General features: G+C 44.3%; 190 protein-coding genes, 5 pseudogenes and 1 riboswitch (2 of these 196 cut by a window edge). Of the genes and pseudogenes, 158 read left to right on the forward strand and 37 right to left on the reverse strand.

The window, feature by feature from the left end; translation table 11 throughout:
• Nucleotides 1-325, forward strand: the 3' portion of a protein-coding gene (locus ACUN27_RS07970) for a Rieske (2Fe-2S) protein (protein WP_315952155.1). The gene continues 38 nt to the left of window position 1, outside the view; only the last 325 of its 363 coding nucleotides appear in the window; the start codon falls outside the window, past its left edge; it ends in the stop codon at nucleotides 323-325.
• Between the two features lie 143 nt (nucleotides 326-468).
• Here ACUN27_RS07970 and ACUN27_RS07975 read toward each other — a convergent pair whose 3' ends face one another.
• A complete protein-coding gene (locus tag ACUN27_RS07975) occupies nucleotides 469-693 on the reverse strand; it encodes a Rieske 2Fe-2S domain-containing protein (protein WP_445560604.1) in 225 nt (74 codons plus the stop codon).
• Between ACUN27_RS07975 and ACUN27_RS07980 the strand changes: the two genes are divergently transcribed.
• From ACUN27_RS07980 to ACUN27_RS07995, 4 genes and pseudogenes are all read left to right on the forward strand, one after another.
• The gene (locus ACUN27_RS07980) at nucleotides 652-885 is read left to right on the forward strand and encodes a hypothetical protein (RefSeq protein WP_445560707.1); all 234 of its coding nucleotides are present in this window, start codon (nucleotides 652-654) and stop codon (nucleotides 883-885) included. The genes ACUN27_RS07975 and ACUN27_RS07980 overlap by 42 nt on opposite strands.
• Nucleotides 876-1,058, forward strand: a complete 183-nt coding sequence (locus ACUN27_RS07985; RefSeq protein WP_445560605.1) for a helix-turn-helix domain-containing protein — start codon at nucleotides 876-878, stop codon at nucleotides 1,056-1,058. The genes ACUN27_RS07980 and ACUN27_RS07985 overlap by 10 nt, the downstream gene beginning before the upstream one ends.
• Before the next feature lie 65 nt (nucleotides 1,059-1,123).
• Nucleotides 1,124-1,936, forward strand: a complete 813-nt coding sequence (locus ACUN27_RS07990) for a helix-turn-helix domain-containing protein (RefSeq protein ID WP_445558700.1) — start codon at nucleotides 1,124-1,126, stop codon at nucleotides 1,934-1,936.
• Nucleotides 1,937-2,011: pseudogene (locus ACUN27_RS07995) on the forward strand (AraC family transcriptional regulator); the annotation flags it as partial.
• A 15-nt stretch (nucleotides 2,012-2,026) separates the two neighbouring features.
• Here ACUN27_RS07995 and ACUN27_RS08000 read toward each other — a convergent pair.
• A complete protein-coding gene (locus ACUN27_RS08000; RefSeq protein WP_445558701.1) occupies nucleotides 2,027-3,169 on the reverse strand; it encodes a Gfo/Idh/MocA family protein in 1,143 nt (380 codons plus the stop codon).
• Nucleotides 3,170-3,341: 172 nt separating this feature from the next.
• On the reverse strand, nucleotides 3,342-4,088 hold the full coding sequence (locus ACUN27_RS08005; RefSeq protein ID WP_445558702.1) for a helix-turn-helix domain-containing protein: 747 nt from the start codon (nucleotides 4,086-4,088) through the stop codon (nucleotides 3,342-3,344).
• Nucleotides 4,089-4,251: 163 nt separating this feature from the next.
• Here ACUN27_RS08005 and ACUN27_RS08010 point away from each other — a divergent pair, with 163 nt between their 5' ends.
• Nucleotides 4,252-5,163 carry a nucleoside hydrolase gene (locus ACUN27_RS08010; protein WP_445558703.1) on the forward strand — a complete coding sequence of 304 codons (912 nt, stop codon included), beginning with the start codon at nucleotides 4,252-4,254 and terminating at the stop codon, nucleotides 5,161-5,163.
• Nucleotides 5,164-5,166: 3 nt separating this feature from the next.
• Here the strand turns inward: ACUN27_RS08010 and ACUN27_RS08015 are convergent, their stop codons facing one another.
• Nucleotides 5,167-6,090 carry a helix-turn-helix domain-containing protein gene (locus tag ACUN27_RS08015; protein WP_445558704.1) on the reverse strand — a complete coding sequence of 308 codons (924 nt, stop codon included), beginning with the start codon at nucleotides 6,088-6,090 and terminating at the stop codon, nucleotides 5,167-5,169.
• Between the two features lie 124 nt (nucleotides 6,091-6,214).
• Between ACUN27_RS08015 and ACUN27_RS08020 the strand changes: the two genes are divergently transcribed.
• From ACUN27_RS08020 to ACUN27_RS08035, 4 genes and pseudogenes are all read left to right on the forward strand, one after another.
• Nucleotides 6,215-8,158: a glycoside hydrolase 5 family protein gene (locus tag ACUN27_RS08020; protein ID WP_445558705.1), complete on the forward strand. Its 1,944-nt coding sequence runs from the start codon at nucleotides 6,215-6,217 to the stop codon at nucleotides 8,156-8,158.
• A gap of 152 nt (nucleotides 8,159-8,310) precedes the next feature.
• Complete coding sequence (locus ACUN27_RS08025; RefSeq protein WP_315952142.1) at nucleotides 8,311-9,138, forward strand: ABC transporter permease subunit; 828 nt, start codon at nucleotides 8,311-8,313, stop codon at nucleotides 9,136-9,138.
• A 228-nt stretch (nucleotides 9,139-9,366) separates the two neighbouring features.
• Nucleotides 9,367-9,888: pseudogene (sigK, locus tag ACUN27_RS08030) on the forward strand (RNA polymerase sporulation sigma factor SigK); the annotation flags it as partial.
• A gap of 64 nt (nucleotides 9,889-9,952) precedes the next feature.
• Nucleotides 9,953-10,627 carry an ABC transporter ATP-binding protein gene (locus ACUN27_RS08035; RefSeq protein ID WP_315953464.1) on the forward strand — a complete coding sequence of 225 codons (675 nt, stop codon included), beginning with the start codon at nucleotides 9,953-9,955 and terminating at the stop codon, nucleotides 10,625-10,627.
• A 995-nt stretch (nucleotides 10,628-11,622) separates the two neighbouring features.
• Here ACUN27_RS08035 and ACUN27_RS08040 read toward each other — a convergent pair.
• Together ACUN27_RS08040 and ACUN27_RS08045 are read right to left on the reverse strand one after the other, a co-directional pair.
• Nucleotides 11,623-12,627: a DUF3231 family protein gene (locus ACUN27_RS08040; RefSeq protein WP_315953463.1), complete on the reverse strand. Its 1,005-nt coding sequence runs from the start codon at nucleotides 12,625-12,627 to the stop codon at nucleotides 11,623-11,625.
• A 468-nt stretch (nucleotides 12,628-13,095) separates the two neighbouring features.
• Nucleotides 13,096-13,614 (reverse strand): DUF3231 family protein, encoded by a 519-nt coding sequence (locus tag ACUN27_RS08045; protein ID WP_315953462.1) that lies wholly within the window; start codon nucleotides 13,612-13,614, stop codon nucleotides 13,096-13,098.
• 556 nt (nucleotides 13,615-14,170) lie between these two features.
• Between ACUN27_RS08045 and ACUN27_RS08050 the strand changes: the two genes are divergently transcribed.
• Nucleotides 14,171-14,353: a hypothetical protein gene (locus ACUN27_RS08050; RefSeq protein ID WP_445558706.1), complete on the forward strand. Its 183-nt coding sequence runs from the start codon at nucleotides 14,171-14,173 to the stop codon at nucleotides 14,351-14,353.
• Nucleotides 14,354-14,420: 67 nt separating this feature from the next.
• Here the strand turns inward: ACUN27_RS08050 and ACUN27_RS08055 are convergent, their stop codons facing one another.
• Both ACUN27_RS08055 and ACUN27_RS08060 read right to left on the reverse strand, forming a co-directional pair.
• On the reverse strand, nucleotides 14,421-15,278 hold the full coding sequence (locus tag ACUN27_RS08055) for a manganese catalase family protein (protein WP_445558707.1): 858 nt from the start codon (nucleotides 15,276-15,278) through the stop codon (nucleotides 14,421-14,423).
• 92 nt (nucleotides 15,279-15,370) lie between these two features.
• Nucleotides 15,371-15,655 carry a WGxxGxxG family protein gene (locus tag ACUN27_RS08060; RefSeq protein ID WP_445558708.1) on the reverse strand — a complete coding sequence of 95 codons (285 nt, stop codon included), beginning with the start codon at nucleotides 15,653-15,655 and terminating at the stop codon, nucleotides 15,371-15,373.
• Between the two features lie 170 nt (nucleotides 15,656-15,825).
• Between ACUN27_RS08060 and ACUN27_RS08065 the strand changes: the two genes are divergently transcribed.
• Nucleotides 15,826-15,951: a hypothetical protein gene (locus tag ACUN27_RS08065; protein WP_268240221.1), complete on the forward strand. Its 126-nt coding sequence runs from the start codon at nucleotides 15,826-15,828 to the stop codon at nucleotides 15,949-15,951.
• A gap of 64 nt (nucleotides 15,952-16,015) precedes the next feature.
• Here the strand turns inward: ACUN27_RS08065 and ACUN27_RS08070 are convergent, their stop codons facing one another.
• Complete coding sequence (locus tag ACUN27_RS08070) at nucleotides 16,016-16,804, reverse strand: cytochrome c oxidase assembly protein (RefSeq protein ID WP_315953458.1); 789 nt, start codon at nucleotides 16,802-16,804, stop codon at nucleotides 16,016-16,018.
• Nucleotides 16,794-17,258 carry a DUF2243 domain-containing protein gene (locus ACUN27_RS08075; RefSeq protein ID WP_315953457.1) on the reverse strand — a complete coding sequence of 155 codons (465 nt, stop codon included), beginning with the start codon at nucleotides 17,256-17,258 and terminating at the stop codon, nucleotides 16,794-16,796. The genes ACUN27_RS08070 and ACUN27_RS08075 overlap by 11 nt, the downstream gene beginning before the upstream one ends.
• A gap of 334 nt (nucleotides 17,259-17,592) precedes the next feature.
• On the opposite strand from ACUN27_RS08075, the gene ACUN27_RS08080 reads away from it, so the two are divergent.
• The 13 genes and pseudogenes from ACUN27_RS08080 to ACUN27_RS08140 all read left to right on the forward strand — a co-directional run bounded on the left by ACUN27_RS08080 (nucleotide 17,593) and on the right by ACUN27_RS08140 (nucleotide 33,116).
• A complete protein-coding gene (locus ACUN27_RS08080; protein WP_315956298.1) occupies nucleotides 17,593-18,879 on the forward strand; it encodes an IS110 family transposase in 1,287 nt (428 codons plus the stop codon).
• Nucleotides 18,880-19,662: 783 nt separating this feature from the next.
• The gene (locus tag ACUN27_RS08085) at nucleotides 19,663-22,248 is read left to right on the forward strand and encodes a CehA/McbA family metallohydrolase (RefSeq protein WP_315952227.1); all 2,586 of its coding nucleotides are present in this window, start codon (nucleotides 19,663-19,665) and stop codon (nucleotides 22,246-22,248) included.
• A gap of 535 nt (nucleotides 22,249-22,783) precedes the next feature.
• Nucleotides 22,784-24,070 (forward strand): IS110 family transposase, encoded by a 1,287-nt coding sequence (locus ACUN27_RS08090; RefSeq protein WP_445558709.1) that lies wholly within the window; start codon nucleotides 22,784-22,786, stop codon nucleotides 24,068-24,070.
• Nucleotides 24,071-24,518: 448 nt separating this feature from the next.
• Nucleotides 24,519-25,055: an RNA polymerase sporulation sigma factor SigK gene (gene sigK / locus ACUN27_RS08095; protein ID WP_315952224.1), complete on the forward strand. Its 537-nt coding sequence runs from the start codon at nucleotides 24,519-24,521 to the stop codon at nucleotides 25,053-25,055.
• Between the two features lie 64 nt (nucleotides 25,056-25,119).
• A pseudogene (locus ACUN27_RS08100) lies at nucleotides 25,120-25,795 on the forward strand (ABC transporter ATP-binding protein).
• 169 nt (nucleotides 25,796-25,964) lie between these two features.
• Nucleotides 25,965-26,234: a hypothetical protein gene (locus ACUN27_RS08105; RefSeq protein WP_445558710.1), complete on the forward strand. Its 270-nt coding sequence runs from the start codon at nucleotides 25,965-25,967 to the stop codon at nucleotides 26,232-26,234.
• 129 nt (nucleotides 26,235-26,363) lie between these two features.
• The gene (locus tag ACUN27_RS08110) at nucleotides 26,364-27,179 is read left to right on the forward strand and encodes a Cof-type HAD-IIB family hydrolase (RefSeq protein ID WP_445558711.1); all 816 of its coding nucleotides are present in this window, start codon (nucleotides 26,364-26,366) and stop codon (nucleotides 27,177-27,179) included.
• A gap of 37 nt (nucleotides 27,180-27,216) precedes the next feature.
• Nucleotides 27,217-28,062 (forward strand): sugar phosphate isomerase/epimerase family protein, encoded by an 846-nt coding sequence (locus ACUN27_RS08115; protein WP_315952136.1) that lies wholly within the window; start codon nucleotides 27,217-27,219, stop codon nucleotides 28,060-28,062.
• A gap of 384 nt (nucleotides 28,063-28,446) precedes the next feature.
• Complete coding sequence (locus ACUN27_RS08120) at nucleotides 28,447-29,301, forward strand: carbohydrate ABC transporter permease (RefSeq protein WP_418936958.1); 855 nt, start codon at nucleotides 28,447-28,449, stop codon at nucleotides 29,299-29,301.
• Nucleotides 29,298-30,122, forward strand: a complete 825-nt coding sequence (locus ACUN27_RS08125; RefSeq protein ID WP_315952133.1) for a carbohydrate ABC transporter permease — start codon at nucleotides 29,298-29,300, stop codon at nucleotides 30,120-30,122. The genes ACUN27_RS08120 and ACUN27_RS08125 overlap by 4 nt, the downstream gene beginning before the upstream one ends.
• 77 nt (nucleotides 30,123-30,199) lie before the next feature.
• A complete protein-coding gene (locus tag ACUN27_RS08130; RefSeq protein ID WP_445558712.1) occupies nucleotides 30,200-31,570 on the forward strand; it encodes an ABC transporter substrate-binding protein in 1,371 nt (456 codons plus the stop codon).
• A 44-nt stretch (nucleotides 31,571-31,614) separates the two neighbouring features.
• Complete coding sequence (locus tag ACUN27_RS08135; RefSeq protein ID WP_315952129.1) at nucleotides 31,615-32,358, forward strand: glycerophosphodiester phosphodiesterase; 744 nt, start codon at nucleotides 31,615-31,617, stop codon at nucleotides 32,356-32,358.
• Nucleotides 32,359-32,435: 77 nt separating this feature from the next.
• Entirely contained in the window at nucleotides 32,436-33,116 is a 681-nt protein-coding gene (locus ACUN27_RS08140) for an MgtC/SapB family protein (RefSeq protein WP_445558713.1), read from the forward strand.
• 763 nt (nucleotides 33,117-33,879) lie between these two features.
• Here ACUN27_RS08140 and ACUN27_RS08145 read toward each other — a convergent pair.
• Nucleotides 33,880-34,134: pseudogene (locus tag ACUN27_RS08145) on the reverse strand (SDR family oxidoreductase); the annotation flags it as partial.
• 103 nt (nucleotides 34,135-34,237) lie between these two features.
• Nucleotides 34,238-34,498 (reverse strand): Atu4866 domain-containing protein, encoded by a 261-nt coding sequence (locus ACUN27_RS08150; protein ID WP_445558714.1) that lies wholly within the window; start codon nucleotides 34,496-34,498, stop codon nucleotides 34,238-34,240.
• A 215-nt stretch (nucleotides 34,499-34,713) separates the two neighbouring features.
• On the opposite strand from ACUN27_RS08150, the pseudogene ACUN27_RS08155 reads away from it, so the two are divergent.
• Both ACUN27_RS08155 and ACUN27_RS08160 read left to right on the forward strand, forming a co-directional pair.
• Nucleotides 34,714-35,673: pseudogene (locus ACUN27_RS08155) on the forward strand (AraC family transcriptional regulator).
• Nucleotides 35,674-35,806: 133 nt separating this feature from the next.
• Nucleotides 35,807-35,938, forward strand: coding sequence for a hypothetical protein (locus ACUN27_RS08160; protein ID WP_445560606.1), 132 nt, complete (start codon nucleotides 35,807-35,809; stop codon nucleotides 35,936-35,938).
• Between the two features lie 741 nt (nucleotides 35,939-36,679).
• On the opposite strand, the gene ACUN27_RS08165 is transcribed toward ACUN27_RS08160, so the two are convergent.
• The 3 genes from ACUN27_RS08165 to ACUN27_RS08175 form a co-directional block, all read right to left on the reverse strand.
• Nucleotides 36,680-36,898 (reverse strand): hypothetical protein, encoded by a 219-nt coding sequence (locus ACUN27_RS08165; RefSeq protein WP_157319068.1) that lies wholly within the window; start codon nucleotides 36,896-36,898, stop codon nucleotides 36,680-36,682.
• Nucleotides 36,899-36,924: 26 nt separating this feature from the next.
• Nucleotides 36,925-37,437 (reverse strand): acyl-CoA thioesterase, encoded by a 513-nt coding sequence (locus ACUN27_RS08170; RefSeq protein WP_028554763.1) that lies wholly within the window; start codon nucleotides 37,435-37,437, stop codon nucleotides 36,925-36,927.
• 528 nt (nucleotides 37,438-37,965) lie between these two features.
• Nucleotides 37,966-38,847: a MerR family transcriptional regulator gene (locus ACUN27_RS08175; RefSeq protein WP_445558715.1), complete on the reverse strand. Its 882-nt coding sequence runs from the start codon at nucleotides 38,845-38,847 to the stop codon at nucleotides 37,966-37,968.
• Between the two features lie 189 nt (nucleotides 38,848-39,036).
• Between ACUN27_RS08175 and ACUN27_RS08180 the strand changes: the two genes are divergently transcribed.
• Both ACUN27_RS08180 and ACUN27_RS08185 read left to right on the forward strand, forming a co-directional pair.
• A complete protein-coding gene (locus ACUN27_RS08180; protein ID WP_315952115.1) occupies nucleotides 39,037-39,945 on the forward strand; it encodes a methyl-accepting chemotaxis protein in 909 nt (302 codons plus the stop codon).
• 196 nt (nucleotides 39,946-40,141) lie between these two features.
• Nucleotides 40,142-40,339 (forward strand): hypothetical protein, encoded by a 198-nt coding sequence (locus tag ACUN27_RS08185; RefSeq protein WP_315952113.1) that lies wholly within the window; start codon nucleotides 40,142-40,144, stop codon nucleotides 40,337-40,339.
• A 348-nt stretch (nucleotides 40,340-40,687) separates the two neighbouring features.
• Here the strand turns inward: ACUN27_RS08185 and ACUN27_RS08190 are convergent, their stop codons facing one another.
• The 3 genes from ACUN27_RS08190 to ACUN27_RS08200 all read right to left on the reverse strand — a co-directional run bounded on the left by ACUN27_RS08190 (nucleotide 40,688) and on the right by ACUN27_RS08200 (nucleotide 43,204).
• Nucleotides 40,688-41,707: a Rieske 2Fe-2S domain-containing protein gene (locus tag ACUN27_RS08190; RefSeq protein ID WP_445558716.1), complete on the reverse strand. Its 1,020-nt coding sequence runs from the start codon at nucleotides 41,705-41,707 to the stop codon at nucleotides 40,688-40,690.
• A 226-nt stretch (nucleotides 41,708-41,933) separates the two neighbouring features.
• Nucleotides 41,934-42,833 (reverse strand): MerR family transcriptional regulator, encoded by a 900-nt coding sequence (locus tag ACUN27_RS08195; protein WP_445558717.1) that lies wholly within the window; start codon nucleotides 42,831-42,833, stop codon nucleotides 41,934-41,936.
• A gap of 218 nt (nucleotides 42,834-43,051) precedes the next feature.
• A complete protein-coding gene (locus tag ACUN27_RS08200) occupies nucleotides 43,052-43,204 on the reverse strand; it encodes a hypothetical protein (protein WP_445558718.1) in 153 nt (50 codons plus the stop codon).
• 456 nt (nucleotides 43,205-43,660) lie between these two features.
• Between ACUN27_RS08200 and ACUN27_RS08205 the strand changes: the two genes are divergently transcribed.
• Genes ACUN27_RS08205 through ACUN27_RS08230 form a run of 6 tightly spaced genes read left to right on the forward strand, consistent with a single transcriptional unit; the run spans nucleotide 43,661 to nucleotide 51,079 of the window.
• Nucleotides 43,661-44,941: a TIGR02328 family protein gene (locus ACUN27_RS08205; protein ID WP_379174459.1), complete on the forward strand. Its 1,281-nt coding sequence runs from the start codon at nucleotides 43,661-43,663 to the stop codon at nucleotides 44,939-44,941.
• 23 nt (nucleotides 44,942-44,964) lie between these two features.
• Nucleotides 44,965-46,470 carry a phytoene desaturase family protein gene (locus ACUN27_RS08210; protein WP_315952108.1) on the forward strand — a complete coding sequence of 502 codons (1,506 nt, stop codon included), beginning with the start codon at nucleotides 44,965-44,967 and terminating at the stop codon, nucleotides 46,468-46,470.
• Nucleotides 46,454-47,851 carry an aldehyde dehydrogenase family protein gene (locus ACUN27_RS08215; protein WP_445558719.1) on the forward strand — a complete coding sequence of 466 codons (1,398 nt, stop codon included), beginning with the start codon at nucleotides 46,454-46,456 and terminating at the stop codon, nucleotides 47,849-47,851. The genes ACUN27_RS08210 and ACUN27_RS08215 overlap by 17 nt, the downstream gene beginning before the upstream one ends.
• A 33-nt stretch (nucleotides 47,852-47,884) precedes the next feature.
• Nucleotides 47,885-48,370 (forward strand): glycosyl-4,4'-diaponeurosporenoate acyltransferase CrtO family protein, encoded by a 486-nt coding sequence (locus ACUN27_RS08220; protein WP_445558720.1) that lies wholly within the window; start codon nucleotides 47,885-47,887, stop codon nucleotides 48,368-48,370.
• Between the two features lie 18 nt (nucleotides 48,371-48,388).
• Entirely contained in the window at nucleotides 48,389-49,915 is a 1,527-nt protein-coding gene (locus ACUN27_RS08225; protein WP_315952103.1) for a phytoene desaturase family protein, read from the forward strand.
• A gap of 48 nt (nucleotides 49,916-49,963) precedes the next feature.
• Entirely contained in the window at nucleotides 49,964-51,079 is a 1,116-nt protein-coding gene (locus ACUN27_RS08230; protein WP_445558721.1) for a glycosyltransferase family 2 protein, read from the forward strand.
• A 166-nt stretch (nucleotides 51,080-51,245) separates the two neighbouring features.
• Here the strand turns inward: ACUN27_RS08230 and ACUN27_RS08235 are convergent, their stop codons facing one another.
• The gene (locus ACUN27_RS08235; protein ID WP_315952101.1) at nucleotides 51,246-51,353 is read right to left on the reverse strand and encodes a tryptophan-rich sensory protein; all 108 of its coding nucleotides are present in this window, start codon (nucleotides 51,351-51,353) and stop codon (nucleotides 51,246-51,248) included.
• A 116-nt stretch (nucleotides 51,354-51,469) separates the two neighbouring features.
• Here ACUN27_RS08235 and ACUN27_RS08240 point away from each other — a divergent pair, with 116 nt between their 5' ends.
• From ACUN27_RS08240 to ACUN27_RS08280, 9 genes are all read left to right on the forward strand, one after another.
• Complete coding sequence (locus tag ACUN27_RS08240) at nucleotides 51,470-51,622, forward strand: DUF6756 family protein (protein ID WP_379174460.1); 153 nt, start codon at nucleotides 51,470-51,472, stop codon at nucleotides 51,620-51,622.
• A 68-nt stretch (nucleotides 51,623-51,690) separates the two neighbouring features.
• Nucleotides 51,691-51,993, forward strand: a complete 303-nt coding sequence (locus tag ACUN27_RS08245) for a hypothetical protein (protein WP_445558722.1) — start codon at nucleotides 51,691-51,693, stop codon at nucleotides 51,991-51,993.
• A 432-nt stretch (nucleotides 51,994-52,425) separates the two neighbouring features.
• On the forward strand, nucleotides 52,426-53,343 hold the full coding sequence (locus ACUN27_RS08250) for a family 43 glycosylhydrolase (RefSeq protein WP_315952097.1): 918 nt from the start codon (nucleotides 52,426-52,428) through the stop codon (nucleotides 53,341-53,343).
• A gap of 281 nt (nucleotides 53,344-53,624) precedes the next feature.
• Entirely contained in the window at nucleotides 53,625-54,935 is a 1,311-nt protein-coding gene (locus ACUN27_RS08255) for an extracellular solute-binding protein (protein ID WP_445558723.1), read from the forward strand.
• Between the two features lie 60 nt (nucleotides 54,936-54,995).
• Nucleotides 54,996-55,916, forward strand: coding sequence for a carbohydrate ABC transporter permease (locus tag ACUN27_RS08260; protein ID WP_315952094.1), 921 nt, complete (start codon nucleotides 54,996-54,998; stop codon nucleotides 55,914-55,916).
• Between the two features lie 33 nt (nucleotides 55,917-55,949).
• Complete coding sequence (locus ACUN27_RS08265; RefSeq protein WP_315952092.1) at nucleotides 55,950-56,771, forward strand: carbohydrate ABC transporter permease; 822 nt, start codon at nucleotides 55,950-55,952, stop codon at nucleotides 56,769-56,771.
• A gap of 97 nt (nucleotides 56,772-56,868) precedes the next feature.
• Nucleotides 56,869-58,650 carry a cache domain-containing sensor histidine kinase gene (locus tag ACUN27_RS08270; RefSeq protein ID WP_315952090.1) on the forward strand — a complete coding sequence of 594 codons (1,782 nt, stop codon included), beginning with the start codon at nucleotides 56,869-56,871 and terminating at the stop codon, nucleotides 58,648-58,650.
• Entirely contained in the window at nucleotides 58,643-59,428 is a 786-nt protein-coding gene (locus tag ACUN27_RS08275) for a response regulator transcription factor (RefSeq protein WP_315952088.1), read from the forward strand. Before ACUN27_RS08270 ends, ACUN27_RS08275 begins: the two co-directional genes overlap by 8 nt.
• Entirely contained in the window at nucleotides 59,421-60,722 is a 1,302-nt protein-coding gene (locus tag ACUN27_RS08280) for an ABC transporter substrate-binding protein (protein ID WP_326063229.1), read from the forward strand. The genes ACUN27_RS08275 and ACUN27_RS08280 overlap by 8 nt, the downstream gene beginning before the upstream one ends.
• 219 nt (nucleotides 60,723-60,941) lie before the next feature.
• Here ACUN27_RS08280 and ACUN27_RS08285 read toward each other — a convergent pair whose 3' ends face one another.
• Nucleotides 60,942-62,246: an amidohydrolase family protein gene (locus tag ACUN27_RS08285; RefSeq protein ID WP_445558724.1), complete on the reverse strand. Its 1,305-nt coding sequence runs from the start codon at nucleotides 62,244-62,246 to the stop codon at nucleotides 60,942-60,944.
• Between the two features lie 158 nt (nucleotides 62,247-62,404).
• Here ACUN27_RS08285 and ACUN27_RS08290 point away from each other — a divergent pair, with 158 nt between their 5' ends.
• From ACUN27_RS08290 to ACUN27_RS08300, 3 genes are all read left to right on the forward strand, one after another.
• The gene (locus ACUN27_RS08290) at nucleotides 62,405-62,833 is read left to right on the forward strand and encodes a MarR family winged helix-turn-helix transcriptional regulator (protein WP_315952082.1); all 429 of its coding nucleotides are present in this window, start codon (nucleotides 62,405-62,407) and stop codon (nucleotides 62,831-62,833) included.
• Between the two features lie 331 nt (nucleotides 62,834-63,164).
• A complete protein-coding gene (locus tag ACUN27_RS08295) occupies nucleotides 63,165-63,545 on the forward strand; it encodes a cupin domain-containing protein (RefSeq protein ID WP_326063230.1) in 381 nt (126 codons plus the stop codon).
• A gap of 13 nt (nucleotides 63,546-63,558) precedes the next feature.
• A complete protein-coding gene (locus ACUN27_RS08300; RefSeq protein ID WP_315952078.1) occupies nucleotides 63,559-64,611 on the forward strand; it encodes a Gfo/Idh/MocA family protein in 1,053 nt (350 codons plus the stop codon).
• A gap of 12 nt (nucleotides 64,612-64,623) precedes the next feature.
• Here ACUN27_RS08300 and ACUN27_RS08305 read toward each other — a convergent pair whose 3' ends face one another.
• A complete protein-coding gene (locus ACUN27_RS08305) occupies nucleotides 64,624-65,349 on the reverse strand; it encodes a helix-turn-helix transcriptional regulator (RefSeq protein WP_445558725.1) in 726 nt (241 codons plus the stop codon).
• Between the two features lie 386 nt (nucleotides 65,350-65,735).
• Between ACUN27_RS08305 and ACUN27_RS08310 the strand changes: the two genes are divergently transcribed.
• The 37 genes from ACUN27_RS08310 to ACUN27_RS08490 all read left to right on the forward strand — a co-directional run bounded on the left by ACUN27_RS08310 (nucleotide 65,736) and on the right by ACUN27_RS08490 (nucleotide 120,344).
• Nucleotides 65,736-67,529, forward strand: a complete 1,794-nt coding sequence (locus ACUN27_RS08310; RefSeq protein ID WP_445558726.1) for a cache domain-containing sensor histidine kinase — start codon at nucleotides 65,736-65,738, stop codon at nucleotides 67,527-67,529.
• Between the two features lie 75 nt (nucleotides 67,530-67,604).
• Nucleotides 67,605-69,212, forward strand: coding sequence for a response regulator (locus ACUN27_RS08315; RefSeq protein WP_445558727.1), 1,608 nt, complete (start codon nucleotides 67,605-67,607; stop codon nucleotides 69,210-69,212).
• Between the two features lie 201 nt (nucleotides 69,213-69,413).
• Nucleotides 69,414-70,781 carry an ABC transporter substrate-binding protein gene (locus tag ACUN27_RS08320; RefSeq protein ID WP_326063234.1) on the forward strand — a complete coding sequence of 456 codons (1,368 nt, stop codon included), beginning with the start codon at nucleotides 69,414-69,416 and terminating at the stop codon, nucleotides 70,779-70,781.
• Between the two features lie 76 nt (nucleotides 70,782-70,857).
• Nucleotides 70,858-71,742, forward strand: a complete 885-nt coding sequence (locus ACUN27_RS08325; RefSeq protein ID WP_315952071.1) for a carbohydrate ABC transporter permease — start codon at nucleotides 70,858-70,860, stop codon at nucleotides 71,740-71,742.
• A gap of 91 nt (nucleotides 71,743-71,833) precedes the next feature.
• Nucleotides 71,834-72,571, forward strand: coding sequence for a carbohydrate ABC transporter permease (locus tag ACUN27_RS08330; RefSeq protein ID WP_315952070.1), 738 nt, complete (start codon nucleotides 71,834-71,836; stop codon nucleotides 72,569-72,571).
• Nucleotides 72,572-72,856: 285 nt separating this feature from the next.
• Nucleotides 72,857-78,685 (forward strand): sugar-binding protein, encoded by a 5,829-nt coding sequence (locus tag ACUN27_RS08335; RefSeq protein WP_445558728.1) that lies wholly within the window; start codon nucleotides 72,857-72,859, stop codon nucleotides 78,683-78,685.
• A gap of 225 nt (nucleotides 78,686-78,910) precedes the next feature.
• Nucleotides 78,911-79,495 (forward strand): TetR/AcrR family transcriptional regulator, encoded by a 585-nt coding sequence (locus ACUN27_RS08340; protein WP_315952068.1) that lies wholly within the window; start codon nucleotides 78,911-78,913, stop codon nucleotides 79,493-79,495.
• A gap of 20 nt (nucleotides 79,496-79,515) precedes the next feature.
• On the forward strand, nucleotides 79,516-80,121 hold the full coding sequence (locus ACUN27_RS08345) for a VC0807 family protein (RefSeq protein WP_315952067.1): 606 nt from the start codon (nucleotides 79,516-79,518) through the stop codon (nucleotides 80,119-80,121).
• A gap of 16 nt (nucleotides 80,122-80,137) precedes the next feature.
• Entirely contained in the window at nucleotides 80,138-80,644 is a 507-nt protein-coding gene (locus tag ACUN27_RS08350) for a GNAT family N-acetyltransferase (protein WP_315952066.1), read from the forward strand.
• A 21-nt stretch (nucleotides 80,645-80,665) separates the two neighbouring features.
• Nucleotides 80,666-81,040, forward strand: a complete 375-nt coding sequence (locus ACUN27_RS08355) for a hypothetical protein (RefSeq protein WP_315952065.1) — start codon at nucleotides 80,666-80,668, stop codon at nucleotides 81,038-81,040.
• Between the two features lie 381 nt (nucleotides 81,041-81,421).
• Nucleotides 81,422-82,276: an ABC transporter permease subunit gene (locus ACUN27_RS08360; protein WP_315952064.1), complete on the forward strand. Its 855-nt coding sequence runs from the start codon at nucleotides 81,422-81,424 to the stop codon at nucleotides 82,274-82,276.
• Complete coding sequence (locus ACUN27_RS08365; RefSeq protein WP_315952063.1) at nucleotides 82,273-83,241, forward strand: carbohydrate ABC transporter permease; 969 nt, start codon at nucleotides 82,273-82,275, stop codon at nucleotides 83,239-83,241. Before ACUN27_RS08360 ends, ACUN27_RS08365 begins: the two co-directional genes overlap by 4 nt.
• A gap of 42 nt (nucleotides 83,242-83,283) precedes the next feature.
• A complete protein-coding gene (locus tag ACUN27_RS08370; RefSeq protein ID WP_445558729.1) occupies nucleotides 83,284-85,074 on the forward strand; it encodes a hypothetical protein in 1,791 nt (596 codons plus the stop codon).
• Between the two features lie 83 nt (nucleotides 85,075-85,157).
• On the forward strand, nucleotides 85,158-87,359 hold the full coding sequence (locus ACUN27_RS08375) for a hypothetical protein (protein ID WP_445558730.1): 2,202 nt from the start codon (nucleotides 85,158-85,160) through the stop codon (nucleotides 87,357-87,359).
• An 88-nt stretch (nucleotides 87,360-87,447) separates the two neighbouring features.
• Complete coding sequence (locus tag ACUN27_RS08380) at nucleotides 87,448-88,242, forward strand: helix-turn-helix transcriptional regulator (protein ID WP_315952060.1); 795 nt, start codon at nucleotides 87,448-87,450, stop codon at nucleotides 88,240-88,242.
• Nucleotides 88,243-88,410: 168 nt separating this feature from the next.
• Nucleotides 88,411-90,714 (forward strand): glycoside hydrolase family 95 protein, encoded by a 2,304-nt coding sequence (locus ACUN27_RS08385; RefSeq protein ID WP_445558731.1) that lies wholly within the window; start codon nucleotides 88,411-88,413, stop codon nucleotides 90,712-90,714.
• 251 nt (nucleotides 90,715-90,965) lie between these two features.
• Nucleotides 90,966-92,825 (forward strand): cache domain-containing sensor histidine kinase, encoded by a 1,860-nt coding sequence (locus ACUN27_RS08390; RefSeq protein WP_445558732.1) that lies wholly within the window; start codon nucleotides 90,966-90,968, stop codon nucleotides 92,823-92,825.
• Nucleotides 92,800-94,428 carry a response regulator gene (locus tag ACUN27_RS08395; protein WP_445558733.1) on the forward strand — a complete coding sequence of 543 codons (1,629 nt, stop codon included), beginning with the start codon at nucleotides 92,800-92,802 and terminating at the stop codon, nucleotides 94,426-94,428. The genes ACUN27_RS08390 and ACUN27_RS08395 overlap by 26 nt, the downstream gene beginning before the upstream one ends.
• Before the next feature lie 152 nt (nucleotides 94,429-94,580).
• Nucleotides 94,581-95,897 (forward strand): ABC transporter substrate-binding protein, encoded by a 1,317-nt coding sequence (locus ACUN27_RS08400; RefSeq protein WP_326063244.1) that lies wholly within the window; start codon nucleotides 94,581-94,583, stop codon nucleotides 95,895-95,897.
• Between the two features lie 263 nt (nucleotides 95,898-96,160).
• Nucleotides 96,161-96,868, forward strand: coding sequence for a carbohydrate ABC transporter permease (locus ACUN27_RS08405; protein ID WP_445558734.1), 708 nt, complete (start codon nucleotides 96,161-96,163; stop codon nucleotides 96,866-96,868).
• Between the two features lie 8 nt (nucleotides 96,869-96,876).
• On the forward strand, nucleotides 96,877-97,722 hold the full coding sequence (locus ACUN27_RS08410; RefSeq protein ID WP_315952050.1) for a carbohydrate ABC transporter permease: 846 nt from the start codon (nucleotides 96,877-96,879) through the stop codon (nucleotides 97,720-97,722).
• Nucleotides 97,723-97,759: 37 nt separating this feature from the next.
• Complete coding sequence (locus tag ACUN27_RS08415; protein ID WP_445558735.1) at nucleotides 97,760-99,292, forward strand: alpha-N-arabinofuranosidase; 1,533 nt, start codon at nucleotides 97,760-97,762, stop codon at nucleotides 99,290-99,292.
• An 18-nt stretch (nucleotides 99,293-99,310) separates the two neighbouring features.
• On the forward strand, nucleotides 99,311-99,577 hold the full coding sequence (locus tag ACUN27_RS08420; RefSeq protein ID WP_379174566.1) for a DUF6171 family protein: 267 nt from the start codon (nucleotides 99,311-99,313) through the stop codon (nucleotides 99,575-99,577).
• A 16-nt stretch (nucleotides 99,578-99,593) separates the two neighbouring features.
• Nucleotides 99,594-101,132 (forward strand): alpha-N-arabinofuranosidase, encoded by a 1,539-nt coding sequence (locus ACUN27_RS08425; protein WP_445558736.1) that lies wholly within the window; start codon nucleotides 99,594-99,596, stop codon nucleotides 101,130-101,132.
• Between the two features lie 204 nt (nucleotides 101,133-101,336).
• Entirely contained in the window at nucleotides 101,337-103,016 is a 1,680-nt protein-coding gene (locus ACUN27_RS08430) for a sugar ABC transporter substrate-binding protein (protein WP_326063248.1), read from the forward strand.
• Nucleotides 103,017-103,102: 86 nt separating this feature from the next.
• Nucleotides 103,103-104,089 (forward strand): ABC transporter permease, encoded by a 987-nt coding sequence (locus ACUN27_RS08435; RefSeq protein WP_315952043.1) that lies wholly within the window; start codon nucleotides 103,103-103,105, stop codon nucleotides 104,087-104,089.
• Nucleotides 104,090-104,100: 11 nt separating this feature from the next.
• A complete protein-coding gene (locus tag ACUN27_RS08440; protein WP_326063249.1) occupies nucleotides 104,101-105,012 on the forward strand; it encodes a carbohydrate ABC transporter permease in 912 nt (303 codons plus the stop codon).
• Between the two features lie 125 nt (nucleotides 105,013-105,137).
• On the forward strand, nucleotides 105,138-106,673 hold the full coding sequence (locus ACUN27_RS08445; RefSeq protein ID WP_326063250.1) for a response regulator: 1,536 nt from the start codon (nucleotides 105,138-105,140) through the stop codon (nucleotides 106,671-106,673).
• Nucleotides 106,674-106,690: 17 nt separating this feature from the next.
• Entirely contained in the window at nucleotides 106,691-108,517 is a 1,827-nt protein-coding gene (locus tag ACUN27_RS08450; protein WP_445558737.1) for a sensor histidine kinase, read from the forward strand.
• Nucleotides 108,510-110,024, forward strand: a complete 1,515-nt coding sequence (locus ACUN27_RS08455; RefSeq protein ID WP_315952036.1) for a response regulator transcription factor — start codon at nucleotides 108,510-108,512, stop codon at nucleotides 110,022-110,024. The genes ACUN27_RS08450 and ACUN27_RS08455 overlap by 8 nt, the downstream gene beginning before the upstream one ends.
• Before the next feature lie 172 nt (nucleotides 110,025-110,196).
• Nucleotides 110,197-111,918, forward strand: coding sequence for an extracellular solute-binding protein (locus tag ACUN27_RS08460; protein ID WP_315952034.1), 1,722 nt, complete (start codon nucleotides 110,197-110,199; stop codon nucleotides 111,916-111,918).
• A 68-nt stretch (nucleotides 111,919-111,986) separates the two neighbouring features.
• Entirely contained in the window at nucleotides 111,987-112,889 is a 903-nt protein-coding gene (locus ACUN27_RS08465; protein WP_079412691.1) for an ABC transporter permease, read from the forward strand.
• A gap of 38 nt (nucleotides 112,890-112,927) precedes the next feature.
• Complete coding sequence (locus tag ACUN27_RS08470) at nucleotides 112,928-113,830, forward strand: carbohydrate ABC transporter permease (protein ID WP_379174574.1); 903 nt, start codon at nucleotides 112,928-112,930, stop codon at nucleotides 113,828-113,830.
• A gap of 83 nt (nucleotides 113,831-113,913) precedes the next feature.
• Nucleotides 113,914-115,671, forward strand: coding sequence for a sensor histidine kinase (locus ACUN27_RS08475; RefSeq protein WP_315952030.1), 1,758 nt, complete (start codon nucleotides 113,914-113,916; stop codon nucleotides 115,669-115,671).
• On the forward strand, nucleotides 115,664-117,283 hold the full coding sequence (locus ACUN27_RS08480; RefSeq protein ID WP_445558738.1) for a response regulator transcription factor: 1,620 nt from the start codon (nucleotides 115,664-115,666) through the stop codon (nucleotides 117,281-117,283). Before ACUN27_RS08475 ends, ACUN27_RS08480 begins: the two co-directional genes overlap by 8 nt.
• Nucleotides 117,284-117,326: 43 nt before the next feature.
• Nucleotides 117,327-118,856, forward strand: coding sequence for a glycoside hydrolase family 43 protein (locus tag ACUN27_RS08485; RefSeq protein ID WP_445558739.1), 1,530 nt, complete (start codon nucleotides 117,327-117,329; stop codon nucleotides 118,854-118,856).
• Between the two features lie 15 nt (nucleotides 118,857-118,871).
• Nucleotides 118,872-120,344, forward strand: a complete 1,473-nt coding sequence (locus ACUN27_RS08490; protein WP_326063255.1) for a DUF5605 domain-containing protein — start codon at nucleotides 118,872-118,874, stop codon at nucleotides 120,342-120,344.
• Nucleotides 120,345-120,491: 147 nt separating this feature from the next.
• Here the strand turns inward: ACUN27_RS08490 and ACUN27_RS08495 are convergent, their stop codons facing one another.
• Nucleotides 120,492-121,382 (reverse strand): LysR substrate-binding domain-containing protein, encoded by an 891-nt coding sequence (locus ACUN27_RS08495; protein WP_326063256.1) that lies wholly within the window; start codon nucleotides 121,380-121,382, stop codon nucleotides 120,492-120,494.
• 169 nt (nucleotides 121,383-121,551) lie between these two features.
• Between ACUN27_RS08495 and ACUN27_RS08500 the strand changes: the two genes are divergently transcribed.
• From ACUN27_RS08500 to ACUN27_RS08550, 11 genes are all read left to right on the forward strand, one after another.
• Complete coding sequence (locus tag ACUN27_RS08500) at nucleotides 121,552-122,286, forward strand: 2-phosphosulfolactate phosphatase (protein ID WP_326063257.1); 735 nt, start codon at nucleotides 121,552-121,554, stop codon at nucleotides 122,284-122,286.
• Complete coding sequence (locus tag ACUN27_RS08505) at nucleotides 122,264-123,730, forward strand: alkaline phosphatase family protein (protein ID WP_326063258.1); 1,467 nt, start codon at nucleotides 122,264-122,266, stop codon at nucleotides 123,728-123,730. The genes ACUN27_RS08500 and ACUN27_RS08505 overlap by 23 nt, the downstream gene beginning before the upstream one ends.
• A gap of 52 nt (nucleotides 123,731-123,782) precedes the next feature.
• Entirely contained in the window at nucleotides 123,783-125,336 is a 1,554-nt protein-coding gene (locus ACUN27_RS08510; RefSeq protein WP_445558740.1) for an ABC transporter substrate-binding protein, read from the forward strand.
• A gap of 29 nt (nucleotides 125,337-125,365) precedes the next feature.
• The gene (locus tag ACUN27_RS08515) at nucleotides 125,366-126,358 is read left to right on the forward strand and encodes an ABC transporter ATP-binding protein (RefSeq protein WP_326063260.1); all 993 of its coding nucleotides are present in this window, start codon (nucleotides 125,366-125,368) and stop codon (nucleotides 126,356-126,358) included.
• Nucleotides 126,351-127,337, forward strand: coding sequence for an ABC transporter ATP-binding protein (locus ACUN27_RS08520; RefSeq protein WP_326063261.1), 987 nt, complete (start codon nucleotides 126,351-126,353; stop codon nucleotides 127,335-127,337). The genes ACUN27_RS08515 and ACUN27_RS08520 overlap by 8 nt, the downstream gene beginning before the upstream one ends.
• The gene (locus ACUN27_RS08525) at nucleotides 127,334-128,254 is read left to right on the forward strand and encodes an ABC transporter permease (protein WP_445558741.1); all 921 of its coding nucleotides are present in this window, start codon (nucleotides 127,334-127,336) and stop codon (nucleotides 128,252-128,254) included. Before ACUN27_RS08520 ends, ACUN27_RS08525 begins: the two co-directional genes overlap by 4 nt.
• Nucleotides 128,255-128,271: 17 nt before the next feature.
• Nucleotides 128,272-129,117 (forward strand): ABC transporter permease, encoded by an 846-nt coding sequence (locus ACUN27_RS08530; protein WP_445558742.1) that lies wholly within the window; start codon nucleotides 128,272-128,274, stop codon nucleotides 129,115-129,117.
• A 24-nt stretch (nucleotides 129,118-129,141) separates the two neighbouring features.
• Nucleotides 129,142-129,855, forward strand: coding sequence for a glycerophosphodiester phosphodiesterase (locus tag ACUN27_RS08535; protein ID WP_326063264.1), 714 nt, complete (start codon nucleotides 129,142-129,144; stop codon nucleotides 129,853-129,855).
• Nucleotides 129,856-130,285: 430 nt separating this feature from the next.
• On the forward strand, nucleotides 130,286-131,239 hold the full coding sequence (locus tag ACUN27_RS08540) for an ABC transporter permease (RefSeq protein ID WP_246238949.1): 954 nt from the start codon (nucleotides 130,286-130,288) through the stop codon (nucleotides 131,237-131,239).
• Nucleotides 131,240-131,260: 21 nt separating this feature from the next.
• The gene (locus ACUN27_RS08545) at nucleotides 131,261-132,136 is read left to right on the forward strand and encodes a carbohydrate ABC transporter permease (protein ID WP_326063265.1); all 876 of its coding nucleotides are present in this window, start codon (nucleotides 131,261-131,263) and stop codon (nucleotides 132,134-132,136) included.
• Between the two features lie 30 nt (nucleotides 132,137-132,166).
• Nucleotides 132,167-134,191 (forward strand): alpha-amylase family protein, encoded by a 2,025-nt coding sequence (locus tag ACUN27_RS08550; protein WP_445558743.1) that lies wholly within the window; start codon nucleotides 132,167-132,169, stop codon nucleotides 134,189-134,191.
• A gap of 76 nt (nucleotides 134,192-134,267) precedes the next feature.
• On the opposite strand, the gene ACUN27_RS08555 is transcribed toward ACUN27_RS08550, so the two are convergent.
• The 3 genes from ACUN27_RS08555 to ACUN27_RS08565 all read right to left on the reverse strand — a co-directional run bounded on the left by ACUN27_RS08555 (nucleotide 134,268) and on the right by ACUN27_RS08565 (nucleotide 139,361).
• Nucleotides 134,268-136,604, reverse strand: a complete 2,337-nt coding sequence (locus tag ACUN27_RS08555) for a helix-turn-helix domain-containing protein (protein ID WP_326063267.1) — start codon at nucleotides 136,602-136,604, stop codon at nucleotides 134,268-134,270.
• A gap of 116 nt (nucleotides 136,605-136,720) precedes the next feature.
• A complete protein-coding gene (locus ACUN27_RS08560; RefSeq protein WP_326063268.1) occupies nucleotides 136,721-138,259 on the reverse strand; it encodes an ABC transporter substrate-binding protein in 1,539 nt (512 codons plus the stop codon).
• A 217-nt stretch (nucleotides 138,260-138,476) separates the two neighbouring features.
• Complete coding sequence (locus ACUN27_RS08565; RefSeq protein ID WP_445558744.1) at nucleotides 138,477-139,361, reverse strand: AraC family transcriptional regulator; 885 nt, start codon at nucleotides 139,359-139,361, stop codon at nucleotides 138,477-138,479.
• A 183-nt stretch (nucleotides 139,362-139,544) separates the two neighbouring features.
• On the opposite strand from ACUN27_RS08565, the gene ACUN27_RS08570 reads away from it, so the two are divergent.
• The 4 genes from ACUN27_RS08570 to ACUN27_RS08585 are packed head-to-tail and all read left to right on the forward strand — an operon-like array spanning nucleotide 139,545 to nucleotide 143,658.
• The gene (locus ACUN27_RS08570) at nucleotides 139,545-140,282 is read left to right on the forward strand and encodes a ThuA domain-containing protein (protein WP_326063270.1); all 738 of its coding nucleotides are present in this window, start codon (nucleotides 139,545-139,547) and stop codon (nucleotides 140,280-140,282) included.
• A gap of 6 nt (nucleotides 140,283-140,288) precedes the next feature.
• On the forward strand, nucleotides 140,289-141,341 hold the full coding sequence (locus ACUN27_RS08575) for a Gfo/Idh/MocA family protein (RefSeq protein WP_445558745.1): 1,053 nt from the start codon (nucleotides 140,289-140,291) through the stop codon (nucleotides 141,339-141,341).
• A gap of 12 nt (nucleotides 141,342-141,353) precedes the next feature.
• On the forward strand, nucleotides 141,354-142,505 hold the full coding sequence (locus ACUN27_RS08580) for an NAD(P)-binding domain-containing protein (protein WP_445558746.1): 1,152 nt from the start codon (nucleotides 141,354-141,356) through the stop codon (nucleotides 142,503-142,505).
• A 4-nt stretch (nucleotides 142,506-142,509) separates the two neighbouring features.
• Nucleotides 142,510-143,658 carry a glycerate kinase gene (locus ACUN27_RS08585; RefSeq protein WP_445560607.1) on the forward strand — a complete coding sequence of 383 codons (1,149 nt, stop codon included), beginning with the start codon at nucleotides 142,510-142,512 and terminating at the stop codon, nucleotides 143,656-143,658.
• A 195-nt stretch (nucleotides 143,659-143,853) separates the two neighbouring features.
• Here ACUN27_RS08585 and ACUN27_RS08590 read toward each other — a convergent pair whose 3' ends face one another.
• Entirely contained in the window at nucleotides 143,854-144,951 is a 1,098-nt protein-coding gene (locus tag ACUN27_RS08590; RefSeq protein ID WP_326063274.1) for a DUF3626 domain-containing protein, read from the reverse strand.
• A 30-nt stretch (nucleotides 144,952-144,981) separates the two neighbouring features.
• The gene (locus tag ACUN27_RS08595; protein ID WP_315952023.1) at nucleotides 144,982-145,830 is read right to left on the reverse strand and encodes an AraC family transcriptional regulator; all 849 of its coding nucleotides are present in this window, start codon (nucleotides 145,828-145,830) and stop codon (nucleotides 144,982-144,984) included.
• A 370-nt stretch (nucleotides 145,831-146,200) separates the two neighbouring features.
• Between ACUN27_RS08595 and ACUN27_RS08600 the strand changes: the two genes are divergently transcribed.
• From ACUN27_RS08600 to ACUN27_RS08630, 7 genes are all read left to right on the forward strand, one after another.
• Nucleotides 146,201-147,373: a Gfo/Idh/MocA family protein gene (locus tag ACUN27_RS08600; RefSeq protein WP_315952240.1), complete on the forward strand. Its 1,173-nt coding sequence runs from the start codon at nucleotides 146,201-146,203 to the stop codon at nucleotides 147,371-147,373.
• A gap of 36 nt (nucleotides 147,374-147,409) precedes the next feature.
• Complete coding sequence (locus ACUN27_RS08605) at nucleotides 147,410-149,086, forward strand: extracellular solute-binding protein (RefSeq protein WP_445558747.1); 1,677 nt, start codon at nucleotides 147,410-147,412, stop codon at nucleotides 149,084-149,086.
• A 124-nt stretch (nucleotides 149,087-149,210) separates the two neighbouring features.
• Nucleotides 149,211-150,188, forward strand: a complete 978-nt coding sequence (locus tag ACUN27_RS08610) for an ABC transporter permease (RefSeq protein WP_315952019.1) — start codon at nucleotides 149,211-149,213, stop codon at nucleotides 150,186-150,188.
• 12 nt (nucleotides 150,189-150,200) lie between these two features.
• On the forward strand, nucleotides 150,201-151,082 hold the full coding sequence (locus ACUN27_RS08615) for a carbohydrate ABC transporter permease (protein WP_315952017.1): 882 nt from the start codon (nucleotides 150,201-150,203) through the stop codon (nucleotides 151,080-151,082).
• 38 nt (nucleotides 151,083-151,120) lie between these two features.
• Nucleotides 151,121-151,900, forward strand: coding sequence for a phytanoyl-CoA dioxygenase family protein (locus tag ACUN27_RS08620; protein WP_326061220.1), 780 nt, complete (start codon nucleotides 151,121-151,123; stop codon nucleotides 151,898-151,900).
• Nucleotides 151,901-151,961: 61 nt separating this feature from the next.
• Nucleotides 151,962-152,789 carry a sugar phosphate isomerase/epimerase family protein gene (locus ACUN27_RS08625; RefSeq protein ID WP_445558748.1) on the forward strand — a complete coding sequence of 276 codons (828 nt, stop codon included), beginning with the start codon at nucleotides 151,962-151,964 and terminating at the stop codon, nucleotides 152,787-152,789.
• Complete coding sequence (locus tag ACUN27_RS08630) at nucleotides 152,786-153,847, forward strand: Gfo/Idh/MocA family protein (protein ID WP_326061222.1); 1,062 nt, start codon at nucleotides 152,786-152,788, stop codon at nucleotides 153,845-153,847. Before ACUN27_RS08625 ends, ACUN27_RS08630 begins: the two co-directional genes overlap by 4 nt.
• A gap of 76 nt (nucleotides 153,848-153,923) precedes the next feature.
• Here ACUN27_RS08630 and ACUN27_RS08635 read toward each other — a convergent pair whose 3' ends face one another.
• From ACUN27_RS08635 to ACUN27_RS08645, 3 genes are all read right to left on the reverse strand, one after another.
• Nucleotides 153,924-154,628 (reverse strand): esterase family protein, encoded by a 705-nt coding sequence (locus ACUN27_RS08635; protein WP_445558749.1) that lies wholly within the window; start codon nucleotides 154,626-154,628, stop codon nucleotides 153,924-153,926.
• Nucleotides 154,629-154,672: 44 nt separating this feature from the next.
• Nucleotides 154,673-155,860 (reverse strand): ATP-grasp domain-containing protein, encoded by a 1,188-nt coding sequence (locus tag ACUN27_RS08640; RefSeq protein WP_315952010.1) that lies wholly within the window; start codon nucleotides 155,858-155,860, stop codon nucleotides 154,673-154,675.
• 113 nt (nucleotides 155,861-155,973) lie between these two features.
• A complete protein-coding gene (locus ACUN27_RS08645) occupies nucleotides 155,974-156,870 on the reverse strand; it encodes an AraC family transcriptional regulator (protein WP_326061224.1) in 897 nt (298 codons plus the stop codon).
• A gap of 196 nt (nucleotides 156,871-157,066) precedes the next feature.
• Here ACUN27_RS08645 and ACUN27_RS08650 point away from each other — a divergent pair, with 196 nt between their 5' ends.
• The 15 genes from ACUN27_RS08650 to ACUN27_RS08720 all read left to right on the forward strand — a co-directional run bounded on the left by ACUN27_RS08650 (nucleotide 157,067) and on the right by ACUN27_RS08720 (nucleotide 171,795).
• The gene (locus ACUN27_RS08650) at nucleotides 157,067-159,769 is read left to right on the forward strand and encodes a UxaA family hydrolase (protein ID WP_326061225.1); all 2,703 of its coding nucleotides are present in this window, start codon (nucleotides 157,067-157,069) and stop codon (nucleotides 159,767-159,769) included.
• 32 nt (nucleotides 159,770-159,801) lie between these two features.
• Nucleotides 159,802-160,767 carry an aldo/keto reductase gene (locus tag ACUN27_RS08655; RefSeq protein ID WP_315952003.1) on the forward strand — a complete coding sequence of 322 codons (966 nt, stop codon included), beginning with the start codon at nucleotides 159,802-159,804 and terminating at the stop codon, nucleotides 160,765-160,767.
• A 41-nt stretch (nucleotides 160,768-160,808) separates the two neighbouring features.
• Entirely contained in the window at nucleotides 160,809-161,045 is a 237-nt protein-coding gene (locus tag ACUN27_RS08660; protein WP_445558750.1) for an amidohydrolase family protein, read from the forward strand.
• Between the two features lie 6 nt (nucleotides 161,046-161,051).
• Nucleotides 161,052-161,654 (forward strand): amidohydrolase family protein, encoded by a 603-nt coding sequence (locus ACUN27_RS08665; RefSeq protein ID WP_445558751.1) that lies wholly within the window; start codon nucleotides 161,052-161,054, stop codon nucleotides 161,652-161,654.
• 12 nt (nucleotides 161,655-161,666) lie between these two features.
• Nucleotides 161,667-162,440, forward strand: a complete 774-nt coding sequence (locus ACUN27_RS08670; protein ID WP_315952001.1) for an SDR family NAD(P)-dependent oxidoreductase — start codon at nucleotides 161,667-161,669, stop codon at nucleotides 162,438-162,440.
• A gap of 30 nt (nucleotides 162,441-162,470) precedes the next feature.
• Nucleotides 162,471-163,385, forward strand: a complete 915-nt coding sequence (locus ACUN27_RS08675) for a fumarylacetoacetate hydrolase family protein (RefSeq protein ID WP_445558752.1) — start codon at nucleotides 162,471-162,473, stop codon at nucleotides 163,383-163,385.
• Nucleotides 163,386-163,482: 97 nt separating this feature from the next.
• Nucleotides 163,483-164,211: a (Fe-S)-binding protein gene (locus tag ACUN27_RS08680; RefSeq protein ID WP_445558753.1), complete on the forward strand. Its 729-nt coding sequence runs from the start codon at nucleotides 163,483-163,485 to the stop codon at nucleotides 164,209-164,211.
• On the forward strand, nucleotides 164,208-165,725 hold the full coding sequence (locus ACUN27_RS08685) for a LutB/LldF family L-lactate oxidation iron-sulfur protein (protein ID WP_445558754.1): 1,518 nt from the start codon (nucleotides 164,208-164,210) through the stop codon (nucleotides 165,723-165,725). Before ACUN27_RS08680 ends, ACUN27_RS08685 begins: the two co-directional genes overlap by 4 nt.
• Nucleotides 165,718-166,443 carry a LutC/YkgG family protein gene (locus ACUN27_RS08690; RefSeq protein WP_326061231.1) on the forward strand — a complete coding sequence of 242 codons (726 nt, stop codon included), beginning with the start codon at nucleotides 165,718-165,720 and terminating at the stop codon, nucleotides 166,441-166,443. Before ACUN27_RS08685 ends, ACUN27_RS08690 begins: the two co-directional genes overlap by 8 nt.
• Nucleotides 166,444-166,753: 310 nt before the next feature.
• On the forward strand, nucleotides 166,754-167,629 hold the full coding sequence (locus ACUN27_RS08695) for an ATP-grasp domain-containing protein (protein WP_445558755.1): 876 nt from the start codon (nucleotides 166,754-166,756) through the stop codon (nucleotides 167,627-167,629).
• Nucleotides 167,630-167,663: 34 nt separating this feature from the next.
• Nucleotides 167,664-169,274 carry an RCC1 domain-containing protein gene (locus ACUN27_RS08700; protein WP_315951994.1) on the forward strand — a complete coding sequence of 537 codons (1,611 nt, stop codon included), beginning with the start codon at nucleotides 167,664-167,666 and terminating at the stop codon, nucleotides 169,272-169,274.
• Between the two features lie 477 nt (nucleotides 169,275-169,751).
• Complete coding sequence (locus ACUN27_RS08705; RefSeq protein ID WP_315951993.1) at nucleotides 169,752-170,147, forward strand: GNAT family N-acetyltransferase; 396 nt, start codon at nucleotides 169,752-169,754, stop codon at nucleotides 170,145-170,147.
• Between the two features lie 53 nt (nucleotides 170,148-170,200).
• The gene (locus ACUN27_RS08710; RefSeq protein WP_315951991.1) at nucleotides 170,201-170,524 is read left to right on the forward strand and encodes a hypothetical protein; all 324 of its coding nucleotides are present in this window, start codon (nucleotides 170,201-170,203) and stop codon (nucleotides 170,522-170,524) included.
• 68 nt (nucleotides 170,525-170,592) lie between these two features.
• On the forward strand, nucleotides 170,593-171,141 hold the full coding sequence (locus ACUN27_RS08715; protein ID WP_445558756.1) for a GNAT family N-acetyltransferase: 549 nt from the start codon (nucleotides 170,593-170,595) through the stop codon (nucleotides 171,139-171,141).
• Between the two features lie 378 nt (nucleotides 171,142-171,519).
• Nucleotides 171,520-171,795: a hypothetical protein gene (locus ACUN27_RS08720; RefSeq protein ID WP_315951988.1), complete on the forward strand. Its 276-nt coding sequence runs from the start codon at nucleotides 171,520-171,522 to the stop codon at nucleotides 171,793-171,795.
• Nucleotides 171,796-171,859: 64 nt separating this feature from the next.
• On the opposite strand, the gene ACUN27_RS08725 is transcribed toward ACUN27_RS08720, so the two are convergent.
• Entirely contained in the window at nucleotides 171,860-172,762 is a 903-nt protein-coding gene (locus ACUN27_RS08725; protein WP_445558757.1) for a helix-turn-helix transcriptional regulator, read from the reverse strand.
• Nucleotides 172,763-172,899: 137 nt separating this feature from the next.
• Between ACUN27_RS08725 and ACUN27_RS08730 the strand changes: the two genes are divergently transcribed.
• From ACUN27_RS08730 to ACUN27_RS08775, 10 genes are all read left to right on the forward strand, one after another.
• The gene (locus tag ACUN27_RS08730; RefSeq protein WP_445558758.1) at nucleotides 172,900-174,792 is read left to right on the forward strand and encodes a beta-L-arabinofuranosidase domain-containing protein; all 1,893 of its coding nucleotides are present in this window, start codon (nucleotides 172,900-172,902) and stop codon (nucleotides 174,790-174,792) included.
• Nucleotides 174,793-174,944: 152 nt separating this feature from the next.
• The gene (locus tag ACUN27_RS08735; protein WP_315951983.1) at nucleotides 174,945-176,738 is read left to right on the forward strand and encodes a cache domain-containing sensor histidine kinase; all 1,794 of its coding nucleotides are present in this window, start codon (nucleotides 174,945-174,947) and stop codon (nucleotides 176,736-176,738) included.
• Nucleotides 176,716-178,317: a response regulator gene (locus ACUN27_RS08740; protein WP_315951982.1), complete on the forward strand. Its 1,602-nt coding sequence runs from the start codon at nucleotides 176,716-176,718 to the stop codon at nucleotides 178,315-178,317. The genes ACUN27_RS08735 and ACUN27_RS08740 overlap by 23 nt, the downstream gene beginning before the upstream one ends.
• 270 nt (nucleotides 178,318-178,587) lie before the next feature.
• Complete coding sequence (locus ACUN27_RS08745) at nucleotides 178,588-179,931, forward strand: ABC transporter substrate-binding protein (protein WP_315951980.1); 1,344 nt, start codon at nucleotides 178,588-178,590, stop codon at nucleotides 179,929-179,931.
• A 91-nt stretch (nucleotides 179,932-180,022) separates the two neighbouring features.
• Nucleotides 180,023-180,925: a carbohydrate ABC transporter permease gene (locus ACUN27_RS08750; RefSeq protein ID WP_445558759.1), complete on the forward strand. Its 903-nt coding sequence runs from the start codon at nucleotides 180,023-180,025 to the stop codon at nucleotides 180,923-180,925.
• A 1-nt stretch (nucleotide 180,926) separates the two neighbouring features.
• Nucleotides 180,927-181,757, forward strand: a complete 831-nt coding sequence (locus ACUN27_RS08755; protein ID WP_315951977.1) for a carbohydrate ABC transporter permease — start codon at nucleotides 180,927-180,929, stop codon at nucleotides 181,755-181,757.
• Between the two features lie 33 nt (nucleotides 181,758-181,790).
• On the forward strand, nucleotides 181,791-182,945 hold the full coding sequence (locus ACUN27_RS08760) for a glycoside hydrolase family 88 protein (protein WP_445558760.1): 1,155 nt from the start codon (nucleotides 181,791-181,793) through the stop codon (nucleotides 182,943-182,945).
• Between the two features lie 19 nt (nucleotides 182,946-182,964).
• The gene (locus ACUN27_RS08765; RefSeq protein ID WP_445558761.1) at nucleotides 182,965-184,539 is read left to right on the forward strand and encodes a glycoside hydrolase family 43 protein; all 1,575 of its coding nucleotides are present in this window, start codon (nucleotides 182,965-182,967) and stop codon (nucleotides 184,537-184,539) included.
• Between the two features lie 172 nt (nucleotides 184,540-184,711).
• On the forward strand, nucleotides 184,712-185,137 hold the full coding sequence (locus ACUN27_RS08770) for an NfeD family protein (RefSeq protein ID WP_315951974.1): 426 nt from the start codon (nucleotides 184,712-184,714) through the stop codon (nucleotides 185,135-185,137).
• Between the two features lies 1 nt (nucleotide 185,138).
• The gene (locus ACUN27_RS08775) at nucleotides 185,139-186,080 is read left to right on the forward strand and encodes an SPFH domain-containing protein (RefSeq protein ID WP_315951973.1); all 942 of its coding nucleotides are present in this window, start codon (nucleotides 185,139-185,141) and stop codon (nucleotides 186,078-186,080) included.
• A gap of 94 nt (nucleotides 186,081-186,174) precedes the next feature.
• On the opposite strand, the gene ACUN27_RS08780 is transcribed toward ACUN27_RS08775, so the two are convergent.
• The 3 genes from ACUN27_RS08780 to ACUN27_RS08790 all read right to left on the reverse strand — a co-directional run bounded on the left by ACUN27_RS08780 (nucleotide 186,175) and on the right by ACUN27_RS08790 (nucleotide 188,983).
• The gene (locus ACUN27_RS08780) at nucleotides 186,175-186,852 is read right to left on the reverse strand and encodes an ABC transporter ATP-binding protein (RefSeq protein ID WP_326061236.1); all 678 of its coding nucleotides are present in this window, start codon (nucleotides 186,850-186,852) and stop codon (nucleotides 186,175-186,177) included.
• A complete protein-coding gene (locus ACUN27_RS08785) occupies nucleotides 186,849-187,973 on the reverse strand; it encodes an ABC transporter permease (protein ID WP_326061237.1) in 1,125 nt (374 codons plus the stop codon). Before ACUN27_RS08785 ends, ACUN27_RS08780 begins: the two co-directional genes overlap by 4 nt.
• Nucleotides 187,974-188,122: 149 nt before the next feature.
• Entirely contained in the window at nucleotides 188,123-188,983 is an 861-nt protein-coding gene (locus tag ACUN27_RS08790; protein ID WP_326061238.1) for an AraC family transcriptional regulator, read from the reverse strand.
• Between the two features lie 163 nt (nucleotides 188,984-189,146).
• Between ACUN27_RS08790 and ACUN27_RS08795 the strand changes: the two genes are divergently transcribed.
• The 4 genes from ACUN27_RS08795 to ACUN27_RS08810 all read left to right on the forward strand — a co-directional run bounded on the left by ACUN27_RS08795 (nucleotide 189,147) and on the right by ACUN27_RS08810 (nucleotide 194,092).
• A complete protein-coding gene (locus ACUN27_RS08795) occupies nucleotides 189,147-190,532 on the forward strand; it encodes a family 4 glycosyl hydrolase (RefSeq protein WP_326061239.1) in 1,386 nt (461 codons plus the stop codon).
• Nucleotides 190,533-190,547: 15 nt separating this feature from the next.
• The gene (locus tag ACUN27_RS08800; protein ID WP_315951966.1) at nucleotides 190,548-191,780 is read left to right on the forward strand and encodes an oligogalacturonate lyase family protein; all 1,233 of its coding nucleotides are present in this window, start codon (nucleotides 190,548-190,550) and stop codon (nucleotides 191,778-191,780) included.
• An 18-nt stretch (nucleotides 191,781-191,798) separates the two neighbouring features.
• Nucleotides 191,799-193,094, forward strand: coding sequence for a hypothetical protein (locus tag ACUN27_RS08805; protein ID WP_326061240.1), 1,296 nt, complete (start codon nucleotides 191,799-191,801; stop codon nucleotides 193,092-193,094).
• Nucleotides 193,095-193,288: 194 nt separating this feature from the next.
• Nucleotides 193,289-194,092, forward strand: a complete 804-nt coding sequence (locus tag ACUN27_RS08810; RefSeq protein ID WP_326061241.1) for a polysaccharide deacetylase family protein — start codon at nucleotides 193,289-193,291, stop codon at nucleotides 194,090-194,092.
• A gap of 167 nt (nucleotides 194,093-194,259) precedes the next feature.
• On the opposite strand, the gene ACUN27_RS08815 is transcribed toward ACUN27_RS08810, so the two are convergent.
• On the reverse strand, nucleotides 194,260-195,192 hold the full coding sequence (locus tag ACUN27_RS08815) for an AraC family transcriptional regulator (RefSeq protein ID WP_326061242.1): 933 nt from the start codon (nucleotides 195,190-195,192) through the stop codon (nucleotides 194,260-194,262).
• A gap of 357 nt (nucleotides 195,193-195,549) precedes the next feature.
• Here ACUN27_RS08815 and ACUN27_RS08820 point away from each other — a divergent pair, with 357 nt between their 5' ends.
• From ACUN27_RS08820 to ACUN27_RS08915, 20 genes are all read left to right on the forward strand, one after another.
• Nucleotides 195,550-196,236, forward strand: a complete 687-nt coding sequence (locus tag ACUN27_RS08820) for a GntR family transcriptional regulator (RefSeq protein WP_326061243.1) — start codon at nucleotides 195,550-195,552, stop codon at nucleotides 196,234-196,236.
• A gap of 18 nt (nucleotides 196,237-196,254) precedes the next feature.
• Nucleotides 196,255-197,415: a Gfo/Idh/MocA family protein gene (locus ACUN27_RS08825; RefSeq protein WP_315951959.1), complete on the forward strand. Its 1,161-nt coding sequence runs from the start codon at nucleotides 196,255-196,257 to the stop codon at nucleotides 197,413-197,415.
• Between the two features lie 55 nt (nucleotides 197,416-197,470).
• Nucleotides 197,471-198,430 carry an ABC transporter permease gene (locus tag ACUN27_RS08830; protein WP_379174193.1) on the forward strand — a complete coding sequence of 320 codons (960 nt, stop codon included), beginning with the start codon at nucleotides 197,471-197,473 and terminating at the stop codon, nucleotides 198,428-198,430.
• Nucleotides 198,431-198,443: 13 nt separating this feature from the next.
• On the forward strand, nucleotides 198,444-199,304 hold the full coding sequence (locus ACUN27_RS08835; RefSeq protein ID WP_315951957.1) for a carbohydrate ABC transporter permease: 861 nt from the start codon (nucleotides 198,444-198,446) through the stop codon (nucleotides 199,302-199,304).
• A 77-nt stretch (nucleotides 199,305-199,381) separates the two neighbouring features.
• Complete coding sequence (locus ACUN27_RS08840; protein WP_326061244.1) at nucleotides 199,382-201,013, forward strand: extracellular solute-binding protein; 1,632 nt, start codon at nucleotides 199,382-199,384, stop codon at nucleotides 201,011-201,013.
• A gap of 311 nt (nucleotides 201,014-201,324) precedes the next feature.
• On the forward strand, nucleotides 201,325-202,086 hold the full coding sequence (locus tag ACUN27_RS08845; protein ID WP_326061245.1) for a GTP cyclohydrolase II: 762 nt from the start codon (nucleotides 201,325-201,327) through the stop codon (nucleotides 202,084-202,086).
• A gap of 205 nt (nucleotides 202,087-202,291) precedes the next feature.
• Nucleotides 202,292-204,118, forward strand: coding sequence for a sensor histidine kinase (locus ACUN27_RS08850; RefSeq protein ID WP_445558762.1), 1,827 nt, complete (start codon nucleotides 202,292-202,294; stop codon nucleotides 204,116-204,118).
• A 27-nt stretch (nucleotides 204,119-204,145) separates the two neighbouring features.
• Complete coding sequence (locus ACUN27_RS08855; RefSeq protein ID WP_326061247.1) at nucleotides 204,146-205,729, forward strand: response regulator transcription factor; 1,584 nt, start codon at nucleotides 204,146-204,148, stop codon at nucleotides 205,727-205,729.
• A 201-nt stretch (nucleotides 205,730-205,930) separates the two neighbouring features.
• Nucleotides 205,931-206,785 carry an ABC transporter permease gene (locus ACUN27_RS08860; protein WP_379174195.1) on the forward strand — a complete coding sequence of 285 codons (855 nt, stop codon included), beginning with the start codon at nucleotides 205,931-205,933 and terminating at the stop codon, nucleotides 206,783-206,785.
• A gap of 2 nt (nucleotides 206,786-206,787) precedes the next feature.
• Nucleotides 206,788-207,657, forward strand: coding sequence for a carbohydrate ABC transporter permease (locus ACUN27_RS08865; protein WP_315951949.1), 870 nt, complete (start codon nucleotides 206,788-206,790; stop codon nucleotides 207,655-207,657).
• Nucleotides 207,658-207,735: 78 nt separating this feature from the next.
• Nucleotides 207,736-209,316 carry an ABC transporter substrate-binding protein gene (locus ACUN27_RS08870; protein WP_326061248.1) on the forward strand — a complete coding sequence of 527 codons (1,581 nt, stop codon included), beginning with the start codon at nucleotides 207,736-207,738 and terminating at the stop codon, nucleotides 209,314-209,316.
• Nucleotides 209,317-209,387: 71 nt separating this feature from the next.
• Complete coding sequence (locus ACUN27_RS08875) at nucleotides 209,388-212,048, forward strand: glycosylhydrolase-like jelly roll fold domain-containing protein (protein ID WP_326061249.1); 2,661 nt, start codon at nucleotides 209,388-209,390, stop codon at nucleotides 212,046-212,048.
• A 244-nt stretch (nucleotides 212,049-212,292) separates the two neighbouring features.
• Nucleotides 212,293-217,812, forward strand: coding sequence for a glycerophosphodiester phosphodiesterase family protein (locus ACUN27_RS08880; RefSeq protein ID WP_326061250.1), 5,520 nt, complete (start codon nucleotides 212,293-212,295; stop codon nucleotides 217,810-217,812).
• Nucleotides 217,813-217,909: 97 nt separating this feature from the next.
• Nucleotides 217,910-218,407 carry a glycerol-3-phosphate responsive antiterminator gene (locus tag ACUN27_RS08885; protein ID WP_445558763.1) on the forward strand — a complete coding sequence of 166 codons (498 nt, stop codon included), beginning with the start codon at nucleotides 217,910-217,912 and terminating at the stop codon, nucleotides 218,405-218,407.
• Between the two features lie 272 nt (nucleotides 218,408-218,679).
• Nucleotides 218,680-219,558, forward strand: a complete 879-nt coding sequence (locus ACUN27_RS08890; RefSeq protein ID WP_315951942.1) for an HAD-IIA family hydrolase — start codon at nucleotides 218,680-218,682, stop codon at nucleotides 219,556-219,558.
• Between the two features lie 11 nt (nucleotides 219,559-219,569).
• Nucleotides 219,570-220,892 (forward strand): ABC transporter substrate-binding protein, encoded by a 1,323-nt coding sequence (locus tag ACUN27_RS08895; RefSeq protein WP_326061252.1) that lies wholly within the window; start codon nucleotides 219,570-219,572, stop codon nucleotides 220,890-220,892.
• Between the two features lie 122 nt (nucleotides 220,893-221,014).
• Complete coding sequence (locus tag ACUN27_RS08900; protein ID WP_445558764.1) at nucleotides 221,015-221,908, forward strand: carbohydrate ABC transporter permease; 894 nt, start codon at nucleotides 221,015-221,017, stop codon at nucleotides 221,906-221,908.
• A gap of 15 nt (nucleotides 221,909-221,923) precedes the next feature.
• Nucleotides 221,924-222,739, forward strand: coding sequence for a carbohydrate ABC transporter permease (locus tag ACUN27_RS08905; protein ID WP_445558765.1), 816 nt, complete (start codon nucleotides 221,924-221,926; stop codon nucleotides 222,737-222,739).
• Nucleotides 222,740-222,753: 14 nt separating this feature from the next.
• A complete protein-coding gene (locus tag ACUN27_RS08910; protein ID WP_445558767.1) occupies nucleotides 222,754-223,488 on the forward strand; it encodes a glycerophosphodiester phosphodiesterase in 735 nt (244 codons plus the stop codon).
• A gap of 231 nt (nucleotides 223,489-223,719) precedes the next feature.
• A complete protein-coding gene (locus tag ACUN27_RS08915; protein ID WP_445558768.1) occupies nucleotides 223,720-224,868 on the forward strand; it encodes an RCC1 domain-containing protein in 1,149 nt (382 codons plus the stop codon).
• A 90-nt stretch (nucleotides 224,869-224,958) separates the two neighbouring features.
• Here the strand turns inward: ACUN27_RS08915 and ACUN27_RS08920 are convergent, their stop codons facing one another.
• Together ACUN27_RS08920 and ACUN27_RS08925 are read right to left on the reverse strand one after the other, a co-directional pair.
• A complete protein-coding gene (locus ACUN27_RS08920) occupies nucleotides 224,959-225,336 on the reverse strand; it encodes a hypothetical protein (protein WP_445558769.1) in 378 nt (125 codons plus the stop codon).
• Between the two features lie 206 nt (nucleotides 225,337-225,542).
• Nucleotides 225,543-226,823 (reverse strand): voltage-gated chloride channel family protein, encoded by a 1,281-nt coding sequence (locus ACUN27_RS08925; protein WP_445560608.1) that lies wholly within the window; start codon nucleotides 226,821-226,823, stop codon nucleotides 225,543-225,545.
• A gap of 96 nt (nucleotides 226,824-226,919) precedes the next feature.
• Nucleotides 226,920-226,980, reverse strand: a riboswitch (Fluoride riboswitch).
• 155 nt (nucleotides 226,981-227,135) lie between these two features.
• Between ACUN27_RS08925 and ACUN27_RS08930 the strand changes: the two genes are divergently transcribed.
• From ACUN27_RS08930 to ACUN27_RS08940, 3 genes are all read left to right on the forward strand, one after another.
• The gene (locus ACUN27_RS08930) at nucleotides 227,136-228,953 is read left to right on the forward strand and encodes a cache domain-containing sensor histidine kinase (protein WP_445558770.1); all 1,818 of its coding nucleotides are present in this window, start codon (nucleotides 227,136-227,138) and stop codon (nucleotides 228,951-228,953) included.
• A gap of 185 nt (nucleotides 228,954-229,138) precedes the next feature.
• Nucleotides 229,139-230,443 carry an extracellular solute-binding protein gene (locus ACUN27_RS08935; RefSeq protein ID WP_315951934.1) on the forward strand — a complete coding sequence of 435 codons (1,305 nt, stop codon included), beginning with the start codon at nucleotides 229,139-229,141 and terminating at the stop codon, nucleotides 230,441-230,443.
• 114 nt (nucleotides 230,444-230,557) lie between these two features.
• A protein-coding gene (locus ACUN27_RS08940) for a carbohydrate ABC transporter permease (protein WP_315951933.1) crosses the window boundary here: on the forward strand, nucleotides 230,558-230,686 show its 5' portion. Its footprint extends 807 nt past the window's final position; 129 of the gene's 936 nt are visible here — the first part of the coding sequence; its start codon is at nucleotides 230,558-230,560; its stop codon lies beyond the right edge, outside the window.

Here is a 230,686-nt window from a genome sequence, read left to right on the forward strand (position 1 = left end):
GGAGGAACTGGGCGTAATTGGCCGCAAAATTGTGACGCTAAAAGGGATAGAAATCGGTATATTCTTTGTGAATGGCAGCTATTATGCCTGGCGAAACCTATGCCCGCACGCTGCTGCCCCTGTCTGTGAGGGCGTTGTTTGCGGGACTCGGCTCCCCTCACTTGTCTATCAGTACGAGTACGGCCGGGATCAGGAGATCTTGCGTTGCCCATGGCACGGCTGGGAATTCGGACTTACAGATGGCAAGCATTTGGTGGAAGGCGGGGTCAAGCTTCGCGGGTATGAGGTTGAAGTTGAGGGAAATGACATTTATGTGCTGATGTAGAATGATAGGATTTCTTCCCAATAATTCCTTGCAGCAATGTAAAAGGACTTGAGCGGCAGTTCACGCTTCAAGTCCTTTCTGTTACGTCTTATTGGGTAAAAAGGTTAACTTCATTAATCGTCCACCAAGCACTCTTGGCTGTGTTAATTTTGAATGTCGATTTTCATGTAAACTTTACCTGTTAGCACTTGTACGGGATATGTCTTCAATTGCACACATGCCGGCCTTTTTTTCGTTTCGCCGGTCATATAGTCGAATTTGCCATTATGCTTTGGGCACTCGATCAGATTGCCCATGACAAGCCCATCAGCAAGATGTATCTTTTCATGTGTGCAAAATCCATCTGTGGCGTAGTAGCCATTGTCCATCAACTTCAAGCACAGACACTGCTAATGGAAATACTGTTGATGATGAATCGAATGGTAGGGGAACGCACGGTACAAGAGGCGACAGCAGCACAACGGAATAATTATTCTCGCTTGATACTCGCCAAGAACTACCTTATCGAGCATTACACGGATGATGTGAAAATAAAAGATCTAGAAGCTATCTGCGGGTAGAGAAGGCCAAGGAGCTTGCCGTTAACGGAGGACTTACACCTAGTGAAGTAGCTTTGCGAGTAGGCTATAGTGATATTCATACGTTTGGAAAAATGTTCAAGAAAAAGACCGGCTTTAGCTTGAGCCAGTTCTGTGCAACTTTATTTACCGAGGATTTCGGACCTGAGGATTAAACGGAAGTTCGGTCAAACGCCAAGCGGAGCTCGCTTATAGATACTTTACTGAAAGGAACAACCCTATGAACCGAATTCGCTTACATACAGGCTGCTTTCCATTCATTCGCGATATGGGGAAGACACTGACCAATGAGGGTTGGATTCATCCAGACAGAAACGCTAATTTTAATGTGTTTATTTTCGTCATCAAAGGTCAGATGCAGGTCGTGGAGGAAGGGAAGGAATATTTGCTTACAGAGGGGACTGGCTTTTTTCTCAAAAGTGGACTACATCATTGGGGAGGTCCAGGCACATTGGCAGATACCTCAACGATTTGGGCTCACTTCTATGATCGAGTCGGGGAGTCGCTCCCCACCAAAGTTGTGGAAGAACGAAGTTTACCCTCCTTCCGTGCCACACAAGCGTATCAATTATTCACACCAAGTGATTATCAATACGAGCTGGTATTGCCGAAGCTTTTTCATTTAGGTCAGCCTTCTGCACTGATCAGCAAATTAAAAGAGCTGTACGAGTTGTACAGCTCTGCGCCCTTATTTAGTCATTTAACTTTAAGTATGAAGACGATGGACATTTTCCTCGATATTTATCGGCTATCATTGAAACGTCCCAAATTGTCTAGCAAGTCGGATGCTGTTGTGCAGAAGCTCGCGGACTATCTGGAAGAGCATTGGGAAAATAAACTGGACCCGGAACAGATTGCCTCGGAATTCCAGCTTAATTACCGTCACATGAGCACTTTGTTTACATCTAAAATGGGAATTAGTTTATTCAACTATCATGAACGGCTTCGCATTCATAAATCAGCTGAGCTTCTAAGAACAACGACTTTCAACGTTTCAGAAGTGAGCGATCGCCTTCATTTTACGAATCCGTAATATTTCTCCCGTGTGTTTCGCAAAGTGATGGGAGAGTCGCCAACGGAATACATTCGCAATATTTATCGCACATGACCGTACGTTTGTAAGCTACTCAAAGCTAGGAATAATGACTTCCTTACCGCCTTGCATCGCAGATTCTTGCGCACAGATGCCAGCTGCTGTCCAATTGGCAGCTGTCACGGCATCGATAGCCGGTTTCCGTTCTTCGACGATGCTGCGTAAGAATTCATGAACTAGGTGCGGATGCGAGCCATGATGACCATTGCCTTGCAGTACGGATTGGTGTGGATTGTTCGGATCCAGAATAGCTTGGTTCGTAATATGATAAGCTAGCTCTTCCGGAAGCAGGTCTGGACGGGAAGGTGCTTTCACCAAGGTAACATCGGATTTGCGGCCGCGCTCTCCTTGTTGGGCTGCGGTTTTAAAGACAGTCAGGGGGCCATCTTCCATATGCCATTCAACGGAAGCTTCTTCACCATAAATAGTAAAGCTCTCCATGTAAGGGCGCGTTGTTTGAAAAAGTGTACGCGTCACCTCAGCGCTCAAATGCTCTTGCTCTAATTGGAAAATTGCCGTTTCAATCGGGTACGGATTGCCATATTGCTGTACGAGCTCGTCCGCCATAAGGCCTGACCCGATACAGTTGACTTTCGTTGCGCGAGTTCCTGATAAAGCAAGTAATGGGGAAATCGCATGGGTTGCATAATGCATCGGGGGCAAGCCCTTCCAGTACGGAGGCCAGTTCACCATGTCCTGGTAATGGGCACCGCGAAGGAATTGTACGCGTCCGAACTCACCTTTGCGGTACATCTCTTGTGCATACAAAAATTGATACGTATACACGGCTGTCTCCATCATCATGTAATTGCGATTGCTTTCTTTCTCCGCTGCAACAATTGCCCGCAAATCCTCCAAGCTCGTCGCCATCTGCACTGTGCAGGCACAGTGCTTACCTGAACGAAGGACTTCAAAGGATTGTTTCCCATGTAAAGGAATCGGAGAGACAAGATGAACGGCATCATATTCATCAGATTTCAGAATGTCATCTAGATTCGTATAACGTCTTTCAAACCCGTATTTATCTCCATATTGATTCAATAGCTCTTCATTCGTATCGCAAATGGCTACATGCTCTACATCCGGGTGGGCATGATAGATCGGTGCGAAAGCCCCTCCAAATCGAAGCCCAACTAGGGCGATTCTTACTTTTTTAGTGGTTGAGTTACTCACGCGTGTCGCTTCCTTCCGTCAGGTTATCGTCGTCTACGTCTTTAATAGTAGACCTTATGAACATCCCTGTGAATGAAGCGAACGACAGATAAGTTGTATTCTGTTCAGGTTGTATCATCCTTCAGAAGATGGCGCACGAAGGTTACTGTGCAGGACGGTAATCAGTAGCGCCTTATTCTTGCACACGAAACTGACGCGGTGTAAGGCCTGTCGCCTGCTTAAAAAGTGAACAAAACTGCGCATCTGTTGAGAAACCACACGCATCGGCCACATCGGTGATGGGCAGTTTGGTTTGGAGCAAGAGTCGTTTGGCAGCCGATATCCGCTTTGACATTAGGTAATGGATAGGTGATAGTCCATACTTTTCTTTATACAAGTGACGGAAACGATCATAGCTGTAACCCACCAGCTGAGCTAACGTATCTACACGAATTTGTTGACTATAATTCTCGTCGATGTAGTTTTTGGCATAAATGATCTTATCCGCCTTAGGCTCTGAGGCTACCAAATCATCCAATCGAAGCAATTCAATGATTAATTCACTTACAAGATGATTCAGTTTCGACATATAAAAGGAGCGTTTATGCTTCATTTCGAACCCCATTGCCTGTAAGTAGGCTAAGATGGGGTTATTTTCATAGTCAGCATACAGGCCTTCTTGCAGCGTATAGGGTGAGGTATCCTTTTGAAATCCAATGAAAAAAACGTCGCTATCCGTCTCATGCCTCTCGTCATGGATGGTGTGCGGTTGAATCAGTGTAAACGTGTTTGCTTGATAGGGATAGATGACATCCCCAATGCGTGTCGTTCCGCTGCCGCTCAAGTAGTATACCAATTCATAGCATTGGTGTTGATGAGGCGCAATATGAATATGCTGATCTCGTTTCGTATGAAAAAGAAATTCTAATTGTCCATTCATCGGTGGAGCTCCTTTGCTATTAAATTAGCCGAATCCTATAAAAAGTGAGCCGAAGCATGATAAAAGTATATCATGAAGGGCAGTAGACTAGGAGTATATCCGGAATGGATATGTAGAAATAGAAGCCAGATCATACTATTCTTTACGACCAAGGAGATGTCCTATGAATTATCCTAAGATATTAGAAGAACACCGTATTCAGCGATTGCAGCCCAAATCGGGAACATTGCGAATCGTGATGGATACTGACACGTTTAATGAAATTGATGATCAGTTTGCTGTTGTCTATGCCTTACAATCGCCGGAGCGATTGCAAGTGGAAGCCTTTTATGCGGCTCCTTTTTTTAATGATTTGTCTACAAGTCCGAAAGATGGCATGGAGAAGAGTTACCGCGAGCTGCACAAAATTTTAGATTTGATGAATCGTACGGAAATTCCAGTCTATCCAGGCTCAGAGCGCTATTTACCGGGTCCTGAAACACCGGTTGAGAGTGAGGCAGCTCGCAATCTGGTAGAGCGGGCATTAGCTTCCTCGCCGGAAGATCCTTTGTATGTCGTTGCAATTGGCGCCATCACCAATGTGGCCTCAGCCATTCTCATGAATCCAAGCATTTTAAACAACATCATCGTTGTCTGGCTTGGCGGGCATGCCCTCCATTGGCAGGATACGCGTGAATTCAATTTGGAGCAGGATATTCATGCGGCTCGCGTCATTTTAGACTGCGGCGTTCCTTTGGTGCTGATTCCCTGCCATGGAGCCGCCTCCAACCTGAAGACAACACTGGCAGAAATTGAAGCCTATGTGAAGGATTCCGGCGTTGTTGGTAAGTATTTATATGAAACTTATCGTAATTGTCATCCTGACCATTTTGCCTACTCACGCATTATTTGGGACATATCTACGATTGCCTATCTCGTCAATGACCAGCATACCCCCAGCGTGCTTATATCAAGCCCGGTTCTCTCAGACGATGCGAGGTGGAGCGTAGACAACTACCGTCACTTCATCCGTTATGTAACCCATGTAGAACGAGACCCGATTTTTCGGGATTTGTTCCTGAAAATTAAGCCGTGATGTTCATGCTTTGCCCTGCATAAGGAGCTGCTCTTTTCGATACCGCTTAGGTGAAATGCCCTTGAGGCGTTTGAATTGTTTGATGAAATAGCTGGAATGATTAAAGCCCGTTTCAAGCGTAATTTGCGTGATACTTTTTAGAGGGTCGAGCAGCAATTGCTCGGCTCTTCTTATTTTAATAAACATGACATATTGCGTGAAGGACGTGTGCATGACACTTTTGAAAAAACGCGCGAATTGACTATAGCTCATCATACATTGCATAGCCGCTTCTTCCGCAGATATCGTTTGGTGCACATTGTCATTAATGGATGCAAGAAGCTGACGGAATGCGGACATGTTCAGCGTCTCCTCACCTACCACTTTAAGCTGATCAGGCGACAGAAGCGCCCGTTGATCGCGAAGCAGCCAGAGAATGAGCTTGAAAATAGATGCGGAGACAGCCAACTCGAAGCCAAATTCTTTCATTTTGTACTCACGATACATGTCTTCGACAAGGTCATGAAGGGCAGGCTTGTCTTGGACTTCTGGCACAATCCACTTGTTTAGACCTGCGAGCGGAGTGATATAGGGCAAATAATATTGCAATTCGAAAGCAAGCTGAGGCATCGGCCTCAGTAATTCTGGATCGAAGCCAATGACATAATGCCTGGAAGCTTGGTATGGCGCGATAGAAACATTATGCACTTCACAAGGATGAATTAAAATGAAAGTGCCTTCTGCGGCTTCAAACCGATCGCTTCCTACCGTAATTGTGGCATTCCCAGAAGCGATATAAATAATTTCCATATGAAAATGCCAATGGGATCCAATCTGGTAGCCCTCATCGACGGTCGTTTGCACACCAACATAGAAGAGGCGATCAATATCCGATTGGCCGCTTTGGTTTTTATTTTGCTCAAAATAGGGAGGGGGGATCTGGCTCATGTCATTGTCTCCTTGGCACGGGAAAGTAGAATCGTTATATTTTTCGATAGTTTTATTATAGTGTATGTGCATCTTTTTTTGTACGCTTGAGATACGTTATATTCCATTTCAGGAGGCATACTAGATGAATAACTTGTTAAATCTGCCAAGCACATTTTTCGTAGGCTGTAATTACTGGGCATCTCACGCTGGAACAGCGATGTGGTCCAATTGGCAACCCGAACAGATTGATCTCGATTTGAAAAGATTGTCAGAGGCAGGAATCGAAGTCATTCGCGTATTCCCGTTATGGCCTGATTTTCAGCCGATTGAAAATATGTATTCAAGCGAAGGTGAGCATTTTGGCTACCGCTTTGGAGAAGAAAGATTGCCTACCACAGAAGCTGGTAAAGCAGGGATGTCGGTAGAAATGATGGCTCGATTCCAAGCGTTCACAGAAATCGCGGCTACATATAACATAAAACTCATCGTTGGACTAATCACAGGCTGGATGAGCGGACGGTTGTTTGTACCGCCAGCCTTAAGAGGGAAAACGATTCTGACAGATCCGGATGCCATTCGATGGCAAGTTCGATTTGTACAATATTTTGTGAAACAGATGAAACATAACGATGCGATTATTGCTTGGGATCTCGGGAACGAATGCAATGTCATGGGGAAAGTGGCGTCTCAACAAGAAGCTTACGTATGGACAGCTTCGATCGCAAATGCGATAAAGGCGAAGGATACGACACGTCCTTTGATTTCGGGCATGCATAGTCTGTTTCCGACAGGCAATTGGACCATGCAGGATCAAGGTGAGCTAACGGATATTCTCACAACGCATCCGTATCCATTTTGGACGAAATATATGGATTTCGATCCGTTAACATCGATTCGTCCGACAATTCACGCGACAATGGAAAGCTTGTTATACGCACAAATTGGTGAAAAACCTTGTTTCGCAGAAGAGATGGGCACAATGGGGCCGATGGTGTGCAGCGAGGAAGTCGCTGGAGCTTTCGCGCGTACAAGCATGCTTACGCAATGGTCGCATGGTCTTCCTGGCTTATTGTGGTGGTGTGCCAATGACCAAACGAAGCTGAATCATGCCCCTTACGATTGGGTAGCATGTGAAGGTGAGTTGGGTCTCATGACGGAGGAAGGGCGAGTGAAGCCGGCACTCCAAGAGATGGGACGACTCAAGAAGGTAATCCAAGAGCTGCCGTTTGGGGAACTGCCTGCTCGTACGGTTGAAGCCGTATGCATCCTGAACAGCACACAGGATCACTGGGCAACGGCGATCGGAGCTTTCTTGCTCGGGAAGCAGTCCGGTTTTGATCTCGAATTCCGCTTTGAAGATCAGCCGCTGCCTGATGCGAATTTCTATATGCTTCCGTGTGTGACTGGCGTATATGGCGTCGCGAAGCAGCGCTGGGAGCAGCTCTTGGAGAAAGTACGCGAGGGAGCAACGCTGTATCTGTCTTCGAATGACGGCTATATGCTGAATTTTGCGGAGATTACAGGGTTAACGGTGCAGAATCGCAGTAGACGGGCGAGCGATGCTATCGCGTTCTTACAAACGGAATCGGGAGAAATACCGTTGACGCTGCCAAGTGCATTTAAACTCGATTTTCGTAACGATCGGGCAGAGGTATTGGCCGCAGAAGCAGATGGCAATCCGGTGTTGACTAAGGCATCCTACGGTAAAGGTACTGTGTATTTCTGTGCCCTGCCTGTAGAGCTGGCGATGTCGCAGCAGGCTGGTGTTAGCTACAAGCCGGAACAATTCCCTTATTGGAAAATGTATGAATTTATTTCAGAAGAGGCGCGAAGTGCGCGTGTTGTCCAAGTAAAGGATCCTCAGATTGGACTCACCGAGCATATCGTAGACGCTCATTCACAGATAGCCGTAGTGATAAACTACTCGCCGGAGGGTAGAGAGGTTCCATTAATATTGCAAGAGGGCTGGCAGGTTGAAGCGAGCTTGTATGGAAACGGACCTAGTGTCCGTGAAGGGGAGGCGTTGGTGAATGTTGAAGCAAATGATGCGGTTATCCTAACGTTGCGAAAAATTCACGCGTCATAATTTAGAGCTGAGGCTGCGGTGATGCTGTATCGTGTTTATACAAAGTAGCAGCCGTTTGTTTTTGGTATTATTTAACGTAAACTACCTACGTTAAAGACGGAGAGGCCGGAACGATGATGAGCACGTACCTCATTTATTAATATCGTGATTTTATGGAGAAGGAATTTCCATTTAAGTTGGATTTCCGAACAGAAATTAGTTTGAATCTGGACTTTCACGCCCATGAACATGTTCAAATTTGCTATCTAATGCGCGGAACCTGCTGGTCGGGCGATTCGGGTTGGAGCTTGGCGGGGAAGAGCGGACGCAGCTTGATTGGTTTTATCAACGGGATAATCGTCGCTAAGTTTAAGGTTCCGCCGTTCATTGCAACACTAGGTACGATGGTAGCTGTATATGGTGCGAACTCCTTGTATTTTGATATGAAACCGAACCAATCCCAACCGATTGGCGGATTGAGATCGGACTTCAGCCAGATTGGCACAGGTGCAATTGGTTCCAGTTCGACTTACTCCATTCCTTACATCGTTATTATTGCCATCGTCGTGGCGGTTATCGTTTGGATTGTTTTTAACAAAACAAAGCTTGGGAAATACATGTATGCTATTGGCGGCAACATTCACGCTGCAGTTGTTTCGGGGATCAACGTAAACCGTTACTTGATCTACATCTACTCCATCGCAGGTGCGCTTTATGGATTGGCTGGGGTGCTGGAAGCAGCAAGAACCGGCGGTGCAACGAACAACTACGGAAATATGTACGAGCTTGATGCCATTGCAGCTTGCGTAGTCGGCGGCGTATCGACTTCCGGCGGTATCGGAACGGTTCCCGGCGTACTTGCAGGGGTATTGATTTTCAGCGTTATCAACTACGGCCTGACGTTTATCGGTATTAGTCCATATTGGCAGTTGATCATTAAAGGTGTCATTATTGTTGCTGCCGTAGCTTTTGATATGCGTAAATATATGAGTTCTAAATAATGGATAACAGGCTGTCTTGAAAGAGGGACAGCCTGTTCCTATATTAGACTTGTGAGTGAAGCATTAGGCGCTCTAAATTAAGAGAAGCTAGCAGCACATTATGCTTTCTCTAAGAAAGTTAGTTTAATGAAATAGCTACAGTCTACCTGCTGCTAGGGGAGAAACAAGGTTGCCGTTTTTATATTGGTGATCAGTCTAACATTGTACTATGCGATGAAGTTTACATAGCTTCGTGTCCACAATGTCAAAAAATTCGACAATACCGGTGAAGATCTAGAGGATTTGATCTCGATCGGAACGATCGGATTAATTAAGGCAATCGAGTCTTTCTCACCTAATAAGGGTACGAAGCTTGCGACTTTTGCGGCTCGCTGTATCGAGAATGAGATACTTATGCATCTGCGTTCGTTGAAAAAGACGAGGAAAGATGTGTCCTTGCATGACCCCATCGGAACGGACAAAGAGGGGAATGAGATTACGTTGATTGACATCCTCGGTACGGAAGCCGACGATGTCGTGGATAAGGTTCAACTAAAGATAGAGAAAAGCAAAATATATCGGAATTTAGAGATTTTGGATGATCGCGAGAAGGAAGTCGTCGTCGGGCGATTCGGTTTAGAGCTAGGCGGGGAAGAGCGGACGCAGCGGGAGATAGCGAAGGAGTTGGGCATTAGCCGCTCCTATGTGTCGCGGATTGAGAAAAGGGCGCTCATGAAACTGTATCATGAGTTTTATAAGGCGAAGCGGTAAGGTCGGTCAGTCGGAGAAGTCGCATACTTCATTTATTTGGTTTCAGATAATGGAGGCAAAGAGTATGACCTTAATCCAGATTGAGCATGTGAGTAAGAGCTATGTGATGGGTGGGGAAACGATTCGTGCGTTGGACGATGTTTCGTTAGATATCGATCACGGTGAGTTTGTGGCGATCATGGGCCCGTCGGGGTCGGGGAAGTCGACGCTGATGAACATTTTGGGCTGCTTGGATGTTGCGGATGATGGGGATTATGTGTTGGACGGAAAGGCAATTAAACGGCTCAAAGATGCTCAGCTGGCTGAAATAAGAAATCGGAAGATTGGATTCGTCTTTCAGAGCTTTAATCTACTGCCACGGTTAAATGCATATGAAAATGTGGAGCTTCCGCTCATTTATCGGGGGATGAGTAAAATGGAGCGGGAGCCGGTTGTCATGAAAGCGCTGGAAGCGGTGGATATCGTGGATCGCAGGCGGCATCTGCCGTCTGAGCTTTCCGGAGGCCAGCAGCAGCGCGTTGCTATCGCTCGAACATTGGCGGGCAATCCCGCGATTATACTCGCGGATGAGCCCACCGGTGCGCTGGATTCGAAGACGAGTCTCGAGATTTTGGAGATTTTTAAAAGGCTGAATGAGCAGGGCAGGACGATTGTTTTGATTACGCATGATTTGGCGATTGCGCAGCAGGCGAAGCGGGTTGTGTATTTTCAGGATGGGAAGTTGAGCAAGTTAAGGTAGGATGAAGGCCGGGACTCCGATGGGGTTCCGGTTTCTTATTTTTTGTTATTATGGCCTTGGGATTAAACTAACTGGCAGAAGAGTGGAATAGCACGATATCAAAATCCCCTATCTACTGTTGTTTGAATACATCGTTGTACCTAGGCCATTATTCTAGACGCTTAACTAGGTATCTAGTTTTTATTCTAGCTGCAATATAATCACAAAAAAAGCGTGGTTATAGGTCAATTTGATATATTGTATATTATGTAAATGATAATATTTGGAATAATTTAAAGATTTTACAAAGAGGAGAGTATATTGAAACGATTTTTTATAGCAATATTTCTTTTGGTCACCACTTTATTCATTATTAGAATTTGGTACTTTACAATTGATCCATTAAGCGTTATTTACTTTACTCCTACGGATTTAAGTGACAAGTTAATAGAGAGTTCAATTCTTATTTTTGTAATGATAATAATCACGATGGTTTACAAAATGTATTATAAACTAATTAATACAGGTAAATTTCTCATTTATTTGTGGAGGCAGTTATTTTATTTACTCTAATTAATACGGGGCCATATATAATTGGAAATTTTGATAATAAACAATACCAAAAGATGATTAATGAAGCATCTTAATATTATCAAAAGAATTCAAAAGAATTTAAATGATGGCTTCTCTTTAGTAACTATAGAACAATTTAGTGCGCAAACTTTGTGCATATTTAAAAAGAAAGATAGTGTTACTAAAAAGGATATGAATTATCTCTTAGAATTAATAAAGCCACTAAATGACATAGAAGATATTACGATAGAGAAATAAGCTTGAAGGATAATATGCAGTCGACAATGAGATATTATGCGAATAAGGAGTTTATAGCATGTAGGGACGCCAACTATGCTGCATCGTCTATTCCGAATGTTTGTTTTTGAAATATCTTATAGCTAGAAAAAATACCGAAAAGCCCTCTGTTGAACATCTACAAAGAGGGCTTTCTAGCTGGATAGTTACTGGTCTTTAGCAATTTCTTTTCTGTTTGGTGCAATTGGAGGCTGTTCTAACCATTTATTTTTTATCATAAGATCAAACCAATTTTTTGATATGGTTAGGTCTTTGAGAATTATTTTTTCATAATCAACAATTAGATCATACCTCATAGAACCCGCTAGTCCTAATCCATGATATGATTGAGAAGTCAGAAACAAAAAACCAGTGTGATACATGATAAGTTTATCTGAAAACGGTGAATCAGTAGATTCGGTTATTTCAGTTTCCCACGACATTGGTACAGGTAAATTATCATCTTTTAGTTTTTTACTTAGTATTTGAATGTGGTCATTTGATGTTTCAACTGCATCTGTTAGAAATTCCCTTATTTCTTTGGATCCAGCAATTTGACTAAATGCAATTCCAAGTGTTTTTGCCATAATACTTTTCTTTAGGTTGAGAGAAATATTACCAATTTCTATGGCTGACAGAGGACGTTTATCTCCCCAATAACCATCGAGAAATTTTTTGCTATCAATAAACTCTGGGTTTGCACGTGGGAAAAAATATGGGTCTCTTTGAAAATTCCCCTTCTCTAGTAATAGATCAACGGTACGATGGTACATATTTTTTCCATCCGTCAAACAAGTATCAAAAAAATCTCTTAAATCTTTTCTAACTGATGTAGTAAGCGAAATTACGTGACCGTTTAAACCATGAATTGCCATGAGATACAAATAATCCAAACAAAAAATATCCGAAAATAATCTTTTTATATTGGGGTTAATATCTGAATCTGTAAACCCTATGGGTAATGGAAATCCATCATTAAGAATAAAAGTAGAAACCTGCTTCATTTGATTCTCAGTTATTTTTATTGCATCGTCAAAAACCTCTCTAATGTATGTATCTTCTACAATGGAAAGCATATATTTATTCACACAATTTACCATAGTACCATTTACGTATTGCCCCCATAAAGTCCCAATTTCCGTTGATGTTAGTTTTAATTGAGTTTTGTTCATTATCTCTGTCACCTCTAAAAGTTAGATTGTCCAATTAGAGAAGATTTATCACCTTTGGTTTGCATATTTGCATAGCAACGCTTGAAGTTTATTTTTGGAATATAAAGTCTCTATTGATATACCGTTAAACTGAGGGACGAAGAACGAGAGCTCAATAATAACATACCGCTGAGGAAGCGGTGGAGAGGTTTGACCGGTTATTCAACCCTAAGTGAATATGTCCTACTATAGATCATTTTAATCCTGTGGATACACCCAAGTCGGATTTTGTTTAGTTGCCTTTCCGTTTTAACGGAAAAATGGCTTACCTTGATTGGAATGACGAATTAAAGACTATGTATAAATGTAACTCTAAAAAAATAAGGCTCAAAAGTGAAACAGCTTCCTCATCTTTCGAGGAAGCTGTTTCTACTTATCTATGCCTAATTTCACAGATTATATTACCATCTCAATAGATTTCAGATCAAACTAAGCATTAACGGTCTCAGGTCTTTTTATTTGTAGTGGAGGAGGAACAAGCCAACCTTTTTCTTTGCTCATCTCCAGTATTTTAAGGCCTATTGCTGTTTTAGTTATGTGGTATTTTGCAAATAAAGCACCTATATCCACTCTAATTGATTGGCCCATAGCTTGACTGCAGGCAACTAGTCCCAATGAGACGTCAGCTGCAATTTTGGCTGCAATTTCGGGATCAGCGAATCTTGCCCCGACAGGGATGTCTTCGAGCTTTACTGGTGGTCGTTCTGGCAACATTGGAATTGTGGCAATTCCATTATCAATCAGCACTTTATCTAATTCTTTAATTTCAAGATTTGCTTGATCAATGAGACCGTCGAGTACCTTTTTAAGATCTTTGTCTCCTGAGTGGTTTAAATAAGCTTGATAACAGGATACAGCTCCTTTAGCCACAGTGGATGCTGTCCATACACTAAAGATTTCCCCGTAGTGTAGAGGTTCATCTTTTGGATTACCGCTTAAAATTCCCATATGAGTGTAGCTCCTTTTTTTCTAATTTAATGACTTGATTATCATATCCATGTGTTCCTTTAAAATTCATGTGTCCGTCGATTTTCCTCCCTCAACCGTTAAAAATGCATCACTTGCAATAAGTGCCCTGTCCTTATCTCGAAATAGCAAAACGTGTCCAGGCGTGAAATTCTCCCTATTATTTCCAATCTAACTTGATAGTTATATCTGGATATAGAATAAAATTACTGAAAAGTGAATTTTTGATTATTTCTTTTGGACACAATATAACAGAGGTGATTACATGCGTTGTTTACTTTGCGAAAATGAGCAATTGTTAAAAGGAAAAAAAACGAAATGTTTTATATGTACCATTATTAAGCGACGAAATCCAGCTAAAAATATAATCTAAGCAAGCTCTTAAAGAAGCGGTTGGCAAAAATTAATACACCCAGACCAAAAGAAGGCCAATGGTATTGCTTATTTTCATTCAGCTTTTAATATTCGTGTATAAGGGAAGGAAATAGCTTCATAATATAGCTGGAAGTCCATTTTTTGCAAAAGGGAGGATACAAATATGACTTCAAATAGAGGACAGCAAGGAGCTCATGGCACTGGTCAAATTGTTAAGCAACTGAACAATCAAGCAGAAGCCGCGGAGCAAATTCAAGGGTGTAGTAATGTCGATCAAGAAATCAATGCAGCAACAAACGAACAAAGTTCAGAACTAGATGAAGTATTCAATAATGACAACAACTAGAAAAAGTCTATCAAAATTTATAGGCTTACTCCTGCTGATACAGGAGTAAGCCTATAATATGAAAGCTTTATAAATTCATATCTTGCAATCCTGGGCTATGCTCATTTGGCATATCAGGTAAGTTAGGCACTGGGAATCCCATCGGTGGCTGGGTAACTAATAGCTGTCCTTTATTTCTACTTGGTGATACACCTTGGAAAACCTCACCAATGCGCGTATCATCTAAACGGAAGTTAAACTGCATATTATGATAACCCATATCTACAAATTTTCTGCATTCCGAATACTTATTAATATCGTAATTAGGAACTGGGAAAAGTTTTCCCCAATCAACACCTAACGTTTCTAAAGCTTTAGCAAAAGCATTTTGATGTGCATTGTCTCGAACGATGAGGAACCCAATTGTCTCACGGAACGTTTTATTGGAGCTCATCTCATAAATTCTACTTTTTTGGAGTACTCCCGTAGATTCGAGTACTAAATTATCCAATAAATCAGCAATCAAATTACCATGTGAATACACCCATGAGCCATTCCATGGGTTTCCACCTGCATCGACTGGTAAGGAAGCTTGAGCGCCGACAATGAAATGGTGGGGATTTGCATGTTTGACGGCTTCATCAAGAGGTGCCCCATTGACACCTGAGTTCCCTACACCTGTGGAGTTACCAGAATCGTTCAGTAATTGATTTATCGTATTTTGAACCAGTTCCACATGAGAAATTTCTTCTAGAAAGACCCCACGGATTAAGTCACGATATTGAGTAGCTTTGCCTCGAAAATTAGAGCTTTGAAAAAAATATTGCATCATGGTTCTCATCTCACCATAGTGTCCGCCAAGTGCTTCTTGTAAAACTTTAGCTGCAGCTGGATCTGGTTGGTCTGGAACAATTTGATTAATAAGTTCTTCTTTATAATAGTACATATATTCACTCATTTCCTTTGAAATAGAATTCTCGGGGATGAATTATAAAATAACCGCCTAGAAAAGACGGTTATTTGGACAACTGTTTATGTTTAGGTATGTTCACGATTCCGCTTTTTTAAACCAGCTAAACCGACTAACCCTAGAAGGCCAAGCCAGCCCCAATTGGAATCATTGTCATCGGTAGCAGCATTAGTTCTATAAGTAGGTGTTGAATTTGTCCCGTAACTATTAGTAGTAGTCGTACCTTTAACTGAACCATATCCGTTATTTACCGATCCAGTCATACCTGTATTATCCGCGGCACTCGATACCCCTGTACACAACAGAAACATAAAACAGATACTTAAAAAAAACATAAAGGCCTTCTTTTTCATTTGGCTTCTCTCCTTCATAGAATTTGTTTACACGTTTGTTTTCTCTTTTATGTAAATCAATTATACGAATGAGAGATTACCGAAGTAGTCCACTAAATGGAAGGTGTAGATTGTTCCGAAAAACATATAATATTGATGTTCCAATTACTTAAGATGGGTGGGCTAAAGTCATGACGAACCAAAAAAAGAGTATTGAATCAGCAAAGCAAAAAAATCAAAAACCAAATCAAAACAGTAGTAAAAAAAGTAGCAGCAATAATGGTATTGATGATGCAAATATTAATTCAGGTGGTTAATAAATTTATTTCAACAACTTAATAAACTGATCAAAAAACCTCACTTCAATGAAGTGAGGTTTTGCTAGGTTTCAGGTACTAATGAGTTACGAGGGTGTCTGATTTTTAACCACTGATAGAAAAAGATAATAATAATAAAAGTGTCAATTGCATCCCCACCATAATACATAAGCTTAGCACCGGTTTCCGCTTGAGTGGCTGATATTCCAAGTGGGGGGTTCACATAAATGGTTTTAGATAATATGCCATGTGCGGCTATGGTAAATATAAAGATAATACCACGGTAAACGTAGCTAGTTCGATGGGGTGGTCTGTCGATGTAAATCATTGAGATTGTGAATAGGTAACCTGCAGTAAATATATGTAGATGAACTATTATATGTAAAATTGAAAACTTGTGCATGTTCGAATATAAGTTGGTTGTGTATAAGATACATAGTCCACCGATGTTTAATATTGAAGCTACTAAAGGATCGCTTAACATACGAAACGGCATGCCTCTAAGTATCCGTGAGATCCTACGAGCAGATTGTAGGGGGAGAGTCCTTAAGATGAGAGTCACAGGTGCTGCAAGTGCAATGAATAGAGGAGCCAGCATCCCAAGAAGTAAATGACCTATCATGTGCGCTGTGAAGTTTATGTGTGAAAGATTTGCTATAGGGCCAACAACAGATAGCGCAATACATAGTAAACCTATTAACCAGTAGGTATAACGTGAGAAGGGCCATTGCTTATAGGTGCGACTGGATATGACTGCAGCGTACAGATAAAGAAGTAACACAACTGAAAATAGGAGTATGAGGATAAAGTCAGAGTAAGCGCCACTACCATGAGAAAAATGATCATTTGTCATCCGAAGGTGCCCTCTCGACATGAACATTAATCCGGGAATGAATAGTTAAAATGATTCCAACGAAAAGCATAATTATAGCGCTAATATTCCATATGGTATCGTAAATGATGACATTCGGGATGTAACGGATTTGATGAAGTTGCAAGATTTTATGTTGGATTGTTCCATCATATAGTTGGAAAAAGCCAGCACCTAGTAAAATGCCGCTAACCCACCTTTTTAGGTATAGCGCTTTTCTACGTCGAAGATCTGCAAACATAAATAGCGACCCAACCGTCACAAACCAACTAAAAGCGTGAAACAAACCATCGGAAATCAAACCAATTTGGGTCGTGGATTTGTCGTAGAAATGATGCCAATGCAAGAGTTGATGAAATACTGTTTCATCGATAAAGCCGACTAAACCAAGGCCAAATAATATACCCGACCACAGATTACGGTTAGCTGTTTCCACTTTTTATAACTCCTTTTGAAATTCTCCAGCTACATATTTTATTTTTAATTTGCCCTGTTTATGGAATTGTAACCACTTATAGATTCAAGAGGATGATAAATTGAAATAGGAGGTGAACTTGCGGAGACCGTAGCATAAATGACAGGTGAGGTCATTACGCTAACGGATAACTATAGTACAACCAGATCAGGGAGCAGGCCGCACGGTGCTGCTCCCTGATTCATTGAACCTTCCTGTAGGACCTAAGAAATGGTCTTTGTCAAAAAAGGAGCGCCTCGGTATGATGGGTTTGTCCACGGGTTTGAAACCCAACACCATCAAGGAGGCGCTCTTTATGAAGTTTAAGCAATCAGACGAACAAAATCAACGGATAGAAAGAATAACTCCAACTCACTTAGTAATTGGCATCGACATGGCGAAGGATGCCCATGTTGCACAGGCAACGAACTTTCGCGGAATAGTTCTTTCAAAACGCCATCTTTCCTTTACCAACAACAAGGATGGGTTTGAAAGGTTTGGCCGTTGGGTTAGTGAATTGCAGCAGAAACACCGATTGAACAACATAATAATTGGAATGGAACCGACGGGGCACTACTGGTTTAATCTAGCGAATTGGTTGGTAGAACAGAGGTTAAACGTTGTTCTGGTGAACCCTGTTACGACTAAGAGAAACAAGGAGAATAGAGATAATTCTCCCTCCAAAAATGATCCAAAGGACGCTCTTGTCATCGCGGATGTTGTCAGTAGAGGGTATTACTCTGAATACACGAAGCAATCACATTCTTTTCAGAAGTTACGCGTTATCATGAGCGATCGAGAGTTTTGGGTGGCGAATAGCATACGGCTTCAGAACCGAATCATTCGCTGGCTGGATATCCGTTTCCCCGAATTTACTTCAGTTTTTTCGGATTGGACCTGCAAGCGATCCTTAGCGACGCTTTATGAATCCCCTGTTCCAGCAGACTTACATGGGATGACTACAGCAGAAGTCATAGCAAGCTGGAGAAAGCACATGAAACGAGCAGGCGGTACCACAGGGCTAGAGAAGGCTGCCCAGCTCATCGCTTCTGCAGCTAGAAGTATAGGTGAAACTACAGCTACTCACGAAGCCAAACAAGATTTGCGCAGACTACTCGATGAATATTGTCGCATTGTTGAGATTCTAGAGAATATTGAAGAAGAAATCCTGGTGATCCTAGATAAGATACCTTTGGCTCATCAACTTCGCTCCATTCAAGGTCTTGGACCCATATTCATTGCTGCTATCCTTTCGGGTGCAGGTGATCTAAATCTGTATTCTCACGGGAGACAACTTCTGAGAAGAGCAGGTATGAACCTAGCCGAGAGTATGTCGGGTAAACGGAAAGGGCAGATCGTACTCTCAAAACGGGGAGATTCAACTCTGCGAAAGTATTTGTATTTAGCTACGTTACGTCTTATTGGTAACAATGTGTTGTTTCGGAAGTGGCATGAACATAATGTACAAGTACTGCACATGAAAAAGTACCGTTCCTTGTTTAAATTAGTTGGTAAACTAGCACGTATTCTGGTTGGTATGGCTCAACGAGGAGAGTCTTTTTCACCTGACAAAGCACGTATTCATGACTGTGTAGCAGCTTAATGTAAATCTAGATTACGTAGGTTGGTTCATTCGCAGGATTACAAAGAAAGCACGGAGTACCGATTACCCGTTACTTAAGGGCACTGACCCGCACGTTGAACTTGATCGGCCTCCACCCCTTGGACAGGTGTAACGAAGGAAGGTAAGGGCATAGACCCGTTGAGATATGGGAGGGTGAACCTCCGAGGGCATTGTGGAGAATGCGTGCAATAAATGGAATTATGAGGAAATTAAGTCTTATCCTCTATTTGCGCATACCTTTATGGCCGTTCGGTGGTGCCACCACCACTACTAAACCGTTGTATCCTTTTTCCAAGAGGGATGTAATCCTGCGAATGAGCGAGTAAACGTGAGAAAATCCCTTAATACCGAGGGAAGTAACGGGCAGATTAGTTGAAAATCAATCGCGGTGAACCGTATCATAAGTAAGGCGAAGTTTTTGATTGTAACCGCTTGCTAGGCGCGGAAAAGTGCCCTAGATGGAGAGATTGGCGTGGTGAGGTCACCTGAGGGAAAGATCGGTGGGCAGGTGGCCTTCTGTGGGTGAATTTAACGGAAATTTCAAAGAGGATTAATTTTTCATGTCGTGTTGTGTATACTCCTCTGTACTGACACGAGCGTAGAGCACAACCCTCAGTATCTTGTTCATGTTTGCAAAATGCTCAAGTAATTAATTGAGCAAGGATATTGCTGAATAACATCGAAATATATAGCTGAAGAGAATGAATGTTTGCTTTGTCGTATAAGAGAGTAGAAACGACCACACTAAAAGGCGGTGTTCTTATGAGACAGAACAAGTTGAAAGCGTCTTCACACTTTACTCCTGTTGAATTAAACAATTGCTATAACAAGAAAATCAAGGAGCTAACCAATCAGGATTGTTCTGAGAGAGTTCTGGAGAATAAAGAGCACTTGTTGAGCGGGGAAGATGTTTTGTGGGGTATTCCTTTCCAACTGGGGGCAGAAGAAGACAAATGCGATGTAGTCGTATTGAACGATACGGAAGCATCGGTTTCTTTCGTACAACCCATTCACGAGAAATACCTCATTTTCTTGCATGCCGTGGATTATAAAAGTTCACCGGCTTCTGCAGATGGTATTATACACCCGATGATGGGGAATCCAAGGCTGGGCGAAGTGGTTTGCGAATATATTCTTGAATACAGCGACGGTTCCAGCCATTCCGTTCCGATAAGACGCCGTTTCCAAATTAATGAATTCCAACGCAGCTGGGGAGAAAACAGCTTTGAGTGCGTTAGCCATGCAAAGCCTCATGCCATACATACAACCACAGATAGCTTTAAGCTTGGCGAGATGCCGGAGAAGGATTGGGGAGGCAGCCAGTTCAGATTGGTTGGACCGGGAGAACGTAGTATCATGCATCATTGGCTCTATGCTTTAGAGAATCCGTTCCCCGAGAAAAATTTAATATCGATTAGAATGGTTCCACGGGATGGAGTTGTGTTCCTGTTTGGCATAACCAGAAGCCATCTGGAAACGAACCCGCTAAGATGGGAAAGCCGGAGGAAAACAAAGTTTTCTGTCCCCGAAGGCGGGAAGTTGAATAGATTTGGTGTGTACACAGCTATTGAATTGGATTTAGGAGCAGTTATCTCGATTACTCCCCTGCGGAATTATGACCATACGAATTGGGATAACAGCTATACCAACCAACAACCGAATGTTTCAACAACGGAAATGATTATCGAATATACGGCTCATCCGGATGCTTGTGTCTACTATGGGGAACAACGCGAGCATACATGTTATGTAAAACATTTGGAAAATGAGCAGTCTCCCGTATTTTTGTCGTTAACGTATCAATTCAGGAAGGTAACGGTTCGAGTTGTGGATCAAAAAACAAATAAACCGGTGCCTTCAAAGATTCATATTCATGGGCCGCTAGGCGAATATTTAGCTCCGATCAATCGCCATCGTATTCCAAATCCTTACTGGTTCGAGGATTATAGTACAGACTACGTAAATGGGAACCACTTCTGGACTTATATTGATGGCGAGGCGGAATATAAGCTTCCGATCGGCGAGCTGTTCATAGAAGTTACAAAGGGCTTTGAAATAAAGCCTATCCGCAGCAAATATCAGGTTAGCCCGGAAACGAGCGAAATCATTATACAATTGGAGCATTGCCTGCCTTGGCGGGCCAAAGGATGGGTTACCGCAGATACGCATGTACATTTCCTCTCCCCGCAGACTGCTTTGCTCGAAGGGGCTGCCGAAGGCGTGAATGTCATCAATTTGCTGGCAAGTCAATGGGGGGAAATGTTTAGCAGCGTTGGCGATTTCGATGGTAGAACGACCCTCGGCAGTCGTGAAAATGGTGGAGACGGTGAATATCTGGTTAGGGTCGGTACGGAGAATAGGCAACCAATTCTAGGTCACATCTCGTTGATTGGTTATGAGGGCAGGATGATTTTGCCTTTATCCTCAGACGGTCCGACTGAAGCTGCTTTAGGAGACCCGCTAGAGACGACAATTACCGAATGGGCCCGCAGGTGCCGTGAGCAGCACGGTATCAGCATATTGCCCCATTTACCGAATCCAAGGGCGGAGGGTGCGGCATCCATCATTCTGGGGGAAATCGACGGAGTCGAGATGTGTTCCTGGGGAAATTTATATGATGGAATAAGCAGCTATTCTTTATCCGATTGGTATAGATACCTGAACTGCGGCTATCAAGTGCCGGCTGTTGGCGGAACGGATAAAATGTCTGCAGACACTGCAGTGGGTACAATCAGAACGTACGCTTTAATAAAAGAACAATTCACGTACCAAAGTTGGATGGATGCCGTTCGTAAGGGGTTAACCTTTGTTACGTATGGACCGCTTCTCGATCTTTTTGTCAATGGATATGGAATGGGTTCCCAAATCGATTTGCCGAAAAACGGGGGAACGCTGGACATCCTATGGGAAGCAGCCACGGCTACGATCCCTGTAACCAAGATTGAACTGGTGATTAACGGAGAGACAAAAGAAGTCAAAACGGTGGATCCAACACAGCAAAATTATTCTGGAAGCTGGTCAGTTAAAATGGAGAGAAGCGGATGGCTGGCATTGCGAATTCGCGGACAATATCCGGGGAGACCGGAAGTCATCACTGCCCATTCTAGCCCTGTGATGGTCATTGTCGACAATCAGCGAATCATAAATGCAGCCGATGCGTTAACAATACTTGATCAAATAGAAGGATGCACAGCTTATATCAGCACACTGGCGACAAAGGCAGAGGAAAGCATATATAAAAAATTACTGATGGATTTAACGAGTGCTCATCGAGCCTTGCACCACCGTATGCATCATGCCGGGATTCATCACCACCATAATGTTGTGAATGACCATCACCACCACTAAAATACTGCCTCCTGCCTGTTCGAAGCACACCCCGAAGGAACGCGTCCGCCCTCGTTTCTTCGGGGGTTTCTTTTGCCCGCATATATTGGGTCATCTGACCACGCTCCAGTCCCTCGTGATATATAGTAAAATGAATTGAGGTAGTAAGTTCAGTTTTTGGGGGATTAGGGATGCCATCTTATGAATTTGAGTTGAAACCGAAAGAACTACTTCGACTACTGTTCTTTAAAAAAATCTGTCCTGTCTGCAAGAATAAGTTGGTGAAAAATAATGAAAAGACCTTTCTCGAAAGAGGTTGGTACAAAATGAACGGAACTCATTATTATGGAAACCAATATCACTTGAAGTTTCGTTACTACTGTGGAAATTGTTCTAGAGACATACAATTGCTTGAACTGCGACATATTAGATTTTTTAAAGACAAGCAGTCTTTAAACTAAACAATCCTGTAGAGCTTAAGAAATGAGCTTTGTAAAAAAAGGAGCGCCTCGGTATGATGGGTTTGTCGACAACACATCAGGGAGGCGCTCTTACTATGAAGTTTAAGCAAATAGATACACAAAATCAACGGGTCGAACAAATTACCACCTCGCATCTTGTTGTAGGAATCGATATGGCGAAAGAAATACATGTCGCACAAGCTACAAACTTCCGCGGAATAGTGGTTTCGAAACGTCATCTTTCGTTTTCCAATAGTATTGAAGGGTTTGAAAAACTGAGCCGTTGGATGAGTGAATTACTGCAGAAACATCAGTTGAAAAAGCTCATTATTGGCATGGAACCGACCGGGCATTACTGGTTTAATCTAGCCAACTGGTTAGTAGATAAAGGTGTGCATGTGGTTATGGTTAATCCGGCCACCACGAAGAGAAATAAAGAAAACCGGGATAATAGCCCTTCAAAGAATGACCCAAAAGATGCGCTTACCATCGCAGATTCTGTAAGCCGAGGCTTCTATTACGAGTACACCCGTCAATCACTTGTGTTCCAACGCTTGCGGACCATGATGAGTGACCGAGAATTTTGGGTGACGAATAGTGTACGGCTGCAGAATCGAATCATTCGCTGGTTAGACATTCGTTTCCCGGAGTATACGTCTGTATTTAAAGATTGGACTTGTAAGCGCTCATTGGCGACTCTCAAGACCTTCCCTTGTCCACAAGATCTTGAGAAGTATACGGTAACAGATATCATTAGCGCTTGGCGTGTCCATATGCAGCGTGCTGGAGGGACTACGGGGATGGAGAAGGCCTCGCAACTGATCGCACAAGCTAAGCGAAGTGTTGGAGAACGAGTTGCTGTTGAAGAAGCAAGAGCAGATTTAAAACGACTCATTGAAGAACATGAGCGTGTGACCTCCATGCTAGAACAGATCGAGAAGGATATCGAAGTGCTGCTTTCGGAGATTCCAATGGCGCAGCAACTTCGCAGTATAAAAGGACTCGGTGAGATCTTCACCGCGTCCATATTAGCTGGTACAGGGGATTTAAGGCAATATGCACACGGACGCCAGGTTTTACGGAAGGCAGGTCTTAATTTGGCCCAAAGCACGTCCGGAAAGCGCAAGGGACAAATTGTTCTTTCAAAACAGGGAGATTCCGCCTTGCGAAAATATCTCTATCTTGCGTCGGTTCAACTCGTTTGGAATAATCCCGTTTTTCGCCATCTGCATGAACAAAATTTGCAGGAAAAGAAGATGAAAAAGCAGCAGTCGATCTTTAAGTTAATTGGGAAACTAGCGAGAATCTTAGTTGGTATTGTTCAACGGGGAGAAAAGTTCATACCAGAAAAAACTATTTTGAACTGGACTGAAGCAGCTTAAGTTCTGAAGATACATCACGTATATTGACTCGTTCACGGAATTTCACACAAAGAAAGCACGGAGAACCGAGTTCGTTCCTCTTAAGGGCTAAGACCCATCCGCTAAACGCGATCGGTCTCCACACCTTGGACAAGTATAACGAAGGATTGTAAGGGCAATGACCCGTTGAGTTATGGGAGGGTGAACGCCAAGGGATTTGTGGAGTATGTGTGCAGTAGAAACTAATTGGGGAATATTTCCTAATAGTCTTCTATTTCCGCATGCCTTGCCCGCCCCCTCAAAAGGTCTACCTGTTCTCTATCCTAAAATTCACTTGATTTAAGGTGATGAAATTCTGCGAACGAGTGAGTATATGTGAGATAAACCCTTAAAACCGAGGGACGAGGAACGATAGCTTAACATCGAAAGAACTGCCGGGTGCAGTTCTTTTTTCTGTTACCGGTCATTTGTGGGTTTTACGTTGCTTCGTGTTCACAACCTCAAAAAATTCGACAACACCGGAGAAGATCTAGAGGACTTGATCTCGATCGGAACGATCGGCTTGATTAAGGCGATCGAGTCTTTCTCACCGAATAAGGGTACGAAGCTTGCAACTTTTGCGGCTCGGTGTATCGAAAACGAAATACTTATGCATCTTCGCTCATTGAAGAAAACACGCAAGGATGTGTCCTTGCACGATCCCATCGGAACGGACAAAGAGGGGAATGAAATTACTTTGATTGACATCCTCGGTACGGAAGCCGACGATGTCGTAGATAAAGTGCAGCTCAAGATAGAGAAAAGCAAGATTTATCGGAACTTAGAGATTTTGGATGATCGCGAGAAGGAAGTTGTTGTCGGGCGGTTCGGGTTGGAGCTTGGCGGGGAAGAGCGGACGCAACGGGAGATAGCGAAGGAACTGGGCATTAGCCGCAGCTATGTATCACGGATTGAGAAGCGGGCGCTGATGAAGCTGTATCATGAGTTTTATAAGGCGAAGCGGTAAGGTCGGTCAGCCGGAGGAGTCGCATACTTCATTTATTTGGGATCAGATAATGGAGGCGAAGAGGATGACCTTAATCCAGATTGAGCATGTAAGCAAGAGTTATGTGATGGGCGGGGAAACGATTCGTGCGTTGGACGATGTCTCGTTAGATATCGATCACGGTGAGTTCGTGGCGATCATGGGACCGTCGGGGTCAGGGAAGTCAACGCTGATGAATATTTTGGGCTGCTTGGATATTGCGGATGATGGGGACTATGTGCTGGACGGAAAGGCTATTAATCGGCTCAAAGATGCACAGCTAGCTGAAATAAGGAATCGGAAGATCGGGCTTCGTTTTCCAGAACTTTAATTTGCTGCCACGGCTGAATGCGTATGAAAACGTGGAGCTGCCGCTTATTTACCGGGGCATGAGTAAGCGTGAAAGGGAGCCGCTTGTCATGCAGGCATTGGAAGCCGTTGACTTGGTGGATCGCCGGAAGCATTTGCCTTCGGAATTGTCCGGCGGGCAGCAGCAACGTGTTGCGATTGCGCGGACATTGGCGGGAGATCCGGCGATAATACTGGCGGATGAACCGACGGGGGCACTGGATTCGAATACAGGAGTAGAGATTTTAAATATATTCAAGAGATTAAATGAGCAGGGCAGGACGATTGTGTTGATTACGCATGATCGGCAGATTGCCCAGCAGGCGAAGCGGGTTGTGTATTTTCGGGATGGGAAGTTGAGTGAGGTTGGATAGATGAGGACCGGGACTCCGTTGGAGTTCTGGTTTTTTATTTTGTTAATATGGCCTTGGGACTAAACTAACGGGAGGATAATGGAAATATCTGTAGAAAAAGTTATTTGGGCCATCCAATACTCATGTATGTATGGAAGAGGTTTTTTATATTCAAAGACCCTCAGTGCATATGCAGAAAAAGCTATGCATGGATTTTGACGGATTATCGAACGACGACAGCAACGTTTGGCTTCTGGAAGTTGCCGAAGGTGATCATCTGGTTCTGTTTGCAGGTGATGCGCCTCTCCCAAATTTGGAACGCATTGCGAAACGCGAACTCATTCGTCCACACGGCTTCAAGGTGGGGCATCATGGTATGATGGACGCTTGGAACGAGCAGATACTGCAGCTGTTTTCGCCGGAGTGGATCATCATTACGAACCAATCACGAAGAATATGAAGTTTTTGGAGAGGATTGGATACAGCTATCGCAATGCTCAGACAGCAGGTTATTCGTAACAGGATCAGAAGCGAGCACGTATTATCTTGTATCCCTCTTACCGTTGATGCCAGAAAGGATAGAGCTTTTATGACACCGACAGTACGACCATATCGCATGGTAGTGACCGATATTGATGGGACACTAGTTGATTTAGAGCAAATGATCAGCGAACGCAATATGGCTATGATCCATACTTTTCAGCAACAGGGCGGTATCGTCACCTTGGCAACAGGCCGTATGGAAGACGCAGTGCAGCATTTTGCAGAGGAACTAGACATTCGTCATCCCGTTATTCTCTATAACGGAGGGAAGATCGTAGATTTAATAACAGGAGAATGCTTATTTGAAGCGAAGCTGACGGTTGAAGTCGTTAGACAAGCGATCCAACTGCAGCAAAATGTTACGCTGGATATGATTTTTTATTCCGAACGAAAGTTATGGGTGAAGGAGATTACTCCTATAATTTCTACCTATATGAAGAAGGACCGTGTGCAGTGTCTGGAGTGGGATTCGCCGGATTTCTTGTTAAAGGGCAATGTGAATAAAATTTTAATAATATGTGAAGAGCAGGATTTTACGGCTGTGTTGGATGTCTTCCTGCCGGTAACGGGAATTGAATGCGAGCTGGTGCATTCTGAGTCAACGTATTTGGAAATTTTGCCGCAAGCGGTATCTAAGGGGCATGCCCTCAAGCTGCTTGTTGCACAGATGGGTATCGAGATGCAGGACGTGATTGCAATCGGCGATAATTTAAACGATTTGGAAATGATTCGCGAAGCGGGGCTAGGCGTTGCTGTAGATAACGCTCATCCCAAACTGAAAGTGGAGGCACAATATATTGCCAAATCACACTTGAATCATGCGGTTGCGGAAGTGATTGAGAAGTATTGTTTACAGAAATAATAATTTCTTTCATTAAAAGAAGTGGAGGATGCAGCACATGATTGTCGGATTGGGAGAATGGGGTTTACAGTATCTTTCGATTGAGGAGCATTGCCGGATCGCTAAGGAGATGGGCTTTCGTTATCTCGAGCTTGGAATCGGAGGTGATTATCCAGGTAGAATCCAAAGGAATATAAGTTTACGGCAAATAGGTGATCTTATTACCACTATGCAAGATTATGGTATAAAGGCGCCTTTCTTCGCGCTGGATAGCGACTTTACTTTGGAGGATCCGGAAGCGTTGCGAAAAATGAAATTGCAGGTGACACACGATATCCAACTAGCCGTCCGTTTTGGCGCCACGCACATCCGTTTGTTTGCCGGGTTTGAGCTTGCTTCCAACATGACGGAAGAACGATGGATTCGAATGATGCAAGCATTCGCCGAAATGAACGAACTTTGCTGTGCACATGGCATGGTCATTTCTATTGAAACACATGGACGAATTACGAAAAAGAACGATGGATTCATACAAGAGCATACGACAACAACAGAGTGGAATTGTTTACAGCGGCTGTTGCGGGAACTGCCTCCGGATGTTGGCTTCAATTTCGATCCTGGCAACTTGAAAACAGTCGCGGAGGGACGTCCTTTGACAGATTACGCGCAGCTGTTAGGTAACAGAATTAACTACTGTCATATCAAGGACTGGAGACAAGTCGACGACTATTGGGTAGCCTGTGCGCCGGGAGATGACGATCTGGATTATAATGCCCTGTTAAAGGAAGTTACCTTCCAGGGCGTTTATCTAATTGAATACGAACAAACGAACGACGTTGTAGAAGGTATCGGCAGAAGTTTGACATATTTACGTTCCGTACGTCCGAATTTGCGAATGGAATGAGAGATAGCGACAGTCGATATCGGCATTCTTTGAAAATTACACGAATTGTAACGATAGGGATATTATGGTTGACAGTAATCTTTGATAACGTGTATTATGAGTATAAGTTAATAATTGTGATGGAGACAGGGAGATTCACATAGATTGCATGCCAATGGGCATGGCAATTTATGTGTTTTTTTTCGCATCTTTCACCCGTTTCCTCCGAATGGGCGAGACGGAAAATAACGATATATCAAAGCGTTATAGGGATACGAGTGACCTTAGCGTGTAAATGTAATTTTTTGAAAGAGAGGGGTATGCAGCTTGTTAGTTAATGAAAGCGCTTTAAAAGGTGAGGCAACTGAGAGTGCACCAGCAAGGAAAAAGAAGTGGGAGGAGAACATATTAGCTTATTTATTTCTCGCACCTTCCTTAGTTTTGTTTACAATGTTTCTTTTTTATCCAATGGTTAAATCTGTTTACCTGAGTATGACGCTCACGGATCCTCGCGGTAGGGTTGTTGAATTTGTCGGGCTTGATAATTTCATCGATTTACTTGCATCAGGACAGTTTTATTCCAATTTAAAAGTGACATTGTTGTTTATCTTGTTTACGGTACCAACATCAATCGTATGGTCCCTGTTTCTGGCAGCGATCACTCACAACAAACTGCGGGGCATGAAAGTATTCCAGTTCATATTTTCTCTGCCAATCGTCATTTCAGTAGGTACAGGGTCGATTATCTGGTTCTTGCTGTTCCATCCAACCGCAGGCATGCTGAATTACTTTCTAAGCATTGCACACATCAATCCGGTTCCTTGGTTAACAAGCCCTTCGTGGGCACTGTTTTCTATATCGCTGCTGACAATATGGATGAATATGGGGTTTCTGTTCATTGTGCTGTCAAGCGGTCTTCAAGGAGTTCCGGAAGAAATTTATGAAAGCGCTAAAATAGACGGTTCAAACCCGATGCGGACATTTATACAAATCGTTCTGCCGCTTCTGTCACCAACGATTTTTTTCGCTCTTATCGTGTCCGTGATCGGCGCTTTCCAGGCCTTTGGACAAATTCATATTTTGACAAAGGGTGGTCCTATGAATTCGACCAATGTGATCGTGTATTCCATTTATCAGGACGCTTTTGTTAATTTTCGTTTCGGTATCGGCAGCGCGCAGGCTTTGGTTCTCTTTGTGATTATCATGATCTTGACTGTGGTGCAGTTTAAAGTTTTAGAAAAGAAGGTGCATTATCAATGATTGCGAAAAGGATCACACCCACCCTGAATTACATATTGCTAGTTGTGCTGGCCCTTGTCGTTCTGTATCCACTGTTATTTACGGTATCCTCATCGTTTATGACAGAGAAGGAAGTTTCTAACTTTCCACCGCCATTATTTCCTTCTCAGTTATATCTTGAAAACTTTAAGAACGCTATTTCGGGCTTTCCAATCGTGCGCTTTATCCTGAACAGCTTTATTGTATCTTCGGGGATTACGGTAAGTCAGGTTATCACGTCTAGTTTGGCTGCTTACGCTTTTTCATTTCTGAATTTCAAAGGAAAAAAAGTATTGTTCGCCATATTTCTGTCGACCATGATGATTCCATGGGAAGTTACCATTATTCCTAACTATCTGACCATCAAAAATTGGGGATGGATGGATAGCTACCAGGGGCTGATCGTTCCGTTTATGGCTGGGGCCTTTGGGGTATTCCTGCTTCGCCAGTTTTTCCTTCAGCTTCCTAATGAGCTGTTTGATGCAGCAAAAATTGACGGATGCGGGCATCTCCGAAATTTCTTCTCTATCGTACTTCCGCTATCTCGTCCTGCACTTTCTACTTTAGCGGTTTATGTTTTCCTTACACACTGGAATCATTATTTATGGCCACTGTTAATTACAAATAGGGCGTCAATGCGAACTGTACAAATTGGGGTTTCTATGCTGCAGCATGCAGAAGTCATGTCGTGGAATTTGATTTTGGCGGGAGTTACGATCGTTCTGCTACCTTCTTTCCTTTTATTGGCGTTAGGTGTGAAACAATTAGTACGTGGAATTACCGCAGGTGCTGTAAAAGGTTAAACGAGCAATGATCCACCTGTTATCAAACAGGTTTATCATAGATATTTATCCACTTTAAGCGAGGAGAGATAGAAACAATGGAAAAAAAAGGGCTTACGGGTTTAGTTTTAGCGGTAACGATGCTTTTACTTGCGGCATGCAGCGTAAATATGGGGGAAGGTTCAGAAAGCAAGAAACCAGAGGCAACGAAATCTGGAGCAGCTGAAGCTAGCGGTCCGAAGAAAGTCGTTTTCTGGCATGCGATGGGAGGAGCAAATACGAAAGTTGTTGATCAACTGGTCGCCGATTACAACGCATCTCAGAATAAAATCAAGGTAGAAGCAGTGTATCAAGGAAATTACGACGACTTGCTTAGCAAGCTAAAGGCGTCGATGGGTACAAGCGAAGGACCTTCGGTTGTCCAGATGTATGAGATAGGCAGTCGCTTCATGATTGATTCCAAAGCAATTACTCCGATGCAAAGCTTCATTGATGCGGATAAGTGGGATTTGTCACAGCTGGAGCCCAACATCACTGGTTACTATACGTTAGGTGGCAAACTTTACTCGATGCCGTTCAACACGTCGAATCCGGTTCTTTATTATAACAAAGATTTATTTAAAGCTGCTGGCCTTGATCCTGCGAAACCGCCAAAAACTTTCGAGGAATTAAAAGTTGCTGCAGATGCCATATCCAAATCTGGTAAAGCTACTGGGGCAAACTTTGCTATTTATGGCTGGTTCATGGAGCAGTTCTTTGCCAATCAGGGCGCCGAATACGTAAACAATGGAAATGGTCGGACATCTAATGCAACCCAATCTCTGGTGAATACGGAGCCAGGTGTGAAGGTACTGACATGGTGGAAAGATCTGATCGACACCAAAGCGGCTAACAATCTAGGACGCAAAACGGACGATTCCAAAAAAGCATTTTCAGCAGGTCAAGTAGGTATGATTCTGGAATCCACAGCGGCACTTAAGGGACTTGTTGACAGCGCCAGCGGCAAATTCGAAGTCGGGACCAGCTTCTTGCCGAAACCGACAGATGCGAAAGATGGCGGTGTTATCGTCGGTGGAGCCAGCTTATGGATCATGAATAACCGCCCGGATGATGAACAAAAATCCACGTGGGATTTTATCAAATATTTGACTACACCTAAAGAACAGGCTTACTGGCACGTCAATACGGGATACTTCCCAATTACCAAAAAAGCCTATGACGAAGACATTGTAAAGGAAAATCTTAAAAAGTTTCCTCAGTTCCAGACAGCGATTGATCAACTACACCAAACGAAGTTGAACACGGCAACGCAGGGTGCGGTAATGGGGGTATTCCCTGAAGCAAGACAAATTGTAGAAGGGGCGATCGAAGAAGTACTCAACAACAAGAAGTCGCCGAAGGAAGCATTGGATGCAGCGGAAAAAGAAATCACATCGAAGATACAAACGTACAACAAAACAGTCAAGTAAATATTAGGAAAGGCTTGAGTCCACAAGCTGGAAAGGAAAAAGGAATGCTTATTAATAAACCAATGATTATTGCACACCGTGGGGCCAAAGGAATGGCTCCAGAAAATACGCTCACTGCCTTCCGGTTAGGGTTAACACAGGGATGTGAAGGAATTGAGCTTGACATTCATTTGACCGCCGACGAGGAAATCGTCGTGTGCCATGATATGACGTTAGACCGGACTACAAATGGGAAAGGCCTAATCGTAGAGAAAAGCTTATCGGAAATCAAAACCTTTGATGCTGGTCATTGGTTTGACGAGGAGTTCAAAGGGGAGACTGTGCCTACTTTGGACGAAGTCTTTGATCTAGTACCCGATAACATTATGATTAACGTGGAAGTTAAGTACGCATATGAAGGCAGAATAGAGCGTAAGTTAGTTGAATTTCTGCGCAGACGTAACCGTTTGAGTAATGTAATCGTTTCATCTTTCGACCATAAGTGTGTCAGAAGGATTAAACAAATGGAATCTGAAGCTAAGATTGGTCTTTTGTATCAAACCGCATTGCTTGATCCTACCGCATACGCACGTAGCTTTGATGTGGAGGTGTACTCGCTTCATCCTTACTTTCAAATGTTGGATTCGGAGGATGTGCTGAAGGCGACAGAGAGTGGGCTTTATGTCTACCCTTATACGGCCAACGAAGTAAAAGATCTGTTGAAGTTAACTGATTTTGGGGTTACGGGCATCATTACGGATTTCCCTGGCAAGCTGAAAGCTTTGTTGCAAGACAGGGAATCTCTGTAACAACATAACATACTATGAGTAAAGCCCCGGTTCACGGGGTTTTACTCTTCATTTATTTGGAGAAATGAGGATCAGATATGAGCCTACTTGTATTGGAGAAGCTTAGCATGGCGCTATTATTAGGCTTGCTGATCGGGATAGACCGCCAACTCAAACATAAGCCATTAGGTATGAAAACGAGTATGGTGATTTCAGTAGCGAGCTGCTTGATCACTATTGTATCTATAGGAGCTGTTCAAAAATACTCCATTCCCGGATTTACGAATATGGATCCTATGAGATTAGCAGCTCAAATCGTCAGCGGAGTGGGTTTTATAGGGGCGGGCGTTATTTTAAGACGTAGTAATGAGATTATTTCGGGACTAACGACAGCGGCTTTGGTATGGGCAGCATCCGCTCTTGGCATCGCAACTGGAGCAGGATTTTTTCTAGAGGCGACGATAGCCGTCATTCTCATTATTTTGGCTATCAATCTATTTCCGATATTTATCAAGCTGCTAGGCCCAAGAAAGTTAAGGGAAAAGGATTTGGCTGTCAATATTGTATTCAGTCCTGATGGGAATATGTCCACACTTATTGATGAGATCTGCGCGGAATACATGAAGGTGAAGCATATCAAAATCAAAGACTTGAACGAGAACCAACAAATACAATTAGTTATTTCAACTGCAGACAAACATCGTACGACGACGGTTTATAGCAAAATCAAGAATATCAAATATGTGCTCGCTGCCGAAGTTGAAACGATAAGCAATTAGGAGCTCAACACTATTTAGGTAGTATCCCACTTGTTAGCAATCAAGTAGCATATTACTAGAATGATAGACGACGGATAACGATAGCTCAATATACTCCTAGGAACTGCAGCCGGCAAAAGGCATCGTTTTCTCATTTTTTTCTTTTTTGAATTTGGGTCGGTCTATGTCATTATATAATCACTAGTTGTATCTGGCTACCTTAACATTAGTGGGGACAAATCCTATATTTAAGCAATTACATGTGAATAATGTGCAGGTTAAACATATGAGTAAACAGAAGTCGATATTTAAATTGCTCGTAAAACTGGCACGAATCTTAGTTAGCTTGGTGCATTCCAAAGAGTCATTCACTCCTGAAAAAACAGTTATTCCGTATACTCACGCTGCCTAACATCTTCGAACTAATGTAAATTGATTCATTCGCAGGACTTCAAAAAAGAAAGCACGGAGGACCGAGTTCGTTCTTCCTAAGGGCACAGCCCCATCCGCTAAACGCTATCGGTCCCCACACCTTAAATAGGTGTAACGAAGGAATGTAAGGGCGTCGACCCGTAGAGCCTTGGGATGGTCAATCTCCAGGGGATTGTGGAGTATGCGTGCAGTAGATTACTGGAATGGCAAAATATTCCAATGTTTCTTCTATTCCCGCATCCCTTAGAAAGGTTCATTACGGTCTCAACAACCTAGTACTCTTAAGATTACTATATTTCAAGGTGATGAAATCCTGCGAATGAATGAGTTTACGTGAGATAAACCCTTAATCGGACGCTGGGAGAGCGTTTCGACGGTATGTGCTCATCAGCTCCTTGGCCTCAGCATCTGTAATACTTTTCGCGAGCTCGGATTCCGTCACGCCCGGTGAAATGAGCGTTACTTGTATATCTCTGCCCGTCTCTTGCCGTAAGCCCTCAGTGATCGCACGCACGGCATACTTGGTTGCACAATATACCGCTGCTGTGGGAGAGACTTCATAGGCACCGATGGAAGCGACATTGATTATATGGCCGAAGCCTTGCTCCCCGTAATAACAACTACTTTCCCTTTAACTCCTGACACTGGACATCTCTCCTTATTGTTCAACTTTCTTAAACTGCGACGTGTTAAAAGAATATAAAGCTGCTTCAGCGCTGCTCCTTTCGATAGAGCACCATGCCCGCGTGGTAGAGCACCGAGTCACGAAAATCGCCGTCGGCTGTGAAGCCAATATCATCCACATATTCAATATGATCGCCCTCAATGGTGTAACGTCCCTGATAAGCGCTCTTGCGATTGCCTCGTGCTTCGTCATACCGCCAGTTTGGCAGTAGCTCATGTCGGATGTATCCATCCTTTGTCACCCACATGCCAACATAGCGATGCGGTTTGGGAATGCTGTTGCTCATGTCAACCTCTCGTCTCGTGCATGAATCTTAAGATTACGATCAACTGAAGGAGATGGACCTAGTAGCCTCTCATCAAGCAGACCGCTTGTTACAAGATAATTATGGCTCCAATCGCGGAAGAGGCGGTAGCTGGATATTACGTTGGTCTTACCTAATCCTCCAGCATATTCTATTGTTGAGATAAGTACGGAGAGAATGTGAGGTATTACATACATATGGATGAAATGTCCTTTAAGCAGCGTCAGGAATTGATACAGTTGATCGATCGGTTCGCAGGGCATGACGGAACGCACGAGACGCTGATTCCCGCCTTGCGTTTGATTCGCGCGTCGCATTTATCTGAGCCGGTGTATTCCGATTATGAGCCCTCCCTTTGCATCGTTGCTTATGCTGGGGAAAGAGAGCTTCCAGTACGACCCGGATAGCTATTTAACAGCTTCCGTGCATTTGCCCATTACAGGACAAGTTATCGAGGCTTCTAGGGAAGCACCGTATCTAAGCCTTCAACTGCAATTCGATATGACCCAGATTCTCGAGGTCATTCAAGCCTCCGGGCATATAGGATATAGCAAACGCGAATCCGGTGGGGGCTTGGTGGTCAGCCGAATGAATGATACACTCTACGATACTGTGCTGCGTCTTGTGAAAATGCTGGAGACGCCACAAGATATTCCTGTAATGGCATCTTATGTCATCCGTGAACTTATATACCGAGTTCTTCAGAGTGAACAAAATGCAGCGCTAAAGCAGTTTGCTTAATCGGCAGCCATGCACAGCGGATTGCGAAGGTCATTGAGCGCCTAAGCCGCGACTTTGCTTTGCCGCTGCGCATAGAGGAATTAGCTGAGGAGGCTCGGATGAGCGCCTCTACTTTATATGACTACTTCAAGGAAGTAACAGGAATGAGTCCGATCCAATACCAGAAACAGATTAGGCTGCAGGCGGCGCGCCGGTTGCTCTTAACCGAAACAGCCGAGGCGGCCGAGGCGGCATTTCAGGTCGGCTACGAAAGCCCCTCCCATTTTAGCCGCGAGTACGCATCCGTCGCTTGCGCGATACCCTGTTTGAGATCCGACAGTTTTAAGATATTAGCTTCTCTGGAATATACTCAGTCAAGAATTACGCTATGGGGATACGGTTGCTTCACGGCAACTCCTTTATTCTTAATTATGTAACGAGTATCATAGTGGACATTTAAGCAATATTATATGAGTTGAAATCCGCTCACCATGATAGTAGAAAATTGGATGCTTTTATTAACAAAAAAGGTAATTCCGAGTAGTTCATTATAGCATCGAGGGTAATACTATTTTTAACGACTTAAAATATAACGATTATAAGGTTGAAATTCGATATGACACAACAAAAGACAAATTCGGTGCGCCAGTAGTAAGGACATACACATGTGAGAAATTAAATTATCCGGCGACACAAACATAGGTGCATAAATCGTGGTGATAATGGGATCGTCTCCAAAATCCTCCACTTGGCAGGGAGCATTACCATCTAGATCCCCGGTTGGATCGAGCTCGATGTCCACGGCACCGCCAACTTGATTGCGATATTCCTTCTTCACGGGCAACACGTACCGGCCTCCTCTCGTTGAGAAGATGCTTTCCTGCAAATAACTGCGGTATTTGGACAATGCAATGTCGAGTTTCTTACGAATGCGGTCGTCGAATATGTTTATTTTTTGCGGACACGCGACAAAGTTTCAAATGAATGCCTCCTTTTTAGGTACAAAAAAAGCGGACTGGAAACCACAATCGTTTCCAGTCCGCTTAGGGAGAATCTAATGACAGCATCACATGCAACCTGCCGGTTCACTCGCGTACGCCAAGCAAAACATGTTTCACTATGAAATTGCTAGCTAAGAACAACCTCAGACATTAAAATTTCTCCTTTATATTCCTCTACTGCAAGTATACCCTTATCATATGCGAGTCCAGTCTGGATATCGTGCGAGAAAATAGCATAAATCCAACTTTCGATGAGATAAAATTTTATTGAGGTCTTTCGTAGTTGAGCAACCGCGTTCAGATGTAGGTTTATTCGCCAACTGCAGCCGCCGAATTTGATCTTTTATATTGATTCCCGATTTACTACAGCTCAAAGATACAGAATTACAACGCTATGAAGTCAAGTTATGGTTCCTGAATAGTGCCGTTATTATCGGAGAACTCAGGATTTAATAAGCTCTTTTTTCCAAAACTCAATTACAGTATGGTCGGATAATTGCATGGAGGCCCATGAGTTTTTACCTTTAAAGCCTAGATTCTCCATGATTTCCACGATGTGATCCACTTTCGAATTATCTACTCTCAGTTCCATGGATAATGCATTTTTTAAGATGTAGGAGTATTCATTCATTTCATCAACAGTTGTTTGAAAACTAGTCATTTATTCTTCCCCTTTCCTAGATATGTTCATTCCCACGGATACTTTGTGACCAAATAGTGAGCGAAATTTTTACTTGCTTCTCTTCTGGTTTTACGCATTTCCGCGCGGTGGCTTGCAGTCTCGTATAGCTTTCGTTCCTCTTCGGTTTCTGGCAGGATTCTGGGTACAGGGATTGGATTGTTGCATTCATCAAGTCCAACGAAGGTTAAAAACGAAGTTGCAGCTATATCCCTTTTTCCAGTGCGCAAATCTTCCGTAATAACTTTGACGAAAACTTCTATGGATGTTTTGCCCGTCCAAGTGACGAAGGATTCCAAGGATACATAATCCGTCGGACGGATCGGTTTCAGAAAATCGACGGAGTCCGTAGAAGCCGTCACTGCAGTCACCCGACATAATTTGGAAGCCGTAATAGATGCGATATCGTCGATCAGGGACATGAGCTTACCGCCGAACATCGTGTTGTGGTTATTGACATCCAGCGGAAACACTCTTGAAGTTTTGAAGCATCTAGTCTCTCTAACATATTTCTGTTCCAACATTGTTCCTCCCCATCCATTTTTATTATAGAATGCCCTCAGGAGGAATATTTAACATATACAATCACCAAGGCGTCGGTCAAAAAGAGGATATGGAGGAAGGTAAACTCGTGACAGTCGTTATTACTGCACGGCCGGATACACCGCAATTAGCTGCAATTGTTACGGAGTAACCTAAGTTCCTCTAGTCTACGAACGGCATACTTCACAAAGGGGGAAGTCACACGAGAACCATCAACTTTAACGTGATTAAGCCGAGCTCTGTTTATTTTCAGCAGGATGATTCTGTCACTTCCTGTGGGCCAATATGCAGCAGCATATTTCTATGCATATTATAAATTAAATTGATCTTAGCAATAGGGGCGCACCAACTTTTAAACCAACTTCACCGCAGGACCTCGCTATGTACAACTTGGAATCAGCCATCGGCAAGCCGTATGATGAAAGAACTCACGTACTGATTTCGAACATGATTGCAAACCGAAACATATACCTAGCTTGCTACTTATTCTCACGCTGAGCCGCCGATTATGTTTGATCGCTTTGCCAGTTCTCCCATTCTTCAAGATCCAAATAACGAACATTAGTCTTCTCTTGACGCAATTCGCTGCAGCTGAAAGCAGCCCCCCCAAGAAGAAACCGTAGTCCGGGATAGCTTCGTCTGGTAGCATCGATCCATGCCATAAGCTTCTGCACATGTCGACGGTCCGTCACAGATGCGGCAACAAACCCCACCGGATGGCTTCGAAGAATGCCATCCAGATCCTGCAATGGTGTATCAGGTCCTAAATACAAAACCTCAGCCCCGCGCTTTCGCAAAAAGAGACTGAACCACATCAGTCCAAGATGGTGGCGCTCTCCTTCGGGACAAAAAGCGAGTACGACAGGCAAAGTCGGATTTACGGGGAAAACCCGGAAAAGTGCAGACAACCTTCGCATAATCGTTTCTGAAGTGAAATGCTCCTGAGCCACACTGATAGTTCCTGCCTCCCAATCTGCTCCAATCCGGTACATGATGGGAGCAATAATCCGCTGGAATGCTTCCTCAAGGTCGAATAAAGCAAATGCAAGATCTATTGTTTCGTCCGCTTGAGCGGAATGGAATTGAATTAAATCGAGATACAGCTTCTCGACAAGGCCGTCATAGGCGCGGATTGACTCGGGCCGATCTGTGGGCAGTTCCTCAGAGACAGAATCGCTCTGCAGAAGCCTCGCCGCCGCGCTAATTTTCAGTCCGTTTTCCTCTATTTGTCGCTTCAAGAATCGAAGCCTTGACAGATCTTCTTCACTTAGGATACGGTGCCCGCCATCACTGCGGCTCGGAGATATAACCCCGTAACGGTTCTCCCAGGCCCGAATGGTTACCACGGGGATACCCAGCAATTCGGACGCTTTCTTCATACTATACATGATTTCTTTTCCTCCTCCACTTAATTATACACAATCGATACAAAATGACGATGGTTTGAATGGTTACACTCGTTTAATTTAATAGATCAGGAATGATCTTGTTATTTTTGTATAGTTTATGTACAATTATAATTAGAAAATCTATACAAAACAATAAACATCCCCCATTAACTAATAGAGGTGACTTCCTTGATCGATGTACATGAAGATAAGAAGCTTCAAACTGTGCTGGCTGCTATTGAAAGCTCTTTAGCCATGATTGAATTCGACACAGATGGCAAGGTACTCTGGGTCAACGAACACTTTGCCCAATCCATGGGCTATCAGCCATCGGAAATGAAGGGAATGCGACATGCCTCTTTCTGTACGCCGGCATTTCGAAGCAGCCCGGAGTATCTCAAACTGTGGGAAAGCTTGCGATGTGGGAAAACCTTTCAGGATAAAATTCAAAGGGTCCGCAAAGACGGTCGTCTTATCTGGCTTGAAGCGACCTATATGCCAATTATCGGGGATAAGGGCATCCCTGTTAGTGTACTCAAGATTGCAACGAACATTGATGCACGCGAGCAACTGGCTACCCGACTGACAGGAAACCTGCTGCGGATGTCCGACGAGCTGCTGAGTCGGGCCCAAGAAGGCAAGGAAAGCAGCAAGCAGATCAAGGAATCCGTTGACAGCGTAGCAGCCATTTCCGAGGAGAATATGGTAATTTTGCTGCAGCTAGAGCGTCAATCCGATTCAATTCGCGGAATCGTAAGGCTGATTAAGGACATTTCCTCCCAAACGAATCTCCTTGCTTTGAACGCGGCAATTGAAGCGGCTCACGCAAAGGAGTACGGCCGCGGATTTGCAGTAGTCGCAGGCGAAATTCGCAAACTGGCCGCCCAGGTTGAACAGGCTACCCGCGAAGCGAACGCATATGTCGAAGGCATCGAGACTCGCGTCCGAGAGATTGGAGAAAGCACGAAACGCTCTCGAACAGCTGCGGAAGAAAGTCGAAGACGGATTCAGCAAGCCGTTGAAGCTTTTGAGGGTATCGGGGAAGCCGCACATGATCTTGACGGGCAAGCGAAAGAGATGAAGTTGATTTTGACTTAAAAGGACAGGCCGATAATCAGATGTGGAAGACCAATGAGCTGCCTTGGCTATGGACTGGGTGAACTACTAATAGAATTCAAAGCCGAAGGGGTGCGCAACAACGTGATGCTTCCCCCTGTAGCAAACCTGATACGAATCAGAAACGCCTTGTATCAGGCAGGTGAATGCTCGCTGACGATCAAGGAGTTTGGGGCTCGTGAGCTTCTGGATTTTTGCAACGATCACTTCTGCGAAAACAAGAGGGAGGCTGTACGCACTGGATCGGCTATGCAGGTTGAAAGCGGTTGAAGAAGCAGCGTCCCTCCGTAACAAGACATTTCTTAATTTTATACCGACATCCATCTATTCGCCGGAATTTGGCTTAAGGTCCAAGGTCGAACTAGCCAACCGTTAAGGTGGGACCCTGCGCTCTTTGTCTTTGAAGTCATCGAAACCAAGAAAACGGAGGATGTGGCGCATTTGAAGCGTAATCTGGCGTTTTACAAGAAGAAAAGTTTTCAATAACGCGCTTGACGACGTCTGCCAAGGCTATAGTACTGTGGAAGAGCTTGCGCTTGCCGAGCTCGGTCCGCATTACATGAAACTGGAACGAACATACGTCAATGGAAACAAACCCGCTGGGAATTCAGAGGCCCTTGAAAAGTCCCTTAGATCTAAAAAAAGGTAAGCCCCTCAAAAAAAACTGAGGAGGCTGTACCTTTTTCTTGTATATTAAATGCCAAGAAATAATGTCTTAGCAATTTTAATGATATTCTGCATCATAACGAAGTCCATCAAGTTTAATCTTCTGTTCATCTCCAGTGAGAAAATCGTACCACCGCTGCCGAAACCTCACTTGAGGGCCGTCAGCAGGTACATGCGCTTCCATACGTAACGCCTCTGGAATTGGTCTTGGATGCTGACTCTCGACAATCGTACGGTCCTCTTCCAGTACCTTGGCGCTGTATCTGGAAAAAATCGTATTCATGCCTGGGACAGATTTTGCAAAGTTTCGCCCTGCCAAACCGAAAATTGCGGTCTTATTTTCATCAATGGGAGTGAAGGTGACGTAGTTGAAAATTTTGTTTCTCGTCTGATTGGGGAGTGTTAAAATCCATTGCTGCGGAAATTGATAATGAAGCAAACCGTTACCATTTTTCACGTGGATATGCTCCCCGTCGGCCTCGAAGGTGATTTGAATCTCTTCCTTTGATTTTTTTCCAATGGACGCACGATGTACGATCGGTACATGTGCAACATCGATAACACTTTCAATGACGCGCGTAAGATGCGCTCGCCATATAGCTGCGTATGGGGCAGCGGTATACTTCGAATCATCGAGTTCGGGGAAAATAAGCAGGTCGGGTATTTCTGCAGCAGCATTGCCTGTATCATTTGCTTTCGGATACACCCACACCAGTCCAGCGCGTTCTGTGACAGGATAGGTAAACGTATGGGCAAACGCGGGAATGGGACGATTGGGGTGAGCTGGGATATCGATGCATCTTCCGTCGGTATCGAACCTCCATGCATGATATGGACAGACCAATTGTCCATCGCGGCATGACCCGAGCGACAAATCAGCACCGCGATGCGGACAATAAGCGTGCATGGCAATAACGTTAAGGGCACGGTCACGATACAAAACGAGATCTTTCCCAAGCAATCTACGTTTGATTGGGATTTTGTCCAGATCCTTTGACCACGCTACTGCATACCAAGCAACAGGAAACACCTTTTGGTCAATTTCTCGCACTTCGTGGTACACCCTTTTGTTGACCACTTAGAACCCCTCACTTCGGTTTTAGTTTAGTATTTCGTTTCAAACAACCCCAACAGGTCTAACTACATCAGATATAAATAAAATTTAAAAGTCCCAAAAAATCAGATTGCCATCCGCCAGTAAAACTATTTGGTTATGCGCCGCAAATGTGGTAAATAACTTTTATTCGATAGCAGTTAAATAATCCGTACGTGGAGCAACGCGCTAAGAGGTATCAATAAGCTCGTTAGATATTCGAATTATTTACTATTGACGCGAACCATTTCTCCCAGTCTTCATAATTTCCAGTTATAACATACGGCGATAAGGATGGAGGAAATAAGTCTAACTTACGCCCACTTAGTACGAATTTGATCTTGGGGAATCGTTCTTTGCAGATTGTTATCCAGTCGTCCAGTTCTGCAGTAAGGGTAGAACTACTTAAAGAAACAGCAACAATAGATATATTTTTCTTTTCTATGATATCCATAAGTCCCGAATAAGGTGTATTGGGACCTAGATAGATTACCTCTAGGCCTCTTTTGCGCAAAAATAAAGAAAATAACATCAGACCTAAATGATGTAGTTCTCCTTCAGGGCAGAAAGCGATCACTCTAGGATTGTTATATCGAATAGGCAATATCCTAAAGAATTGTTGAAATCTTGCAAGTATAAGTTCTGATGCGAAATGTTCCTGGGCAACTTTTACTACCCCAGACTCCCATTGTTCGCCTATCCGGCAAAGCACGGGAGTTAAAATGTTATGAAACACAGTTTCAAAGGGAAACAATGAAAAGGCAAAATCAATAAGCGTATTCGCCTTTTCTCCATCTAGGTCTACTAGACTTTGATAAAGTTTATCAATGAGGTCATCATGATAAGTAAATTTGTTTATAGAGGCATTTTTCCCTCTATTCGCAATTGAGCTCTCTCTTTGTTTTAATATACTAACAGCTTCGCTAATTTTAATGTGCTTGTTGTTCATCTCATCTTTAAGCCATTTTAATATCTCGATATCTGCTTCGTTGTAATTTCGATGCCCCCCGTCTGTTCGAGTAGGCGATATAATATGATAGCGATTTTCCCAGGCCCTTATGGTAACTACAGAAATACCTACTATTTCAGATACCTTTTTAATACTGTACATCTCGTTTTTGCCCTCCACTCACTCATCACAGCTACAAAAATTATTAAGTGGAACTATTGATTCTAAATATGAAATCCAGCCTTCAGATAACGTATCTGAAGGTACTGCCAGTAAAAGCAACAGTTTTTGTGATGATTACCAAAGCGCAAATCAGCAGAAGGCTTAATCGCAAATGATAGGATAAGCACGGCAGTATAGATAATGGATGCTCCAAGGAATCATGGAATAATAATAGCGCTAGAAGGAACGGAATTGCAAATACGAATCGGGCTTAGGCTAACTCCTTGAAAGACAATGTTCGTAACAACTTGAGGCGTGCAGCCGTACCGCAGCCCCATAGCAACGCCGCGACGGTGGCCATTAGTTGCCATGACGGAATGTTTCGTTGAAAGTCACGAAGCGAGCCCAGAACTGCCCCGAGAGATGAGCAAGAGCATAAGCTGCTCTTGCTTTTGCAGTCGCGCGAATAATTGATCCTTGATAGTTCACCTAAAATTATTGTTGGACGTTTCTGTGGTTCTCTCATCGATTTTCGATATAATTTGTATATGTTTTGTATAGGTTTATTATATCAATTGTGCTTGAATTTTGTAAATAATTCAATGATATTATTCGTTTAGGTGGTTTTTGGTCTGGTTTTAGGCGAAATCAATGGAATATAGACAGAACTGACATGAATATGTATAATTATTGTATAGTTTTTTTGATCCTTCAGGAGGTATGCGGAAGATGACAATAGATCCTGTAGGCTTTGAAAAAGAAATGCTCAATCCCAACACCCCGAAGCTTAGGTTAACCGACCGCCTACTGCTGGTTAGGAGATATCGATGAGATTATGGCATGAATCCCTTATTTCTTTTTTACCGAGACAACAATTGCTTGGGCAGCATCGAGAATGTTGCGCTTTACGTGGAAATGGGTGGGGGAAGCCCCATTCAACGGTGAATTATGTTTTTGCTTACGAGCCTGAGCGACTTTTTTCTTACCATGTTATCGTGATGGTTGAAATGAAGAAACGCGGATTCTGCGTAGATAAAAATTGGGAGAATCCCCTGTATCGCGGCAAGCAATGCGAGCCTTATACCTCTAACCACTTTAAGCTATTTTGGCAATGGGACAGTCCTATTTATCCTGAACATAACAGGGCTTATTTAGTTGATTGTTTGGAAAATCTTCTTACTAAAGGGATTCATATTAAAATGGATCAAATTACCACTCGGTATTTAAAGGATCAAGAGGTGGTCAATATGGACTCAGCTCGGTTGCAAGCCGATTTTGCATATTGTGAAACGATTATTAAGAAACATTCCAAAAGTTTTTACTACGCATTTTCGCAACTTCCCAAAGAAAAAGCAAATGCAGTATATGCCATTTATGCTTTTTGTAGAACTGCAGATGACTGTGCAGATTCAAACCAACCGTTTGTTGAAAAGCTCGAATCTCTTCAGCGATTAAAGAAAGATCTAGATTTATTCAGGACACATGCAGAATTGGATCATCCACTATGGCGTGCGCTCAGACAAGTTTTTACGGATTATAACATGGACATCCAACCTTTTTACGATCAACTGACAGGGCAATGGATGGATATGAATTTTACCATTCCCCAAAACATGCATGAGCTTGAAAGCTACAGTTACTATGTTGCTGGTTCGGTAGGCTTGATGCTGCTGCCGGTCCTTGCATCAAGATCAGCGGAGGAGCTGCGTCCATCAGCCATAGACCTGGGAACCGCCATGCAAATAACGAACATTCTGCGAGACATCGGTGAAGATCTTCATACCAAGGAACGGATCTATTTGCCCGAAGAAGAAATGGAGCGATCCGGGTATACCCAAAAGGATTTGCGGCATGGTCTCATAAATGAGAATTTTGTTCGCCTGTGGGAGAGACTCGCTGAACGCGCTGAATCCTTATATAACCTTTCCTACAGCAGCATAGATCTCTACGACGATGACAGCAAGATGCCTCTCTTACTTTCTGTTGGCATGTACAGAGGCATATTGGACGCTGTCCGAAGTAATAATTATGACTGTTTCTCAAAGCGCAACTTTGTAACCAAGGAAAATATGATTAAAATCAGTGCTGCTGTTTACAATTGCTCCTAAATTGCTGAAAGGTGTTGTGTAAGTTGTCGATAAATAAAAGCGTACTTATAATCGGAGGCGGGCTTGGAGGCTTATCGGCTGCCATATCTCTTCAGCAAAGCGGCTATAGTGTTTCTTTATACGAACAGAACCATCATATTGGAGGTCGATTGAATCGGCTCGAGCAAGATGGCTTCGGGTTTGATCTCGGTCCATCCATTCTAACGATGCCGCATGTCTTTCAAAAATTATTTGCTGCCAGCGGTAAAAATATGGATGATTACGTCCCTACTATGAAACTGAAGCATCAGTGGAGATCTTTTTTTCCGAGTGGCAATATGATTGATCTGCATGACGATATGGGAGTAATGAAAGCGAAGAATCCATCACTGAATGAGCAGGATATGACCGAATACAAGAATCTACTCGAATATTCCAAAAAACTTTATACGATGACAGAGCTTGGATACTTTAATCATGGTGCTGATAATACGAAAGATATCGCACGATATAATGGCGTGTTCAATGCACTGAAGAACTTTGATTTGTTTTCAACGGTACATAAGTCCATTGCGAAGCGAATAAGCGATCGGGATCTGCGGGTCATGCTTTCCTATTTCACCAAGTATGTAGGGTCTTCACCTTATGATGCGCCGGCTGTATTAAATATGATGATCTATATGCAGCATCAACAAGGCGTATGGTATGTTCCTGGTGGAATGCACATGCTTGCCCGTGGTTTAGTGCAGTTGGCGAAAGAAATAGGCGTGTCGATTCATACTGGAAAACGGATTGTTCAGCTCCATAAGAAAGAAGGCAGTATTACAGGGGCAGTGCTGGAAGATGGAATGGAATTGTCGGCTGATCACTATATTTCCAATATGGAAGTCATTCCGTTCTATGAGCAACTGTTACAGGAAGAAAAGCGTTTTATCCAAAAGTTGAAAACGAAATACGAACCTGCAAGTTCTGGGCTTGTCCTACACCTGGGGGTGAAGAAAGCGTATCCCCAGCTTGCCCATCACAATTTTTTCTTCGCAGAAAATATGAAACAGCAAATGGACAAAATATTTCACCGGCATGAATTGCCGGATGACCCGGTCATTTATCTGGTGAATGTCAATAAAACGGATCCTACTCAAGCGCCCGAAGGGCATGAGAATTTAAAAGTATTGCCCCATATTCCCTACATTCAGGATAAGCCGTTTACACCACAAGATTACGAGCGTTTTGAAGAACGGGTATTAATAAAATTGGAGAGAATGGGACTTGAAGGTTTGCGCGATAACATTGTGACAAGGGACGTATGGACACCTGAAGACATTAAACGTGCCTATGGTACCGACCGTGGCGCCATTTACGGAACGCTCTCGGATCGAAAAAAAAATAAAGGCTTCAAGCATCCAAAACAAAGCACGCGCTATGACAATCTTTACTTTGTCGGTGGGACGGTAAACCCGGGCAGCGGAATGCCTATGGTTACATTAAGCGGTCAGCAAGTACGGGATATCATCGTGCGAAGGGATGCGGACAATGGCTCAACAGGATAGTACTGGTCTGCAGTCATTATTGGAAAAGCAGCAAGACGATATGATTTCAAATGCAGTTCCTACCGTGAGAGAACGAAAGAAAACGCTTTTGAAATTGAAACGGTTGCTTGTAGATCAGGAAGCAGCACTTATTGAAGCCTTAGTGACCGATATGAGAAGGCCAGCATTTGAAGCTTTCTCATTCGAAATAGCACTTTTGTTGAATGAGATTGACTACGTATGTCGGTCATTAACAAAGTGGATGCGCTCAGAGCGTTCCATTCATAGTAAATTTGGATACATCGAGACTATTCGCAAAAAGCGGAGCCCTTTCGGAAGTGTTCTTATCATCAGTCCATGGAATTATCCGCTTCAGCTTGCCTTAATGCCAGCCATCAGCGCGATTGCAGCTGGAAACCGCTGCGTCATTAAGCCATCGGAGTACGCGCCGGCTACAAGTAAACTGCTACAAAGGGTGATTAGTCAAACCTTTTCGCCCGAAGTTCTGACGGTTGTTCCCGGGGATGTGCAGACTGCAAAACAGTTAATTTCACGGCCGTTTAATCTCATTTTTTTTACGGGAAGTCAAGAGACGGGAAAGGCAGTATCCCAGCAGGCGGCCAAACAGCTTATACCTGTCATAACGGAGCTAGGAGGCAAAAATCCTTGTATATTGGATGAAACAGGGTACTCCCCTGAGGCGATTCGCGAAATCGTGTGGGGAAAATTTCTTAATGCAGGACAGACGTGTATTGCACCGGATACGCTCTTTGTACACGAATCGATATACGCAAAAACACTTTCGGAAATTGAAGCAGTACTTTTGTCGTTTTACGGGGATCATGCTAAGGAGAGTAAAGACTATGGAAGAATTTGTAATCGTGCACATTTTGAAAAACTGCTCCATGTCCTCACACAGGGCAAAATAAGGTTCGGGGGCGATTTTAATGCGGAGGAATTATTCATAGCCCCAACCGTATTAACAGATATTCCAAGTGAGAGTCCCATTTGGCATGATGAAATTTTCGGTCCGATTCTCCCTGTCATTCCCTATGCAAACCTGGAATCCTTATTACATCAACAGGTGATCCAGCGTGATGCATTGGTCGCGTATATATTTAGTAAGCATAAGCCATGCATCAAGCTATTGGAAAATCACATGCGATCGACAACCATCAGCATCAATCAAGTCATCCAGCACGGTGCAAATCCGCATGTTGCATTTGGCGGTGTAGGGCGAAGCGGACATGGCAGTTATCACGGCAAGGCAGGTTTTCAAGCGTTCAGCTACGAGAAGACAGCATACAACGTATACCGCTACTTGACTGTACCAGGTAAATTTCCGCCATATTCGGATCAGAACCTGCACATTGTGAAGAAATTTAGAAAATGGCTTTTATAAGAGAGAAAATGGACTGTATGGAGGAGGATTGCTGTGCCACCATTATCGTTTCCTGTCATATGGACTGTAATGATTGACATTTTCGCCTGGGCTTTTTTTCATATATTCGTGTCGGTTTTGTGCTTAAAACTGCCCTTGTCTTTCTTTTTGAAAGAAAGTGCATGGTTTCGAACGTTCGTCTGGGAGAAATCGGGGAAGGTATGGCAACGGATATTTCGCGTAAAAAGCTGGAAAGGGCGTCTTGTCGACGGGACTGTGATATTAAAAAAAGGATATGAAAAAAAGAAATTGCACGGCACTAGCATAGATGACTTGAAAGTGTTCGCCGCAGAAACCAGACGGGCAGAAATGACTCACTGGCTTTCAATTGTGCCTGCTCCCTTATTTTTTATATGGAATCCCATATGGGCAGGTTGGATCATGATTCTCTACGCGGTAATGTTCAACTTGCCATTTATTATCGTACAGCGTTATAACCGCGGACGCATTGATGCGATCACATTATCAACAAGTCGATAGGAAGGGGGAATATTTCAAATGGACAAGAAAGTGATTGTGATCGGTGCAGGTGTCGCCGGGCTTGCTACTGCAATAAGATTGCAGCACGCCGGTTACCGGGTTGAAATCTATGAGAAAGAATCCTTACCGGGCGGGAAAATGAATCGAATTGAAACAGGTGGCTACAAGTTTGATTTAGGACCAACAATCGTCATGATGCCGGAATTGTACAGGGAGATTTTTGAACTTTGCGGCCGTAATCCTGATGATTATATTCCCATGGAGAGATTGGACCCAATGTATCGGGTTTACTACAGTGATACCCCCGATGAGACGTTCGATATTTCCTCTGATCTGGTGCAACTGGCGAAGACGATAGAAAAAATCAGCGAGGAGGACATGGAGGGTTTCTTTCTTTATTTAAACGAGATTTATAAACGCTTTATGCTTGCAAAGAAGAGCATTATTCAAAGACCCTTTCGTAAATCCCGTGATTTTTACAACCTGCCCATGTTGAAAAAAGCACTTCAATTGAAGACGTTGGACACAGCAGATCATTTTATGAGCAAATATTTGAAAAATGAACGACTAAAACAGCTGATCAGCTTTCAGACCTTGTACATTGGCATTTCACCTTTTAAAAGTCCTTCGTTTTACACCATGATTCCCATGCTTCAATTTCTATATGGCGTATGGTTTATTAAAGGTGGCATGTACACGATGGCTCAGTCTATGGAGAAGCTCTTTAAAGAACTGGGGGGCACTATTCTCTACAACAAAAACGTGCAGGAAATAAGCATTCAAAATAAAAAAGCGACTGGCATTATCGTAGACGGTGAGAAGGTTTCCGCGGATTATGTCGTATGTAATGCAGACTTTCCCTACGCGATAAAAAAACTGGTGAAAGACCATGCCGCTAAAGGTAAATACACAGACAAAAAGATTGATAACATGAAATACTCCTGTTCTTGTTTTCTTTTATATCTAGGTATGGACAGAAAATATGACGAGATAGAGCACGTACATAATTTTATTTTTAATAAAGATCTCAAAAAAAATCTGCATGACATTTTTGCCGGAAATAAACTGACCGAAGCTTCCTTCTATGTCTATATCGCTTCGAAAATGGATGCTTCGCTTACGCCCGATGGAAAAGATGGCTTATACATATTGATGCCGGTGTCCAATCTAGTCACGGCCAAGTATACATGGAATGAGGACACGATTCGTGACTACCGATCCTACATTTTAAATACGTTAAGAAAGATAAGCGGGTTTGAAAATATTGATCAAGAAATTGTTACGGAAACCTATATTACACCGCTTGATTTCGAATCGAAGTTCAATGCCTATCATGGTGCCACTTTCGGTTTAATGCCCGTCCTGTCTCAAAGCAACCATATGCGTCCGCAAAGCAAAGCAAAAGATTGTGAGCATCTGTACTTTACGGGCAGCAGCACTCATCCGGGCGCAGGAGTTCCGATTGTGTTGTTGTCAGCTAAAATTACAGCGCAGGAACTGATTCATGATGACCAAGGGATTATATACGACTATTCTGGGAAGTAATGCATGCATGAGCAAAATCCTGCGCTAACCTCTTGAGGAGGAAATTCCATGACAGGCTCTGAAGGGCTTAATCTTATTATTGGTTCCTTGGCTGTTCTAGTTGGCGTTATGATGTTCTGGTCTTTGCCGCTTCTTCAAACAAGGAAGAAAGTAAATCAGTTGCCATATGTATCAATCATTATTCCAGCCAGAAATGAATCGGGTCGAATTTCTCCTCTGCTACAATCGTTACAAAACCAATCGTTTCAGTCATTTGAAGTTCTAGTCGTTGATGATCATTCAACAGATCATACTGCTACGATTGCAGAGAGTTTCGGTGCAAAAGTTCTACAAAACAAGGCAGTCGACTCAGGCTCAGGTAAATCCATGGCTTGTTGGCATGGTGCGCTCCACGCTAAAGGGAGATGGCTCCTTTTCTTAGATGCAGATACATCGCTAATGAATGTAGAAAGCCTGATTTGTTTGCTCAGTTTCTACCAACAAAAAGGTGCTAAAGGGATTTTATCTCTACAGCCTTATCATACCGTGCATCGATTATATGAAAATCTTTCGGCGATTTTTAACATAATTGTTATTGTTGGAATGAATGTATATTCTTTCTGGGGGCCCAGGTTCAAAACTGCAGGTTCATTTGGTCCGTGCCTACTATGCAATAAAGAGGAATATTTATTTACGGGGGGGCACCAAAAAATTCTGGGTGCCGTATTGGATGATCTGGCACTCGGGCAGGCCTTTATGGATAAAAACCTACCTGTTCATTGTATGGGCGGAAAAGGCATCGTTTCTTTTCGCATGTACCCTGAGGGAATTAAAAGCCTTGTAGAGGGGTGGTGTAAAAGTTTTGCTGTTGGATCAAAATCAACGCATCCGTTCGTAATGTTGATGACCATTATTTGGATTTCCGGTAGTTTTATGACTACAGGAGCACTGATTTCGTCCATCTCGGCAAATAGCTTAACAGCGATGATCTTAAGCAGCACCTTGTATTTGACATATGTCTTGCAAACGATACAGTTTGCCCGCCGATGTGGCAATTTTAGTCGGTATATATTTTTGTTTCATCCGATTTTGTTTTTATTTTTCAGCGCAACATTCGTTTATTCTTTATTTCAGACATATATTCTACGTACTGTTAAATGGAAGGGGCGTAATATAGATGTGTAATGGGATGTATCCAGTCCTGTAAGGAGTACTTCAAAACATAGTAGTAATACCTATCATCATTATACTTTCCACCCCAGCCCTTAAAAGGATGGTAAATATCCGGCTAAACTTAGTCTAGAGCTCATGCAATCGTGCATGAGCCTTTTTTCATACTGTACGAGCGTGGCTATGAATTGAGCTTATAGATGGTCCAAGCTAAATAAGTTGCAAAGCAAGACCAAAGTAAATATGGAAACAGCAGCCACGCAGCTAGTGTAGAATAAGGAGCAGACATGTAGTTAGAGCTACAATTAAGCAGTCGAGAAAGGCTAAACGAAGATTTTTTAATTTGAATTGAATAAAAGTAAAAGATTGATTAGCAACATAGTTAATAGTGTTATTCCTGAACTTATGCATCTGAGGGATCATTACTTAGTTTCCAAAAAATACGATTGGCTATTATGCGTTAATCATCATGATATTGTGTTCGGATCAGGGTTAGAGGTAGTGAATAATATGAAAAAATTTGAGCAAAAGAACTCTGAAGAAATTATTAGAAGTTAATTGTTTCTGTATTTAGGAAACTTGGACATTCGCTGAAACGATAGTTCAGTCTTTAGAGGTGTAGGTGCATGCAGAGAGCAGATTGGATTCCATTACGTAACATAAGCGATAATGAAAAGATTTGGGCTGGGACAAAAGTAAAAATTTACAATGTTGGTTTGAATGTTTCAAATAAGAATCACGACTATTACGAAGATTTAGTGTCATTCATCTTTGATAACGACGAACATCTTCAGCTAACGAACCTCACACAAGGCAAGGCAGGAAATATTCTTTGTGTTGTTAAGAAACATACACCAAGCCATTATTCATTAGGAAAAACTCTTAAAGCTATGATTGGACTTGAAAATACATTTGTCTTTTTCGAGTAAAGTTGGCTGAACTAACGGGACACGTTAGCACAATAACATCAGGCTGCTAGCTTATTTGGGAACCTATTAATTAATTTTAATCCTGCAGTTGGTTTATGGTGCGGACGGATATCTCTTTTCGGGATGGTTTGTCCTATATCGTGACACAGTGCACGGTAGCGCTTTTTGCCAGCTTTACAACGCGGTTGCTATTTGGTAATATCGCCAATTTAGGAGCTACTCTTCCAAGATTTTCGGCAGGGCAGTCCTTTTTGTGTGAATGATATTGAGGAAGTTCTTGCTTTGGGTGAAAGACTTCGTCAAAGCGGGCTGCTGTTAATTGACGAAATTACATTTCCAAAGCGGGACGCGGGAAAAACTATTTGATAGAATTTTCGGATAAATGCTATACTGTACCAATGTATAATTTATCCAGAAAAAGGAGAATGAAAAATGATGTACTATGCTGATCATTCCAGGGGAAAGCCATACGCTAAAGATCCGGCTGTTGTAAAATTTAAAGGAAAGTATTGGATGTATTATTCCATTCCTTCCTATGAAGACGGGCGTCAACCGGACGGTTGGGGCATAGGTATTGCTGTAAGCGATGATCTGGAGCAATGGGAACGCGTTGGTGAAATGACAGCGCAGCATCCTTATGAAATCAACGGAATATGTGCTCCCGGGGCTATTGTATTGAACGGAAGCATTCATTTGTTCTATCAAACCTACGGGAATTTCCCAAAAGATGCGATTTGTCACGCCGTTTCGGAAGACGGGCTGCATTTTGAGAGAAATAAGTCGAACCCCGTGTTTTCGCCAACAGGTGAGTGGAATAACGGTAGAGCTATCGATGCCGATGTTATTATTCACCAGGATAAGCTGTTCCTTTATTTTGCGACGCGCGATCCCAAGGGTGAAATTCAAATGCAGGGTGTGGCAACAGCGCCACTTGATTCTGACTTTGGAGCAGGCGCATGGACTCAAGCTTGTGACCAATCAATCCTTAAGCCCGAGCTTCCTTGGGAGGGGCAATGTATCGAAGCGGCCGCGACGTGTAAGCGGAATGGCAAAGTATTTATGTTTTATGCGGGTGCCTATAATAATTGGCCGCAGCAAATAGGATGTGCGGTAAGCGAAGACGGAGTGCATTTTCAAAGGCTGTTTTCAGAGCCTCTTTTGCCGAATGGCGAACCGGGCAGCTGGAATTCTAGTGAGTCAGGTCATCCATATCTATTCGAAGATGAAGATCAGCGCACTTATTTGTTCTTTCAAGGCAACAACGATAACGGGGAAACTTGGTATTTGTCCTATGTCGAGATTGGATGGGAAGCTGATGGTAACATTCCGGTAATTATCCCTCCACTCTAATTTGTTGAAATGAATGAATACCTGATAGATTTGTCGAATGGTAATAACAAAAAAGCCGTCAAACCCACTGTAGCAGTGATTTTGAAGGCTTTTTCGTTATATGAAATGAATTTCTCCAGAAGCATTCCCCCGGCATCACTCCTTTATTCATTTCTGTTAAAACCTACATACCCAATCAAATTGGCATTTTAGCCTATCAAAGTACCTTTTTTATGCGCAGGGACCGGTGATATTATGAAAGCGTAAACAAACAATATAAACATATCGAGAGGGGTTCCCCAATGAAGAAATGGATTGCTATGCTTTGCGTATGCGCGCTGTTTGTTATTTCAGCTTGCAGTGGCACTAAAACTGCGGCACCGGCAGCACCTGACTCCAAACCAACCCAACCTGCTCCTGCTGCGGCCGGGGAGAAAAAGAAACTGTCGTTATGGTATATAGAAACGGGGAAGCGGAAGGAACTGATTGAGGCAACGATTCAACAGTTTATGAAGGATCATCCCGACGTGGAAGTGGAAGCGGTTCAAATTCCTAATGACCCTTACAAAACGAAGTTAACCGTTGCTATGGGCGGCGGAAATCCTCCTGATATTTTCCATTCTTGGGGCGGCGGTTGGCTGAAACAATTTGTAAGCGCTAACCAAGTGCTGGATTTAACCGGTAAAATCAGCACCGATACCTTTATCCCTGCCGGGATCAGCTCCGCTACTTTTGATAATAAAGTATACGGCGCACCGGTGGCTTTGTCCTTAGTTCCTGTTTATTACAACAAGGAAATTTTCGCTAAATACAATTTGCAGCCGCCTCAAACTTACGACGAGCTGATGACGATTGTAGAAAAGCTTAAAAAGGAGAATATCATTCCTTTTGCGCTTGCAAATAAAACGAAATGGCCTGCTGCTTTGTTGTTCATGTATTATGCAAACCGTCTTGGGGGTTCGGAAATTTTTAACGAAGCCTTTGAAAGAAAAGGACGCACATTTGATGATGAATCCTATATAAAAGCTGGAGATATGATCCAGGAGCTGGTCAAAGCCGGCGGCTTCAATCCAGGGTTTAATGGTATTCAATACGATGCGGGAAATTCACGTCAGTTGATGTATACGGGCAAAGCTGCAATGGAAGTGCAAACCTCCTCGTATATTAACAACGTCCGTACCGAAGCGCCTGACTTTGAGAAAAAATTAGGCATGTTCCCGTTCCCGACAATCAACGGTGGCAAAGGGAAAATTACTGACGTAGTCGGAGGGGTATCACCTGTACTTTCCGTATCTTCCAAAACGAAATATCCTAACGAATCAATTGAGCTGATTAAAGCTTTAACATCCAAGGAGCTGGGACAAAAATTAGCTGATCAAGCTGGCACAATCTCGGCACAGAAAGGTATTACTTACACGGATGCCTTTGCCAAACAATTAAACGACATGTTGAGCAGCGCGACTTCCTTGCAAACGTTCTATGATCAAACGTTGCCATCGGAATTAGCTGAGCTGCATAAAGATACAACGCAAAATATATTTGGCCAGTCCATGACTCCGGCCGAGGCAGCTAAACAAATGGAAGCTAAAGCAAAAGAAGTATTAAAGAAATAAAGTCATTCAAGGGGAGGGATGCCTCCCCTTCTACTATTACACCAAGGAGAGGGGCTTCCCATGAACAGCAATGCCTCGCCACAAAACATACGCCGGCAAAATAAGATACAAAACAGCCTATTTTTATTATGGTTTATCGGTCCGGCGCTGCTCGTTTACTTGATTTATGTGATTTATCCCATCTTTGCTACTTTTTATTACAGCATGTTTAAGTGGAGCGGGATTCAGACTGAAAAAACGTTCATTGCGTTGCAAAATTACGTAACTCTATTGTCGGATAACGTTTTTTGGATGACGGTTTCTAATAATTTACTGCTGGTTATCGCTTCCGTTGTTACACAAATTCCTCTCGGACTCGTTATGGCGCTAATTTTGTTTGCTCCGCTAAAGGGAATGCGGTTGTTCCGAACCGTGTATTTCCTGCCTTTGCTCATGTCAACCGTAGCAGTAGGGATTTTGTGGTCGCTGATCTACGATCCGATGTTCGGCGTTATTAATAAAACGTTGGAGGCTATAGGGCTCGGCTCGTGGCAGAACGGTTGGCTTGGAGATACGAAAACCGCTTTTATCGCAGTTATCATTACTATTTGTTGGCAGTACACTCCGTTTTATATGATTTTGTTCCGAGCGGCCATTTCCGGAATCCCGACGGACATCTACGAGTCGGCTGGAATTGACGGCTGCAGCGGCTTTAAAAAGTTTTGGCATATTACGCTGCCGTTAATTAAACCAACGATTATTACTTCCTCGGTTTTATCAGTAATCGGCTCGTTAAAATATTTTGATTTAATCTTCGTCATGACGGAGGGCGGTCCCTCCAGCAGTACAGAGCTAATGGCCACATATATGTATAAGCAGGCCTTTTCGCAATTCAATATGGGATACGCGAGCTCGATCTCATTTACTATGTTTGTTATCGCATTTGTGGTTGCATTGATCATTTTGGCAGCGGACAGGTCCCGCGCGAAGGCAAACCAATAGGAATATGACATAGATAAAGAAAGGGTGATCACCATGCCTTCCATAATAAAGCATACAGGGCTTTATTTGATCGCGGCCATTCTGCTGGTTTTTACAGGCTATCCATTTATATATATGATTGCAACTTCTGTAAAAACACAAGAGCTGTTTTTTCAAAATCCAACTTCTCTCTGGAGCAACTTTGTGTTTGAAAACTATGCGCTCGTGTTTAAGCTCGGAATCGATCAATATTTTATCAATAGTATATTGATCTCGGTCGCTAGCGTGTTTGCCGTTATTTTATTATCGGCTATGGTCAGCTTTCCCTTGTCCCGCATAAGATTCAAGTTGAACCGGCCTATCTACTATGTATTTCTTGCAGGCATGATGATTCCGGTGCATACCACATTGATCCCGGTTTATCTTCTTACAAAGGAAATAGGATTGTATGATTCGTTGTGGGCGCTATTGGGGCCGTATATTTCATTTAGCCTTCCGGTTTCCATCATTATTTTGACACAATTCATCCAGGAAATTCCGCGCGAACTGGATGAAGCGGCTATCATGGACGGAACCTCGCAGCCGGCATTATTTTGGAAAATCATATTGCCACTGCTTGCTCCGGCGCTTGCGACGATAGGGATCTATAATTTTATTCATATATGGAATGAATTTGTTTTTGGCTTGGTGCTTATCACAACACCTGAAAAAATGACACTGCCGCTCGGATTACGTGCGTTTTACGGTGAGTTTTCCGTTAACATTCCTGGAATCATGGCTACATTGACACTGGGAACCTTACCGCTGCTAATCGCTTATTTTCTTTCCCAGGAAAAAGTGGTCAGAGGTTTATCAGCCGGCGCTGTAAAAGGATAAGTTTCCGACAGGTAAATATAAGTTGTTTGCAAACCATTCCTATGATGTATACTATGGGGTATGGTTCTTTTTGTTAGGAATAAAGGATGTGTTTAGCATGAACAGGATTATAGGCGCCTTGCAATTGAACCGGACAAGAGTGCAAATCTTACTTGGCTTCCTGCTGGTTATGATGGTTGTCCTGTCCATTGCAGGCGGATTGGTTTACCGTTCAATATCCGAGCTGTTGGTCCGCAATACCGAATCCTACGTAGGAGAAACAACCAAGCAGGCCAGTGCCCGCTTGGATGCGGTGCTTGCACAGGTTGACACGCTTAGCTTGCTGCTGATGACGGATGCCCGGATCCAACAGTTATTGTACAAAGTTAAACAAGGAGAAACCGTAACGGTTGACCAAAAGCTGTCCGTTCGGCCTATTTTGATTAATTTGATGACCTTTTCCGATCTCATTCAAGGCATTGAGCTGTACGCGGGCGATGAGCCGTTCTATCCGTTGGAAAACCAAAATTTATTGGAACGCATCGGCCAGGAGGCTGCTATTTTCGCCAATTTGAAAGAGGGGCAGCTTGTATGGGCGGACACAAAGCAAAAGGAGAACGGTCACCTTCTCGCTGTGCGGCAAATCCGGTTGGAGGATGACTATCTGGCTGGAGGAGGATACATTGTCTTCCGAATCAGCGATTCACTTCTTGACTTTTTTAACACGGAGTTCTCTTCAATCAAGGGAAGCACGATGCATTTGTACGACCAGCATCAACAACTTGTCGCATCCAGCTCTCCCTCGCTGCTGACATCGGTCGATCCATCCTTATTGCTTAGCCCGGCTCCGCAGGGAACTCATTCCATCATTAATATACACGGGACGGATTATCTTAAGATTATTCGGCAGTCAACGGAAACCCACTGGTCCATTCTCATGCTTGTCCCTGTAAGAGCGATTACAGAAGGGCTGCTCGTACTCAAGCAGGCTTTACTTTGGTCGTTAATTGTCGGCGTTGTTTTCTGTCTTCTGCTTTTGTGGATACTTTCCAGCTTTATTACAAAGCCGATCCGCAGGCTCAGAAATAAAATGCGCATTCCGTTCCTCGGGCTGCCGCATCTGAATGAAGAGGTCTATTTTAATTTTGAAATGAATGAGTTGAATATTTCTTATAACAATCTTGTCCGGGAATTGCATCAGCTGGTGCAAACGGTTTACGAAAAGGAACGCCTCAAAAACCAAGCGGAAATCAAAATGCTGCAAGCGCAAATTCACCCGCATTTTTTGTTCAACACGCTCGAATCGTTATATTGGACATTGATAGATAAACAAGAGGAAGAAGGCGCCCAGACGGTTATTGCCTTATCCAAGCTGTTCCGGTATACGATAAATGCTGCAGACAAAGATGATTGGGTGAGCTTAACAGACGAAATAGAGCATTGCCAGCGTTATATGGAAATTATGAAATACCGCCTCGGCCACCGCTTAAACTGGCAGTTCCATATCGAACCGCTGACCCAAGAAGTAAAGGTTCCCAAGCTGTTGATTCAACCGTTAATAGAAAATGCGATACAGCATGGGATTGAACCGAAGATTGGAAATTCATCGCTGCTTGTCTTGATACGGTCCGTCGAAAAGGATGGGGAAACCTTGCTAGGTATACAAGTTAAAGATGATGGCGTAGGAATGGAACGGCAAGCTCTTGAAGCACTAATAAACCGATTGGAACCATCCGGCCGGCCGGATACTTCTTCCAAATCAGGCATTGGCCTCTTAAACGTACAGCAGCGTATTAAGCTTTATTACCGCAATCATTATGGAGTTTACATTCAAAGCAGCCCGGAGCAAGGGACTGTTGTGGATCTATATCTTCCTTACGGAGTTGAACGCGATGTCTGAACTTCCTTGTATTCTTATAGCCGAAGACGAGCTGCCTACCCGAAACGGCATTATGAAAGCGCTACAAACTTGGTCGGAAGGAAAAATCAATTTGCAAGTGGCGGAAAACGGGATGGAAGCCTTCCAATACCGAAAAACAAATCCAGTGGATTTACTGATCACGGATATCCGGATGCCCGGTTTAAACGGGATACAGCTTCTCGAAAGACTGAAGAAGGAAGGCTTGCAGACAAAATCCATTCTGCTTACGGGCTATGCGGAGTTTGAATATGCCAGAAAAGCGCTGACTCTTGGCGCGGTGAACTATATTCTGAAGCCGGTCGAATTCCAAAATTTAATTTCGGCCGTAGAGGAAGCCTTTGAAGAGAACAAGCTGTGGAAACGGGGCAACCATGATTCCTCCTTCACTGTACCGCAGGTGCTTAACGATTCAATCCGTAAGTCTTTAGTCTATATTTCTGCCGAGCTGTGGAATCCGTCTCTTGGGATCAAGGATGTGGCCGAGCATATTCATTTGAACCCCAGTTATGTTTCGGTGTTGTTTAAAGAGGAAACCGGCTATACGTTCAGTGATTACTTGACCCGGCTGCGGCTCTTCAAAGCTAAGGAATTACTGCTTGGAACCGATATGAAAATATACGAAGTAGCCGAACGTACGGGGTTCAGCTCTTCTAAATATTTCGTGAAGGTTTTCCGTGAGGCGGAGCTATTGACTCCCAAGGAGTTCCGCAATGAACATAAAAAAATGATGAATAAGAGCGGGTTCGGCCATGAATAGAACGCATAAGCTAAACCTGTTGATTGCAGCCGTGCTATTAGTCACTTTATTATTTACTATATACAGCAGGAGGGATGCTCCTAACGTTTCCCAGTCTCCACCGGCAGCGCCTTCTGTTTCTTCGGCCCCGGTAAAAATTACGTTCTGGAACGTCGAGACCAATGACCTTCGACAAGCTTTATTAAATCAAAGCATCCAAGCCTTTAACCAGACTCATAAGGCTGTTCAGATCGTGCCTTATTTTTATGAAGTGGAAACTTATAAAGCCAAGCTTAAACTGTCCATGATTTCTGGAAAAATGCCGGATTTGTTTTATTATTGGACAGGTGAGTCGTTTAAGTATATGGTTGATTCCCAGATTATAGCGGATTTAACCGAGAAAATGCAGGAAAGGCCCGCTTTTATGAAGCAGTTTTATCCGGAAGCGCTGCAATATGCTACTTATTATGACCGGTTGTATGGGCTGCCACACACAACCAGTCATGTCGTGTTCTGGTACAACAAACGAATATTCGCTCAATATGGCATTATGCCTCCGCAAACATGGGATGAATTAATGTCGGCTGCGCAGCAGTTATTGAATAACGGAATTCCACCGTTTACCGTCTCCGGCAAGGAAAGATGGCCACTTCTCAATTGGTTCGCCTATTTGTCTAACCGTATGGGAGGCTCGACTCCTTTTCAGCATGCAATAAAGAAAACAGGTGACTTTACCGATCCCGCCTTTTTAGAAGGGGCTCAATTATTCCGCGGTTTGATTACGGCAAAAATGTTCGTGCCTGGCTTTTTAGGCTTGGACGGGCCGAAGGCCGAGGATATTCTTTTAAAAGGTGAAGCGGCCATGTATTTGCAAGGCGATTGGGTTGCGGAAAAAATGCTCAGTAATCCGGACATCGGCTATTTCCGCTTTCCGACGGTTCACGGCAAAGGCGATCCTCAAGTCTACTACGGAGGCTATTCCTCAGGCTGGGCCATTTCCGCTAACAGCAATCGGGATGCGGCCTTTGAGGTGCTTTCATCGATGTTGGGCATGGAAGAGAGAAAGAAGGTTGTTGAGGCGAGCGGGCTGCTCTCTACAGCAAAAGATATGCCTCTTGATAGAAATATTATGAACCCACTCGTATACGATTTTGTTACCTTTATTGAAAAAGATCCCGTCGATTTTTTCGGTTATTATGACCAAGAAATCGATCCGCACAGATCTCAGCTGTTATTGAATGCTGTAGTAACGATGGCCAGCGCGCCTACGATGTCTCAGGAGGAGATCGAGGATTTATTGAAACAGATCCGGTAATCTGTATTGCATTTAAACCCAATATGTCGAAAATGAATATTTGTTATTTGGACAAGTAACTAAAGGAGAACTATTGTTGAATACCACAGTGGCTGCTAATAAGAGAGCAAGGGGTTTGGGCTGTAGGAATTGAAAATACTTTCATCTCCTAAGGTTGTTGTAGAGCAGGGCACTCCTCGAAGTAGAGTGCCCTGCCACAAAAATTAAAAATAATTAACTTTATTTTTGTACGCCTTTGAACCATATAGCTTTAATAGACAGGGTATCAGAGATATTGGTAGTTGGGTCGCCATTGACCAGTACTAGGTCAGCGCGCGCACCTTCGGCAATACGGCCACGATCATAAAGACCGAACCGGCGGGCCGGTTTCGAAGTAGCCGATTGAAGTGCTTCTATTGGAGTGAACCCGGCTGTAACCAGTAACTGCAATTCATGATGTACGCTGGCTCCATGAGCAAGGCCGCCAAGGTTCGGAACGGGGACGGGGGCGACATCCGTCCCAACCAGAATATCCACACCGGCCCTGTGAAGATCCATTACATTTTTAAAGCTATTTTCTATATTGCCTTGCGGGAAAGTATTAAAGCTTGAGTTCAAAATATCAATCCATTCCAGACTTAATTTGGAATGAACACGTGGGTCATTCGCCAATTGCGATGCTGGGTTCCCAAGAATGGATGAGTTCAAAACCAAACACGGTGTAACAAATACGCCGGAATCGACGATGGATTGCACCAGCTCCGGCGTGTAATCGGGCCTATCGATAAATAGGTGGCCCAATCCGTCTACGCCAAGATTGATGGCGGCTTGGGAAGAATGAGCAGTCAAGACGTGGGCGATGACGATTTTATCGAACTTATGGGCTTCTTCCACCGCTGCTTTTAGAATTTCGTCGCTTAAAACAGGCAGTCCAGGAGCGCCCATGACTGTTCCTTCTTCAATCATAATTTTTGCATAGTCGGCTCCATTCTCCACTTGGGTATGCACATGTTTAATCGCTTCTTCCACCGTTGTTACTTGCGGCACTTCTTCGTGATCGTGGGCGTAAGCGGCTAGCATAGCTTCCCGGTCTTCCTTCGATAACTTCTCCAATTCCTTTAATACGAATTCTGGAATCTCATCACCATCTGGCAGCAATTCATCCGGGTGACCTCCAGGAGCGGTGATTGCCGTACCTGCAGAACGGACATCGGCGATGTCATCCATATTTTTCAATTGGATCGCACGTCCTCTTTCTGTAAAGTCACCGTTCATTTCGAGTTCTGTCGTCACCCCGAAACTTAATGCATCCCGTAATCCACCGATGGAAGTATGAACATGCGCATCAATTAAGCCGGGCAATAATGTTGCATCCTCAGCATCGATAATTGTTGCATTCGCCGGAATGTCGCCACCTACTGCAACAATGGTTTCCCCTTTGATGACAATACTCCTTGATTCTATTACTTTTTCTCCATCGAAAATACGCACATTCGTAATAGCAGTAATTTTTTCAGCAAAAGAGCTTTGGACTACATTGTTCATATTGTTATTCCTCCTCGGATACGCCTTAAAACACTTCGAAGTATAACTGTTAGGAAACTAACTGTCAATGAACTAATATTTATTTGACATACAACCTTGGTGTTTGTATAGTTTACTTACTAACAGTTAGTTTTCTAATAATATGAGGGGGTACGCTCATGAAGCCTCACAAGAATACGCCTTATCTGGATTTGTTTCAGGTTATTGGGCTTAAGTTAAAGAAAAAGGCGGACGAGAGCATAAAAGAGTTAGGGCTAAACGCTCAACAAGGAAAAATAATTGGCTATATTTATGAGAACCAAGATACTGAATTAATTCAGAGGGATCTTGCTGAGCGGTTTCATCTACGCGGGGCTAGCATCACAGGTATGCTTCAAGGTCTTGAGCAAAGAGGATTCATCGAGCGGAAAATCCCAGTCAATAATGAACGACAAAAAAATATTTATGTTTTGCCAAAGGCCGTTGAATTGATTGAAGACTTTAATGAGTCCTTTCAGAAAGTGGAGGACGAAATCGTTCAAGTCCTTTCCGAGGATGAGAAGCAAATCTTAAAGGAATTGTTGATCAAAATTAATGACCGCTTATAATTGCGCTTGGAATCTCACCCGTGGTTTGAGGTGCTTAATTCAACGAAGAACGATAGTTGAATACCACAGGGGCTGCTATGAAGCAGCTCTTTGTCTTTTCATAATTAAATCGGGTAGATTTACATACTCAAGATAGAGAAGAGCAAGATTTATCGGAACTTAGAGGACCGGGACTCCGTTGGGGTTCCGGTTTTTGGTTTTATCAAAATAGGTTCACATCGATTTTTAACAAATGATCATCGCCTTTTTACATTTACAATCCAGTTAGTCAAACCTATGATTAATTTAGCTAAAATGTTCATACAACTCATGATTGGAGAGGAGTTACTTTATGAAAAAAACGGATTTTATTGAAAACAAATCACAAACGTATGAGACTCGTCAAAATTGCCATGGTGGCAAAGGTCCATTTCAACTAAAGGATCTTATTCAAACGGTGTCAACAAGTGAGAAGCTGTACATCAAATTCATTCATGATGATATCATCCCGCCAGGTTCTACCTTCGGCTATCACCAGCATAACAGTGATGTTCCTATGGAAGAGTGGTATTACTGCATTTCTGGCCATGGAATTATGGAGCTTGATGGAAACCAACACGAGATGTCCCCCGGCGACATAAGCGTCTGCCGTGCAAACGGAAGTCACGGTCTTATCAATAACGGTCCCGAGGATTTAAGAATTATTGTGATATATGCTTCAGCAATAAAATAAGGGAGGGATAAGCTTGAGCAAAAGAAAACTTAGAGTAGGTGTTGTCGGATTAACAGTAGGTGCAAGTCATGTTAAAGACTACGCCAGTAGCGAATCTGTCCAAGAAATTGTGTTGTGCGACGTAAATGAAACAAGACTGAAAGAGATAGGCGATAAATATAACATTTCAAAAAGATATACGGATTTCGATAAGATGCTAAAAGAGGAAAACTTGGATGCGATTAGCCTCGCAGTTCCTAACTTTTTGCATATGAAGCTTTCCATTCAGGCGATGGAAGCAGGGGTGCATGTGTTGTGTGAAAAGCCTATGGCAAGAAATGCAGATGAGGGGAGAGACATGCTTGCTGCCTCGATAAAGCACAACAAGAAGTTGATGATTAACTTCAATCAACGTTTTCTACAAGAATGTCATACGTTAAAATCCGTGATTGACGAAGGCAAGCTAGGCGATATCTATTATGTCCGAACGCTATGGCAGCGCAGAAGAGGAGTGCCATGGTGGTATCCGCTTTCATCTGGAAAAGAAATATTCGGCGGTGGAGCTCTCATTGATCTTGGCGTGCATGTACTTGACCGTGCTATGTGGTTTTGCGGGTATCCAGATCCGGAATGGGTACTTGGAAATACATTTTGCAAGGTCTCCAAAGAAGAGGCTGCGCGCAAAGGCATTCAGAATTTCGAGCTTGATGACATGGGAGTAGCTATGTTTCGCATGATGGGCGGGTTGATGATTGAGTTGGAAGCATCTTGGGCCAGCAATCGAGAGAACGAGGTGATTACAACACGGATTTATGGCTCCAAAGGCGGTGCAGTCCTGCATAGAGTAGTTGGAGATGGGAACGATTCCTGCAATAAAGTATTTTTAGAAATTGGCGGAGAAGTTCATGACATTCCATTAGAAAATATGAAGACTACTAAGATGCCGAACGTTCGGCAAGCGTTTTTAAATGCCATTATTAATGATGAAGAGGTACCTTGCACGCCTCAACAGGGACTTAAGATCACTCAAATGTTAGATATGGTTTACTCGAGTGCAGCAAATGGCACACCGGTCAAATGGGAATGATGGAAGAAGCCTTCAATTGCGAAATCTGCTAGGAGACATTCCCGTTTTAGATTGAAAAAAACGGGAAAAATTATAGATGTCAGAAAAGCCGCAACTGCCCGCTATGTCCGTGATACTGAGCGTAGACATGCGCAACAGAGTTTTGGCAGTTTCCAGCCTGCAGCGCTGCAGATAAGCGTAAGGCGTAACGCCGCGTTCCTGTTTGAAAATACGAATAAAATGATCTGTCGTAAGGGAAAAGTTCTGGGCAAGTTCGCTCATATCATACTGGAGCTCTGGGTGTCGTTGAAACCCTCGGCATAGCTCATCAATTTTTAACGTATAAACTCCGGCAGGAGTTGGCGTTATATGTTGATATTCCGTAATGAGTGCTTCTAGCCATATTCTCATTTGCGGCAGGCTATTTCTTTCTTCGGCTAAACGAAAGCGATTAAAAATTTCTAGTACAAAATGATATTGATCAAAATGGCGATGCTCAAGCAAGTCACACAAGATGTCCGGATTACGCAATGTAAAATCTATATAACGTACATCAAGGCTGGCATTTTCATTTTGATAGGCGTTGACCTCTTTTTTGTAATTTATAAAAAACACATCACCAATGCTTAATTTATAGGCGTTCTTGCCCAGCATGATTTGACCTTCTCCACCCCAAATACTCCACAAGGTAAACCCTGGATGACAACCGACGGGAACATGCCATTTCCATTCTGAAACGCAGTGCTTCCCGTAATGCATGGACAGGATCTCCATCTAATCACCTCGTTTGTTAGGTATCGATTTTTCATAAATAATTGTTTCATTTATAAACCGAATCGTCAAGTTGTTATTATCGTAATTATTTTTATTTCCAGTGCACAGGACTACATGTATGGACTGGATCACATGCATAAACCAATCAATGGTTAATTCACAATGGTTGGTTTTTTTGTTCTTTTTATATATGAAATTTAGAATTCTAGTCTTGAAACGTATTAAACCTATGCTATTCTTAATAAAGAACCTCCACATAGATATCTTATTTTTAAGGCTCTCTCTTCACATACTTCAGAGCAATCTTCTTACAAAATGGTTGTTTCCAAAATAATTCTTGTCGATTTGAAAAGAAAGGAAGTAATCGCGTTATGAAGGGGTTCTCGAAGTATATAGCCGGGATTTCCATTAAAAACAAAATATTCATAGCGAATATATTAATCATTGTCGTATTTATTTCCACTCAGTCATACTTTGCCAACACGATTTCACAGAATGCCCTTATTGAGAAAGAGATCAATAATTCCTCCCGAGAACTTGTGCTCATCAAAAACAACCTTCAAACTTTGGTGTCTACAATTGAAGACTATTCAAAAATTCTAGCCAGCGACTATCGTTTGCAGAACGTGCTTTATAACGATTTTTTATTAAATAATGAGGTGAATGCGAGCAAGCTGGTTGAAGGTTTAAATAACCTTTCGATGAAGAAAACCCTTTCAGAGACGATCAGCAATATTGTGGAGCCTAACACAAAAATCAAGGCGGTAAGCATTCTCACCTCGAATCATCACTGGGTGGATGTCGGATTTGCCGATAACGCATATGCTTCCCGCATATTCGGTGACGGTTATGGAGCAGATGATCGTTTCTATTTACCGACTTGGACAGGCTTGACCAAATTCGGATTCTTGTATGAAGGTGAACACAACGTATTCGCGGTTTCCAAAACGGTTATTCATAAAGATACCGGTAAAATGGTAGGCAGAGTTTTTTTGTATGTGAAAGAAACGACGATTGCTTCAATTTATGAAGGTGAAAATAAGGGTGGGGAATTTTATATCGTCGATTCCGCTGGCCAAATTATTTCCTCACAGAATAAAGCCATGTTATACCGGAATTTCAAGGAAGCCGTCTCCATAAGCATTCCGGAGAATGGTGAAGACACAGCATTTACCCAGGGCAGCGGAAGCAAAGAAATGTTGATATTCACCCAGCGCTTCAAACCGTTGAAATGGACAATTGTAAGCGTTATCCCTATGGATGATATTTCTTCAGATCGGAAACAAATCAATCAATTGATGATTGGGATCGGCGGAGCATGCCTGCTGCTAGCGTTAATTGTGTCCTTTTTATTGTCGGGATCGATCACGCGACCCATTTTTCAGCTTGCAAAGACAATGAGAGAAATTCGGACAGGAAAGATGCAAGTCAGAAGCACCTACCAATCAAAAGATGAGATCGGATATTTAAGCGAGGGTTTCAATAACTTAATGAATCGCATTGAGGCGCTTATGGCCGAAAACGTCGAGAAACAAAGGACAAAGGCTGAGATCGAATTTAAATTGCTGCAATCGCAAGTGAAGCCTCATTTTTTGTACAACACGGTTGAAACCATCATTTCGCTCATTAAGCTGGGCTTAGGGAAGCAAGCCATACAGGCTGCCCAATACATGGCGAATTTCTATAAGATCTCGTTAAGTAAAGGTAACGATATCATATCGATAGGTGAAGAGATGCGTTTAACGGAAAGTTATTTGGAAATTCAGCAGCTGCGTTATGTGGAATATATGGAGTATACGATGGAAATTGACGATGAAATTCTGCCGTATTCAATACCGAAATTGACCTTGCAGCCAATCGTCGAGAATGCCATCTATCATGGATTGAAGCTTAAAAAGGAAAAAGGAATCATACGCATTACAGGAAGGCGTTGCGGCAACAATGTGGAAATTGAAATTTACGATAACGGGGTTGGTATGCACCAGAATCAAACCAAGGCGATAATGACAGGATTCAGCGTTTTTGATGAAGCCGGCGGATTTGGGATTAGAAGCGTATCTAATCGGATCCGAATGCTGTACGGGGAAAGATACGGACTGCAAGTTGAAAGCGAATACGGTGTTTATACGAAAATTATAATCATACTGCCTCTTCTTCATCATTAGCTCCTGCTTGCATCCATGAGGCTGGCATTTCTATTATCCCCAAGATAAGGATCGATTAGAATAGGAGGAACGACCATGTACAAGGTGCTTATCGTCGATGATGAATATTACTTCAGGCAAGCCTTGAAGATTTCGCTGCCATGGAGCGAGCTGGGCTTTCAAATCGCGGGGGAAGCCAAAAACGGGGCGGAAGCGCTGGAGTTGATGACCGAGGTAGAGCCTGATGTCGTGTTGGTCGATATGAATATGCCGATTATGGATGGATTGGAGTTTATACATAAAGCCAAGGAGCATGACCAGAAAACAAAATTTCTGGTGTTGTCAGGTCACAGTGAATTCGTGTATGCCAGACAGGCCGTGCAATTAGGCGTTTTTAATTACGTGTTGAAACCTATTAACGAAGAAGAACTCCAAAGCTCCTTACTTGATATAAAAGAATTGATACGGACGGAGCGTCTTGGGAAGCTTGAGTTGGACGATTTAAGAAAACAGGCGAGCGAAGGCTTGTCTGTCATGAAGGAGCAAGTGCTGAACGGTTGGCTGCAGGGCAACGGTATCTCTAGATCCAGTTCCGAGTGGGATCCATTAAATGATTTGGGAATAAAGTTGGAAGGATTGCATTATCGGGTAATTGTCGTCGATCTGGATTCAAGTGATGAGAGGAATCTTGAGGAGGATATGCGGATACGCAAAGCCAAGCTGCAAGAAATCGCTCAAAATGAGATGCAGAGCTCCTTTCAGTGTGTCGGCTGTCATGATCATGATGCTCGCCTGGTTCTGATCATAGGATCCCCTGACGGCATCTTCAACAAGCTGGAAACGATTTGCGAACAGATTCGATTGAGCGTAGAAAAGGATTTGGGCTGTACGGTAACGATTGGATTAGGGAATGGCTGCGAAACGTTTGAGTCGATTTCGGTATCGTATAAGGAAGCGTTAATTGCCTTGAAGCAACGGTTTGTGTGGGGGGGCAACAAGGTGTTCGCACACGCCTTGATTGCGGAAACCGGGATCAAGGTCGGATTGTTCTCGGTGGAAAAAAGAAGCGCTTTGCTGATGTTCATGCGAATCGGGAACATGTCCGAAACGGAAGAATGGCTCTCGCGTTTTTTTCATGATATTCGCGTCCAGAAAGTTTCTATGGAAATGCTGCTTCTCGCCGGAATCGAAATCGTATCCACATGTCTGGAATTTTTGGCCGAAGCGTCGCAAAGCTCTGAAGATGTCTTCCGAAATATGACACATCCCGATTTGATACAACACGTTCAGCGGATGAAAACCTTCAACGAGTTGGAGGACTGGATACGTGCTTTCATTCTAAAGGCCATGGATCATGTGCATAGTCGCAAAACCAATAGAGCCGTCAAAGTTATAGAGGAGGTCAAATCGTATATTTCGAAGCATTACGGCAACGAAGAATTGCGAATTGAAGATATCGCAAAGAACGTTCATATGAATTACAATCATCTTTGCTTCGTGTTCAAAAAAGAAACGACCTTTACGATCAATGACTACCTGACCGAAATACGGATTATTAAAGCAAAAGAACTTTTTGATCAGGGAGAGAAGATTATCCAAAACGTAGCGAACCGGGTGGGATATGCGGACGCCAACTATTTCAGCAAATGCTTCAAAAAACAGATGGGAATCACGCCTAGCAAATATGTGAATCAAATCAGTTAGCCTATACTTCCATGAAGACGTTAGGGGGAAAGTGAAAACTTTGCCTATAACGTCTATTTTTTACCGTTAATTTTACTACTGGTCCGAGAATAATCTCTGTACTAAAATTGGCAATATTCGTAAAATTAACACAAGGTTGATACCGCTTTCAAGATCTGAAGTCAATCTAATATCCGCTTTTACAAATAGGGGAGGTAAACAATGAAAACGAAGTCAAAGACAGCAGCTATGTTCCTTATGGCAAGTACTCTTCTGGTTGCAACGGCATGCAGCAGTGGGGAAGAAACGAAGTCCAACCAGCCGTCCGGCAATCCGTCGCCCTCGGCAACAAGCAAGGAGGATAACAAGAGTACTACGAAGACGGATAGCAAAAAAACCAAAATGAGAGTCATAACGATTACGACGGACGAAAATCGCAACAAAATTATGGAACAATTTATCAAACCGAATATTGCTTCAGCACTTCCCAATCTTGAAGTCGAGTTTGAGCCCGGCGGCGGCGGCGAGGATATGGCCAACAAATTGAAGACGTTAAATGCATCTGGGGATATGCCGGACGTATTCTGGAATGATGCGGGCTACTTTACGCCGTTGAAGAGCACCGGCAGCATTCTGGATTTAACACCTTATATTACGAAAGACGGTTTCTTAGGCAAATACGCGGTGCCGGATGCGTTAAAGCATGTAGATAACGGGATTTACAGCTTGTCTTCCGGAGCGGACACGTATTTCACCCCTGTCATCTTCTATCATAAAGATATGTTCGAGAAAGCCGGGGTTAAAGTGCCAACTACATTTGATGAGTTGATTCAAATCTCGAAGACGCTCAAGAGTAAAGGCATGGTACCGGCTGTAACTCCTGGCAAGGACGGGTGGGGACCGAAGCTCTTTATGCTGCAGCAAATGATTCAAACCGGAGATCCGCAGGCGATGGCAGACCTTGTCAGCAACAAAACGGACTTCAACAATCCATCCGTTAAGGAAGGAGCGGCTCGCATCGAAAAGCTGGTCAAGGAAGGCGTATTCCCAGACGGAATAGCTAATTTGGATTACGGCCCAGCGATGGAAATGTTTACGTCCAAAAAGGCGGCCATGTTATGGATGTTTACTTGGGAGCTGCCCAACCTAGCAAAAGACGAAACAGTTGACTTCTTTCCATTTCCAAGCGCCAGTGATAAGTATAGCCCTACAAAGAACGTACAGTTCTGGGGTTCTCCGGTTAACGGTTATGCGGTCAACGGCAAAACCAAGAACCCGGAAGAGGCCGTCAAGCTTGCCGAATTTCTAGCCATGGCGGATGCGTTATACTTTGAATCTACCGGTGCTCCTATATCTTTGAAGACAGGAAACAAGGCAATGGATAGGAGCCCGCTTATGCAGAAGTTCGTTGACTGGTACAATCCGATTCCTAATAAAATCGCATCCTGGGCTCTTAATTCGCTAGATGCGAAGACGTCTGCTGAAATATCTACGCAAGGAGCGAATTTATTAACGGGCGAGTACTCAGCAGATAATTTTAATGTGGCTATGAACAAGATCTGGAGCGAAAATACGTGGTTTGCCAAATAAAAAATAATTGAATAGCTAAATCCCCTTGTGATAGATCCAAGGGGGTTTAGACACAAATTCAATGGTGGAGAGAGCGATGAACAAGTACTTTAGCACCAAAGTGTCTATCTTTGTGTTTGCTTTTCCGGCATTGCTGCTGTTTACCTTATTCTGCGTATACCCTTTGCTGCCGGAGATCTGGATGAGCTTGCATAAGCATGACGGGTTTAGAAATTTGGGTTTTGTTGGTTTAAATAATTACAAAGAAGTGATATTATCCCCATCCTTTTGGACCGCTCATAAAAATACGTATCTTATTGTAGCCATCTCATTGTTACTGGGACTCCCCTTATCCATGATGCTTTCGCTTTTTATGGATGCTCAGACACCGAAGTTTCGTCGATTCTTCAAGACGGTGGCGATGTTCCCCGCGATCTTGTCGGTCACTGTTGTTTCACAGATTTGGCTGGCGTTTTACGAACCCAATTGGGGCTTATTTAACACGATTCTCAACTCATTAGGGTTGAGCTCTTGGACACATTCGTGGTTGACGGAAAAGAAAACGGTCATGCCCAGCATCGGTTTGACATTCCTGTGGCAATATATTGGACTGAACGCGATGCTGTTTTATACAGGAATCAAGACCATACCCAAGAGTTACTATGAAGCGGCATTGATCGACGGAGCTAATTTTGTTCAAGTTTGTTTACGAATTACGATCCCCTTGCTGCAGAATGTAATCAAATACGTGCTTATCCTGTCTACATTAGGCTCAATGGCATTTTATTCGCATGTACGAGTCATGACGGCAGGTGGCCCGGGAGATCAGTCCAGAACGGTCATCTACCAGATGTATTACACGGCATTTGATACTTCCGAATTTGGCAAAGGTACTGCGATCGCCGTTATCTTTATTCTGGAATGCCTTTTGATCTCCTTTTTCATTCAAAAGTTCGTTGCCAGAGAAAAACTGGAGTTTTAAGCTGGAGGGGAGCTTTCTGAAATTATTAAGTCGAGTGTTTTGGGTAGCTATAGGATGCACATTTCTGTTTCCTTTGTATTGGATGGTAACGATGTCGTTGAAGTCCAAAAGCGAAGCTTACAAAAATCCTTTTGGGTTACCGTCTTCCTGGGACTGGCTGAACTTTAGCGAAGCGTTGTCCAAATATCATTTTTATACGTATCTCGAGAACAGCGTGATTTATACCGCAGGCACAATCGTCATTACGTTGATAACTGGCAGCATGCTTGCTTATTGCCTCAGCCGCATGCAATGGAGATTCAATTCCGCGATGCTGTTGTATGTATCTATGGGTTTAATTGTCCCAATCGAAGTCGTCGTTATTCCTTTATTCCAGCTGGTTAAATGGATGCATATCAAAAATAGTTATTTGGGTCTTATCTTGCCGTATTCCGGCTTCGCCATCGCTTCCTGCGTACTGATGCTGTATGCCTTTCTCCGGTCTTTGCCTAATGAGCTGGAAGAAGCGGCATGCATTGATGGAGCGAATGTCTATCAAACGTATATTAAGATCATATTTCCAATCGTAATGCCGGCGCTCGTGACGCAATGCGTTCTTATATTCATTCGAATCTGGAACGAATTTCCGCTTGCTTTTATTATTGCTTCCAAAGATCAATTCCGGCCGCTTACGGTAGGACTGCTTGGATTCTTTGTCAATGTGGGAGTTGCGGATTGGGGGCTCATCGGCGCGAGTATGCTGCTGTCCAGCTTGCCTATGATCATCGTTTATTTAATAGGCAACGAAAAGATCGAAAATGCATTGACTGCAGGCGCAATTTTGAAGTGAGGAATGTGAAGCAGGGGAAGGGACGCCAGATAAGGTGTCCCTTCTCCATGTCTGCAAGCTAACGCAGCGCGCTATATCTTTTCAAATTGTCCCGAGAATTTTCCTTACGGTCCAATAATAGTCTCTGGGAATATTCGTACAGACTGATATCATAAAAGTATCAATTGACAGCGCTTCCATTGGTAGTTATAGAACAGCTCAGTCGGAATCTGCACAGAGAATTCGGCACTAATACCGCTTAAGCGGTAATGTGTATAGCACTTTACTTATATCCAAGGAGGTTTTATGAAAGTGAGAAAAAGATCACTCATTTGGATTCTGACTTTGGTAACGGTATTTTTCACGCTACCATTTTCAGGATCGGTATTCGCAGCTGACAGTACTTCAATTGCAACTGCGGCTGGCAGTACGCCAAGTGCAACTATCTATGTTGCTACAAATGGCAATGATACCACTGGTGACGGAACGCAAGGAAAGCCGTACAAAACGCTTGCCAAGGCAAAATCCGTAGTAAGGACTCTGCCTAAAACCAGCGGGGATATCGTCGTTCAAATTGCAGATGGATTTTATTCGCTTGATGAGACCTTGGTTTTTAACAAGGATGATTCGGGAAGTGCAAGCAGCACGATTCGTTATGAGGCGGCGCCGGGTGCGAAGCCGGTAATTAGCGCGGGTGAAATGTTGGGAAAAGGCGTATGGACAGAAGCTGTTGGCCTTACTCAGACTGGCGGTTTGACGGCGTATAAAACGACCCTGAACCGGAGCGATAAGTTGCGGGCGATTTATGTCAACGATAAGAGAGCCAACATGACGCTGAGCTCGCAAATCGTTTCGGCCAATAGAACCGTCACTGGCACCCCCACAGCCAGCTTTACCACTGCCAATAACTCTTGGGCGTGGCAGAACGGCAGCAACATCCGGGCGGGTATCGTATTCGATGCCAGTGTAGGTCTGACGACGGCAACGAAAAACCCCCAAAACATCGAAGCCGAAAGCACGGGCGGCTCCACCGCTAGATGGGCGAGGCCTTTTATCACCTTCGCGTCGATCGAACAAGCGCCGGCAGCCAGCAACAAGCCCGGCGGTGTCATGCTCCGGTTCCAGATGCCGTATGGGGCGATTTCACAGTCTTTGAGCAATAACACACAATACAATCCAGGTAACAATCAAGTCATCCGCAACGCTTTCGAGTTCTTTAACAAACGCGGAGATTTCTATTTCGACCAGGCGGAAAGTACGCTTTATTACATCCCGCTTGAAGGCGAGGATATCAATACCGCCGAAGTGGTCATTCCAAAGCTGGAGACGGTTCTCGACATCAGAGGGATCCCTGTAGGAGATCGGTTGAACCCTGTTGCGGGCTCGGATGATGGACGTGTCAAAAACATAACCTTCAACGGGCTGAAGTTTGCCCATACCGATTACAAACTGACTGAACTGACGGGCACATATACACTTAGCGACGGATCCGGTCCGGTAACGACCAGTTCCCACGGCTATGCGTCCGTTCAGGGCTCTATCGTGAACAAAGTTTACTTCCCCAGCAGCATAAACTGGCATGAGACTTTCTACCGAGGGTATGACATACCGCCGGCAGCGGTAATGATCAACGCAGCAAGGAACATCAAAGTGCTCAACGGCGAGATCGGGCTTACCGGATTTAATGGCATCCATGTAGAAAACGATGCCAAGGATATCGAAATCTCGGGCAACTATATCGTAGATACGCTCGCTTCCGGCATTGTAATCGGACATCCGCAGCATATCTATGAAAACGATGTGGCGATTACGCATGAATCCAGTGCTTCGGTCTCTGGCACGCCAATAAGGAACTGGGCCGGCGTTGATAAGGAAAAATTTACGGCGGGTACGGAAGCCGTGCCGGAGAATATTTATATTACAAATAACTTTTTGTACAGAACCTGCTACGGATTCCCGGGCGCTAACGCACTGGCTTCTTTCTACACAACTAATATGCAGGTACTGCACAACTACATTTATGACACCACTTACGGCGCCATGAGCATCGGCTGGGGTTGGGACGAGTATGATGGGTTCGGCTTTACCGCTCAAGGTACCAACAAGACCGGCGGCCCTTACCATGGTACGAATGAAACGAGCATCGCAAGGTCTCCAGCAATATCTACGACCTCCAGGAATAACAAAATAAACTATAACCGGATAGAGCAAATTTGCACGGTAGTTAACGACTCCGGAGCCATTTACTCATTGGGACGGCAGGGAGATCCGGGTAATTTACCGGGCGGAGGGACATGGGACACCATCAACACCGTCTCCCCTTTGACAAACGATCCCGTCACGAACAAGAATAGTAACTGGAATTCTGACAACTGGACGAATTTCACCGAGATGAACTACAACTTCCTTAACCCGAATCCAACTGACAAACCCACGGACTCCAACAACTGGATGAACGGGTTCCATCCCGACGAAGGCAGCACGTTCATCAAGATGATAGGTAACGTTGTGCAGGCAAAGCTCTCCTATGCCGTGGGGCAGAGCCGTCTTATTGAGTTTAACAACTGGAAGCGCAAAAGCGATATGATTATGGTCCAAGGTTACGTAGACGGGGATAACAACCAGAATGGCGCCCCCAGGACTACTTATGACAATTACAAAAGCACAAGCCGCATTTGGCCACTTAAGGGCAACGAAATCGTTTTGAATTCGGGCCTTACCAACGAATACACGAAGATGATCCCAAGGAGCCTCATTGCCGATACCGAGTTTGAGCTGGCTTCCAACGTCATCATGGGTAAAGGTGAAAAGCTGAACCGCAGGGGTCTGCTAAAAGCTCAAGACACAGTTTGGCTCGCGCCTGCGAACACAACTGTCTTTAATGAAGGCAATACGATGACAAAAGCTGCCGGCGACGTAAACTCAATCAACGCTCCGTCTGCCGCAGGAGAATACAAACTATATATCAAATATGGAGACGGCAGAGAAACGGCCACTTCCAAGTATACGGTATACGTCGATGCGAGCGGTTCAGCAACCAATGTGGAAAATGGGAAAAGCTACGAAGTTTCAGCGGTACGGCCGCTTAAACTGACTTTGAGTAATGATTACACCTTTACGCTTAACGGCAAGCCTGTGGCGAATGGGTTCGAAATCGGCACCGAAGGAAGCTGGACCTTGGTAGGAAGCACTTCGACGCCTGCAATAACCATCAACTTTACCACCACAGTATCGGTGGCGAATAGGCTGCTCCCGGCTGACGTGTCAGTAGCCCCCGGCGGGAAAGTCAGGTTTGCGTACGATTTGGACGACGCCACAAAACAGATATGGATTTCCTCATCAAGCGACGGGAATTTTGTTGAAAGCGACAAAGAAACAATGGCCTCCGGCAACATGATAGAAATAACCGCGCCAAAATTGCCCGGTCCATATATTATTTATGTACGGTCGAAAGAAGGCGATGTTCTCAGCCTGTCGCACGCTCGTGTAGTGGTGCGCGATATGACGCCTGTCGATATTCCTAGAACTGGTCTTGACTTATGGCTCAAGGCTGATGAGGGCGTGGAACAAGATAGCAGTGGCAACGTGACTGGATGGACAAATATGGGAAGCATCCCGGCGAAGCTTGTCCCAGCGAACGTCCCCGGTAGCGGTGGCGATAATCTTGGAGCACCAACCGGCAACCCCACGCTAAAGAACGATGGATACGACTATGTAGATTTCGCAGCGATGTCAAGGCCGCTAAAAGCTGCAGGTTTTAAAAATTATAACGGCAGTACGCAGATGACGATATACGCGCTGGTTAAACCAACAACCACAGCCAACAACTCCAGTGACCAAAATGGTCTTGTTTATTTCGGAATGAACGAGGCTTACCAAACTTGGGCGGCTAACAGCGGTTGGAGCGGTATTAATTTGGGTGTAGGAACAAACAGAGTTAACATCCGCTTTGGTAACACGGATGGCAGCGTATCGGGCGGCGGGCAACAAATTACAACAACAGCCACTAACGGTTTGGCCAGCGTTCGGGCGCAGCTAAACGGAACCAATAGAGCCGTTTTTGTTAATAACAATGTCATCGGCACTGGAACCAACGCTAAAGCGCTTTTAGGGAACAGTTCGGATCTGGGCGTAGGTTACACGATGGCAGCTGCAACCCCCTACCGCTTCCTGGGCGGAGTCTCGCAGATTCTCATCTACAACAGGGTGCTGACAGCTGACGAAATTACGAAAGTAGAAACATATTTTAACGATGTCAAAGCGGGCCGTGGTGGACCTGCGAATCCAATTGTCTCAGCGGTCGACAAAACCTTGCTGACTGCCTTGATTGAGGCCGCCAATAACAAGGACTCTAACATCTATACAAGCAATTCATGGAACACTTTTGCAAGCGCATTAAATGACGCCAAAACTGCCGCCTCAAATGGCGAGATCGGGCAGGCAGTAGTGGACAATGCCTATTATGCGCTGCGTGACGCGATCAAAGCACTTCAATTGGTACCTAGCGGAGTTGGGACCGCTGTATACGGAACGCCTGTTCTTGGCGGGACCGAGCTCGACCCGCTCTGGAATACGACCGCCACGCTGCCGATTCTTAAGCATCTGACAATGGCGAACGGTCCGACGGACGGCTCAGGTAAAGTGCTATGGGACAATAATAACCTGTATGTACTGGTGCGTGTAAAAGACCCTGTGCTGAACAGCAGCAGCAGCAACGCGCATGAGAAAGACTCGGTCGAGATCTTTGTGGATGAGACCAACAGTAAACAAACCACCTACGGCACAGGTATGGGACAATATCGAGTTAACTATCTGAATGAGAAAAGCTTTAATCCAGGCAGTATCAGTGCGGGTTTTGAGTCTTTTGCCAAAGTCGTGGATGGCGGCTATTATATTGAGACTAAAATCCCTTTTAAGGCAAGTGTTCCTGCAGCTAATCGTGCCATTGGATTTGATTTACAGATCAATGATGCGAAAGCAACAGGTGGCCGTCAGGACATTATCATGTGGAACGACGTAACCGGGCAGTCCTATAATAACGGTTCACAATGGGGTGTGGTTACTCTTCTGGGCGAGCAGAAGCTGACGGTGGCCGGAGCGGACGGAGCGACCTCCATCACGACGAAAGACGGCACGCTGCAAATGTTGGCGGGAGTGCCTGTCATATGGTCGGTAACCGCAGAAGACGGTTCGGAGACGAATGCGGCGATCATCAGTGAGACGGGATTGCTGTCTGCTAAAAAGAACGGTGTCGTGAGAGTAACGGCGCAAGCCATCGGTTCCAGTCTGAAAGGCAGCACGCTGATCTCGATCAGCGGTCAAGAAGGCGTAGTGCTATCAGGACCAACAACCGTTGATGGCGGTAAAACCTTTGATGTTGATTTCAGTTTGGCTGGTTCTGGGAAAGATGTCATTGCACTAGATACTACGTTTAATTATGATTCGGATAAGCTGGAGTTTGTATCCATGGACTCGCTCCAGGATAATAATTTCAAACTGGTTGGCGAAGTTAAATCGGATGGCAAGATTAGAACTATCGCGGCTAATATTGGAAATACGGATATGGCGAATGGATTGATTAGGCTTAAGTTTAAAGCTATTGCAAAGGATAATTCACAGATTGCTTCAGTTCGCGTCACTCAGTTAACGATCGCTAATGGCGTGGGCCAAGAAGCAGAATGGGCTGGTGCAACTTACGCAGTCCAAGTGAATAAGTTGGATAAATCGGGCTTACTGCGTCTGATTGCGGAAGCGCAAAGTGCGCACGATGCGGCAACTGAAGGCGCATATCCTGGCCAATATCCATCAGGCTCGAAAGCAACCCTGCAGGTAGCAATCAATGCCGCTCAAGTAGTGGCGTCGACTGAGGGAGTAAGCCAGGCTGAAATTGAAGGGGCGATCCTGAGCCTGAATGCGGCACTGCAAAGCTTTAATAATTCAATAATTAAAGCTATCGATGGAGATTTCAATAACGATAATAAAGTAAGTATTGGTGATCTTGCGATTATTGCTTCTGCTTATGGTAAAAAGAAAGAAGATTCAGATTGGAATCAGTACAAAGCGTTGGATTTGAGTGGCGACGGCACAATTGACATCGTTGATATCTCGATTCTGGCTCGTAAAATTTTGAATTAATAACATGTAAACAAAGAAATGGTGGCCTTAGTTGAAGTTAACTTTGGGCCGCCATTTCTTTGTTTTGTGCTTCTTATTTGATGGGGAAATGGGGAGATTCTGGAAACGCTCAGCCTGTAGGGTGGATAAAAAATCCCAAAATTTTCTTTACAAACCGGCGGTCGGTATTGTATGATGATTTTATAACAGACCGACGGTCGGTACTACAGATAAGGAGAGAACAACGTGTCAACATCAGCAAACGCGAGTTTTCAGATCATTATGGACGTAACAGAGGAATTGATTCAAGAGAAGGGATGTAGGCAAACGACGCTGCAGGATATTATAACGCGCACTGGCTTGTCAAAAGGAGCGATTTACCACTATGTAACCGGAAAGGATGAGCTGTTCGGACTCCTGTTAAAATCCCGTGTTATGCGAATCAACGCGAGCTTCACGGAGGTGGCGAACAGCCCGCAATCCTCCGGGCTCGCTAATCCGCTACAGCTTATCGCGGAAAATATGCTCCGCTCTACGAGTCACAGCAATGTGACGAACCAAATCTTCATCTATCTTCTCAGTCAGATGGATAACGCGAAGGTTGCCAAGATCGTACAGGAGGTGTTCGCCTTTACGCTGCAAACTAGTATGAGTTGGATTGAAGTGGGGCAGGCTCACGGCTTTATTCCGCAACAAGTGGATGGAGCGAAAGTTGCTGAACGATTAGTTACTTTTTTATACGGAATGAGGGTTCAAAATACGATCAATCAAGAAATGAGCCGCATGACGGTTGAAGAACTGGTCGCCTTCATGACGCGCTCATTGAGCTAATTCGAAAGGGTGAGTATAGTATGTCGAAACGGAATTACGTTATTTTTACATTGCTTGTTAACGGTATTTTGCCATGGATTTTGTATGTCTGGCTATCTGAGTATATGAGCAGCCTTGCTGCTTTAACTATAGCAACGCTCGTTCCGTTGCTTGACAATCTGGTTCACCTAATAAAGCACCGCAAGTTGGATGCGTTCGGCACATTGATGCTCTTTACGTTTCTATTGACAATCGTGCTTGTTTTGCTGGGAGGCAGTGAAAAAATACTGCTCGTCCGAGAATCTCTGATTACGGCTTCTGTCGGTTTGATATTTCTGGGATCGTTGTTTTTCCGGCGTCCTATTATGTATTATTTGGCTCTGCGATTTATCTCAACTCCTCATTTTGCGGAAAATTGGAACTATGCGTATTTCCGTTTTGTGATGAAACTGATGACCTTCGTTTGGGGCATTATGTTGACGATGGAAGCTGCGGTGCGCGTGGTCATGGTTTACCGGCTTCCGACTGCGAGCTACTTGGCGCTTTCAAACCTCGTGCTTTACGGTTTCATAGGTGCGGCTGTGCTGTGGACGGTCATCTACCGTCGTCATTCAGCAGCAAAACTACATCAGCTTAAGCAAAGCTGAGTTTGGAGGATGTAGAATGGAAGTCGTGCAATTGACCGCGAAGGACGGCAAAAACCTGTTAGCGCTGTACAGAACGGTAGCAACTGATTTGAAGAGGCAAAACATTCGCCAGTGGGATTGGCTGTATCCAAACGGGTTCGTCATACGTGGTGATTTGAAAAGAGGTACGGCTTTCGGCATTCGCGTAGGCTCTCGGATCATTGGAGCCATTGTAGTGGACGACCGCCAGAGCAAACAGTATGAGGGCTTGCCTTGGGTGGATCAAGCGGTTGGTCACGTCCGCTGCATTCATCGCTTGGCGGTCGACCCTACCTGTCAAGGACAGGGAATGGGCGGAAAGCTGTTACGCTTTGCCGAGGAGCAGGCGCGCTTATCTGGCGGCACAAGTATAAGGCTTGACGTGTTTTCCGGAAACCCAGGTGCCGCAAAACTGTATGTTCGAAGGGGTTACCGGCAGGTTGGCCATATCCGTTTTCCGCTGCGGAAAGAGGGGTACACTTGTTTTGAGAAGCTACTCGGATAAATTTATAAAGGAGAGAATGATATGGCAAAAGGTTCGTTGATGGTTGGTTGGGGAGAAATCATCCCGGGGCGTGAAAAGGCAGCACAGGCCACGCTCAATAAGGCAATGCAATACTGTATACGACTGCAACAAGAAGGTAAGATTGACCGCTTTGAGGTAGTAGTTCTTGAACCTCATGGTAGTAGTCTCAACGGCTTCGTCCTGATCACAGGGGATAAGGAGACAGTGGCGCAACTACGAACAGAAGATGAGTTTGTCTCTGTTATAATTGGAGTGCAGTTGGTACATCGAAATGTAAGAGTGGTTGGTGCCTATACGGGTGCTGAATTACCATCGTTGTTCGCGATGTGGGATGAACAGGAAGATAAAATACTCATTGAACAAAATACTATCTAATATCAGTGCTTTTTTGATCCCCGTCAATCGGGGATTTTTTTTGTGCGACGGGCAGTCGAATTCCCATTTTGAGCTATATGAGAATAGATCAATAATCAATGAGAATAGGTCATTGTTTTGAAAAAATTGATATTTTATAATTGCTTTAACGAAACGGAATGAAAACGCTGTCAACAGAAGAGGCATCTTTCAATTCAACGATTGACCTATTGCGTTATAGTAGAGGAATCCCACTTCGGCATTCCATATATTTTCTAGATATCGTAATGTGTCAATAAACATTTTGAATATAACATTAAAAGGGAGTGTTACATGGTGCAAATACAAAGGAACAGCATGACAAGCAGTTCAATAAGGAAATTTCTCTACATACTCCCTTTTATGATTTTACTCGGTATCTTTGCCTATTACCCGCTATATGGTTGGGTTTATGCATTCTTTGACTACACGCCGCCGATTCCGCTATCCCAATCGCCGTTTGTGGGTTTGAAGTGGTTTCATACCTTGGTCGAAAACCAAGTAAAGATCGATCAAACCCTTCAAATACTCAAAAACACGTTTGGGATGAGTGGCTTGAATCTGCTATTCTCCTGGCTTCCAATGATTTTTGCGATATTCCTGACTGAGATCAAGTCCGTACGATTTCGGAGGTTTATACAGACGGTAACAACCTTGCCGAACTTTATCAGCTGGGTATTGGTGTATTCACTGGCATTTTCAATGTTCTCTAGTGAAGGTATAATCAACGGCCTTTTGAAACAAATTGGACTTATCGATTCTCCGATTTTACTTCTTCAAAATTCCGACCATGTATGGATTATGATGTGGATATGGACAACTTGGAAAACATTGGGTTGGTCAGCCATATTGTACATAGCGGCAATTATGGGGATAGATGATTCTCTATATGAAGCGGCCTATGTAGACGGCGCGACAAGGATGAGGGTAATCTGGCATGTCGTATTGCCGAGTATGGTGCCGACCTATTTCGTTTTGCTGATGCTGCAAATTGCGAGTTTTCTAAATAATGGCTTGGAGCAATATTTTGTATTTCAAAATGCATTTAATAAGGATTCCATACAGGTTTTAGACTTATATGTTTACAACCTTGCCATGGGCGGCGGAAGCTATTCGGTATCCGTTGCGATCAGTGTGCTTAAGAGCTTGATCAGTGTTGTGCTTCTCTTTTCTGTGAACGGACTATCCAAAAGACTAAGGGGAGAGAGTATTGTATGAGTCATACAGCAGCAGGGCTGGCGGCGAATGATAAAGTGCCCGGAAGCCATCTCACCAAAAAAATGAAAGTCCAAGTCAGCGCAACAGACAAGATGATTACTGTTTTAATTTATGTGTTGTTTTCCCTGTATGCGCTTATATGTGTATATCCATTTTACTCCATCATTATTAATACCATAAGCGCAAACGATATCAGTGCCAAAGGTGATGTTATCTTTTACCCGATAAATATCCAATTCCATAACTACGTGGATGCGTTTAAAATACCGGGATTGTGGGATGCAGCCGTTGTATCTGTAGGAAGGACCGTCATTGGAACCACTTTGACGGTAGGGGCTTCCGCCTTTCTGGGATTCATGTTTACCCAGGAGGATATGTGGAGGAGAAAATTATGGTATCGCTATACGGTTTTAACCATGTTTTTTAATGCCGGCGTTATTCCTTGGTATTTGACTATGAGGTCTTTGCATCTGACAAACAATTTTTTGGCCTACATTCTGCCGTCGGTCGTAGCTCCGTTTTTCATCATTCTTGTAAAGACTTTCGTGGAATCAACGCCGAAGGAATTGCAGCATGCGGCAAGTATCGACGGTGCCGGGACCATGACCGTTTTCTTCAAAATCATGCTGCCTATTTGTAAGCCTATATTGGCTACAGTTGCTATATTCGCAGCGGTGGATCAGTGGAATTCCTTCCAGGACACGTTGTTGTTAGTCACGGAGAGCAAACTCTATAGCTTACAGTTTATTCTATATAACTATATTAATCAGGCAAGCTCCATATCCAGCATGGTAAATTTGCAAAATGCCGGCTCGACAGCGATATCAAGTTTGGCAACGAAGCAAACCACGACTTCAATTCGAATGACGGTGACGATTATTGTTGTTGCGCCCATTTTGTTGGTTTATCCGATTTTTCAAAGGTTTTTTGTAAAGGGGATTATGATCGGTGCAGTGAAAGGGTAATTTGCATCGGATTAATAAATTGAAAAATTATGGGGGTTGAGTATGAATAAACCTAGTAAAGCAATAAAAAAATCGGCGTTGTTATCGTTTGCTAGCCTCTTCTTGGTTTCGGTCGCATTGACCGGATGTGGAGACGAAGCTAACAATAAGGCAGCATCAACGGAACCAAGTAAGTCACCGAACTCCGGTACTGAAGCTACATCCAAGGCACTAGATCACAGTAAACCGCTGACCATCACCGTTTTTGACAATGCAGCAAATTATCAAGGAGAGCAGAAAGGCTGGTATGGAAAGCTTATTAAGGATAAGTTCAATATTACGCTGAACATTCTTGCTCCGCAGATTGCCGGAGATCAGCTATACAAGACAAGATCGGCAGCAGGAAATTTGGGCGATCTCTTGATCGTCAATAACAATCAGCTGGAAGAATTAATTCCAGCCGGTCTGATTATGGACCTCACGGATAAGATCAAGAATACGCCAAACCTGTCCAAATATGTGGATAATCATTTCAAACCGTTTAACGCCGCATTCCAAAAAGTCAATCCTAGTGGCAAGATTTATGCTTTGCCGACCTTTGAGGCGGACACTTCACCAACAACATACTCGGAACAAATCCCTTACTCAAGCCCAATAATGCCTTGGGATTATTATAAGGGGGTCGGGGCTCCCAAGCTGAACAATCTGGATGATCTTTTGAATGTACTGAAGCAAATGCATGAGAAATATCCCAAGACTCCGGACGGTAAACCGATCGCTCCAATCACCTTGTGGAAGGATTGGGACAGTAGAGGCACGATGGAAAATGCACGCTGGTTGAGCAATTGGTATGGTTATGAGCAGCCAGAAGGAACCACGACCATGCAGTTAAATGCAAAAGGCGACATCGTTCCTCTCATCGATGACAACAGTATGTACAAGAAAATTCTGCAATTCTATTTTAAAGCAAATCAGATGGGTTTGGTTGACCCTGACTCACCGACGCAGGATTGGAACAAAGTATCGGAAAAGCTGACCAACAAGCAGGTATTTCTTTTGTGGTACTCATGGGAAACAGGGTTCTACAATACGATTGAAAGAGGCAAAAAGGGTGATGGGAATGTTGCTATTCCGATCGCTGACACGCACATCATTCAGTCAAGCGATGCCTATTACGGCAATGGAAGAGCGTTTGCTATCGGTTCCAAAGCCAATGATCCCGATCGGATCATGGAATTCATGGATTGGCTGGCTTCTCCTGAAGGCTTGCGCTACTATGTGAATGGATTTGAAGGCTTCAACTACGAAAAGACGGCAGATGGGAAATTTAAGCTGACCGAAGTAGGTCAAACCGCATTCCAGAAAAATACACCTGTTCCGGATCAGTACGGAGGCGGCGGATACCAGGACGGACAAAGCAAGCTCAACACGATGATTATAAGCGATTTTGCCAAAGATCCAATGACAGGGGAGTTCTATAACAGCAATTACTGGGCTGCAACAATCGAAGCGAATAAGACAGCGCTAACGACAGATTGGCAAAACACTTATAAAGCAGAAAACGCAACAGACTACTACCTGAAAAATAAGATGATCGATATCGTTCCCAATATCAATACAAGTCTAGGCAGTGATTCATCAGAGATTAAAAACAAACGCAGCCAGATTTCTGACTATGTAAAGAACACATCTTGGAAAATGGTATTCGCTAAGAATCAAGCAGAGTTCGACAAGCTTTGGGAAATGATGAAAAAAGATGTGATAGGCCTCGGTTGGAATGATGTCTTTGCTTCGGATACGGAAAAAGCGCAAAAGATTATTAAAATGCGTGCCGATGCACTAGCTAAAAAGTAAAAAAAATATAATTTTAATGGATGAGGGATATGTATGATCGTATATATCTCTTATTCATTTTCTAATTCTAAGGAGGAAGTTTCATGAAGCTGGAATCCGGCAACTATATCTTGGTCTCCAAAGAAGGTGGCATTGAGGTTCAGAAAAATGGCAAACGGCTCTATTTCAACAAGCGGCCGATGTTCGTGACAGTAAAAACTGCCTTTGCCGTCAATGAGTTTTACGACCAAGCATATGCCGAAATCACCGCTGTTGGTGATAAAATCGTGGCTGAAGGTACGATAATTGTACCGACAGGCTCAGAATTTTTCTTCTCTGACGTTTATGAAGCGGTAAACTCAGGGTTCAAGGTAAGCAGGAACGTCAAGGTGTTGAAAGCGGGAGACGACCTTGGCTTTTCTACCAAGATCTCTTTGACGATTGCGGAATCGGATGACGTCCATGACTATCACTGCTTCGCACCCGGTGTTTGGTATAAGCAGAACGAATTCGCACCCGATTACGCAACGGGCAAAGACCTGGACAATGAATATTTCTGGCGGATGGAAACCAATTACGCTTTGCCGTTGTTCGCGATGCAACACATCGCTTCAGGAGAAGCTGCGGCTCTCTCTCGCTGGGCTGCGGACGTAACCATGCAGTCTTCGGACATCGTTAGGTCCGAGAATAACACGGACCCGAAGTGTACCATCGGAGCCATTGGCATGAGCAAGCCGGAGAACAAGACGTTGAACTATTTGTATTACGGCTTTGGCGTACGCAAGGCGTTAGAGATAGAGATTGACGGCCTGTCGATCGATTATGTGTATCCGGGCTGCGATGGCCAGATGCCAAGAAAAAGTCATTATGAGGGTCTGGACTACAGTCAGAAAACGAAAAGGTTCCAACGCATTAACCATCCCGTTGAGGTTGGATTTGAGCAAAATTACGCCGTCGGCATTCAATTCGGGCATTACGGCAGCTTCCAGTCGATGATGAGAGAAATCTGGCGGGATACCTATTCCAGGTTGCGAGACAAGTTATTCGAGGTGGATAATAAACTCCATTTTCATAATTGCATGAATATTCTGACTAAATATACACGTCAATACGGGGATTCGTACGGTTTGCCTTTTTCCTGCCAATTGCCCAACATGGATATCTCTAGTGTTTCGTTCCAGTTCGGCTTCGTTGGGCAGCAGCCCGGGATCGGATATCAGTTGCTTCGTTACGGTGATAAAGAAGGCGTGCCCGAGGCGTTTGAGAAAGGCGTGAATGTGATCGACTTCTGGGTGAGGACGGCTATGACGGATTCGGGCCTGCCGCAAATGTGCTATAATCCGAACATCAGCGGATTCGAGCCGTATCCCCACTACATCCGGATGCTGGCTGACGGGATTGAGCCGATCTTGGATGCCTTTCTATACATGCGCGGAAAAGGAGACTTGCGACCGTCTTGGATGGAATTCTGCAAAAGAACGGCCGATTGGCTCGTGGAAGTTCAGAACGAAGATGGCAGCTATTACCGAGCCTACAATACCGACAGTTCCATCCGTATGGACTCGAAGGCAAACACGCCCAGCGTGATTCGTTTCCTGATCCAATTCTATCTTGTTTCCGGAGACGAGAGATATAAGGCCGCAGCGATCCATGCCGGAGAATGGTCCTTTGATTGTAATTACCGCAATATGGAGTATCGGGGAGGAACCTGCGACAACTCTGACATTCAGGATAAAGAGGCTGGCATTTATGCTTTATTCGGATTCCTTGCCCTATATGATCTGACCGGCGAGGATAAGTGGCTGGAAGGAGCGGTCGGCGCTGCTGATTATACCGAGACGTGGACCTATGCTTGGTCATTCCCGGTACGCACGCTCTGGCCGAAACATCCGTTCAATCACTATTCGATTAGCGGTCAGAGCATCATCACGATCGGAGGGGGGGCCGACGTGTATATGGCAGCCTGCTCATATACCTATTATCGGTTGTATGTCATTACAGGAGATGAACATTATCTCGACTTCGCCGAGTTCATTCATAAGAACACCAGACAGTCGAGCGACGTGGACGGCAGTGTCGGATACGTCATGCCCGGCCTAGGTCATGAAAGCGGCAACTTTACGACCCAAACCTTGCAAAGCCACTACCATTGGCTGCCCTGGTGTACTTATGTGGAAGTCGATCCCTCATCGAGGCTGTATGACACCTTCGGAGGCTACGAAATCGCGGATGCGCAAAAGCTAAGTAAAGAGGAGAGAGTGAAGAAAAACCGCATCTATGAAATTTTTGTAAGGGGCGTTCAATGATACTTTGCTTCGTTGACTGTTTTCAATCCGTCATATATGCTAATAAATAATTGATGCAATGTTATTTTTTGGATACTGGAGGATCATGATGACCAACATTTTTTATGTTGAATATGATGCCACGCACGCAAGCAATTTTGTGTTCGATATCCCAGAAGGCCATAACTGTTGGTTGCTCGTCGTGACCCATACACCTGCCCTGTTTTGGGTTAATGGAGAGTTGAAGGAGTACCCAGCACATAGTGGTGTTTTATACCATCCTCATCAAAAAATTTATTACCGGGCATGTGCGGAACAATATAAGAACGACTGGATTCGTTTTGAATCCAAAGAATCCTATGTAATGGAAACTTCGCTTCCATTCGGAGTGCCCTTTTCGTTAAATGACCCTGAATACATTCATAAAATTTTCCAACTCCTTGTCAGCGAACACTCTTTTCAAAAAAATTATAAAGAATCATCCATTGACTGCTTACTGAGAACCCTGTTTAACAAGCTGCTGGAATCTTATTTTCAAGAAGTCATTACGCCTCATTACTACAATTTGTTAACGCTTCGGACTGCTATTTACAGTAATCCTAGCCAGGATTGGGCGGTTCCGAGAATGGCCGACTCGATCCAAATCAGTCCTGGGTACTTGCAGAGCATTTACAAGAAGACTTTCGGGATATCTTGCATGGATGACGTGATTACAAGTCGCATCCGCCAAGCCAAGGAATATTTGTTGCACGGCTCACTATCCATCGCAGAGGTCGCTTTACGCTGTGGGTACAACAATGTGGAGCACTTTTGTCGTCAATTCAAGCAGATTACGGGCTCTACACCAAGAAAGTATCACAAGCAGATGGAAGGCGCGTCTGTTGAGAGGGTCGCTAAAATTTAGCTTATACAACTAAACAGAAGAGGAAGCAATGGTTAACTAACAGTAAAGAAGATGTACTTGTAAAGGGGGAACGGTAACCGGTAGGGGCAACTATGCCTCTACCGGATTTTGCTTACCTATGATAGATTATGAGATACGAGGGTTGGGTCTGAGAAGGAGGGGAAGCTGTTGACAGATCTTAAGCTGTTATTTAAGAGTCCAGCAACGAAATGGAATGAGGCACTGCCGATCGGTAATGGCAGGCTGGGAGCGATGGTGTATGGACAGACGCAACAGGAACGATTGCAATTAAACGAGGATTCCGTCTGGTATGGGGGATCACGTGACCGTAATAATCCGGATGCAAAGGCAAATCTTCCGGAAATTCGCCGTCTCATATTTGAAGGCAAGTTGAAGGAAGCCGAGAAGCTCGCTGTCATGGCGTTGTCCGGTTTGCCGGAATCGCAGCGACATTATTTGCCTCTGGGACATCTTTTACTTGACTTCTCTCTTCCAGATGGCGAACCGGATCATTACGAGCGTACGCTAGATTTGGAAAGCGGCACTGTTACGGTCACTTTCAGTCAGGGCGGTGTTTCGTATAAGCGCGAGATTTTTGCTAGTTACGTTGATCAGGCAATCATCCTGAGGCTTACAGCAAACCGGTCTGGTGAAATCGGTTTCACTTCACGTCTGGAGCGTGGACGTTGGCGCTACGCTGACCATGCCGGACGAGAGGGGAACAACGCGATCTGGATGAGCGGTAATTGTGGCGGTGAGGGAGGCAGCCAGTACGGTGCAGTGCTGAGAGCATCAGCCGATGGCGGCACGGTGAAAGCGATTGGCGAGCACCTGGTCGTGGAGAAAGCAAATAGCGTGACACTTGTTCTGTCCGCTGCAACGACATTCCGGTTCCTTGATCCTTTGGTGGAAGCGAGGGAGAAAGCGGAGAGTGCCGCCAATCGGGGTTATCAAGCGCTGTATCGGAGACACCTAGACGACTATTGCGAATTATTTGGAAGAGTTTCGTTGTCGCTGGTTACGGAAGACGTGGAAATCGGGCGCATGAGTCTATCAGATCGCATGGACAGGCTTAGCGGTGGAAAGTCCGATCCGGCTCTTTTTGCGCTATATTTTCATTTCGGCCGTTATCTGCTCATCTCCTCCAGCCGGCCTGGCTCGCTGCCCGCCAATTTGCAGGGCATCTGGAACGAGCATTTCCTACCGCCGTGGGACAGCAAATACACGATCAACATCAATGCGCAGATGAATTACTGGCCGGCGGAATCGTGTGCGCTTTCTGAATGTCACGAACCGCTCTTTGAGTTGCTGGAACGGATGCGCGAACCTGGCCGCCATACGGCGTCCGTCATGTACGGCTGCAGGGGGTTCACTGCTCATCATAATACCGACATCTGGGCGGATACGGCTCCACAGGATACCTGGCTGCCCTCCACTTATTGGCCGATGGGCGCCGCATGGCTTTCGCTGCATCTATGGGAGCATTACCAATTTACAATGGATGTGGAATTTCTCGGTAGGGCGTACCACACCATGCGGGAAGCTGCGTTGTTCTTGATTGATTACGTCGTGGAAACGCCAGGCGGAGAGCTGGTTACCTGCCCATCTGTGTCACCAGAGAATACTTATATTCTTCCAAATGGAGAATCTGGCGTATTATGTGCTGGACCATCAATGGACACTCAGATCATTCGTGAGCTGTTCGCAGCAGTGCTAGAGACAGAACGAATACTCGGCACTGAGAAAAGTGAGACACTAGGACCTGAGCTACAACGAGTACTGATGAAGCTTCCCCAGCCGAAAATTGGACGCTACGGCCAACTTCAGGAATGGTATGAAGATTACGAAGAGGCGGAACCGGGTCATCGCCATATCTCTCATTTATTTGCCTTGCATCCCGGGAGCCAGATCACGCCCGATGGCACGCCCGAACTGGCGGCAGCTGCACTGCGTACGCTGGAGCGGCGGTTGGCAAACGGCGGAGGCCATACCGGATGGAGTCGAGCGTGGATCATTAATTTCTGGGCTAGGCTTAGAAAAGGCGAGGAAGCGATGAACAATCTTAATGCGCTTTTGACACACTCGACGCTGCCAAACTTTTTTGACAATCATCCCCCCTTCCAGATCGATGGCAATTTTGGCGGTGCGGCTGCGATCGCTGAAATGCTTCTTCAAAGTCATGCAGGGGAGATCCATCTTTTACCTGCGTTACCTGAAGCCTGGCGTTCAGGGAAAGTGACAGGTCTTCGCGCCAGAGGCGGCTTCACAGTCGACATCGAGTGGGCGGAAGGAATTCTAAAAGCCGCTCGGGTAGTTTCTGATAAAGGCGCTGCCCTATGCAAGGTGCGTAGCAGTATCCAAGTAAGGATAACGGCTAACGGAGCACCGATCGATGTTTTGCAAAAGGATGGGGTCGTTGTCTTCGAAACCGTTGTTGGAGGCGTATATAACATCGAGGTGTCCATACCGTGAATTTCTTGGGCCATCTTGGTTCACGGGTTGAGCAGACGGTAACAAAAAACATGGGAGATAGTCCGGCTTAAAGCCGGATTTTACAATAATATGTAAGCGTTTTCAATATAAACAAACAATTATTGCTGTGAATCGGATTTGGAGGGCTGGATTAAAGCTCTAAGATATCCGTTTTTGTGCCCCGCGGTATCTATATATCTATATTCCAAGCATAAAAATACAATGAAATAAGTCTACATAAGGGGGAGAATATGGGGAAAAGCTTAAACCGTTTCATTCGTAAAATGAATATTCAGAACAGACTGGTGATCTCTTTCGCGATACTTTCCTTGATCCCGCTATTAGTTACAGGTTATTTTGCTTACTACACTTCAAGTAAAGCTATAAAAACGAAAATAAGTACCTCTTCCATCCAGTTAATGAATCAGGTCAGTGAAAATATTCAAAATGAACTCACGAAGCTTGAAAATGACAGTGTAGATATCGCATTCTCCGATATCATCCAAAATACGTTGATTGATTTCCATACGATGGATGAGTGGAAGAGGAATGACGCGGAGTTAAAAATGCAAAGTATGCTCGCAAAAAGGTTTTCATTCAATCACAGCGTTTCGGATGTTCTTGTATATACAATGCTGCAAGAAAAAATTATCGCATATGGAGACGTTAGCTTCAAATTTAATCTTACCTCGGATTTTTTGAATGGTATTTTTGTACAAACGGCAACCAATAACGGTGTTCCCCTATGGACAATTGAAAGCAGTGAAGACGAAGTAAGAGAGTCGAGCTATCGGACTACCAATTACGGCAGTGTGGGCATATTGTTGACTCGAAGCTTTAAATCTTTTGATGGCATTCCGGTTGGATATATGATTATGAGGATTGACGAGAAGCATATCTTAAAGAAATTTAAAGATATAAATCTTGGACAAGGGTCAGATATCTTCATAATCAATGGCAAGGGAACCGTCATTTCGAGCCAAAACCCGGAAATGAAAGCAGCCAAGCCTTATCTGGATCAATCGTTGATTGAGGAGCTCAAAAAGAACAAAGAAGATGATTCATATTCATTCACCAGCACCGTTTCAGGAAAGCGAAATCTGATTGCTTATAACTATATACCTAGTGCCGACTGGTACGTGATAAGTATCATTCCGTTTACGTATTTAAATGATGAATCCATAAAGACAAGTATCTATATTATATTTTTGGGAATTTTCTGCTTTTTGCTTGCACTGATTCTATCCTACTACGTTTCCAAGAGTATTTCGAAGCCTTTAAAGCACCTATTAAACTCGATGAATAACGTGAAAATCGGCAATTTAGTTACACGTATCGAAGACAACAGCAGCGATGAGCTAGGGAAGGTTGCGACAAATTTTAATCATATGGTGGCTGAAATTAAATATCTGATCGACGAGGTGACCAAAAAAGAAAAATTGAAAAGGGTTGCAGAGCTGAAAACACTGCAAGCCCAGATTAATCCACATTTTCTCTCCAATTCACTGAACACTGTCAGGTGGATGGCCAATATTCAGAAGGCCGAGAGCATTTCGAGCATCATCACTTCCCTGATTCAGCTGCTTCACGGATGTATGGGAAAAGGAAGCGTACTGATCAGCCTACAGGAAGAAATGGAATATGTAAAAGACTACCTAAATATAATGGCCTTCCGGGATTATGATAAGTTTAAGGTACATTATGAAATGGAAGAAAGCATTATGAACTTTCATGTCCCCAAATTTATTCTCCAACCGATCGTGGAAAACTGTTTGCTTCACGGGCTTGAGCCGAAGGAAGGCCAAGGACTGATTATCATTAAAGGCTACAGAATCGGAGAAGATTTGAAAATTATCATCACCGATACGGGCATCGGCATAAATAACAACACGTTAAATGATCTCATGGGGGAATCATCCTCCAACAAAAAACATGGACTGAGTGGGATTGGCATCCGAAATGTGGATGAAAGAATCAAGTTGTACTTCGGAGAAAAATATGGAATTGCCATTCAAAGCTTACCCAATCTGTACACAACCGTAGAAATTACTTTGCCTGCTGTGGGAGAGGAGGATCTAGGAAAATATGCTGAAGGTACTTATAGTCGATGATCATGCGGTTTCACGAACGGATTTGAAAACGATGCTCGATTGGGAGAATTGCGGGTTTTATATTTCCGGTGAAGCGTATAACGGCATTCATGCCATGCAGCTTATGGAAGAGGATGTTCCAGATATCGTTATTACCGATATTAACATGCCAGGAATGAATGGGCTCGGATTGATACAGCAGCTAGAAAGTGAGTATCCACAGGTTAGAATTGTCGTCTTAAGCGCTTATGACGATTTTGATTATGTCCGTCAGAGCATGAAGAGGGGAGCAATGGATTATGTACTGAAGCATAGATTGAATGCCTCCGTATTGCTCGATATTTTAAAAACGGCAGAAAGTTCAATTCTTGCTTATCGAAATGAACGTGACAAACAAAATGAGATCTACTACGAGCTAATGATCGGCAAGGATCGTTCGCGCCAAGAATTTATTAACAAGCTCCTAGAGGGCAGTCTATCGGGACGGGAGGAAATAGTAAGAGAAATCAAAGCGTTAGACATGACTATGGACACGGAAAACTTAATAGTGACAGCTGTGGAAATCGACGATTTTCGTTTCATTGAAGAGAGATTTACCATAAAAGAAGTCGATGTGTTCATTCAAACCTTTCTCGATATTTCCAAAGAAATTCTTAACGATTGGGAAAAATCGGTTATTATCCATACAAGCAGAGGAAAGTTTGCGATGATATTTTCACTGGGACATAACCATAGCTGGATGTATATACACAATCAGGTGTATACATTCCTCAACCGAATCAGATCGGAGATCAAAAAATATTTGAATATTACGGCTAGCTTTGGTGTAAGCAAGGTATGTCCTGATATAAAGCAGCTTCATCATGCATATTCTGAAGCCGTATTAATCTTGGAGGACAAGTTTCACAAGGGAAAGAATGGGATCTTTATTGAAAGCACAACCAACAAGCAGGAAGAAGGATTTTTCTGTCTGGACATTAAAGATGAGAAAGCGATTTACGCTGCCTTGAAAAATCAGGATTTCGAAACGGTGAAGAGTTTAATTGATGCCGCTTTCAACAAAATTTCGAGCTTACGGCTTAGCAGTAAATCAACCCAGATTATTTGCGCGGAATTGATTAATATTGTCAATAAAACGTCTAAAGACGCCGGCATTGAGATGTCGAAGTTGTATACGGCAGGGGACATTCCTTACAATCTGATGCAGAAATATGAGGTTCTTCAGGATATTAAATCCTGGATTTTGGATCTATATCTAAAGCTTATTGAAATCCTAAAACGGATGAAATACAGAGATTCACTTAGCGGCATTACCCATAAGGCTATGGAATACATCCAGAATAATTACAAGAACGATGTTTCGCTCCAGGATGTGGCCGAATTCGCTGGTGTAAGCAGCTCATATATCAGCAGGGTTTTTAAGGAAGAGTGTCAGATGGGAATAACCGAATATTTAAATCATGTGCGTGTTGAACATGCTAAGCAATATATGGAGTACGGTGAATTAAAGCTGAAAGATATTGTGAATGATGTAGGATTTAACAATTATAACTACTTCTTTAAGGTGTTTAAAGAAATGACGGGCATGACTCCCCTGGAATATGAGCAGACTTGCCGGAAATAAACAAGTGAATAGGCGTTTTTAATACATAACAAAATGTTGTAGTGGAGTGCAAAATATTGGAGTTCGACCATGCTACCCAATTTGTATAATAACTAACAGGTGCCCAGTTAGTAGCTGCCACCAAGAAATGATTATGAAGGGGGCAAGAGTGTATGAAAAAAGCATTATTTACAGCGGTTGCTTCAGTGTTCCTGTTGACTTCCATTTTATCGGGATGCAGCAGCGATGAAGCGGGGCCATCAAAAGGAGACACACCAAATGCCAAAAGCGCCGTTAAATTATCGCTGTGGACATTCCAGGACCTGCATAAGAAGTATTACGAAAAAACCGCTGAGCTCTGGAATAAAAACAACCCGGATCAGCCCATTGAATTGTCTATTGATACGTATCCCAACGCAGAAATGCACAATAAACTATTAATCGCGTTACAATCTGGCGTGGGCGCGCCTGATATTGCCGACATTAACATTAACTTCTTTCAAAACTTCCTTAAAGGCGATATTCAGCTTGTGGAATTAAACAAAGTGATCGAGCCTGAGAAGGATAAATTCATCCAGTCGAGATTCGATATTTACAGTAAAGGCGGAAAATATTACGGCATTGATTTTCATGTAGGCGCAACGGTTGTTTACTACAATAAGGATCTTATGGATAAAGCCGGCGTGAACGTGGATAACATTAAAACTTGGGATGATTACACCGAGGCAGGAAAAAAAGTTGTTGCTGCGACTGGAAAGGTGATGACCGCTTTTGAGGTTACCGGACAAAGGCCTTTCTGGCCAATGATCGTTCAAAGAGGCTCCGATTATTTAGATAAAGACGGCAATGTTACGCTGGATAACGATATAAATATTAAGACCCTTCAGGCCATGAAGGATATGATTTACAAGGATAAAATTGCGGTTCCTATGCCTGGAGGCAATACCGGGGCTGAAGAATTTTTCACTTACATGAACAAGGGAGAAGCAGCTTCACTTATCATGCCCATGTGGTACATGAGCAGATTCTTGGAGTATATGCCTGATTTAAAAGGGAAAATATTGGTGCGGCCGATGCCGGTATGGGAAAAGGGTGACGTAAGATCCGCAGGAATGGGTGGAACAGGTACAGCCGTTACCAAGCAAAGTAAGAACCAAGATATCGCTATGAAATTCCTCGCATATGCGAAGTTAAGCAAAGAGTCGAATATAAGAATTTGGCAGGAGCTGAAATTCGATCCGATCAGATGGGATGTTTGGAGTGATCCGGAGCTGCAGAAGCCTGATCCTTATTTCAACAATGAGAAAATCTTCAATGTGCTTCTAGACATGAAAGAGGAAATTAAATCGCCGAATATGAGTGAGCTAAGCTCAGCTTCCCAAGATTTGGTCAATTCCAATGTTATGTTCAAGTCGTTAAAGGATCAGTCACAAACGCCAGAACAGGCATTAAAGGCTGCTGCTGACGAGCTTCGTAAGCAGAAGAAATAGCAAATGGGCAAAAAGTAGGAATGACGGCTGCAGAAACGGAGATATGAAAACGGTTTCGGTAGCCGTCAAGCAGGGAGGTATGCGATTTGAATCATAGGTTATTTTATTCAGAAAAGTGGGCTCCTTACTTTTTTGTGTCGCCATTTGTTTTAGCATTTCTCATCTTTTTTTTGTACCCTACGGCATCCACAATCAATATGAGCTTTCATGAGGTACTTGGGCTTAACAGCAGTAAATTTATAGGTCTTGAAAACTACAGGAGAATGTTTGATGAGCATTTTTTCAATGCGCTGCAAACCAATACGATCTACACCATTCTGTCTCTGTTGTTGTTAATACCGATTCCTATCCTATTCGCCGTTTTTTTGAATTCAAAATTGGCCAAAGGCAAATCCATATTTAAGTCGGTTATTTTCATTCCGGCTTTAACGTCTGTGATCGTAGCCGGTGTTTCTTTCAGGCTTATGTTCGGAGAAGCGGATACGGCTTTGATCAATTCCTTTATCACTAAACTCGGCATGTCTCCACAGAATTGGATTCTGAATTATGGTACAGGCATGATGCTGATGGTCATTCTCAATACGTGGAGAGTTGCAGGGATTAATATGATTTATTACCTTGCCGGTCTACAAAGTATCCCCGAGGAATTATATGAATCTGCTGAAATGGACGGGGCCAATGTTATTCGTAAGTTTTATTGGATTACTCTGCCGCTCTTAAAGCCAATTATTATCTACACATTAACGATAGGCATTTTTGAAGGATACAGAATGTTTGGAGAAAGCTATGTATTCTGGAATGAAGGAATGCCTGGGGATATCGGACTTACTATCGTGAGGTTAATTTACCAGCAGGCATTTCAGCGAAATGATATGGGTATGGGATCGGCCATCGGCATTACCCTCCTCCTGATCGTACTCACCGTTAATCTGGTGCAACTGAAATTGTTCGGGCTCTTCAATAAGGAGTGAACGGATCAATGAATACTAAGCTAAGAAGAAAGCTGTTAACGGCATTCATCATCGTTTTCTTTCTCATCGTATGCTTCATCGTCCTGTTTCCACTGTACTACATGTTTATGGCTTCTTTTAAGAGCTCCAAAGAGTTATTCCGAAATGGCATGGATTTCAGAATAATCCCGAGTCTTATGAGTCTCGACAACTACAAGCTTTTGTTTTCAGGTAAAGGCAGTATTTATTTGTACTGGTATAGAAACAGCCTTGGGATCACAGCTCTTCATACCATAGTTTCACTGTTTCTATCTTCGTTAGTTGGCTATGGCCTAGGGGCATATAACTTTAAAGGGAAAAATATTGTTTTTATGCTGGTACTGTTTGTCATGATGGTACCACTTGAAATACTCATGCTTCCTCTCTATAAACTTATTGTGAAAATGGGCATCATTAACACGTATTACGGAGTTATTTTACCTTTTGTCGTATCACCCATGGCGATCTTCTTCTTTAGGCAGTACATAACAGGTGTTTCCAAAGATTATATGGACGCAGGAAGAATCGACGGATGTTCAGAGTTTGGCATATTTATCAGAATTATGGCGCCCTTGATGAAGCCGGCTTTCGGTGCAATGGGGATCCTACTGGCGATGCAGAACTGGAACAGTTTTATATGGCCGTTGATTGTGCTGCGTACAAATAAGATGTTTACGATTCCTATAGGTCTAGCTTCGCTGATGTCACCTTATGGCAACAATTACGACATGCTGATCGCTGGAGCCGTGCTTGCTATTATTCCTGTTATTCTTTTGTTCCTGGTCAATCAGAGGGCTTTTATTTCAGGCTTGTCCAGTGGTGGCGTTAAAGGTTAGAACAAAATAAATTTCTCTACTCAGGAGGCAGATAAGTATGAAAAGCAGTATTAAGATTAATCCAAAAGCGGCGGTCCACAAAATTGACAGAAACATTTACGGACATTTTGCCGAGCATCTGGGCCGTTGTATTTATGAGGGGATTTGGGTCGGCGAAGATTCCGACATCCCCAACACACGAGGTATCCGAAATGATGTCGTTCAGGCGTTAAAAGATATGAAAATTCCAATCCTGCGCTGGCCAGGCGGGTGTTTCGCGGATGAATATCACTGGAAGGACGGCATCGGTTCTAAGGAATCCAGAGCGCGAATGATTAACACGCATTGGGGGGGTGTGGTTGAGAATAACCATTTCGGAACCCACGAATTTTTCGATTTGTGCGAAATGCTGGAGACCGAGCCTTACATTTGCGGGAATGTTGGAAGCGGAACGGTCTATGAGATGCAGCAGTGGGTCGAATATATGACCTTCGACGGCGAATCGCCGATGGCTGATCTGCGGAAAGCGAATGGCAGGGAAATGCCATGGAATTTGACTTATTTCGGCATCGGCAATGAAAATTGGGGCTGCGGTGGCCGGATGAGAGCGGAATTTTACGCAGATCTTTACAGACAATACAGCACATATGTTAGAGATTATGGGGATAATGCCATTTATAAAATTGCTGCCGGTCCCAGAGGCGACAATTACCACTGGACGGAAGTGATGATGCGGGAAGCTGGTCATTTCATGGACGGACTGGCGCTCCATTACTACACGAGGCTAAAAGATCACAGCATCGTTATCGAAAATCCTGACGGTAACCGAATTTACTTAAAAGATCCGAATGCGGTTAGAGGCCAGGCCGTCGACTTCGAGGAAAGTGAATGGTTCGGCATCATGAAGGCGGCGTATTTCACAGAAGAGCTTGTGGCGAAACACGCAGCGATCATGGATAAATATGATCCCGAGAAGAAGGTTGCGCTTATTATTGACGAGTGGGGCACATGGTTTGATGTTGAGCCAGGTACCAATCCAGGCTTCCTCTTTCAGCAAAATACAATGAGAGATGCGGTTTCCGCAGCGATCAGCTTGAATATCTTTAATAATCATGCTGACCGTGTAAGAATGGCGAATATTGCACAGACCATTAATGTACTCCAGGCTGTGATTCTAACAGAAGGGGACAAAATGATCCTGACCCCTACGTATCATGTCTTCGAAATGTTTAATGTCCATCAGGATGCCATCCTGCAGCCTCTTGAGATTCAGTGCGGTACATACAAGTGCAATGGGGAAGAGGTGCCTCAGCTTAGCGCATCCGCTTCCGTAGATGCTGCGGGTAAGCTGAATATTACCATTTGCAATACAGATCCCCACAAGGCTGCTCCCCTTGATTGCAATATTGGAGGATTGAGCGGTAAACAAGTAACGGGAAGAATTTTAGTTTCGTCTACGATGAGCAGCCATAATTCTTTTGAAAATCCTACTCAAGTTAAGCCCGAGCCATTTACAAGTGTAGAGCTGAATCAAGAAGGATTCCATACGGATATCCCACCGATGTCTGTTGTAGTCCTTACGATCCATTAAATCGGAGGGAGCTATCCGATGGCTAATAAACAGGGTCCCTGCAAGGACTGCTCGGAGACGATAGATGTCGCACCGGAAAAGATAGAGGCCATGCTGCAATTGCTGATTCATTCAAGGCACATTGAGCTTGTAGATGAGGAAACATGGCAAAGTCGACTAGCTCAATGTAAGGGCTGCATTGGTTATATACACGGAGGAACGTGTAAATATTGCGGTTGTCTTGTTCAAATACGGACTAAAATAAAGGATAGGGCATGCCCCTATCCTTTATTTCCTAAATGGTAAAAGCGGGAGAAAAATGATGACTACAATCGACATTTGGCTGAATGAAGAGATAGGGCGCATTAATCCAAATATTTATGGACACTTTATTGAGCACTTGGGCGGAGTCGTATACGACGGCATATGGGTTGGTGAGGACTCCGAAATTCCTAATATAAAGGGATTTAGACAGGAGCTTATTGAGAAATTAAAAGCAATTAACCCATCTGTTATCCGCTGGCCGGGTGGCTGTTTTGCGGAGACGTACAACTGGAGAGATGGCATCGGTCCAAGAGAGAAGCGTCCCACAACCGTTAATTGGTGGTATATGAACGACGGGAAGCTCGAATCTAACCAGGTTGGTACCCATGAGTTTATTGATTTTTGCAAGCTAGTAAATGCAGAGCCATACTTTGCTGTGAATGCTACGACAACAACTGTTTTAGAAGCTAGAAATTGGATTGAATACTGTAATATGATGCAAGGTACGACCACACTTGCACAGGAGCGGGAGGAGAACGGAAGCCCAGAGCCTCTTAACGTGAAATATTGGGGGCTTGGCAACGAAAATTGGGGTGGCGGCGGCTGCATGACACCTGAGGATTACTGCCATATTTACAGAAAGTACGGCATCATCAGCAAAAGTGTAGGGCAGGATCTTCAGTTCATCGCATGCGGACCCTATGAAGATATTCCCGAATGGACAGCTAAATTTTTTGACAAGTATAAAGAGATGTACACGGTGGGCCGAGTTGCTCCCATGTTCGGATACTCACTTCATTACTATGTGACGAATACGGGAAGAATGGGTACGGAGCTGACGTATAGTGATGCGCAGTGGTATGAATTGATGCGGGTCGGACTGGACATGGAACCGTTTATCCAATCCCAGTTTGAGATGATTCGCGCTGCAATGCCCGGAACTTCGATTGGACTCGTCGTCGATGAGTGGGGTGTGTGGCATCAGCAGAATGGCAGGCATCCGTTGCCGGGCAAGTACTTATTTGAGCAGATGAGCACAATGAGAGAGGCGGTTCTGGCCGCGCTTTCTTTAAATATTTTCAACAATCATTGTGATAAAGTTGTTATGGCTAATGTGGCCCAGCTTGTCAACTGTATCCATTCCCTATTTCTTGCCAAGGGTAACGCCTGTGTGGCAACTACAAGCTACTATGTGTTCGATATGTTTAAAATCCACCAACATGCAATAAGCCATAAAACGGAAATCAAATGTAAAAATATATCCTATTCTATAGAAGGAAACCCGTATGATATTCCAAGCCTCTCCTGCTCAGCGTCGCTCAAGGACGGTAAACTAGCCGTTACGCTTGCGAACTTATCCGTGGATGATGACCAAGAGATCATGTTGAAACTGAACGGTGGCCAATATACCAGCAATGGGAGAATGGTCGTATTATCTTCTAACAATCATATGGATGGCAATTCTTTTGAGGAACCATGTAAAGTTACACCTGTGGAACAAACCATTTCAGCAGGAGGATTCGAACTTACGGTTACAATGCCTAAAGCTTCTGTAGTTTTATTAACGTTGGATGTATCTATAGATTCGCAGAGATGAATAAAAATACTAAGGCAGCCGGCTTTGATCGGCTGTCTTTTCTCATTTAAAGGGCAGCATAAGCAAACCTAGATTAAAAAGTACCTTTAATTTATAGGGGGAAGACCTTTATTTTATGAATTGTAAGCGCATTCCAAGTCGATATAATTAGATATATCAATATGTAAGCGTTTAAAGGGAGATATGAAAGGGAGGAAAAAGAAAATGGCATTACTAATGAAGCGTACTACACTTCGGATGATCGTTCCTGTTTTGACTTTGAGTGTCATCTTATCAGGCTGCAATGACGCAGGCAGCGGTTCAACGGTTTCTGGCACGGCTCCAACTACCACAGGAAGCGCGGTAGCTACGCAGGGTACGGAAGCTATTAAACCGATGACGATTTCCATGTTCATTGCCAACTCCTACCAGCAGCCTACGGCTGACAATCGCATTTATAAGATGATTAAGGATAAAACAGGCGTCAGTTTGAAAATGGAATTTCTGGTCGGCGACCTCACGCAGAAACTAGGTGTTATGATTGCCGGTGGAGACTATCCGGATGTGATTACGGGCGATGACAAGCTGATCGCTGCAGGCGCGTTCGTGCCTCTGGAAGACTTGATCGAGAAGTATGCACCGAACCTGAAGAAGCATTATGCGGATGTTTGGAACCAAATAAAGGATCCGGCAAGCGGACATATCTACGCACTTCCGGGTTACAATGCATTCACTGGAACATTTACTGAAACGACTTACGAGGGCCCCGGCTTCTGGTTACAAAAAGACATTCTGAAGGAGCAGGGATGGCCGACTCCGAAGACACTGGAGGATTACTTCGCTATTATTGAAAAGGCCAAACAGCAGCACCCGGACAGGATTGGTTTCGAGACGCTGAACTTTGACTGGAGAACCTTCCCTTTGCAGAATCCGCCAGAGCACTTGGCAGGCCATCCGAACGATGGCGGGGTAATCGTAGAAAACGGTAAGGCATCCATTTTTGCTGATAAGGATATAGCTAAGAACTATTACAAGAAGCTGAACGAGATAAACAGTAAAGGACTGTTGGACAAGGAAGCACTTGTGCAGAATTATGATCAGTATTTGGCCAAGATCGCTAGCGGTCGTGTTATCGGTATGTTTGACCAGCATTGGAACTTTAGTGATGGCGAAAAGTCGTTGATTTCTCAGGGTAACTTTGGCAGCACCTACGTAGGTTTCCCATTGCTCTATCCAGGTGCGACGGAATACTACCGGGATCGTCCCGCTTTAACCATCAACCGCGGTTATGGTATTTCAGTTAAGGCCAAAGATCCGATCGCAATCATAAAATTTCTTGATAGTTTGATGACGGAAGATTGGCAGAAAACATTACAATGGGGCGTTCAAGGTCAGGACTATCAAGTAAAGGACGGGAAATATTATCGCACTCCTGAACAGCGTGATCAGCAAAATGATAATACCTGGAAGCTAGCCAATAAAGCAGAAGCGTTCTTCTTTAATTTACCCAAAATGCAGGGTACTTACATGGATGGGAACGCGACAGACCCGAACACGCAACCGCAGGAGTTCTATGATAGCTTGAAGCCAGTGGATCAGGAAGTGTTGAAGGCGTACAATCATAAGACTTGGGCCGAGTTCTTCAAAACACCGGTTGATAACCCCGTTTATTATCCAGCATGGTCCATCGACTTAATCGACGGTTCCCCGGCGAAAGTGGCCCAAACTAAGATGAACGATCTGGCAGTAAAGTATTTGCCGAAAGCCGTTTTGGCGAGCGAAGCGGATTTCGAAAAAGTCTGGAAAGAATACACCGATCAGCTTTCCAAAGCGAACGTCAAAGCCTACGAAGATCGTATCAACGATCAGATTCAATGGAGGATCAAGAATTGGAGCAGTAAATAATTCATATTCACTTACCGAGGAGCGGAGAAGACGAGCAGGTCTTCTCCGTTTATAGACGACAATTTTCGGTTTGGGAGGGATTTATAATGGCAGAAGCTATACTGAAACAAGATGCGAAAGCAGTTGTCAAGAAAAAGAAATGGATCGATCCGGAAATTGGCGTAGCATTCAGTTGGAAAACGATAAAAAGCCAAAAGCAATTGATCTTTATGTCCGTACCGATTCTGATCTATTTGGTTATTTTCAATTATGTCCCTATTTGGGGCTGGTTAATGGCCTTTCAAAATTATCGCCCGGCCTTGCCATTTTTCAAACAGAAATGGGTGGGCTTTGATCAGTTTAAATTTCTGATGGGTGATGATGTCTTCCTTCAGGTACTCCGTAATACATTAGGCATGAGCTTGATCAATTTGGTACTAGGATTTGTAACAGCGATCGTGCTGGCACTTCTTCTTAATGAAATCAAAACAAAGATATTCAAAAGCTCGGTACAGACGATTTCGTACTTACCCCACTTCTTGTCATGGGTTATTGCGGCTGGTATTGTGGCTTCCACACTGTCCGTAGAGGATGGGATCGTCAATGTCGTATTAATGAAGCTTCATATCATCAAGGAGCCAGTCATGTGGCTAAGCATCGGGCATTATTTCTGGGGCATTGTCGGTGCCGCAAACGTGTGGAAGGAAGTGGGTTGGAACACGATCATCTACTTGGCTGCGATTACTTCCATAGATCCTTCACTTTATGAAGCTGCCTCCATGGATGGAGCCAACCGGTACCAGAAAATGCGCTATGTTACGTTGCCAGGTATTAAAGCGACGTTCATTATTCTGTTAATTATGAATGTTGGCCATATCTTGGATGCGGGCTTTGAAGTGCAATACTTGTTGGGGAATGGTCTGGTTGTGGACTGGTCACAAACGATTGATATTTTCGTGTTGAAATATGGAATAGCACTTGGCAACTACTCGCTGGCGACAGCGGCGGGCATATTTAAGACGATCGTCAGCATTGTAATGGTTTTAAGTGCGAATTATATTGCGAAACGCCTTGGCGAAGAGCGGTTGTTATAAGGGGGTTGAATATGAAAACGGCTACTTTCCAGAATAATCGCTTGGAAGCGATCCTATTCAACACACTAAATGGATTTTTTATGCTCTTCTTGGTCATCGTTACCCTGTATCCTTTTCTTCATACGCTGACGGTATCTTTTAACGAAGGCAACGATACGCTGAGGGGGGGACTTTACTTATGGCCGAGGATTTGGAGCTTGCAAAATTATCGAGCCATTTTTATCTCAGGAACGATCTATCATGCTGCCTGGATTTCGGTGGCTCGAACCGTAACGCTTACTGTATTAGGCGTTTTTCTGACTTCGATGCTAGCTTATACGTTGGCTCAGCCTCACTATTTGTTTCGTAAAATCATTGGCGTATTATTCGTGCTGACCATGTATTTTAATGCTGGTTTAATCCCGAATTATTTCCTGATCAAGCAACTGGGATTGCTGAACAACTTCTGGGTGTACATTCTGCCTGGGATGGTCAGTGCGTTTAACCTAATAGTTATCCGAACTTATATCAAGTCTCTCCCAGGTAGTTTAGTTGAATCGGCGAAGATCGACGGTGCAGGAGATTTTACAATTTTTCTGCGGATCATCTTTCCACTCTGCACGCCAGTCTTGGCAACCATTGCGTTATTTATCGCGGTTGGCTCATGGAACTCCTGGTTCGACACGTTCTTGTACGCTTCTTCCGATATTAAATTAAGTACGCTGCAGTACGAGATGATGAAGCTTCTGGGTTCTACAATGAGCAGCAACAGTGATCCGGCGCTCTTAAATGGTGTCAACACGGGCCAATCCAAAGGTATGGTTACACCTGCCTCCGTTCGGGCTGCCATCACAATTGTAACTGCTGTGCCGATTTTGTTAGTTTACCCTTTCCTGCAGCGCTTCTTTGTAGTAGGTCTAAATCTGGGAAGCGTAAAAGAATAAGGGATCGCGCATTTATTGTGAAAAGCCGTTTTAGTCCGAGGACTAAAACGGCTTTTCCGTTGCTGGATCTATGGGCGGGACCGTATAATAGGTTCATATCAAAAGGGAAATCAGGTGAAACGTGAATGTTGAAGGTTCTGATTGCCGATGATGAGCCGATCATGCTTGAAGGGTTACGATTGCTGGTTGATTGGCATAAGCTTGGATTTGAAATCTATGCAGAGGCGCTAGATGGGGAGGATGCTCTACAGCTAGTAGAGGAAAACTGCCCTCATCTGATCATAACGGATATTCGGATGCCGGTCATTGATGGCTTGGAATTAATTGAAAAGGTTTATATGCGTTTTCCAGATACAAAATTTATCGTGCTAAGCGGCTACGCTGATTTTCAATATGCACAGCAGGCTATGAAATTCGGTGTTTCCAATTATTTGACGAAGCCCTTGGACGAATCGGAATTAGAGCGTGCAGTTCATGAGGTTGCGGAGGAGATTCATGCGGAGGAAACGCGACGTGCTCTGCAGCGCTCTATCATTGATCGTAGTCGTGCTGAAACGGTTTCACGGCTTTTGATGGGAGACGTCAGAAAGGAATGGGTGGACAAGGCGCGGAGCCTGCTGAAACTACACGAGCAATCTAGAATTCGCTGTATCTATCTTGTTTGTAGCAATTTGGAGGATAGAGAACAAGAGCAGATCAGTCTGTTTCAGCGTCTACGGGTAGCCGGAGAGTCGGAGGCCTTGACGGAAGTAAGTGTTTATCCGTTCGTGCTAGGTACTAACAGGTATGGTTTTATTCTTGCCATGGACTCCAAGGAATCTGTATTAACAATCCCGTTTATAGATCGTTTCGTATCACATATCCAAAAAGAATGCGGGGAGAACTTTTCTTTTGCAATCAGCAGTGAGGTTAAAGGGGTTTTATCATTAAGCAGAGCCTATCAGGAAGCGCTTACAGCAGAAGTGTGCAAATATCCCTCCAATCTTCCCAAGGTCTACTATTATCACGACAAAATGTCAGAGGAATCTTCATCGATCCTTGAAGTAACCAAAGCATCACTGATCCATGCCATCAACTACGGCAACGTAGATGCCGTTCATACTCTTATGATTGAATTATTTATAACTTTATCTTCTTCGGAAGCATGGGCGGCGGCAAACTTGTCTACGCTGAAGCTGGAGATTCTTCAAGAACTGGCCCAACAGGGAGCAGATATCGAAAATTGGACCCGAAGATGGTTTGCATCGCCTCTTCCGAAAAATTTGGGAGAACTGAAAAGCAGATTGTTGAAAGAGTTTCTTGAAGCAGCAGAATGGAACGTAAGCGAGAAAGGTGCTCGTATCGATGATCTTGTTTCTGCTGCTGAGGCTTACGTTAAACAGCATTACCAAGGAAAGCTGCAGCTTCAACACGTGGCTGAATATCTCCATGTGAATGCGGCTCACTTGGGTCAACGCTTTAAAAAGCAGCGTGGCCTGGCATTCAATGAGTACGTGCACACCGTTCGCATAACGGAGGCCAAGAAGCTCCTGCTCCGTACCGAGATGAAAATAACCGAAATCGCCCAAATGGTGGGGTATTCAGATCCTGAGCAGTTTGGTGCGAAGTTCAAAGCTTTGACCGGCGTAATCCCTTCATCGTACAAAAAAGCCGAGAAATAACCTATAGGAGATCGACAATGAACCGGAAATGGAAGCTTTTCAGCCATATCGTCAATGACATACCGCTAAAATATAAGTTTCTATTTATCTATCTTTTGTGCGTCTTACTCCCAATTATGAGCATCAATATCCTGTTCTATATGCAAAATAGCCGGGATACGCAAAGTCGAGAGAGGGAAAATCTGCAGATTTCTTTGGATCGGGCAGCTTATGAGCTCACCCAGATCGTGAACGAAAGCGTAGCGATCGGTAACACCGTAGCGGCAGATCGTACTTTTAACGGAAAGTTGGAAGCCTCCTATTCCGACTTGTCAATCTACTATGAGACTTATGACAGCTACTTGCGTGACAAGCTGCGTCCGTATACGGATCAGTATCCGTACATCTCCTGGCTAGGGGTCTTTACCACGAACCCGACAATTGGAAGCGGAGGAAGCTATTTTGTATTGAAGGATAGCGACAAACAGAGCGAATGGTACCGGAAACTGACCGATACGAAAGAGAAGGTGGTCGTCGCCTCTTACTTGGATATGAACCCGATGAACCCACAGCAAAAGAGGGTGTATGTGAGCATTATTCGCAAGCTGGAGAATTTTCCGGATTTGATGACTTACACAAAATATCTACGAGTGGATTTGCAGCTGGACAAGGTGCAGGAGCTTTTTAACAAGGAGCAGAACTATCTACAATTCAAACTTGTTAATGCTAACAATAGAGTTGTTCTTGATTCAAACCTCTCTTACATTGCGAAGGAAAACCTTCTGCCCCCTTTAGCCAAAGAATACTTAGACTCGTCGAATAACGAGGCAAATGGCAATTTCATCAGCAGCTTGGGAACTGCCAGCTATCTTAGTGGGTGGAAATTAATTGGGATTCCAGAACGAGCGCGATTTCAACAAAAGCAGAATGCAGTAATAAAATTCGGCATTGTACTCACCTTGTGTAGTACAGTAATTCCGACGGTTCTCATTTTTACTATTCTTCAATCCTACAATCTGAGAGTCAGACGGCTCTCCAAACATATGCAATGGGTTAAAAATGAGCGTTTCGAGCCTATTAACATGTATGAAGGTAAGGATGAGATTGGAGGATTATTGCGCAGCTTTAATCTGATGACGGTGAAAATCCGCAATCTGATTAACGATGTCTACAAGCTGGAGATCCAGAAGAAGGACTTGGAATTGGAAAGAGTACGGGCGGAGTTGAATTTTCTGCAGAGCCAGGTAGATCCGCATTTCCTGTTTAATACACTCAACGCTATTCTGGTGGTATGCAAGAAGCATCGATATGAGCATGTTACGGATATTATTCGTAGCCTTTCGCAAATTCTGCGAAGGCTGCTCAGCTGGAAGGATGATCTGGTGACGATTGAAGAGGAAATTAGCTTTATTAAGATGTATCTACAGATTGAGAAATTCAGATTTCAGGATCGATTTACCTATGAGATAGATATCGATCCGAAGATACTTTTCTGCCGGATTCCCAAAATGAGCATTCAAACTCTGGTAGAGAATGCTTGCAAACACGGGCTTCAATCGGTGAAGGGGGACCGGAGGATTCACATTTCAGCAGGGTTGGATGACCGTTATCTGATAATCAGGGTCAAAGATAACGGGATTGGTATGGATGCTGCCAAGCTGAACAGCATTCTCCAGAACTTGCATGTGGAAGAAGAGGCAGGAAAAAGCATCGGCCTGAGAAACGTGTATAAGCGGTTGAATCTTTTTTACAATGATCGTTCCTTGTTTTTGATTGACAGCAAAGCGTATGAACAGACGTCCGTTACCATTCAAATCCCTATTGGTCTAATCTTGTCACAGGAGGAGGCAGCTGAACATGTGTAAAGTATTGTTTGTCGATGATGAGCCGATTGCACTTGAAGGAATTCGGATGTTAGCCGATTGGGAAGGGCTAGGGTTTGAGGTATGTGGCATGTGCTCCGACGGGGAAGAAGCGCTGCGACTGATTATAAATTGTCGACCTTCACTTGTCATTACGGATATTCGGATGTCTGTGATAGACGGACTGGAACTGATTCGTCAGACTCAGCTGTTGTCGGAGACGTATAGGCCGATTTTCATCATCATGAGTGGCTACGGCGACTTCAAATATGCACAGTCAGCACTGCGATACGGAGTACGTCATTATCTGCTCAAACCTATTATGGATGATGAATGGGAGATCACCCTAGGGGAGGTGATGGAGGAACTTGCATCCCGACAACAGGTGATTAATCGACAGGAAATGACAAGTGGTCAATTGTTTTCAATGATGATTGCTCCCATTCTCCGGGGGGAGTTGGAAGGGCTGGACGAAAGTATATCTAAGCAGATCGGAGAGTTGGATCAGGAAGCCAAAGGATGGAGATGTATCTTAATAGAGGGGATGAACGAAGAGGAATTGGCATCTTGTAGTTCCTATATTGTTCCTCCAAAAGCAATGTTAGTTGATCTTATGCCTGGCCAGATTTGCCTCGTGGTGGACTGTGCTGAGGATGTTCGGGAACTGGCTGGGAAAGTTTATAACGGACTTAGACAGCATGGCGTGGCGATATGCGTATCGATTGGCCCCCCCGTTCGGTTTCTCCGAGATTTGAATGTATCCTATTCGGGCGCGCTGGAGGCATCCGTCCACCATTTTTTTTATGATAGTGAGGGACTTGTTGATTATGAGACTGCCGATAGGTTGGAGTTTAGTTATAATCTTGGGATGATGGCGACATTGGAGGAACTGCTTGGTGCTGCGGAACGACTACAGGAGCAGGAGGCAGCCAGTATTTTAAAACAAGTATTCGCTTTGTTCCAAAACGACAAGATCGCTCCGGAGATGGTGCGCATGCTCTGTGTACATGTGGTCCTGAAGAGTATGGATGTGCTGCGGGAGTTGGAAGTGGCATCCATGGATATGTGGCCGATGTTCCGCAATCTGCTGCAAACCGGTCCTAAATCGCTGACGACTTTGGAGCAATCTGTGTGGAGTTATCTGGCCGAATATATGCGAAGGTTGAGAGAACGTAGGGAATCCAGCTCGGGCCATCCACTGTATGGAATTGAACGCTACATTCAGGAAAATTATAAGTCCCCCTTAACAATAAAAGAAATCGGAAAACGCTTTTATATGAATCCCGTATATCTGGGCCATGCGTTCGTAAAGAAGTATGGTGTTGGTATTATTGAATATATCCATGATCTTCGAATCAATGAGGCTAAGAACATGCTGACGGAATCTGCTGCCACGATTCGCTCCATTGCAGAGGGAGTCGGTTACGTGCATTATCATCATTTTCTAAGAGAGTTTGAGAAGCGGGTGCAAGAAAAGCCGGTGGAGTACAGGGAAAAGAATGCTGAGTAGTACCCGTTAATTTTATAGGGCTTTGTACACAATGATTGCGCTTACAATACAACAAGATCTGGTAAGTAAAGTAAAGAGTTGTACATTGTTTAGTTGTTATACCAACCCTATAATGAAAACATAACACGTCACTGCAGTGATAGCTTTAAATACTCAATATAGGGGGATGTACATGAAGCTAAAACACCACAAAATGAAAGCGTTGTCTGTATCCTTACTTGCTGTAACAACGCTCATTTCGGCTTGCACCAGCCAGAACAATTCAACGAGTACTGAACAGAAGGAAGCAGTGAGCACAGCCGGAACTACCGATGTGAAAAGTGCAAATATAGAACCGCTTGGCAAGTATGATCCACCAATTGAGGTGTCGTTTGTAAGGAACCTTAGCGATGTAGTTGAGAATAACGTACTCGGTGTGCTAAAAGGCGAAACGTTTGAAGACAACCGATGGACACGTCTATATAAGGAACAGCTCGGAATCAATATTAAAAACAATTGGGTCGTAAAAGGGAGCGATACTTCTGATCAGTATTTACAGAAACTGAATGTAACGCTGGCTTCTGGCGATCTGCCTGATATTATTCCAGTGAACGCAACTCAGTTAAAGCAATTAGCAGATTCTGGTCAAATCGAAGATATGACAGCTTTATATGAGAAATATGCGGCTCCCCTAACCAAAGAGATCTTATCGCAAGAGGGAAAAAGCCCATTCGATGCGGCTACGATTGATGGCAAGCTGATGGCGATCCCGCAGGTCGACTCCTCGCTTGAACGCGCTATGTTTATTTGGATTCGTACGGATTGGCTGAACAAATTAGGCTTACAGCCGCCAAAGACGATGGCTGATGTTCAAACCATTTCAAAAGCATTTGCTGAGAAGGACCCGGATGGCAATGGAAAAAAAGATACATTTGGCCTCGGTTTAAACAAAGCCTTGTGGGGAGGAGCTATAGGCTTAGAGGGGTTCATGGCTGGGTATAAGGCTTATCCGAATTTGTGGATTACCGATGCATCCGGAAAACTGATGTTTGGCGGTATTCAGCCGGAAGTTAAGAAAGCGCTTCAAGCCCTTCAAGTTATGTTTAAGAATGGAGAAATCGATCAGGAATTCGGGATTAAAGACGGTGGCAAGGTATCTGAGCAAATAGCTGCGGGCAAGATCGGAATGGAGTATGGCGAACAGTGGAACTCCATCTGGCCGCTTCAATTGAACCGTAACAATGACCCGAATGCACAATGGCGGGCATTCCCGATCGTTTCGGAATCCGGCGATACACCTAAAGTTCCTTTGAGGTTCAGTACAAGCAAGTTTTTTGCAGTGAAAAAGGGTTTCAAGCATCCTGAGGCGGTTATCAAGCTGTTCAATATGCATCTGGAGAAAAACTTTGGCAAAACAGCGGAGTTTGACAAATACTATGCACCGCCGGAAGCAGAAAGCGTATGGCAGCTGTCGCCGGTAACTCCGAGCCCGGTCAAGAAAAATGTAGAGGCATTCAGAGCGATCGATGCGGCACGTAAAGCGAACGACTTCTCGACCCTGAAGGGAGAAGCTAAAACGATTCAAGGCAAGATAGAGGCTTTCAATTCGGGTTCAAAAGAAGGGTTTGCCTTGTGGGGTTGGGAACGCATTTATGGTCCGGAAGGCTCTGAAGGTGTCGTTGACCAGTACGATAAAAATAGTCAATTCCTGATGGATAAATTCGTAGGTGCACCTACGCCAACGATGGTTGAGCGGAAATCGACTTTAGAAAAATTGATGAATGAGACTTACACCAAAATTATTATGGGCGGCTCTGTAGATGAATTCGATAAGTTTGTGAAAGACTGGACTAAGCTAGGCGGCGAGCAAATTACAAAAGAAGTCAATGAATGGTATGCAGCAACGAAGAAGTAGATGCGGGCAGAGGACGGGTTAACCATCCTTCCTCTGCTTTTTATGCATTAAATAATGGAGGTTATTTTATGGGTATCGGGAAAATGTGGAGAGAGCTTCCGCTGCATCTAATGATGTTACCGGGATTAGTACTCATTGTGCTATTCTCATATGTCCCAATGGCGGGAATTATCATTGCATTTCAAAAATTTATCCCTGCAAAGGGATTATTTGGTGACCAGCGATGGGTCGGGTTGGATAATTTCAGATATGTCATGAACCTGCCCAGCTTTAATCAGGTCCTGTGGAATACCCTCTTTATTTCAAGTCTTAAGCTTATTCTAGGCTTAATCGTGCCGATTATTTTCGCCATTCTTCTTAACGAATTGAAGAATGAGGTCATTAAAAGAAGCGTGCAAACGACCATCTATTTACCCTATTTCCTCTCTTGGGTTGTTCTAGGAGGAATACTAATCGATATTCTATCGCCATCTACTGGTATTGTTAACCAATTATTAGGTGCTTTCGGTTTGAATAAGATATTTTTCCTTGGAGACAATCATTGGTTTCCGTTTACACTCATTTCATCGGATATATGGAAAAATTTTGGTTATGGGACTATCGTGTATTTGGCGGCTATCACGGGCATTGACCCTGGCTTATACGAATCTGCCACGATTGACGGCGCAAACCGCTGGCATAAGATATGGCATATCACGATTCCAGGCATGCGAATGGTCATTGTCTTGTTGTCAGTTCTCAGTTTAGGACAGCTTTTGAACGCAGGCTTCGATCAAGTGTTCAATTTATATAGCCCTCAGGTGTATGAAAGCGGCGATATTCTGGATACTTTTGTATATCGGATCGGATTATTGGATGCTCAATACGGTGTAGCAACGGCCGTCGGACTATTCAAGTCGCTAGTTTCACTTATTTTAATTTCAAGTTCTTACTTTGTGGCATATCGGTTTGCAAAATATAGAATCTTCTAGGAGGAGGGAAAACCGTGGTACAACCAACACCCAGTTCTGTGTCTGATACTTATCTCCGGGTACCCAAAAGTCGAATCCGATTCGAGTGGTTTTCCGTTCTGAATGTATCTTTTCTTATCATCGTATCGTTAATTTGTGTTCTCCCGTTAATTCATATCATTGCTATCTCGTTTAGTTCAAGTACGGCAGCCGCAGCAGGTCATGTAAAACTGTGGCCGGTTGACTTTACATTAGCCTCTTACAAGTTTACGGCTAGTCGGCAAGCATTTTGGCAATCCATGCTTGTATCCTTGGAGCGCATCGCGATCGGGACGCCGTTAAATTTGATTTTAACCATCCTCGTCGCATTTCCTTTATCCAAGGAAACGAAGGCGTTTCGCATGCGAATGGTTTATGCTTGGATTTTCTTTATTACGATGCTCTTTCATGGTGGTTTGATCCCTTGGTATTCGACACTTAAGCAATACAATATGCTGGATACAATTTGGGCGCTCGTGCTGCCCGGTGCGGTTCCCGTATTCAGCGTGGTTCTGCTGCTTAATTTCTTTCGAGAGGTGCCGAAGGAGCTGGAGGAGGCAGCGGTCATGGACGGTGCAAGCTATTGGACGACACTCTGGAAAATCTATGTGCCGATATCCATGCCTGCTCTTGCAACGCTTGCCTTATTTTCCATGGTTGAACATTGGAACAGTTGGTTTGATGGCCTCCTGCTTATGGGAGACCCGAGCCATTATCCGCTCCAGAGCTACATTCAAACGATCGTCATTCAACAAAATTTAACGAATATATCACGTGATGAAGCCTTGAATATGGCTCTCATTTCTGATCGGACGCTGAAAGCTTCACAGATCTTCTTGGGCTCCCTTCCCATTATCTTGGCGTATCCTTTCCTGCAGAAGTATTTTGTTAAAGGGATTGTCCTTGGCAGCGTTAAGGGGTAGTGCATAGATGGCTTCCTAACAAATGCTTAGGAAACTTACAAGCTTCAGGCTATAATGGAAGAAAAAAGTTGGGGGCTTGTACCTTGATCAACCGTCAGCCATTTACTTTACGGAACACGATTTTCCTTCGGCTGCTCAGCACTTTTTTGCTTATCATGCTGCCGATTTTATTATTTGGTGTCTACCTGTATAACTGGATCGTCCAGACGGCAAGCGAAGACATCTCCAAAACGGCGGTGTCCCAACTAACCTTCTATATCAACGATCTTGAGAAAGAGATAGAACGGATGAAGCTGCTGCAGTTTGGCGTTATCGAGGACGAAGATCTCAACGAACTGACGCTGACTTGGGACACGATGGATGTGTTTAAACGCACTGAAAAAATTAACTCACTGCGAAAACGGCTTTATGCCATTCAAAACAGCAGTCCTTATATTAAAAATGTAAGTGCTCATATTTATCCGATATCCAAAACGATTTCATCCGCCAATGGCCCAAGCGAATTTGATACCGAACGGTACAATGGCTTGCGCTCAGCTTTGAGCAGTCGAAATAACCAGATCATGGAGTGGAATGGCGGATTATTTTTAAGTGCTGCCAAGCAGGGAGTAACCAATGGGAATCAACCGTTGTTCATTATTGAAATTGAACTGGATCAGGAGAGACTGCAGGAGGCGTTAGGCCAGTTTAACACCTATCCCGGAAGTGGAACATTGATGACCAAGGAGAATACCAGTGTTATTCTCACGAGTGGATCTTTAGAGCACTTATGGCAGGATATACCGGCCACCATTGCACAGATCAAACAAAATCCAGTTCACAGTACAGGAACCTTTACAATCTCGGGAAGCCGATATTATACGGCAATTGCAAGCTCTGATTATTTAAATATGTCTATTTACCGGTTTATTCCAGAGCAAATAATTAAGAAGCCGCTAGACAAGTTTTATCTGTGGGCCTGGTTATTTATTTTTGTTGCTGTTGTCATCATTGGAATTTATGCATTCTCCACCTACAAATTTATTCACAAACCGTTGTTAACGTTAGTTAAGAGCTTTCGGCGTATGGAAAATGGGGATCTGGATGTGAATATCCAGCACGAGTCTAAGGATGAGCTCGGTTACTTGTATGGCCGATTTAACCAAATGGTCACCAATCTTGGCTCTTTGATCGATCAGGTGTATAAGCAGAAAATTATGACACAACGGGCGGAGCTGAAGCAGCTTCAATCGCAGATTAATCCACATTTTCTATACAACAGTTTCTTTATCCTGAGGACGATGGCGAAAATTGGAGACGTTGAAAGGATCGGACAGTTCGTCACACAGCTTGGTGAATATTTCCAATTTGTTACCAGAAATGCATCTGACGAAGTGCTGCTGAAACAAGAGATTCACCATGCCAGAATGTACACGGAGATTCAGGAATTACGCTTCTCTCGGCGTATTCGGGTACAATTTGACGCTCTCCCGCGGGGAATTGAACAGGTGTCCGTACCACGTTTAATTGTGCAGCCGATTATCGAGAATGCATTTGAACACAGTTTGGAACAAATGAAACGCAGTGGAAATATTATGATTCGTTTCGAATTGGAAGAGACTGAGATACGAATCATTGTGGAGGATAATGGTGATAGCTTGACGGATGAGACATTGGAACGTCTCTCGGACACGCTGGATAACGGTGATGAACATGCGGAGACGACGGGTTTGGTGAATATTCACCGCCGTGTCAAAATGACGTTCGGTGAAGCATACGGTCTACGAATAAGCCGAAGCGAGCTGGGGGGATTGAAAGGTATCATTTCTATTCCTTATCAAGGTGGTGCTGCTCATGATTAGAATGCTGATCGTTGATGATGAGGAAATCATTACAGACGGACTGTTTGACGTATTTAGCCAACTGAATCTCAATCTTGATTTGTATAAAGCCTATTCCGGTGAAGAAGCGCTGGATTGGATGAATACCACAAGAGTGGACATCGTGATGTCCGATATTCGTATGCCCGGGATGGATGGTCTCGAGCTAATGAGAAACATACGCAGTAATTGGCCGCATTGCAAAATTATTTTTTTAACCGGGTACAATGACTTTGATTATGTCTACCAAGCGATTCAATCACCTGGAGTTAGTTATCTTCTTAAGAGTGAAGAATACGATAAGATTATCAAGGCCGTAACAGATGCGATTCATGAACTGGAAAACAGTTTAAAGTTCCACGATCTAGTCAACCAATCGAGAGAAAAGCTTACTACACTCGAAACCCTTGCTCAAGGGAATTATTTCCGTTATTTGCTTCAAGGAACAAGAACAACGGAGGAGTTAGTCGTTGATTTCCGTAATCTGGGCATTGCTCTTGATCCAACTTTGCCCATCCTTGTGGCGTTGGCTAACCTGCAAAGAACGAACACACATCATACCTTTGCGGAAAGTCAGAATGCAGCACTTGCTGTCAAATTTTTGGCAGAGACATTTTTGGAAGAACGCACAAACAGTCTTGGAATCTTAGATCAATACGGCGACCTCGTCTGGCTTGTTCAACCCAAGCTTGCCCAAGTTAGGGATTCGGAAGAAGCCTATTCCCGCACGGTCAAATTTCTAGAGGGACAATTTGAGCTTATGCAGCAAGCTTGTCATGATTCTTTGGGAATTACTTTTGCTATAACGCTTTGCGCCGATACCTGCGAATGGAAGCAGCTTTCTGAGATATACGATCGAATGAGAAGTGAGCAGTACTGGCGAGCGGGAGACGGTGCCCAGATGGTTCAAACAGTCACCTTGGAAACCATTGGAACCGCGGCTAACTCAAGAACGCTGAGAGAAAAGGCGGAGTCCTTGGCGATTCATCTAGAAGGTGGAAATAGAGAGGGATATCTCCATCTGTTCAACGAACTAATGAAAACAGCCTTTGATGAACGAGGAAATGGCGGACCTTTCGCCCTGGAATTGTATTACACGATTGCTCTCAATTTATTATCCTATATTAACCGTTGGGAGCTGCACGATAAGGTTGGAACAACCGGGCTTATGCAAAGAGATAGGCATTCATCTTGGCAAGATAGCTATGAGTTTTTGAAACAGACCGCAGAGTCCTTGTTCAATCTTCGATTGAGTGTAGAACGCAATAGAGCAGCAGCGGTGATAGAGAAGATCCGGTTGTACATTGAGGAGCATCTGGGTGAAGACTTGTCTCTCGTACGTTTAGCTAGCGTGATACACTTCAATCCGTCCTATTTATCGCGGCTTTTTAAGCAGGAAAGTGGCGTCAATCTATCTGAATATATTGATGAAGTTAGAATGGAGAAAGCCAAAAATTTGCTCAAGAAGGATGAACTTAAAATTGCTGAAGTGGGTGTTCAGGTAGGGTATGAAACCCCACACTCTTTTACTCGATTTTTCAAAAAATCAACCAGTATGACTCCAGCGGAGTATCGTGAGATTGTAAGGAAATAAGCGTATTGGGATTAGCAATTTTTAAGTATTAGGAGAGTTAGCGATGGAGAATGTGACGATAACGAACCCGATTATCTGGGCGGATGTTCCGGACCCTTGCGTTATTAGAGTAGGAACGGCCTACTATATGGTAAGCACAAGCATGCATGCAATGCCTGGATGCCCGATTATGAAGTCTGAGAATTTGAAGGATTGGAAGATCGTGAACTACGTTTACGATACCTTAGAGGATAATGACGCCAACAATTTGCTGGATGGGAAAGGCATTTACGGTAAAGGGTCATGGGCGGCAAGTTTACGGCATCATAATGGCACGTTCTATGTGTGTTTCTCAAGTAATGATATGAACCAGTTCTACATCTATCGGACAGCAGATATCGAGAACGGGAAGTGGGAGCGATCTGTCATTGCAGGAATACATCATGATCCAAGTCTGCTGTTTGACGATGGCAGGGTTTATGTCATTCACGGCAACGGTAGTATTCGCATTACGGAACTGACATCTGATGTGATGACAGTAAAATCTGGAGGTATCGATCAGCGGCTCTTCGAGACGGAACGTGACGGCATCATGCTGCGATGCGAGGGGTGCCATGCGTATAAGCTGAACGGTTATTATTATTTGTTTTTCATTGAATGGCCCAATACCGGAAATCGACGTCGTAGGCAGCTTTGTTACCGATCCAGGGAGTTGCTCGGTGTTTATGAGCATAAAGTGATTCTTGATGACGACATGGGATATCGCAATCATGGTATCGCTCAAGGAGGCATCGTGGATACACCGCAGGATGAGTGGTATGCCTTATTCTTTCAAGATCATGATGCTGTGGGGAGAATTCCCATTGTGCTTCAAGTTACTTGGGTGGAGGACTGGCCGGTCATTGGGATGGAAGGTAAAGTGCAAGTTTCATTCCAGGCGCAATTCCCGAGCACGGCACCTACGGCGCCTACCCAATTGGTCATTAGCGATGAGTTCGACTATAACGAAAATAAATTGCTGCTTAATTGGCAATGGAATCATAATCCGGATAACCGCCTATGGTCTGTGATCGCGCGTCCAGGCTGGTTGCGATTAGAGACGGGGAATATTACCGACAGTATCCTATTAGCACGCAATACATTGACGCAGCGGACAGAGGGTCCTGTATGCATCGGCATTACGGCAATGGATGTTTCCCATATGAAGCCGGGTGATCATGCTGGAATGGTTGCACTTCAAAATCATTTCGGAACAGTCGGTATTCAAATCGCAGCGAACGGCGAGCGATATATTGCGATGTGTGTTAATGGAGGCGACGGTAGTGAAGAAGCGGTCGAGCGGATTCTATACGAGGATAGTTTGATTTACTTGAAGATTCATTTCAATTTTGAAAATAGTACGGATCTTGCAAGCTTTTACTACTCAGCTGATGGTGAAGAATGGAAGAAAATCGGATCTCCGTTGAAGATGAAGTATACCTTGGATCATTTTATGGGCTATCGGATCGGGTTGTTTAATTATGCGACCAAGCAGGTTGGCGGGCATGCTGATTTTGATTTCTTTCGATTTGATAAGGTGGAAAGTACTATTTAGAGGAGAGGCAGACCTATGACCTTCGCTCAAATCAGGCCAACAAACGAACAAGTTGAACAATGGGATATCTTTGAGCTAGTGTTTTTTGCTTCATATGACGGAAATCCTTTTATTGAAGTATCTCTATCCGCCGAGTTTTACTCAGGTAACCATTCAGTGAATGTGATGGGATTCTATGATGGCGAAGGCATATTTCGTATTCGATTCATGCCGACAACCTTGGGAGATTGGAGTTATCGTACATCTAGTAATGTAGTAGCACTCGATGGACAGGTTGGTGGCTTTGTCTGTGTAGAATCATCTCCAGATAATCATGGTCCAGTTCGAGTAAGTGATACATTCCACTTTGCCTACGCAGACGGCCTCCGATATCTACCGGTAGGTACAACCTGCTACGCCTGGACACATCAGCCCGCTAATCTTGAAGAACAAACCCTATCGACGTTGAAGGCTTCCCCATTCAATAAGCTGAGAATGTGCGTATTCCCGAAATCTTATCAGTTTAATGTAAACGAGCCCATGTACTATCCTTTCGAAGGCTCACTGGAGGAAGGTTGGGACTATAGCCGATTTAATCCGGTGTTTTTCCAGCATCTTGAGCAGAGGATCGCTGATCTTGGTAAGCTCGGTATAGAGGCGGATCTCATTTTATTCCATCCGTATGATCGATGGGGTTTCTCACAGATGCCGTTGGAAGTCGATGAAAGATATCTTCGATATCTCACAGCACGTCTTGCCGCATACCGGAATGTATGGTGGTCACTAGCCAATGAGTTTGATTTAATGAATTCTAAAAAAGAGGAAAACTGGGAGTACTATGCCGAAATCGTGACATCAAGCGATCCGGTCGGTCATCTCATTTCCAATCATAATTGTCTCCGATTCTACGATTACAGCAAACCTTGGGTAACTCATTGTAGTATACAACGAATCGACATGTATAAAACGGCAGAAGAAACGACTGAATGGCGTAACAAGTGGCATAAGCCGATTATCGTAGACGAATGTGCTTATGAAGGGGACATCGAACACGGTTGGGGAAACATCACAGGGGAAGAACTAACCCGTCGATTCTGGGAAGGTGCTGTTCGTGGCGGTTATGTTGGGCATGGAGAGACCTATTATAATGAGAAGCAAGTTCTATGGTGGTCAAAGGGAGGCGAACTTGCAGGTACAAGTCCTGAGAGAATCGCTTTCCTTCGCCGAATCATTGAACAAAGTCCAGGTGGCATATTGAATCCACTGCCTTCTTCCTGGGATTTGCCTTGTGCAGGCGTGAAGGATGAATATTACTTGTACTACTTTGGTTTCAATCAGCCGCGTTACCGGCATTTCAAACACGAGTCCGGTGTCTCCTATCGTGTAGAAGTAATTGATACATGGAATATGACGATAACCAAGTTGCCAGGCATTTTCGAAGGGGCGTTCCGTGTTGAACTTCCTGGGCGTCAATATATGGCGGTTAGATTAGTCGCATCGATAAATTGATCTTGAAAAGCAAAAGAATAGCTTATAGCGCAAGAGCTGCATTGATGCAGCTCTTTTTTTGTTTCATCACCGATGAAAGTCGACATGGCAAATATAAATAAGTCGAGTGACAACAACTAGATGCTACTGGGGAGGCTAGGTCCAGTTTTAAAACTGCATCGTTTTGAAGAAATGAATCCATTCCTGAAGAATCGGTGTGACAAAACGATTTCGGCTATAGATGAAAAACAGGCTGCGACTCATCGTCTCAGAGTTTAAACTTTTAAAAATTAATTGTCCGCTTCGAACCTCATCCTCAACAGCTAATCGGGACAAAATGGAAATCCCCAATCGACACTGAATCGCTCGTTTGATTGCTTCCGTTGTTCCAAGCTCCAGCCCGTCCTTACAGCTTATATTGTTCCGATCGGCCCAAAGCTCCATCATTCTGCGTGAAGCCGAGTCTTGTTCCCGCAAAATCCATAACTCATTTTGCAAAAGCTCTGACTCAATCGTGTCTGCAAGTGCCAGTGGATGATCGGGATACATGACCAAGCCTAGCTCATCGTTAACCATAGGGATGGCGACAAGTTCAGGATCGCTTACTTTATGCTCGGCTACCAGCCCAAAATCGATTTCCAACTTTTTAACCAAGTCTATAATCTGTGGAGAATTATGCACTTGGATGGCGATGTTTACATGTGGGTAAGCTTGGCGCATTTCCCCCAGCAGCTTTGGAAGAAAGTAGGTTGCTGGGGTATTGCTCGATCCAATTATAATCTTCCCTTTTTTAAATTGCAGATAGTCGGTTAATACTTGCTCCGCCTCCTCGGACAACGAAATGATTCGGGTGGCGTAATGCAGAAGGGCTTTGCCTTCTTCCGTGAACAGGACCATCTTATGCTTGTGAATAAAAAGGCGGACACCTGTTGATTGCTCCAACTTCTTCATATGAAAGGTAACGGAAGGCTGCTTGATTTTCAGCTTTTTCGCGACGAGCGTCAATCTCTTATATTCCGCGAGTAAGACTAAAATTTTCAATTGCTGCAAATTAAACATAACTCCAGCTCCTCAAGTATAGATGTTATCTATACAATACTGCGAAAATGTCATGACTTCGTTAAATTTATATTAATTTGCAGTTAATTTCATGATGACAATCGGGAGTTAGGATGAATACATAACGAAATTGACGATGGTTTCACACCACAGGAAGGAATCTATGTTTATGGAAATTAATATTTACCAGTTAATCGAAGGGGCTCGCAAAGCCAAGGGTTTGACCGTTATTATTGATGTTTTCCGCGCTTTTTCAGTTGCCTGCTATGCTATGGAAAATGGAGTCAAGGATTTGATTCCCGTTGGAGATATGGGGACTGCGTACAGGTTGAAGAAGGAAAACCCGGAATTTATTTTAATGGGAGAAAGAGGAGGAGTCATTCAACCCGGATTCGATTATGGGAATTCTCCTTCTTCTATTGAATCTGTAGACTTTTCGGGCAAAACGATTGTGCATACGACAAGCGCAGGTACACAAGGAATCGTGAATGCCGTAGAAGCGGATGAAATTATTACGGGCAGCTTTGTAAATGCACAGGCCATTATCGATTACATCCGCATGAAGAATCCGGCGACCGTGTCGTTGGTCTGCATGGGCTGGGAAGCAACGGAAGAGGCTGATGAAGATACCCTCCTCGCCGAATATATAAAGAACGTTTTGGAAGGAAAGCCAGTGGATTTTAATGCCATTCTGCATTACATGCTTAACGAAAGTAAAACAGGGAAGTTTTTGGATGTGCGTGATGCTTCCGCTCCTCCTGAGGACTTTGATTTATGCATGAGCTTGGATCGGTTTCATTTCGTTTTAAGAGTAGAGCCATTCGGGGAATCCTTGGTACGACTGCAAAAAATCAACGAAATCACGAGAGGGGTAGAACGCTATGACACTATCAAGCAAGCATGATCTTTCCAATCGGAGGGTATTGATTATTGGTACGGACGGATTACGACCGGATAGCGTAGACATGGCACTTATGCCGACATGCGGCAAGCTGATGGAACGCGGTACCTTATTTACCTCCTTTCATGCGGCTTACCCTTCGGAAACGAGGGTTAGTATGACAACTTTGACAACCGGCGTCTATCCGGGACGTCATGGAGTTGTCAGCAATTTGATGTATGTGCAGGGATTTGGTGAGGAAGGTTTACTCCAAACCGGAAACGACAAGCACCTATTGGCCTATCGTCAGGCCATGTCTGAGCCTTTCATCCTGCATCCTACGTTGGGAGACCGACTGCATCGACACGGAAAGCGACTTGCGGTTGCCGCCTCCAGTTCACCGGGTGCTTCACTTCTTTGGAACCTGAACCATCCCGAGCTGGTGATTAATCCCTCTTCCGTATACGGGACAGTCGAATTGGAAGAACTGCATCGCCAATTGGGCCATGTTCCGGAAGAACAAACCAATATAAAAAAGGAACGGGCTTTATGGGCAACTCGTTCATTGATAAATAACCACTTGAAAAATGAGCAGAATCAAGTAATGGTATTATGGCTGTCAGAACCGGATGCAAGCCAGCATGATTATGGAATCGGATCTCCTGAACATCATGAAGCGTTACAAGTGGTAGATGAATGTGTAGCGGAGGTTCTGCAAGCTATTGAACGGGAAGGTTTAAGTGAAGCCATCGATATTTTGTGGATCAGTGATCACGGACATTCTACGATACATGCTCAAGGCTCGCTTCAAGGTCATATGCAAAGAGCTGTTGAAGAACTAAAGCTTCAAACTAGGTTTATTGCGGTCGGTTGTTATATCTATGCGGTCGAAGAAGTGGAAGAGACCCCTGCAGAGGTTAGGGCTTTAATCGGCTGGCTGCAATCTCAGGATTGGTGCGAGCTCGTTTTTGCAAGGGATGCGAAGTATTCGGATTTGCCCGATGTGCTTTCCCTCGAAATTTTATTGGGATCGATTACGCATGGACGGGCACCGCTTCTTGCGATCCAACCGAAATGGGACAATGAACCAAACGAATATGGTGTGCCTGGAATAACTGGAGCATTGACTTCATCTTCCAAGCTTCAATCTTCACATGGTACAGCTTCTCCTTATGACATGCATGCTTTTTTTCTAGGGGTCGGCAGCAGCTTTAAGAAGGGCCATGTGAGTGAAATAACTTGTGGCATCGTCGATATAGCACCAACGGTTTGCCAATTAATTGGGCTAAGTGCAGAGTCGGGCTTCGATGGAAGAGTTTTAGCTGAGGGGATTGAGCTTGAGCGGATAGACATACCATTAAGTCAACTTGAAGCAGTGACCAAAGAAATAGGAAATCAACAAAATCGTGCAGGCATACGGCTTATCGATGTTAATGGAACCACTTATATAGAAGGATATAAAAAATAACGGAATGTGTAAGTAACAAAAAAATCAAAAACAGAAAGAAGTGAATTTTGAAATGAAGAAAACAGCAATCTTACTTATTGTTAGTATGCTTTTTGTTATCGTGCTTTCGGCATGTAGCAATAAACCCTCCACGAATGATGCATCAGGTTCTGAAGCAACAGGTTCGAAGGAACTCGATGTTCTGAAAATCGGCGTGACCGAGCTTCCTCAACTGTTGGATCCGCAACGTACCAGCGGTAACACAAGTATTCGTATTCTCTATGACATCTTCGAAACGATTCTGCTTTCCGATCCCAAGGATAAATGGTCTTTGAAGCCGATGCTTGCGACGGAATGGAAACGAGTTGACGATTACACGTTGGATGTAACGCTAAGGAAAGGTGTCAAATTTCACAACGGAGACGAGCTGAAATCCAAAGATGTTGTCTTCAGCTTCAACCGTTTGCACCAGAATCTGCCGGGAATGGCAGATGCGACGAATATGCTCTCCGTCGTAAAGGAAGTACAGGTAATCGATGACTATAAGTTCCGAATCATTACGAATGTAGTCGATCCACTGTTGGAGCAACGTATCGCTTCAAGCTGGGGCTCCTGGATTGTCCCAGCCGATTATCTTACAAAAGTCGGCGATGAAGCCTTCGCTGCAAAACCGGTCGGTACCGGTCCATATAAAGTCGTTTCCTATTCTCCGGAAAAAGTAGTTTTGGAGCGATTTGACGATTATTGGGGTGCGAAACCGGCAGCAAAAAGAATCGAGTACATTGTGTATAACGAAACGTCGACTCGTATTACAGCACTTATTACCGGAGAGGTAGATCTCATCACGCAAGTGCCTCTTGATCAAGTATCCGTTATTGAGAGTAACAAAAATCTCAGCGTAAAAGGACTTAATATCAGCAATATGCATGTGTTGACGTTTAACACAACGAGCGGCCCGCTTGATGACAAAAAGGTGCGCCAGGCGCTAAGCTTGTCCATTGACCGTCAAATGCTCGTCGATAAGCTGTGGCAAGGCAAAGCCGTTATTCCAAAAGGCCATCAATACTCGGAGTTCGGCGATTTTTACTTGAGCGATTATCCTACACCTGAATATAACGTGGAAAAAGCCAAGAAATTGCTCGCGGAGTCTTCCTATAAAGGTGAATTGATTGAATACGAATTGAAATCCAATTACTACACGTTTGGGAACGAAGCGGCTGAAGCCATTGTGGACATGTGGAAGAAAATCGGTATTAACGCCAAAGTCAAATTTAGCGATAAAGTTGAGCGAAAATCGGTTGCAAACTGGTCGAATACAATGCGTTTTCCAGATCCGTCTGGGGGGTTGTCGCTGCTATGGGGTCCGGGAACGGATGCTGAGAAGATCTACTGGAAGGACATGACGCCAGAGTTCCTTAAAAATGCTAAAGAGCTGGCTTCTATCCTCGATCCAGCCAAACGGAAGGAACTGGCTAAAAAGCAGATACAGATCTTTGACGATGAAGTACCAGGCACGGTGCTTTACTATCCATACGAAGGCTGGGGAATCCGTAAAGGTCTGGAGTGGGCGCCATATTCTTCACAAGCAATGGACTTTAGAGCAGAAAATTTCAAAGTGTTGAACTAATAATCCAGTTTTGAGGGGGTGGAACCATATTGGAAGACGTATTAACCGTGAATAACCTGAAAACCTACTATTATTCCAACAACAAGAAGGTCCCGGCGGTCGATGGCGTAAGCTTCCGTCTGTATAAAGGCGAGGTGCTGGGGATTGTCGGCGAATCCGGCTGTGGCAAAAGCACCATCGCCCGTTCCATTCTCAATCTGTTGGACAAGTCGTATACGAAGATTGAGGACGGCGAAATTCTGTTTCACAGCAGCAATCTGTTAAATCTGAATCCGAAAGATTTAAACCGGATTAAAGGGAAAAAAATCTCAATGATTTTCCAAAATCCTCAGGCAGCGTTGAATCCGGTCTATACGGTTGGTAATCAAATCGCAGAGGTGCTGCAGCTTCATGAGAACCTATCCAAGAAGGAAGTCAAAGCGAGAGTCATCGAGCTTTTACGTCTGGTAGGCATACCAGCGCCGGAAACGCGGCTGAATGATTATCCTCACCAGATGTCTGGTGGTATGCAGCAAAGGATCCTGATTGCAATCGCTTTGGCCTGCAACCCTGAGGTTGTGATCGCCGATGAGCCGACAACAGCGTTAGATGTCACCATTCAAGCGCAGATTCTGGAGCTCATGACCCGTATTAAACGGCAATTTCAGATGGGAATGATTCTGATTACGCACAACATGGGTGTTGTTGCCGAGATGTGCGACAGAATGATGGTCATGTACGGCGGTGTGGTAGTGGAAGAAGGAGCGACAGCGGAAATATTCGCTGCTCCTTCCCATCCGTACACCCAAGGATTGCTTGCTTCCATTCCGAGCATCGAGGAAGACAAGGAGGAGCTGTATTCAATACCGGGCTCAGTTCCTCGTTTAACCGCGCCTGTCACACATTGCCGTTTTGCAGGTCGTTGCCCTCATACGTTTAGCAAGTGCGAAGAAATTGAACCTCCATTGCTGGATTTGGGAAATGGACATAAAGTAAAGTGCTGGCTGCTCGAGGATAAAGCGGGGAGATCTCATAATGAATGATAAGGAAGCATTGGTAGAAGTTAAAAATGTAAAGAAACATTTCCCGGTCAACAAAGGAATGCTCCGTCATAAGACCGTCGGTACAGTCAAAGCGGTTGATGATGTCAGCTTTACCATCTACAAGGGAGAGACACTGGGGCTGATCGGTGAATCAGGCTGTGGAAAATCGACGCTGTCCCGCATGCTGATCGGTCTGATGGACGCAACTGACGGGCAAATTTTGTTTAAAGGACAACAGGTGGGAACCAAGGGCTCCCAAAGCTTCCGGAAGGAAGCTCAGATGATATTTCAAGATCCGTACTCATCTCTGGACCCCCGTATGACAATTCGGCGAATCATCGAGGAGCCGCTTCGGATTCATACGAATTATAATGCCAAGCAAAAGAGGGAATTGGTGTTGCCGCTGCTGGAAAAGGTCAGCATCCCGGAGGATGCGCTCGGCAAGTATCCACATGAGTTCAGCGGTGGACAGAGGCAGCGTATCGGCATTGCCCGAGCACTGGTGTTAGGTCCGGAATTTGTCATTTGTGACGAGCCGGTTTCCGCTCTGGATATGTCGGTACAGGCACAAATATTAAATTTGTTTAAGCAAATGCAAAAGGAGTTCCGCCTGACCTATTTGTTCGTTTCCCATGACATGAGTGTGGTTAAGCATATCAGCGATCGCATTATGGTTATGTATTTGGGCAAGGTTGTGGAGCTTGCTTCCAAGCATGAGTTCTTTAGCAATACGCTGCATCCTTATTCCATTGCTCTGATGAATGCGATTCCCATACCGAATCCGGAAGCTGTCCGCAGCAAGACGCTCTTAGAGGGAGAACTGCCCAGTCCGATCAATCCGCCAGCAGGCTGCCCGTTTCAAAGTCGCTGTCCGCATGTCAAGCCGGAATGCAGCATTGTAATGCCATCACTTAAAGAAGTGGAACCAGGCCATTTCGTTGCTTGTCATTTGTTTGCTGGTAAGGAGGGGCCGCAATGACCCGTTTTATCGCGACTCGGATAATCAAGGCACTCATCACAATTTGGTTCATTCTGACTCTGGTTTTTATGATTACCCGATTGTCAGGCGATCCGACGCAGTGGCTGCTGCCAGACGATGCAACGGCAACAGTAAGAGACCAACTGCGCATCTCACTCGGTTTGGACAAGCCGTTATTCTCGCAATATATTCAATATCTGAGCTCGTTATTTACCGGCGATATGGGCAAGAGCTATCACTATTTACGCCCGGTGGGCGAATTATTCGCTGAACGTGCAGGTCCTACTATTGCTCTAGGCACCATTTCCTTTGGATTAGCCATATTGATTGGTGTCCCAATTGGTGTATTTGCTGCGGTTAACCGAAATTCCATATTGGATCGAATAACGATGGGGATTTCAATAGCTGGCTATACAATTCCCAACTTTGTGTTCGCCATATTGCTGATTTTTCTGTTTAGCCTCAAGCTGAGGCTGCTGCCAAGCGGCGGCTTGAGCTCACCTTTGCATTATATCATGCCGCTGCTTGCGTTGACCGTTGATTCTGTGGCGGGTATTGCCCGTTTGACCAGAGGCTCCATGCTGGATGTTCTGCGTCAGGATTATTTGGATAGCGCCCGGGCCAAAGGCGTCAGGGAGCAAATGGTTATTTATAAGCATGCTTTACGCAATGCTCTAATTCCGGTGGTGACCATTATTGGCTTGCATTTGGGCACGTTGATAGGAGGCGCGGTGGTTGTAGAGACCGTTTTTGCCTTTCCAGGTATCGGTATGTTAATTGTACAAGCTGCGCAATATAGGGATTTTCCTGTTATTGAATACGGTGTGATGCTCGTTTCAACCACGGTTATTTTGGTCAATTTACTGGTTGATTTAAGTTATGGTTTCCTGGATCCGCGCATTCGGGATAATTTTTAAGAGGGGAGGAGATGAGAATGAGAATTTTAAACTTACGTATTCCGCCCTTCATCATGGTGTTGATCATTATGTTCCTGTTGATTACCTTGTTCACATCGCTAAGTCCGCTGCTATTCCCTATCGATTTGGGAGCTACCGATTTAGGTGCACGATTGATTCCTCCCTCTTTTTTAGATGGTGGAAAGCCACAGAATTTTCTGGGAACCGACCATCTGGGAAGGGATTTTATGATTCGACTGTTTTACGGAACGAAAAATTCACTGCTTGTCGCTTTAGGCAGTTTGCTGATAGCCACCTTTGTCGGTACGGTATTAGGGGTTTTGGCCGGATTGTACAAAGGTCCCTTTGACACGATCGTTTCCTTTTTGACGGACGTCAAGCTTTCAGTACCTTCTATAATTATCGCGATTGTTTGCGCCGCCGTTTTTGGCTCCGGTAAGTGGATCCTGGTGCTCATCATTGGATTAACCGGTTATCCTACCTTTACACGGCTGGTGCGCGGTCAGACCATTCAGCTTAAAGAAGCAAATTTTATGGAATGCAGCCGTGCTCTTGGTGCTTCCAAAATGCGAATTCTATTCGAACATGTATTTACAAATATTTCATCGCCTTTGATTGTTCATGCAACGATGCGTTTCAGCTCGTTTATTTTATTGGAAAGTTCGCTGTCGTTCTTAGGCATCGGCATTCAGCCTCCGGATGTTTCGCTTGGCTTGCTGGTCAGCGCCGGGCGCAACTACTTAATCAACTCCTGGTGGTTAAGCATTGCACCAAGCGTGGTCATTGTCGTGATTGTCGTTTTGGTGTCTCTGATAGGCGATTGGCTTCGGGACGTGCTGGATCCCAAATATAAAAACTCATAATAAAAGGTGCAGGTGATACTTCAGATGTTGTTGATTGCACATCGTTGCGGAACGGATCGCTATCCTGAATTGAGTCTTGATTCGTCGAAGCTTTCTTTGGAACTCGGAGCGGATTACGTAGAAATGGATATTCGTTTTACAAAGGACAATGTCCCTGTCATCAGCCATGACGAAGATGCTTTAAAATTGTTCGGTAATCCCGCTAAAATAAATGAACTAACGGCAGAGCAGTTTTCATCTCTTTGTTACATTGATGATCACCACTTACATCCACACACGCTGGAGGAAGTGCTTTCAAGCGGCGTGGCACCGATCCTGTTCCATATTAAAGAGGGAGGCGAGCGTCTTACACAGATTCTAGAAGACATTCGTAAATATGGGTACGAAGATAAGGTGATTATGGGGGTCATGACCAGCGAGGATGTCCGCGATGTGAAACGATTTAACCCGAATGTCCCAGTCCTTGGATTTATACCGGCTAAGGACCTCGCTTCGGAATATATTGCAAATGATGCAGATGTTATTCGTCTTTGGGAGAGATGGGTGGACGAGGAAGCGGTACGCCTAATTCACGAAGCGGGAAAACAAGTTTGGGTTATGGCTGGCGATAAAGGCACTGTCGGTTATACATCTCCTGAAAACTTATTGGAATGGAAGAGAATGGGGATTAATGGGGTGCTGGTTGATAAAGTTGAAGAGACTAAGTCTGTACTGATGAATGCAATGACGAAACATTAGAGTGATTTACCAATGTAATTTGGGCAAAGAATTTCCTCGATTATGCGATAGCGCAACAGGCGAAGCGGGCTGTGAGGTTTCGGGATGGACGGTTGGTGGAGAGTGTTTAGAATAAGATGAAGAAGAGCAGGACTCCTTAGTAATATGTGGGGTTCTGTTTTTTTGTGGGAAACGTAGGGAAGATAGGAAGGAGAAATGGCTTGCAGGATAGACATTTCTTTCTAAACTAAAAGGCTAAGTTATGAATAGTACAGGAATTATGGTCGCCCGTACTCGATAAGGCCATTAAGAAGCAGACATAACTTTCATCTCAATTGGACCGATATCCTGTATCGGTCATTTTCAATTTATGTCCCTATTTTGCTCATTCCCATGGCCGTACAATAATAAGCATAATCTGGTTAACAGTCATGAAGGAGAGGTGCGACCTATGTTGAAGATCGAAAGAGCCGATCAGGTTTTTACAGCTAATGGGTATTGGAAACAATTGAGCAAGCGAATGATGCAATATAAATTGATATACTTGCTTGCTTTGCCCGGCATTGTGTTTTTTATTGTATTCAAACTTGTTCCATTATTTGGGCTTCTACTCGCATTTAAAGATTACAGTCCCTATTTAGGTTTTACAGGAAGCGAATGGGTAGGTTTTAAACATTTTAGAGATTTGTTTGCTGATCAAAATTTCTATATCATGCTGCGAAATACATTAGCCATTAATGTGTTCGGTATCGTTTTTATGTTTCCATTACCTATCTTACTCTCGCTGATGTTAAATGAAGTTCGTCATGAGGTATTCAAACGATTCAATCAATCTATTGTATATTTGCCCCATTTTTTGTCTTGGGTTGTTGTTTCGAGTATGACCTTCTTCGTGCTATCGACGGATGTGGGGCTTGTCAATAAGCTGATCAGCGCGGCGGGCTTCGAAACCATCTCTTTTTTATCAGAGCCGAAGTACTTTTGGGGATTAATCACGGCTCAGACCATGTGGAAGGAGGTAGGTTGGAGTACGATCATTTTTCTTGCTGCGATGGCTGGGGTCGACCCGCAAAGATATGAGGCTGCTGTTGTGGATGGAGCTAATCGGTTTCGCCAAATTTGGCATATCACTTTACCCGCCATTCGTTCGACAATCATTATTTTATTAATTTTACGAATAGGTCAAATAACAGACGTCGGTTTCGAGCAAATGCTGCTAATGATGAATCCCCTTGTTATGCAAGTGGCTCAAGTATTCGATACGTATGCGTATACACAAGGAATTTTACGAGGTCAGATCAGCGCAGGTATTACGATCGGCATGTTCAAGGGCGTTGTCGGCTTCATTCTGGTGATGACCTCTAATTATATGGTCAAAAAGTTAGGTCATGAAGGAATTTATTAATGAAAAGGGAGAGGAAGAAAAATGAGTGTAGTTGCACGTAAAAAAATAGCCATATTTGATTGGATTAACTATGGTCTACTAAGCCTAATTTCGTTAATTTGCCTTGCTCCATTTCTCTATGTGTTTAGCGTATCCTTTACGGACCCGGACGTGTATATCCCGTTGCAGTTTAATTTATTTCCACAAAAATGGTCGCTGTCGGCATACTCCTATATCCTGTCTACAGGCAGTTTCATCAATGCTCTGAAGAGCACAACGTTCATCACGGTTGTAGGTACGGCATTAAATTTGATCGTATCGTTCTCGATGGCATATGCATTAACAAAAAAGGCACTGCCAGGGCGTAACGCGATGATGGGATTTATTATTTTCACGCTTGTATTTAATGCGGGCATCGTTCCGAGTTATTTATTAGTCAAGCAACTTGGGTTGTTAAATTCCTATTGGGCCCTGATTTGGCCCGTCTTAACAAGCGCATGGAGTTTAATTATTATTAAGAGCTTTCTTGAATCCATGCCTTCTGAGCTTGAGGATGCAGCGAGAATTGATGGTTGCTCAGATATTGGTGTTTTCTTGCGCATCGTAATCCCGCTATCTATGCCTGCAATTGCTACATTCACTTTATTTTTTGCGGTAGCTCATTGGAATACGTATTTCAACGCAGTCATTTACTTATCGGACACGAAAAAATGGACGCTGCAGGTGTTGGTAAAGTCGTTGGTGATCGACTCAGATAATGCCGGAATGGCAGGAGCTAGCGGAGATGAAAAATCCATTCCACAAGAAACGATACGGATGGCTTCTATCGTGCTAGCCATGTTACCTATTCTTGTTGTCTATCCATTTCTCCAGAAGCACTTCGCTAAAGGAGTAATGCTTGGTTCGGTTAAAGGCTAACTCAAGAATTTATATGAAGGAGAGATGAAAATGGTGAAAAATATTATAAATTGGTTAGATAAACCTCAACGTATTATACAGACCAACTTGCAGATCAAGGACACACACCTAATTAATCCTCGTAAATTAGCGTCTCAAATGAAAGAAATGGGGGCTACGGCGCTCGTATTTAATGTCGGCGGCATCTATGCGTGGTATCCATCGAAGATAGACGGACATAAAGTAAATGAGTATCTTCCTCAGGACTTTGATCTACTAAAGGAAGTTATTGAAGCTTGTCATGAGCAGGATATTCGCTTCGTAGCAAGATTGGATTTCAGCAAGAAAGATGATGTTGTTTACCTTAGGAAGCCAAACTGGTTTGTAAGACAACCTACGGGATTGCCGGAAATTATTGGCGCTGAGCGCCCTGGCAATTGGTCACTGCTTATGAGTACGTGCTTAAATAGCGGCTATCGAAATGAAGACGTGGCGATACCTGTGCTCGAGGAAGTGTTAAGCAATTACGATGTTGATGGTATATTTTTTAATGCGCCGCATTATGTGCCCTGTTACTGCGAAATATGCAAGGATAAATACCGTAATCGCTATGGGGTGGAAATTCCACTTGACCGAAACTTATTTGCTGTAGATTGGCCATCTTCCTGTATACGAGATAATATGGAGAAAATGTACAAGTATATTAAGAGAAAATCTCCGGAAGTACCTATGATTCTATATTACAATCTGTACAAAGATAATCTGTATGCTCGTATGGAAACTACGGATATATTATGTACGGAACCGCAAAATATTTTGTCCGAAGGGCATCATCGTATTCCGGAGTTCTGGAAACCTGCGCTTAGTATAAAGCTTGGACGTTCGATTCCAGACAACCCGCCGCCGCTTGGAATCGTTCACTCAAGCCCTGGCATGGAGTGGAGGCATACGGGCTTACCGCCGGCGGAATATCGCTTCTGGTTGGCTCAAATTACCTCTCATGGAGGAAGCATATGGCATTCCCTGACTGGCATTCCCGATACGATCACGGATAAACGAATTATTGAAACGGTAACCGAATTTAATCGAAGTGTCAGTAAAGTAGAGATGTATATGGACAAGGCGCAAACGTTAGCGCAAGTAGCTTTAATGTGGACAGCTGATGCTGCAGCAGAAGGTTGGGCTGACGGATTGATCAACTGTCAAATACCGTTTGACGTGTTATTGCAAGAACAGGCTACTTCAGAACGGTTGACTCGATATAAGGCACTTATTTTGCCTGAAGGTATGAAGGTAACCGATGATTTCACGGCTATCCTGAGCAAGTTTGTAGAAGAAGGCGGACATCTAATTAGCGAGGGTGGAGTATCGGAGCAACCGGAGTTGCGGAAATTGTTAGGAATAGTAGGTAGGTCATCCGTCAGCGAATACCTAACGGCCGCATATCTACGTTTTGAAGGAGCTAACAATCCGCTTCAGGTTGGAATGGAGGATACGGAGCTAATCCCGCATCGTGGAAAGGTTCATTATACTAGGCCGTCAAACGTGAAATCGAGCGTGCTGGCAACGTTGGTTCCGCCGTTTTCTCCGTTAGAAAGCGTCGGTGCTCCGCCCGAAAGAGCATCATTACCAGTCAGCCATACCGATATTCCACTTTGCATTCATCATGGATCTGGACTCGGAGGTTCTGTCTATCTCACCTTTTCATTGAGTGCCCTCATTAATGAGTATAAGTTGGGTGAGCATTATGGATTAGTTTCCAATATAATTAACATAGCACTAGGCGAGGATAAAATGGTCGAGGTTACCAACTATCATGGCTTGCAGATGTCGATGTTCGAGCAAAGCGGCCAGTGGCTTGTCCATCTGGTTAACGGAGTCGGAAGAAGGCCGCTCGCAACGAACATTCCACTTCATAACATTGAAATAAAGATAGCGCTTAGAGGCCGGAAAATAGCCGATGTACGGCCGTTGATATCCGGTGAATCTATTGCGTATGAGGTAAAGGGGAATCATCTAGTCCTTAGACTGCCGAAGCTGGATATTTGGGAATGCCTGCTAATTGAATTTCAGTAGTGGTACAGTGTATATAGCAACATTAGAAAAGCCTGCATCCCAAAATGTGTGGGCTTTTTCTGCCAACAGGGATCTCCTACCTTAATGATAAACGATATTGGTTGGGGGACATCATGACATGTCGTTGAAACGCCCGATTTAGATTCCTTTCAGAGTAGCCAATGATTTCTGCAATCTCCGTTATGCTATAGTTCGTCTCTTCCAGTAATTTTTTTGCTCGTTCGACTTTGTATTTCATTAGATACTCAATAAAGGTCATTCCAGCTTCTTGCTTGAATAATCGACTCAAATAGGAAGGACTAATTTGGACGAGTTCTGCGCATTCAATGAGAGAAGGCATGCCTTGGTTGGCTTCAATGTGTTGACAGACCAGTTGTACGGCTTTGCGCGTTGTATTCGTACGGCTTTGTTCTGCAATTTGTTTATGAATGGGGAAGAGAACTTCAATGAACCATTCCTGAACCTCACTGTAGGTTTGTCTAGCCTTAAGCTGTACGAATAGATTATCCCCAAGATTGTCGAGTACGCCATAGCCCATTTCTTCCAGCGATTGAATGATGGAGGACAGAAGGATATGGTAGCAATAGATGGCTGTATTATAAGAATCAGAGATACGTATTCGTTCGTAAAAAAGCTGTAGTGATTGTTTCGCCATCAGATGATCGCCTTGAAGAAGGTACTCTGTAATGGATAATTCAATATCCTTGGGGTAATTAAATAGAGTTAATCTCTCTGTTGTAGCTGTTTTACTTTGATATTGAAAAATTGTCCGGTTATCATCGAATAACCTTTGCTGCAAAGCGCGTGATGCCTCTTTGTAGGATTCGGAAATAAGTGCGATTTCTGAACGCAAACCACCAATTCCAATGGAAACATCGAAGGAAAGATGCGTTCGAAGAATTTCGCGAATTTTTGTGGCATAAGCAAGAAGAGCCTGATGCATATCTGTCTCATTGGCTGAATCCTTGAAATGTAGTACGGCAATGGATTCCCTTCCATCCTCGCCTAGAACGAAACCTTCAGATATGTGTTCATAATCAATCAACTCATGCATGACATTTTTCACAGCAAAGGCAATAACAGGCCCCTCATTGGGAAAAAACCGCTTTTCCTTAAACAGGTTTTCCGGTCTCACAATGAGCACGGCAAAATTGCCACTCATAGGCAGCTGAAACGACCGGCAACCATCTTCGACTTCGGCAAGCTTTACGACATTACTTGAAAGCAGAAGTTTCATCATAAATTGATCGCGTAAGGCCGGTTGGATTTTCTGAACATAGTTTTGGAGAGAGTTGGCTTGCTCATTCAAATAAGCCAAACTTGAGCGGATATATTCGAACTCATTTCCAGAACCTGAGATACGCCCTAGAGTACCGTTTCGCAACTGTCCTCCATACCGAATCAGTTGATCGATCGGGCTATAAGCGAACTTTGAAGACGCGATCGTAAGGATAATACCAAAAATGAGAATGATAAGGACGGAGCTCACAATAAGCAGGCGTAACCAATTTAATTGTTTCGTTAGTTCCTGTTCCGGCCAGAGCGAGATATAGGTTCTTCCCAACGAAGATTTGTTGATTGCGGTTAGAAATTTCTCGCCGGATTCGTTTGTTGTTATAAAGGATTGATTTTTGCCATTGTAATTCAAAATGTTCTTGTACAGAGGCAACTCACTCGTCGATTTTCCTAGTAAGGATGAATCAGTTGAATGGAGCAGTATGGTATTGTCCGGGTCGATTACGATAAGAGATTCGGACAGTTTGTCAGTGACGGATTGAAAGATAAGTTTCTCAATTTCGCTGGCTTTGACCTGATAGATGAGCAAGCCTTGCAAAGGGCCAGTTCTCATGACAGGAAGTTGACGAACATAGGAGATATATCCGTTTTGGTGATTGCCGGAAAAATAAGTCCATCCCTCGCTTTTAGTCAAATTCATAGCTGCTTGGATACTACTCTGCTGTGTTGAATTTTCAAGCGTAGACTTTCCATAGAAATTAGTAAGTACTGTATCGGACATGCTGTTGTAGAATATGATGTCCTGGATCAGAGGACTTGCATTTTTCTGAACCTGCATATAGTCGAGGAGCTCCATCTGCGTAACAAATTGTTCAGAGAATGTGGGCTGTCCAAGCGCGGAACGAAGAGAAGGGTTGTTAAGCAACTGTAATGATTGATATTCTACGCTTGTCATTGCGCTTTCCGTTCTATCTTTTAATTGCGTAAGAGAAGTAAGGCTATCTTCTTGAAATTGGTGCTTAAGCTTCTCGACGGAAATTTGATAATAGGCTGAACCGAGTATGATAAGAGGCAGAGATACGGAAATACACCCCAACCAGACGAGGCGTTTAAAGTAATTCGTTCGAGGTATTGCGTATTGAAATAGGTGTTGAATTTTTTTTAGCCAATTCATCATGGCATTCCCTCTCTCTCCGTGGATCTACAAGAGCTAGACATAAATAGACAAGGAAGGTAATCAGGATAAGTTCTGATTACCTTCCTTTCCTTTATATCAATGCGTACGTGTATAAATTACGGTTTTATCGCTTTATACTGGGTAGCGAATTCAGCATATGCTTTTTTAGCTTCTGGCAAGTTGTTAATAGTGTCTACATATTTCTGGTATTCTTCCATCGTAATTTGACCAACGATTGCTTTGGTGACCATGGATTTCCACTCATCTTGGCGCTTCGCCCATAGCTCATTCCATGTGTCTGAATTGAGAAAGTTGAACGGATCCACGCTGCCGATTTCGTCAAAGTTTTTTACTTCAGCTATTTTGGCATCATTATAAGCTTTATCTCCCGATGCGCTGATGACTTTTCCCCATTTCATGGTGGCAAGTACGCCGGCGTTTTTACTTGTAGTGTTTACTTCTTTAACCCCTTTCTCATTGAGGACCTTTTGTCCGTCTATCACGGTGTGATGAACGCCTTCGATTCCATAATAAGCTAAGTCGGTCATTTCGGTAGAGGCCGTTTTCTCGAAATAGTCAAGCAATTGTATGACTTTGGCTTCTGGAACTTTCTTGGAGATCAGGAAGCTTCCGGTGCCGCCGATCGTCAAGTTAACGGCATAAGCTTTCGGACCTTTTAATGTCAGATTGAGAATCTTTGCGTCCGGTTGACCGTTCTTCTTAATTAAATCCTCCCATTCCTTGTCCCACCAGATGCTTCTTGTATAGGAAGCAGCGCGTCCAGTTGTGAATAGATCTTGCGCTTGGGTACGTTTCGTTACAGCAAACTCTTTAGACAACGCACCAGACTGATAGAGTTTTCTGAAATAGGCAATTGTATCTGTATATTGAGGATTTAAGTTTGTGTAAATAAGTCCTCCTTCGTTGTTGTAGGTTGGATTCATGGCTCCAAAGCCGGAAGCAAATGAAGCGTCGCCGTCGCTGATGATAACGCCTCCGCCAATTAATCCGAGCGTATCAGCGCGACCGTTTCCGTCAGGATCGCCCTGTGTGATTTTGACTAATGCATCTGCGTATTCATCAAGCGTTGTAGGGACGGGAATATTAAGCTTCTTGAGCCAGTCTTCGCGAATCTTGATTCCTGGGTCGATCGCAGAGCGTGATCCTGGAAGAGAATAAATTTTGCCGTTAACCGTTCTGTATTTGAATGCATTCGCGCCAACATTGTTTTTCAAATTGGGATATTTGCTAAAATCGCCAAGCAGAGGCGTAAGATCCCAGAAAGCCCCACTTTTAATTGCGCCGATCAATGACGGCCTTTTGAAGTCTGGAACTGACAGCACCTCCGGCAATTGTGCCGATGCAAGCAAGAGATCCAATTTCGTGTCCAAGTCCCCGGAGGGTACCCATTCCATATTCAATTTCGAATTGGTCTGCTTTTGCCATTCTGTCCAGAAAGCATCATTCATATCAGGGACTTCGTTGTATAGTCCCGCGAACATTTGAATGGAGAGAGGCTCCTTGGCTGAATTGACAGCGTTTTCAGTACCCTTCGAGTTGCTTTGTGTGTTCCCCACGTTAGATGAGCATGCCGTCATGCATGTAATTGTTGTGAGAATTGTGATTAAAACCGGTAATCGTTTTACTACATTCATCTTTCGTATCCTCCCCGAAATAGTGTTGAAGCGCAGCGTGATGATGAACGCCCTAGCTTCAACTTCATCATAAATTCCATTCAAAGGGCAGAATAGAGACATTACTTGTATACAGCTGCTGAGAAAATAATTGTCCTTTGGGAATACGGTGGAATGTGGGAATCATAGCTTGAAAACTTGGAAAAGTGTAAGAAAAGTCCGTAGCAGATCGTTCGAATTATCTCTTGCCACTCATGTTTTTTATGAATTCTTTTGGTGAACATTTGTTGTAACGATTAAACAGTTTGTAAAACTGTGCCGTGCTGGGTATACCGGATACATGGGCAATCTCAGTAATACTTAGATTTTGGGTAAGAAGAAGTCTCTCGACGTTTTTAATCCGTTTATGGTTAATAAACTCTATGAAGGAACATCCCATGACGGAACGGAAATAGCGGATAAAGTAATGGTAACTGAAGTTAAGGAGTGTACATGCATCTTCAATCGTAATTTTTTGATGCAGGTTGCGTTCGACATAGTCGAAGACAGGTTGGAGTCGTTGAATATCGAAGGAATCGTTATTTTGAAGAAGACCACGTGTATCGTGACGAACGAGAAGCCAAAGTAGACGCTTAATGGCGGCGCCTATGAACAGCTCGTAACCGCGCTCTCTTTGCTGAGATTCATCGTATATGGATTGAATAAGAGAGAATGTCTCCTGGCGCACTTTTGGAGATTCCCGCAGCAAGTAATTAAGCTCACTTAGCGCACGAGTTGTTTCAGAGAAGCCATGCAGGTAAGGAAGGTCGCTTTGGTCGAAATACCGAAATATATCAACTTGGAAAACAATGAATTTTAAAGGAGACAAGCTCGTTCTATGCGTTCTGTGCAACTCGGAGGAACCTAGAAGGACAATGTCACCGCTTTGTAGCGAATAATACTCATCTTTTGTTTGAATACCCATGTTTCCTTCGGTAACGATCAGAAATTCGACTTCTTTATGGAAATGCCAGGTTCCAGTGATCTCCATATCGGATTTAAGAGGCTCAAGATCTATCTCCCATATTTTCAAATATAGGAAGGGATTGAAATAGTCGACAACTTCCTCTTTGACGGGAAACACGTGTTCATGGCTAGGGATTTTCAATGAGGAGCACCTCGCTTTTGTAGGCAATTACGGAACCAGTATATCACGGATGTCATTTTTGGAGAAGAAGAGGTCAGGTTTGATCGTATCTTTTGTTTGGTGGAGGTGTCTATAATCGGAGGTAGATGAACGCATTGAAAATTCAGGAGGCGAATTCGTATGAACGAAAAAAAACGTGTTTTGATTTGGAATGAATACCGACATGAGCAGATAAACGAGAAAGTGAAAGCAATCTATCCGAAGGGTATCCATCATGCTATTGGGGAAGGTTTAGGTAGTGAACTGGAGATTGGTTACGCGACTTTGGAAGAAGAAGAGCACGGGTTATCGGAAGAAAGGCTAAATGAAACAGACGTACTTATTTGGTGGGGGCATAAAGCACATCGCGAGGTTATGGACGAAGTTGTAGAGCGCGTTTATAAACGCGTATTAGCGGGGATGGGACTGATTGTTCTGCACTCTGGGCATTTCTCTAAAATATTCAAAAAGCTGATGGGCACAACTTGCAACCTGAAATGGCGAGAAGCCGACGAGAAGGAGAGACTGTGGGTCGTGGCACCTGGCCATCCTATTGTAGAGGGCATTGGGGAATATATTGAACTGGAACAAGAGGAAATGTACGGCGAAAGCTTCGAAATCCCAACGCCAGATGAGCTTATATTCGTCAGTTGGTTTGAAGGCGGAGAAGTGTTCCGAAGTGGATGCACGTATCAGCGCGGGCAAGGAAAGATATTCTACTTCCGACCGGGCCACGAAACTTATCCGACTTATTACAATGATCAAATCCGAACGGTTATTCGAAATGCTGTGCATTGGGCAGCGCCGACGACAAGACCGGCACCTAACTTCGGAAACCGTAAACCATTAGAAAAGCTTAAGTCGCAGCAGGAGGTATAGTCCATCATGTCTGCTGTGAGTAAAACATATAAGCTTACTCAAGTCGGTTGTGGGAATATGGCTAAGCGCTGGGTGAAGTATGCGATATCTCGTGCGGATATAGAAATCGTCGCATTGGTTGATATTAATAGATCGGCTGCGGAAGCAATGGCAAGGGAATTTGGGCTCGACTGCTTATGCAGCGATGATTTGGATTACGCCATACGCCAAACGGATTCGAACTTAGTCTTCGATGTGACGATTCCCGAGGTTCACAAGCAAATCGTAATGAAAGCGGTAGAATTAGGTTGCGACGTAATTGGAGAAAAGCCGATGGCCGTTTCGATGGCGGATGCCATCGAGATGGAGGGTTTTGTACGACGGCATGGCAAGAAATATTCCGTTATGCAGAATCGTCGCTTTTCAAAACAGATCAGGGAAGCACGAGGAATGATCGATCAAGGTAGAATTGGAAAGCCGGGACAAACAACAGCGGATTTCTTCTTGGGACCACACTTCGGCGGATTTCGTGATGTAATGAATAATCCTTTGTTATTGGATATGGCTATTCATACGTTCGATCAGGCAAGGTATTTGCTTCAGGCTGATCCCATATCCGTATATTGCCATGAGTTTAATCCTCCGTATTCTTGGTATAAGGGAAACGCTTCGGCAATCTGTATCTTCGAGATGTCGGATGGCTCGGTGTTTTCATACAACGGATCATGGTGTGCCCATGGCGCTCCAACATCTTGGCAGGGAAGTTGGCGGGTTGTTGGTTCTAGAGGCACACTCATATGGGATGGCGACAATGATCCTTATTGCAACGTGTTGCGGGGAGAAGTGACTACTGATTCTCGTATGCAGGAGTTTGAAACAGTTGGGCCTTCCGAGATCTGGACTGGAAAAGAAGGTCATGACGCTTGTTTCGATGAGATGATGGCATCGCTGAATGAAGGCCGAAAAGCGGAAACGGATTGTTCCGATAATTTGGTGAGCATGGCGATGGTTTTTGCTGCGATTGAGAGCGCCAAACGGGGAGAAAAGATCCCCATATCCCTAGATACGGTTATTAGATAAGGAGGTACTATTTTGAAGAAAATCGGATTTATTGGTCTCGGTAATATGGGTTTGCCAATGGCTCGAAATTTAATTAAAGCAAGCTATGAGGTATACGGGATAAACAGAAGCAAAGCGGCTGAAGAGCAGCTTGAAGCATTAGGAGGACATACGGGCCACACGGTTGCGGATCTTGCCTCTCACATGGACTTGATTATGACTTGTCTACCACTACCTGCTGATATCGAACAGGTGTATCTGGACGATAATGGTTTAATTAACAATGGGCGTGAGGGTCTCATGCTGATTGACAATAGTACAGTTAGTCCAGAGTTAAACCGCAAAATACACTTAGCTGCTGCATGGCGCGGCATTCCATTTCTCGACGCGCCGGTTAGCGGCGGTACGACAGGTGCCGTAGCGGGTACACTGAGCATTATGGTTGGTGGTAATAGGAACGATTTTGAACGAGCGCTCCCCGTGCTTCAAGCAATCGGCAAGCAGGTTGATTACGTTGGCAGCAGCGGAAGCGGCTCGGTCGTGAAACTTATAAATCAACTGATGGTTGGTATTCATACTCAAGCGGTAAGTGAAGGTTTGGCGCTTGGAAGGAAATCATCTGTTGGAGAAGAGAAACTTGTGCAGATTTTAGGTACGAGCTTTGCAGGAAGCCGCATGCTTGAACGTCACTATAGTAATCACATTGCTAAGGAAGACTACAAGCCTGGTTTTGCAATTAAGCTTCTTGGAAAAGATCTGGACCTCGCAATTGAAATGGCTAAGCAAAGCGGCGTAGATCTATCTGTCGGCAACCGTGTAAGAAGCTTGCTGAAAGGCGCGATTCGAAACGGTTTCGCAGGACAGGATATGTCTGCTATGCTGGGCTTTCAACTTCAGCGGGACGAGAATAAAGAGTTCTTAAAGCATTTTGCCGTTTTTCTACCGATGAAAGATGCGGATAAAAGCGTGAAGTATCGAGAACAGCATTTACAATTTCTGGCGAATCGGCGAGAGGAAGGCAAGCTGCTGGCAAACGGACGATTTACAGACGGAGCTGGCGGATTGGTGATCTACAAAGCAAATAGCCTGGAGGAAGTCGAGGCATGGGTGAAAGAGGATCCTTATATTATTGAGGGAGCCCGCAATTATGAAATTCATGAATGGGATATCGTGCTTGCCGAATAAGACAATGAAGATAATTATTGCGCCAGATTCCTTCAAAGGAAGCATGAGTGCAGCCACTGCAGCACTAGCTATTGACAAAGGCTTTAGGAGATATATGCCCAATGTTCAAACTGTACTTATTCCGGTAGCCGATGGAGGAGAAGGGACAATTGATTGCCTGATTGCAGGTATCGGAGGCGTGTATAACCCGGCAATAGTAACTGGGCCATTAGGAAATCGGATAGAAGCCCACTACGGTGCGATGAAGTCAGGCTCGGTCGCTGTAATCGAGATGGCTTGTGCATCAGGCATCTGTTTATTGTCGCAAGATCAAAGAAATCCGTTAATAACAACAACTTATGGAACGGGTGAATTAATCTCCAAAGCACTAGATGCCGGATATCGCGAATTCATATTGGCAATTGGCGGTAGTGCTACGCTTGATGGTGGTGCAGGGATGCTGCAAGCGTTGGGTATGCGATTATTAGACGAAACCGGGGAAGATGTTTCATGGGGGGGAGGGTCCTTGGACAAGATTGTGACCATCGATGATCGTGGATGGGATCCACGAGTTGCCGAGTCTCAATTTCTGATCGCTTCGGATGTGCAGATTCCTTTGATCGGATCAGAAGGCGCTGTTCATGTTTTTGGTCCTCAGAAAGGTGCTACCCCTGTAATGATCAATCAACTCGAGCGAAACATGACACTTTGGGCCGATCTTATCGAAGCACATACTGGCATGCATCTGCATGATAAGCCCGGTGCTGGTGCTGCAGGCGGTCTTGGTGGAGCATTCCTTGCTTTCTTTCCTGCTAAGCTACAACGCGGGATTGATGTTGTTATCGAATATTCCTCATTGCGTCAGCATCTAATAGACTCAGATCTTGTCATAACAGGAGAAGGTCGGATTGACAACCAAACGGTATCTGGCAAGACACCGATGGGCATTGCTCAAGAGGCACAAAAATTCAATGTTCCTACGATTGCCTTTGCTGGTTCGGTAGGTAAAGGGATCGAACAGTTATACGATGTTGGTATTCATAGTGTTCATAGTATTATGACCGGTCCTATGACATTAGAAGAAGCCATGAAGCAAGCACCTGAATTGTTAGAGCAAGCGAGTGAGCAGCTCATACGAACACTATCAATTAAGGTATCCTCTTTCCTGTTTTAGATAAAACGACTAAGCATCCATCAATCATATATTGGGATTTGACGATTGTGCCGCAGGCGAAGTGGGTTGTGTATTTTCGGGATGGGAAGTTGAGCGAGGTTGGGTAGGATGAGACCGGGACCCGAAGGGGTTCCGGTTTGTTGTTTGTGACTACAGGCAGGTGTTTAAACTATTCGAGTTAATAGCTAGTCACTATTAGTATAGCTTAAAGTTTCGAAGTGGCTTTCCATATCTCACTAGAACATGCCACATAAGTTTTAACTCTTGAAGTACTTCTTTATAGGTTCCGCGATCGCTCCAAGAAGCGGGATTGCGCCTCAAGTCCATTACAGCCGATCCAATCATGCTCACATCGATAAAATCATTTCGTGCAATGCGTTTGGCTAAGGAAGGCATCGAGTGACCTCTAAAATCTGAGGGAACTTCATTTGCCAAAAGCACAAAGCCCATATGCCAATAGAGATCAATTGAATACTTGAGGCATATTTGTTCCAGGGTCCGCCCCGTAGGAGTTCCTCTAAATGAAGGATCTGCAACGAGCACTTCCACGTCTTCCTTAAGTGAAATATTCCCATGCACCTGGGCCTCAATATAATGGTTAAGATTGCGGCTAGGCTCTTTGATTCCTGGGTCAGAGAGTGGCCTTTCCAGATTAACCAGCACATGATTGATTAATTTCTGTGGTGTCAGATTTTTTTCCCCGATAGCAAAATCTCTTAAGAATGCCTCCTTCATGAGAGCGGCCATAATGATATCAAACTCCTCATACGTACCCTTTTCCTTCGGATCTTGATGAGAATCTAAATAAGTGAATGTACAACGATATGCGACCTCCGGAGATAGAAGGAAATAGCAAGATCCAAAACGTGGTGCTGGACCATCTGGATGTAACATCAAATCCAGTGCTCCATACTTGGGACGCTGGCTATGGGTTGAGTCCATTCGTTGATAGGCTCCTCCAAAAATCTTCTTTTCCCAGAGGTCGCGTTCACCGCCAGGATAAGCTGACACGCTACCATTAGATAATAATGTTTCAAACTGGCTCTTATAAATTCCTTGCTCAAGCAGTGCCTCGGCAACGCTTTTCATTGTCGGATCAGGTCTATCTGGATGAAAATGCAGGGCAATTTTTGCGTGCGCCTTTAGTTTGGCGACAGCTTCTTCAAATGGTTTAGACGCGATATTAGACATTTGAATAATTTCCTTAATTGCCCGCTCAGCTTCATCTTTGTGGTTTCTCGCGTATTTTGTAATATGCTCTAAAGCCAATAATTGTGAACTTGATAATTTCATGGATATAGTAGTCGCTCCTTTTCGAACCGATTAGTCAATATCCATATTACCTAAATTACCCTTATATTTTCCAGGAGAGATACCAACGGTACGTTTAAACATTTTCAAAAAATTGGAATAATCATTAAATCCACACAGTTCGCAGGTATCTGTGACGCTATAACCTTCCGAGAGAATCTGTTTAGCTTTGGATATCCGTTTGAAAAGAATATATTCATGGATGTTACTACCGATATGTTTCTTGAAAACTCTCCCCATATAAAATCGATCCACATAAAACTTAGTAGAAAGAGATTCAAGTGTGAGATCCTTTTCCAAATTCATATCAATGTAGTCTAATAAAGAAGTTAATAATTCCGGCATAGAAGAGAGGTTTTCCGAACGATTAACGTCTTTGAAGATAATATTGATCAAGACTAACAATTCAATGAGATAATTCAGCTTTAAAATCTTATAGCCGACATGGGGTTTAAGATTCTCAATTTGATTAAAAAGACGCAGAAATTCATTAATTTGGCTGGGTTGAAGCGTAATCTTATTTTGTTGGCCTTTAGGTTTGTTTAGAAAACAGCTTAGAAGGTCGAGACTTGGAGAATTAAATTTGCGAACGATATGTGGTGTAAACTGTAACGTTATTCGTTCGTATACGTTATCGTTTTTGAAGGAAGGTTTATGAATTTCTTGATTATTTGTAATCATGACATCGCCATATTGAATTGGATACATGTTCTTTTCAACGAAATAGTTCACATCACCTGAGATTAAAAAGTAAATCTCAAACTCTTCGTGCAAATGAAAGTTAACATTACATTTATTAGGATTATAGATTCTACGTTCATAACGGATGCATTCGTCTATACTTTCATAAGCTAAGTTCATCCATCTTACCTCACTTTAAATACCTGAAGGTTCAGGTGAATAGTAGTGTTACTGATGCTGGATAGCATCCAGCGACAGTCGGTGAATAATGACCGCAATCAATCTGATATTCTATAAACTCCGCTGCTCCCCAACCTTTCCTATACTTCCATATTAAAGAAGTTTACACAAAACTATTTTACAGACTCCCGTCAAGGGAATCAAGTAGCCATTCCTGCACAAAAAACGATATTTTAATCACAAAAAACTATGACTTATTGCGAGTATTATTTTAGAATAGCAAAAGAAAACGCTTTATTCTTCGTTTTTCCTACTTTGGTCAGGCTTAAACTACACTTTAATATACGGGGAGGGGTATTGGTTGAGTCCAATGAGAAAAGTGAAATTAGGTGTAATTGGTTTAGGCGGAATGGGAAGCAGCCATCTCAAGTATTTGACACAGATGGAGACAGTTGAAGTCGTAGGAGTTTGTGATGTTGTACATGAAAAGGCTGACAAAACAGCGGCTCTCTACCATACCAAGGCCTATTACAGCCATACGGAGCTTTTTGACAAATCGGGTATAGAGGCTGTGTTAATAGCCGTTCCCCATTACGATCATACGCCCATATCGATTGATGCCTTCTATAAGGGAATCCATGTTCTTTGTGAGAAACCTATTGCGGTGCATGTCAATGATGCTCAAAAAACGATAGACGCTTATGAAAGCGCTAAGGAACACTATCCCAATTTGATGTTTGGCATTATGTTTCAAGAAAGAACCTACCCTCATCATAAAAAAATAAAAGACATTCTTGATGGCGGCGAGCTGGGCCAATTAATCAGAGCGACCTGGATTAATACCAAATGGTTCCGATCTCAACTTTACTATGATAGCGGCGAATGGCGTGCAACGTGGGCTGGGGAGGGCGGAGGAATTTTGACCAACCAATGTCCGCATAATCTGGATCTCTACCAATGGCTATTCGGTCTCCCGTCACGGATCAACGGTTTTGCGCATATTGGCAAATATCATGATATTGAAGTCGAAGACGAAGTAACGGCCTACTTTGAGCACGAGAACGGGATGGTTGGCCATTTTATCGTAACTACCGCTGAAACACCTGGATCCAACCGGATGGAGATCGTGGGAGAGTACGGGAAATTGGTTTTTGAGGATAATCAAATTGTTTTGTATCGAACCCGTGAGTCGATGCTTCGTTTTATCAAAGAATCGCAAAGCAGGATGGGCAATGTTGAAAATTGGTACACGGAAATTCCTGTGAACGTGAATGTACCTACAGGGCATCGAGTTGTGACAGAGAAATTTATCGAGGCTATACAAAATGGCGGCGGGGAGCTTATCGCACATGGCCCTGAGGGGATTAACGGACTGACAATTGCGAACGCAATTATGCTTTCTTCGTTTAACGATCAAACCATTAAGCTGCCTATGGATACAGATGAATATGAGAAGAAGCTTAAGGAACTGATCGGAAGCTCCAAATACAAGAAGACAGTGAGACAGGATGTTTTTATGGATATTAGTTATTCCCAGGGTTAGGTCTTATCAATACAAAATGTCTAGGGGGAACTACCAATGAAGGGTAAACTCGGCATGGTTTCAGCTTTATCTCTTTCTGTTGTATTATTCGCAAGTGTATTAACGGGGTGCACCTCTAATGGTACGAAGCAAACAAGTACGTCAGAAAAAAATGAAGCAAGTTTATCTTCAATCCCGCTGCCTATCGTGAATAAGCCCATCACTTTAAAAATGTTTGTGCCCATGGATGCCAAAGTAGCGGCAACCATGAAAAACTATAATGAAATCGCTGTGTTTAAAGAACTGGAAAAAAGGACAGGGATTCATATCGAGTTCATTCATCCTGCATCTATGGATGGGGCGGCGATCAAAGAACAGTTCAACCTTATGGTCGCGTCAGGCGATTTACCTGATCTGATTTATTATAACTGGATAGGCGATTATAACGGCGGGCCCAATAAAGCGATCAAGGATGGCGTCATTTTACCGTTGAATGATTTGGTAGATAAGTATTCACCTAACCTTAAAGCGTTTATGAACTCCGATCCTAAAGCGAATAAACAACTGCGGACAGACGACGGTACGATCTATGTTTATCCAGAGGCCCAATCGCCGAATCAGTATGCGAAAGTAAACCCGAATCCGAATCCTGCATTCCAGACTTTTGGATGGCAGATCCGCCAGGACTGGTTGGAAAAACTGAATTTAAAGTCGCCTGAAACGATTGACGATTGGTATGAAGTACTAAAAGCGTTCAAAACGAAAAATCCTAGCGGCAGCGGTAAAAATGACGAAATTCCTTTGGCGCCTAAAGGAGCGGGGGACCTGCAGAACTGGGTCAGAGCATGGGGGATCAACTACGGGTTTTATCATGACGGCGATAATGTCAAATATGGACCTTACACACCGGAGTATAAGGAAGCGCTAACAACCTTAGCAAAGTGGTATAAAGAAGGCTTGATCGACCCTGATTTTGGGATTACGGATGCCAAACAATTCGATACCAAAGTTATGGGTAACCGTGCAGGCTCATGGACGGGATCCACATCAGGAACATTCGGAAGATTTGTTCAATTGATGAAAGCGAAAGATCCGTCGGTAAAATTATCAGGAACGGTTCCGCCTTATGTTACAGGCACGAAGTCCTACAATTTCAATGTTGATGAAATCAAGGTTGCCAGTGGCGGCGGTGTCGCGATATCCGCAAAAAGTAAATATGCGAAGGAAGCTGCGATGTGGTTGGACTATGGCTACAGTCCTGAAGGATCGCTGCTCAATACCTTCGGTATTGAAGGCGAGAGCTACAAGATGGTGAATGGTTCGCCTCAATTGCTTCCAGAGATTACGAATAATCCAAAAGGCTTGTCGATTGATGAGGCGTTATCTAAATATTCCCGAGGATCTGGCGGACTGGCCTTTGTCATGACACCTGAGATTTGGCAGCAGCGCATGGCTTTACCTGAACAGCAGCAAATTATTGGCTTATGGAAAGCAGGCTCCTACGACAGAACCATGCCGCCAGGGGTAACGCCAACCATTGAAGAATCAACCAAGATGGCATCCATTACTTCTGCGGTTAATACGTATAGGGATGAGATATTCTCTAAAATGATCATGGGACAAGTACCTCTTAGTGAGTTTGATAATTATATGAGCAAATTAAAAGCTATGGGAATCGAAGATGCGATCAAAATTCAGCAAGCGGCATATGACAGATACATGGCAAGGCAATAAGCCTTAACGTTGACCAGAATAGGATTGGCAAGCAGCAGGAGCGCCAGCACTTGATCGCCTCCTAAAGGTAAGATCAATGCTGGATGCCTGCTGCGCAAATTTCTTCGCTCAAAGGGGACGAATGATGGAGAATTTGACGGTTGGTGAGGCGGCGCATGCCAGAAGTATCTATCCAACGACGAAGCAAAGCGGCTTTGTCCATAGACTTCGAAGAGACTTATATAAAAACAGAATCATTTATTTCATGGCCATCCCCGTGGTCGCTTACTATATTATTTTTCAATATATTCCTATGTATGGAGCCTCGATTGCTTTTAAAGATTTCTCTCCAATGAAGGGGATTTGGGGCAGCACTTGGGTGGGAATGCAGCATTTTACCGATTTTTTCAACGATGTTTATTTCGGCAGAATTCTTACGAATACCCTTTTAATTAGTGTATATAACATTATTTTTGGTTTTCCGGCACCCATCATTTTGGCCTTGCTATTAAACGAAGTACGAAGAAATGATGTTTTTAAAAGGTTTGTGCAATCGGTGACGTATTTGCCGCATTTTATTTCAGTGCTGGTTTTATGCGGTTTAATTGTAGATTTTACGGCAAGAAACGGGATTATTAATGATTTACTCGCCTTCATGGGAATGGAAAGAATAACGATGCTGCTTGAACCTGGATTATTCCGAACCATCTATGTGAGCTCTAATATTTGGCAGGAAGTGGGTTGGGGCTCGATTATCTATTTGGCTGCTTTAGCCGGCATCGATCAGGACTTGTATGAAGCAGCGACGATTGACGGGGCGGGACGTTTCAAGCAAATGCTGCATGTTACACTGCCGGGAATTATGCCCACCATTATCATCTTGTTTATTTTAAGAATGGGAAGCATGATGAACGTCGGATTCGATAAAATCTTCCTGCTATACAATCCGGTTACTTACGAAACTTCGGATGTGATTTCAACTTATGTCTACCGCAAAGGGATTCTGGAAGCAAACTACAGCTTCAGCGCAGCCGTTGGATTATTTAACTCGGTGATCAATTTTGCGCTTTTGGTAGCTACCAACAAAATCAGTAAAAAAGTCAATGAAACCAGTCTTTGGTAGGGAGGGATGACGATGAATCTAAAGCGAAGCAAAGCCGAAGCTATTTTCGGTTTTTTTAATATATGCTTCTTGCTGTTTCTAGCTTTAATTACACTTTATCCATTTCTATATGTTACTATGGCGTCCTTAAGCAACCCCTCTAGTTTAGCAAGTCATTCCGGTTTGCTGCTCTGGCCTTTGGGTTTTAATGTAGACGGCTACATCAGTGTTTTTAAAAATCCCAATATCATCACGGGTTACACCAATACGTTAATTTATGTTGTAGTGGGAACAAGTATCAACGTAGTGATTACCTCGATCGGAGCCTATGTATTATCGAGAAAAGGTGTCATGCTGCGGGATTCCATCATGATGATGATTGTGTTTACGATGTTTTTTAGCGGAGGTTTGATTCCAAACTATTTGCTTGTGAAAAGTCTCGGCATGTTTGACACGATGTGGGCACTCATTCTACCGGGAGCGATCAGCACCTATAATTTGATTATCATGAGAACCTCGTTTGCGGCGATTCCGGATAGTTTGGAAGAATCCGCTCGTATTGACGGAGCCAATGATCTAACGATCTTGTTTCGAATCGTGATGCCTTTATCGCAAGCCGTAATCGCCGTTATGATTTTGTTTTACGCTGTGGCCCATTGGAATTCGTGGTTCAGCGCCATGATTTATTTGCGAGATCGAGATGCTTATCCTTTACAGCTCTTCTTGCGTGAGATTCTGATAAACAGCAGTACCGACAGCATGATTACCGGTTCCGGTGGGAGCGATAAAGAAGCGGTTAGCGAAATTATTAAATATTGTACGATCATTATCGCCACATTACCTATCATTGCCGTGTATCCATTCTTGCAAAAATATTTTACCAAAGGGGTTTTGGTAGGCGCTGTGAAGGGTTGAGCTAATAGGCCAAATTATAGTTGAAACGAGGGATTGGCATGATCTCTGAGGATCAAGTGAAGTTTTATCATGAGAATGGTTACTTACTTGTGAAAGGTGTGTATGACGCAGAGGAAGTTGAAACGTTCCGTGAATCGGTAGAAACATTCCTGAAGAGGGCGGCTGCATCGAAATTTGACCGGAGCCATGCTTGGGCTGGAGACTATCTGCCGCCGGAAGAACTAAAGAAGCTGGTACTTAAGGGCTTCCATGATGTTCAATATCATGACGCCCAGTTCATGCGCATGATCACGCAAAGGAATTTGATCACGATTTTCACCCAATTGATTGGCGAGAATGTTCAACTGCATCATACCAAGATGATGGTCAAACCTCCGGAGAAGGGAGCAGCCTTTCCCATGCATCAGGATTATCCGTATTTCCCGCACAGCAAGCACAGTATGATGCTCGCCAGCATTCATTTGGATCATACGAATGAGGAAAACGGCTGTTTGCATGTCATTCCGGGATCGCATAAACAGGGACCCTTACCTCATGTAGGAAGCTACTATTTGAATCATAAAGAATATCCTATTGAGAGCGGAATTCCTTGTATCGCTGAATCCGGGGATGTCTTATTTTTTAACTATTTAACGATTCATGGCTCACCTATCAACCGCAGTGACCGGACGCGTAGAAATATACTTGTCCAGGTTCGTGATCCCGAGGATCAGCCGACGAATGATAAGCATGTAAGCTGGGGACAGGGGTTGATGCTTCACGGTATCAATCCAAGATTCAGAAACTATAAGTATGAAGGAACATTACTGGAAGTTTGATAGCTGACAATATGATGGGAAAATGATTCTAAAATATGTTAACAAATTGGAGTGAACCTATATGAAACTATCTTTTACCACGTTAGGGTGCCCGGAGTGGCCCTTAGATAAAATTATTACCAACGCGACTGAATATGGATTTGACGCAATTGATTTTAGAGGCTTGACCGGTGAAATGAATATTTACAAGCTTCCGGAGTTTTCCGAGCAGGTTGACCAAACACTTCGTAAAATCACGGATTCCGGTTTGCATGTATCTTGCTTTTCTAGCTCCGTCCATTTGTTCTCAACGGAAAACTTCGAGAAGAATATGCAGGAGATCACCGAATTCTCAAAGCTTTGCCGTATTTTCGGAACACGCTACATTCGTGTGTTTGGGGGTAAAATTAGCGATGGTGTTAGCCGGGAAACGGCTGTTGAGAAGGTCGCTCAGCATGTAAGCGAAATGGCAAAAATCGCAAAGGCGCACGGTGTTAAGCTTTTAATTGAAACACATGATGATTGGATTTCATGCGTGAATATGAAAAAGGTGTTGGAGCAGGTGGATACGGAAGCCGTCGGGGTACTGTGGGATGTGCACCATCCTTACCGCATGGTGGGAGAGCAACCGGAGGAAACTTGGAAGACACTGGGGCAATGGATCGAGTACACACATGTGAAAGATTCACGTGCCGGAGAAAACGGAGGAGAAGATTTCCAATACTGTTTAACCGGAGAAGGAGATATACCGCTGAAAGACATCTACAAGTTATTAAACCGTGAAGGTTATCAAGGCTATTTCACCTTAGAATGGGAGAAAAAATGGCATCCTGAACTGGAAAACCCGGAGATTGCGTTTCCCCAGTATGTGCAATACATGCGCAAATTAATATCGGAGGTAACAATATGACAAAGATTAGAGTTGCCATCATAGGACAAGGGCGCAGCGGTCGTGATATACATGCCAATTCTTTAAGCCAAATGAAGGAGCAATATGAAATTGTTGCAGTAGCTGACATGTTGGAAGAGCGGCTGGAAAGAGCTAAAAAAGAGCTGAATTGTGATGTGTACCGTGATTACAAAGATCTGTTTAAGCGAAATGATCTAGATTTAATCATAAATGCATCGCCCAGCCATTTTCATTTCACGATTTCTAAAGAAATTATGGAAAGCGGATTTCATGTATTGTCTGAGAAACCGCTTGCCAGAACGGCACATGAGGTTGATATTTTGATTGATACGGCCAAGAAAACAGGGAAATTGCTTGCTATTTTTCAGCAGTCCAGGTACGCACCCGCTTATCGCCAAGTGCAAGAAATTATTAAATCCGGCGTGATTGGACGAGTGGTTCAGGTGAGTATTGCTTACAACAATTTTGCAAGAAGATGGGATTGGCAGACTTTAAAAGCTAATGATGGAGGCAATCTCTTAAATACGGGTCCACATCCGGTAGATCAAGCCCTCCAATTTTTTGGTAGCGAGGAAATGCCCCATATCACTTCTATAATGGATCGTGCGAATACGGCTGGAGACGCCGAGGACTACGTAAAGGTCATCCTGCATGGCCATGGGCGTCCTGTCATTGATATAGAAATTTCTTCCTGCTGCGCATATCCAAGTTTCACTTATAATGTCCAAGGGACTAGAGGCGGAATCAAAGGGAGCACAACCCATCTGGACTGGAAATATTTTAAACAGGAGGAAGCGGGAGAACTGAAATTAGTGACAACGCCTATGGTCAACGAAAAAAATGAGCCGGCGTACTGCCGGGAACAACTAAAGTGGTACGAAGAGAGCTGGGACATCCCCGCCGAACAGGGGAAAGATGTATTCCCTTCGATGGCTCAAAACTTCTATAACATGATTTATAATACGATTGTACATGGGAAAGAACTCGAAATTACACCATCACAAGTGCGCCAACAAATTGCCGTTATGGAAGAATGTCATAGACAAAATTCGCTATAATTGGAAAATATAATGAGGAACTATATTACAACGACAACAGGCTGCCAGCAAATTGGCAGCCTGTTTAACTACTGGGTTAACTTAGGCACCAATTCATGTAGTAAAGGATTTGTTTCCTCCACCAATACCAATCATGATTGACATCGTACCCCCAAAATTCCACGCTTGCTGGGACGTGTTTCTCCTGCAGCACTTCCAAGAGCTTCTGCGTCTCCGATCGCATTAAATCTTCATAAGCGCCTTGGCCTGTACAAATGATGATTTGGCTGTTCCTATATTGATTCAGATAGGAATCGTCCTCCAAGTTTTTTAAATAATGAAGTGGGGAGTGGTAATAAGCTGAAGGAGGGACCTCTTCTCCAAAAAATCGATTGGTCGAATACAAACCGCTTAAAGCAATTAAACTGTCAAAATATTGTGGATGCCGGAAAAACATGTTGGCACTATGATAAGCCCCCAGCGAACATCCTGTCGCCAGGATCTTCAGAGTTTGTCCTCCGTTGCTCTCCTTGCTTTGATGCAGAATAGAAGGTATGAGTTCGTTTTTCACATAGGCATCATATTGGTCATAGCGTTTCATTTTCTCATCGGTCGACGAGTGCTTGGCATAAAATGTCTCTTCATCAATGCTGTCGCATGTCCAGACTTGAATTTGCCCCTGTTCAATGTAACTTTCCAACGTGCCGATCATACCAGAATCTTCATACTGATAAAACCGTCCGCAGGAGGTGGGAAAAACAAGAACGGGCTTCCCTTGATGTCCGTAGGTTTTGTATTCCATGTCCCTTTGCAAGCTGTCACTATATGCCTTGTGATAGGTTACTTTCATGCATACACCTCGACTTTGTTTTCTACGGCATGGATAAAAGCTTCAATTCGTTTCACTTCATCAAAGTTCTTTGAGCGAAATTGATACGCATAATTTCCCCTTGACTGGCTTTGTACATCCTCAATGCTGAAGTGATTGACAATTTCATGGTGATAACGCTGCATGATCTCTTCGTGCCCATGGGCGTAGGGGAGGTGGTTTTTGTGGCTGGCAAACCCGGTATAATACTTCCCGACAAAAGGTCCTTCTACCTGATTGTTAACAACCATATTCGCCCATAGTTCGTAGATATCGATATCGTAAGTATAATTGATCGCATCCGTCATCCACGAACCGGGCGGCCTCATATTGACTTCAAGCGCAATAATATTTCCATCCACATTGGATTTGAAAAACTCAAGATGAAAAAAACGTTCTTTGATCCCATAGGTTTGGATGATCTTTCTACCGGCCTCCTCAATTTCCTCGCTTACTTCCTTTAAACAATAATAGCTAAAATGATTTCCAGCATTTACAGATTCCATGATGCTATGTGGAAATTCGTGGCTTGCAGCAAATAGGATTTTACCATCTTTGTTGACAAGACCATCGTAAGTTTGCAGTACGCCGTCTATATGCTCTTGCATGATAAATTCGACATCTGACGGTTTGGTATGCAAGAAATGCTCAAGCTCCGACTCGTTCGCGATTTTGTAAGTCATGTTCGCTCCCACGCCTATATTCGGTTTTACAACGACGGGATAGCCGATTTTGGCAATGAATTTCTTTGCCTTCGCACGATCGAATTTCGTTATGGAACGTATGGACTCGACACCGCTTTTTTTGAAAAACTTTTCCATCTTCGATTTTTGTTTCAAATTAGAAATGAAATCGAGCTTCGTCCCGAAAATGTTGAAATCCGTTCGAATGTGCGCATCAAGCTCTAGCCAATGTTCGTTAAGAGATTCGAAACGATCAATTTTTCCATATTTATGGGTATAGTAACCGACCGCGCGCAGAACCTCATCATAATCTTCCAGACGATCTACTTTGATGTACTCAGTTAGCGAATATTGCAGCTTCTCGTCAAGTAGGTAATAATCCACATCGCTAATGCCAAGTACATTCACTCCGCATTTTTTCAATTGAAAGCAAAATTCCGTGCAGTAATTTGGATAATTTGGCGAAAAGAAAATAAAGTTCATTTATTTGTCCCTCCTGACTCCTATTATCTAAAATTTTATCCTGACATTTCCATGTTTTCAAGAAAATCAATTGTAAAGATCAGTAGGAGCAGGGATACTTTCACATTTTTAAGTCAGTTGTCTAATTGGAAGCTAATTTCATTCATTACTTTTCTTCGATATACGCCTGGGGTAACACCAGTAAACTTCTTAAATAACTTATGAAAATAAGGTAAGCTCTCATACCCGCAATTGTGGGCGATCGTATCAATACCTAAGTCGGTAGTTAAAAGCAGCTCCTTTGCAGTTGAAATTCGCTTGGCATTCACATAGTCGGTGATGTTCATCCCGGTTAGTTGTTTAAACACCCTAGATAAATGAGCGGCTGAGACGGAAGTGTGCTTAGCCAAATACGACAGTCCAGCGATTTGATCAGTGTGAAACTGATCTAAGTGTTGAAGGATGTTTAGTAACCAGGGGGGGCCGATATCGGACGCCGCCAGTTGAGGATGGGATTCTTTTAATATCAACCGATTAATGCTGATGAGAAGGCTATTTAAATGTAATTGAACTGCGTATCGAAAACCAGCTTCATGTTGTTCCAATTCTTCATGCATTTGTTTGAGTTTATCTTCGAGATGAGGGCGCATGGCCGCTGGGACTACAAGCTTATAGCTCTTATATTTTCGGGCTCGCTCAAAAACTTGCCTATTCGTAAACGAATCACCGGCTGAATAATGTCCGATCAGTTGCGAATCAAAATAGACAGCAGTGGCAGTGATTGGAAATTCAGAATCTGGCAATGCCTGATGAACGGTATTTCCAGGAATGATGAAGAGGTCTCCTTCATTCATCTCATAGAGCATTTGGTTTAAGAAAAACGTACCTTTTCCACTATAAATATAAACCAATTCAAAGCGATCATGAAGATGCTCTGGCAGTTCACGATTTGGTGTCTTTTTGTCCTTAAATACAATGTCCAATGGTAAGAGGTGGTCGTTAATAAAGTTCTTTATAAGTGGTTTTTGCATGTTCCGAACCTCCCCAGATCAGCTCACTTCGTGATTTCTCTTATTTATAGAATATCAAAATAGAGTATGTTTTTGCAAAGGTAAAGAATTAACAAATGCCATATTCTTGATACAATATTAGTGAGCAACACTAACCTTGAAGAAACTCAATTTATTCTATAAGTTCGGAAAATCTCATTAAAGGAGCCAGTCATCGATGGACGTCATTTACCAATTTGAAGAAGTAGCGAGACTTCCCTTGCCCGGGGATAACTGCGCCGTTGCGATTCACCAATTGAACTCCGGTACTGTCATTCAGTATGAAGGCCAATCCCTCGTCTTGGATTATACGGTTATGGAAGGCCATCGATTCGCGGTGAAAGCGATTGCTCCTGGCGAAGATCTGCTTTCGTGGCATTTGCCTTTCGGTGTTGCGATTAAGCCGATTCAGCCCGGTCACTATGTGATCAATAAAACCGTACGGGAAGCGCTCAGTGTCCGCCAGTTGACATTCGCGGTGCCGGCGGAGCCCAATTTTGCTGATCAAGTTTCTCCCTATATCCTTGACGAGGAGAACTTCCAGCCGGCTCAGGCATCACCAGCTTATGAGGATACGCGTACGTTCATGGGGTATCGCCGCCATGCAGATCGCGGGGTTGGCACCAGGAACTACGTCGTACTGCTCGGTACCACCTCGCACACGGGGAGCTACGTGAATGAGCTTGCTTCTCGTCTGCAAGGCGAATGGAACAAGGATTCGAATATAGATGGTATCGTTCCTGTCGCTCACACGGAAGGCGGCACAGAGAAGGCGAATAATGTAGACTTGCTGCTGCGGACGCTTGCAGGTTTCATGGTCAACCCGAACGTCGGAGCGGTATTGGTTGTCGATTATGGCAATGAATCGGTTACGAACAAGATGGTTGAGGCTTATGCACGTGAGCATAGCTATCCAATCGATGAAGTGCTGCATAAATTCGTGTCGCTCACAGGCAGCTTCGAAGAGGAGTTGGTTAAAGGTGAAGCGATTGTACGGGATTGGCTGGAGGCGGTTAGCTCGATGCAGCGGACGCCTGAATCCATCAGCCACTTGCGAATCGGCTTGCAGTGCGGCGGTTCGGACGCATTTTCCGGAGTATCCGCGAATCCGCTGCTTGGCTGGGTTTCGGAACAATTGGTGCGCTACGGCGGTGCGGCTAGTCTAGCCGAAACGGATGAGTTGATTGGCGCGGAGCCTTATGTCCTGTCGAAAGTGCGCAACGTGGAAACCGCTCGCAAATTTCTGGAGCTTGTGAACCGATTTAAGGAGCGTACGTCCTGGCATGGCACTAGTGCGGAAGGAAACCCGTCAGGCGGCAACATGTATCGTGGATTGTACAATATTTATCTCAAATCTATAGGCGCTGCCATGAAGAAAGACCCGACAACACGGATCGACTATGCAACGGAGTACGGGGAGCTCATGAAGGATGGCGGTTACTATTTCATGGATAGCCCTGGAAATGACCTGGAGAGCATCGCTGGACAAATAGCCGCAGGCTGCAACATGATCTTTTTTACAACAGGAAATGGTTCAATCACCAACTTCCCGTATGTACCTACGGTCAAGGTGGTCACGACAACTCGCCGCTTCCAATTGCTGTCGAACGATATGGATGTGAACGCGGGGCAGTATCTGGAAGGCAAGTCGATGGATGAGCTGGGCCAAGAGGTATTCGAGTTGGCGATCCAAATTGCCTCCGGTCAGCGAAGCGTCGGCGAGAAGGCAGGCCATGCCCAAGTACAAATTTGGCGCAACTGGCAGCAGAACGATGTGAGTCAGCTGGAGACGCTGCTTCACACTCCTGTACCGACAGGAGATCCGATCGCCATTAAAGATGGTGCTGTAACGACGGCTAATTCAATCCAATTCTCCTTTACTCGGCAACGCAATCGGCAGTCCAGTGATCATATCGGCTTGATCGTGCCGACCAGTCTTTGTGCCGGACAGGTAGCGGGTATGATCACACGGCGCTTGAATGAGCAAGGAGCAGGGAAGCCTGAGCTCGCGCGCTTTGTCACCTTGGCGCACACGGAAGGCTGCGGCACCTCGGGGGGGCCAGCTGAATCCCTGTTTTCCCGTACGATGATCGGCTATATTACGCATCCGATGGTGGAGCATTGCTTGCTGCTGGAACATGGCTGCGAGAAAACGCATAACGACTACATGCGCCATCAGATGGATGTGATGGGTGTCGATGCGAGCCGACTTGGTTATGCCAGCATCCAGCTCGACGGGGGAATTGCCAAGGTGAGCGAAAAGGTCGAGTCCTGGTTCGCCGATCAATTGGCTGCTGCCGAACCTGCGGAGAAGGTGACGGTCGGTCTGGAAGGGCTGCGCATCGGGATTGTAAGCGCTGGTGCCATTAACAAAGAGGCCAGCGAACAGTTGGGGCTGCTAACCAAGATGATTGTCTGGGCCGGAGGCTTGGTTGTCGTTCCCGAGAACAGCGGATTGCTTACCGAGGACGGATTCAGTCAGCCTTTATTTGGCTCGTCTCCAGTTCGGCCGTCCATTGCCTATGGGGAACACGTCCGCCGACACGGCTTCCACGTGATGGAGACGCCAACAACGCATGGCGTGGAGACGATTACAGGACTCGCCGCCACAGGTGTGGAGTTAATCATCGCGCTGATCGGTGATCGTCCGATTCAGGCGCATCCTTTCGTCCCCATGCTGCAAGTGACTTGGAAACAGGCCGATCTGCCTAACCATAAGCAAGATGTCGATTTGGTACTCGAGGGCAACCCGAGCTGCTGGGTGAATCAAATTCTCGAACGCAGCAAAGAAATTCTGGAACATACTTATGTACCGCGTCTCTATCAGCAAGGTAATATCGATTTTCAAATGACACGAGGCTTTTTGGGTGTGTCGTTATAATACAGACAATATCAGAAAGCGAGGAATACGCCATGACGAACGCATTATTATCCAAAAGACCGCTTGGCAGTACGGGCTTACTCATATCTCCGCTATGTTTTGGAGCCGCTCCGCTTGGAGATATGCCGGAAACCTTTCAATACAGCACGTCGGAGGAACAAGCATTAATGACGTTGCGCACAGCCTTCGAAAGCCCAATCAACTTTCTGGATACGGCTGCGGCTTACGGCGAAGGCGAGAGCGAACGGCGAATCGGTAAGGCCATTCATGCGAATGGTGGTCTTCCCGCAGGTTACGTGTTGGCCACCAAAGCCGACCGGGACCTTAAGACCGGCGACTTTAGCGGCGAACAGATTAAACGTTCCATTGAAGGAAGCCTCGAACGACTAGGACTTGATCGTCTGCAATACGTTTACATCCACGATCCTGAACATACCACCTTCGAGAATGTGATGGGACCCGGCGGACCGTTAGAAGTACTGCAAAAGTTTCAAGAGCAGGGGGTCATCGATCACATCGGGATATCCGGTGGACCGATCGATATGCTCATTCGTTATGTCGAAACGGGAGCGTTTAGTAGCGTTGAAACCCACAATCGATATACGCTGCTCAACCGGGCTGCCGAACCTTTGCTTGATGTTGCGAGTCGTATGGGCGTTGCGGTTATTAACGCTGCTCCTTATGGCAGCGGCATACTCGCTAAAGGTCCGGAAGCATACGCACGTTATGCCTATAGCGAGGCCCCGCCACTCTTATTAGAAAGAGCGCGTAATTTCGCCAAGGTTTGCTTGGAATACGATGTTCCGCTTGCCGCAGCCGCCCTTCAATTTTCACTTCGCGACCCGCGAATCGCAAGTACGGTCGTCGGCATGAGTAAACCGGAACGGATAGCCCAAACGTTGGAACTCGCGAATTACCCGATTGCCTCTGAGCTATGGCCGGCGCTTGATGCCTTTGGCTATGATATGGAAGATCCCGAAGAGAATCGTTTTGCTTAGAGTACCGAGTGAGATAAGTTCAAACAAAGGAGCTTCCGCCCATGATCATAGACGCCCATCAGCATTTCTGGAATTTGGAGAAGGTTGCCTACCCTTGGTTGGATCCGTCTTACGGATCGATATGCCGCAGCATTGAAGCGGATGAGTTGGAACCACTGATTCGCAAGGCGGGTATTAACAAAACGGTCATCGTGCAAGCTATGAACTCTTATGAGGATACCGAATATATGTTAAAGGTAGCCGCCGAAAGAGAATGGGTAGGCGCGGTTGTTGGCTAGGTACCTTTGAACATTCCGGAAGTGGCGGATAAAAAGCTGCAGGCATATGCCGCCAATCCTTACTTCAAAGGGGTTCGCCATCTGATTCACGAAGAGAAGGATCCAGATTGGGTCATCCGTGATTCGGTGATGGAGGGACTCCAGATTCTCTCTTCTTTCGGCTTGACCTTCGATATCGTGGGGGTGTTCCCGAATCATTTGAAACATATCCCTTATTTGGCTGAGCAAATACCGGATCTTAGAATGGTCATAGACCACTTCGCCAAACCACCGATCAAGGAAAAGCAAATGGGAGCATGGGCGGACCAATTTGCTGCTGCGGCTCAGTACCCGAACGTGTATGCCAAGGTATCTGGCTTGAATACGGCAGCGGATTGGCATACGTGGAACTCAGAAGATTTGAGACCCTATATCGACTATGCGTTAACGCATTTTGGGGCGGATCGCCTTATGTTTGGAAGCGATTGGCCAGTAGCCAACTTGGCGGGGGACTTTGAGAAAGTCTGGGAGCAAACCAATCAGGCAATTGCCGATTATTCGGAAGATGAAAGAGCTGCCATATTAGGCGGAACAGCTGCAAAATTTTATGGCATTCAAGCTGAATCATAGAGGAGTGGACGTATGCGATTACAAGATAAGATAGCTTTAATCACGGGAGCTGGGTCAGGTATCGGGAAAAGCACGGCTTTGCTTTTTGCACAAGAAGGCGCGACGGTTATCGTGAACGACTTGGATGAAATCAAGGGCAAAGAAACCGTGAGCGAAATTAAGGACAAGGGTGGCGAAGCGCTATTTCTCCACGCGGATGTAACAAATTCTGAGCACGTCAAGACGATGGTGGAAGCGGCTATTGCTGAATTTGGACGCATCGACGTTCTGTTTAACAATGCCGGAATCAGTGGCGTCGGAGCTGTGCATGAAATTGAGCCGGAAGCTTGGGACCGGATTATGAGCATTAACGTAAAAGGCGTGTTCCTGCCTTCGAAATATGTGTTGCCCTACATGATGGAGCGTAAAGCAGGCTCAATTATCAACATGTCCTCGTGCGTAGCGGAAATTGGACTTGCGCGCAGAGTTTCTTATGCTGCAACGAAGGGAGCCGTACTTGCTTTAACCAAATCGATGCAGGTTGATTATGCAGCCTACAACATCCGGGTGAATGCGCTTCTGCCGGGTACGATCTTTACACCGTTCGTAGAGAACTATTTGAAGACTTCCTATGACGATCCTACAGCTGCCATCGAATCCTTAAAACAACGCCAGCTCAGCGGTGAACTGGGCAAGTCAGAGGATGTTGCTAAGGCGGCATTGTTCTTGGCATCTGATGATTCCAAGTTTATGATGGGTTCTCCGCTCTACATTGACGGTGGTGTTGTTTTCGGCAAGAACGCCTAACAATAGCTAGATGGAGGAGAATATTTACGAATGAAACTACTGACATTTAACGACAACGGCCAATTTAAGCTTGGTATTAAAACGGAAAAGGGCATTTTGGATGTCGCCGCAGCCATCGAAGGAATGGCTTCGGACCAAATGAGCAGCTTGTCAACCACGCTACATGCTGTCATAGAAGGCGGAACGGCGGCGGTTGCGCAGCTGCAGCGTCTTGTGAACCTCGTGATGGAAGCAGGCTCAGAGGGAGAAGCATATTTGCTGGATGAGACTCACATTCAATATGGACCCTGTGTGACGAACCCAAGCAAAATTATTTGTGTAGGGCTTAACTATCGCAAGCATGCTGAAGAAACCAATGCGCCGATTCCGGAGTATCCGATTCTTTTTAATAAATTTTCGAACACGTTAACTGGACATGGTGCTGAAGTTCCACTGCCGGAGAAAGTGTCGTCGCAAGTTGATTACGAAGCAGAGCTTGTGATTGTGATGGGTAAAAAAGCTAAATATGTGGAGAAGGAGCATGCATTAGATCACGTATTCGGCTATTGCAATGTGAATGACTTGTCCGCGCGAGATTTGCAAATGAGAACGCAGCAATGGCTGCTTGGTAAATCATGCGATGGCTTCAGCCCGTTAGGACCATTCCTTGTTACCGCAGATGAAGTAGGAGATCCGAACAATCTGGATATTCGCTGTATCGTCAACGGTGAGGTTAGACAGCATTCCCATACATCCGATATGATTTTTTATTGCAACGAGATTGTCAGCTACATCTCTCAACACATGACCTTGCTTCCAGGTGACATTATCCTAACAGGAACGCCTGCCGGCGTTGTGTTAGGTTATCCGAAGGAGAAGCAGTTCTATTTAAAACCGGGAGATGTTGTAACCATAGAGATTGAAAAATTGGGTTCGTTAACCAATACGATGGTTGCTGAGAAATAGTAGAATAAATAGTAAGAACCTCGATCGTTGAGGTTCTTTTACTTTACATATCTGACAATCTGATAGAGATATAGTTCATAAAGATGAGAGGTGCACCATGAAAGTATCATTATTTATTACTTGTCTTAGCGATGCCATTTATCCCCGAGTAGGAGAAGCGATGGTGCGGCTTTTAGCCAACTATGGGGTTCAGTTGGAGTTTCCAAACGTTCAAACTTGCTGCGGTCAACCAGCTTATAACAGCGGGTATTGGGATGAAGCACGGATAACAGCCAAAACCATTCTCAAAGCATTTGAAGATAGCGATTTTGTTATCTCTCCTTCGGGTTCATGCACCTACATGATTCATCACTATCCGAATCTCTTTCAAGATGATCCTGTTAATTTGGAGAAAGCGATAGAGCTTCAGAGAAAAACTTATGAGTTTACTCAGTTCCTTGTGCAGGTGTTGGGGGTTACTGATCTGGGGGCGGTGTTTCCTCATAAAGTCACCTATCATCCATCCTGCCACGGAAGCAGGCTTCTTGGTGTCAAAGATGAGCCGTTGGAATTACTGAAAAACGTCCAAGGTTTACAATTTGTTCCGCTTCCTTTTGCTGAAGATTGCTGCGGGTTCGGCGGGACTTTTGCTGTAAAGATGGCCGACATTTCAGGAGCTATGGTCTCAGAGAAAGTGAATCATGTGAAAGAAACGGAAGCGGAAGTTCTCGTCGGTCTCGATATGGCATGCTTAATGAATATCGCTGGCAACCTGCGCTTTCGAAATGAACCCGTTAAAGTGATGCACTTGGCAGAGCTGCTGCATGAAGGAGTGAATCGGGCTTGAGTACGACTAATTCTGCTGCTTCGAGCGTTAAAGAACGTGCGGATCTGGCGCTTAACGATGAGTTTTTGCGCAATGCTGTGCGCTTCACGACTGAGCGTCTGCGCGGAGGTAAGAAGAAAGCTGCTGAAGAACATGGCAATTGGGATGAGTGGAGAGAAAGAGGTCGACAAATCCGGCTGCACACGATTGCTCATCTGGATTATTATTTAAATTTGTTTGCGGATAACGCTCGTGCTAATGGAGTTCATGTCCATTTCGCTGATACATCGGCTGATGCGGTGAAAATTGCTCTGGCGATTGCGGAACGTAAATCTGCAAAGTCGGTTGTAAAATCAAAGTCAATGGTAACCGAAGAGCTTCATCTAAATCACGCGCTTGAATCTATCGGGATAGAAGCTATCGAGTCGGATTTAGGTGAGTATATCATTCAACTCGCGGGAGAAACGCCTTCCCATATTATCATTCCGGCCATTCATAAGAACAGATACCAAATTGCGGATTTGCTCTCCAAAGAAGCGGGAGAGACGCTGCCTCCGGATACTTCGATTCTAGCAGGTTTTGTTCGTAAGAAGCTGAGGGAGAAGTTTCTTGAAACCGAAATCGGGATGACAGGCTGCAACTTCGCGATTGCCGAGACCGGGTCCATGGTGCTGTTCGAGAATGAAGGTAACGCCCGGATGGTAACGACAGTTCCTAAGACGCAAATTACGCTAATGGGTATGGAGCGTATTATTCCTTCCTGGACTGATTTGGAAGTCATGGCAACGCTTCTGCCGCGTTCGGCGACAGGTCAGAAGCTGACGGTGTACATGTCAGGGATTACGGGTCCAAGAAGAGAACAGGATGCCGATGGTCCTGAGGAAATGCATATTATTATTGTCGATAACGGACGTTCTTTGCAGCTGGGAGATCCCGAATTTCAAGAATTGCTGAATTGCATCCGCTGCGGCGCTTGCTTGAACGCTTGTCCGGTGTACCGGCATATCGGAGGACATGCTTACGGGGGGACATACAGCGGCCCGATCGGCGCCGTATTGACTCCTGCGCTAAAGAAAAACGTGGCTGAGTGGGACGATATTGCGAATGCCTCCAGCTTATGCGGGGCTTGTTACGAAGCGTGCCCCGTCAAAATCCCTCTGCACGATATGCTTGTTTCTTTACGGCGCCGTAAAGTGGAGAGCGGCCATGGCAACAAGATTGAAGCGATTGGCATGAAAGGCTTCTCGGCGGTTATGAGCAACTCGGGCCGTTTCAAAGGTATGCTGAAGCTCGGCAAGATCGGTCAAAAACTTGTCGTCCGTAATGGAGAGATCCGTACAAAGCTGGGTCCGCTCAAAGGCTGGAACTCGTATCGGGTAACACCAAGTTTGCCTGAAAAATCGTTCCGTGAGGGGTGGGGGACATTGGAGGCGGAATTGCGCCAAGGGTTGAAGGAGCTGGATCCGGAAGTACGCCAACGCATGGAAACCATTGTCAAGGAAAGAAAAGCCGGAGGAGGGCATGAACATGGCTGATACGCATCAGGAATGGTTAGATCAGCTTGAAGCGGAGTCACGTGCGAAACAGAAATCATTTATAAATGGCGTCGCTAGCAAGCTTGGTAGAGCACGGGTGACTGAGAAACCGGCTCAGCCTTACCGAGGGGCACCTGATTTCTGGCAAGCCTTCGAGTGGCCTCTTGAAGAGAGAATTGAGAGATTTGCGGAAAATTTCCAAGCTGCTGGCGGATATGTCGCTCGTTTATCTTCCATGGAAGATGTTAAACAATTCATAGTGAATAAAGCACAGGAAATGAGTGCTAAATATATCATCCGGCAAAACCAATCTGAGCTTGATGCTCTTGATTTGGAAGGAGTGCTAAAAGGCACTAACGTATCGGTTTGGAACCGTGAGCCGGAGACTCACTGGAAAGCCCGCGCGGCTGAAGCGGATTTTGGTATTGTGATGGCGGACTACGCTACAGCGTATACAGGCTCCATGACAGTCCTGTCATCTCAGGACAAAGGAAGATCGGTTAGTTTGCTCCCTACAGTATTGATGGCTATTATTCCGGTAGAAAGACTGAAAACACGTTTAGGAGAAACATTGGTTCACTTCGATCGTGCGGGAAATGAGAGCCTGCCTGCGGGTATTCATTTCATCTCTGGACCAAGTCGTTCGGCTGATATCGAGAATGACCTGACCATTGGGGTTCACGGACCCGGTATTGTGTACGCTTTGATTGTGGGGTAAATAAAGCAGCGGCAATCTGGGACTCTGGACTCTTATTCCAAAGGTGAAGCGGGTTGTGTATTTTTGGGATGGGCGAATGATTGAGGTTGGATAGGCTGAGGGCCGGGACTCCGTTGGGGTTCCGGTTTTTGATTTTTTATTATGGCTATGGGATTAAACTAACTGGGAGGATAGTCTTATCTGATTCACGAATATGTAAAACATTTAGGGAAGTATGCAAATGTAACGTTAGTTGAAAATTCTGCAAGTGCAAGATTAAATCCAATATGGGGGTCGAGTCTGTATGCTTCTGATTTTTTGTTCAGATCCGATGAATAAAAATGCAGTTGACTTTGATTATGAGAAGGAATTCTCTATAGCTAAATCTCTTGGATTTTCTATCCTGTTAATCAGTCTTGAAGAGTTATTGGAAGGCAATACTGACAAGGCTCTAAGTAAAATTAATGCAGTTGAATCTCATGAATCTGCTCTATATAGAGGCTGGATGATGAAGCCCAAGAACTATGAAGACTTCTACAACGGATTACAAAAGAAGAATATATTTCTCGTTAACAATCCTGATGCATATAAGAATGGTCACTGGTTTCCCAATTCCTATGAAAAGATTAAAGACTATACTCCTTATAGCAATTGGATTCATATTGAAAACATGAAGAATGATTTTGATCAAATCTATAGGAATCTGTCTGAGTTTGGGAGCAAGCCAATTATCATAAAGGACTATGTGAAATCTAGGAAACACGAATGGAACGAATCTTTTTTCATACCGAATGCTTCGGATAGAAATCATGCAACCACTGTCATCAAGAATTTCATTAATCGACAAGGTGAACACCTTAATGAAGGCATAGTACTTAGAGAGTTCGTGAATCTTGAAAAAATATCTATCCATTCCAAGAGTCGGATGCCACTCTCAAAGGAATATAGATTGTTTTATTACCAAAAACAATTTCTTTTTCAATTCGATTATTGGGAAGATATTCATTACGATGATGAGAAACCTGATTTAACGATTTTCAATCATCTTGCTCAGAATATGGAAAGTAACTTTTTTACGATGGACATCGGAAAAACAGATTCTGGAGAATGGATAATAATTGAAATTGGGGATGGGCAAGTATCTGGCTTGCCAATTGATTCAGATATTCTGGGATTTTATACATCGATTAAAGAGCTTAAGGGTTGATTCAAGTAGGGCAGAAATCATAGGAGGAAGAATTGTGGTTCAGGTTAATAAAATAACAGCAAAATTATTTACTGTTTCTTTTTCCGTTATTATTTTTGCAAGTTGCTTTCTAACAGATATAACCTATGCAGAAACAGATAAAGGCGATATACGCCAGATATCCTCGGGTGATTGTTATAATCTAGCATTACTTAAGGATGGAACGGTTTGGGCTTGGGGGGATAATACATATGGACAGTTAGCAGATGGAACAACCGGTAACGGTCAATTTTCAATAAACTATCGAGCGAAACCACAGAGGATTTCAGAATTAACAGATGTCACTTCTATCTCCGCAGGGACCAACTTTGCAATTGTTGTAAAAAAAGATGGAACCGTTTGGTCATGGGGACATGGTCACACAGGACAATTGGGCAATCAAGAGAACATGGAATTATCTCCAATAGACCTGCAAGCAAGGTGGTTAAAATATGATGAAACCAAACCGGTACAGGTGAAAAATGTAAACGATGTTGTCGCTGTTTCTGCAGGAGCATCTCATGTTCTCGCCTTAAAAAAGGATGGAACGGTCTGGGCATGGGGAAGTAATATGGTTGGACAGATTGGAAGTGGGGATTCTCGTACAATCCATTCGACCGCAGCTCAGGTGAGTGGTCTAAGTGATGTCATTCAAGTTGCAGCAGGTATAAATCACAGCCTAGCACTTAAAAAAGATGGAACGGTGTGGGCATGGGGGCTGAATGAAGATGGTTCCCTTGGGACAGGTGGAAGAGATAAAGGAAGTTATCTTCCTGTACAAGTTAAAATAACGAGCAAGGTTAAAGAAATTATGACTCTTGGAAGAGGTTCAAGTGCTGCTATAACCGAGGAGGGATCTGTCTTTCAATGGGGGCCAGATATATTTAAATTGAATGGTCAGAATCAATCTTTTATTCATTCTATTCCGGAGCTAGTACCCACTCTCTCTGACGTAAAGACGATACTGCTTTCCTCTCAGATGAATTACGCGGATCATTCTATAATCATTTTGAAGGAAGATGGATCCATTTGGGGGCTTGGAAAGAATAATCTAGGTCAAATCGGCAATGGCACTTACAAGGATGTGTCGGAATTAACGCTTAATTCTAAAATCAATTCCATAATTCAAATTAGTGGAAACCGTTATTATTATGACGGCACACAAACGGTAGCATTAGATAATAATAGTAACGCTTGGGCTTGGGGGTTCAATCAGGTGGGGCAAGTAGGCCCAGGAGGATGGAGTTTTGATGAACCCATTAAAGTGGGCATACCCTCAATTATTAAAGTAAGGTTGAATGGGGAAATATTATCTTTTCAACAATATCCAGACATAATTAATGGAACCACTATGGTACCGCTTCGAAAAATATTTGAGTCGCTCGGAGCAACCATTCAATGGGAGAGCACTACACAGACTATTTCAGCAACAAGAGGAAATGTAACGGTGAGGCTTTCGGTCGATTCAGAAACGGCATTTATCAACGATGAAAAAGTGCTCCTAGATCAAGCTCCATTAATTAAAAATGACTCTACACTTGTTCCATTGCGTTTTATCACTGAATCTTTCGGCGGACAAGTTATATGGGATGAGAATAACAAGCTTATTGATTTAAAGATACCTTGATTCGTGGCAAGGGTGCATGGGTTAGATTTAGTTAAAGTCGACAGTCTACACTTTTGAGAGATTACTCTTAGGAGCTTGGAGGTTTCTGATATCTTTTTAACTAGTAGAATTAAGTCGATTGTATTAAACCACAAATTAAATTTTCTTGTATTATGTGTATCTTTGTTGGTTGCATTATACTTGTTCTTTTTTATTGTGCCATATGCTGATAAAAAATGGTTTTTGGTTTAGCCTGCAAAAGGAGGCGCAATATTATGGTTAATGATCCCGACATTAATTTTCTTAATAATTGCGCTGCCGATAAGCCTCTATAAAGGCATGAAGAAGGACAGTGAAAATAAAGGTTAATGGTTGTTGGTTCAAAATGGAGCAGATTGCCTCGGACCGGCAACTGTTCCTTTTTTGTTGAAGTAACGGGCAGCATTGCGCCAACAATTGCTTCTTAACAACAATGAATTGCAAAGGAGAGATGGTCAATTGAATCAAGAGATAGTCATTAATTTATCGTTAGAGCACCATGAAGTGCCAACTTTAAGAGAGCTAGTGGGTTGGGATGGTAGGCATTCTGATTATCCCATTTTATTTGAACGCTGCAATTTCTGGGCCGGACTTAGGGATGAGAAGAATGAACTAATAGCATTTGGTTATATTGCTGGAATGGGATTGCAGCACGGATATATGGAAGATATTATTGTGCATCCTCAACATCAGAGAAAAGGGATAGGTCAAGCTTTAGTAAAGAAATTACTTCAAGAGGCGGAACGTTTTGGGTTAGAGATTGTAACATTGACTTACGATTCTAAACATACTACGTTTTACTCAGATTGTGGGTTTGTTCCTTGTCCCGGCGGAGTCTGGAGGAGAAAGGACTAAACGCAGATAACTCCTAAATAAACAATCAGAATAAAGAAACGAGGATTAAATTGATGAATACTGAAGAAGATCAGTTTCTAACTTACATAGGTGATTTTAGGATACATGATAGTAAAATCGAGTGTATTTACTGGGAGGACAATATCCTCTCGGTAACTTTAAAAGGTTATGAAGGAGGTGCAATATTAATAAAGTTCACTGGAGTGCAAACCGTTAATTCCAACAGACCACTCGGAATGATGCTTTATGCAATCAGTGAGATGAGTAAGAGCGGGCCTTATCGTAAGTTTCTCTTTGCAAACTGGCGTGACGATGACGATGCTTCTCTTGAAATCATTTCTGAAGACGTAGAGGTTCTGTATTCAAATAATGGGTAACGCTAACGGAAGGAAAATGGGATAATTACAAATAAGATAATAAAAAAGCTATTGAGGAGGGAGATGAAATGAACAAAGTGATCGAAATCAATGAATTAGCGTTGTCTGATATGGATCTAGCTTACCAGGTATTCAGGCGATCTATTCCCAACGCCTTTGAGCAGGAAGGATTGGTAGCGCTCACAGAAGTGATCGCGCGAGAGATCGAAGGCAAGAGACGTATGCTGCACGATGCTTTGCATACAGTGGGCGAAGCGGTCCGATTTCTTGTTGCCCGTATGGACGATAATATTGTCGGCGTCATTTCATTTGGGCCCTGCAATGATGATATTATCAAATGCACCGACGGTCGACTAAAGAATGTTGGTGAACTGGGCAGCTTGTATGTGTTGCCAGAATATCAGGGGCGGGGAATCGGCTCCGCTCTAATTAGAGCGATGGCTAACAAATTGGCTGAACAAGGAATTGATAGTTTTTGTCTGGATAGTGGTTACCGGCATGCTCAAGCTAAATGGCTAAATAAATTCGGTCAGCCTTACACTACTGTGCAAGATTACTGGGGGCCGGGTTCTGGGCACATGGTCTGGTTCTGTAAAGTTGCCAATTATGTGGGCTAGTTTGTAAGTCCAGCATTTTTCGGAGGATGCACATGTATCCCGAATCGCTGTACCCATACTCTCCAAAAAATCTATGAAATGAAAAACATACCCTTATTGGTCACATCCGGTTACACACGCTGAACAACCAAGGAATTGTGGGAGGACTGGAAATATTTCACGCTCATCTGAATGTTCAGCGAATGATACTTACTAAAACAGCGGCAGTCAAAGGACATTATTTTCTCGTCCAAGGCTACCGCTCTTTCTATCTTTGGTCCAACTCATCAACCTTAACTAGGAGTTGTATTTGTTAAAATATCCCTTTACAAATGGGCCTTTTCAGATATACTAAGGAATGGTAATTATATATAAAGATGGTTAAGGGGGAGTTTTAAAATGTCGATGGAAACAACAAGCTTTGGGTTAGATCAAAGAGAAAAGGTTATGACGGTGAAAAATTGGCTAATTACTAGCTTAATTTTGATGATCCCAATCGTCAATATCGTCATGTTATTTATTTGGGCATTTGGTGACAGTGCAAACAAAAATAAATCTAATTACGCCAAAGCGAGCTTATTGATGGCTCTTATTTTTATTGTATTATATGCTATTATTGCAATTGCCTTCTTTTCTATATTCGCAGATATACTGAGCAAAAACACTACTTTTTAAAGAATACCAGTACTTGATGGCCTTACGAGAAATCGTAGGGCCATTTATTTTAATATGATGCAGTTTAACGGTTTAGCAGTATCTTCATACTCTTATTCTTGTAGAAATTACTCATATACGAAGAAGGAGATTCCCCTATTACTTTTTTAAAGACACGGCTGAAATAGTAAGGATTCCTGTAGCCTAATCGCTCACTAATCTCAGATACATTGAGAGAAGTGTTTCGCATCCAGTCAATCGCTTTGTTAATTCTTAATTTCGTATGAGCTTCAATAATGCTTAGTCCTGTTTGAGTTTTAAAGGTTGCTGATACGTAACTATAGTTTAAATTCAGATGGCTGCTTAGTTGGGTAGAGTCAAAGTCCTCGTCGATATGCTGTTTAAGAAAAGCCATCACTCGCCCAGCGACAGCTTCGCCTTTGCCTGAATTTTTTGTAGATTGGCTATGTTCCTTTGTTGCTTTGTGAAGTTCCAGAAACATCTGATACACTTGAATGCTTAGTTGGACCATACCATGTTCCTTGGGTTTTCCAAAATCCTCCACTAACAGATGTAATCTGTTTTCTAAGGTTCGATGAAAAGGCGAAGTTCCATGCTTTGGCAGAGGGAATCGGTAGGCATAGTGATCAGGATAAAAGAAGTCGATTTCGGGTAGAGGGGATTGATCTTTATAGGAAGAGTAGTCATCTACAGGTGAATTGAAGTGAATCCAATACCAAGATGTTCCTGGCAAAGTTTCAGGGCGCCCCCAATGATGAAGTCCTTTTTTCAAAAACAAGTGTTCCTTCTCATGAATGATATACTCCACTGTTTCCTCAACGACCTGCATGCTCCCCTTGGTCACAAATACGAATACATCAAAGTCTAATAGGCGATCGTGATGCGTATACACCTCGTCAACTTGATTCCATCCAATATCCCTGATCATGGGAAACCGATCACCAGTTAAATAAACGAACGGATCCATCTTGCATGCCCCCTTACATTGCTTGTACTTAGAATATACCCAAAGAAAGTATATGTAAAATAATGTTTTATGCATTCTTCTCAATACCTATTGGGGTTTAAAATATTCTTAAGATACAAAAAAATGGAGGTATCCCATTGCATATAACTAAAATGATGGATTATCAGGTAGGACGAGTTAAACTGTCGGCGGGTCCGCTTGCGGCTCGTTTTGAGCTAAATAAAAAGTATGTCATAAGCTTAACGAATGAAAATCTACTTCGTAATTTCTATCTGGAGGCAGGTTTGTGGAGTTACAGTGGAAATGGGGGGACCACAAGCGCGACTACGACGAGCATGGACGGACCCGAACATTGGCATTGGGGCTGGGAATCACCGACTTGTGAGTTGAGGGGACATATGATGGGGCATTGGCTGTCTGCAGCAGCCCGCATTTATGCGCAAACCGAAGATTTGCTGGTTAGAGCTAAAGCGGATCACATCGTCCAAGAATTGGCGCGTTGTCAGGAGGCGAATGGGGGAGAATGGCTTGCTGCGTTCCCAGAGTCTTACATGAATAGAATAGCCAAAGGAAAGTATGTCTGGGCACCGCATTATACGATTCATAAACTTTTGATGGGGCTATACGACATGTATGCAATTGTTCAAAATAAACAAGCGCTCGATTTAATGCGTGGTTTAGCTTCTTGGTTTTACCGCTGGACGGGGCTGTTTAGCCGAGAACAAATGGATGACCTCCTTGATTTAGAAACAGGTGGCATGTTGGAGGTCTGGGCAGACCTATATGGTATAACACAGGATGAAACACATCTCGCATTAATCCATCGGTACGATCGCCGCCGTTTTTTTGACGCCTTGTTATCAGGACAAGAGGTATTGACGAATAAGCATGCCAATACGCAGATTCCTGAAATTTTGGGAGCTGCTAGGGCGTGGGAAGTAACGGGAGAAGAACGTTTTCGGGAGGTTGTGGAGGCGTTCTGGGCATGCGCGGTTACGAATAGAGGATATTATTGTACGGGGGCTGGAGATGACGGTGAATTATGGGTGCCTCCCGGTCAGATGGCGGAAAGGATGGGAGTTGGACAGGAACATTGTGTGAATTACAACATGATGAGACTTGCCCATGTGCTGCTCAGATGGACAGGAGAACCACAATATGCGGACTACTGGGAGAGAAGATTCTATAACGGAGTTCTTGCTCACCAGCATGGAGAAACAGGCATGATTTCGTATTTTCTAGGTGTCGGCGCGGGGAGTCATAAGAAGTGGGGCACCCCTACACAGCATTTTTGGTGCTGCCACGGTACGCTTGTTCAAGCGAATGCCTCTTATGTGCAGCAGATTTTCATGGAGGATAAGGATGGAGTGGCTGTGTGCCAGTGGCTGCCAGCCGAAGTTAATCTAAGTCTAAACGATAGTCCAATTACCATTCATCTTAAGCAGGACGGGCAATATGGTGTCTATCCTTTGAATAACTGGAATGTAACGGGAATGACGGCCATAACCAAAATTGATATGCCACCAATCCCTGTACATCGCCCTGATCGATTTACGTATAGTTTGACGATTACTTGTGACAAGGATGTTGAATTTACATTAAAACTTAGAGTCCCAAGATGGGTAAGCAATGAGCCCATTATTTACGTGAATGGCGTCCAACTTACAAATCCAGTAAGGCCTCAATCGTTCATTGGAATTCGTAAAACATGGAGTAATGGGGATACCATACAAATTGAGTTTCCTAAATCATTAACAACCGAGCCACTTCCTGGCGCAGAAAATATGGTAGCTTTTATGGATGGCCCGATTGTTTTGGCAGGGTTAATTGAACGTGAACATCGATTATATGGTAACCCTGCGTTGCCAGAGACTATGCTCGTAGCAGATCGGGAAAGAAATCACAGCTGGTGGAATGTGGGCTATTATCGAACGAAAGGACAGGACGTGGGTATACGTTTTATCCCTCTATATGAAATTAAGGATGAGACATATTCCGTTTATTTTCCTGTTGATCAGGTCCCCAAATAAGTGCGGCTTCTTGACAACGACATCCATAAGGATGGCGTTGTTTCTTATATCTTAAAAAAGTGCACTTCCACATGCAATATCATCGCTCGTTTCGTGTGTGAATTCTGTTAAAATGGACTTATTCTATAACGAAAGCATGAGGCGGCTCACAGATGGCATCGAACCCTTTTCGGATGCACAAAAGCATTTTTGCCAAATTTACACTCTCTTTCATTTCGGTAGGTCTTATCCCGCTGCTCATTCTTAGTTATATTTCTCTGCAGACGTTCAGCGGCTTCATGGAGCGTTATGCGACGAATAACTATGAGCAAATGTTACTGTTTGCCAGCCGAAATGTGGACGATATGTTCGTCAAATACAACAATATTTCAAAACTCATGTACTCCTACGGAGTTGGCGGTCTCTATGGTCAGTTGGGACAAGCAGTTGCAGCGCAAAGCAAGGAAAAAGATATCCGATTGACGATGACTATTAACGATTTCTTGCAAACGGTGTTATATACAGAACGTAATCTGCAAAGTGTCTTTTTTGTTCTGCCAAACGGGACTTTTGAAAGCCTATCTAAGAACAATGTTGCTCTGGATTACCAATATGCATATCCAAAGGTCGAATGGAAAGAGCAGACGAAGCTCAACCGTAACGGACTCAGCTTTTTTCCGACCCACAAGCAGGATTATTTTCTTGGGGCCACGGATCCAGTGATGACGTTTGGACGCAACCTTACGGATGTACTGGGCTCGTCCAAGGTAGAAGGTGATATTGTTGGTACCTTTTACATGGACGTAGGGCTTGATGCGTTTACTGAAATTTTTAAACAAATGGTCCTGAATAAACAAGATACCGTCTACGTGGTAGATGATCAGGGAATTATCCTTTACAGTAATCAACCTGAACGAATCGGTACTGTTTTCCATGCGAATACGTCGGACGATTTCTTGCATCTACAACAGGCTACAGCAGAGAATAATATTAAAATTATCGGTGAGTTTTATAAAAAAGAAATGTTCCTCAAGGTCGAACAGCTCTTACGGACGATTACGATCGTCATTGGTCTTTGTATCGTTTCGTTAATTGTGGTTGCGGTTTGGTTCTCGAATCGCTTCTCCAATCCAATTCGCAGCATTACCCGGGAAATGTCGAAGGTGGAGTCCGGTAATTTCGATACCAAGGTGACGGTGAAGACAGCAGATGAGTTGGGGCTTCTTTCCCACGGCTTTAACAAAATGGTGGGACGGCTGAAGGAATACATTGACGTCGTGTATGTTGCGCAGATTAAACAGAAGCAAGCGGAGCTGAATGCATTAAAAAGCCAGATCAGGCCGCATTATTTGTACAATACCTTGGAAGTGATTCGGATGAGTGCTGTTGCGGAAGATGCGAATGAGGTGGGTGATATGATTTTGTCATTATCCCATCAACTCAAGTATGTACTCGATTACGGGGAAGAAACCGTTACAATCAAGTCTGAGAAGACCAATGTGGAGCAATACTTTCAATTGATGGTTATCAGGTACGGCGAGCATAGGTTAGGTTTAGATTTCCGGTTCGATGCGGATTTAATGGACTGTGCGATTCCGAAGCTATCCCTGCAGCCGATCGTCGAAAATGCCATTTATCATGGTATTATGCCAAAGTCAGGGAAAGGCACCATTCGTATTTCAATTGAAAAGCTGCCGGATAATCTGCTTAGTGTGACGGTGGATGACGATGGTGTAGGGATGAGCGAAGATACACTTGAACGAGTTCGATTAAAGTTGGCTAAGGGCAGCTCGCTAGATATAGGGAGCAGTATAGGGCTCATTAATGTCCATGAACGCATCGTGGGGCTGTATGGGCACGGTTTTGGCATTGAGATCAACAGCAGCCAACATATTGGTACTACTGTCCGTCTAGTCATTCCGTTAACGAAAGAGGTGAGTGTCCATGTTGAACGCCATTCTAGCTGATGATGAACCGATCATTATCAAAGGGTTGAAAAAGCTTATTCCATGGGGAGAGCTAGGCATTACGATCGTCGGTGAAGCCCTGACTGGAAAAAGTCTTATGGAGCAAATTGAAGACAAATTGCCTGATCTTGTCATCACCGATATTAGCATGCCAGATGGTTCGGGCATCGATGTGATGAAGGAAGTACAACGGCGGCAGTTGCATACGAAAATTATTTTCGTCAGTGCGTATCAGGAGTTTTCTTATGCCAAGGATGCATTAGCCTTCGGAGCGGTTGATTATTTGGTGAAGCCGATTGAGAAAAGCCTGCTGCTCGAGGCAGTAAGCAAAGCAATGACGCAGCTGAAGGAAGCGAATGAGGATCTATCCTCCAAGGGGAAGCTGGCGGTTTATGAGCAAAAAGATAAGAAGACACAACTCGAGGAGCTGTTTGATCGGCTTACCCAAGGGGATATTCGGTGGGAGGAAGCGCAGCGCAAGCTTCAGAGCTTGAACACGCAGTTTACGGCTTCATGTTTCAGCGTACTGTATGTGGAGCTTGCTCATGTACAGCTACAGGATGGCAGATGGGGCGAGCATGAGAAGCGTCTATTAGTATTTGCAGTATCCAATCTGGCAGATGAGTTGATCCAACAGTATGGCAGCGGCCTCGTTATTCGAAAAGGCGAAAATTTATGCGTTATCGTGAACCACTTGGGCATAGAGGATAATTTGCAGCATCTCGCGAGCGAAATGCGGGATAAGATTTCCTATTATCTTAAAATTAATGTGACGATATGTATCGGTAAGCCGGCCCACAGTCTGCAAGAACTAAGGCAATCCTATATGTCGGCTGTCGAGACGATGAACTATAGCTATTTTGAAAAGGAAGGAACGATTCTGTCCTGGTACCAAAATGAACGGCGTGACGGCTCAGATCATCTCTTGGCAGATGCCAAGTTGGCTGTGATGAAAGCGGTCATTGCCAAGGACAAGCAACAGGTGCAGGAGCTGTTGGGGAACTTATTTGATCATGCTGCAAGCAACGCTAATGGTCGCAAAGAATCGGCCGTATTAATCGTATATACCATGCTGACGGACTTAATGGAGGAGATGTCGGCTGTCGGGATTGACCTTCAGGTGTCGCCGGAGCAGCGGAAAGATTGGCAGCAGCGCATGCATCAATTTTACCGTTTTCGCGATCTCACCGATTTCATATCTGATCGCATAATGGACATACTGGAACAAGTAAACACTGCAGGCGGCAGCCGCGAAGCGCAGCAGATGAAGATGATTAAGGAATACATTGAGGAGCACTATAGCGAGAATATCACGCTGGAAAGCATGGCTTCCCAAGTGTTTATGAATCCATATTATTTTAGCAGCTTCTTTAAGAAGCACACGAATGAGAATTTTAAGCAGTACGTCACAAACATTCGGATGAAAAATGCCGTCCGCTTACTTTTGCAAACGGATCTGCTCGTTTATGAAATTGCAGAGCGGGTGGGCTATCATAATCCAAGGCAATTCAGCGATATGTTCAAGAAAAGTTATGGCAAGCTTCCGCAAGAATATAAGAGTCAAATCAAAGGTAACTAGTCAGGAATTCTAATTGTAGGGGAGAACAGCTTCTGCTTGGCTTCTTTTTGAAGCGTTGGCGGAAGCTGTTTTTCATATTCGATGATCTCCCTAGCCTTCGTTCACACCTTCTTAAATTCATGCATATCAAGCTTAAAAAACTTCATTCTAAACGATTTTGTCGTATGTTAGTCTTAAATCAGCAACAGAACAGCACCTGATGAGTCGAGAAATCAAATAGCTTGAGATGTTCACAAGAAGCTAGATATTAAAGGGAGGTTACTTTCTACCATGGTTAAAACTTTTTCTAAAATACTCGTCGGATCGACAGCTTTAGCACTCATTTTGGCAGGCTGCGGTAACAACAGTGATTCCGCAACTTCAACGTCAAGCGCCGCTCCGGCTGGCACAGCTGCAGCGACAGCGGCTCCGAAGAAAGACGTAACATTCAGCGTCATTTATGCAACTGGCGATCCAGCGACCAAACAAGCTGTGGTTGATTCCATTGCTGCTTACACGAAAGCAAATCCGAACGTTAAAATCAAAGATTTGAGTGAAACGACGACAGCGGCTTATCTCGACTTTTTGAAAACGAAAGATGCGGTTGGCGAATTCCCTGATCTTGTCGAAATGCGTGATACCCAATTGTTCGCGGACGCTGGCAAGTTGGCTGAACTTCCTAAAGATCTACAAGGTTTGTTTGAAAGCGTACCGCAAGTAAACGGCAAAGTATACAATGCGCCAATCTCGCTGCCTGCACCCCAAGGGATTATTTATAGCAAGAAAGCTTACGCGGATGCAGGGATTACGGAAGAGCCTAAAACGTATGCAGATTTCCTCGCGGCTCAAGAAAAACTGAAAGCAAAAGGGATTTCCCCCATCGTTGTTGGCGGTAAAGATATTTTCCACTGGGGCTTCTGGGTCAATAAATTCTTGATTGACGAAGTGTACATCAATGATGCGGATTGGAACGCTAAGCGTTCTGAAGGTAAAGTGAGCTTTACGGATCCAGGTCCAGCGAAAGCGATGCAACTGATGACGGATCTGTTCACGAAAGGTTATGTAGATAAAGGGTACATGAGTACGGCGGATAATCAGACGGCTTCCATGCTCGTAACAGGCAAAGCAGCAAGCTTGTTCTCCGGTCCTTGGATGTTCCCAACGATCGCACAAGCGGATCCGAAATTTGATTTCGGATGGTACCCGGTACCGGATCAAAAAGGTGCAGTAAACGTAGTTGGCCTTGCTCAACCCGCAGGTTGGTCTCTGTCAGCTAATGCAGCGAAAGATGCAGATAAAACAGCTGCGATCTCGGATTTCATCAAATTCTTCTTCAGCAAAGAGCAATACCCGAAATACCTGAAAGTGGCAAGTGCCATTCCATCAACGAAAGAAAAAATGACCTATGATGCTTCACCTCAATTGCAAGAAGTGCTAACGATGATGGCGGATCCGAACGTGAAAAAATCACTTCAAATAAACAACTTCTGGGGAGCTAACCAAATCCCGCCGCAATTCCGTAACTGGTTCTACAAATCTGTTCAAGATTGGTTAGTTAAAGGTGATTTCAGTGCTGATTACTTGAAAAAAGCGGATGCTGAATGGGACACGGAAGTGAAGGCAATGAAAAAATAACAAACAAAAAGGCTGCAAACGGAGAACCTCTGCGTCACTTGCGGAGGTTTTCCTGCTACTGCCTTCAACATTCAATAGGAGGCATAAGAGAATGAGCACCATACAGCCTGTAAAGAGAAAAAGAAAATGGCTAACCTTTTCTGTCGTGTTTATTATTCCTGCTCTAATCCTCTACACCTTATTCGTCATGGTACCGACAGCGAGCAGTATCTACCTTAGCTTTACTTCCTGGGATGGCGTTAGTCCTGATATTCGTTTCATTGGTTTCGATAACTTCGTAGAGATGTGGCACAGTGAGCGTGTTCATAACGCGCTGAAAAATACATTAATATTGTCGGTCGTCTTAGTTGTTATAGAAAATGCCGTTGCCTTGCTGCTGGCGATGCTGGTCGATCAGGTGAAATGGTTCCGTAACTTGTTTCGCAGTATTTTTTACTTTCCAACGCTTCTCAGCGGGATTGTTATGGGATTTGTCTGGACGATTATTTTGAATTACAACTTTGGTGTCGTTACGCAATTACTCGATAAACTGCATCTTTCCTTCTTAAAGGTTGATTGGCTTGGAAATCCGGATTACGCATTGATTGCTATCATTTTCGCAACGGTATGGAAAGGCGCCGGCTATTATATGATTATTTATTTGGCTGGGTTGCAGGGTATTCCACCAGAGCTATCGGAAGCGGCTAGTATAGACGGTGCGAACCGCTGGCAGCAATTCCGGCACATCACATTTCCGCTGCTGGCAGGTGCCTTTACGGTGTGCATGATGTTATCGATGATTGCGTCCCTCAAAATATTTGATCAGATCGCCGTCATGACGGACGGAGGGCCTGGTTTTGCAACAGAAACACTGACTTACATTATTTATAAAGTCGGATTTGGCGAATTACGTCAAGGATTCGGAACTGCATTATCCCTTGTTCTCTTTATTCTGATTCTTATCGTATCACTCATTCAAATTAAGCTGCTTCGCAGCAGGGAGGTGCAGTTATAAGATGAGAAGACAGAAAAGTATACTGGAGATTCTCCTCTTTGTCCTGACGCTGGTCCTTGCCATTATCTTCTTCTTCCCGATCTATTTCAGCTTGATTTCCGCCTTTAAAAGCAATGGAGCCATTCTGCGGGATGCAATCTCATTTCCAACCAGCTGGTACGTGGACAGCTTCGTGTATCTGTGGACCAAAACCGATTTCCCTAGAGCGATGGTCAACTCTATCATTTTAACAGTAAGCTCAATTGTAGCGATGATTGCGGTCATCCCCATGGCGGCGTACGCCATTGAACGGACGAATAAAAGATGGACGAATATGGTTTATGTTTACTTTCTTGCGGGTATGATGATTCCATTTCAAGTCTATATGATTCCACTGTTCAAAGAGATGAAAATGATAGGTTTCTACGGCACATTGAGCGCACCGATTCTCATCTACATTTCCGGCTCCGTCGGGTTCGGTGTGCTGCTTTATACAAGTTTTCTAAAAGGGGTACCACGTGAAATTGAGGAAGCGGCTGAGATCGACGGTTGTTCCAAATACGGCATTTTCTGGAGGATCGTATTTCCACTGCTTGGGCCGTGTACAGCTAGCTTGGTTGTGCTGAACGGTCTCGGCATTTGGAACGACTTCCTGATGCCTAGTTTGGTGCTGCCTTCGGATAAGCCCAAAACGATGATCGTCGAAATTTTCGGCTTCGTCGGCGAATTTGCTTCTCAGTGGGACATGGTTTTCGCAGGCACTGCGATTTCAATTATCCCTGTCCTGATCGCATTCATCGCGCTACAGAAGTACTTTGTCAAAGGGATTGCCGCAGGTGCAACGAAAGGTTAATCACTAAACAATGGGGAAAGTAGGCAAAAACGTATGTTAAAAGAGCAGGATCAAAGCTGGTTGAATGAAGTCATTGATCGGATTTCGACGAAAATGGACTGGGTTAGCGAAAAGTCCAAGTATAAAATTCCGTATACGACGATTAACGGAACACATGATAATCGTATCGTGGATAATCCTACAGGTACGGAGACAGATGAAATTAATTGGTGGACGAATGGCTTCTGGGGCGGAATGATGTGGCTTATGCATCACGAAACCGGCCAAGAGAAATATAAAGAAATCGCGCAAATTTCAGAAAAAGAATTAGATCGTTGTTTTGAGGAATTTTATGGACTGCATCATGATGTTGGATTTATGTGGCTGCCGACGAGTGTGGCCAATTATAAAGTGACGAAGAATCCGGAATCTCGCAAGAGAGCGCTGCATGCCGCTGTCCTGCTTGCAGGTCGTTTTAATTTGGCAGGAGGCTATATTCGCGCATGGAACGACTTAGAAGGCTCCGATACAAGAGGATGGGCAATTATTGATTGCATGTTTAATATTCCGCTGCTGTACTGGGCTTCGGAAGAAACCGGTGATCCGCGGTTCAAGCAAATCGCGATGAAGCATGCCGATACGGCGATGACGGCGTTTGTTCGGGCAGATGGATCTGTGAACCACATCGTAGAATTTGATCCGTTTGAAGGTGGTGTGATCAGATCGTACGGAGGACAAGGGTATGAAGAAGGCTCTTCCTGGACGAGAGGGCAGACCTGGGCTTTGTATGGGTATATGATGAGTTATATGCATACGCAAAAGGAAGACTATTTGCAAACCGCGAAACGGATTGCCAATTATTTTATCGCGAACATTCCTGAGGATGGCGTGATTCCGGTTGATTTCCGACAGCCGAAGGAACCGAAGCTGGAAGATGATACAGCTGCAGCCATTGCGGCGTGTGGTCTGATTGAAATTGCGAAAGTCGTAGGCGAGCATGAAAAGGATCTGTACCTCGGCGCTGCGTTGAAGTTGCTCAAAACGCTGGATAGTAGCCGAATTGATTGGTCAACGGGTAGCGATAGCCTCATTCAATTCGGTTCAGCTGCCTATCATTTGGCGAATCATCATCACGCAATTATTTACGGCGATTACTATTTCATGGAAGCGATTTTCAAGCTTAAAGGGAACGATTTGTATTTGTGGTAGTGAAAAGGAGCATGACAATATGATTCAAAATCCAATTCTGCGAGGCTTTAACCCGGATGCATCGATCATTCGGGTTGAAGATGATTATTATATCGCAACCTCTACCTTCGAATGGTTCCCTGGCGTGCTGATTCATCATTCCAAGGACTTGATGAACTGGAGGCCGTTGACACGTCCACTAGATCGCGTGAGTCAACTTGATTTGCGCGGAGTGCCAAGCTCAGGCGGCATTTGGGCGCCTTCCTTAAGCTACGACAAGGGTACTTACTATCTTTGCTTTACGAATGTGGTTGGCCGAAAAGGTGTATATAAAGATCTGCACAACTATATCGTGACGGCGTCTTCGATTGAAGGACCTTGGTCGGAACCGATCTATTTGAATTCCAGCGGTTTCGATCACTGCTTGTTCCACGACACGGATGGCCGCAAGTATCTGTTTAATATGCAGTGGGATTTTCGCAAAAATAAAAATCGGTTCGCTGGCATTATCATGCAGGAGTTCTGTCCAAAGGAAGGCAAGCTGATCGGAGAGATCAAGCTGATTACCGAAGGGACAGATTTGGGTGTAACGGAAGGCCCGATGGTGTATAAAAAGGACGGTTACTACTATTTGCTGGTAGCTGAAGGGGGAACGGGTCCGATGCACGCCGCCACCCTTATGCGTTCAACTTCCGTAGTGGGTCCCTATGAAGTTGATCCGGACTACCCGATGATCACAACAAGAAATACCCCGGATCATCCGCTGCAAAATGCAGGCCATGGTTCCTTGGTGGAAACGCAGCTAGGGGATTGGTACATGGTATTTATTTGTTCTCGTCCTCTTCCGGACGGCAACAAACTCAGTCCACTAGGACGAGAAACCTCCCTTCAGAAAGTAACGTGGACGCCGGAAGGCTGGTTGCAGCTGGCCGCAGGCGGAAAGCAGCCGCAGCTGCACATTCCTGAGACTGAGTTGACGCCTCATCCGTTTGATCCGGACCCGATCCGCGATGATTTTGACGAAGGGAAGCTCAGCGTGCATTGGCACACACTGCGCGTCCCAGCTGATGAGTCATGGTTAAGCTTATCCGAGCGTCCTGGCTATTTGAGGCTCAAGGGGAGAGAGTCGCTTACCTCTTTGCACCACCAAAGCCTAGTGGCAAGACGCATTCAAAGCTTTACTTGTGAGATCGTGACATGCGTGGCGTATGAGCCGCAAGCTTTTACACAAATGGCGGGCCTTGTGTTTTATTATGATGAGTCCGATCATTACTATCTTCGCATCTCCCACGATGACCAAGTCGGCAAGCATCTGGCGATTATCGTTAGCGATCAGGGGCAGTATGATGAATTAGACACGTATGTGCCAGTTCCTGAAGGGCAGGTATATCTCAAAGCCGCAATGACTTTCGATAAAATTCAATTCTTTTATTGTTTAGACGGTCAGTCGTGGCAGCCAATTGGTCTGACGTTGTACTCCGGTAATCTTGCCGACAGCTACCAAAGCAAATTATCCTTTACCGGCGCTTTCGTTGGTCTTTGCGCACAGGATTTGCGAGGAACCCGCCTGCATGCGGACTTCGATTTCTTTGATTACATGGAGCTTGATGCCTAGGTTTTGCAGCTAAAAGTTTATAAAGAAGCCAGTAAACCTTGAGTTTGCTGGTTTTTTGCATTTCTCGTTCCTAAGCAACTGCACCCTTTGTTGTTTTTAATGACATAGTCAAGCCTGATATCACATAAAACTTAACAAGGAATTGATGCTGAAAGCGAGGTGCGGAAATAAATTGCTTTGGTTACTGTGGCTTATTTTGGCTGTGTTGTTTGTGATATTCGAACTTTTTACCGGTACTTTTTTCATGTTAGTTCTAGCAGCCAGTGCTTTTATTTCAATGATCACCGCATTATTCCACCTTTCTTTTCTGATACAACTAGGTGTGTTTACAGTGTGTGCTTTCTTGATTTATGTTTTTCTGTTACCAATCGTTCGCAAGCTAATCCCTTCATCCAATGAAATACTGCCATCCCCCAATCAATTAATAGGCCAAAAGGCATTCGTAATAAGTGATATTAGGCCTGGTGAAGGTGGTTTGGTTAAAGTGAACTCCGATCTGTGGAGCGCATTCGCAGATGAGTTGATTCAAGCAGGTGAAGAAGCGATTGTCATAGATGTTAAAGTCACGAAACTTTATGTAAAAAAGGGGCAGGTGTAATATGGTAGGGGTTATCGTATTTCTATTTCTCATTATTCTCATTGTTATTGTTATCATTAAAGGAATTAGGATTGTTCCTCAACAGACCGTAGCGATTGTTGAAAGAGTAGGGAAGTTTTATAAAACACTGCATGCAGGTATTAACATCATAATCCCAATTATTGATAATGTTCGTAGTCGGCATGATTTAAGAATTCAGCAAGAGAAAGTTCCCTCGCAGTCCGTTATTACAAAAGATAACGTGGCCATTGGTGTCGAGCTCGCAACATTCTTCTCCGTGGTTGATCCTAAATTAGCTACATATGGCATCGCTAATTATGTGCAAGGCATTCATAATATTGTAGCTTCAGCTTTACGCTCCACGATTGGTAAAATGGAACTTGATGAAATTCTTTCGAATCGCGACCGCATTCAGGCTGAACTGCGTCAAGCGCTGGATAATGCTTCTGAAAACTGGGGAGTGAGAATCGATCGAGTGGAAATTTTACAATTAGAGATTCCAATCGATATACAAACTTCCATGGAGAAACAAATGAGAGCTGAACGAGAAAAACGGGCGAATATTTTACAGGCAGAAGGGGAGAAACAAGCTACGGTTCTTCGTGCAGAAGCGCAGCAGTCCGCTGTTATCCTTGCAGCGGAAGCGGAGAAACGACGACAAATTCTTGACGCTGAAGCCAAGCAAAAGTCACAGGAATTAGAAGCTTTAGGACGTGCAGAAGCTATTAAGCTTGTTGCGAATGCAGAGCGTTCACGAATTGAAGCACTAAATGAAGCCGGTCTAAATTCGGAGATTCTTACTTATAAGTCTTTTGAGGCACTTTCCGAGATGGCTAGAGGAGAAGCCTCAACAATCTTCATCCCAACGGATATTGTTAGTACATTAGGCTCAGTTGGAACGATTGCAAAAGTATTCAACTTAGATAAAAATAGCGATAAATAATACAGCTCAGTCTTAGTACGGGATTCCAGAGTTGAAAGTAAGGTATTACAGAAAAGCCTCCAAACCACGTTTAAGATGGGTTTGGAGGCTTACCTTATTTATGGATCAATTTACCATTATCTAGAAAAAGAACTCGATCACAAAGCGACAACACTCGGTCATCATGCGTTACCATAACCGCGCTTTTTCCCTGATCCTTTACTTGCTTCGCGATCATGCTTACTACATCGTGCCCTCGTGACGCATCTAAGCTTGCTGTTGGTTCATCAGCGAACAGGACAGCCGGGTCATTCATTAGGGCTCTTGCGATAGCGACCCGCTGACGTTCCCCCCCAGAAAGCTTCTCAGGATAGGCCGTTCGACGATGAGGTAACCCCATCTTATCGAGCAGTTCTTTGGCTCGTTTGGCTGCCTTCTCCTTGTCCATTCCGGCAAGTTTGGCTACGACCATCAGCTGTTCTTCCACTTTCAAGTATGGAATTAAATTGGCGCTTTGAAAAATAAATCCGATTTTTCGGAGTCGCATTTCAGAAAGTTCTTGTTTGCCTTTGCCAGTGATGGATTCTCCATCGAGTAGAACATCGCCACTTGTCGGTTCAAGAAGTGCTCCTGCTATGGACAGGAATGTACTTTTGCCCGAGCCGGAAGGTCCCATTACCGCGACCAGTTCACCTTCAGCCACTTCAAGATTTAGCTTATCCAAAATCGTTCTTTCGATACCGCCATCCTCAAAAGTCCGTGTAATCGTCTGTAATTCAAGTCTGTTTCTCATGCTGCCGTCCTCCCAATCGCATCCAAAGCGTCAATTTTGGCGACTTTCCACACCGAAAATAGAGATCCAGCCAGAGACATTACTACAAAGGACAAGCAAGTAAGTGCCAAGGTAGTGAAACCTAATTGAAATGGCATAGAACTTGGCAATATAGCCTCAAACAATTGTACCAGCAGGACGCTAATGACCAAACTACCGACCGATAAAATCAAGACCTGCATCGTCACACTTCTGGTTAGATAGGCAGTACGTGTACCAATAGCTTTCAAAATACCAAATTGACTGGTTTTTTGAATCGTAATGACATAGAAGAATACGGCCAGTACAAAAGCGGAAATAATAAACAAGAATCCAATCATCATCAGAAGAGAGCCTTGTTCTTCTTTGTAACCAGGAATCGCTGAGACTGCCTCAGCCTTCGATATTACCTCTGTATTGGGGAGCGCCGCCTGAAGATCCTTAACTCTCTCACTTGAGTCTTTAATCGCAAGCGCATTGTAAACTTGACTCTCTGCTAGCTTAGTTCCTTGACGAGCAGGTGTCTGCGACTGGAGATTAAGCCAGTCCTGTTGATTTAGAAAAACAGCCGGTGTATGGCTGAATGACTCGTTCTTCACAAAGCCATTCACGGTCCATTGTGTTCCCGAGGCTTGATCTACAAGGATTGTGCCTATTTTCACGCCAGAATCAGCCAGCTTTTGATCTACAAGAACATGTCCTTTTGCCTGATCCGAGAGGGGGGAACCTTCTGTTATTGCTGGAGCCAGCCAGCCATTGTTAGTAACTGCGAGCAGTGTAACGTCAATCTTCTCTGTACCCTCGGATCGAATAACCGTAGTCATTTTGACACCAAGTGGTTCCACATTCTCTTTTCCTACTATTAAGCTAGCTTTTTCTAGCTGGTTCTGATCCACCTGAGACCTGGTAAAGCGATGATTAGAATCCTGTTCCAAGACAAAATGAGTTGCTGCCATATTCTTAACGGAAGCCGCGTTATCGTACGCAAGCCCCTGTGCAAGACCAGTGACAAACAGAACAAGAAATGAAACAAGCACCATAATTGTAGCAATTAACGAATACCGAGCCTTGGCAAACCTCATTTCTCGAATAGCCAGATACATTTTTGCTTCCCTCCTTTGTAATAACCTGAGTATAGGAAGTGAAAATGAACGGCGAATGAACAGCATGTTACAGCTGAGAATTCCATGAATGTCTTTTCTCTAGCAATTGCTCCATAACTTAAGGAGTTGGCATTTAGCTTTACATAACTTCATCTCACACCTCTGCGATATTGCAGAGGTGTTTGCTTTACATGGCGCTGAAAAATCCGATAGAAATGCTGCAGATTATTGAACCCAGAACCTAGGGCAACCTCTATAATGGAAAGCTCCGTTTGCTCCAATAGTTTTTTGGCTTCTAATATTCTTCGGTTTAACACATATTCAAATAAAGTAAAATGGGTCGTCTCTTTAAACAAATGGCTTATGTAATATTTACTCAGTCCAAATTTTGCTTGAAGCTGCTCCAGGGAGATCGGTTTGGCGTAATTTTCATCGATATAGAGGATCAATTCCCTGATGTGTGGATTAAAGGCAGGAGACGGCTGCTGCTGGTCTGCCAGTTCCTTAAATCGGATTAGCAGCTGGAGTAAATTCAGCTTTATTTTGGCCCCGGCTAGCGGATCGCAATCGGTCAATCCATGCGCGGACACCATCGTTTTGAATAGAGACGTCAGTGCGCTCCGCTGCTCCGGCTTCGTCTCCACCTTACGAGGACCTTGATGAATTAACCACTCCAAGGTGGGCTCCAGTCCGGCTTCCCGAAGCATCCCTTGAATAAACTCTTTGCTGAAATTAATCACATATCTTGCATAGGGACGGTTCGGCTGGTAGTGGATTCGATGGATCTCGTATTCGTTAATGAAAAAGAAGTCGCCGTCCCGGATCGTGTAATTGTTGTCCCGCACGAAGATTTCAAGGTCCGCCTTGACAAAGAAATCAAGCTCGAAGGCATTATGATAATGGTGAATGACTGGTTTTTTCCCGATTTCCCTATCGTGCGTATAGCTTATGGAGAAAGGCGGGGTTCGGTCGTAAGGAACATCGTAATTAGACATGGTCGTCTGGTCCAACTGCAGGCTCCCTCCTTCAGGAACTAAAGCAACTATAAATATATTATAGCAAGATAGGTGAATGAATGGAGAGAAAAACAAGATAATTGAAGACGCTTTCGCCACTCAGATGGTACGCTTTAATTCGTAAATATCAAGCTCTTACTCTCTGGAGGCGAAAGAGATGGATTCTATGAACTTGACGATAATCGGTGGCGGGAGCGTCAACTGGATGGCAGGGCTCATGCGGGATGTATATTTGTTGGACGAGATTCAAGGTGGTGAAATCAGACTGGTCGACCCGAACCGGGAGCATGTTGAGGCAGTAGCCGCTATGCTGCACACATTTAATCGGCTTCGTAACAAGGAATACCGGGTTCGCATTATGGATGATCGGAAGGAAGCGCTGCAAGGAGCCGACTTCGTACTGACGACGTTCAGTCCAGGAGCGATGGATGCGTTCTGGAATGATTTGGAGCTGCCCATCCAATACGGTATCCGTCAGCCGGTATCGATGACGGTTGGACCATGCGGCATTTCTGCTTCGCTGCGTACGGCACCGGTTGCCTACGAGCTTGTGCAGGAAATGGAGGAAATATGTCCGGGCGCCTGGTTGTTCAATGTGACGAATCCCATGAGTGTCGTCACCCGGGCCATGAACAAAGCGGCCAAGAGTGTTAAGGTCGTCGGCATGTGCCATGAGCTGCACGCGGCTCCGAAATATTTCGGCCCGATGCTTGGCTTGCCCAAGCCTGAGGGCATGAACGTGACTGATTACTTGTATCGCTGGCTCCCAGAGCAAGGATTTCATTATGAGGTTGCAGGGGTCAACCATTTCATATGGCTGACGAAGGCAGAGCTTAATGGCCAGGATGTACGGCCTCGAATCCGAGCGTATGCCCAGGAACATTGGGATATCGAGGACGAAGGAGCCGCAGGAAAGCATGATTCGTTTCACAACAAAAGCGCAGCGAAGCTGGCATTATGCCGTCATTTCGGGTACTTGCCGCTGGCTGGAGACCGCCATCTGATCGAGTTCTATCCAAGTCTGTGCAATGTGAGAAACGGGTACGGCATGAAATACGGCGTGCTTAAAACGACGGTAGACGCTAGGCGCTTGACGAAGGTTCATCAGCTGGACACGATCCGGCAGCTGGCAAGCGGCGTGAAGGAGGTTTCCTGGCAGCGATCCGGCGAAGAAATGACGGAAATCATGAAGGCTATTGTGACTGGCGGCGAGACGCCCGCGATCGTCAACGTCCCGAACGAAGGGCAAATCGGAAACATGCCTAAGGACGTGATCGTGGAGACACTCGCGACGGTCGGATCGAGCGGGATTCACCCGTGGGCCTCAGGTGATCTGCCCGGTCCGGTCGGCAGTCTGTGCAGGCTTCACGCCGATGTGCATGAGCTTACGTTGAAGGCGGCGTTGGAGGGCAGCCGGGAGACGTTGATCGAAGCGTTAAGCCTGGATCCGCTTAGCGGGCTTGCTGATTTCTCCGAGCTCGGGGAGCTGGCTGACAGCTTGCTTCGGGCGAATCGGAGTTGGCTGCCGCGTTTTTTTAACTAGAGGGGAGAGCAAGCAGTGAATACGTTCAAAGGTACCATCTTCAAACATCAATTACAGAAACGCAAGGATGCGCTAACAGGACGGACTGTGACTCAGCTCACTTCGCTGCCTGGAAATCATCATCATTTGTATTTTACGAGCAGCAGCTTCACCGTTGATAACCGGCAAATGCTATATATCAGCGACCCGGGCAGCGGCAATCCGAATTTGTTCAAGTTGTCGCTGGAAGACGGTACGGCTGTTCAGCTTACAGACAATTGTGATGGCTTAATGAAAAGTTACGTGTACTACGACGGAAATCCGTACCGCGGTTTTGCAAAAGCAAGCCCTAGCTTTGCTCCTGCAGATGGCCTTCTGCTATATATTCAAGGCAACGAGGTGCGATTGCTCGATGTAAACGGGTTGGAGGAGAGGGTCATCTATCGACTCCCGGAAAACGTGATGACCGGATTTACGCATTTGTCCGGTGATGGACGATACGCTTGTATCCCTTATATCGATTCTGCAGCTTTCGAGGTTGGAGAAGGCAATCCGTTCAGCTTGATTCGTGAGAAGGTGAAGCGGGACAGCATAAGCTCACAAGTCGTTGTTATCGATACGATCTCAGGGGAGACACTCTACGACTTTTCACATCAAGGCTGGGTGACCCACGTGCAGTTTCACCCGAGTGATCCGCGAATCATCCTGTTCAACCATGAAGGCGGCATGGTCGATCAGCGCATTTGGCTGTATGATCACGGGAAGATATCGAAGGTGAGGGATCAATCGAACGGGGGACAGTCTTTGTGGATTTGCCATGAAATGTGGGCGAATAAAGATCATGCGGTAATTTATCACGGAACCCGTGGCATTCCTAACGATCCGGCAATGAAAGAAGTGGTGAAAGAGCAAGAGCCTATTGTCAGTTTTGTTGGTTATATGGATTCACGGGAAGGGGAGTACACGGAAGTGAGCTTTTTACCTGACATGTCGGCTTATGGACATTTCACGACAAGCACGGACGACTCGCTGCTTGTGACCGACGGCATTATTGATGCTCACAGCATTCATCTGTGCCGGATAGATTGGCTGCGCGCCAAGCTGGACATGACACTTCTCTGTCTCCATAACAGTAGCTTCTCTGTGCAGGACGTGCATCCGCATCCGATTTTCAGCCATAACGACCAGTACGTTCTATTTACCTCGGATGCTCATAATGAACGGACCCAAGGCAACATCTATATCGTTGATTTGCACGAAAATGTATAAATCAAAGGGAGGGTTACCATGCATCCTTTTATGGGGATAGAACAGTGGGACAAAATTGGAATGTCCGTATCCGAATCTGCCAACCGGCTGCACCGGCTCGCTTACATCGATAGGCGGCTGGCAAGAATCGAAGCCGGCCATCTGATCGCCCGGCCGGAATATGAGCTCAAAGGGGCATTAGCCCGGCTGGTGTGGCAAGATGCTTCCTTCCATGAGCAGTGCCGCAATCGCTGCAGGCAACTGCGACTGAGCACGGCAGCTTTCGACAAGTGTCCCGACATCGCGCTAGAGCGGCTGACGAATCAAGTGCTCGATTCTGCAAACACACTAACCTTATTAGTTGCGTTGTTTGAAGTGGTGAAGCCGGCTCAGCTGGCGGCCATCGACGATTATATGCAGCGAGCGCAGCCCATCGTCGACGAGCCGACAATCATGATGCTCCGGCATCAGCAGCTTGACCGGCAGATGCAAATCGACTGGGGCCAATCAACCGTCATGGAGTTGCTTCAATCCGCCTCGGAAGAGGAACGCCGGGATGCCGAAAAGTGGAAGTCGTTTCTCGAGGATTTGCTGCAGCGAGCGGGAGGAATCAGTGGTACGGAGCCACGGCCGGAGCATGATGCCGTAATACCCGAACCAACCATTTCGTTTGAGCTGCCGAATGCTTCGATCCGGGACAGCCGCTTTAGAACAAACCGGCGCAAGTTCGACGGAGTGACGTTCGAGGACAACGACACCGGACGGCTTGAGGCCATGATGCTGCACCGGTTTTATGAAATGACGGCAACCGAGGCGCTCGCTTACATCTTTTTCAGTGCGGAAAGTAAGCCATGGGCATTTCATTACGATGTCGCTCGACATCTGTGGGATGAGGCCCGTCATTCCTGGTTCGGGGAAGCGGCGTTACGGGCGAAAGGAAGGGATGTTTATGCCATTCCGAATTGGACTGGATTCTACGAAATGTGCGTCAACGAATTTGATAGTATTGACGAAGCTTATACCCACCTTACGATTGCCATAGAAAAGGCGGCCATGAAATATCCTCCTGGGAAGAGGGAAGAGTGGGAGTTTTGTCGCGATAAAGTTCAGGATCCGTTAATGACGACGTTTCAGGATTTCGATTGGGCAGATGAGGTCGTTCATGCAGGGTTCGGACAAAAATGGATCATTCATGATGTGCATCAAGGGGATCAGGATCAAGCGCAGTTGGCAGCAGCCGTCACTCAGGAGAAAAGAACGAGGTTTATGGAACGGGAAGTGGAGCAGGCGCCCTCCAACAAGCAAGTAACCGACCGTTTTGCTGGTGGTTACTAGGTTTATTACCAACTAAATTGTACCCTATCGAGAAGTCATCTGACTCGATGGGGTCATTTTTTTATACATTAATATCGGTATACCGTTATAATGTCTAAAATGAGAAATATAGTACATAAATAAAAGCTTTTATAGTATATTTAATAAGTTGTCTTGGTTTAGCAATTAGAGTGGCAGAAAGAAGTGGTACAAGAATGAAAGTTATCCGAACAGCAGTATTTCTATTTGGCATATTAGGAATGACGGGGTGCAGCAATTCAGTGCAACCTGAAAGTCTAGTTTCTTTACCTGATCCACAAGTCATCACGCCAATAAACATAGAACCCCAACAAAAAGTGATAAAGAAAATAGATGATTCTAATAGTGACAAAAAAAGTGAAAGTGCTGCAGTAATCAATAATGTGAAAAAAGACGGTCTTAAAGTGGCTTTAACTTTTGATGACGGTCCTGATGAAAAATATACCCCGCTCATCTTGGATATCTTGAAGAAGGAGCAGGTTAAAGCGACTTTCTTCGTAGTCGGAGAACATGCGAAAGAACATCCGAAAATGATGAAAAGGCTTGTAGATGAAGGTCATGCGATCGGTAACCACTCATGGGATCATGTTAATCTTTCCGAAGCGACTGCCGATAAGATTCAGAGTGAAATTGGCTCAACGGATGATATGATCAAGCAAATTACAGGTGTAGTCCCTACCCTATTCCGGGCACCCTATGGTGCTGTTTCTCCGCAGGTCCTAAATGTATCTATGCAATCTGGTCATCAAGTTATCGGTTGGTCAGTTGATACGTTAGACTGGGATGGGAAAAGTGTTTCGCAAATTCTAAGCAATGTACGAAAAGAGGTCGGACCTGGGGCAATAATTCTCCAGCACTTTGCAGGTGGGAAGCATGGGAAACTCGGTAACACGGTAGAGGCGCTTCCTCAGATTATCTCCTATTTGAGGCAAAAGGGTTATACCTTAGTGACGGTTCCAGAACTACTTTCTGCAAATTAACTTTATTTCAAGGCTGTTAGACTGCGATATTTTGCAGACTAACAGCCTTTTGCTTAGAGTGCGATATTTCTAGTTATGCTAAAAATATCCAATTATATCGGTTCGTTGACAGGAATAGGATCTCATTGCTGGCCGCAATCATTGTGGCTTTTTTATGGTCGTTGGTTTTAAGATTTCTGAGGAGGTGGAGGTACCAGCGGGGGACTTTCAGCCGTTTCGACAGCGCTTCTATAGACGGATGGCGCAATCCCGATCCAACGCTTGAATTGGCGGCTGAAGTGGGCGCTTGTTTTATACCCGAGTATCATGGCGATATGATCGATGGACAGGTCAGTCTGAAGCAACAGGCGTTGTGCCTCGCTTAACAAAATTTCCGACATATATTTGCGGGGAGCTTTCCCGTAAACCTGTTGAAATACGCGATTCACCTGGGATGGACTCAGCTTCAGGGATTCGGCTATATCTTGGACGAATTTTCTTTCGTTGTCTTCCACTTGGCCATGAAGCAGGCTGCTTCGGATCGAAGCTTCGATATTTTCGGCGATGCGGCTGGCCAGTAATTCCTTTTTCGTAAGCACGATGTTGTCGGTTTGGGACAGTTGTTCCACCAACGTTCCCAAAAGCTCAAATACGGATGCGTACATCTTCATACTTTTTGCAGCAGAGAGCAATCGACTTTTGTTTTCAGTAGCAAAATTACATAACTCTGTTAGGAATGGGGCCAATTCTTTGACAAGGGGAGTAGATGCTTCGTAGCAGGCGGCTTGACGACGCTCCAGCTCTTTGGAGAAAGCGGGATCTGCTACGCTGAAATGAATGCAAAAATAAGTGAAGCCATGAGAGCCTGCAGACTTGCATGAATGAATAATCCCCGGACGTATGAAAAGTAGATCTCCCTTTTTCTGATCGTAAATCTGACCCTCCACGATCATCTTCATGTCCCCTTCGATCATCCAATGAAGCTCGTACATAGGATGTTCATGGGATGGATAGGTCCAACTGGGACCCACATCGCGAACATGCAGCCCCATCAAGTGAAAAGACATTCGAACGTCGGGAAGCCTGCCAATTTCAACCATATCAGCGATCAATTCAGACATTGTATACGTCCCCCCTTGCTTTTCGATCTATTCTACACCATTTATACAGCGCTTTCAATCGGGAGGGAATGCAAGAAATGGGTAAATGTTCTAAGCGATTAGTGCATCGTCAACTCCAATATAGTAGTGGTATGTTAGTATTATCACAGGTCAAACATAGCAAACAATGCAATTGCAAGGCGTCGTCAGCGTATGCTGGCTGGATGAACGAATCAGAGGGTGGCCGATTCATTAAAGCGATCCGGCTCACTGTAATCAAGCTGGTATACTAGGGTAACTAGTCATCTTATATTTTTGTAAGCGCTTTTTTTGAGTGCTTCAAAGATGAATGGCGATTCGTCGGGCTGGAGGAATCTTATGAGTATTCAAATTGACATTTCAAGAGACAAAAGAGGACTAATCCGGGATTTCGTTTACGAAACCTTGAAGAAAAACATCATGGAGCTGCGACTCGAACCGGGGCGGTTTATCTCGGAGAAAGAACTGGTCGAAATGCTCCAAGTGAGCAGAACGCCGATTCGTGAAGCATTGGTGAAGCTCACTCAGGAAGAATTAATCGAAACGACTCCTCAGAAGGGCTCCATCATATCGCTTATCGATTTGCAGCATGCGGAAGAATCCAGGTTTGTCAGAAAAACCTTGGAATCCGCCGTTGTTAGAGAAGCATGTGAGCTGCTTGACAAGGAACAGGTGCTTCACCTGCAAAATCTCATCTCGATGCAAGAACTATGCGAATCTGAACAAAATTATGGGCGTCTGTTTGAGCTCGACGAAGAGTTTCACAAATCGATTATGATTGGCTGCGGTCGTGGCCGTACGTGGGGACTCATTCAACAAATGGCAACGCATGACAACCGCATTCGGATTTTACGGCTTGCTTCCGATTCCGATTGGAAAATTATACTGGCCCAGCATCATGGCGTTGTTCGTGCCATCAAGGAGAAGGATCCCGACCAAGCGGAAAAAATGATCAGAGATCATTTGGAGCTGCTCATGATTGAAAAAGAAAATTTGAAGCAGAAGCACACCAAATTTTTCAAATAAATCAAAGGAGCGAAAGACATGGTGAAAGTAGCTGTTATCGGTACCGGCGGTATCGCAAATGCGCATTTGGAAGCGTATGCAAACTCGTTCAAAGGAAGATGCGAGGTCGTTGCGTTATGTGACATTTACCAGGAAAAGGCAGTCCGGAGTAAAGAGAAATTTCAGCTCGATTGCAGGGTCGAACAAGACTATCGTGAACTGTTGGACAGCGACATCGATCTGGTTTCGATTTGCACTCCGCCGTATACGCATGCTCAAATCGCTATCGACTTTTTGAGAGCTGGAAAGCATGTATTGGTAGAGAAGCCGATGTCTTCTTCCTTGGAAGAATGCGACCGCATGTTGGAAGCGGCTTCAGAGTCGAAGCGTATTTTGTCCGTAATCGGGCAAAACCGGTTCAGGGATCCTATCATGCGGTTGAAGCGCACGCTCGACACTGGAATGGCAGGCAAAATCGTGCATGCGCAGGTTGATTCCCACTGGTGGAGAGGGCACTGCTATTACGATTTGTGGTGGAGAGGCACTTGGGAAAAGGAAGGCGGCGGCTGTACGCTGAACCACGCCGTTCATCATATTGACATGCTGCAGTGGATGATGGGGATGCCAGACAAAATTCAAGCCGTGATGAGTAATACTTCGCATGATAATGCGGAAGTTGAGGATATCTCTATAGCCATTCTTTCTTACGGTAACGGAAGCCTGGCGCAAATAACAAGCTCTGTCGTGCATCACGGAGAAGAACAACAGCTTATATTCCAAGGGGAAAAGGCGAGAATTTCCGCACCTTGGAAGGTTCATGCCTCCACCTCCAAGGAAAACGGATTTCCGATTCGGAACACTGTGCTGGAGGAGGAGCTTGAGAACACGTACAACAGCATGGAGGATCTCCCGTATACCGGGCACGCTGGACAAATTGACGATGTGATGAAGGCAATCGAAAGCGAATCACTGGAGGTACTCATTGACGGCCGGGAAGGACGCAAAACGCTCGAATTGATTACCGCCATCTATGAAGCGGCTACTACAGGCAAGAGTGTAAGCCTGCCTTTAACGAAGGACAGCTTATTCTATTCAAGAGACAGCTTGCTCGCGAATGCGCCGCATTTTTACGAGAAGACCTCATCGGTTGTTTCCTTCTCGAAGAACGACATTACTCTCGGCAGCGATTACAAGAAGTAACTGCTCTGAGCAAGTGGAGAAACCAGTGAAATGGAGGTAGTCGTTTATGCAGGCAATGAACAGTAGTGTTGCTCTGGATAAGAAGGAGAGCGTTGTCATACCGCAGCAAAAAAAGAAAGGCTTATCGTATTATATAAGACTTGATTATATGCTTTACCTTATGTTGCTAGTCCCTATTGCATATATCGTGATATTTAAATATGCACCCATGTATGGCATACAGATTGCTTTTAAGGATTACAACATTTTTCAGGGCGTCAGCAAGAGTCCATGGAATAATTTTGAAACATTCAAGCAAATCTTTGCATCACCGCAATTTTTTCAGGTTGTTAGAAATACGTTGATGCTGAACTTTTTGGATTTAATATTGGGATTTCCAGCGCCGATTATTTTGGCCATTTTATTAAATGAACTGGTATGGAATAAGTTCAAAAAGGTAAGCCAGACCATATTGTATCTGCCGCATTTCCTTTCCTGGGTTATTATTGGCGGCATTGTTACTCAGCTGCTATCTCCCACAGGGATGTTGAACTCCTTAATTGGCCATATGGGTGGGCAGTCGCTACCATTTCTCACGAACAAATATGTATGGGTGGCAACTTATTCTTTAATCGGAGTATGGCAGAATGCAGGATGGGGGACAATTTTGTATCTTGCTGCTATGACGGGAATTGACAAACAGTTGTATGAAGCTGCAGATGCAGACGGAGCAGGAAGATTAAGAAAGATATGGCATATTACGCTGCCAGGTATCAGACCAACCATTGCGATCCTTCTGATCCTGCAGCTCGGTAATATCATGGCTATTAACTTCGATCGTCCATTCAACATTCAAAACAACCTTGTTATGGATTATGGTGACGTTATCAGTACCTATGTTTATCGTGTAGGGATTCAATCCGCGAACTTTTCAATTGGTGCAGCTGTAGGCTTGTTCCAGTCTGTTATTTGCTTAATATTCTTGGTAACTTCTAATTTTATTTCCCGTAAATTAGGAGAAAACGGAATATGGTGAGGAGGCATTGACAATGTCACATACGTTTAAGAATAGAATGATTGACTATACAGCAGCATCTGTTATTTTAATTGCGGTCTTTATATGTCTGGTTCCTTTTCTTTATATTCTTTCCCAATCACTTAGCTCTAACAAGGCGATTATATCTCAGGCTGTTACCATCTATCCCATAGACTTTAATATAGATGCCTATAAAGTGGTATTTGGGGATGCAGGTATGTTGTACTCACTGTTCTTTACAGTGATTCTGACAGGTGTATTTGTTCTCTTTTCATTAACCGTTACCATATTGGCAGCGTATCCGTTGACCAAAAAAAGACTCAAGGGCAGAAGTGCTTTATTGTTATTGATGGTGTTCACCATGTATTTTAGTGGCGGGTTGATACCGGATTATCTCAATGTAAAAAGTCTGAGCCTTCTGGACACGCCATTGGCACTGATTCTCCCGGGCATGATGAGCGTTTACTATATGATCATATTAAAATCGTTCTTTCAGAGCTTGCCCGAAAGTCTGGAGGAAGCTGCGCACCTGGACGGATGCAACGAGCTTCAGATTTTGATTAAGATCGTGCTGCCTCTTTCCAAGCCGGCACTTGCCACAGTCAGCCTATTGTATGCCGTATTCCGGTGGAACTATTTTCAGGATGCTCTTTTCTACATTACAGACCAGAAATTCTATACGATACAGCTTAAACTGTATAACGTTATTAATCTTTCGCAGCAAATGTCCGGCGAGAATCTCATTGTAAATCTGCCTTCCGAAGCATTGAAAGCGGCAAGTATTATATTTGGTACAGTTCCGATTCTTCTCGTGTATCCGTGGCTTCAGAAATACTTTGTATCCGGTATTATGATTGGTGCCGTTAAAGGCTGATATGGGTTTGTGAAATGGAATCTTTCATCTATTTCGCGAGTTTATATACGATTAATTTAAAAAGGGAGTTGGGTTTTTTGAAGGTAAAAACAGGAAGATCTATCGGTTTTTCTTTGGCCGCCCTACTATTTGCATCTACATTGTCCGCTTGCACGAATAGTTCGCCAACCGGCACAAGCGCCACTGCTACAGCAAGCGCTGGTACACAAACTGCTGCAGCAGGTGCTACAAAAGAGCATCGAACATTAACTGTCGAAGTTTTCGATAGAGGTAAACCCGGACAGCCGGATTTGAATGATAACTTCTGGACGAAGTATATCAACGATAATTTCGGCAAGCAGTTTAATGCCACAGTGAAATTTGTTTCCGTTCCTAGAGCTCAGGAAGTAGACAAATTGAACGTATTGATGGCATCTGGCCAGGCACCTGACATTACCTTCACGTACAACCAGGGTGTTGTTTATAATTATGTACAGCAAGGTGGCTTGGCAGAGCTTGATTCCGTTCTCAAGCAGTATGGACCTACGCTTACCAAGTATCTGGGCGATGATGTATTAAAGTATGGGAAATTTAATGGCAAGCAGTATTCTGTACCGGGCAAGAGGACGGTTCTTGCAAGTTCAAACACTTTTATCCGTAAAGACTGGTTGGATAAATTGGGGCTTCCTGTTCCTACTACACCGGAACAATTCTATGACACTATGGTTGCTTTCAAAGAGAAGAATCCCGGTAATGTAAGCGGTGTTATTCCGTATGGCTATTCCCTGCAGCCTTTAAATCCCGGATTAAGTTTCATACCAGAAGCCTTTAAACCATCTAATCTTACGGAAGAACAGTTTGCTACCCTACAGCCGCAATCGATCTGGTTGGCCAACTGGAGCATGCCAGGATTTAATAAAGCGGTTGGGTATGTCAACAAGATGTATAATGCAGGTTTGATTAGCCCGAACTTTGCAACTGACAAAGATGGCAAACTGCTGGACGCAGATATTTCCAACGGAAAAGTGGGAGCATTCCAAACGAACTGGGATGGTCCGTACCGAACAGCTCCCGGCACCTATACTAACCTTGTTAAAAATGTTCCTGGTGCTCAGCTGGTTCCAATCGATCCATGGCAGAATGATGCGGGCAAACATCCTAAGAACGGGTACAGCCCGAATGGGATGTATATCATCATACCGAAAACAAGTAAAAATGTTGACCTTGCCATACAATACCTCAACTGGATGAGTGATCCCAAGGTAACCCTCTTCCTTCAGAACGGTCAGGAAGGCGTGGACTACAACATGGTGAATGGCGTTCCGAAACAGACAGGAACGACAAATTCCGGAGATAAGATGATGACGGTTGCTAACAATTTGGACTATGACATCCTATCCAATGGGATTGAACTTGGTGATCAGAAAAAGAATGATGCAGCCATTTCTACAGGATATCCCGGTTATGAAAAGGATGCAGAAAATGCTTTGAAAGTAAGTATGGTGGACTATTATGCCGGCTACTTCTATTCAATACCGAATGCAGCCGATGCCAAAAACAACGCAGCGCTTAAGAATCTTTCAGCACAAATGCTTGCAAAACTAATTGTTGCTAAACCGGCTGAAGTCGAAGGCTTGTACAAATCATTGGTTCAACAGTACATGGATCAGGGCGGGAAGGCAGTTGAAGATGAGTTTATAAAGAACTACAAGGCTCAGAATGGTAAATAAGAAGTGAAATGATAATCTAGACGTGATAAAAGCCGAACAAGGGATTTTCCCAAGTTCGGCTTTATCACGTTGTACGTACTGATTACATTAATGCTTATTGCAACTGAAAAGTGAATGGGATTCAGGCTTTGGGATGTGCCCTCGATAATCATTCCAGGTAACAAGATGAATATATCCCCTTCTGTCCAGTGCGATATCCGAATAATTTAGATCGAAAATGGAAAATATAGGGCAACTAAGATTCTTGCATTTTATCCGCAGCGTATAAGTGGTTCGACACCATCGAGTCGGAATATAAAGGAGACGTATCCATGCCAACTGTAAAGAACTTTGACCCTAAAGTGATTTCGCTTTTACAAGAGAAGATAAAACGGATTAAAACAAACAAAGGAGCTATCTATCTTGTTGGCCCCATAAAACTACCTGTTAACTTGCAGGGGGAAACCGTTGAGTTTAAATGGTATTGCTGGCTGAATTGCAATGAGGTGACGGAAGATTTTGAGCGTATAGTTGCCAAATTATCTGCTGCTAATTTAGCCGAGCTTCAACAATCGAGTGTACTTGTTCATGGGGATTTTTCAAATGCCGATCATGCCTTGATCCGTTTTCACTCTATCTGTCATACCGGAGATATTTTTGGCAGCAAGCGATGTGATTGCGGATATCAGCTCAAGCAGTCGATGAAACATATTGCCGAGCATGGAAGTGGAGCGTTATTTTATCTAGCAAACCATGAAGGAAGAGGCATCGGACTCTTTAGTAAGGCTCTTGCTTATATTCTTCAAGAAAATGGATTTGATACCGTGGATGCCAATCTTCAGCTTGGTTTCGTGGATGATTCCCGTGATTACAGTGATGCAATCAAGGTTTTGCAGACGCTTCGAACAAAACCTGTCACCTTGATTACTAATAATCCAAGGAAATTGGATGCGCTTAAAAAGGCGGGTCTGAATGTAGAGGATCGTGTTCAGCTTTGGGGAGATATCTCTGAACATAATGAAAAGTATTTGAAAACGAAAATCGAGCGATCGGGACACTTGAACGAAGGTGAAGACTGTTGTAACAATGATTAACTGCGAATATTTGCTGAGACAATGAGAAAAGACCATTTGGACGGGTGCGAGACTCGGCCGAATGGTTTATCCATGAAATGCCCCTGTAAAGACTATGAAATCCCCCTTTACTTCAATCAACCATTTAGGTATATTTTCGTGTAAACGGAAACAAAAGCATGTACAATAGTCGATAAGAAGTCTACAAAAGGATGGGTTCGTCTTGATGAGCAGCCGTTGGACACGAAGAATCATTGTCATGATCAGAAATATGAAATTTCAAAACAAACTCATGTTCGGATATCTATTCGCTTGCGTTATCCCTCTCATTGGTGTAAGCGTTATCATATTTACTCAATCGGCAAAGGGACTTGAGGATTCATCCCAAGAGTTTGCCTCATTGTATACGTCACAGATCAGGACCACTTTAAATCAGTTTATCGACGAATACGATAAAGTGACCAAATCGGTTCTTGTCGACAACGGTTTGATTTACAATTTGGCCGAAGAACAAAGCTTGTCCATGGAAGAGTTGATCAATCAAAAGGTAGCTGTTCAACGCATGCTGACGCGAGTGACATGGCTCAAATCGGAAATCAGCACTTTGATGCTGGTTAGTCGCGATAACAACGTGTATCAATATACGACGACAACTAGCAGAGTGAATGAGAACGCATTACTTGCCCAAGCCAAAGAGTGGAATAAAAAGTATCTGAATACGGATGATCCATTTTTTATCACAGGGTTACACGATCGTTCCTACTACGAGGACAAAGGTGCTGGAGCAGTTGTGACCGTAGGGAGGGTGCTGTTCAGCTCCAATGGGGCCTATGCGGGCATGCTCCTTATCGACCTGGACCCCTTCACTTTGCTGCAGCTTGATCATGATTTTGTCTTGGCCCGTGATAAATACGGCATGAGTGTCATCATTAGCAATCGACAAGGAGAAATTGTTTACCACTCCGATGCGGCTAGCGGGCGTTTGTCTTGGGATCAGGTTTCCGAATGTGAAACGAATGCGATCAAGGATACCGGAGACGAAAATCTGATTCTTTTATCAGGAAGCACCTCAAAAGGGGATTTGTCCATCAAAACGGAGATACCGCGTTCAAAACTGCTGCAGAAAATTAACCGGATCAAAGGAATAACTGTCATTGTCATTCTACTAAGCTGCTTGATTATTACTCTTATCTCTTATGGATTAAGCTATACGATCACAAGGCCTATTAAAGCACTTCGCAGAAGTATGAAGCAGGCGGAAACGGGACAATATTTGCCCATAGAGAAAGAGCAGGCGAACGATGAAATTGGAAGTCTTGTCTATAGTTACAATAAAATGATTTTAACGATCCGAACCTTGATTGAAGAGGTGTATATCGCGGAAATCAAGCAGCGTCAAGCAAAATTCATGGCGCTCCAAAATCAAATTAACCCCCATATGCTCTACAATACGTTGGAATCCATTCGCATGAAGGTATTGGCCAAAGATGATGATGAAAGCGCTGAGATGATCATGATCTTGGCTCGTATGTTTCGGCTTGTCTTAGGCAAGGGAGGTCAACATCACTCGGTGAAGAACGAATTGGAGTATACAGCGAATTATCTGCAACTTCAAAACATCAGATTTGATAATATGTTCAGTCTGACAATCAGGATTCCTGATGAGATGCTGCAATGCACGATTATCCCTCTTGTCTTTCAACCTATCGTTGAGAATAGTATTAATCATGGATTCCTGGACTATATTCAGCCTATGCATATTGAGATTGAAGGCGCCTGGACCGAAGAAGGGGAGATCGTCATTCGGATCATTGACGATGGAGGCGGTATGTCAATCGAGAAGCAGCAGGAACTGCTTGCCGGGTTGGAGGATGCGGGGCTGGACAAGTACAAACTTGAAGAGGACGTCAAATCGGAGCGCAGTGGATTAGGTCTTAAAAATATTGCAGAACGCATTAAACTCCATTATGGAGATCAGTATTATTTGACGATTCGTTCTGAGATTGAGCGTGGAACAATCGTTGAAATCTATATGCCGAACCATGTGGGTTGATTATGTGTTAAAGGGAGGTTATTTCGTATGAAGGTAATCTTGGTGGACGATGAGAAAGGTATTGTAGAAGGTCTCAAGCGAATGGTTAATCGCTATATACCGGAATGTGAGGTTATTGGTACAGCTCACAATGGCTTGGAAGGCTTCAAGCTAATTCAAACCATGCAGCCGGATTTTGTTATTACCGATATACGGATGCCTCAAGCAGACGGTCTCGAGATGATTAAAATGCTAAAGGACGAAGGCAGCTTGATACCATGTATTCTTTTAAGCGGATATACAGATTTTGAATATGCTCGGCGCGGTATGCAGCTAGGTGTACGCTTCTACATCAACAAACCGGTGGAAATAGATCAGCTTCGTGAATGCGTGTATCAGGTTATGGAAGCGATCCGGGCGGACAAAGCAAAAGTTCAAGAAGTAAACGAATTGAGGCAAGAGGTTCATAGTCGTAAGCAGGAGAAAGCCTGGAGGGATGTTCTAGATCTAGGCAACGACAATTTGGAACTCGTTGAAGAACTTCTTCAGGTTGCCCAGATTCCAATGGAAGGCGCCTTTTTCGGAAGTGTTCTTCTTGAATTTGATAGCAATGTCGATGGTAGTAAGGAGTTCGGACTCCATCCTGTTTTTGATCACATCGACCGTGCCTTTAAACAGTATCGTGGGGTTTTCCGCTTTCGCTATACGGGAGCCCAAGTGGCTGTCATCCTGGCCAATGACAAATTGATAAAAAATGAAGATGTAGTCCGGGCCTGTGTTCTTCTCAAGCAGGAAGTTTATCAAGATCTGAAGTTGTCCATGACGATCGGCATTGGTACGATACAGAAACGTGTTGTCGGAGTCAGTCAATCTTTCGAAGAAGCGTGTTATGCATTAAGTTACAAAGTCATAAAGGGAACCAACGCTGTGATTCCGTTTCCAGAGATCACGAATTTAACAGGACCAAGCCACGCTGTTCCTACAGAACTGATAGCTAAGTTGGAAACCGGACTCGACAACATGGACGAAGCGGGGTGTGTAGACATCATCCGAGAAATTTTTCGCAGGATGGAAGTCGAAAAGAGTATGAGACCGGCCGATCTACAGTCGCAGTGTTTAAACATCCTTTTATCCAGCGTTCGAAATATGTCCTTTCAACAACTGCAGCAGAACGACTTTTTAGGCCGGCATATTCTGTCACTAGATGGTATTTCCCGGTTTCGGACGTTAGAACACCTTGAGGAATGGGCAGTGAAAGTGATTCGCGGAATTATTTCGTTTAAATTGGAACATAATATTCCAAAGAAGAAAGATATTATTACAGAAATCAAGGAATATGTGACAAAACATTATAATGAACCGATTAAAATTGCGGATTTGGCAGCCCGCTTTTTCATCAGCCCCTATTACTTAAGTCAGTTTTTCAAGCAAAAGACAGGGGAGACCTATGTGAATTTTTTGACACAGATCCGAATTAACAAAGCAAAGGAACTCTTGCAGAACACCGATCTGAAAGTATATGAGATTTGCCAAATGGTCGGATACTCGGATACGCAGCACTTTGCCAGGTTATTTGAAAAATTAGCTGGATGCAAACCCAGGGAGTATAGAAAAAATACACCATCTCTGTAACGTATTTCACCACTCCGATTAGGAGTGGTTTTTCAATATTCTAAGAAATGACCTTGTTTTTACTTGGATTTGCCCAATTGAGGGATGTTCCCCCTGACGGTATAGTTATACATGTAAGCGATATCAACAGCAAGATACGGGGGGAATAAAGTGAATGTAGTCACATTAAATCGTTTGAAGGTGTATTGGCCGTTGTATGTCATGGCGATTCCGGGAATTGTATTTCTCGTTATTTTTAAATACATCCCGTTGGCCGGCGCTGTAATCGCCTTCAAAGACTATTCGGTTTTTAAAGGATTCATCGATAGTCCTTGGGTTGGTCTTAAACATTTTAAGACACTAATTCATCATCCTGATTTCGTGAGGGTGTTCAGCAACACCATGATATTGGGGTTATTGAAAATCGTTCTAGTATTTCCGGTAGCTGTTCTGCTGGCACTGATGATGAACGAAATTCGAAAATCGGCACTGAAGAAAGGGATTCAAACCGCGTTATACATCCCGCACTTTTTGTCATGGGTGATCGTGGCCGGTATCATTTTTGACTTCTTTTCAATCAGCGGATTGTTCAATATTGTCTTTGGATGGTTTGGTCATGAACCCGTGTTAGCGATGCAGGAGAGCGCGTACTTCCGGCCTATTTATGTGATCTCCTCCATTTGGAGAGACGCTGGTTGGGGAACGGTGGTGTATATGGCTGCCATCAGTGCGATCGACCCTCAGCTCTATGAATCGGCCATGATCGATGGCGCATCGAAGTTTAGGCAAATCCGTCATATTACCTTTCCGCTTCTGCTGCCTACCGTGCTAGTCCTGTTCTTGCTTGAAATCGGTAATTTCTTGGATCTGGGATTCGATCAAGTTTTTAACATGCTTACTCCGATGACTTACAGCGTAGGAGATATCCTCGATACGTATGTGTTCCGAACAGGAATTCAGCAAGCCCAGTACAGTTTTGCAACGGCGGTTGGCTTGTTTCAATCCGTGATCGGTTTCACTTTGGTGTTTATCTTTAACAAGCTGTCGAAGAAAGTTTCGGATGGGGGGCTCTGGTAGATATGTATGAATCACGTGGGGAAAAAATATTCGTATCAGCCATTACAGCCTTTCTCATCTTGATGTCTATTATGGCACTCATACCGCTGCTGTCGGTTATTTCCACTTCGTTAAGCTCGAAAAGTGCCGTCGATATGAACCTGGTCACCATCTGGCCCAAGCAATTTACACTGGATTCCTGGGGGCAAATGATTGACCGTCCCGACCTGTGGAAATCGTTTTTTCTAACGCTCGTCACGACGGTTATAGGCACAGGGCTTGCTTTGTTGATGACCGCTTTACTCGCATACCCGCTGTCGAAATCGGAATTCCGTTGGGGACCTGTTATCATGGTTGGTGTGGTCATTGCGATGATCTTTAAAGCACCGATTATCCCTTACTTCCTGACGGTTCGAGGCGTAGGGTTGTATAATAACCCGTTGGTGCTTATCGTGCCGCACATTCTGAATCCGTTCAATCTGATCATCATGAGAAGTTTCTTCAAGCAGTTTTCGAAGGAATTGGAGGAAGCGGCATTTATCGAAGGATGTGGATACTTCCGGATGCTCTTTCAATTCGTGCTTCCGCTGTCCAAAGCCGTACTGGCGACACTCGCGCTCTTTTACGGTGTTGTACTGTGGAACCAGTTCCAGCATCCGCTCTTTTTCTTGCAAGATCCGAACTGGTTCCCGCTGCAGATTAAGATTCGGCAGTTCATTACAGATGATAACGTAATTATGGTGGGGGCGGCTTCTACGGCTGGCTTGAATTATAACGAGCGAACTTTGAGAGCAGTGACGGTCATCTTCGCTATCATTCCAATTGTGATGGTGTATCCTTTCCTTCAGAAATACTTTGTTAAAGGAGCTATGATCGGCTCTGTAAAAGGGTAATCAGACATTTCTGGTTTTTTGGCATCTGCCTTGAACATATGAATTCAATTATTTTTTAATTAAGAGGGGGATTCACACATGAGTTTAAAAAAGCTAGGGTTGGTTTCTGCGGCATGTCTCCTTGCGATAACGGCGGTAACTGCTTGCAGCACAAAAAATGGCACCTCCGAAAGTTCAGCACCTTCCGCGAAGGTTCAGGATGCGAATGGAAGTGAAGTTGTTGATATTGAAGTATGGGGGACCAATATCGGCTACAAACCGATTACCAAAGGAAGCAAACTATATGAATTATATAAAGAAAAGCTTGGTGTAGGCGTCATTCATCCCTATGTAGAGTGGAACGGTGGCACGAACTACTTGAACCAGTTGAACCTGAAAATTGCTGCCGGGGAAATACCAGACTTATTTTTGCCGAAAGAGGGCATTGAAAATAGTTTGGCTAAAAATGGAGCGATCGCCGATCTGACGGATCTGCTGCCCAAATATGCGCCGAATCTTTGGGAAGCTATCCCGAAGGACATTTGGGATATTGTCAAAGCTAACGACCCTACCGGCCAAGGAAAAATTTATTTTATCCCCGGTGTAGTTGACTACGGTAGATACGCAGGAATGATTCGCAAGGATTGGCTTGATAAATTGGGCTTACAGATGCCGAAAACGCAAGATGAGTACGTAAAAGTACTAGAAGCGTTCCGGGACAAAGATCCCAACGGCAACGGACTGAAGGACGAGCTTCCAACAGGTGGCCGTCAGGAAGCGCGCTGGATGGATCATTTATTCGCTATGTATGGAGTGGCTATGTTCGAAGGATATCCCCAGTGGGATCTATACGACGGCAAGCTGAGTTATGCCGCAGTCACACCGAACATGAAAGCCGCTCTGGAATTTGCTGCTAAGCTGTATAAAGACGGGCTGCTGGATAAAGAGTCGCTCCTCAACGACAAGGCGAAGTGGGACGGAAAAGTAAATGACGGAAGAGCGGGGAACTTCTTCCACTGGGCAGAAACAAGCTATTTGTACATGGAAAATACCTATAAAAATACAGGCGTAAAACCTGACTTTGCTGTCCTCCCAATACCGGAAGTTCCAGGCTACAAAGGTTTCTATACGTGGAAGAGATTTCTAGAGCCGCAGTGGGTTGTTAAGAACTCGAAGGATCAGAAGAAGCTAATGGCTACGTTGAAGCTGCTTAACAATATGTACGACAAGAAAAATTGGAACGCTTTATTCCTTGGTGTAGAAGGCATGCACTATACGATGAAGGATGGTAAAGCTGTCAGACTTCCGGATGACAAGAGTACACAGGAGAACCTCATCCTTGATCCATATTCCAAACTGTCCACACTAGACTTTATGACAGAACTAAACAAAAGTACAGCGTCCGAAGATCGAATGTGGGCTGTTGATCAGACTAACAGAAACATGCAAGAGGCACAAAAGTATGCGAAAACCATTGCCGGCGACGGTATACCAGCCAGTATATATGACGGCTTCCCGGACATTAACAATCGTACGCTGTTCATCGAATATGCGACCAAAATTATCCTTGGGCAATACCCGCTCAGCAAATTCGATGAGTTTGTAGAGAAATGGAACAAAACGGGTGGCGAAGAAGTTACGAAACGTGCTAGAGAGTGGTATTCGAAGGTGAAGAAATAATCATTACCAAGATAACCCGCCCGAAGTCGATCGAAAGACGGGCGGGTATTTTATTTACACAGGAGGCAACGATGAGCAATCGTCTTAAGGAAGTGCTAGAGGGTCAAGAACATAATTACATCCTTCCTTTTCTATGGCAGCATGGGGAGGAAGAGCACGTGATCAGGGAGGAAATAGCTCGTGTTCATGAAGCAGGAATTGGCGCTGTGTGTGTCGAGGCCCGTCCTCATCCCGATTTTCTCGGTCCACAGTGGTGGAAGGATATGGACGTCATTATGGATGAAGCCCGTAAGCTCAACATGAAGGTATGGATACTCGATGATGATCATTTTCCGACGGGACATGCAGCAGGCAGAGTGAAGGAGGCTCCTGAGGAGCTTCATCGCAAGTTTTTAGGCGAACGTTTCATCGATACCATCGGACCTGCTAAGGGTTCATCTTTCCTGTTGGATACCTTGCTGATGAGCGGGCTCCGCCCAACTTTTTCTGAACTTAACTATGCGAGTGGGAAAAACAAGCTGATTTCCGTTGTCGCAGTCCGTCGCCACCCAACAAACGGAACATTAACAAATGACTGCATCGATATTACGGATCTCGTGCAAGACGGCATCCTCTATTGGGATATCCCCGAAGGCTATTGGCGTGTCTTTATTGTTTCAGAAAACAAGGATGGCGGCAGCCAGCTCCAGGAAGATTATTTGAATCCTCTCGTTCGGGATTCTGTTCGAATTTTGCTTGATACGGTATATGAGGCTGTGTATGAGCACTACAAGGATGACTTTGGCAAGACACTTGCAGGATTCTTTTCGGATGAACCAGGATTTTACAATGATAAAATGACCTTCGACTTTCAGTCGAAGCCTGGAAAACAAGGGGTTGTCCTCCCTTGGAGCAGTGAAATGCCGGCTTTACTTGAGCAGGCGTTAGGTGAGGACTACCGCAAGCACCTGCATCTCCTCTGGCATGAGTCTGGAGAACAATCAAGCAGGGTGCGATATGCCTATATGAACATTGTCAGTACGTTATATGCGGAGAATTTCTGCAACCAAATCGGGGAATGGTGCAGGGCCCGTGGGGTAGCTTATATTGGACACGTACTTGAGGACAACAACGTTCATGCCAGGCTTGGCCCCGGCACCGGACACTTCTTCCGATCACTCTGGGGGCAAGACATGTCCGGAATTGATGTGGTACTCTGGCAGATTGTTCCCGGTTTCGATGAGCTGACTTTCCGCAGTGCTACGGGGATCGCAGATGGTGAGTTTTTTCACTATGGTCTTGCCAAGCTTGGCGTGTCGCTTGGACACATCGATCCCAAAAAGCAGGGGAGGACGATGTGTGAGGTATACGGCGCATACGGCTGGGCGGAAGGCTTGAAGCTGATGAAGTGGATCACAGACCATATGCTCGTGCGCGGAGTGAACTACTTTGTCCCCCATGCGTTTACGCAAAAAGCTTTTCCGGATCCGGATTGTCCGCCGCATCTGTATGCGAATGGGAAAAATCCGCAGTTCCGCTACTATAAGTATTTGAATCAATATATGAATCGCATCTCTCATCTGATATCAGATGGCCGGCATGTGGCATCTGCTGCCGTCGTGTATCACGCTGAAGCCGAATGGTCCGGGGAAGCGATGTATTTTCAAAAGCCGGTAAAACAATTGATGCAGCACCAGATTGACTGTGATGTGATTCCAGTAGATGCTCTTTTGGAAATGGCAAGCGTAAAAGACGGGAAGCTGCATGTCAATCTTGAGGATTTCGAGTGTCTAATTGTGCCCTATGCGGAAGCACTTCCGGGGGCAATGATTAGGCGGTTGGTCCAGGTTGCCGATCAGGGACTCATGATTCGCTTTATCGATGGTTTACCGCTACGATCGAGTGAAGGCAGTGATGTTTCTGACGAACTGTCTCGGCTTGCCGCTCATCCGAAAGTGAAGCTTACTTCCTTAGACAGGCTGGCGCAAGACCTTATCGCAGATGGCCATTATGAGATTAAAGTTGATCAGTACCAGCCCTATCTTCGTAATTATCATTATAAACACGAGAATTTGGATGTTTTTATGTTCTTTAATGAACATCCTAATCAATCCATTCAGACGAAAATTACATTATCCGTCCAAGATGATGTATTCGCCTATGATGCTTTCTCCAATCGGTTGATGGATGTGAATGTTATAGAGGAGAACGGGTCAAAGATGGTTCAGCTGAATCTTTCTCCATACGAGTCCATCATCTTGCTTAACGGCGCCGAACTCGAAGGTTATACAGCATCACCGCGCTACGCGGTTTCATCGGAAATTGAGCTGCAAGGCGAATGGACGATCTCAACCGCTGATGCTGAACACTACCCTCATTTTACGGAGTGGGGAAAACTAACGGCGTTAACGAACATGAGCGGGCCGGATTATTTACCGCGTTTTTCGGGAACTTTTCGCTATGAAATGGAGTTTGAATGGCGTGAATCGACGAACAGCGTTTTGTTAGATTTGGGTGAGGTTTATGAAACGGCAGAAGTATGGTTGAACGGTGAGCCTGCGGGCGTCTGTATCTGTCCTCCCTACCGGTTGGAGATTCATGGACTGATCCAGCAGGGCAACAACAAGCTTGTCATTGAAGTGACGAATACACTTGTGAAGGATCAACGCGACTATTTGTCGGCCTTCGCGCAGCAAGAACCAAGCGGTCTTATCGGGCCTGTTGCACTTTACAATTTCTTATTGCATAGATAACACCTAATAAACAATCACTCGCTAGTATTGTTTATAGGACAACCGAATTGAATAGGCAGGGGTAGGAGACCAGGAGAAAACCCTTTAGGCAACAATTGATTGGCTAGTGAAAACTAGCTGTGTCATTTGTGTGCTTGAAGGGTTTTTTGTGTTCTCAAAAAACAGAAAGGAGTAGAGATGTAAGGGGAAATGCTAGGTTAAACAGGAATTTATGCCGTACCTATCAGAAGAGAGGATTGATTCTATGAAACGATATAAAAGAGTTTTTAATCGTCTTATTGTAGCTGCACTAGTTGCCAGTTTCGTACCGCATGGTCTCTTGCCTGAGCAGCAGGCTCATGCAGCAGATGACGTTAGAAATACATTAAATGTGAGGAAGACGGTTAATGCTCCGGTTATTGATGGGAAATTGGATGAATCACTATGGTCAATTAACCAAAGCTTAACCAAACAAACAGGCAGTGGTACGTTTAAAGATAGTAAATTCGGCATGCTCTGGGACAATAAGTACCTGTACATAGGAGTCAAAGCGGATGATGATAGTCTGTCTGCGGCAGGATCAGGCAATTGGTTTGACCAGGATAATATTAATTTCTTTCTGGATCCTACGATGCACCAATCGGCCCCTTATGTGGCAGATGATATGCAGCTTGGATTTGTGTATCAAGCGGATTCTACATCACCAGAGTTTCATTTCGGAGCTGCAACAAACGGCCAAAGCAGTAAAGATGCAAATAAGATTCTGAGAGCCATGCAGAAGACGGCGACGGGGTGGTCCTTAGAGACCGCTATACCATGGGATATTTTGAAGATGGATCCTAATCTCACCAAGAAGTTGGGTTTGGAAATTGGGGTAACGGACCGTTATGGGGTGGATGCGACACAGCAAAGAAACAGCTACTGGAGTGCCTATCAGTCAAGTTCGTTCTGGAATGATACCTCCGGCTTTGGTGTGATTAACCTGATCGATAGCAATCCTGTAACAGATACGGTGAATCCGGTGTTGCTTGAGGAAAATTTTGATACGATTCCAACCGGAACCATTCCTTATGGATGGATTAGTGATGTGAACGCTGGAAGCCCTTCTTTTACGGTCGTGCAGGATACTTATGGCAATGGCAGAGTCACTTTTGATGGGAAAGCCTCGGGTAAACAAGCTCGAATTGTGGCGCCAGTCCAATGGGACAACTATACGGTTGAAGCGGATATCCGATTTGAATCGGTGCTGGATTCGGCAAGATGGGCTTCATTGATGTTCCGGGTGCCTTCTTCGGGAAAAGTGCCTTACAATCAAATGGCCATCCGTCAAAATGGTACCTATGAATTCGCCTATCGTAAAGCGGACGGCAACTGGTATTCACCGACACCAATCTCCGGTACTTGGAGAGCATTAACCTTGAATGCCGATTATTCGATGAAGGTTCGCGTTTTTGATAACAATGTCAAAGAATACATGAAAGCCAAGTCAGATCCAGGTTATACCCTGGTAACGGACACCACCCTGCCAACAACGGTAGTGATGGAGAAAGGCAAGGTAGGGCTGCAAGCGGATCAAAGCAAGGTGTCATTCGACAACTTGAAGGTGACGCGAATTACAGCAGAACGTCTTAACCTCGTTGTACCTGGCTCAATCGAAGCCTTGACTGGACCGATAAGTGTTACCGGCAGCGTGTACTATTCGGACGGTATTACGGAATCCATTTTAAATAAGCCATTAAAATATTACTCTTCTGATGAGTCAATCATCAAAGTCTCGAACAATGTACTGTACCCGGTGAAAGCGGGGAAAGCGGAAGTTAGTGTCATTTATGAGAATGCGGAATACGTGCAAGAAGTAACCGTAACACCTAGCATGGTGCCAGCGAAAGTCAGCTCCCTCAAGCATGATACCAATTATTTTTTGGCCACAGTGAATCAGCCGGTAGATTTAACTTCAATTACGTTTAAAGCAGATTTTACTGATTTTACTTCAGGTACCGTGACAGGAAATGATTTGACCTGGACGTCCAACAGCCCTTCTGTTGTGGTGAATAGCGGCAGCCTGAACGTTCTTCAAAAAGGTGTATACTCCTTAACTGCCCAAAAAGACGGTGTTTCCATTTCAATGCTAGTCGTAGCGAAAGAAGCAACGGATAGGGAATATGTCCTCTATGAAGAAAATTTTGATCAGCTAACGGAAGGAACACTTCCTGCAGGTTGGACTCGCAAAGAAGGGACGACAGCCAGTAAAGCCGTTGTTAAAGCCGGAAGATTTGAAATGGATGCGGCGGCATCGCCGGACAATCCTTCGCGAGTACTTTTGCCAGACTATCTAGGGACATTTGGCAATTATAAAATTGAAGCGGATGTCACGCATTTGCAAGCGAACGATACGGCCAGATGGCATTCCATCATGTATCGCATTCAAAATAATGATTATCCGTATTATCAAATGGCGGTCAGAAAAGACGCTACAGCGGCAAATGGCGTAGAGTTTGCTGAAAGAACCGCAGCTAATGCCTGGAATGTTATGGATACAGGTGCTTTTACGGAAGCTATAGATCCGAGCAAGATGTACCACTATACGGTAAAAGCATTCAACAATCGCGTAATGGAAATGATTAACGACAAGGTTGTTGTAGATACAGATAATGCAGGTTCGTATATGAAAGGTCGAATTGGCTTACAAGCTAACGGCAGCAAAATGAAGGTTGATAACATTCGGGTAACGCTACAGCAAGATGCCCTGCCGCCAACGGCAACCGATCGCTATGCCAGTGTAACAGAGCCTGATACTAAAATTGCGATGGCTTCTACGATTGTAACGGAGGTTACTCAGGCGGCAGATTTGACGAAATGGGCGGATGCGGCAACAGCAACAGCAACACCAGCTACGGCTATTTTACACGTGAACAACGAACTTAAAGTAACCAACCCAACAGGAGAAACAGTCATTGGAGATGTAGCAGCCATCTTGGATTCCTTCGGGACGAAGACGATGCCGGCATTTTATCTCAAGGATGAATTAACCGTCGATAAACTGATCACTTATTTGAAAGATAATCGGATCGAAGATGTATTCGTGATGTCGGACAACGGTGATTTGGTTAAAAAAGCGAGATTAGCCTATCCGATTATTCGCGGAATTGTAGATTTCAGCGGCATGTCAAATTTTAGCCAAGAACAATTGATGAAAATCCGCCAGACAACCAATGCTGACCTGGCACATATTGCTGTGCTTCCGCAAAAGGCGATAACGAAAGAGAATACAGACTATTTGCAAATGAGAACGGTCATGGTCTGGGCAAAAGATGAAGCGGCAGCTGCCGGAAAAAATCTGTCCATGCATACTTTGATTACGGCCGGAGTGAACGGTATCGTAACGGATACACCATCTGCTGCTTTCACCGCACTGGGTGTGTACAACCAAAATAAAACGTTAATCCGTAAGCCATACATTATCGGTCATCGGGGATTACCTTCGGCTGCGCCGGAAAATACGCTTGAAAGTAATCGGTTAGCACTCGATAATGGGGCGGATTTTATCGAAAATGACGTGTATATTTCCAAAGATGGTTATCTTGTCATTCATCATGATGGGGAACTGTCGGGTACGACGAATGGCACGGGAAATATCGAGAATTACACATTGGCTGAAATTAAGGCGCTCAATGCCAATAAGTCTCATCCGACGGGCTATCCGGATGTGAAAATTCCGACGTTGGAGGAACAAATTGATCTTGTTCAACAACGTGGGAAAATGATCATGAACGAAATCAAGACATCGACACCAGCGGCCATTGACGCTTTCGTCCAATTGGTTAATGCCAAAAATGCCGAAGCCGACATCGACAACATGTCCTTCGTTGCCGCTCAGATTGCGCGCACGAATAGCTTGATGCCGACGATGCCTTCAGGTCTCTTATCCAGCTTGTCTGGAGGCAGTAATGTTAAGGGAATGCTGAGAACGGTACTTAGTTCGATTCAGCCATTGAATGCTACTTTTAATAATGGATACACCGGTATTTCGCAAAGTTTTATGGAAGCTGCTAAACATCGCGGTATCTTGATTTCTCCTTGGACACTGAATGATCGAACGGCGTTTAATCAATTTTTCTTAAATGGTGCATGGGGGTTAACGACCGATTATGCCAACTGGGCGGCAGATATGGCGGCAGTAATTCAACCAGAGAAAACAGAGTTTACACTCAACAAAGATGAAAATATTCTCCTTCAAGCTCAAGTGACATCGTATAAAGGCGATACGAAGACTATTGTACCGGACTTTATCTTACTTGATGGACAAAAGGTACTGGATGTGAATGGCAAGGAGATTACTGCCAAGAAATCGGGGATTGCGCACGGACTTTTACGATACACCTATACGATGAACGACGGAAATAAGTATGACTTATATACACAACCAATCACGTTGAACGTATCTTCTGGAAGTACAGATCCAGGGACAGATCCAGGAACAGATCCAGGAACGAATCCAGGGACAGATCCAGGGACAGATCCAGGAACGAATCCAGGAACAGATCCAGACCCAGGATCAGGATCAGGATCAGGTTCTGGAACAGACTCAGGAGCAGGTAGTGGCACAAACAATGGTACGGGAATTAAGGAGCCTGTGTATACAGTGACTGATGTGATGATGCAATCAGCCATCCAGCAATCGGCAACGAACGATAAAGTGATCGTAACCGTGCCTCTAAGTGGGAAGAAGGATCAAGCTGTTGCCATCCTGTTACCATCTGCCGTTCAAAAGTTGCTAGCAGCAAGCAATCACACAGTCAATATTGAAAGCGAGCTTGGTTCCTATGAGCTGAATCTGTCAGCTGTAGATTTGCAAGCTTGGGCAGATAAGCTGGGGGTTTCGCAAGATAAGTTGAACTTCACCATTCAAATCAAGTTGAATGAAAAAGCGGCTGCAGAAGCAATGGCAGACGGGAAAGCTGTCAAGAAAGCCGTTGACTTTACCCTTACAGCAGGAGTAGGAGCAGGAGAAGGAAAGAGCGTAGACGTATCCAGTTTCAAATCGTTCATAACTAGATCCATCAAGCTGGATGCCGGAACGGATACCAAAGCTTTGGCCGCCGTACGAGAAGAGAAAGATGCCAATGGTAATATGGTATATAATCCGGTTCCATTTATGATCCAAGGCAATGAAGTTGTTATTTTCAGCCGTACGAACAGCACGTATCTACTTATCGCGAACCCGGTGACATTCGGTGATTTAGAACATCATTGGTCCAAACAAACGGTTGAAGGCATGGCGACCAAATGGATTGTCCAAGGTGTTGGGGCCTCAAGTTTCGCACCTGATCGCCAAGTAACTCGCGCGGAATTTGCTGCTTTGCTGGTGAGATCGTTTGGCTTAACTTCATCAAAAGCCACAACGGCAAGCTTCAAGGATGTCAAAGCTTCCGATTGGTTTGCGGCGTCGGTTAGCCTTGCAGCAGAATATGGACTCGTTGGCGGCTATGAAGACCATACCTTCCATCCGGATGCGCCAATAACCCGCCAAGAAATGGCGGTTATGATTGAGAGATCACTACGCTTCGCAGGCTACAACGCAAAGCCACAACCAAATAACTCAGCTGCGTTCACTGATGAAGCAAATATCGCCGAGTGGGCTAAGGAGGCAAGTAACACAGCTTCCACGCTGCACATTATTAACGGCAGGGATGGCAATGCCTTTGCTCCGCAAAGTACCGGTACACGTGCGGAAAGTGCTGTGATGCTAAGCCGCATGCTGCAAGCCCTAAACCTTTCTAATTAATGGCATGGTTAACATCCCCTCCGAAATCATTTTGGCGGAGGGGTGTTAACACTTAGCAAATAAATGTTTGTTAAGGTGAAAGTGGGGGTGAGTGCGCATGTCGAGTAAATATCCAATTATCGCATCAGTGACGAAAGACGATCAGCTCGCAAAGGTTTTAGAAAGTGATGTAACTCGAGTTAATTTAATGACAGGTCATATTGGCAATTTGGAATCTATTGTGGAACAGCTTCACCGAGCAGGTAAACAGGTGTATGTGCACTTGGAAATGGTAGGCGGTCTTGGCAGAGATGCACATGCCGTCGGGTATTTAGCTGAAAAGTTTAAAGTGGACGGGATTGTTACGACGAAATCCAACTCCATAGCAGCAGCTAGGCAAGCCGGCATAAAAAGCATTCAGCGAATCTTCATTATTGATACGGCCGCATTGCAAACGGCAGTCCGCATGATCAACAGCATACAACCGGATGAAGTTGAACTAATGCCAGGCTTAATGCCAAGAGTGATCAAGGAATTGAAAAACATGATTAAACAACCGTTGATTGTCGGAGGGCTTATTCGATACGAAAAAGAAATCGTAGAAGCGCTTGGATAGCGGGGCTGACTTCATATCTATTGGAGATCCGAACATGTGGAGTTGCCAATAGATTTACAAAAGATTAAAATATCGATAATTTTCCGCTTACAATCTTCATCTATAGTAGAACTATGATTATCACAAGAACTGATACTTAGGGTCGAGACCATGAGAAAACCCTTGTCCAGGAAATGTGAAAATAAGCAGGAGCATGCTTGTCATTCTCCGAGAAGGCTTGTTTTCGTGTTTTTTCGGATAAGGGTTATTTTTATTGAAAGCGAGGCAGTGCTGTGGCAGAAACATCTAGATTTCCTGAGCGTGGCATCGATGATAAAAGTGGAATCGTGCCTTTTCAGCGAAAACATGCGAGGAAAAGCAATAAGGAGTTGCATGCATTTAAAGGTTACTTATTCGATTTGGACGGTACGATCTATGCGGGCAGTAAGCTTTTGCCGGGTGTGTTGAACACGGTGAACTGGCTGCGTGAGCAAAACAAATCGATCATGTTCGTTACGAATACAACCATTCGTACCAAGGAAAGCGTGCAGTTAAGGCTTACCGAATTAGGCATTTCTTGCGAGGTGAATGAGGTGCTCACGGCCTTGTGTGTGGCTGGGAGATTTTTTCAAGAGCATGAATTGGATGCCCGCGTTCTCATGATTGGTGAACAAGCGATGGAACAAGAATTGGCGCTGTATGGCGTCAAGACGACGCAGGACCCGATGCTGGCGACACATGTGCTTGTCGGTTTGGACAGGCAGTTTACATTTGAGAAGCTAACAGCCGGCGTGAATGCCCTTCGAAACGGGGCCAAGCTGATTGCGGCTAATCCTGATCCCTTTTGCCCGATTGATGATGGGGTGATCCCGGATACTTGGTCGCTTGTCAAAGCACTGGAGACGGCCAGCCTGCAGAAAACGGTCCGTGTGATCGGAAAGCCCTCCGAATACTATGCACAAAAAGCTTTTGACCTGCTGAAAATTCCGCCATCCCAATGTTTGATGGTTGGAGATCGATTATCCACGGATATACAATTCGGTAATTCAAACGACATGTACACCGCTCTTGTACTGACAGGTGCAGACTCTAAGATAGACATCGTTCAAACAGGGATTGAACCTGACTATATTTTAAATCAGCTTAGTGAAATTAAATCCAACAACCTTTAGGAGGAAAAACAATGAAAAAAGCACTGGTCTCACTACTTATGGTCACGATGGTTGCTACAGCTTGCGCGAAGGGAGAGAGCAAAACAGAAACTAAAACGGCTGCAGCACCGACGGCAAGCGCCGAAGCAACGTCAAGCACGAAGCCGGTTGAATTGCAGTTTTACTTTCCAGTGGCCGTTGGTGGGCCAATTACGAAATTGATTGATCAGTTGGCTGACGATTTCCATAAAGAAAATCCGACAATTACTGTAAAACCCGTGTATGGCGGCAGCTATCAGGATACGATGACCAAGGTTGCAACAGCTGTACAAGGGGGGAACTCACCTGACTTAGCGGTACTGCTCTCAACTGATCTGTACAGTTTGCTTTCCATGAAAGCCGTTGAGGATCTGACACCTCGCTTCTCGAAGGATTATTTCAATGGTTTCTACGAAGCTTTTATGGGAAATACGAAGTCGGGCGATACGGTTTGGAGTGTACCGTTCCAACGCAGTACAATCGTGCTCTACTACAACAAGGATTTATTTAAGAAGGCAGGTCTTGATCCGGAGAAGGCACCGGCGAACTGGACGGAACTGAAGGAGTATGCAGCCAAGCTCACGACGAGTGACAAATCGCAGTGGGGGCTTGAAATTCCTAGCACGGGTTATCAATACTGGATGACGCAAGCCCTTTCCCTTCAAACCGGTACGAACATTGTTTCACCTGACGGTAAGCAAGTATTTTTTAACAAACCGGAAGTACAGGAAGCTTTGCAGTTTTACACCGATCTAGGACGCAAGGATAAAGTCATGCCGGAGGGTGCACTCGAGTGGGCAACCGTTCCTTCCGATTTCATTAGCGGGAAAACGGCAATGATGTACCACACAACAGGAAATCTGACAAAAGTCAAAACAGATGCGAAATTCAACTTTGGCGTAGCGTTCCTGCCTGCCAATAAAAAGTATGGTTCACCAACTGGCGGCGGCAACCTGTATGTGTTCAAAAACATCCCTGAAGACCACAAAGCAGCATCCATCAAGTTTATTCAATTCCTAACACAGCCTGATCGTGTCGCACAGTGGTCAATTGATACAGGTTATGTAGGTACTACAAAAGCCGCTTATGAGACAGACAAGCTGAAAAACTACATTAAGGATTTCCCGCAAGCAGCCGTAGCAAGGGATCAACTGAAATATGCGGACAGCGAGCTTTCTACCTATCAGAATGGCCAAGTAACAAAGCTGTTTAACGATAATATCCAAGCAGCGTTGCTGGGAACAATGACGCCGAAAGAGGCATTGGACAAATCGCAGCAGCAAGCGGATGACATTTTAAAAAACTTTCAAAAATAGCAGCATCTGATAGCGAAAACGAAAGGGAAGTGTTCGGCTAATGGAGGTTAACTCCCTGTTATGCCTGCACTTCCCTTCCGCTCGCTTTCACGAGTTTGTGAGATTAGAGGGGGATGTATTCGATGCAACCGGCACTTCGTACAAAAAGCAAGATCAACTGGAGATTACATGGTTTCGCCTATGCGCTGCTCATGCCCTCACTGCTGTTCTTAGGGGTATTTACGTTTTACCCTATTCTGAAGTCGATATATTGGAGTTTCTATAGCTCTGATTTCACAGACAAGACATTTGTCGGGTTTGATCAATATGCGCATGTTTTTCAGGACGATATTTTCCTCAAAGTTTTAAAAAATAATGTACTGCTAGCTATTGGTACGGTTCCTGTGAGTATTTTGTTGGCCATGTATGCAGCCATTTGGGTGAATAATAAGCTCAGAGGTACCGGCTTGCTGCGTGCGCTATTTTTCTACCCGACAGTCATTCCGATGATCGCTATAGCAAATATATGGTTGTTTATTTATACACCCAGTTATGGGTTGCTTGATAAGTTTCTTGGCGTATTTAGCATACCTGCTCCGCATTGGCTAGGCGATCCGCATTGGGTCTTATTTTCGATGATGCTCATGGTGATTTGGAAGGAAGCCGGCTTTTTTATGATTTTTTACTTGGCTGGCTTGCAGAATTTACCGAAGGAAGTCTATGAAGCTGCAGCAATGGAAGGGGCAAGCCCTCTGCAGACCTTCAGAAGGATTACGTTCCCGCTCTTAATGCCGACAACGCTATTCGTTATGATTATTGCCACGACGAATTCTTTTAAATTGGTTGATCACCTGTATGTAATGACGAAAGGCGGCCCGAACAACGCAAGCAACTTGCTGTTGTACCATATTTATGAGACGGCTTTTAGCTTTTGGGATATGGGAAAAGCCTCGGTCCTTACCGTTGTTCTACTCGTTATTCTACTGAGTATTTCTATTTTTAATTATGCATTTCTGGATAAACGTATCCATTACTAGAGAGGGGTCAGCGTCATGGTCGTTAGGATCACCAACCGGTTTGTCATTGCGCTGCTGGCTATTGTTTTTGCAGTTCCGCTCATATGGGCAGTTTTCACCTCGTTTACACCGTCCAGTGAGGTCATCACCCGTGTAAATCCCTTTGCCATTGAGCATCCCACCATTCAAAATTATATGAACGCTTGGCATACCATTCCTTTCCTTCGCTATTATTCCAATACGATTATCATCGTCTTCGGCGTGCTGGCTGCACAGCTGATAACGGCAACCCTTGCCGCTTATGCGTTTGCCAGATTGAATTTCGCAGGACGAAGCTTCATGTTTATGTTGTTTCTTGTTCAAATTATGATCCCGCCGGACATTCTCATTTTTCCGAATTACACGATTATGAAAGAGCTAGGCCTTGTTGACACCAAATTGGCGATTATGCTGCCTTATTGGGCCTCTTCGTTCAGTGTGTTCCTGCTCAGGCAAACGTTTAAGCAAATCCCGATGGACTTGGACGAAGCTACGAGAATGGACGGATGTCGTTGGTGGCAAATCCTCTGGCACGTCTATTTGCCTTCAGCCAAGTCAACCTATTTGGCCTTTGGCTTAATCTCCGTCAGTGCGCATTGGAATGATTTCATGTGGCCGCTCATCGTAACGAATTCCATTGAAACGAGACCGTTGACTGTAGGGATTGCGATTTTTGCACAATCTTTTGAGACGGGAGCGCAATGGGGGACTGTAACAGCGGCTACGGTATTGGTGATCTTGCCTCTTCTATTGGCCTTTTTCGTGTTCCAACGTCAGTTTGTGGAAAGCTTCATGCATTCAGGGATTAAATAATAGGGGGAATTGAAATGAAATGGCACAATGAAAAGACGTTGGTCGTGGCACACCGTGGGGCTTCAAGTGAAGCACCTGAAAATACGATGGCTGCTCTTCGATTAGCGCTAGAGCAGCAATGCAATGCGATTGAGCTGGATATTCATCTCACGCAGGATGGGGAAATCGTAGTGTGCCACGATGAAACGCTGGACCGGACCACGAATTTGCGCGGTGGCATTGGCGAGATGACGTTGACAGATATCCGGCAGGCAGATGCGGGCACTTGGTTTTCAGATGCATATGCCGGGGAGCCTATCCCTTTGCTCCGTGAAGTCCTGGAGCTGGTACCGCCGGAAATCGGCTTAAATGTGGAGCTGAAGGTAAGCTATGGCGGCAGCATAGAGCACAAGGTCGTCGCCTTGCTGCGTGAATACGGGCGGCTAAGCTCAGTGATCTTTTCCTCCTACGATCATCGCATGTTATACCGCCTTAAGCAGCTGGCGCCTGAAGCCCGAATTAGCCTCGTCTATGACGGCAAGCTGCTGCGTCCGCTTCGATTGATTGAGGATTTTGAATTGGAGGTAGAAGCGGTTTCTTTGCATCATACGATGGTTGAACGTGAGGACGTCATCGCGATTCGCAACAGCGGCAGACAGGTCATTGTCTGGACAGTGAATGAGGAAGAAGCAATGAAACGGATGCTGGATTGCGGGGTTTCAGCAATTATTACGGATTATCCAGCGAAATTAAGGCGGATTATGGGTTAGTTTGATGGGGAAAAGAGGCACAAATTGATCTTGCATGCGTCAGCTATAAGCGCCATCTCAACAGCATTTTCCGTTTTATGGATAAAAAGGAGAAACTTTCTTCCTGCAAGCGCGTCAAATGGTTATAGCCGTTTGTCCTCTTGGCTTAACTAAACTTGGAGGTTTGATGCAATGAATTTATTTTTTCTGTCAAGCAGGAAGAAAAAATCCTCGCTATCCCTGAGTCTTGCAATGTCTTTTTCGTTATTCGTCAGCGTATCGCCATCTGTGCAAGCTGAAGTCGCAACGCCTGCGACAGCCGACGCTAAAGCTGTCCAAATCACTGATGTTGGTGGCCGCCCTTATGTACTGGACGATAAAGGTGACGTTTGGGGCACCTCTATTTCATCCCGAGCGTATAGAATGGATCTTATTCGCGATCCTGCCCATCTGGAGAAGGTAGATGGTTTGAACAAGGTTACAAGCATCGTTGCCACAGGGAGCTCTGCATTTGCATTAAAAGAAGACGGTACAGTCTGGAATGTAGAATATGTAGAATCTTCCAATAGCGCGGAGAAAGACAAGTGGGGGTTGTATACGCCAAAGTTGTTGACCCAGGTTCCCAAGTTGAAGCACATTGTGAAAATTGAGCCATATATGGCCGTTGATAAAGACGGTAAGCTCTGGATATGGGAAGACATCGCCAGTTCTGCCAAAACAGGCGACTGGGAAAAGTATTTTTCATCCATGCAGACGGAACCTGTGTTAGCCAACGGAATCGATCATATTAAAGACCTATCGGGCTCAACAGTTCTTAAGGATGATGGAACGGTTTGGACTTGGGAATGCGGCCTCCGGGGTTGTGATATCTTCAACGTGATGCGCTTCAACAATCCGATACAGATTCAGGGGCTTACAGACATCGTAAAGCTTGGTCAAGGTACTTCCCCTGATCAGCTCGCTCTGAAAAAGGATGGTACGGTGTGGATCTGGGGAGGAGGTTATCTGTCCAATCCCAAATTTGATGGTTCCGGAATAGATGAGCCGCCAGCACCAATAGAGGGTTTGTCGGATATTATTGATATTTCTAGAGGTCCTGAACACATTGTAGCACTGAAAAAAGACGGAACGGTTTGGGCTATGGGGTATTTCCCTCGAGATTATGCACATTTGAACAATACGTTGGATATTGAAAATTATCGGTCTCTTTATCAAGTGGAGGGCTTATCGGACGTCACTGCTGTTTTCTCGGGTGATCGTACGGATGCTGTCATCAAAAAAGATGGTTCCTTATGGATGTGGGGCTATGATTGGCAAGGACTGTATGGGCCGGCATGGTCCTTCCAATTAACACCCGTACAAGTGGAAGTAAAACCTATACCGTCTACATCTCGGCGCTGATAGGACGAATCAAATAAAAAAGCGGCAGTCTAGAACTTTTTACAAGTCTCTAGCTGCCGCTTTTTATTATGCGGAATGGTTTATTTGTTATCATATTCTGACTAAGTTTCGTTGGAGCACAGTATCACCTGGTTGCGGGGTGAAAGGAGTATTCGTAACACCTGTTACATTCGTAATCAGTTTTGGATCTTCGTTTTGTTGTATTCGCACTTCATATTTAAAGCTTACCTTCGACACATCAGCAAACAAGAAAACAGATTTATTGGGAGCAATCGTTACTGTACACGTTTTTCTACCACAAGGACTTACCTTTAAAGGTACTGGAGAGCCGTTAGACCAGTCGAAAACTTGTACCGTCACTCTTCGAGACCGCATTTTATTTAAGTTAACGATATCGATTAAGGCAAATTTAGTTTTCTTAGGCCTGCGCAAAATACCGGTTGATAATGTAATTCGTTTTGTTGACATGATCAACCAACGTTCCTCTCCTCTACTAGTTCAGTAGATGTCAAAACTGCGTTAATTGTTTGTATAGTTGCCCTGATCATTTGCTGATCATTTGTGAATACCAAACGGAGCAGTCGTCGCGGCGATGGGTTAATTTCCAAATTTATGAATAAATAATTTGACGAGCCAGAATTTAATGAAAAAATAAAATTATTGTTTTTCCGCCATTACTTTTTCTTGAAAAGAGAGCCAAGAGTAGCATTCTCTTCGATCGTGACACTTCTGCTTTTTGAAATGCCGATCCTTTGGGCTGCATAAATGCCGGTGTGACCTGAAAACATGAAGCTAATGATGCAGCCGATGAACATATACACAGCACCTTCCGCTCCGAAAAGTTCAATGCCCATAATAAAACAAGCAATTGGCGTGTTGGTTGCGCCGCTGAAAACAGAGATAAAACCAATTGCCGCCAGGAATGGAGCGGATAGATGTAAGTAATGAGCTAGCGAACTTCCTAGCGTCGAGCCAATTACAAATAATGGGGTGACTTCTCCGCCTTGAAAACCTGCGCCTAAAGTGACCGAGGTAAAGATGGTTTTAAGCAAGAAGGTAAGAGGGGCTACACTCTCACTGAATGACTGCTGTATCAGCGGAATACCCAAGCCGAGATAATCTCTTGTACCAAAAAGGTACACCATTCCGATAATGACGAATCCCCCACAAAAGCTCTTCATGACCGGATTCTTGAAAACTTTTGAAAATAATGCCTTTAGACGATGGGTTAATTCACTAAAGAGTAAGCCTGCTAATCCAAACAAGACGGAAGCCATCACGATTTTCAACAAGAGAAGGGTACTAAAATCCGGTACTGCCCCCATGGAATAATGAAGATGATGGATTCCCCAAGATGTGGTAACTTTATCCGCTATGAAACTTGCAATAAAACAAGGGATCAGGGCTTCGTACCGGACGAGGCCAATCACAAGAACTTCAAGGCCAAATACCGTGCCCGCTAGGGGAGTACCGAAAACAGAGCCAAAACCGCTGCTGATTCCACACATCAAAATGATTTTACGATCGAATGGATTGAGCTTAAGGACTTTACCAATCCATTCGGATAAACTTCCCCCCATTTGTACGGCTGTTCCTTCCCGGCCTGCCGAACCTCCGAACAAATGGGTGACGAGAGTTCCAAATAGAACGAGCGGCGCCATTCGGAAAGGGATCTTTCCATTGCCTTCGTGTATTTGTTCCAAGATAAGGTTATTGCCTTTAGACGAGTCTTTGCCGAATTTAACGTATAAGTAACTGACCATAGCTCCACCGACAGGCAAAAGCCATAACAACCATGAATGGTTCGTCCGTGTATTCGTAGCCCAATCCAAACTCGCCAAGAACAGAGCAGACGCAGAACCTGTAATAATACCGACAAGTCCACCAATTACAATCCACTTGAGCATAGAAGCAAGGATTCCAAAGTGAATCCACCGTTCTGCATAGCCCTTCATCCTTAACGTATGACTTTGGAAATAACGTTTCAACTTCTGTCTCTCCTTTATCGTGCAGGTATACACAAAAAAACTCCTACCAGTTTCATGCCAAATAAACTGGTAGGAGTTATTAGCGCAAAGGCGGTTAATGGCGAACTCCATCGCCTATAAAATTATCAGTACCTTCATTAGTATACGCATATCCGGTATTTATATCAAGCGTGTTGTCGTTTTTTAGCTATCGGAGCAAGGTGTAACCACTTGCAGAACAACTATTTATTCATTATAGTCCATGTAAGAACATACAAGTGCGAAGCTGGAGGTCAGAGGATGTATGGACTTATTGAAATATACAATAAGTTAAGTTTAAGGGTGAGGCTAACATTATCCTATATCGTGCTCATCGTTGTATCTATGACAGTGCTGGGAATAGGCTATTACATTAAGAGCTCTCAAGTGATTCTTCAGAATGCCAGCGGCACCTATTTGGGATTAGTGAAAACGAGTAATAAGTCCTTAGATGCCAAATTTGCCACCGTCGAACAAAGTGCAATTAACATGCATCTGGATGAGGAGTTGTTCGAGCTCTTTAATACGACTGACTTGCAAGTTAGGCAGTTAGATTATGAAACAGATCGGAAAATCACTAGAATTTTACAGAAATATTTCCCTTCATCGGAGGATTTCTTTTCCGTCAATTTGGCGACGAAGGATTACATGTTTGGCGGAAACCCTAATTTCTGGATTCCAAAGAAGGATTTTTCCTCCTCTGACATTTACCAAACCGGTCTGAAGGCTATAGACAAAACAATATGGATTCCAACCTACAACTTGCTGGAAAAGTACTTCGCCTCTTCGGCAGCGGCAAGTAGGAAAGATCAAAATGTGTTTACTGCTGCGCGATTTATTAACTTATCCCGTGTCACGAACAACCTGCTGAAAGGCATGGATAAAGATGCTGAGCGCCCGATTCTCCTCGTTAATTTTCAAGAATCGATGATCAGTAGAGCATTCAAGGAAAGCTTGGTTATAAAGGACTCGTATTACTATGTATTTACGAAGGATATGGAAGTAATTTCGACTTCCGATCAATCCGGTGATAAGTTGTTAGATCAAGAATGGACGAGCAGCTTGTTGGACGCTGAAAGCGGCACACGCTATGTTCAGATTAACGGTGAAAAAATGGTCGTCTGCTTCGATCAGATGGCCACGACGGGCTGGATTTCGGCGGTGTTCATTCCGTATGACAATTTGCTGAAAACGGTGCCTAATATGTTCAGTTACACGCTCTACTCCACAGTGTTGATTCTGATACTGTCCATCTTTCTGGCATCTTTGTTCTCAAGCCGGATTACAATGCCTCTCAAAAAATTGCTGTGGGGGATTAAACAGATCGGGGAAGGGAATTTTAACGCGAGAATTGAAACGCATGGGACTAGTGAAGTGAACCTCATTATTCATAAATTTAATCACATGAACGATAAAATTCAGACTCTGATTAAAGAAAACTATGAGACAAGTCTGAAGGAGATCGAGGCGGAGCTCAAAGCGTTAAATTTTCAATTCAATCCGCATTTTCTGTACAATACGTTGAACATCATTAATTATTTAGCCATTGAGAACAAGCAAACGGTTATTAGTAATATGCTCGTGGATCTGTCAGAAATGCTGGAATATACCGCCAAGAAGTCCGGCGAAGTTACTCTTGGTGAAGATGTGAGTTATCTGAAAAGTTATGATTATATCATGAAGCAGCGGTTTGAAGACAAATTTCAAATTCAGTATGACATTGACCCTGCGCTTTACGGTTACACAGTGCCTAAATTTTTCTTGCAGCCTTTCATTGAAAATGCCATTATTCATGGATTGGAGGATTGCGAGGAGGGTGGCTCTATTCGTGTTTCGGGTCACATTGCGGGTAATTTGAGGGTTTTCACCATACAAGACAATGGCAAGGGGATGGAAGAGTCGGTGTTGTCTCGCATTCTGGCCATTTCGGATACGGAAACTACAGGAAATAGCAAATCTATTGGAATAGAAAATGTGAATAAACGGGTTAAGCTGATTTATGGGGAGCCGTATGGTGTAACCATTGAATCGCAATTGTTGGCAGGTACGAAAGTAACGATTATTTTGCCTATGCCATAACGATATTACCTCTAGCGCGGTCGTTCGGTTTGCGATCATGCTAGAGGTTTTTGCGATAAATAAGTGGGCATGAAACTGTTTTCATTGCAAAAGTCCACCATTTTACGATTTTTAGAGTAGGATCCGTGGTAGAGGTCACGATATGATGAAAGCGTAAACAAGAAAACGCTTCAGGAGGGGTAAGCATGAATAGAAACATAAAAACGATATCGGGTTTATTAGCCATCTCATTTCTTGCAGGATGCTCAACAGGCGGATCAGCAGGAAGTGCAGGCTCAACAGGAGACAGTTCCCAGACAGGTCAGAAGGAAATTGAAATTTCCTACTGGAGACCACAAGCCAGCGGTCCGGAAGACGAATTTTACGTAAGAAGAGTTGAAGAGTTTAATAAGGCCAATCAAGGTAAGATTAAGTTGAAGATGGAGCCGATTACGAGAGGAAACTCCTTTGCTTACGAGGATAAAATCAACGCTGCCGTAGCTTCCCACACGCTGCCGGATGTCGTATCCATGGATGGTCCGAATGTTGCCAACTATGCCGCATCCAATATCATCATTCCGCTTGATGACTATTTCACCAAAGAAGACTTGAACGATTTCGTTCCATCCATTATTCAGCAGGGCACATATAAAGAGAAATTTTATGCTGCAGGTCTGTCCGAATCCTCTGTGGTGCTATTCTACAACAAGAAAATCATGAAACAGTTCGGCATCGAACCCCCGACGAAAATTGAAGACGCCTGGACCTGGGACCAGTGGTACGATGTCATGAAAAAGACGGCTTCCAAAGAGATGTTCGGTACCAATATGATTAACGACAAAGGCGAGTGGATGACGTACGCATTCGAACAGCTGTGGATTTCTGCCGGTACCGATATTGTCAATAAGGAAGGCAATACCTCGCAAGGCTGGGTTAACAGCGACAAGGGGATGGATGCAGCAAAATTCCTGCAGAAATTGGCGAACGAGAAGCTGTTCAATATCGATCCGAAACCGACGGAATTCGAAGAGGGCAAAGCGGCAACGAAACTTGGAGGTCCTTGGAATATTCCAGGGTTCAAAAATTATCCGGATTTGGAATGGGGGATTACGTACTTCCCCAAGAAGGCCGGCGGCAGCATTAGCTCGCCATCAGGCAGCTGGGCGATTGGCGTAACAACGGATAGCAAGCATCCGAAGGAGGCGGCTGAAGTTGTGAAATGGATGACGAACAAGGAGAGCTCCTCGCAGCTTGCCAAAGCGACCAGTATGCCCGCTAGCAGAAAATCAGCATACGACAGCTTGCCGGAATACAATGATCTGCCGATGAGAGTGATTAAAGAACAAGTAACAACGGTTTCTCATGCCAGACCCGTGACACCTGCTTATCCCGTATTAACTCAGAAATTTGCTGAAGCCTTGACGGACATCATGATGGGAGCAGATGTGAAGAAATCGCTCGATCAGGTGGCATCCTCTTATGATGAAGAGTACAAGCGTAATTTTAAGTAACTTTTAAGAAGGAGGCTCTTGCGGCGCTTGGATATCCGAACTTAGGAAAAGGTGCCGCATGACGCTTGCCATATATAAAGTAAGACTTAATTGGAGAGGAGTGAGGGTGAGCCCATGCAAAGTGCCAGTTCACAAATTCAAATTCAGAGCAGCAAGAAGTCCAGGCTTTCGTCAATCGGGCATCAAAAGCGGAGAGAAGCGTTAACGGGTTATTCCTTCATTCTACCAGCTGTTATCCTGCTC

The organism is Paenibacillus sp. WC2504, from assembly GCF_052682475.1.

Bases quoted from the DNA above. Each gene is read 5' to 3' on its own strand.
- ACUN27_RS08585 (WP_445560607.1), top strand. From the start codon at position 142,510: ATGAAGATAATTATTGCGCCAGATTCCTTCAAAGGAAGCATGAGTGCA.
- ACUN27_RS08710 (WP_315951991.1), top strand. From the start codon at position 170,201: ATGAATACTGAAGAAGATCAGTTTCTAACTTACATAGGTGATTTTAGG.
- ACUN27_RS08795 (WP_326061239.1), top strand. From the start codon at position 189,147: ATGGATTCTATGAACTTGACGATAATCGGTGGCGGGAGCGTCAACTGG.
- ACUN27_RS08915 (WP_445558768.1), top strand. From the start codon at position 223,720: ATGTCTTTTTCGTTATTCGTCAGCGTATCGCCATCTGTGCAAGCTGAA.
- ACUN27_RS08105 (WP_445558710.1), top strand. From the start codon at position 25,965: ATGCAGAAAAAGCTATGCATGGATTTTGACGGATTATCGAACGACGAC.
- ACUN27_RS08235 (WP_315952101.1), bottom strand. From the start codon at position 51,353: ATGTCTGCTCCTTATTCTACACTAGCTGCGTGGCTGCTGTTTCCATAT.
- ACUN27_RS08390 (WP_445558732.1), top strand. From the start codon at position 90,966: ATGGGGAAAAGCTTAAACCGTTTCATTCGTAAAATGAATATTCAGAAC.
- ACUN27_RS08175 (WP_445558715.1), bottom strand. From the start codon at position 38,847: ATGTATAGTATGAAGAAAGCGTCCGAATTGCTGGGTATCCCCGTGGTA.
- ACUN27_RS08015 (WP_445558704.1), bottom strand. From the start codon at position 6,090: ATGAGCCAGATCCCCCCTCCCTATTTTGAGCAAAATAAAAACCAAAGC.
- ACUN27_RS08375 (WP_445558730.1), top strand. From the start codon at position 85,158: ATGAAGCTGGAATCCGGCAACTATATCTTGGTCTCCAAAGAAGGTGGC.
- ACUN27_RS08355 (WP_315952065.1), top strand. From the start codon at position 80,666: ATGGCAAAAGGTTCGTTGATGGTTGGTTGGGGAGAAATCATCCCGGGG.
- ACUN27_RS08615 (WP_315952017.1), top strand. From the start codon at position 150,201: ATGAATCTAAAGCGAAGCAAAGCCGAAGCTATTTTCGGTTTTTTTAAT.
- ACUN27_RS08670 (WP_315952001.1), top strand. From the start codon at position 161,667: ATGCGATTACAAGATAAGATAGCTTTAATCACGGGAGCTGGGTCAGGT.
- ACUN27_RS08275 (WP_315952088.1), top strand. From the start codon at position 58,643: ATGTCTGAACTTCCTTGTATTCTTATAGCCGAAGACGAGCTGCCTACC.
- ACUN27_RS08480 (WP_445558738.1), top strand. From the start codon at position 115,664: ATGATTAGAATGCTGATCGTTGATGATGAGGAAATCATTACAGACGGA.
- ACUN27_RS08320 (WP_326063234.1), top strand. From the start codon at position 69,414: ATGAAAACGAAGTCAAAGACAGCAGCTATGTTCCTTATGGCAAGTACT.
- ACUN27_RS08895 (WP_326061252.1), top strand. From the start codon at position 219,570: ATGAAAAAAGCACTGGTCTCACTACTTATGGTCACGATGGTTGCTACA.
- ACUN27_RS08060 (WP_445558708.1), bottom strand. From the start codon at position 15,655: ATGAAAAAGAAGGCCTTTATGTTTTTTTTAAGTATCTGTTTTATGTTT.
- ACUN27_RS08455 (WP_315952036.1), top strand. From the start codon at position 108,510: ATGTGTAAAGTATTGTTTGTCGATGATGAGCCGATTGCACTTGAAGGA.
- ACUN27_RS08530 (WP_445558742.1), top strand. From the start codon at position 128,272: ATGAGAATTTTAAACTTACGTATTCCGCCCTTCATCATGGTGTTGATC.
- ACUN27_RS08775 (WP_315951973.1), top strand. From the start codon at position 185,139: ATGGTAGGGGTTATCGTATTTCTATTTCTCATTATTCTCATTGTTATT.
- ACUN27_RS08715 (WP_445558756.1), top strand. From the start codon at position 170,593: ATGAACAAAGTGATCGAAATCAATGAATTAGCGTTGTCTGATATGGAT.
- ACUN27_RS08225 (WP_315952103.1), top strand. From the start codon at position 48,389: ATGGACAAGAAAGTGATTGTGATCGGTGCAGGTGTCGCCGGGCTTGCT.
- ACUN27_RS08090 (WP_445558709.1), top strand. From the start codon at position 22,784: ATGAAGTTTAAGCAAATAGATACACAAAATCAACGGGTCGAACAAATT.
- ACUN27_RS08270 (WP_315952090.1), top strand. From the start codon at position 56,869: ATGAACAGGATTATAGGCGCCTTGCAATTGAACCGGACAAGAGTGCAA.
- ACUN27_RS08495 (WP_326063256.1), bottom strand. From the start codon at position 121,382: ATGTTTAATTTGCAGCAATTGAAAATTTTAGTCTTACTCGCGGAATAT.
- ACUN27_RS08570 (WP_326063270.1), top strand. From the start codon at position 139,545: ATGAACGAAAAAAAACGTGTTTTGATTTGGAATGAATACCGACATGAG.
- ACUN27_RS08260 (WP_315952094.1), top strand. From the start codon at position 54,996: ATGAACAGCAATGCCTCGCCACAAAACATACGCCGGCAAAATAAGATA.
- ACUN27_RS08550 (WP_445558743.1), top strand. From the start codon at position 132,167: ATGGTGAAAAATATTATAAATTGGTTAGATAAACCTCAACGTATTATA.
- ACUN27_RS08410 (WP_315952050.1), top strand. From the start codon at position 96,877: ATGAATACTAAGCTAAGAAGAAAGCTGTTAACGGCATTCATCATCGTT.
- ACUN27_RS08645 (WP_326061224.1), bottom strand. From the start codon at position 156,870: ATGCAAAAACCACTTATAAAGAACTTTATTAACGACCACCTCTTACCA.
- ACUN27_RS08725 (WP_445558757.1), bottom strand. From the start codon at position 172,762: ATGGATCCGTTCGTTTATTTAACTGGTGATCGGTTTCCCATGATCAGG.
- ACUN27_RS08035 (WP_315953464.1), top strand. From the start codon at position 9,953: ATGACCTTAATCCAGATTGAGCATGTGAGTAAGAGCTATGTGATGGGT.
- ACUN27_RS08020 (WP_445558705.1), top strand. From the start codon at position 6,215: ATGAATAACTTGTTAAATCTGCCAAGCACATTTTTCGTAGGCTGTAAT.
- ACUN27_RS08485 (WP_445558739.1), top strand. From the start codon at position 117,327: ATGGAGAATGTGACGATAACGAACCCGATTATCTGGGCGGATGTTCCG.
- ACUN27_RS08065 (WP_268240221.1), top strand. From the start codon at position 15,826: ATGACGAACCAAAAAAAGAGTATTGAATCAGCAAAGCAAAAAAATCAA.
- ACUN27_RS08420 (WP_379174566.1), top strand. From the start codon at position 99,311: ATGGCTAATAAACAGGGTCCCTGCAAGGACTGCTCGGAGACGATAGAT.
- ACUN27_RS08680 (WP_445558753.1), top strand. From the start codon at position 163,483: ATGAAAGTATCATTATTTATTACTTGTCTTAGCGATGCCATTTATCCC.
- ACUN27_RS08735 (WP_315951983.1), top strand. From the start codon at position 174,945: ATGGCATCGAACCCTTTTCGGATGCACAAAAGCATTTTTGCCAAATTT.
- ACUN27_RS08740 (WP_315951982.1), top strand. From the start codon at position 176,716: ATGTTGAACGCCATTCTAGCTGATGATGAACCGATCATTATCAAAGGG.
- ACUN27_RS08435 (WP_315952043.1), top strand. From the start codon at position 103,103: ATGGCAGAAGCTATACTGAAACAAGATGCGAAAGCAGTTGTCAAGAAA.
- ACUN27_RS08265 (WP_315952092.1), top strand. From the start codon at position 55,950: ATGCCTTCCATAATAAAGCATACAGGGCTTTATTTGATCGCGGCCATT.
- ACUN27_RS08675 (WP_445558752.1), top strand. From the start codon at position 162,471: ATGAAACTACTGACATTTAACGACAACGGCCAATTTAAGCTTGGTATT.
- ACUN27_RS08400 (WP_326063244.1), top strand. From the start codon at position 94,581: ATGAAAAAAGCATTATTTACAGCGGTTGCTTCAGTGTTCCTGTTGACT.
- ACUN27_RS08870 (WP_326061248.1), top strand. From the start codon at position 207,736: ATGAGTTTAAAAAAGCTAGGGTTGGTTTCTGCGGCATGTCTCCTTGCG.
- ACUN27_RS08425 (WP_445558736.1), top strand. From the start codon at position 99,594: ATGACTACAATCGACATTTGGCTGAATGAAGAGATAGGGCGCATTAAT.
- ACUN27_RS08755 (WP_315951977.1), top strand. From the start codon at position 180,927: ATGAGAAGACAGAAAAGTATACTGGAGATTCTCCTCTTTGTCCTGACG.
- ACUN27_RS08465 (WP_079412691.1), top strand. From the start codon at position 111,987: ATGGGTATCGGGAAAATGTGGAGAGAGCTTCCGCTGCATCTAATGATG.
- ACUN27_RS08310 (WP_445558726.1), top strand. From the start codon at position 65,736: ATGAAGGGGTTCTCGAAGTATATAGCCGGGATTTCCATTAAAAACAAA.
- ACUN27_RS08150 (WP_445558714.1), bottom strand. From the start codon at position 34,498: ATGAGCAACAGCATTCCCAAACCGCATCGCTATGTTGGCATGTGGGTG.
- ACUN27_RS08010 (WP_445558703.1), top strand. From the start codon at position 4,252: ATGAATTATCCTAAGATATTAGAAGAACACCGTATTCAGCGATTGCAG.
- ACUN27_RS08345 (WP_315952067.1), top strand. From the start codon at position 79,516: ATGTCGAAACGGAATTACGTTATTTTTACATTGCTTGTTAACGGTATT.
- ACUN27_RS08785 (WP_326061237.1), bottom strand. From the start codon at position 187,973: ATGTATCTGGCTATTCGAGAAATGAGGTTTGCCAAGGCTCGGTATTCG.
- ACUN27_RS08395 (WP_445558733.1), top strand. From the start codon at position 92,800: ATGCTGAAGGTACTTATAGTCGATGATCATGCGGTTTCACGAACGGAT.
- ACUN27_RS08695 (WP_445558755.1), top strand. From the start codon at position 166,754: ATGAATAAAAATGCAGTTGACTTTGATTATGAGAAGGAATTCTCTATA.
- ACUN27_RS08445 (WP_326063250.1), top strand. From the start codon at position 105,138: ATGTTGAAGGTTCTGATTGCCGATGATGAGCCGATCATGCTTGAAGGG.
- ACUN27_RS08560 (WP_326063268.1), bottom strand. From the start codon at position 138,259: ATGAATGTAGTAAAACGATTACCGGTTTTAATCACAATTCTCACAACA.
- ACUN27_RS08525 (WP_445558741.1), top strand. From the start codon at position 127,334: ATGACCCGTTTTATCGCGACTCGGATAATCAAGGCACTCATCACAATT.
- ACUN27_RS08450 (WP_445558737.1), top strand. From the start codon at position 106,691: ATGAACCGGAAATGGAAGCTTTTCAGCCATATCGTCAATGACATACCG.
- ACUN27_RS08835 (WP_315951957.1), top strand. From the start codon at position 198,444: ATGTCACATACGTTTAAGAATAGAATGATTGACTATACAGCAGCATCT.
- ACUN27_RS08230 (WP_445558721.1), top strand. From the start codon at position 49,964: ATGACAGGCTCTGAAGGGCTTAATCTTATTATTGGTTCCTTGGCTGTT.
- ACUN27_RS08140 (WP_445558713.1), top strand. From the start codon at position 32,436: ATGAGCCTACTTGTATTGGAGAAGCTTAGCATGGCGCTATTATTAGGC.
- ACUN27_RS08720 (WP_315951988.1), top strand. From the start codon at position 171,520: ATGTCGATGGAAACAACAAGCTTTGGGTTAGATCAAAGAGAAAAGGTT.
- ACUN27_RS08200 (WP_445558718.1), bottom strand. From the start codon at position 43,204: ATGGCAACTAATGGCCACCGTCGCGGCGTTGCTATGGGGCTGCGGTAC.
- ACUN27_RS08025 (WP_315952142.1), top strand. From the start codon at position 8,311: ATGGAGAAGGAATTTCCATTTAAGTTGGATTTCCGAACAGAAATTAGT.
- ACUN27_RS08135 (WP_315952129.1), top strand. From the start codon at position 31,615: ATGCTTATTAATAAACCAATGATTATTGCACACCGTGGGGCCAAAGGA.
- ACUN27_RS08245 (WP_445558722.1), top strand. From the start codon at position 51,691: ATGCAGAGAGCAGATTGGATTCCATTACGTAACATAAGCGATAATGAA.
- ACUN27_RS08845 (WP_326061245.1), top strand. From the start codon at position 201,325: ATGCCAACTGTAAAGAACTTTGACCCTAAAGTGATTTCGCTTTTACAA.
- ACUN27_RS08415 (WP_445558735.1), top strand. From the start codon at position 97,760: ATGAAAAGCAGTATTAAGATTAATCCAAAAGCGGCGGTCCACAAAATT.
- ACUN27_RS08905 (WP_445558765.1), top strand. From the start codon at position 221,924: ATGGTCGTTAGGATCACCAACCGGTTTGTCATTGCGCTGCTGGCTATT.
- ACUN27_RS08545 (WP_326063265.1), top strand. From the start codon at position 131,261: ATGAGTGTAGTTGCACGTAAAAAAATAGCCATATTTGATTGGATTAAC.
- ACUN27_RS08590 (WP_326063274.1), bottom strand. From the start codon at position 144,951: ATGAAATTATCAAGTTCACAATTATTGGCTTTAGAGCATATTACAAAA.
- ACUN27_RS08765 (WP_445558761.1), top strand. From the start codon at position 182,965: ATGATTCAAAATCCAATTCTGCGAGGCTTTAACCCGGATGCATCGATC.
- ACUN27_RS08240 (WP_379174460.1), top strand. From the start codon at position 51,470: ATGCATCTGAGGGATCATTACTTAGTTTCCAAAAAATACGATTGGCTA.
- ACUN27_RS07980 (WP_445560707.1), top strand. From the start codon at position 652: ATGTGTGCAAAATCCATCTGTGGCGTAGTAGCCATTGTCCATCAACTT.
- ACUN27_RS07975 (WP_445560604.1), bottom strand. From the start codon at position 693: ATGGACAATGGCTACTACGCCACAGATGGATTTTGCACACATGAAAAG.
- ACUN27_RS08780 (WP_326061236.1), bottom strand. From the start codon at position 186,852: ATGAGAAACAGACTTGAATTACAGACGATTACACGGACTTTTGAGGAT.
- ACUN27_RS08650 (WP_326061225.1), top strand. From the start codon at position 157,067: ATGGACGTCATTTACCAATTTGAAGAAGTAGCGAGACTTCCCTTGCCC.
- ACUN27_RS08315 (WP_445558727.1), top strand. From the start codon at position 67,605: ATGTACAAGGTGCTTATCGTCGATGATGAATATTACTTCAGGCAAGCC.
- ACUN27_RS08850 (WP_445558762.1), top strand. From the start codon at position 202,292: ATGAGCAGCCGTTGGACACGAAGAATCATTGTCATGATCAGAAATATG.
- ACUN27_RS08900 (WP_445558764.1), top strand. From the start codon at position 221,015: ATGCAACCGGCACTTCGTACAAAAAGCAAGATCAACTGGAGATTACAT.
- ACUN27_RS08640 (WP_315952010.1), bottom strand. From the start codon at position 155,860: ATGAACTTTATTTTCTTTTCGCCAAATTATCCAAATTACTGCACGGAA.
- ACUN27_RS08630 (WP_326061222.1), top strand. From the start codon at position 152,786: ATGACAAAGATTAGAGTTGCCATCATAGGACAAGGGCGCAGCGGTCGT.
- ACUN27_RS08110 (WP_445558711.1), top strand. From the start codon at position 26,364: ATGACACCGACAGTACGACCATATCGCATGGTAGTGACCGATATTGAT.
- ACUN27_RS08440 (WP_326063249.1), top strand. From the start codon at position 104,101: ATGAAAACGGCTACTTTCCAGAATAATCGCTTGGAAGCGATCCTATTC.
- ACUN27_RS08875 (WP_326061249.1), top strand. From the start codon at position 209,388: ATGAGCAATCGTCTTAAGGAAGTGCTAGAGGGTCAAGAACATAATTAC.
- ACUN27_RS08365 (WP_315952063.1), top strand. From the start codon at position 82,273: ATGAGTCATACAGCAGCAGGGCTGGCGGCGAATGATAAAGTGCCCGGA.
- ACUN27_RS08430 (WP_326063248.1), top strand. From the start codon at position 101,337: ATGGCATTACTAATGAAGCGTACTACACTTCGGATGATCGTTCCTGTT.
- ACUN27_RS08925 (WP_445560608.1), bottom strand. From the start codon at position 226,823: ATGAAGGGCTATGCAGAACGGTGGATTCACTTTGGAATCCTTGCTTCT.
- ACUN27_RS08070 (WP_315953458.1), bottom strand. From the start codon at position 16,804: ATGACAAATGATCATTTTTCTCATGGTAGTGGCGCTTACTCTGACTTT.
- ACUN27_RS08040 (WP_315953463.1), bottom strand. From the start codon at position 12,627: ATGAACAAAACTCAATTAAAACTAACATCAACGGAAATTGGGACTTTA.
- ACUN27_RS08380 (WP_315952060.1), top strand. From the start codon at position 87,448: ATGACCAACATTTTTTATGTTGAATATGATGCCACGCACGCAAGCAAT.
- ACUN27_RS08655 (WP_315952003.1), top strand. From the start codon at position 159,802: ATGACGAACGCATTATTATCCAAAAGACCGCTTGGCAGTACGGGCTTA.
- ACUN27_RS08500 (WP_326063257.1), top strand. From the start codon at position 121,552: ATGGAAATTAATATTTACCAGTTAATCGAAGGGGCTCGCAAAGCCAAG.
- ACUN27_RS08575 (WP_445558745.1), top strand. From the start codon at position 140,289: ATGTCTGCTGTGAGTAAAACATATAAGCTTACTCAAGTCGGTTGTGGG.
- ACUN27_RS08280 (WP_326063229.1), top strand. From the start codon at position 59,421: ATGAATAGAACGCATAAGCTAAACCTGTTGATTGCAGCCGTGCTATTA.
- ACUN27_RS08855 (WP_326061247.1), top strand. From the start codon at position 204,146: ATGAAGGTAATCTTGGTGGACGATGAGAAAGGTATTGTAGAAGGTCTC.
- ACUN27_RS08690 (WP_326061231.1), top strand. From the start codon at position 165,718: ATGGCTGATACGCATCAGGAATGGTTAGATCAGCTTGAAGCGGAGTCA.
- ACUN27_RS08405 (WP_445558734.1), top strand. From the start codon at position 96,161: ATGTTTGATGAGCATTTTTTCAATGCGCTGCAAACCAATACGATCTAC.
- ACUN27_RS08370 (WP_445558729.1), top strand. From the start codon at position 83,284: ATGAATAAACCTAGTAAAGCAATAAAAAAATCGGCGTTGTTATCGTTT.
- ACUN27_RS08520 (WP_326063261.1), top strand. From the start codon at position 126,351: ATGAATGATAAGGAAGCATTGGTAGAAGTTAAAAATGTAAAGAAACAT.
- ACUN27_RS08215 (WP_445558719.1), top strand. From the start codon at position 46,454: ATGGCTCAACAGGATAGTACTGGTCTGCAGTCATTATTGGAAAAGCAG.
- ACUN27_RS08055 (WP_445558707.1), bottom strand. From the start codon at position 15,278: ATGTACTATTATAAAGAAGAACTTATTAATCAAATTGTTCCAGACCAA.
- ACUN27_RS08930 (WP_445558770.1), top strand. From the start codon at position 227,136: ATGTATGGACTTATTGAAATATACAATAAGTTAAGTTTAAGGGTGAGG.
- ACUN27_RS08880 (WP_326061250.1), top strand. From the start codon at position 212,293: ATGAAACGATATAAAAGAGTTTTTAATCGTCTTATTGTAGCTGCACTA.
- ACUN27_RS08195 (WP_445558717.1), bottom strand. From the start codon at position 42,833: ATGTACAGTATTAAAAAGGTATCTGAAATAGTAGGTATTTCTGTAGTT.
- ACUN27_RS08350 (WP_315952066.1), top strand. From the start codon at position 80,138: ATGGAAGTCGTGCAATTGACCGCGAAGGACGGCAAAAACCTGTTAGCG.
- ACUN27_RS07990 (WP_445558700.1), top strand. From the start codon at position 1,124: ATGAACCGAATTCGCTTACATACAGGCTGCTTTCCATTCATTCGCGAT.
- ACUN27_RS08605 (WP_445558747.1), top strand. From the start codon at position 147,410: ATGAAGGGTAAACTCGGCATGGTTTCAGCTTTATCTCTTTCTGTTGTA.
- ACUN27_RS08360 (WP_315952064.1), top strand. From the start codon at position 81,422: ATGATTTTACTCGGTATCTTTGCCTATTACCCGCTATATGGTTGGGTT.
- ACUN27_RS08130 (WP_445558712.1), top strand. From the start codon at position 30,200: ATGGAAAAAAAAGGGCTTACGGGTTTAGTTTTAGCGGTAACGATGCTT.
- ACUN27_RS08080 (WP_315956298.1), top strand. From the start codon at position 17,593: ATGAAGTTTAAGCAATCAGACGAACAAAATCAACGGATAGAAAGAATA.
- ACUN27_RS08285 (WP_445558724.1), bottom strand. From the start codon at position 62,246: ATGAACAATGTAGTCCAAAGCTCTTTTGCTGAAAAAATTACTGCTATT.
- ACUN27_RS08490 (WP_326063255.1), top strand. From the start codon at position 118,872: ATGACCTTCGCTCAAATCAGGCCAACAAACGAACAAGTTGAACAATGG.
- ACUN27_RS08810 (WP_326061241.1), top strand. From the start codon at position 193,289: ATGAAAGTTATCCGAACAGCAGTATTTCTATTTGGCATATTAGGAATG.
- ACUN27_RS08750 (WP_445558759.1), top strand. From the start codon at position 180,023: ATGAGCACCATACAGCCTGTAAAGAGAAAAAGAAAATGGCTAACCTTT.
- ACUN27_RS08820 (WP_326061243.1), top strand. From the start codon at position 195,550: ATGAGTATTCAAATTGACATTTCAAGAGACAAAAGAGGACTAATCCGG.
- ACUN27_RS08885 (WP_445558763.1), top strand. From the start codon at position 217,910: ATGTCGAGTAAATATCCAATTATCGCATCAGTGACGAAAGACGATCAG.
- ACUN27_RS08610 (WP_315952019.1), top strand. From the start codon at position 149,211: ATGGAGAATTTGACGGTTGGTGAGGCGGCGCATGCCAGAAGTATCTAT.
- ACUN27_RS08290 (WP_315952082.1), top strand. From the start codon at position 62,405: ATGAAGCCTCACAAGAATACGCCTTATCTGGATTTGTTTCAGGTTATT.
- ACUN27_RS08555 (WP_326063267.1), bottom strand. From the start codon at position 136,604: ATGATGAATTGGCTAAAAAAAATTCAACACCTATTTCAATACGCAATA.
- ACUN27_RS08305 (WP_445558725.1), bottom strand. From the start codon at position 65,349: ATGCATTACGGGAAGCACTGCGTTTCAGAATGGAAATGGCATGTTCCC.
- ACUN27_RS08660 (WP_445558750.1), top strand. From the start codon at position 160,809: ATGATCATAGACGCCCATCAGCATTTCTGGAATTTGGAGAAGGTTGCC.
- ACUN27_RS08460 (WP_315952034.1), top strand. From the start codon at position 110,197: ATGAAGCTAAAACACCACAAAATGAAAGCGTTGTCTGTATCCTTACTT.
- ACUN27_RS08635 (WP_445558749.1), bottom strand. From the start codon at position 154,628: ATGGAATACAAAACCTACGGACATCAAGGGAAGCCCGTTCTTGTTTTT.
- ACUN27_RS08815 (WP_326061242.1), bottom strand. From the start codon at position 195,192: ATGTCTGAATTGATCGCTGATATGGTTGAAATTGGCAGGCTTCCCGAC.
- ACUN27_RS08085 (WP_315952227.1), top strand. From the start codon at position 19,663: ATGAGACAGAACAAGTTGAAAGCGTCTTCACACTTTACTCCTGTTGAA.
- ACUN27_RS08510 (WP_445558740.1), top strand. From the start codon at position 123,783: ATGAAGAAAACAGCAATCTTACTTATTGTTAGTATGCTTTTTGTTATC.
- ACUN27_RS08825 (WP_315951959.1), top strand. From the start codon at position 196,255: ATGGTGAAAGTAGCTGTTATCGGTACCGGCGGTATCGCAAATGCGCAT.
- ACUN27_RS08005 (WP_445558702.1), bottom strand. From the start codon at position 4,088: ATGAATGGACAATTAGAATTTCTTTTTCATACGAAACGAGATCAGCAT.
- ACUN27_RS08745 (WP_315951980.1), top strand. From the start codon at position 178,588: ATGGTTAAAACTTTTTCTAAAATACTCGTCGGATCGACAGCTTTAGCA.
- ACUN27_RS08295 (WP_326063230.1), top strand. From the start codon at position 63,165: ATGAAAAAAACGGATTTTATTGAAAACAAATCACAAACGTATGAGACT.
- ACUN27_RS08205 (WP_379174459.1), top strand. From the start codon at position 43,661: ATGAGATTATGGCATGAATCCCTTATTTCTTTTTTACCGAGACAACAA.
- ACUN27_RS08325 (WP_315952071.1), top strand. From the start codon at position 70,858: ATGAACAAGTACTTTAGCACCAAAGTGTCTATCTTTGTGTTTGCTTTT.
- ACUN27_RS08625 (WP_445558748.1), top strand. From the start codon at position 151,962: ATGAAACTATCTTTTACCACGTTAGGGTGCCCGGAGTGGCCCTTAGAT.
- ACUN27_RS08860 (WP_379174195.1), top strand. From the start codon at position 205,931: ATGGCGATTCCGGGAATTGTATTTCTCGTTATTTTTAAATACATCCCG.
- ACUN27_RS08505 (WP_326063258.1), top strand. From the start codon at position 122,264: ATGACACTATCAAGCAAGCATGATCTTTCCAATCGGAGGGTATTGATT.
- ACUN27_RS08045 (WP_315953462.1), bottom strand. From the start codon at position 13,614: ATGGGAATTTTAAGCGGTAATCCAAAAGATGAACCTCTACACTACGGG.
- ACUN27_RS08920 (WP_445558769.1), bottom strand. From the start codon at position 225,336: ATGTCAACAAAACGAATTACATTATCAACCGGTATTTTGCGCAGGCCT.
- ACUN27_RS08935 (WP_315951934.1), top strand. From the start codon at position 229,139: ATGAATAGAAACATAAAAACGATATCGGGTTTATTAGCCATCTCATTT.
- ACUN27_RS08250 (WP_315952097.1), top strand. From the start codon at position 52,426: ATGATGTACTATGCTGATCATTCCAGGGGAAAGCCATACGCTAAAGAT.
- ACUN27_RS08760 (WP_445558760.1), top strand. From the start codon at position 181,791: ATGTTAAAAGAGCAGGATCAAAGCTGGTTGAATGAAGTCATTGATCGG.
- ACUN27_RS08830 (WP_379174193.1), top strand. From the start codon at position 197,471: ATGAACAGTAGTGTTGCTCTGGATAAGAAGGAGAGCGTTGTCATACCG.
- ACUN27_RS08595 (WP_315952023.1), bottom strand. From the start codon at position 145,830: ATGAACTTAGCTTATGAAAGTATAGACGAATGCATCCGTTATGAACGT.
- ACUN27_RS08330 (WP_315952070.1), top strand. From the start codon at position 71,834: ATGTCGTTGAAGTCCAAAAGCGAAGCTTACAAAAATCCTTTTGGGTTA.
- ACUN27_RS08165 (WP_157319068.1), bottom strand. From the start codon at position 36,898: ATGACTAGTTTTCAAACAACTGTTGATGAAATGAATGAATACTCCTAC.
- ACUN27_RS08620 (WP_326061220.1), top strand. From the start codon at position 151,121: ATGATCTCTGAGGATCAAGTGAAGTTTTATCATGAGAATGGTTACTTA.
- ACUN27_RS08125 (WP_315952133.1), top strand. From the start codon at position 29,298: ATGATTGCGAAAAGGATCACACCCACCCTGAATTACATATTGCTAGTT.
- ACUN27_RS08535 (WP_326063264.1), top strand. From the start codon at position 129,142: ATGTTGTTGATTGCACATCGTTGCGGAACGGATCGCTATCCTGAATTG.
- ACUN27_RS08115 (WP_315952136.1), top strand. From the start codon at position 27,217: ATGATTGTCGGATTGGGAGAATGGGGTTTACAGTATCTTTCGATTGAG.
- ACUN27_RS08910 (WP_445558767.1), top strand. From the start codon at position 222,754: ATGAAATGGCACAATGAAAAGACGTTGGTCGTGGCACACCGTGGGGCT.
- ACUN27_RS08335 (WP_445558728.1), top strand. From the start codon at position 72,857: ATGAAAGTGAGAAAAAGATCACTCATTTGGATTCTGACTTTGGTAACG.
- ACUN27_RS08255 (WP_445558723.1), top strand. From the start codon at position 53,625: ATGAAGAAATGGATTGCTATGCTTTGCGTATGCGCGCTGTTTGTTATT.
- ACUN27_RS08540 (WP_246238949.1), top strand. From the start codon at position 130,286: ATGTTGAAGATCGAAAGAGCCGATCAGGTTTTTACAGCTAATGGGTAT.
- ACUN27_RS08050 (WP_445558706.1), top strand. From the start codon at position 14,171: ATGACTTCAAATAGAGGACAGCAAGGAGCTCATGGCACTGGTCAAATT.
- ACUN27_RS08865 (WP_315951949.1), top strand. From the start codon at position 206,788: ATGTATGAATCACGTGGGGAAAAAATATTCGTATCAGCCATTACAGCC.
- ACUN27_RS08805 (WP_326061240.1), top strand. From the start codon at position 191,799: ATGCATCCTTTTATGGGGATAGAACAGTGGGACAAAATTGGAATGTCC.
- ACUN27_RS08600 (WP_315952240.1), top strand. From the start codon at position 146,201: ATGAGAAAAGTGAAATTAGGTGTAATTGGTTTAGGCGGAATGGGAAGC.